Annotated in this window: 226 protein-coding genes, 2 tRNA genes and 2 pseudogenes (1 of these 230 cut by a window edge); 82 read left to right on the top strand and 148 right to left on the bottom strand. The window is 44.9% G+C overall.

All coding sequences use genetic code 11. From position 1 onward, the window contains the following. Both EHO57_RS15360 and ileS read left to right on the top strand, forming a co-directional pair. Positions 1–59: the 3' portion of a leucine-rich repeat domain-containing protein gene (locus EHO57_RS15360; RefSeq protein WP_135645853.1), read on the top strand. Its footprint begins 580 nt before the window's first position; 59 of the gene's 639 nt are visible here — the last part of the coding sequence; the start codon falls outside the window, past its left edge; its stop codon occupies positions 57–59. Positions 60–65: 6 nt separating this feature from the next. Beyond that, the gene (gene ileS, locus EHO57_RS15355) at positions 66–2,804 is read left to right on the top strand and encodes an isoleucine--tRNA ligase (RefSeq protein ID WP_135645854.1); all 2,739 of its coding nucleotides are present in this window, start codon (positions 66–68) and stop codon (positions 2,802–2,804) included. Positions 2,805–2,824: 20 nt separating this feature from the next. Here ileS and EHO57_RS15350 read toward each other — a convergent pair whose 3' ends face one another. The 3 genes from EHO57_RS15350 to EHO57_RS15340 all read right to left on the bottom strand — a co-directional run bounded on the left by EHO57_RS15350 (position 2,825) and on the right by EHO57_RS15340 (position 4,848). Next, entirely contained in the window at positions 2,825–3,523 is a 699-nt protein-coding gene (locus EHO57_RS15350; RefSeq protein WP_135645855.1) for an Imm19 family immunity protein, read from the bottom strand. Positions 3,524–3,680: 157 nt separating this feature from the next. Next, the gene (locus EHO57_RS15345) at positions 3,681–4,427 is read right to left on the bottom strand and encodes an LA_1326/LA_4305 family lipoprotein (RefSeq protein ID WP_135645856.1); all 747 of its coding nucleotides are present in this window, start codon (positions 4,425–4,427) and stop codon (positions 3,681–3,683) included. A gap of 58 nt (positions 4,428–4,485) precedes the next feature. Then, on the bottom strand, positions 4,486–4,848 hold the full coding sequence (locus EHO57_RS15340) for an STAS domain-containing protein (RefSeq protein WP_135645857.1): 363 nt from the start codon (positions 4,846–4,848) through the stop codon (positions 4,486–4,488). Between the two features lie 113 nt (positions 4,849–4,961). Between EHO57_RS15340 and EHO57_RS15335 the strand changes: the two genes are divergently transcribed. The 5 genes from EHO57_RS15335 to EHO57_RS15315 all read left to right on the top strand — a co-directional run bounded on the left by EHO57_RS15335 (position 4,962) and on the right by EHO57_RS15315 (position 9,969). Next, a complete protein-coding gene (locus EHO57_RS15335; RefSeq protein WP_135645858.1) occupies positions 4,962–6,782 on the top strand; it encodes a hypothetical protein in 1,821 nt (606 codons plus the stop codon). A 20-nt stretch (positions 6,783–6,802) separates the two neighbouring features. Next, the gene (locus EHO57_RS15330) at positions 6,803–7,519 is read left to right on the top strand and encodes an amidohydrolase (protein ID WP_135645859.1); all 717 of its coding nucleotides are present in this window, start codon (positions 6,803–6,805) and stop codon (positions 7,517–7,519) included. Between the two features lie 84 nt (positions 7,520–7,603). Next, positions 7,604–7,912, top strand: a complete 309-nt coding sequence (locus EHO57_RS15325) for a DUF485 domain-containing protein (RefSeq protein WP_135645860.1) — start codon at positions 7,604–7,606, stop codon at positions 7,910–7,912. Then, the gene (locus EHO57_RS15320; RefSeq protein ID WP_135645861.1) at positions 7,912–9,450 is read left to right on the top strand and encodes a sodium:solute symporter family transporter; all 1,539 of its coding nucleotides are present in this window, start codon (positions 7,912–7,914) and stop codon (positions 9,448–9,450) included. The genes EHO57_RS15325 and EHO57_RS15320 overlap by 1 nt, the downstream gene beginning before the upstream one ends. A gap of 156 nt (positions 9,451–9,606) precedes the next feature. Continuing rightward, positions 9,607–9,969, top strand: a complete 363-nt coding sequence (locus tag EHO57_RS15315) for a hypothetical protein (protein ID WP_135645862.1) — start codon at positions 9,607–9,609, stop codon at positions 9,967–9,969. Positions 9,970–10,023: 54 nt separating this feature from the next. Here the strand turns inward: EHO57_RS15315 and EHO57_RS15310 are convergent, their stop codons facing one another. Genes EHO57_RS15310 through EHO57_RS15290 form a run of 5 tightly spaced genes read right to left on the bottom strand, consistent with a single transcriptional unit; the run spans position 10,024 to position 14,957 of the window. Beyond that, a complete protein-coding gene (locus tag EHO57_RS15310) occupies positions 10,024–11,121 on the bottom strand; it encodes an AI-2E family transporter (protein ID WP_135645863.1) in 1,098 nt (365 codons plus the stop codon). Further along, positions 11,114–11,641 (bottom strand): cyclic nucleotide-binding domain-containing protein, encoded by a 528-nt coding sequence (locus tag EHO57_RS15305; protein ID WP_135645864.1) that lies wholly within the window; start codon positions 11,639–11,641, stop codon positions 11,114–11,116. The genes EHO57_RS15310 and EHO57_RS15305 overlap by 8 nt, the downstream gene beginning before the upstream one ends. 2 nt (positions 11,642–11,643) lie before the next feature. Then, the gene (locus EHO57_RS15300; RefSeq protein ID WP_135645865.1) at positions 11,644–12,201 is read right to left on the bottom strand and encodes a lipoprotein signal peptidase; all 558 of its coding nucleotides are present in this window, start codon (positions 12,199–12,201) and stop codon (positions 11,644–11,646) included. Further along, on the bottom strand, positions 12,198–13,898 hold the full coding sequence (locus EHO57_RS15295) for an ABC1 kinase family protein (protein ID WP_135645866.1): 1,701 nt from the start codon (positions 13,896–13,898) through the stop codon (positions 12,198–12,200). Before EHO57_RS15295 ends, EHO57_RS15300 begins: the two co-directional genes overlap by 4 nt. Before the next feature lie 6 nt (positions 13,899–13,904). After that, positions 13,905–14,957 carry a Gfo/Idh/MocA family protein gene (locus EHO57_RS15290; protein ID WP_135645867.1) on the bottom strand — a complete coding sequence of 351 codons (1,053 nt, stop codon included), beginning with the start codon at positions 14,955–14,957 and terminating at the stop codon, positions 13,905–13,907. Positions 14,958–15,047: 90 nt separating this feature from the next. Here EHO57_RS15290 and EHO57_RS15285 point away from each other — a divergent pair, with 90 nt between their 5' ends. The 4 genes from EHO57_RS15285 to EHO57_RS15270 all read left to right on the top strand — a co-directional run bounded on the left by EHO57_RS15285 (position 15,048) and on the right by EHO57_RS15270 (position 19,282). Continuing rightward, complete coding sequence (locus EHO57_RS15285; RefSeq protein ID WP_135645868.1) at positions 15,048–16,445, top strand: UDP-N-acetylmuramoyl-tripeptide--D-alanyl-D-alanine ligase; 1,398 nt, start codon at positions 15,048–15,050, stop codon at positions 16,443–16,445. A gap of 55 nt (positions 16,446–16,500) precedes the next feature. Then, positions 16,501–16,989, top strand: coding sequence for a 5-(carboxyamino)imidazole ribonucleotide mutase (gene purE / locus EHO57_RS15280; protein WP_135646067.1), 489 nt, complete (start codon positions 16,501–16,503; stop codon positions 16,987–16,989). Further along, positions 16,986–18,107: a 5-(carboxyamino)imidazole ribonucleotide synthase gene (locus EHO57_RS15275; RefSeq protein WP_135645869.1), complete on the top strand. Its 1,122-nt coding sequence runs from the start codon at positions 16,986–16,988 to the stop codon at positions 18,105–18,107. Before purE ends, EHO57_RS15275 begins: the two co-directional genes overlap by 4 nt. 74 nt (positions 18,108–18,181) lie before the next feature. Continuing rightward, positions 18,182–19,282, top strand: coding sequence for a glycosyltransferase family 4 protein (locus tag EHO57_RS15270; RefSeq protein WP_135645870.1), 1,101 nt, complete (start codon positions 18,182–18,184; stop codon positions 19,280–19,282). Positions 19,283–19,306: 24 nt separating this feature from the next. On the opposite strand, the gene EHO57_RS15265 is transcribed toward EHO57_RS15270, so the two are convergent. From EHO57_RS15265 to rsmH, 9 genes are all read right to left on the bottom strand, one after another. Then, positions 19,307–20,911: an LA_3751/LA_3752 family putative glycosyltransferase gene (locus EHO57_RS15265; RefSeq protein WP_135645871.1), complete on the bottom strand. Its 1,605-nt coding sequence runs from the start codon at positions 20,909–20,911 to the stop codon at positions 19,307–19,309. A 15-nt stretch (positions 20,912–20,926) separates the two neighbouring features. Continuing rightward, a complete protein-coding gene (locus EHO57_RS15260) occupies positions 20,927–21,874 on the bottom strand; it encodes a glycosyltransferase family 2 protein (RefSeq protein ID WP_135698425.1) in 948 nt (315 codons plus the stop codon). A 128-nt stretch (positions 21,875–22,002) separates the two neighbouring features. After that, complete coding sequence (gene murC, locus EHO57_RS15255; RefSeq protein ID WP_135645873.1) at positions 22,003–23,424, bottom strand: UDP-N-acetylmuramate--L-alanine ligase; 1,422 nt, start codon at positions 23,422–23,424, stop codon at positions 22,003–22,005. Then, entirely contained in the window at positions 23,424–24,500 is a 1,077-nt protein-coding gene (locus EHO57_RS15250; protein ID WP_135645874.1) for a UDP-N-acetylglucosamine--N-acetylmuramyl-(pentapeptide) pyrophosphoryl-undecaprenol N-acetylglucosamine transferase, read from the bottom strand. The genes murC and EHO57_RS15250 overlap by 1 nt, the downstream gene beginning before the upstream one ends. After that, positions 24,497–25,648, bottom strand: coding sequence for a peptidoglycan glycosyltransferase FtsW (locus EHO57_RS15245; protein WP_135645875.1), 1,152 nt, complete (start codon positions 25,646–25,648; stop codon positions 24,497–24,499). The genes EHO57_RS15250 and EHO57_RS15245 overlap by 4 nt, the downstream gene beginning before the upstream one ends. Further along, the gene (mraY, locus tag EHO57_RS15240; RefSeq protein WP_135645876.1) at positions 25,645–26,757 is read right to left on the bottom strand and encodes a phospho-N-acetylmuramoyl-pentapeptide-transferase; all 1,113 of its coding nucleotides are present in this window, start codon (positions 26,755–26,757) and stop codon (positions 25,645–25,647) included. The genes EHO57_RS15245 and mraY overlap by 4 nt, the downstream gene beginning before the upstream one ends. A gap of 121 nt (positions 26,758–26,878) precedes the next feature. After that, positions 26,879–28,378 carry a UDP-N-acetylmuramoyl-L-alanyl-D-glutamate--2,6-diaminopimelate ligase gene (locus tag EHO57_RS15235; protein WP_135645877.1) on the bottom strand — a complete coding sequence of 500 codons (1,500 nt, stop codon included), beginning with the start codon at positions 28,376–28,378 and terminating at the stop codon, positions 26,879–26,881. Beyond that, entirely contained in the window at positions 28,356–28,715 is a 360-nt protein-coding gene (locus EHO57_RS15230) for a hypothetical protein (RefSeq protein WP_135645878.1), read from the bottom strand. Before EHO57_RS15230 ends, EHO57_RS15235 begins: the two co-directional genes overlap by 23 nt. Beyond that, positions 28,712–29,653 (bottom strand): 16S rRNA (cytosine(1402)-N(4))-methyltransferase RsmH, encoded by a 942-nt coding sequence (gene rsmH, locus EHO57_RS15225; protein ID WP_210410041.1) that lies wholly within the window; start codon positions 29,651–29,653, stop codon positions 28,712–28,714. The genes EHO57_RS15230 and rsmH overlap by 4 nt, the downstream gene beginning before the upstream one ends. Before the next feature lie 328 nt (positions 29,654–29,981). Between rsmH and EHO57_RS15220 the strand changes: the two genes are divergently transcribed. Together EHO57_RS15220 and EHO57_RS15215 are read left to right on the top strand one after the other, a co-directional pair. Beyond that, the gene (locus tag EHO57_RS15220) at positions 29,982–31,979 is read left to right on the top strand and encodes a methyl-accepting chemotaxis protein (protein WP_135645880.1); all 1,998 of its coding nucleotides are present in this window, start codon (positions 29,982–29,984) and stop codon (positions 31,977–31,979) included. Between the two features lie 39 nt (positions 31,980–32,018). After that, entirely contained in the window at positions 32,019–34,010 is a 1,992-nt protein-coding gene (locus EHO57_RS15215; protein WP_135645881.1) for a methyl-accepting chemotaxis protein, read from the top strand. 5 nt (positions 34,011–34,015) lie between these two features. On the opposite strand, the gene EHO57_RS15210 is transcribed toward EHO57_RS15215, so the two are convergent. Genes EHO57_RS15210 through EHO57_RS15200 form a run of 3 tightly spaced genes read right to left on the bottom strand, consistent with a single transcriptional unit; the run spans position 34,016 to position 35,596 of the window. After that, positions 34,016–34,369 carry a rhodanese-like domain-containing protein gene (locus tag EHO57_RS15210; RefSeq protein WP_135645882.1) on the bottom strand — a complete coding sequence of 118 codons (354 nt, stop codon included), beginning with the start codon at positions 34,367–34,369 and terminating at the stop codon, positions 34,016–34,018. A 60-nt stretch (positions 34,370–34,429) separates the two neighbouring features. Beyond that, positions 34,430–35,305, bottom strand: coding sequence for a CheR family methyltransferase (locus tag EHO57_RS15205; protein WP_135645883.1), 876 nt, complete (start codon positions 35,303–35,305; stop codon positions 34,430–34,432). A gap of 3 nt (positions 35,306–35,308) precedes the next feature. Further along, positions 35,309–35,596 (bottom strand): STAS domain-containing protein, encoded by a 288-nt coding sequence (locus tag EHO57_RS15200; protein WP_246050721.1) that lies wholly within the window; start codon positions 35,594–35,596, stop codon positions 35,309–35,311. Between the two features lie 158 nt (positions 35,597–35,754). Between EHO57_RS15200 and EHO57_RS15195 the strand changes: the two genes are divergently transcribed. After that, on the top strand, positions 35,755–36,504 hold the full coding sequence (locus EHO57_RS15195) for a menaquinone biosynthetic enzyme MqnA/MqnD family protein (RefSeq protein WP_135645884.1): 750 nt from the start codon (positions 35,755–35,757) through the stop codon (positions 36,502–36,504). A gap of 213 nt (positions 36,505–36,717) precedes the next feature. Here the strand turns inward: EHO57_RS15195 and EHO57_RS15190 are convergent, their stop codons facing one another. From EHO57_RS15190 to EHO57_RS15175, 4 genes are all read right to left on the bottom strand, one after another. Continuing rightward, positions 36,718–37,392 (bottom strand): LIC11874 family lipoprotein, encoded by a 675-nt coding sequence (locus EHO57_RS15190; RefSeq protein ID WP_135645885.1) that lies wholly within the window; start codon positions 37,390–37,392, stop codon positions 36,718–36,720. Positions 37,393–37,480: 88 nt separating this feature from the next. Further along, complete coding sequence (locus EHO57_RS15185; RefSeq protein ID WP_135645886.1) at positions 37,481–38,836, bottom strand: ammonium transporter; 1,356 nt, start codon at positions 38,834–38,836, stop codon at positions 37,481–37,483. A 58-nt stretch (positions 38,837–38,894) separates the two neighbouring features. Next, on the bottom strand, positions 38,895–40,748 hold the full coding sequence (locus tag EHO57_RS15180; RefSeq protein WP_135645887.1) for a SpoIIE family protein phosphatase: 1,854 nt from the start codon (positions 40,746–40,748) through the stop codon (positions 38,895–38,897). 228 nt (positions 40,749–40,976) lie between these two features. Continuing rightward, complete coding sequence (locus EHO57_RS15175; protein ID WP_135645888.1) at positions 40,977–42,212, bottom strand: alpha/beta fold hydrolase; 1,236 nt, start codon at positions 42,210–42,212, stop codon at positions 40,977–40,979. A gap of 107 nt (positions 42,213–42,319) precedes the next feature. Here EHO57_RS15175 and EHO57_RS15170 point away from each other — a divergent pair, with 107 nt between their 5' ends. After that, positions 42,320–42,754 carry a hypothetical protein gene (locus tag EHO57_RS15170; protein WP_135645889.1) on the top strand — a complete coding sequence of 145 codons (435 nt, stop codon included), beginning with the start codon at positions 42,320–42,322 and terminating at the stop codon, positions 42,752–42,754. Between the two features lie 6 nt (positions 42,755–42,760). Here EHO57_RS15170 and EHO57_RS15165 read toward each other — a convergent pair whose 3' ends face one another. Further along, complete coding sequence (locus tag EHO57_RS15165) at positions 42,761–44,311, bottom strand: glycerol kinase 5 (protein ID WP_135645890.1); 1,551 nt, start codon at positions 44,309–44,311, stop codon at positions 42,761–42,763. Positions 44,312–44,464: 153 nt separating this feature from the next. Then, complete coding sequence (locus tag EHO57_RS15160; protein ID WP_135645891.1) at positions 44,465–44,884, bottom strand: host attachment protein; 420 nt, start codon at positions 44,882–44,884, stop codon at positions 44,465–44,467. Positions 44,885–45,215: 331 nt separating this feature from the next. Between EHO57_RS15160 and EHO57_RS15155 the strand changes: the two genes are divergently transcribed. From EHO57_RS15155 to EHO57_RS15125, 7 genes and pseudogenes are all read left to right on the top strand, one after another. Next, on the top strand, positions 45,216–46,493 hold the full coding sequence (locus EHO57_RS15155; protein ID WP_135645892.1) for a hypothetical protein: 1,278 nt from the start codon (positions 45,216–45,218) through the stop codon (positions 46,491–46,493). Between the two features lie 93 nt (positions 46,494–46,586). Next, a complete protein-coding gene (locus EHO57_RS15150) occupies positions 46,587–47,225 on the top strand; it encodes an HmuY family protein (protein ID WP_135645893.1) in 639 nt (212 codons plus the stop codon). Continuing rightward, positions 47,222–49,687 carry a TonB-dependent receptor plug domain-containing protein gene (locus EHO57_RS15145; protein WP_135645894.1) on the top strand — a complete coding sequence of 822 codons (2,466 nt, stop codon included), beginning with the start codon at positions 47,222–47,224 and terminating at the stop codon, positions 49,685–49,687. Before EHO57_RS15150 ends, EHO57_RS15145 begins: the two co-directional genes overlap by 4 nt. A gap of 46 nt (positions 49,688–49,733) precedes the next feature. Next, positions 49,734–50,594 carry a heme/hemin ABC transporter substrate-binding protein gene (locus EHO57_RS15140; protein ID WP_135645895.1) on the top strand — a complete coding sequence of 287 codons (861 nt, stop codon included), beginning with the start codon at positions 49,734–49,736 and terminating at the stop codon, positions 50,592–50,594. Further along, positions 50,591–51,676, top strand: a complete 1,086-nt coding sequence (locus EHO57_RS15135) for a FecCD family ABC transporter permease (RefSeq protein ID WP_246050719.1) — start codon at positions 50,591–50,593, stop codon at positions 51,674–51,676. Before EHO57_RS15140 ends, EHO57_RS15135 begins: the two co-directional genes overlap by 4 nt. 68 nt (positions 51,677–51,744) lie before the next feature. Further along, positions 51,745–52,500, top strand: a pseudogene (locus EHO57_RS15130) (ATP-binding cassette domain-containing protein); the annotation flags it as partial. Positions 52,501–52,516: 16 nt separating this feature from the next. Further along, a complete protein-coding gene (locus EHO57_RS15125; protein ID WP_135645897.1) occupies positions 52,517–53,605 on the top strand; it encodes a hemin-degrading factor in 1,089 nt (362 codons plus the stop codon). Positions 53,606–53,667: 62 nt separating this feature from the next. Here EHO57_RS15125 and EHO57_RS15120 read toward each other — a convergent pair whose 3' ends face one another. The 3 genes from EHO57_RS15120 to EHO57_RS15110 form a co-directional block, all read right to left on the bottom strand. Further along, positions 53,668–54,096 (bottom strand): DoxX family protein, encoded by a 429-nt coding sequence (locus EHO57_RS15120; protein WP_135645898.1) that lies wholly within the window; start codon positions 54,094–54,096, stop codon positions 53,668–53,670. Between the two features lie 230 nt (positions 54,097–54,326). Next, positions 54,327–54,905 carry an MORN repeat-containing protein gene (locus tag EHO57_RS15115; protein WP_135645899.1) on the bottom strand — a complete coding sequence of 193 codons (579 nt, stop codon included), beginning with the start codon at positions 54,903–54,905 and terminating at the stop codon, positions 54,327–54,329. Between the two features lie 92 nt (positions 54,906–54,997). Next, positions 54,998–56,209 (bottom strand): metallophosphoesterase, encoded by a 1,212-nt coding sequence (locus tag EHO57_RS15110; protein WP_135645900.1) that lies wholly within the window; start codon positions 56,207–56,209, stop codon positions 54,998–55,000. 145 nt (positions 56,210–56,354) lie between these two features. Between EHO57_RS15110 and EHO57_RS15105 the strand changes: the two genes are divergently transcribed. Then, on the top strand, positions 56,355–58,118 hold the full coding sequence (locus EHO57_RS15105) for a GAF domain-containing SpoIIE family protein phosphatase (RefSeq protein WP_135646070.1): 1,764 nt from the start codon (positions 56,355–56,357) through the stop codon (positions 58,116–58,118). Between the two features lie 98 nt (positions 58,119–58,216). Here the strand turns inward: EHO57_RS15105 and EHO57_RS15100 are convergent, their stop codons facing one another. Next, on the bottom strand, positions 58,217–59,398 hold the full coding sequence (locus EHO57_RS15100) for a M14 family metallopeptidase (protein ID WP_246050718.1): 1,182 nt from the start codon (positions 59,396–59,398) through the stop codon (positions 58,217–58,219). A 490-nt stretch (positions 59,399–59,888) separates the two neighbouring features. On the opposite strand from EHO57_RS15100, the gene EHO57_RS15095 reads away from it, so the two are divergent. Then, positions 59,889–60,173: an LIC10816 family protein gene (locus EHO57_RS15095; RefSeq protein WP_135646072.1), complete on the top strand. Its 285-nt coding sequence runs from the start codon at positions 59,889–59,891 to the stop codon at positions 60,171–60,173. A gap of 94 nt (positions 60,174–60,267) precedes the next feature. After that, positions 60,268–60,930, top strand: coding sequence for a DsbA family protein (locus tag EHO57_RS15090; protein ID WP_135645901.1), 663 nt, complete (start codon positions 60,268–60,270; stop codon positions 60,928–60,930). A 122-nt stretch (positions 60,931–61,052) separates the two neighbouring features. Here the strand turns inward: EHO57_RS15090 and EHO57_RS15085 are convergent, their stop codons facing one another. Next, complete coding sequence (locus EHO57_RS15085; RefSeq protein WP_135645902.1) at positions 61,053–62,072, bottom strand: zinc-dependent alcohol dehydrogenase; 1,020 nt, start codon at positions 62,070–62,072, stop codon at positions 61,053–61,055. A gap of 91 nt (positions 62,073–62,163) precedes the next feature. Here EHO57_RS15085 and EHO57_RS15080 point away from each other — a divergent pair, with 91 nt between their 5' ends. Further along, positions 62,164–62,769, top strand: a complete 606-nt coding sequence (locus tag EHO57_RS15080) for a TetR/AcrR family transcriptional regulator (protein ID WP_135645903.1) — start codon at positions 62,164–62,166, stop codon at positions 62,767–62,769. Between the two features lie 100 nt (positions 62,770–62,869). Here the strand turns inward: EHO57_RS15080 and epsC are convergent, their stop codons facing one another. The 4 genes from epsC to EHO57_RS15060 all read right to left on the bottom strand — a co-directional run bounded on the left by epsC (position 62,870) and on the right by EHO57_RS15060 (position 64,697). Further along, positions 62,870–63,412, bottom strand: a complete 543-nt coding sequence (epsC, locus tag EHO57_RS15075; RefSeq protein ID WP_135645904.1) for a serine O-acetyltransferase EpsC — start codon at positions 63,410–63,412, stop codon at positions 62,870–62,872. A gap of 18 nt (positions 63,413–63,430) precedes the next feature. Continuing rightward, on the bottom strand, positions 63,431–63,835 hold the full coding sequence (locus EHO57_RS15070; RefSeq protein ID WP_135645905.1) for a phage holin family protein: 405 nt from the start codon (positions 63,833–63,835) through the stop codon (positions 63,431–63,433). Between the two features lie 9 nt (positions 63,836–63,844). Continuing rightward, the gene (locus EHO57_RS15065; protein ID WP_135645906.1) at positions 63,845–64,033 is read right to left on the bottom strand and encodes a hypothetical protein; all 189 of its coding nucleotides are present in this window, start codon (positions 64,031–64,033) and stop codon (positions 63,845–63,847) included. Between the two features lie 73 nt (positions 64,034–64,106). After that, positions 64,107–64,697 (bottom strand): hypothetical protein, encoded by a 591-nt coding sequence (locus tag EHO57_RS15060; protein WP_135645907.1) that lies wholly within the window; start codon positions 64,695–64,697, stop codon positions 64,107–64,109. A gap of 249 nt (positions 64,698–64,946) precedes the next feature. Between EHO57_RS15060 and EHO57_RS15055 the strand changes: the two genes are divergently transcribed. The 4 genes from EHO57_RS15055 (at position 64,947) to EHO57_RS15040 (ending at position 69,330) form a co-directional block, all read left to right on the top strand. Continuing rightward, the gene (locus EHO57_RS15055) at positions 64,947–65,672 is read left to right on the top strand and encodes a hypothetical protein (protein ID WP_135645908.1); all 726 of its coding nucleotides are present in this window, start codon (positions 64,947–64,949) and stop codon (positions 65,670–65,672) included. Next, entirely contained in the window at positions 65,620–66,234 is a 615-nt protein-coding gene (locus tag EHO57_RS15050; RefSeq protein WP_210410042.1) for a tetratricopeptide repeat protein, read from the top strand. The genes EHO57_RS15055 and EHO57_RS15050 overlap by 53 nt, the downstream gene beginning before the upstream one ends. Positions 66,235–66,549: 315 nt before the next feature. Beyond that, entirely contained in the window at positions 66,550–67,770 is a 1,221-nt protein-coding gene (gene leuA2 / locus EHO57_RS15045; protein WP_246050746.1) for a 2-isopropylmalate synthase LeuA2, read from the top strand. A gap of 132 nt (positions 67,771–67,902) precedes the next feature. Next, the gene (locus EHO57_RS15040; protein WP_167882288.1) at positions 67,903–69,330 is read left to right on the top strand and encodes a DUF2079 domain-containing protein; all 1,428 of its coding nucleotides are present in this window, start codon (positions 67,903–67,905) and stop codon (positions 69,328–69,330) included. A 4-nt stretch (positions 69,331–69,334) separates the two neighbouring features. On the opposite strand, the gene EHO57_RS15035 is transcribed toward EHO57_RS15040, so the two are convergent. Genes EHO57_RS15035 through EHO57_RS15020 form a run of 4 tightly spaced genes read right to left on the bottom strand, consistent with a single transcriptional unit; the run spans position 69,335 to position 75,462 of the window. Continuing rightward, positions 69,335–69,952, bottom strand: a complete 618-nt coding sequence (locus EHO57_RS15035; protein ID WP_135646074.1) for a TetR/AcrR family transcriptional regulator — start codon at positions 69,950–69,952, stop codon at positions 69,335–69,337. 49 nt (positions 69,953–70,001) lie between these two features. Continuing rightward, positions 70,002–70,592 (bottom strand): TetR/AcrR family transcriptional regulator, encoded by a 591-nt coding sequence (locus tag EHO57_RS15030; RefSeq protein ID WP_135645911.1) that lies wholly within the window; start codon positions 70,590–70,592, stop codon positions 70,002–70,004. Between the two features lie 5 nt (positions 70,593–70,597). Further along, positions 70,598–73,897 (bottom strand): efflux RND transporter permease subunit, encoded by a 3,300-nt coding sequence (locus EHO57_RS15025; protein ID WP_135645912.1) that lies wholly within the window; start codon positions 73,895–73,897, stop codon positions 70,598–70,600. Beyond that, a complete protein-coding gene (locus EHO57_RS15020; RefSeq protein ID WP_135645913.1) occupies positions 73,894–75,462 on the bottom strand; it encodes a TolC family protein in 1,569 nt (522 codons plus the stop codon). Before EHO57_RS15020 ends, EHO57_RS15025 begins: the two co-directional genes overlap by 4 nt. 146 nt (positions 75,463–75,608) lie before the next feature. Here EHO57_RS15020 and EHO57_RS15015 point away from each other — a divergent pair, with 146 nt between their 5' ends. From EHO57_RS15015 to EHO57_RS15000, 4 genes are all read left to right on the top strand, one after another. After that, positions 75,609–75,791: a hypothetical protein gene (locus EHO57_RS15015; protein ID WP_135645914.1), complete on the top strand. Its 183-nt coding sequence runs from the start codon at positions 75,609–75,611 to the stop codon at positions 75,789–75,791. A 196-nt stretch (positions 75,792–75,987) separates the two neighbouring features. Then, positions 75,988–78,282: a PAS domain-containing hybrid sensor histidine kinase/response regulator gene (locus tag EHO57_RS15010; RefSeq protein ID WP_135645915.1), complete on the top strand. Its 2,295-nt coding sequence runs from the start codon at positions 75,988–75,990 to the stop codon at positions 78,280–78,282. A 44-nt stretch (positions 78,283–78,326) separates the two neighbouring features. Continuing rightward, positions 78,327–79,298: a YheT family hydrolase gene (locus EHO57_RS15005; RefSeq protein WP_135645916.1), complete on the top strand. Its 972-nt coding sequence runs from the start codon at positions 78,327–78,329 to the stop codon at positions 79,296–79,298. A gap of 121 nt (positions 79,299–79,419) precedes the next feature. Beyond that, positions 79,420–80,631 carry an acetyl-CoA C-acetyltransferase gene (locus EHO57_RS15000; protein ID WP_135645917.1) on the top strand — a complete coding sequence of 404 codons (1,212 nt, stop codon included), beginning with the start codon at positions 79,420–79,422 and terminating at the stop codon, positions 80,629–80,631. Positions 80,632–80,823: 192 nt separating this feature from the next. On the opposite strand, the gene EHO57_RS14995 is transcribed toward EHO57_RS15000, so the two are convergent. Both EHO57_RS14995 and EHO57_RS14990 read right to left on the bottom strand, forming a co-directional pair. Next, positions 80,824–81,948: an acyltransferase family protein gene (locus EHO57_RS14995; RefSeq protein WP_281283408.1), complete on the bottom strand. Its 1,125-nt coding sequence runs from the start codon at positions 81,946–81,948 to the stop codon at positions 80,824–80,826. 10 nt (positions 81,949–81,958) lie between these two features. Next, the gene (locus tag EHO57_RS14990) at positions 81,959–82,981 is read right to left on the bottom strand and encodes a DUF2804 domain-containing protein (RefSeq protein ID WP_135645918.1); all 1,023 of its coding nucleotides are present in this window, start codon (positions 82,979–82,981) and stop codon (positions 81,959–81,961) included. A 137-nt stretch (positions 82,982–83,118) separates the two neighbouring features. Between EHO57_RS14990 and EHO57_RS14985 the strand changes: the two genes are divergently transcribed. Continuing rightward, positions 83,119–84,006, top strand: coding sequence for an LIC_13029 family protein (locus tag EHO57_RS14985; RefSeq protein WP_135645919.1), 888 nt, complete (start codon positions 83,119–83,121; stop codon positions 84,004–84,006). Positions 84,007–84,053: 47 nt separating this feature from the next. Here EHO57_RS14985 and EHO57_RS14980 read toward each other — a convergent pair whose 3' ends face one another. Beyond that, the gene (locus EHO57_RS14980; RefSeq protein ID WP_135645920.1) at positions 84,054–84,647 is read right to left on the bottom strand and encodes a hypothetical protein; all 594 of its coding nucleotides are present in this window, start codon (positions 84,645–84,647) and stop codon (positions 84,054–84,056) included. Positions 84,648–84,777: 130 nt separating this feature from the next. On the opposite strand from EHO57_RS14980, the gene EHO57_RS14975 reads away from it, so the two are divergent. From EHO57_RS14975 to EHO57_RS14950, 6 genes are all read left to right on the top strand, one after another. Further along, positions 84,778–85,599, top strand: a complete 822-nt coding sequence (locus EHO57_RS14975) for an aldo/keto reductase (protein ID WP_135645921.1) — start codon at positions 84,778–84,780, stop codon at positions 85,597–85,599. A gap of 142 nt (positions 85,600–85,741) precedes the next feature. Further along, complete coding sequence (locus EHO57_RS14970) at positions 85,742–86,197, top strand: MarR family winged helix-turn-helix transcriptional regulator (protein ID WP_135645922.1); 456 nt, start codon at positions 85,742–85,744, stop codon at positions 86,195–86,197. A gap of 100 nt (positions 86,198–86,297) precedes the next feature. After that, positions 86,298–86,735, top strand: coding sequence for a DoxX family protein (locus EHO57_RS14965; RefSeq protein ID WP_135645923.1), 438 nt, complete (start codon positions 86,298–86,300; stop codon positions 86,733–86,735). 359 nt (positions 86,736–87,094) lie between these two features. Next, the gene (locus EHO57_RS14960; RefSeq protein WP_246050715.1) at positions 87,095–88,405 is read left to right on the top strand and encodes a sensor histidine kinase; all 1,311 of its coding nucleotides are present in this window, start codon (positions 87,095–87,097) and stop codon (positions 88,403–88,405) included. Between the two features lie 72 nt (positions 88,406–88,477). After that, positions 88,478–88,756: a GNAT family N-acetyltransferase gene (locus tag EHO57_RS14955; protein WP_135645925.1), complete on the top strand. Its 279-nt coding sequence runs from the start codon at positions 88,478–88,480 to the stop codon at positions 88,754–88,756. Further along, a complete protein-coding gene (locus tag EHO57_RS14950; RefSeq protein WP_135645926.1) occupies positions 88,753–89,094 on the top strand; it encodes a VOC family protein in 342 nt (113 codons plus the stop codon). Before EHO57_RS14955 ends, EHO57_RS14950 begins: the two co-directional genes overlap by 4 nt. Here EHO57_RS14950 and EHO57_RS14945 read toward each other — a convergent pair. Further along, entirely contained in the window at positions 89,066–90,334 is a 1,269-nt protein-coding gene (locus tag EHO57_RS14945) for a BaiN/RdsA family NAD(P)/FAD-dependent oxidoreductase (protein ID WP_135645927.1), read from the bottom strand. The two genes, EHO57_RS14950 and EHO57_RS14945, sit on opposite strands and share 29 nt — an antisense overlap. A 19-nt stretch (positions 90,335–90,353) precedes the next feature. Beyond that, the gene (locus tag EHO57_RS14940; RefSeq protein WP_135645928.1) at positions 90,354–91,220 is read right to left on the bottom strand and encodes a pirin family protein; all 867 of its coding nucleotides are present in this window, start codon (positions 91,218–91,220) and stop codon (positions 90,354–90,356) included. A gap of 75 nt (positions 91,221–91,295) precedes the next feature. Here EHO57_RS14940 and EHO57_RS14935 point away from each other — a divergent pair, with 75 nt between their 5' ends. Both EHO57_RS14935 and EHO57_RS14930 read left to right on the top strand, forming a co-directional pair. Beyond that, a complete protein-coding gene (locus tag EHO57_RS14935; protein ID WP_135645929.1) occupies positions 91,296–91,766 on the top strand; it encodes an SRPBCC family protein in 471 nt (156 codons plus the stop codon). A 101-nt stretch (positions 91,767–91,867) separates the two neighbouring features. After that, complete coding sequence (locus EHO57_RS14930; RefSeq protein WP_135645930.1) at positions 91,868–93,574, top strand: hybrid sensor histidine kinase/response regulator; 1,707 nt, start codon at positions 91,868–91,870, stop codon at positions 93,572–93,574. Here EHO57_RS14930 and EHO57_RS14925 read toward each other — a convergent pair. The 3 genes from EHO57_RS14925 to ilvB all read right to left on the bottom strand — a co-directional run bounded on the left by EHO57_RS14925 (position 93,563) and on the right by ilvB (position 97,578). Further along, complete coding sequence (locus EHO57_RS14925; RefSeq protein WP_135645931.1) at positions 93,563–94,168, bottom strand: anthranilate synthase component II; 606 nt, start codon at positions 94,166–94,168, stop codon at positions 93,563–93,565. The genes EHO57_RS14930 and EHO57_RS14925 overlap by 12 nt on opposite strands. Then, positions 94,165–95,583: an anthranilate synthase component I family protein gene (locus tag EHO57_RS14920; RefSeq protein WP_135645932.1), complete on the bottom strand. Its 1,419-nt coding sequence runs from the start codon at positions 95,581–95,583 to the stop codon at positions 94,165–94,167. The genes EHO57_RS14925 and EHO57_RS14920 overlap by 4 nt, the downstream gene beginning before the upstream one ends. Positions 95,584–95,847: 264 nt before the next feature. Then, positions 95,848–97,578 carry a biosynthetic-type acetolactate synthase large subunit gene (gene ilvB / locus EHO57_RS14915; RefSeq protein WP_135645933.1) on the bottom strand — a complete coding sequence of 577 codons (1,731 nt, stop codon included), beginning with the start codon at positions 97,576–97,578 and terminating at the stop codon, positions 95,848–95,850. 360 nt (positions 97,579–97,938) lie between these two features. On the opposite strand from ilvB, the gene tpx reads away from it, so the two are divergent. The 3 genes from tpx (at position 97,939) to EHO57_RS14900 (ending at position 99,311) form a co-directional block, all read left to right on the top strand. Further along, a complete protein-coding gene (gene tpx, locus EHO57_RS14910; RefSeq protein ID WP_135645934.1) occupies positions 97,939–98,457 on the top strand; it encodes a thiol peroxidase in 519 nt (172 codons plus the stop codon). A gap of 64 nt (positions 98,458–98,521) precedes the next feature. Next, positions 98,522–98,953, top strand: coding sequence for a DUF3995 domain-containing protein (locus EHO57_RS14905; protein ID WP_135645935.1), 432 nt, complete (start codon positions 98,522–98,524; stop codon positions 98,951–98,953). 46 nt (positions 98,954–98,999) lie between these two features. After that, complete coding sequence (locus tag EHO57_RS14900) at positions 99,000–99,311, top strand: phosphoribosylpyrophosphate synthetase (protein WP_135645936.1); 312 nt, start codon at positions 99,000–99,002, stop codon at positions 99,309–99,311. 120 nt (positions 99,312–99,431) lie between these two features. Here EHO57_RS14900 and EHO57_RS14895 read toward each other — a convergent pair whose 3' ends face one another. Then, on the bottom strand, positions 99,432–100,916 hold the full coding sequence (locus EHO57_RS14895; RefSeq protein ID WP_135645937.1) for an aldehyde dehydrogenase family protein: 1,485 nt from the start codon (positions 100,914–100,916) through the stop codon (positions 99,432–99,434). Between the two features lie 409 nt (positions 100,917–101,325). Here EHO57_RS14895 and EHO57_RS14890 point away from each other — a divergent pair, with 409 nt between their 5' ends. The 4 genes from EHO57_RS14890 to EHO57_RS14875 all read left to right on the top strand — a co-directional run bounded on the left by EHO57_RS14890 (position 101,326) and on the right by EHO57_RS14875 (position 106,121). After that, on the top strand, positions 101,326–102,849 hold the full coding sequence (locus EHO57_RS14890) for an HDOD domain-containing protein (RefSeq protein WP_135645938.1): 1,524 nt from the start codon (positions 101,326–101,328) through the stop codon (positions 102,847–102,849). Between the two features lie 146 nt (positions 102,850–102,995). Beyond that, positions 102,996–104,297 carry an LruC domain-containing protein gene (locus EHO57_RS14885; RefSeq protein ID WP_135645939.1) on the top strand — a complete coding sequence of 434 codons (1,302 nt, stop codon included), beginning with the start codon at positions 102,996–102,998 and terminating at the stop codon, positions 104,295–104,297. A 109-nt stretch (positions 104,298–104,406) separates the two neighbouring features. Continuing rightward, entirely contained in the window at positions 104,407–105,459 is a 1,053-nt protein-coding gene (locus EHO57_RS14880) for a sensor histidine kinase (protein ID WP_135645940.1), read from the top strand. Next, positions 105,456–106,121, top strand: a complete 666-nt coding sequence (locus EHO57_RS14875; protein ID WP_135645941.1) for a response regulator — start codon at positions 105,456–105,458, stop codon at positions 106,119–106,121. The genes EHO57_RS14880 and EHO57_RS14875 overlap by 4 nt, the downstream gene beginning before the upstream one ends. Here EHO57_RS14875 and EHO57_RS14870 read toward each other — a convergent pair. From EHO57_RS14870 to EHO57_RS14855, 4 genes are read right to left on the bottom strand one after another with little or no spacing between them, the layout of a single operon-like run. Then, positions 106,118–106,735, bottom strand: a complete 618-nt coding sequence (locus EHO57_RS14870) for a DUF1554 domain-containing protein (protein ID WP_135645942.1) — start codon at positions 106,733–106,735, stop codon at positions 106,118–106,120. The two genes, EHO57_RS14875 and EHO57_RS14870, sit on opposite strands and share 4 nt — an antisense overlap. 9 nt (positions 106,736–106,744) lie before the next feature. Further along, positions 106,745–107,578 carry a fibronectin type III domain-containing protein gene (locus EHO57_RS14865; RefSeq protein WP_135645943.1) on the bottom strand — a complete coding sequence of 278 codons (834 nt, stop codon included), beginning with the start codon at positions 107,576–107,578 and terminating at the stop codon, positions 106,745–106,747. Between the two features lie 9 nt (positions 107,579–107,587). After that, entirely contained in the window at positions 107,588–109,102 is a 1,515-nt protein-coding gene (locus EHO57_RS14860; protein WP_135645944.1) for a FecR family protein, read from the bottom strand. 9 nt (positions 109,103–109,111) lie between these two features. Next, entirely contained in the window at positions 109,112–111,442 is a 2,331-nt protein-coding gene (locus EHO57_RS14855; RefSeq protein ID WP_135645945.1) for an adenylate/guanylate cyclase domain-containing protein, read from the bottom strand. Positions 111,443–111,606: 164 nt separating this feature from the next. On the opposite strand from EHO57_RS14855, the gene EHO57_RS14850 reads away from it, so the two are divergent. Genes EHO57_RS14850 through EHO57_RS14840 form a run of 3 tightly spaced genes read left to right on the top strand, consistent with a single transcriptional unit; the run spans position 111,607 to position 114,382 of the window. Beyond that, complete coding sequence (locus EHO57_RS14850) at positions 111,607–112,650, top strand: mechanosensitive ion channel family protein (protein ID WP_135645946.1); 1,044 nt, start codon at positions 111,607–111,609, stop codon at positions 112,648–112,650. 33 nt (positions 112,651–112,683) lie between these two features. Further along, positions 112,684–113,538, top strand: a complete 855-nt coding sequence (locus EHO57_RS14845) for an LA_0991 family prenyltransferase-like protein (protein ID WP_135645947.1) — start codon at positions 112,684–112,686, stop codon at positions 113,536–113,538. Between the two features lie 40 nt (positions 113,539–113,578). Further along, positions 113,579–114,382: an SDR family oxidoreductase gene (locus EHO57_RS14840; RefSeq protein ID WP_135645948.1), complete on the top strand. Its 804-nt coding sequence runs from the start codon at positions 113,579–113,581 to the stop codon at positions 114,380–114,382. Between the two features lie 256 nt (positions 114,383–114,638). On the opposite strand, the gene EHO57_RS14835 is transcribed toward EHO57_RS14840, so the two are convergent. The 7 genes from EHO57_RS14835 to EHO57_RS14805 all read right to left on the bottom strand — a co-directional run bounded on the left by EHO57_RS14835 (position 114,639) and on the right by EHO57_RS14805 (position 121,065). Then, positions 114,639–115,589 (bottom strand): class I SAM-dependent methyltransferase, encoded by a 951-nt coding sequence (locus EHO57_RS14835; RefSeq protein WP_135645949.1) that lies wholly within the window; start codon positions 115,587–115,589, stop codon positions 114,639–114,641. A gap of 104 nt (positions 115,590–115,693) precedes the next feature. Beyond that, positions 115,694–116,242 (bottom strand): C40 family peptidase, encoded by a 549-nt coding sequence (locus EHO57_RS14830; RefSeq protein WP_135645950.1) that lies wholly within the window; start codon positions 116,240–116,242, stop codon positions 115,694–115,696. A 48-nt stretch (positions 116,243–116,290) separates the two neighbouring features. Further along, positions 116,291–117,229, bottom strand: a complete 939-nt coding sequence (locus tag EHO57_RS14825; protein WP_135645951.1) for an alpha/beta fold hydrolase — start codon at positions 117,227–117,229, stop codon at positions 116,291–116,293. 21 nt (positions 117,230–117,250) lie between these two features. Further along, positions 117,251–118,051 (bottom strand): SDR family NAD(P)-dependent oxidoreductase, encoded by an 801-nt coding sequence (locus EHO57_RS14820; RefSeq protein WP_135645952.1) that lies wholly within the window; start codon positions 118,049–118,051, stop codon positions 117,251–117,253. Continuing rightward, complete coding sequence (locus EHO57_RS14815) at positions 118,048–118,896, bottom strand: metal-dependent hydrolase (RefSeq protein WP_135645953.1); 849 nt, start codon at positions 118,894–118,896, stop codon at positions 118,048–118,050. The genes EHO57_RS14820 and EHO57_RS14815 overlap by 4 nt, the downstream gene beginning before the upstream one ends. A gap of 36 nt (positions 118,897–118,932) precedes the next feature. Further along, complete coding sequence (locus EHO57_RS14810) at positions 118,933–119,895, bottom strand: M24 family metallopeptidase (RefSeq protein ID WP_135645954.1); 963 nt, start codon at positions 119,893–119,895, stop codon at positions 118,933–118,935. A 75-nt stretch (positions 119,896–119,970) separates the two neighbouring features. Then, positions 119,971–121,065, bottom strand: a complete 1,095-nt coding sequence (locus EHO57_RS14805; protein ID WP_135645955.1) for an AraC family transcriptional regulator — start codon at positions 121,063–121,065, stop codon at positions 119,971–119,973. A gap of 128 nt (positions 121,066–121,193) precedes the next feature. Here EHO57_RS14805 and EHO57_RS14800 point away from each other — a divergent pair, with 128 nt between their 5' ends. Further along, complete coding sequence (locus tag EHO57_RS14800) at positions 121,194–122,477, top strand: citrate/2-methylcitrate synthase (protein WP_167882289.1); 1,284 nt, start codon at positions 121,194–121,196, stop codon at positions 122,475–122,477. A gap of 207 nt (positions 122,478–122,684) precedes the next feature. Here the strand turns inward: EHO57_RS14800 and EHO57_RS14795 are convergent, their stop codons facing one another. The 4 genes from EHO57_RS14795 to dusA all read right to left on the bottom strand — a co-directional run bounded on the left by EHO57_RS14795 (position 122,685) and on the right by dusA (position 127,786). After that, the gene (locus tag EHO57_RS14795; RefSeq protein WP_135645956.1) at positions 122,685–123,671 is read right to left on the bottom strand and encodes a cytochrome-c peroxidase; all 987 of its coding nucleotides are present in this window, start codon (positions 123,669–123,671) and stop codon (positions 122,685–122,687) included. Between the two features lie 102 nt (positions 123,672–123,773). Then, positions 123,774–125,495, bottom strand: coding sequence for a 7TM-DISM domain-containing protein (locus EHO57_RS14790; RefSeq protein ID WP_135646077.1), 1,722 nt, complete (start codon positions 125,493–125,495; stop codon positions 123,774–123,776). A gap of 252 nt (positions 125,496–125,747) precedes the next feature. Then, positions 125,748–126,689 (bottom strand): MBL fold metallo-hydrolase, encoded by a 942-nt coding sequence (locus EHO57_RS14785; protein ID WP_135645957.1) that lies wholly within the window; start codon positions 126,687–126,689, stop codon positions 125,748–125,750. A 47-nt stretch (positions 126,690–126,736) separates the two neighbouring features. After that, a complete protein-coding gene (gene dusA, locus EHO57_RS14780; RefSeq protein WP_135645958.1) occupies positions 126,737–127,786 on the bottom strand; it encodes a tRNA dihydrouridine(20/20a) synthase DusA in 1,050 nt (349 codons plus the stop codon). Positions 127,787–127,969: 183 nt separating this feature from the next. On the opposite strand from dusA, the gene EHO57_RS14775 reads away from it, so the two are divergent. Genes EHO57_RS14775 through EHO57_RS14765 form a run of 3 tightly spaced genes read left to right on the top strand, consistent with a single transcriptional unit; the run spans position 127,970 to position 132,722 of the window. Beyond that, a complete protein-coding gene (locus EHO57_RS14775; protein WP_246050712.1) occupies positions 127,970–128,887 on the top strand; it encodes an LIC10647 family lipoprotein in 918 nt (305 codons plus the stop codon). Next, the gene (gene mnmC1, locus EHO57_RS14770; RefSeq protein ID WP_135645959.1) at positions 128,884–130,851 is read left to right on the top strand and encodes an FAD-dependent 5-carboxymethylaminomethyl-2-thiouridine(34) oxidoreductase MnmC1; all 1,968 of its coding nucleotides are present in this window, start codon (positions 128,884–128,886) and stop codon (positions 130,849–130,851) included. The genes EHO57_RS14775 and mnmC1 overlap by 4 nt, the downstream gene beginning before the upstream one ends. A 2-nt stretch (positions 130,852–130,853) precedes the next feature. Then, positions 130,854–132,722, top strand: coding sequence for a RecQ family ATP-dependent DNA helicase (locus EHO57_RS14765; protein WP_135645960.1), 1,869 nt, complete (start codon positions 130,854–130,856; stop codon positions 132,720–132,722). Between the two features lie 110 nt (positions 132,723–132,832). Here the strand turns inward: EHO57_RS14765 and dinB are convergent, their stop codons facing one another. The 3 genes and pseudogenes from dinB to EHO57_RS19035 form a co-directional block, all read right to left on the bottom strand. Continuing rightward, complete coding sequence (gene dinB, locus EHO57_RS14760) at positions 132,833–133,930, bottom strand: DNA polymerase IV (RefSeq protein ID WP_135645961.1); 1,098 nt, start codon at positions 133,928–133,930, stop codon at positions 132,833–132,835. 39 nt (positions 133,931–133,969) lie between these two features. Next, positions 133,970–134,443, bottom strand: a complete 474-nt coding sequence (locus EHO57_RS14755; protein WP_246050749.1) for a ComF family protein — start codon at positions 134,441–134,443, stop codon at positions 133,970–133,972. A gap of 66 nt (positions 134,444–134,509) precedes the next feature. Then, positions 134,510–134,695, bottom strand: a pseudogene (locus EHO57_RS19035) (double zinc ribbon domain-containing protein); the annotation flags it as partial. Between the two features lie 202 nt (positions 134,696–134,897). Between EHO57_RS19035 and EHO57_RS14750 the strand changes: the two are divergent. Next, a complete protein-coding gene (locus EHO57_RS14750; protein ID WP_135645963.1) occupies positions 134,898–136,205 on the top strand; it encodes an LA_0442/LA_0875 N-terminal domain-containing protein in 1,308 nt (435 codons plus the stop codon). 38 nt (positions 136,206–136,243) lie between these two features. Further along, complete coding sequence (locus EHO57_RS14745; protein ID WP_135645964.1) at positions 136,244–136,558, top strand: hypothetical protein; 315 nt, start codon at positions 136,244–136,246, stop codon at positions 136,556–136,558. Positions 136,559–136,632: 74 nt separating this feature from the next. Here EHO57_RS14745 and EHO57_RS14740 read toward each other — a convergent pair whose 3' ends face one another. Beyond that, a complete protein-coding gene (locus EHO57_RS14740) occupies positions 136,633–137,295 on the bottom strand; it encodes a TetR/AcrR family transcriptional regulator (protein ID WP_135645965.1) in 663 nt (220 codons plus the stop codon). Between the two features lie 151 nt (positions 137,296–137,446). Here EHO57_RS14740 and EHO57_RS14735 point away from each other — a divergent pair, with 151 nt between their 5' ends. The 6 genes from EHO57_RS14735 (at position 137,447) to EHO57_RS14710 (ending at position 145,605) form a co-directional block, all read left to right on the top strand. After that, complete coding sequence (locus EHO57_RS14735) at positions 137,447–138,916, top strand: aspartate aminotransferase family protein (protein WP_135645966.1); 1,470 nt, start codon at positions 137,447–137,449, stop codon at positions 138,914–138,916. Between the two features lie 23 nt (positions 138,917–138,939). Then, positions 138,940–139,596 (top strand): class II aldolase/adducin family protein, encoded by a 657-nt coding sequence (locus tag EHO57_RS14730; protein WP_135645967.1) that lies wholly within the window; start codon positions 138,940–138,942, stop codon positions 139,594–139,596. Continuing rightward, entirely contained in the window at positions 139,593–140,246 is a 654-nt protein-coding gene (locus EHO57_RS14725; protein ID WP_135645968.1) for a class II aldolase/adducin family protein, read from the top strand. The genes EHO57_RS14730 and EHO57_RS14725 overlap by 4 nt, the downstream gene beginning before the upstream one ends. A gap of 383 nt (positions 140,247–140,629) precedes the next feature. Then, positions 140,630–142,705, top strand: a complete 2,076-nt coding sequence (locus EHO57_RS14720; RefSeq protein WP_135645969.1) for a glycoside hydrolase family 5 protein — start codon at positions 140,630–140,632, stop codon at positions 142,703–142,705. A 276-nt stretch (positions 142,706–142,981) separates the two neighbouring features. Continuing rightward, positions 142,982–144,967 (top strand): PP2C family protein-serine/threonine phosphatase, encoded by a 1,986-nt coding sequence (locus EHO57_RS14715; protein ID WP_135645970.1) that lies wholly within the window; start codon positions 142,982–142,984, stop codon positions 144,965–144,967. 113 nt (positions 144,968–145,080) lie between these two features. Further along, positions 145,081–145,605 (top strand): hypothetical protein, encoded by a 525-nt coding sequence (locus tag EHO57_RS14710; RefSeq protein WP_135645971.1) that lies wholly within the window; start codon positions 145,081–145,083, stop codon positions 145,603–145,605. Positions 145,606–145,709: 104 nt separating this feature from the next. Here EHO57_RS14710 and rplQ read toward each other — a convergent pair whose 3' ends face one another. The 33 genes from rplQ to EHO57_RS14545 all read right to left on the bottom strand — a co-directional run bounded on the left by rplQ (position 145,710) and on the right by EHO57_RS14545 (position 164,151). Continuing rightward, on the bottom strand, positions 145,710–146,303 hold the full coding sequence (rplQ, locus tag EHO57_RS14705) for a 50S ribosomal protein L17 (protein WP_135645972.1): 594 nt from the start codon (positions 146,301–146,303) through the stop codon (positions 145,710–145,712). A 1-nt stretch (position 146,304) separates the two neighbouring features. Further along, a complete protein-coding gene (locus tag EHO57_RS14700; protein WP_135585953.1) occupies positions 146,305–147,282 on the bottom strand; it encodes a DNA-directed RNA polymerase subunit alpha in 978 nt (325 codons plus the stop codon). 21 nt (positions 147,283–147,303) lie between these two features. Then, positions 147,304–147,927: a 30S ribosomal protein S4 gene (gene rpsD, locus EHO57_RS14695; protein ID WP_020770429.1), complete on the bottom strand. Its 624-nt coding sequence runs from the start codon at positions 147,925–147,927 to the stop codon at positions 147,304–147,306. Positions 147,928–147,939: 12 nt separating this feature from the next. Continuing rightward, a complete protein-coding gene (rpsK, locus tag EHO57_RS14690) occupies positions 147,940–148,347 on the bottom strand; it encodes a 30S ribosomal protein S11 (protein WP_135645973.1) in 408 nt (135 codons plus the stop codon). Between the two features lie 2 nt (positions 148,348–148,349). After that, positions 148,350–148,727, bottom strand: coding sequence for a 30S ribosomal protein S13 (rpsM, locus tag EHO57_RS14685; RefSeq protein WP_135645974.1), 378 nt, complete (start codon positions 148,725–148,727; stop codon positions 148,350–148,352). Positions 148,728–148,729: 2 nt separating this feature from the next. Further along, on the bottom strand, positions 148,730–148,843 hold the full coding sequence (gene rpmJ / locus EHO57_RS14680) for a 50S ribosomal protein L36 (RefSeq protein ID WP_008594142.1): 114 nt from the start codon (positions 148,841–148,843) through the stop codon (positions 148,730–148,732). A 9-nt stretch (positions 148,844–148,852) separates the two neighbouring features. Next, positions 148,853–149,071: a translation initiation factor IF-1 gene (gene infA, locus EHO57_RS14675; RefSeq protein ID WP_008595303.1), complete on the bottom strand. Its 219-nt coding sequence runs from the start codon at positions 149,069–149,071 to the stop codon at positions 148,853–148,855. 1 nt (position 149,072) lies between these two features. Continuing rightward, on the bottom strand, positions 149,073–149,636 hold the full coding sequence (locus EHO57_RS14670) for an adenylate kinase (protein ID WP_135645975.1): 564 nt from the start codon (positions 149,634–149,636) through the stop codon (positions 149,073–149,075). A gap of 4 nt (positions 149,637–149,640) precedes the next feature. Beyond that, on the bottom strand, positions 149,641–151,023 hold the full coding sequence (gene secY / locus EHO57_RS14665; protein WP_135645976.1) for a preprotein translocase subunit SecY: 1,383 nt from the start codon (positions 151,021–151,023) through the stop codon (positions 149,641–149,643). A gap of 128 nt (positions 151,024–151,151) precedes the next feature. Continuing rightward, positions 151,152–151,676 carry a 50S ribosomal protein L15 gene (gene rplO / locus EHO57_RS14660; protein ID WP_135645977.1) on the bottom strand — a complete coding sequence of 175 codons (525 nt, stop codon included), beginning with the start codon at positions 151,674–151,676 and terminating at the stop codon, positions 151,152–151,154. 11 nt (positions 151,677–151,687) lie between these two features. After that, positions 151,688–151,867 (bottom strand): 50S ribosomal protein L30, encoded by a 180-nt coding sequence (gene rpmD / locus EHO57_RS14655; RefSeq protein WP_135645978.1) that lies wholly within the window; start codon positions 151,865–151,867, stop codon positions 151,688–151,690. A gap of 5 nt (positions 151,868–151,872) precedes the next feature. Then, positions 151,873–152,388: a 30S ribosomal protein S5 gene (gene rpsE, locus EHO57_RS14650; protein ID WP_135645979.1), complete on the bottom strand. Its 516-nt coding sequence runs from the start codon at positions 152,386–152,388 to the stop codon at positions 151,873–151,875. A gap of 2 nt (positions 152,389–152,390) precedes the next feature. After that, positions 152,391–152,753, bottom strand: coding sequence for a 50S ribosomal protein L18 (rplR, locus tag EHO57_RS14645; RefSeq protein ID WP_135645980.1), 363 nt, complete (start codon positions 152,751–152,753; stop codon positions 152,391–152,393). A gap of 3 nt (positions 152,754–152,756) precedes the next feature. After that, the gene (gene rplF, locus EHO57_RS14640; protein WP_135645981.1) at positions 152,757–153,296 is read right to left on the bottom strand and encodes a 50S ribosomal protein L6; all 540 of its coding nucleotides are present in this window, start codon (positions 153,294–153,296) and stop codon (positions 152,757–152,759) included. A gap of 26 nt (positions 153,297–153,322) precedes the next feature. Further along, on the bottom strand, positions 153,323–153,721 hold the full coding sequence (gene rpsH, locus EHO57_RS14635) for a 30S ribosomal protein S8 (protein ID WP_135645982.1): 399 nt from the start codon (positions 153,719–153,721) through the stop codon (positions 153,323–153,325). Between the two features lie 19 nt (positions 153,722–153,740). Beyond that, positions 153,741–153,926: a type Z 30S ribosomal protein S14 gene (locus EHO57_RS14630; RefSeq protein ID WP_010513640.1), complete on the bottom strand. Its 186-nt coding sequence runs from the start codon at positions 153,924–153,926 to the stop codon at positions 153,741–153,743. Between the two features lie 13 nt (positions 153,927–153,939). Next, positions 153,940–154,488, bottom strand: coding sequence for a 50S ribosomal protein L5 (rplE, locus tag EHO57_RS14625; protein ID WP_135645983.1), 549 nt, complete (start codon positions 154,486–154,488; stop codon positions 153,940–153,942). 3 nt (positions 154,489–154,491) lie between these two features. After that, positions 154,492–154,845 (bottom strand): 50S ribosomal protein L24, encoded by a 354-nt coding sequence (rplX, locus tag EHO57_RS14620; RefSeq protein WP_135645984.1) that lies wholly within the window; start codon positions 154,843–154,845, stop codon positions 154,492–154,494. Then, complete coding sequence (gene rplN / locus EHO57_RS14615; protein ID WP_008596038.1) at positions 154,845–155,237, bottom strand: 50S ribosomal protein L14; 393 nt, start codon at positions 155,235–155,237, stop codon at positions 154,845–154,847. The genes rplX and rplN overlap by 1 nt, the downstream gene beginning before the upstream one ends. Position 155,238: 1 nt before the next feature. Next, positions 155,239–155,508: a 30S ribosomal protein S17 gene (gene rpsQ, locus EHO57_RS14610; protein WP_135645985.1), complete on the bottom strand. Its 270-nt coding sequence runs from the start codon at positions 155,506–155,508 to the stop codon at positions 155,239–155,241. 2 nt (positions 155,509–155,510) lie between these two features. Further along, on the bottom strand, positions 155,511–155,813 hold the full coding sequence (gene rpmC, locus EHO57_RS14605) for a 50S ribosomal protein L29 (RefSeq protein ID WP_135645986.1): 303 nt from the start codon (positions 155,811–155,813) through the stop codon (positions 155,511–155,513). Next, positions 155,810–156,223 carry a 50S ribosomal protein L16 gene (rplP, locus tag EHO57_RS14600; protein WP_135645987.1) on the bottom strand — a complete coding sequence of 138 codons (414 nt, stop codon included), beginning with the start codon at positions 156,221–156,223 and terminating at the stop codon, positions 155,810–155,812. The genes rpmC and rplP overlap by 4 nt, the downstream gene beginning before the upstream one ends. Positions 156,224–156,253: 30 nt before the next feature. Continuing rightward, positions 156,254–156,931: a 30S ribosomal protein S3 gene (gene rpsC, locus EHO57_RS14595; RefSeq protein WP_008594250.1), complete on the bottom strand. Its 678-nt coding sequence runs from the start codon at positions 156,929–156,931 to the stop codon at positions 156,254–156,256. An 11-nt stretch (positions 156,932–156,942) separates the two neighbouring features. Beyond that, on the bottom strand, positions 156,943–157,275 hold the full coding sequence (gene rplV, locus EHO57_RS14590; protein WP_135585920.1) for a 50S ribosomal protein L22: 333 nt from the start codon (positions 157,273–157,275) through the stop codon (positions 156,943–156,945). After that, positions 157,275–157,556, bottom strand: coding sequence for a 30S ribosomal protein S19 (gene rpsS, locus EHO57_RS14585; protein ID WP_135585918.1), 282 nt, complete (start codon positions 157,554–157,556; stop codon positions 157,275–157,277). The genes rplV and rpsS overlap by 1 nt, the downstream gene beginning before the upstream one ends. A 2-nt stretch (positions 157,557–157,558) precedes the next feature. Continuing rightward, positions 157,559–158,398 carry a 50S ribosomal protein L2 gene (rplB, locus tag EHO57_RS14580; RefSeq protein WP_135645988.1) on the bottom strand — a complete coding sequence of 280 codons (840 nt, stop codon included), beginning with the start codon at positions 158,396–158,398 and terminating at the stop codon, positions 157,559–157,561. A 3-nt stretch (positions 158,399–158,401) separates the two neighbouring features. Next, complete coding sequence (locus EHO57_RS14575; protein WP_135585914.1) at positions 158,402–158,710, bottom strand: 50S ribosomal protein L23; 309 nt, start codon at positions 158,708–158,710, stop codon at positions 158,402–158,404. Beyond that, complete coding sequence (gene rplD / locus EHO57_RS14570; protein ID WP_135645989.1) at positions 158,707–159,342, bottom strand: 50S ribosomal protein L4; 636 nt, start codon at positions 159,340–159,342, stop codon at positions 158,707–158,709. The genes EHO57_RS14575 and rplD overlap by 4 nt, the downstream gene beginning before the upstream one ends. A gap of 14 nt (positions 159,343–159,356) precedes the next feature. Next, complete coding sequence (gene rplC / locus EHO57_RS14565) at positions 159,357–159,977, bottom strand: 50S ribosomal protein L3 (protein WP_135645990.1); 621 nt, start codon at positions 159,975–159,977, stop codon at positions 159,357–159,359. A gap of 11 nt (positions 159,978–159,988) precedes the next feature. Next, positions 159,989–160,297: a 30S ribosomal protein S10 gene (gene rpsJ / locus EHO57_RS14560; RefSeq protein ID WP_008593919.1), complete on the bottom strand. Its 309-nt coding sequence runs from the start codon at positions 160,295–160,297 to the stop codon at positions 159,989–159,991. A gap of 10 nt (positions 160,298–160,307) precedes the next feature. After that, a complete protein-coding gene (gene tuf / locus EHO57_RS14555) occupies positions 160,308–161,513 on the bottom strand; it encodes an elongation factor Tu (RefSeq protein ID WP_135645991.1) in 1,206 nt (401 codons plus the stop codon). Between the two features lie 51 nt (positions 161,514–161,564). Next, complete coding sequence (locus tag EHO57_RS14550; RefSeq protein ID WP_135645992.1) at positions 161,565–163,451, bottom strand: elongation factor G-like protein; 1,887 nt, start codon at positions 163,449–163,451, stop codon at positions 161,565–161,567. 280 nt (positions 163,452–163,731) lie between these two features. Further along, on the bottom strand, positions 163,732–164,151 hold the full coding sequence (locus EHO57_RS14545; RefSeq protein WP_135645993.1) for a DUF1761 domain-containing protein: 420 nt from the start codon (positions 164,149–164,151) through the stop codon (positions 163,732–163,734). Between the two features lie 165 nt (positions 164,152–164,316). Between EHO57_RS14545 and EHO57_RS14540 the strand changes: the two genes are divergently transcribed. From EHO57_RS14540 to EHO57_RS14530, 3 genes are all read left to right on the top strand, one after another. Next, positions 164,317–164,958 (top strand): TetR/AcrR family transcriptional regulator, encoded by a 642-nt coding sequence (locus tag EHO57_RS14540; RefSeq protein ID WP_135645994.1) that lies wholly within the window; start codon positions 164,317–164,319, stop codon positions 164,956–164,958. Positions 164,959–165,111: 153 nt separating this feature from the next. Then, a complete protein-coding gene (locus tag EHO57_RS14535; RefSeq protein WP_210410045.1) occupies positions 165,112–165,960 on the top strand; it encodes a bifunctional helix-turn-helix domain-containing protein/methylated-DNA--[protein]-cysteine S-methyltransferase in 849 nt (282 codons plus the stop codon). Next, a complete protein-coding gene (locus EHO57_RS14530) occupies positions 165,957–166,631 on the top strand; it encodes an alpha-ketoglutarate-dependent dioxygenase AlkB family protein (RefSeq protein WP_135645996.1) in 675 nt (224 codons plus the stop codon). The genes EHO57_RS14535 and EHO57_RS14530 overlap by 4 nt, the downstream gene beginning before the upstream one ends. 63 nt (positions 166,632–166,694) lie before the next feature. On the opposite strand, the gene EHO57_RS14525 is transcribed toward EHO57_RS14530, so the two are convergent. From EHO57_RS14525 to EHO57_RS14490, 8 genes are all read right to left on the bottom strand, one after another. Beyond that, positions 166,695–167,039: a carboxymuconolactone decarboxylase family protein gene (locus EHO57_RS14525; RefSeq protein ID WP_246050710.1), complete on the bottom strand. Its 345-nt coding sequence runs from the start codon at positions 167,037–167,039 to the stop codon at positions 166,695–166,697. A gap of 97 nt (positions 167,040–167,136) precedes the next feature. Next, positions 167,137–168,156 (bottom strand): MBL fold metallo-hydrolase, encoded by a 1,020-nt coding sequence (locus EHO57_RS14520; protein WP_135645997.1) that lies wholly within the window; start codon positions 168,154–168,156, stop codon positions 167,137–167,139. 83 nt (positions 168,157–168,239) lie between these two features. After that, positions 168,240–170,294, bottom strand: a complete 2,055-nt coding sequence (locus tag EHO57_RS14515; protein WP_135645998.1) for a sensor histidine kinase — start codon at positions 170,292–170,294, stop codon at positions 168,240–168,242. Positions 170,295–170,434: 140 nt separating this feature from the next. After that, positions 170,435–170,875: a DUF1761 domain-containing protein gene (locus tag EHO57_RS14510; RefSeq protein WP_135645999.1), complete on the bottom strand. Its 441-nt coding sequence runs from the start codon at positions 170,873–170,875 to the stop codon at positions 170,435–170,437. An 85-nt stretch (positions 170,876–170,960) separates the two neighbouring features. Then, positions 170,961–172,265 carry a cyclic nucleotide-binding domain-containing protein gene (locus tag EHO57_RS14505; RefSeq protein WP_135646000.1) on the bottom strand — a complete coding sequence of 435 codons (1,305 nt, stop codon included), beginning with the start codon at positions 172,263–172,265 and terminating at the stop codon, positions 170,961–170,963. 85 nt (positions 172,266–172,350) lie between these two features. Continuing rightward, positions 172,351–174,414: a 7TM diverse intracellular signaling domain-containing protein gene (locus EHO57_RS14500; RefSeq protein ID WP_135646001.1), complete on the bottom strand. Its 2,064-nt coding sequence runs from the start codon at positions 174,412–174,414 to the stop codon at positions 172,351–172,353. A 239-nt stretch (positions 174,415–174,653) separates the two neighbouring features. Then, on the bottom strand, positions 174,654–176,750 hold the full coding sequence (locus EHO57_RS14495) for a 7TM diverse intracellular signaling domain-containing protein (RefSeq protein WP_135646002.1): 2,097 nt from the start codon (positions 176,748–176,750) through the stop codon (positions 174,654–174,656). A gap of 1 nt (position 176,751) precedes the next feature. Beyond that, positions 176,752–177,600, bottom strand: coding sequence for an SDR family NAD(P)-dependent oxidoreductase (locus EHO57_RS14490; RefSeq protein WP_135646003.1), 849 nt, complete (start codon positions 177,598–177,600; stop codon positions 176,752–176,754). Between the two features lie 115 nt (positions 177,601–177,715). On the opposite strand from EHO57_RS14490, the gene EHO57_RS14485 reads away from it, so the two are divergent. Beyond that, positions 177,716–178,420: a hypothetical protein gene (locus tag EHO57_RS14485; protein ID WP_246050708.1), complete on the top strand. Its 705-nt coding sequence runs from the start codon at positions 177,716–177,718 to the stop codon at positions 178,418–178,420. Between the two features lie 29 nt (positions 178,421–178,449). On the opposite strand, the gene EHO57_RS14480 is transcribed toward EHO57_RS14485, so the two are convergent. Together EHO57_RS14480 and EHO57_RS14475 are read right to left on the bottom strand one after the other, a co-directional pair. Then, the gene (locus EHO57_RS14480) at positions 178,450–180,264 is read right to left on the bottom strand and encodes an alpha/beta hydrolase (protein WP_135646005.1); all 1,815 of its coding nucleotides are present in this window, start codon (positions 180,262–180,264) and stop codon (positions 178,450–178,452) included. Between the two features lie 9 nt (positions 180,265–180,273). Then, positions 180,274–182,001, bottom strand: coding sequence for a GMC oxidoreductase (locus tag EHO57_RS14475; RefSeq protein ID WP_135646006.1), 1,728 nt, complete (start codon positions 181,999–182,001; stop codon positions 180,274–180,276). A gap of 105 nt (positions 182,002–182,106) precedes the next feature. Between EHO57_RS14475 and EHO57_RS14470 the strand changes: the two genes are divergently transcribed. Continuing rightward, a complete protein-coding gene (locus EHO57_RS14470) occupies positions 182,107–183,636 on the top strand; it encodes a metallophosphoesterase (protein WP_135646007.1) in 1,530 nt (509 codons plus the stop codon). A gap of 3 nt (positions 183,637–183,639) precedes the next feature. Here EHO57_RS14470 and EHO57_RS14465 read toward each other — a convergent pair whose 3' ends face one another. Then, the gene (locus tag EHO57_RS14465) at positions 183,640–184,488 is read right to left on the bottom strand and encodes a sterol desaturase family protein (protein WP_135646008.1); all 849 of its coding nucleotides are present in this window, start codon (positions 184,486–184,488) and stop codon (positions 183,640–183,642) included. A gap of 369 nt (positions 184,489–184,857) precedes the next feature. Here EHO57_RS14465 and EHO57_RS14460 point away from each other — a divergent pair, with 369 nt between their 5' ends. After that, positions 184,858–185,919, top strand: a complete 1,062-nt coding sequence (locus tag EHO57_RS14460) for an adenylate/guanylate cyclase domain-containing protein (protein ID WP_135646009.1) — start codon at positions 184,858–184,860, stop codon at positions 185,917–185,919. Between the two features lie 147 nt (positions 185,920–186,066). Here EHO57_RS14460 and rpsG read toward each other — a convergent pair whose 3' ends face one another. The 12 genes from rpsG to EHO57_RS14400 form a co-directional block, all read right to left on the bottom strand. Then, on the bottom strand, positions 186,067–186,540 hold the full coding sequence (gene rpsG, locus EHO57_RS14455) for a 30S ribosomal protein S7 (RefSeq protein ID WP_135646010.1): 474 nt from the start codon (positions 186,538–186,540) through the stop codon (positions 186,067–186,069). A 12-nt stretch (positions 186,541–186,552) separates the two neighbouring features. Continuing rightward, entirely contained in the window at positions 186,553–186,927 is a 375-nt protein-coding gene (gene rpsL / locus EHO57_RS14450; protein ID WP_135646011.1) for a 30S ribosomal protein S12, read from the bottom strand. Between the two features lie 77 nt (positions 186,928–187,004). After that, complete coding sequence (gene rpoC / locus EHO57_RS14445; protein ID WP_135646012.1) at positions 187,005–191,210, bottom strand: DNA-directed RNA polymerase subunit beta'; 4,206 nt, start codon at positions 191,208–191,210, stop codon at positions 187,005–187,007. A 12-nt stretch (positions 191,211–191,222) separates the two neighbouring features. Beyond that, complete coding sequence (gene rpoB / locus EHO57_RS14440; protein ID WP_135646013.1) at positions 191,223–194,903, bottom strand: DNA-directed RNA polymerase subunit beta; 3,681 nt, start codon at positions 194,901–194,903, stop codon at positions 191,223–191,225. Positions 194,904–195,041: 138 nt separating this feature from the next. Then, positions 195,042–195,425 (bottom strand): 50S ribosomal protein L7/L12, encoded by a 384-nt coding sequence (gene rplL / locus EHO57_RS14435; RefSeq protein ID WP_135585865.1) that lies wholly within the window; start codon positions 195,423–195,425, stop codon positions 195,042–195,044. A 54-nt stretch (positions 195,426–195,479) separates the two neighbouring features. Then, complete coding sequence (rplJ, locus tag EHO57_RS14430; RefSeq protein WP_135646014.1) at positions 195,480–196,013, bottom strand: 50S ribosomal protein L10; 534 nt, start codon at positions 196,011–196,013, stop codon at positions 195,480–195,482. 26 nt (positions 196,014–196,039) lie between these two features. Beyond that, the gene (gene rplA / locus EHO57_RS14425) at positions 196,040–196,732 is read right to left on the bottom strand and encodes a 50S ribosomal protein L1 (protein ID WP_135646015.1); all 693 of its coding nucleotides are present in this window, start codon (positions 196,730–196,732) and stop codon (positions 196,040–196,042) included. Between the two features lie 2 nt (positions 196,733–196,734). Next, a complete protein-coding gene (gene rplK / locus EHO57_RS14420) occupies positions 196,735–197,163 on the bottom strand; it encodes a 50S ribosomal protein L11 (protein ID WP_020770515.1) in 429 nt (142 codons plus the stop codon). A 40-nt stretch (positions 197,164–197,203) separates the two neighbouring features. Further along, positions 197,204–197,749, bottom strand: coding sequence for a transcription termination/antitermination protein NusG (gene nusG, locus EHO57_RS14415; RefSeq protein ID WP_135646017.1), 546 nt, complete (start codon positions 197,747–197,749; stop codon positions 197,204–197,206). A gap of 24 nt (positions 197,750–197,773) precedes the next feature. After that, complete coding sequence (gene secE, locus EHO57_RS14410; protein ID WP_135585855.1) at positions 197,774–197,956, bottom strand: preprotein translocase subunit SecE; 183 nt, start codon at positions 197,954–197,956, stop codon at positions 197,774–197,776. 41 nt (positions 197,957–197,997) lie between these two features. After that, positions 197,998–198,068: transfer RNA gene (locus tag EHO57_RS14405), tRNA-Trp, on the bottom strand. Between the two features lie 10 nt (positions 198,069–198,078). Beyond that, a tRNA-Thr gene (locus EHO57_RS14400) sits at positions 198,079–198,150 on the bottom strand. 324 nt (positions 198,151–198,474) lie between these two features. On the opposite strand from EHO57_RS14400, the gene EHO57_RS14395 reads away from it, so the two are divergent. From EHO57_RS14395 to EHO57_RS14380, 4 genes are all read left to right on the top strand, one after another. After that, a complete protein-coding gene (locus tag EHO57_RS14395) occupies positions 198,475–198,678 on the top strand; it encodes a type II toxin-antitoxin system VapB family antitoxin (RefSeq protein ID WP_135646018.1) in 204 nt (67 codons plus the stop codon). Beyond that, positions 198,675–199,040, top strand: a complete 366-nt coding sequence (locus tag EHO57_RS14390) for a type II toxin-antitoxin system VapC family toxin (protein WP_135646019.1) — start codon at positions 198,675–198,677, stop codon at positions 199,038–199,040. Before EHO57_RS14395 ends, EHO57_RS14390 begins: the two co-directional genes overlap by 4 nt. Positions 199,041–199,046: 6 nt before the next feature. After that, complete coding sequence (locus EHO57_RS14385) at positions 199,047–200,153, top strand: helix-turn-helix domain-containing protein (protein WP_135646020.1); 1,107 nt, start codon at positions 199,047–199,049, stop codon at positions 200,151–200,153. Positions 200,154–200,257: 104 nt separating this feature from the next. Continuing rightward, positions 200,258–201,094, top strand: a complete 837-nt coding sequence (locus EHO57_RS14380) for a sterol desaturase family protein (RefSeq protein WP_135646021.1) — start codon at positions 200,258–200,260, stop codon at positions 201,092–201,094. Between the two features lie 392 nt (positions 201,095–201,486). Here the strand turns inward: EHO57_RS14380 and EHO57_RS14375 are convergent, their stop codons facing one another. Continuing rightward, a complete protein-coding gene (locus EHO57_RS14375) occupies positions 201,487–202,494 on the bottom strand; it encodes a hypothetical protein (protein ID WP_246050707.1) in 1,008 nt (335 codons plus the stop codon). 118 nt (positions 202,495–202,612) lie between these two features. Next, entirely contained in the window at positions 202,613–202,912 is a 300-nt protein-coding gene (locus EHO57_RS14370) for a helix-turn-helix domain-containing protein (protein ID WP_135646022.1), read from the bottom strand. 159 nt (positions 202,913–203,071) lie between these two features. On the opposite strand from EHO57_RS14370, the gene EHO57_RS14365 reads away from it, so the two are divergent. Next, positions 203,072–203,773, top strand: a complete 702-nt coding sequence (locus tag EHO57_RS14365; protein WP_425460798.1) for a DJ-1/PfpI family protein — start codon at positions 203,072–203,074, stop codon at positions 203,771–203,773. 13 nt (positions 203,774–203,786) lie between these two features. On the opposite strand, the gene EHO57_RS14360 is transcribed toward EHO57_RS14365, so the two are convergent. The 5 genes from EHO57_RS14360 to EHO57_RS14340 form a co-directional block, all read right to left on the bottom strand. Then, positions 203,787–204,149 (bottom strand): LA_3696 family protein, encoded by a 363-nt coding sequence (locus EHO57_RS14360; RefSeq protein WP_246050706.1) that lies wholly within the window; start codon positions 204,147–204,149, stop codon positions 203,787–203,789. 169 nt (positions 204,150–204,318) lie between these two features. Further along, complete coding sequence (locus tag EHO57_RS14355; RefSeq protein WP_135646025.1) at positions 204,319–204,867, bottom strand: NADPH-dependent FMN reductase; 549 nt, start codon at positions 204,865–204,867, stop codon at positions 204,319–204,321. 83 nt (positions 204,868–204,950) lie between these two features. Further along, positions 204,951–205,649, bottom strand: coding sequence for an HAD-IA family hydrolase (locus tag EHO57_RS14350; protein WP_135646026.1), 699 nt, complete (start codon positions 205,647–205,649; stop codon positions 204,951–204,953). 99 nt (positions 205,650–205,748) lie between these two features. Continuing rightward, on the bottom strand, positions 205,749–206,498 hold the full coding sequence (locus EHO57_RS14345; RefSeq protein WP_135646027.1) for a type 1 glutamine amidotransferase domain-containing protein: 750 nt from the start codon (positions 206,496–206,498) through the stop codon (positions 205,749–205,751). Next, the gene (locus EHO57_RS14340; RefSeq protein WP_135646028.1) at positions 206,498–207,763 is read right to left on the bottom strand and encodes a serine hydrolase domain-containing protein; all 1,266 of its coding nucleotides are present in this window, start codon (positions 207,761–207,763) and stop codon (positions 206,498–206,500) included. Before EHO57_RS14340 ends, EHO57_RS14345 begins: the two co-directional genes overlap by 1 nt. 271 nt (positions 207,764–208,034) lie before the next feature. Between EHO57_RS14340 and EHO57_RS14335 the strand changes: the two genes are divergently transcribed. Together EHO57_RS14335 and cutA are read left to right on the top strand one after the other, a co-directional pair. Beyond that, positions 208,035–208,511, top strand: a complete 477-nt coding sequence (locus tag EHO57_RS14335; protein ID WP_135646029.1) for an LIC_10730 family protein — start codon at positions 208,035–208,037, stop codon at positions 208,509–208,511. Between the two features lie 138 nt (positions 208,512–208,649). Continuing rightward, positions 208,650–208,982, top strand: a complete 333-nt coding sequence (gene cutA, locus EHO57_RS14330; RefSeq protein ID WP_135646030.1) for a divalent-cation tolerance protein CutA — start codon at positions 208,650–208,652, stop codon at positions 208,980–208,982. Positions 208,983–209,000: 18 nt separating this feature from the next. On the opposite strand, the gene EHO57_RS14325 is transcribed toward cutA, so the two are convergent. The 6 genes from EHO57_RS14325 to EHO57_RS14300 form a co-directional block, all read right to left on the bottom strand. Continuing rightward, positions 209,001–209,609, bottom strand: a complete 609-nt coding sequence (locus tag EHO57_RS14325; RefSeq protein ID WP_135646031.1) for a rhomboid family intramembrane serine protease — start codon at positions 209,607–209,609, stop codon at positions 209,001–209,003. A gap of 8 nt (positions 209,610–209,617) precedes the next feature. Further along, on the bottom strand, positions 209,618–211,597 hold the full coding sequence (uvrB, locus tag EHO57_RS14320) for an excinuclease ABC subunit UvrB (protein ID WP_135646032.1): 1,980 nt from the start codon (positions 211,595–211,597) through the stop codon (positions 209,618–209,620). A 51-nt stretch (positions 211,598–211,648) separates the two neighbouring features. Next, positions 211,649–212,314: an ATP-binding protein gene (locus tag EHO57_RS14315; protein WP_135646033.1), complete on the bottom strand. Its 666-nt coding sequence runs from the start codon at positions 212,312–212,314 to the stop codon at positions 211,649–211,651. 74 nt (positions 212,315–212,388) lie between these two features. Beyond that, the gene (locus EHO57_RS14310; protein WP_135646034.1) at positions 212,389–212,850 is read right to left on the bottom strand and encodes a tRNA (cytidine(34)-2'-O)-methyltransferase; all 462 of its coding nucleotides are present in this window, start codon (positions 212,848–212,850) and stop codon (positions 212,389–212,391) included. Further along, entirely contained in the window at positions 212,850–213,998 is a 1,149-nt protein-coding gene (locus tag EHO57_RS14305) for a S1 RNA-binding domain-containing protein (RefSeq protein WP_135646035.1), read from the bottom strand. The genes EHO57_RS14310 and EHO57_RS14305 overlap by 1 nt, the downstream gene beginning before the upstream one ends. Positions 213,999–214,067: 69 nt before the next feature. Then, the gene (locus tag EHO57_RS14300; RefSeq protein WP_135646036.1) at positions 214,068–215,450 is read right to left on the bottom strand and encodes an amidohydrolase family protein; all 1,383 of its coding nucleotides are present in this window, start codon (positions 215,448–215,450) and stop codon (positions 214,068–214,070) included. A gap of 27 nt (positions 215,451–215,477) precedes the next feature. Between EHO57_RS14300 and EHO57_RS14295 the strand changes: the two genes are divergently transcribed. Next, a complete protein-coding gene (locus EHO57_RS14295) occupies positions 215,478–216,170 on the top strand; it encodes an ATP-binding protein (RefSeq protein WP_135646037.1) in 693 nt (230 codons plus the stop codon). Continuing rightward, positions 216,171–216,941 carry a glycosyltransferase family 2 protein gene (locus EHO57_RS14290; protein ID WP_135646038.1) on the top strand — a complete coding sequence of 257 codons (771 nt, stop codon included), beginning with the start codon at positions 216,171–216,173 and terminating at the stop codon, positions 216,939–216,941. A 143-nt stretch (positions 216,942–217,084) separates the two neighbouring features. On the opposite strand, the gene EHO57_RS14285 is transcribed toward EHO57_RS14290, so the two are convergent. Continuing rightward, positions 217,085–217,477 carry a hypothetical protein gene (locus EHO57_RS14285; RefSeq protein ID WP_135585808.1) on the bottom strand — a complete coding sequence of 131 codons (393 nt, stop codon included), beginning with the start codon at positions 217,475–217,477 and terminating at the stop codon, positions 217,085–217,087. A gap of 67 nt (positions 217,478–217,544) precedes the next feature. Between EHO57_RS14285 and aroE the strand changes: the two genes are divergently transcribed. Next, complete coding sequence (aroE, locus tag EHO57_RS14280) at positions 217,545–218,411, top strand: shikimate dehydrogenase (RefSeq protein ID WP_135646039.1); 867 nt, start codon at positions 217,545–217,547, stop codon at positions 218,409–218,411. A 64-nt stretch (positions 218,412–218,475) separates the two neighbouring features. After that, positions 218,476–219,762 (top strand): glutamate ligase domain-containing protein, encoded by a 1,287-nt coding sequence (locus EHO57_RS14275; RefSeq protein WP_135646040.1) that lies wholly within the window; start codon positions 218,476–218,478, stop codon positions 219,760–219,762. Between the two features lie 776 nt (positions 219,763–220,538). Here the strand turns inward: EHO57_RS14275 and EHO57_RS14265 are convergent. The 11 genes from EHO57_RS14265 to EHO57_RS14215 all read right to left on the bottom strand — a co-directional run bounded on the left by EHO57_RS14265 (position 220,539) and on the right by EHO57_RS14215 (position 230,422). Next, positions 220,539–220,889 (bottom strand): DUF2200 domain-containing protein, encoded by a 351-nt coding sequence (locus tag EHO57_RS14265; protein ID WP_135646042.1) that lies wholly within the window; start codon positions 220,887–220,889, stop codon positions 220,539–220,541. Between the two features lie 100 nt (positions 220,890–220,989). After that, positions 220,990–221,928 carry an alpha/beta fold hydrolase gene (locus EHO57_RS14260; protein WP_135646043.1) on the bottom strand — a complete coding sequence of 313 codons (939 nt, stop codon included), beginning with the start codon at positions 221,926–221,928 and terminating at the stop codon, positions 220,990–220,992. A 124-nt stretch (positions 221,929–222,052) separates the two neighbouring features. Continuing rightward, the gene (locus tag EHO57_RS14255) at positions 222,053–222,448 is read right to left on the bottom strand and encodes a hypothetical protein (RefSeq protein WP_135646044.1); all 396 of its coding nucleotides are present in this window, start codon (positions 222,446–222,448) and stop codon (positions 222,053–222,055) included. A gap of 1,695 nt (positions 222,449–224,143) precedes the next feature. Continuing rightward, entirely contained in the window at positions 224,144–224,857 is a 714-nt protein-coding gene (locus tag EHO57_RS14250) for a hypothetical protein (protein WP_135698424.1), read from the bottom strand. Positions 224,858–224,950: 93 nt separating this feature from the next. Then, entirely contained in the window at positions 224,951–225,292 is a 342-nt protein-coding gene (locus EHO57_RS14245; protein ID WP_135646046.1) for a type II toxin-antitoxin system PemK/MazF family toxin, read from the bottom strand. Then, positions 225,279–225,527 carry a ChpI protein gene (locus EHO57_RS14240; protein ID WP_135646047.1) on the bottom strand — a complete coding sequence of 83 codons (249 nt, stop codon included), beginning with the start codon at positions 225,525–225,527 and terminating at the stop codon, positions 225,279–225,281. Before EHO57_RS14240 ends, EHO57_RS14245 begins: the two co-directional genes overlap by 14 nt. Before the next feature lie 347 nt (positions 225,528–225,874). Further along, positions 225,875–226,522 (bottom strand): suppressor of fused domain protein, encoded by a 648-nt coding sequence (locus tag EHO57_RS14235; RefSeq protein ID WP_210410043.1) that lies wholly within the window; start codon positions 226,520–226,522, stop codon positions 225,875–225,877. A gap of 177 nt (positions 226,523–226,699) precedes the next feature. After that, positions 226,700–227,245: a hypothetical protein gene (locus EHO57_RS14230; protein ID WP_135646048.1), complete on the bottom strand. Its 546-nt coding sequence runs from the start codon at positions 227,243–227,245 to the stop codon at positions 226,700–226,702. A gap of 186 nt (positions 227,246–227,431) precedes the next feature. Next, positions 227,432–228,385, bottom strand: a complete 954-nt coding sequence (locus tag EHO57_RS14225; protein ID WP_135646049.1) for a hypothetical protein — start codon at positions 228,383–228,385, stop codon at positions 227,432–227,434. 174 nt (positions 228,386–228,559) lie between these two features. Then, a complete protein-coding gene (locus tag EHO57_RS14220; RefSeq protein ID WP_135646050.1) occupies positions 228,560–229,354 on the bottom strand; it encodes a putative phage abortive infection protein in 795 nt (264 codons plus the stop codon). A gap of 273 nt (positions 229,355–229,627) precedes the next feature. Then, positions 229,628–230,422: a DUF4156 domain-containing protein gene (locus EHO57_RS14215; protein ID WP_135646051.1), complete on the bottom strand. Its 795-nt coding sequence runs from the start codon at positions 230,420–230,422 to the stop codon at positions 229,628–229,630. Positions 230,423–230,686: the final 264 nt, after the last annotated feature.

The raw sequence follows: 230,686 nt of genomic DNA, 5'->3' as shown, positions 1-230,686 counted from the left end.
AACCCTCTCAAGTAGAGGCGGCAAGACAAGTCCTGCCCCAAGTGAAGTTAGAATTTTAATCAGATATGAAAGAAGAAGATAAGAAGAACCCGTACTCGAATACAGTCATCCTCCCTCAAACCGATTTTCCGATGAAGGCCGGCCTCTCCACCAGAGAACCGGAACAGATCAAGACTTGGCATTCGGAAAAGATCCTTCGCAAGATGAAGGAGAAGAGAAAAGGTCGTCCTGAATTTCTTCTTCATGACGGGCCTCCTTATGCCAACGGTAATTTTCATACAGGCCACGCACTCAACAAGATCCTAAAGGATCTTGTGGTGAAATCTAAATTCTTCGCCGGATATTATACGGATATGATCCCAGGCTGGGACTGCCACGGTCTTCCTATCGAAGTACAAGTTCTCAAGAATTTGGGAAAGAAGGCCAGAGAAACCGGCCCTGAAGAATTAAGAAAACTTTGCAGAGAATACGCGGAGCAATACGTACAAAAACAGAGCGGAGACCTTTCCCGCTTCCTTTGCTTCTGGGAAGAAGGAAGGATCTACAAGACTATGAGCCCGGATTTCGAGGCCAAGATCGTAGAAGTCTTCGGAAGTCTATTCGAAAAAGGTTATGTATACAGAGGAAAGAAACCGGTTTACTGGTGTATCGAACTCGCGACCGCTCACGCAGAAGCAGAGATAGAATATTATCCCCATAAATCCCCTTCCATCTATGTGAAATTCCCGGTCAAAGGACAGGAAGGCAAATACTGTCTGATCTGGACGACCACTCCTTGGACTCTTCCTGCGAATTTGGCGATCAGCTTTAATCCTAAATTCTCATATTCCTATTACAAGGCGTCTAACGGAGATCTTTTACTGATCGCAGACGGATTGAAAGAGGCAGTAGAAAAAGCGGCAGGGATCCAATTGACCAAGGCGGAATCCGTTTCTACAAGCGACATCTCCAAACTGGTTTTCCGTCATCCATTCTTGGATCGGGATTCTATTCCTCTATTCGGGGAGCATGTGACCCTGGACGCAGGAACTGGCTCGGTCCATACTGCACCCGGCCATGGACAGGACGACTATAAGGTAGGACTCGCTGCAGGACTAGAACCATATTCTCCTGTGGACGATTATGGTAGATATACCGACGAATTCCCTATGATGAAAGGGATCAAGGTCTGGGACGCAAATCCGAAGATCATCGAGCTACTAAAAGAGAAAGATCTCTTAGTCCACCATTCTGAATTCGAACATAGCTATCCTCATAGCTGGAGAAGCAAGAAGCCTCTTATCTTCCGTGCGACCCCGCAATGGTTTTTTCAAATTGATTACCAGGGTCTAAGAGAGAAGTCCCTAGAGGCAATCGACAAGGTAAGCTGGATCCCGAACTGGGGGATTTCCAGGATCCGTTCCATGGTGGAGACTAGACCGGACTGGTGTCTTTCTCGTCAAAGGAACTGGGGAGTTCCTATTCCCGCATTTTCTTGCGAGTCCTGCAGCGAGACCCATCTAGATGCAAAATCCGTAAAGTTCTTCACCGATCTAGTGAGAGAAAAAGGGATCGAGATCTGGTACAGCGAACCTGCTGAGTCCCTACTTCCTCCGGAAACTACTTGTTCCAAATGCGGATCTTCTTCTTTTAGAAAGGGAAGGGATATTTTGGATGTTTGGTTCGACTCAGGCGTTTCGAATTTTGCTGTCTTACAAGAAAGAGCTTCCGAGCCACCTGCAGATCTTTACTTAGAAGGTTCCGATCAGCATAGGGGTTGGTTCCAATCCAGCCTCTGGCCCTCGATGGCTCTGCGTTCCCTTCCTCCATATAAAGCTGTTTTGACCCACGGCTACGTTTTGGACGAGCAAGGAAGAGCCATGTCCAAATCTCTAGGCAACGGCATCGATCCGACCACTGATATCATCAATGTGTATGGTGCGGATATCCTTAGACTCTGGGTAAGCTCCCAGGATTTCCGAGACGATGTTCGTGTAGGAAAAGAAGGAATGAAGATCATCGCGGACAATTATCGCAAGATCAGGAACACATTCCGTTATCTTTTAGGAAATCTTTCCGGCCATACTCCCGAACAGAACGTTGCTATTTCCGAATTGGAAGAAGTGGACAAATACTATCTGTCCAGGCTCGCGCATCTTGCCGAGGAATTAAAGACTCATTATGAGAACTATCAGTTTCACCAAGTATATCAGAAACTTCTACTATTCTGTACTGTAACCCTTTCTCAGGATTATTTTGAAATGATCCGGGACAGAATGTACTGTGATCGCAGGGATTCCAAGACAAGAAGATCTTCTTCCACTGCCCTGCAGAAGATCCTGGAAACGCTTTGTATTTATTCCGCTCCTATCCTAAGCTTCACTTCGGAAGAAGTCTGGAAAGAGAACGGTAAAAACGAATCCGTCTTCTTGGAAGAATTCCCCGATCTTTCTACTTATAGAAATAAGGATCTAGAAACCAAATTCGAAGAAGCACTCGCTGCGCGAGAAACCGTACATAAGAGCCTGGAGCTTGCAAGACAGGCCGGCAAACTAGGAAAATCCTTAGAAGCGGCGGTCGAGCTTTCTCCTAAGTCGGAGAATGGGCTCAAGAAAGACTTCTCACTGGATTCTTTAGAGTTAGTCTTTACTGTTTCTCAAGTAGGATTCGATAAATCGGATCGGGAACTTCTCTCCGAATATTCCGACGAGAAATTCTTTGTTCGGGTTGTAAAACCTAAAGACGAAGAATGCCCTCGCTGTTGGAGACATCCTGCGGAAGAAAGGAAGAACGGTCTTTGCAAACGCTGCGCGGAAGCGGTCTAAGCAATTTCCGGATACGACTTCTATATTTCGGCGGTGGATAATAGTTTGTTAAATTGAATTATATTTAATCTATTATCGTTCCTTAAATTTCGAAAGCTATTTGCGTGATTGCAGACGACGCCGACCCCATCAATTTCCGAAAACGCATTCTCAATTTGCAAACCTATCATAATAGTATCTATAAGATTAAAAACTTCTGCATTTGATGCTATTGCAGGAAACATCCTAATCTTTTCCTGTAAGACTTTCTTAACTTCGGCAGAATCGTCTTCACTTGAAAGACCAACCATTGGCAATAGTAGCCAAAACAATATACCCTCGTCGATTGCACCCTCGGTCAATCCAACAAGCTCGTTCCAGGTCAAGCCGTACAACATCCAATGAGGACCGGTGCTACCAATCTCAAAATTGTTAATAAAATACAACGTATCTCCTGGATGAAATTCGATCTTAAGGTTTATCGATTTTTTAATTCGCATTTCAACGAAATTAGGATCGTCCAAATACCCATCGTGTTCTTCGATAACTCCTTCATGATAACCGGTAAAATTGTTGATCCAATCCATTTTAGAATCCAAGTCGATTCCATAAATCGCTCCAATAATTTCGCCGATGGTTAAGTTAAGAGATTTATTATATGCATTCGGAAATGAAGTGCTAAAATAATAGCACCAAAATACGTTATTGTCGTACTTAAAGTCTAATGCGTTATATCTCATCGAATAGTCCGATCACAAAATAAAATAGCGAAAAAGCCCTGTGCTTCGTTTCTATTAGACTTTCGACTATAAGATCGTATAAAGTTCCACCAACTTTCCATTTAGAGGGAATCGGGCAAACCGGCCTCACATAGGAATCGGGCCTTAACGAGGCATCTTAAGGACGATCGTTCTCGTCTGTAAGTTTGAGAGGCTGGTATTGTTTGCGAGGGAGAAACTTGTATTTGCCAGGATTCTTTTGATCGAATAGGACCCATCTGCGCAACGGGATACCGTCCACCGCTCCGAAGTCTACCGTCTCTCCATCCGCAATCTCCGTTCCGTCAGAAGTATGAGCAAGCTTGATCTGGTCTACTTTGGTCCAACGATTGAAGTCCAGACCCACATCCTTATCCACCAATTCCCTTTTGATGCGCCCGAACAGTATATTCAATCTTCCGTCCGCGGCCCAGAGAATGCAGCTAGTCAACTCGTCAAAAGAAATAACAGACTGAGTATCATCGTATTTACTTACGATCAAAAGCAACTTGTCCTTGGGAAGACTCTTCAATGCAAACGGAAGGTCCCGAGCCAAGAGATCCAATTCATGATCCGAAAAAACATAGTCCGCAAAATATCCAATAGTAGATCGTCTGGAGTATCTCAAATTCCCGAAATAATCCTTGATCCTAGCCGAATCGATCGTTATAGGATGGTCCAAAGATTTCACTTTTGTAATGGATTCGAAATCGGGAAGATCGGAAATATCGATCGTAAAGAACCCCATACTCTCCGAACGAAAGACCTTATCTCGGAAATAATAAGGAGAACATCCTGAAAAACTAACATACGTTAGAAGAATTAAGAAAACGTGGAGTATTTTTCCCGAATATTCGGAGATCTTGCTTGGGAGTGAAAAATTCATTACAGGGCTGCCGGTTAGAGTCTTCTGTTTGTTGGAACTTTTTCGAAGAGCTTCCGGTTCATTCCGAGGTCAGAAATTCCCTAAAGTCGGGATATTTCTCCAGAAATTCTTCGATCGTGTACAGATTTACAATTCTATCCAGCCCGGAAAGCCTAAAAACGGAATGCAAAGACTTATTTAAGCCGAATATGTTTACTGTGCCACGATGGTCCCTGATCTGATTTCTTACTTTAATAATAATTCCGATCCCGGACGAATCTATGAATTTTACGAGGCCAAGATGGAAGCTCACCACCGAAGGATAACCTCCCTTGATGCTTTCCTCAAATTCTAGGTAAAAGTCCCTGGAATTATCCATTAAGATATCTTCCTGTACCGAGAGTACGAGGTGATTTTCTCGGGAGAGACTTTTCAGAATCATGGGAAAATAACAGGCCCAGGATTTGGGAGTATGTCAAGAAATAAGTATCTTTGTTGATTTATTTCGGCGGAAAGGCAGGATACTATTAGAGCCGTTTTCCAGGTATCCAATCCATGTCCGAATTCGATAAAACCAAAAAGAGCATTGGGGTCAATAACCTAGACGACAAAGCCCGTCGAGAGATGTTCGACAAGTTCCAATCCGCAGGAGGCAAGGTAGTCTCCGATAAGGATAAAAAAAGGGACGAAGCAATTCGCAAACAGAGGGAGCAACCTCAGATCCGTCAAGGACAGAGAAGTCAGGCAGGCGGAAAGGATCCAAGACAATCTTCTTCCGGAAAATCGGCAAGGCCTGCAGTAAAACAAGCTCCACCAAAACCGAATCCTCTCTTGGACAGAAAAGCGATGGAAGCGGAAATGGGAAATTTCTTCAACCGCATGGCGGTCCGCTTCAAGTGTTGGGTGTCTAGAGTAACGTCTTTTTCTTCCAGCGACCTATTGCCTAGCTTTCTATCCGAGATGAATATCGCAGGAAAGAAAGCTATCCTGGAAATGAACTTCGTCGGGAACGACCTTTTAGGAAATCCTGCCTATGCTGCCAAGATCGCAAAGGAATTGGACGCTCAAAACCCTCTCTATATCGAACTTCTGGGACGTATGCACAAGATTTACGATAACGTGGAATTGAACCAGCTCCTAGAGACGCATAACGCTGCTCCCGATATGCCTGTTTCCATCAGCAGAGTGAGACAACCTCTCTATTCTCTATTCAAAAAACTTTATTATATGTATCCTTTCCAAGGATCCTATGTGAAAGCGGTTAGCTTAGGCTACCAGGCTCTGGAAAAACTGGAAGGCAAACCTTCTTCCGTTTATAATACGAAACGCAAACGTGCCATGCAGGAATTTGACGTTCTTTACGGAAACATTTTCGATAAGCTCTATCTTGCCATACTCAGAAGCGAGGATAGGAATATTCCCCTTCTCAGCACCTATATGGAAACCGTTTTGGGCATTCTTCCGGAAGAAAAGCTTGGCCAAAGAAAACAGGGAGAAGAGTTAGACGAAATCTCCGGCGGAGCCCATGTAGACGAAGAAGAAACGGAAGAAGCTCCGGAAGAAAAACCGATCGATCCGGAAGAGGGTTTAAGCAAGGAGCTGAAATACGGCTTAAAACTTATGAGATCCATTCCTTTGGATCAATTAAGAAAACGTCATGACGCAAAGGGAGAGCATGAACTCATCCCTTCCGGTGACAAGGCGCTTCTGACCTGGCTATTCTTTAGGGAATTTGACGAAGAATACTCCTTCGTGATGACCACCAAGAAGATCGACCTGAAGCCGACCATTGTTGCCGGTTCCAAAATGGATTATCGGGAAAAGATGATCGATCTCTACGAGACCACTCGAGCGATCCACGAGCAATTCCGTATCTATGACCAGTATTACAAGGAATTGGAAAGCCATCTTAAAAATCCGGGAGCAAATTATATAGAGGCTTCCAAAAAGACCTCCGCCCTGGAGACGAAAAGAAGCCAACAGTCGCGTAACGTAAGAGTGACGGCAAAAGATTTCCTTCAGAAAGGCGCGGAGCTTCTTTCCAAACTTATCGCAGATATGAAGGGCAAAAGAGAGATCGTCACGAATATGGACACTTTGATGACTTTCGATCTTGTAGAAGCCAAAAAGAGGTTGAATAAGAAACCGATCAAGCAATGTATTATGGAATCTTATTGTTTCGCTCTTGCCCTCGCAGAACGTCTCGAGAACGGAGATCTATTCGGCGGAGTGCCGGAACTTTCTCCCGAAGAGATGGAGAAGGAATTCGGCATTAAAGTGCAGAGTAATGTTCCGGAAGGAGAAATCCTGGAACCGAATCCTGAAGGCGAAACAGACGATAATTTCGGTGTGGACCCGTCCATACTTTCAGATTAAATCACATTCGCAGGTAAAGAGTGTCCTCTGTAAAAATTACCCTTTTCCAAAAGGATCTTTCCCAACCCGTCTCTCCGGAACAAAGATCGAAACTATCCAAAGAGAAATCCGATTTTTTAATTCTACCCTTGTATTTTCCGGGAGGGGGGAACGGTTCTCCAGAATCTCTCTCTTCTAGATCCAAGTCCTTCTTGGATGAGATCTTCGCAGTCTCGGAAGTCTACAAAGGCGCCATCTTAGGTGGAGCCATGTTCAGAAGGGACGAAGAAGGAAACCTGCGCCTTTCCGTTCCGATTGTGCAAAACGTTGTGCTCGTAGATTGGTATGATGTAAAATCACTTTCTTCAGAAGATTCTCCCGCAGTTCCAGGCAACGGAGAAGATTCGTTGATCCTAGGCGGATTTCGCTTCGGTATATTTGCCGGAAAGGAGATCAAAGACGAGGCAAGGTTAGACAGACTCAAATCGGATCGGGTCAATCTTGCCTTTCATTTGGATGCAGTCTCCGAAAACGGTTCGAACTATTCCCAAGATCTGAAAGACTATGCGGATCTTTCCTTGAAATATGGGATCTTTCTTGTTCGATCCTCCGGTTACGGAACGCCATTCGGCAAAAAGAGGATTGGTCGAAGCCTTCTTTCTACTCCTACCGGTGTCACATGGAAAGTGGCAGAGACAGAGCAGGAAAAAGAGATCATTAAGACCGTCAACATCAACGGGATCAACGGTCTATTTTAGAATTCTAAGAAAGATCTTTTTTTCCTTGCAACGATTGCTTTAACTTCCTATTCTCCAGGATTGCATTCTTGGAGGAGAATAGGAATGAAATCCAAAGCCCACGAATTGATCGAATCTCCCGAATTTAAAAAACTAGTTCGGGCCAGATGGATTGTCAGTTTTCTTTTATTATTTTTACTCTTTGCCAATTACTACGGCTTCATACTGATCATAGCTTTGAAAAAGGAATGGATCGTCGAAAGGATCGGCCAGTTCGCCAACTTCGGATTGGTCGCCGGAGCAGGAGTGATCGTTATCTCCTGGGCCTTGACCTTTATTTATGTGCTCTGGGCAAACCGAGTCTACGACAAAGAAGTAGATGCACTTAAATCCAAATTAGAGGGAGGAAGATAATGGAATCCTCCTTAGGACAACCGAATTTCATTTCAGTCGCTTTCTTCCTGATATTCGTGCTCCTCACTTTGGGGATCACTTACTGGGCAGCTAAAAAAACCAAGAGCTCCAGTGAATTCTATGCAGCGGGAAGGTCCATCACAGGTTTTCAGAACGGACTCGCTCTTTCCGGAGACTTCATGTCCGCCGCTTCTTTCTTGGGAATCTCAGGAATGGTGGCCTTGAAAGGATACGATGGGATCATTTATGCGGTGGGTTGGCTTGTAGGCTGGCCAGCTCTTATGTTCCTCCTCGCAGAGCCTCTTCGAAATCTGGGAAAGTATACATTTGCGGATGTGTTGGCATTTCGTTTAAAGCAAAAACCGATCCGTATTGTGGCTTCCATAGGAGGGATCTTGGTTACGATCACCTATTCCATAGCTCAGATCGTCGGTTCCGGAAAGCTCATCAATCTGATGTTCGGACTTCCATATGAGTTGGCAGTCGTGATCGTGGGCGGGGTCATGCTTCTTTATGTTTTGTTCGGGGGAATGATCGCAACCACCTGGGTTCAGATCATAAAGGCCTGCCTTCTTCTTTTTGGAGTCACCATACTCGTGATCCTATCTCTCTCGGTATTCGGATTTAGTTTAGAAAATCTTTATGGAGCCGTAGAGAGTAAGTTCGGGAGGACCGCTCTAGAACCAGGAGGCTTGTTCGCTAATCCTGTCGATGCGGTTTCGCTGGGACTTGCCCTGATGTTTGGTCTATTAGGTTTACCTCATATTCTGATGAGGTTCTATACTGTTCCCGATGCAAAGGAAGCCAGGAAATCAGTAGCCTATGCTACTACATTCATAGGCTACTTCTATATCATCATCCCTATCGTCGGTTTTACGGCCGCGGTACTTATCGGAAGGGAGCAGATCGCAGGCATCGACAAGGGAGGGAATATGGCGGCCGCACTTCTCGCGGAATTACTAGGAGGAACGCCTTTTCTAGGATTTATAGCTGCGGTCGCATTCGCTACGATCTTAGCAGTGGTCGCAGGACTTACACTAGCTGCTGCCTCTACGATCTCTCACGACCTTTACTTCAACGTATTTACAGAAGGAAGAGCGAGCGAAGAAAGACAGGTCTCCGTTGCGAGAAAGGCTACGATCGTATTCAGTCTAGTCAGCATTCTACTCGGGATCTTGTTCAAGGACCAAAACGTCGCCTTTATGGTGGGTCTGGCATTTGCGATCGCAGCTAGTGGGAACTTCCCGGCTTTATTCTTATCCATCCTGTGGAGAGGATTCAGCACTGCAGGAGGGGTTTGGTCCATTCTTGTGGGATCCATCTCAGCCACTGCATTCATCATCCTGAGTCCTACGGTTTGGGTAGATGTGTTTAAATTCAAGGAGGCGATCTTTCCTCTCAAGAATCCGGCCATCGTTTCCATGACCCTTTCTTTCATAGTAGCATTCGTTTTTTCTAAACTATTCCCGGATATGAACGCGAAAGAAAGATACGAATCCGAGAAAGTCAGGGTGTATTTAGGAGTGGGAGCGGAATAAACCATTCAGGAATTTGCACTTATGACTTACTATTTATTTTCTAGTCTGATCGGCCTATTCTTGATTTTTGAAAGTTGCGGGTTCAATCGCATAGACTCCGTACTTTACGATAAAAAAATTCCCCAGTCCGAAACGGTTTTTGTGAGAAGATTTGAAATGAAAATCCTATCGATCAACGGGAAAAAAATGCCGGAGGATCTTTCTAATGATTTTTTGATCCCGCAAGGCACTTATAAATTAGAAGTGCAGCCGTATCCTTTGACTTCCAACGGCCATTTTGATTTTCACGATCTTTCTGGAGATGTAAAATTTCTTACGGTCAATGCTAAAGTGGGAAATACCATTTATCTTTGTTTGGGTATAAAAACGGATCCGTCTCAGAAAAAAAGTTGGTCTCCGTATTTTGTCTCAGTTGTTCCCTGGGAATCTGCGCCTTTAAAAATTCATTCTGAAATGGGCTCTAAAGGAGGTTGTACCAGATCTACTTCTAGCCTACCTTATATTTGGACCCATAATTAGTTTTTCACGATTGTTACTAAACTCAAATAGTGAGTCACTTAACTCTTATATGAATTATAAAAGTCTATGGTCCTTCATGGATCGATAAAGTGAAGCAATCGTAACCTTAAGAATGGCAGCAGCAGGAACCGCAACTAGCATTCCTGCAATTCCGAGTAGGCTTCCTCCGACAGTGACTGCCCCTACTACGATTACAGGATGCAGAGATACCGCGTCTGAAATGATCACAGGCTGAACGAAGAAGTTGTCCACTGCCTGAGCGATCAGGATCACCACAAAGATTGCCATCATCAACTCATACATTCCCATTCCATCGTTGATCCCATTCGGAGTGAAAATATTGATGCCTTGGGTCAATGTCATGAAGAGTGGCGGAACCATTCCGATGATCGGTCCCAAATAAGGAATGGAGTTCGCGATCCCGACAAAGAGAGCAAATATATAAAAGAACTTTAAGCCGATCACATAGAAGCCCACCATAGAAACCCCAGTAATGATCAAACTTTGGATCACCAAACTCCTGAGATAATTCGTGATCTGTTCGTTGATCTTTGCGGTCACCATAAGGGTCATCTCAAAGTATCGATTCGGAACGAGACTCACCAGATTCTTGTACACACCATTCCCGTTCAAAAGGAATAAGAATGTAAAAAGCGGAGTGACCACCAAATACCCGAGAAAGGTAGGGACCGCAGAGACGAGGCCATTTACCTGACTGTGGATCATTTCAGCCACGCTCTTTACCAATTCTTCCGGATGAATGGTCTCTTCCCAACTCGCCGGATAATCGTTAAACTTAAGCTGCAGACCTACGATCAGATATTTGAACTTGGCATCGTCTATGCTTTGCTTCCAATCCTTGATGATCGGTTGTAAGGTGGAAACGATAGGAGGAGCAACTTCCGTAGCGATCCAATAAATAGGAAGACAGAGCAAAAGGATCACAACGGCAACGGAAAGGATCCTTGGAATCCCGAGGGTCTCGAAATAATTGATAGCCCCGTTGAAAATATAGAATAGGATCAAGGAAAGAGCTATCGGCACGACCAGCAATTGCAAACCGATCGAGAAGAATACGATGGCCGCTCCTACTAAAAAGAAGAAGATAATGCGGATAACGTATGTGGATAGCGGCTTATTCGATTCAGGCATTCTTTTGTCGGCCCTTATAATAAGCTTTTTCTAATAATTGGTTCGTTTTCTGGAGCCTTTCTACAACCACACCGGTAAGACTAAGAAGGATCTCTATCCCGATCTTAGGCTTGGTCTCTATGATCTCCTTTAAATCCGGCTGAAAGAATCCCAATAAGGTGGAAGGTTCCTGAGCGATTGCCGTAGCAGTCCTTCTTTCCTCCGAGAAAAGAGAAAGCTCTCCGAAGAAAGAATTCTCGTCAAGATGTGCCAGGTCCAACTCCACTCCTTCGCGAACCGAACGGATCACGACCTTTCCGTCAAAGATCATATAAAATCCGGCACCTGCTTCCCCTTGTCGGAAGATCTCTTCTCCCTCGGAGTATTGTCTGACATGTACAAGTCTCGCGATCTCATGCAAGGTCCTGCGTTTTAGTTTTCCAAAAACGGAGGTCTCTCTTAAGAAACGGATGATCTCCGGATTGGAGGTCCCTTTCTTCTTAATGATCTTTTTCCAGATGGGGAGTTGGAGGAGATTCAAGGCTACTTCTTATCCTCTTCGAGTTTCATTGTTAGAATGAGTATGACTAAGCCGACACTTACGCAAGAATCCGCGAAGTTGAATGCGGGCCATCTTTCTATGAACAACCAGTTCGGCCAATCGAAGTCCAGAAAGTCTACTACACCGATAAATCTACCTGCATACGGATTCTGAACGAACCCGAACTCCGCTCCGATCCCGATCAATTTTACAAAAAACTTATCGATGAAATTCCCGAATGCCCCTGCCATAACTAAGGCCCAGCCTGCAGGATGTCCCAGATCCGGGTTCTTCCAACGATAGGCGATCAATACTAGGATTGCAACCGCAGTCAGTGCCAGGGAAGTCCTTGGAAAGCCTTGGAAGAATCCCATTACGAATCCTGTGTTGAACGTCAGGGTTAAACGAAAGAAGTCCCCGAGAACTTCGATAGGACTATGAGGTCTCAAATATAATATGGCGATGTATTTTGTAACAAGATCGATGATCGTTCCGATAATGACGCTAACGATAAATACGGGCGAGTATACCTCTAAGAATTTCTTTTCGAAATATTTCACTGACGATTCCTTTTAGAGCTGAATTTATTTTTGATAACAGATAGAGCAAGGAGGATTCCAAAGAAAATGGAAACACCGAATCCTATCATTGCATGAGGTTCGATCCCTTTATCCAATCGATCCGTTCCATAATGTATCCCAAACAATATGAATGACGTAGAAATGATCTGATGACCCAGAGCATACATTCTCTTGGTATGATTCTCCAGATCGGGGAGCTTATAAGCCTGTTTGCCTCGATTTAAGTTTTTAACAGCCTGTAATAATTCCCCCGGAAGGGAAACCGCCTGGCCCCAGATGCCTCCTTCTTGTAGGAGGACCTTCTGCCATTGGTTCTCCCCTTGGAAGACAAGACCCTTAAACGGCTTTTCTCCGTAGTCTAAAACGGTCCGATACGGATCCAAAGTTGCAGTAATTCCCACAAGCAAACCCAACACTCTTTCCAAAGGGATCAGAGAAGTAGGAAGTTGCACCATTCTCAAGAGACCGCGAAGACTAGAATTGATCTCTTTTAAGAATTTCAAATCCTCCGGCGTATGGATCTGCTCGAACTTGATATTCTTGAAAGACTCCGTATCGGAAAGAAAGCGAGAGAGTTTCTCTAAGGAATAACGGATCACTTCCTCTAACTTGTCCTTATCCGCCTTCTTAGAGATAAGTCCTAGTTCGTCCAAAGCCTCTAGTACCGCAGGATAGTCCTTAGCCATGGCACAGAGGACGATCTTTCTCAAGGCCACGGATTGGCTCGGAGGGATCTCCCCTACCGCCCCGAAATCTATAAAGCAAAGTTTCTCGTCGGGAGTATAGATCATATTTCCTGGATGAGGATCTGCATGATAGAATCTATATTCAAAAACCATTAATATATAGGCGCGGATGAGAAGGTCCACAGGACGGGACTTAGCTTGGCCTTTCTTAAGAGCCGCGGCCTGAGTGATACGGATCCCTTCTATGAACTGAGCGGTTAAAACACTTTTACCACTCCATTCCGGAAAGGTTTTGGGGAATACATAGTCGGGCTCTTCTGCGAAATATCGGGCCATTCTGTCCATGGACTCCGCTTCCAAACGAAGATCCGTCTCTCTTCCGACTAACTTCGCGATTTCCTTATGGACCACTTTAAAATCGAAACTAACTAGATAACGATTGATCCTCTTTAGGAATTTACGGACCGCTTTCAGATCCTTGGAGATCACCTCCTCTATTCCTGGATAGAGGATCTTGACCGCCACCTTCTCTCCCTTGTATGTGGCGGAATGTACCTGAGCGATAGAAGCAGAGGCCAAAGGTTCTTCCGAAATATCCGGAAATACTTCTGCGATCTCTTTTCCGAATTCCTTCTTAAATCTTTCCTTGATCTCTACGAACGGATGAGCGGGCACTCTGTCTTGTAAGTCTTGCAGTGGATCCGTGAAGCTTTCCGGAAATAAATGGGAGAGGCTTGCTAGATACTGTCCAAGCTTCACATAGACACCTCCCATTTTCAGGAAGAAGTCCCTGCATTCCAGCCCTAGATTGCGAAAGAACTCGTTCTCTCTTTCTTCTCTCGTCTTGGAAGAAAGGAAGAATCTTACAAATTTATAATACCAGAATAGACCGAATATCTTCTTCCAAAGAAAGAAGCTGCCTCGATAATATCTTCCTCTTGCGGAATACTTGGGAAGTTGGTTGCCGGTGCTGGGAGAACTTTTGGACATGCCTTTTTAAATCTCGGAAACCGTTTGGATCTCGGCCTTGGTCTTGATCCGATGTAAGAGTTCCATGATATTCAAATTCTCGCCGATATCTCCCGTGATTCTTTCGGACTTTCCGGTAAGTACCTTGCGGATCGACGAATATAGGTTCTCGAACGGATTTGATCCGAGGAATGATTTTTCGGGAAATGAGACTTCCGTCAAACTATTAAATCCCTTGTATTTGCGAGAAGGACGGGATTCGAACAGCCTCATCCCGTCGTTGGAAAGAAGGATCCTAGCCTTCTCCGTCATGATATCCATCTCGAATTGAAAGTAATTGCGGGCGCCTCCTGCTTCCAAGAAAACGATCGGCCCGGACTTATATTCCAAGAAGGCGACTGCTCGATCTTCCACCGGAATTCCTTTGCGACGAGTGAGAGAAGAACGCACTCTGTCCGGCTTTCCCAAAAACCAATAGATCAGATCCACGGCATGTGTTCCGTCATGGAATAAAGGACCTGTCCTCCCCTGGTAGGCTCTTCCGGGAGCCAAGGCAGAGGTCAGAACCGAAGCGCGGATCGTACGGACCGCCCCGTACTTTCCGGATTCCAGAACGGACTTGGCCCAAGCATACTTAGGATGGTACCTTCTCTCATGGTTTACCCAAATTCGGACACCCTTCTTCCTTGCGATCTTTTCCAAGTCCTTCGCTTGGGGGAAGGTCTCACAAACCGGCTTCTCCACGAGAAGGTTCCGGATACCGAACTCTATGCAGTCCAACGCATTTCTATAATGGGATTCGGAAGGGCTAGCGATGACCGCAAGATCTGGGACTTGTTTGGACTTCTTCCAATCTTCCCAATCTGTATGCAAAAGATCTGAGGATAATTTCCATTGTTTGGAGAAGGAGACGCGCTTTTCCGAATGCGGCTCGATCCCTCCTAAGAACTGAAAGTTCTTCCTTCCCCACTCCGAGAAAAGAACACCTGCATGAGTGCAGGGCTTGTTTCGATACGGATCTTTTTCCAAGGAAGAAGCGATCCTGCCGAGTCCGATCAAAACCACAGAAGACTTCCGCATCTCGCATACAAGATCCGAATCATAGAAGTCTGCAAGAGGAATTTTTAAAAATAGACTGCCAGTATTTTAGGGAGGAAGAACCTGGGTTGGATGAAAGCTCCCTTCCAGTACGATCCGGAAACTGTCCGAAGAGTTCTCCAAAGTCCCTCCGAGTTTTCTTTCCAAACGGAAGCACAGATCCAAAGCATCACTACTGCTTCTTCTATGGCGGAGCAAAATTCATTATTCGTTCCTCTGAAAGGAAATCGGGACGGACATGATTTCATCCGGGACGCATTGGAAAAAGGAGCCAGTTACTTTTTATGCGAAAAGGATCATCCCATCCTAGACACTCTTTCCGCATCCGAAAAGAAGAAGGCGATCCAAGTAAAGGACACACTTTTAGCTCTAGGCAAGTTGGGAGAATTTCACAGATCCAGATTCAATCCGATCGTTATCGCGGTCACAGGCTCCAGCGGAAAAACTACCACCAAGGAAATCCTTTCTTCCTGTCTCTCTCCTTTAGGAGAAGCCCTTCTAGTAACAGAAAAGAATTATAATAATGAGATAGGAGTCCCATTCACTCTATTCGGTATAGGTCCCAAGACTAGATACGTTGTATGTGAGATGGGAATGAACCATAAAGGCGAGATCGCAAGACTTGCCCGGATGGCCAAACCGAATTATGCGATCATCACTACGATAGGGACCGCACATATAGAAATGCTAGGCTCCCGAAAAGGAATAGCCAAAGCTAAGGCGGAGATCTTAGAAGGGATGTCCAAGCCCGGGATCCTATTCTATCCGGAAACAGGAGAATATAAGAATTTTCTAAAGCGAAGAAGCTTACGCTTTGGGATCAAGTTCAAGTCTGTTCCTTTAAAAAGAAGGATTGATATCCTGGAGACGAATCGGAACGGGTTCAAAATCTCTTTCTTAGATAAGACCTTGGATTGGAATCTACCGGGGATCAAACTCCTGGAGAACTTGGCCCTCTGCGTGGCCGCCTTAGAGGAATTAGGAACTCCTACAAACTGGATCCAAGAAGGCATCCAAAATTTCAGATCCTCCGACAAGAGATTGGATCTTCAGATCGGCACCTATAAGATCCTAAACGATACGTACAATGCAAACAGGGAATCCATGCTTTCTTCCTTAGAGGCATGTTCTCAGATCAGCGGAGAAGAAGGATTCTATGCTGTCCTGGGAGATATGAAAGAAGTGGGGAATTATTCCCAAAGATTCCATACAGAAGTGGGAGAATTCGCAGCCTCCTTATCCAATTGCAAAGGGATCTTCTTGTTCGGAAAAGAATCCGGCTATGCGCTCAAATCCTTTCGCAAGAAAGCCAAACAGGATCTACCTTCCTTCTCCTTTCCCGGAGACGAAGAAGGATTAAAACTCTTGGTGGAAACGATCCGCAAAGAAGTACCAGCAGGTTCCTTTCTTCTAGCGAAGGCATCCAGAGGAATGAAATTAGAAAGAGCGGTAGAAGCCCTAAATTCTTGAATGAGCTTTTCGTTTCGGACTTGCCCTCGGATCAGGTTCAATGGAATTTGATAGCGTGCAGACCAAAGTGGCCGTGATTATGGGCAGCAGTTCCGATTGGGAAACCATGAAGGAAGCAGTGACCATCCTAAAAGAATTCGGGATCGAATGCCATAGAGAGATCGTCTCCGCTCATAGATCCCCGGAACTCATGGTGGACTTCGCCAAGTCCGCAAGATCCAAAGGCTTCGAAGTCATCATCGCAGGTGCAGGTGGCGCAGCACATCTTCCAGGAATGGTGGCTTCCTTAACCACGTTACCCGTATTAGGTGTTCCGGTACAAAGCAAGGCCTTGTCCGGATTGGACAGCTTACTCTCCATCGTGCAAATGCCTGGAGGAGTTCCAGTGGGAACTCTTGCCATCGGAACTGCAGGCGCAAAAAATGCAGGATTACTTGCGGCCAGAATTCTTTCCTTAAACGACGAAGCTCTTTCTCGAAAATTAGAAAAATACAGAAACGATATTAGAGAAGAAGCCTTGTCCAAAAACAAAGATCTCATATGAAGAAAGTCCTACTTCCGCCTTCCCGCCTGGGAGTCATGGGCTCCGGGCAACTCGGAAGAATGTTCGCGCAAGAAGCCATTCGTATGGGCTATAAGGTTTCGGTATATTCCCCCGAAAGAAATAGTCCGGCTGCTCTTGCAGGTGCCCACGAGATCGTCGCTCCTTATGAGGACGAGAGCACCTTATTCAGTTTTTTGGAATCTATTCAGGCTCTTACATTCGAATTCGAGAATGTTCCCGGAGCGGAATTGCATTTTATTTCGAAGTATTCCCAAGAAAATAACCTTCCTGTTTTTCCCAGCCCGGATTGTATTCGGATCGCACAACATAGGATCCGAGAGAAGAATCAATTTGCTGCGCTTGGACTTCCGACTGTACCCTTCTTTCCGATCACGGACAAATCAGAAGCAAGCCATGCTGCGGAGAAGTGTAAGTTCCCTGCTGTGCTAAAGACTTCTTCCTTCGGTTACGATGGCAAAGGGCAAACAAAGTTCAAGACTAGAGAAGAGTTCAGAGCCTGGGTGGGCTCTCTTGGTCAAGAGCCTTTGGATCTTATTCTAGAAGAATGGTTCGAGTTCGATAAAGAAGCTTCCGTGATCTTAGCAAGGAACCAAGACGGAAGAATGCTCCATTTTTCTCCGTCCGAGAATATTCATAAGAACCATATTTTGGATCTTAGCGTTCATCCCGGAAATTTCTCTAGTAAGTTGATCCAAGAAATGGTACGTTCTGCGGAAACACTTGCGGAAGGGATCAATTATGTAGGCGTCTTCGGATTGGAATTCTTTATCAAAGGGGAGAAGGTGGTCTTAAACGAATTCGCTCCTAGACCTCATAACTCTGGTCATTTCAGCCAAGACTCCGCCGATATTTCCCAATTCGAATTGCAATTGAGAACATTAACCGGCCTTCCTTTTCCGGACAAGATCCAATCTAAGCCCTCCTCCATGAAGAATATACTGGGACAGGATTATCTGCCTGGCTCTCCTACTTGGACAAAATATCTGTCCGATCCTAGATATACTCTGCATCTCTATGGAAAAGCTGATCCGAGACAGGATAGAAAGATGGGGCATTGGAATTATGTGGGAGAGAATCCGGGGAGAGCTTTCGATTAAAATCTTGATGGAATCCCCGGTTCTCTCAGTATTACTTCTAATATCGCTCCAAATCCAATCTTAGTAGAAATCCATTGTCCAAGCCAAACTTATTATTCGTATCCAGAAAATGGCCTCCCGCAGTCGGAGGAATGGAAACATATTCCTATGAACTCTATTCTGGACTATTAGAAAAATATGATATAACTGTGCTCGCCTTGCCGGGCAAGCAAAACGGGAGACCGCCTTCACTGATTTCCCTAGGCCTATTCGTCCTGAAGATAACTGCGTATTGTCTGTTTCGAGGCAGGAAATTTTCCAAGGCAGTCTTTACTGATACTTTGATCTTTCCGGCGGCTCTCGCTCACGCCTTGGTGAATCCTAGAGCAAAGCGAATTTCGGTGTTCTACGGATTGGATCTGGTATACGCAAATCGTCCCGGATTTCTGCCCTTTATCTATGGATTCGTCATCGGCTTCATCTCTCTCATCCAGAATGTATTCTCTAAGATCGTGGCTATCTCCAAATCCACACAGATGATCGCAGTGGAGAAGGGATTCAAAAATACTACGATCGTAGTCCCAACGCTTCCAAGCCAAGGTTTTACTTCTCAAGTCCCTAAGGAATTCATCACGCCTGAAAAATACAAAGACTGCAAATATCCGATCTTCTATTTCGGGCGTTTGATCCCCAGAAAAGGATCTCTTTGGTTCGCGAAAGAAGTCCTTCCTTCCATAAAACAAGATGTTCTATTCTTCGTCTCCGGAAATATTATGGATCCTGAATATGCAAAGGAATTGTTCGCACAACCCAGAACCGTCTATCTGGGTGCGGTTCCGAGCGATCAGATCGTGAATTATATACGCACAAGTTCTCTAGTGGTGATGCCGAACATAGAGATCCCTGGAGGAAAGGACAAGGAGGGCTTCGGGCTAGTTGCCATCGAAGCCTCTTCTGTTGGATGCAGATTACTTGCTAGCGACTTGGAAGGGCTTTCCGATGCGGTCCATGACGGGGTTACCGGCTACCAGGCTCCTCCGAACCAATCCCAAGCATGGGCTCTGAAAATCGAAGAAATACTAAAACAATCCGAATCGGATAAGAAGAAATGGATCGAATCTTCCGCAAAGGCGACTAGAGAGATCTATTCTCCCAAGGAACTGGTCCGAAAATTCTCGGAACTATTGGGATCCTGACGGACTTAGAACATGGAAAAAAAACTAAGTTCTAAATAGGTACGCGAAATAATCCCTGGCTTCTTTCTCTTCAGAGGTTGCAGATCTATCTTTCAAGATCCGAACGATCTTTTGGTTTTCTTCGGCAGAAAGATTCCTATAGGCCAATACGTGAGGAGTCGCCTTCTTCAAAAGGGAAAAGAGAGAATCGGATCCTCCGCTTTCCAGCTTTTCTTCTACATCCTTCATTTCGTGCTTGGAAACTATGAACAGGATCGTTTTGCCCTTTTCCTTGGCAAAGATACGATCCGCCAAAACCTTTGCGTCACCATCGGAAGAGATCAAAAAGCAGGGCTTATCCATGACCAATTTTCCGAAATGTCCTGAGATCAACTGACTCCCAGTGATCAAGTAATCCGGCTTTAGATCGGAAAGTTCTTTCGAGATGGCTCCGATCTGCTTATAGGATGCACGGATCATCTGGAATCCCTTATAAGTGGCCCATATGGAAACGGAAGTGAGTAAGATTAGAACAGATAATCTTAATTTAGAGAAACCTGATGAAAAGGATCTCAAATACCAATCGTCCAAAACCATCAAGGAAGGAAAGAGAGCCAGAGCCAAATATCTCGGTCCCCAGTTTACGAAGGCCTCCGTACCCACAAGAAAGCTAATGGACGGTATATAGATGAGGTTCAAGGTTACTAATAACTTGGTCCTTAAGCTAAGTGCATTAAATCTTCCGAGCTGAGAGATAAATACCCAGAGAAGTAACGGCATATAGCCGAAATATCCCAGTTTCCAGTATCCGAAAAAGAAAAGAACGAACATCTGCTTGAGCTTGTTCCCCAAGTCCCAAACATTCTTTCCGCTAACGGCAAACCTAGGCCCGAGGAAATTATGATACATTATGGAATTATAAAGCAAGAACGAACCTACAGCCAAGGAGATCCCTAAAGCCAAGACTATATTCTCCTTCCAAAAAGAAGGAGAAAGAAGCTCCCTGCTTCTCACAAGCAGAATGGAAAGTCCGAACATAGGGATGAAGATCAACGGTTCTAAACGAAGCCAGACAGGTAGTCCGATCAGAAAGCCGGAAAGAAAGATCTCCGAATAATTTAGATCCAGTTCTGGATTTCGAAAGTAGATGGAAACACCTAAAGCGCTAAAAAGCAGGAATAACGTATTTTCGCTGTATTCCAAAGAATAAAGCAAAATAGGAGTACATAGCAATGCAAAGAATACGGTAAATTTACTCGGTTTATAGATCCGCTCAAACGCAAATATGGAGAGCAAGTAAAGCAAGATGCAAAACGGGACCAAGGCGGAAGTCCCTAAAAGTGCCAAGATAGGGGCGGAAATACAGGCGAATAACCAAGAATACTGACCAAAAATCCGACCATCCGAACTCTTTATTAAGAAATCCTTAAATAGATTGAAAGAGTAATCCGGATCAACATCTTGCCCGGGATAATATACTTCTTGTTTGCGGGCGCCGCCGGATAGGATCCCTCTCGTCTGTAATAACTTCAACCCCGAATCGGAATTAAAGCCTTTATCGAGAGGCACGGAAGACGCAACATGGGCCAAAAATAAAAGAGGAATGATCCAATAAGAATAAGAAACGAAAAAATTACGGATAGACCCCATCGAATCGATCTCCTTTTAATTGCTCTTCTTCAGATATTCTCTTTTTCTCTGTAGATACAGTGTTTCTTCCAAGAACTTTCGGTTCATTCCGGTAAGGAACGCTAGAATTCCGGAGATGATAAACAATCCGGAAAGTATAACAAGTACGACTGCGAACAGCAAGGATTGCACATGTCCCTGCCCCTCTCCCATATAATAGAAGAATAAAAACCGAGCGGCGATCGCAAAAGCCGGCAAAAAGGAAAGAGTAGCCAAAAGCCCAAAGAAATGAAAAGGCCTGTGAATAATTAACAAACGAATGAGAGAAGTTCCCGACTTCCACATATGTTGAAAGATATTCTTGAACAATCTAGATTTTCTCGTAGGCGGATTCGTATGGATCGGAATAGAAGAAACTGCAAGATCCATCTTCACTGCTTGCACGATCGTATCCAAAACATAAGAGAATTTGGTGGTAATGTTTAAGCGCAAAAGACTTTCTTTCGAATACGCCCTAAACCCTGAGACTGTATCCGGCACATCCGTGCCGATCAGATTGCGAACCACAAAATTCCCGAACCATTGCAGCACCTTCTTCAAAGGAGAAAAATATTCCACCTTCCAAGGAACTCGATTCCCGATGACTATATCCGATTTGCCTTCCATCACTTCTCGGATCAACTCTGGGATATAAGAAGAAGGATACTGATTGTCCGCATCTGTATTTACGAAAATATCTGCTCCCCTAGAAAGAGCTGCCTCTACTCCGGACTTAAATGCTCGTCCGAGGCCTAAATTTCTTTTGTGGGTGATGACTTTGCATCCGTATTCCAAAGCGATTTCGGATGTCCTATCGGATGAACCGTCATCTACGATCTGCACTTCTATGGACTTAATGCCTGGGATCTTTTTAGGAATTTCGGAGAGTACTAACGGAAGAGTCTTTTCTTCGTTATAGCATGGGATATTGATAACTAACTTCATCGGATGATCGAAAGGATCTGTCGGTCAATTTGACCCATTTTGCGCTTTCGTCCAATACTTTTTGAAAGCGAGATCCTTCTTTCAAAAGGATTGGCAATAGAATTAAGAAATTTATTTCTGAACAGGGTTCAGGAATTCAAAAACCCAAGTCCCCATTCTCTCACATTCCCCGCACCCAAACTCACAAACACATCTCCGGGAGAAAGGATCTCATTCAGCAAATATAGATCCGATCTCAAATTTCCGGACAACAATTTCGGCTTCTTCTTCATTTCGTTTGCGATCAATTCCGAAGAAACTCCCGAGATCGGATCCTCTCCGGCAGAATAGATCGGAAGAAGTAGAACGGTTTCTCCCAGATCCAAACTCTCCGCAAAATCCTTGTACAAATTCTGGGTCCGAGTAAATCGATGCGGCTGAAATAAGATCACCGCCTTTCCGGAACCCTGGGAAAGCTCTTTTACGGAAGAAAGGACCGCCTTCACTTCCGTAGGATGATGACCGTAATCGTCATAGATCTGGACCCCGTTCTTAGTCCCGATATACTCCAGCCTTCGTTTTACTCCGGCATAATCGGAAACCGATCTGGCGGCCGAAGCGATAGGAACCCCCACCGAAAAAGCGGCAAGTACCGCAGCCAAAGAATTCGTAAGATAATGCTTGCCAGGGAACCGGGATGTCAGGGTAAATTCCTCTCCATCCATCCGGAATACGAGATGTTTATTTTCTATTTTATAATATACTAACTTAGCCAGGTCCGAATATTTGCGATCTTTCGCGATCTGCATAGTGTCCCAGTCTTTCTCTTGTACTTGTACAAATCCAAGAATACGAGTGTGATCTTGGATCTGGACCAGGCAATCCTGTATACCTACATTATCCAAATCTAATACTATTTGTTCAGGAGTAGAAGAAATGAATTCCGCGAAAGCTGCCAGAAGCTTCTCTCTTGTCTTATAGAAATCCAGATGATCCTCGTCTATATTCGTAAGGATCCGGAACTCTGATTTATGATTTAGAAAGGTGCCGTCGGATTCATCCGATTCGAACACTCCGAATTTTCCCGTAGAGAATCTTCCTCCGATCCCTCCCAAGAAGGCCACATCTCCTCCCACCATGAGAGAAGGTGAATACCCTAGATCGTTAAGAATATGAGCGGTCATTGCTGTGGTAGTGGTCTTTCCATGAGATCCTGCGACTGCGATGCAAGTCAAATGTCGAAAACAGGAATGAAGTACTTCCGAACGATGGTAGAATCGTATCCCCTTCTTCTTAAAATGGGAAGCGATCGGATGGGAATCCAAACGGATTGCGGAGGAATAGATAGCTGCGTCGTAATCTTCGTCCGGTATCTCCGCCAAGGAAGAAAAGATCCGGACTCCTTTCTTTTCCAATGCTTCCGTAACCGGGCTCTTCTTTCCGTCGTATCCTGTCACAGAAAGGCCTGCGTCGGAGAGTATATGCGCGAGACTGGACATTCCCGACCCGCCTATGCCCAGAAAAAAAGGTTTAGTAAATCCTAATGCTTTTTCTAAAGAAGCTTCGGACATCAATCTTTGCTCTCGAAAAAGAATCTGGCCGTTTCCAGCGAAGCTTCCACATGCGAGCATTCTAAAGATCTAATAGACATTTGGTTCAATAGTTCCGGATTTTCGGCGAATCTATCCAGTATTTGATACAATTTGCTTTCGTCCTCGTCTCTCTGTTCAAGAAGAGCGGCGGCACCGTTTGCTTCCATATATTTTGCGTTCGCAGTCTGGTGGTCGTCCTTTGCAAACGGATAAGGGATCAGCACCATAGGAAGAGCATACGCCGCACATTCGGAGAGGACTCCGGAGCCGGAACGAGCCACTACTAAATTGGCCCATTCATAATGCTCAGACATATTATCCGAATAAGAGATCAGGTCCGCCGACTTGGTCTTTTTAGAAACCTCGTCGTATAACGCAGTACCAGTGAGCATCCTGAACCGGAATCTCTCTTGGATAACCTCGTGCTTCATCAGGCTTACGACTATATTATTGATCTGCCTTGCGCCTTGAGAGCCGCCCATTACTAAAACGTTAAATTGCTTTTTCTTTTTCGGATCCCATTTCTCGCTGAATTTAAGTGCAAGCTTAGGAACCGTCTTGGATCTAAGAGGATTACCCAAGATCTCCCATTGGCAGGAAAGTTTGGTATCCTTAGGAGGAAAACTGAAAGCTACCTTATCCGCAAATCTAAAGAAGATACGATTCACTTTTCCAGGAATACAATTCTGCTCGCAAAGATAGAGTTTCTTCCCAAAGAAGACCGCATATAGAATGGCAGGCACACTGGAATATCCTCCCATTCCGATGACCGCATCCACTTCTAATTTTCGGAAGAGAAGCCAAGACCGAAAGAGTTGGAATATATATCGAAAAGGTAATAAAAGGAAATTTCCGGAAAGAGAAGGAGTATTATGCCAAAGAACTTCGCAGGGAGCTTGTTTTAGATCAGGATTATCTTTATTACGGATCAGTGAATGAAGAAAGACCTTTTGGATTCCGAAAGCCTCTTTGTTTTCCACGAGGCTTTCCGCAAGAGCGACCCCTGGGGATATATGCCCGCCGGTTCCACCTGCTGCGATTAAAACGGATCTCATAAGCCTATGTTTTCACGTCTCGTTATATTGACAAGAATTCCGAAAGAGGCCAAGACCACCAGAAGGGAAGATCCTCCGTAGCTCATAAATGGCAAGCTGATGCCCGTAATGGGCAATAGACCGGTTACCACATAACTGTTGATAATGAATTGAGTTCCTAAAATGAACAATAGCCCGGCTCCTAAATAAAAACCGAACGGATCCTGGACTCGTTTCAACAGAACATAGGTCCTCGTCAAAAGGGTCAAAACCAAGAAGAAGAAAAACAAGAACCCTATAAATCCAAAGTCTTCCACATAAGTAGCCAGAACAAAATCCGTATGACTATACGTTAGATACCTATGCGCATATCCGCTGGCGAGCTTATTCCCGAACCAACCTCCATCCAAGAAGGCACGGAAAGAAGTCACTAATTGGTGCCCCTCATCGTAACGGAACCGATACGGATCCAACCAGACTTCCATTCTTTTTCTACGATATCCGACCTGGCTTACAAGAACATAGGCAAGAGGAAGGGACACGAGTCCTACAAGCAAAAGATTTCGGATCGGGAATCCGAATAGGAATACGAATGCGATCACCACGAATAGGATCTCCATCGTGGTACCGAATGCAGGTTCAGCGAGGATCAAGACCAAGACCGCGAGAAGCAGTACCGCAGGAAGAATGAATTTCTTCGGATCCCGATTTTCCTTCAGTTTCAATTTTACGATCAAGGAAGAAAGATAAACGACTACTGCAAGTTTCGCGATCTCCGAAGGCTGCAATTGGTACGGACCGATCCCGATCCATCTATGGAAATTCCTTCCATAATAGGTTCCTACCGATCTACCAATGCCTGGAATAAAAACGAGTACGAGCAGAATAACGCTTATGACCATTCCCGCGAGAGCGAATCTTTCCAATCTTTGGTACGGAAAATTTGCGAAGAATAGGAATACTACAAGCCCTACGACCGCCCAAGCAACCTGCTTTTTCAGAAAGTATTCCGAATCCTGAAAGTCTCTCCATGCGGTGATAGAGGAACTGGAATACATGACACAGATCCCGAAAAGTAGAAGGAAGAAAACGGAGCAGATGAGAAAAAGATCGAAAGGAGAATCGGGAGATTCCCAAAATTCTTTGAACTTTCTCTCGATGTCTCTCATTGTATTTTCAAGCTGGATAAGGAGATGATGGCAAGAATGATTGCCGCAATCCAGAATCGGATCACCACTTTCGTCTCCGGAACCCCAGCCAACTCGAAATGATGATGAAGAGGAGCCATTCGGAAGATCCTCTTTTGCGTCAGCTTAAAAGAACCCACTTGCAAGATTACGGAAAGGGATTCCGCAACAAAGATACCGCCCAAGATCACGAGAAGGATCTCCTTCTTGAGCATAACGCAGGTCAAGCCGATGGTTGCGCCTAAGAAAAGAGAGCCCGTGTCTCCCATGAAGATCTGAGCAGGATGGCTATTGAACCAAAGAAAACCGATCAATGCCCCGGTCAAAGCGGCCAAGAACACACTGTATTCGTGAGCATGAGGAAGATAAGGGATATTCAAATAGTTTGCCGCAACAGGAGTGCCGGAAACATAAGCGATCAAAGCCAGAGTAGCGACCACTATCCCGGCAGTTCCTCCCGCCAAGCCATCCAGACCATCGGTGAGATTGACTCCATGAGAAGATCCTAATATTACTAAAATTGAAAATGGGATCGCGAATAATCCCAAGGACAGGACGGGTCCCTTTACGAAGGGCAAGAATAGATCCGTAAGATGAAAAAGTATCTTTCCGGAAGAACCCTTAGGCGCTTCTCCGGTATAGAATAGGAACAATCCACAGAAGAGCGTAGCAAGGATCACGGAGGCCAAGAACTTGGTCCTTGCTCTCATTCCTCCTTTGATCTTCTTGACGGACTTCATGTAATCGTCGGTGAAACCTAAGAACGCGAAAGAAAGAGCACAGGCTAACAGAAGAAGAATGTTCAGGTTCCTGAGATTTCCCCAAAGAAAGACAGAAAGCGCCAAGGCTCCCACGATCATCAGTCCTCCCATGGTAGGAGTACCCGACTTGGCACTATGGGATTTGGGCCCGTCGTCCCTTACGCTCTCTCTGAACTTCAAGCCGTGTAGGAAATCGATGACCCTTCCCCCAAACCAGAAGGTAAGGAACATAGAGGTCAACCCCGCCATAAAAGCGCGGACAGTAACATAGCTGAAAATTCGTAAGGAATCTAGGTCTTGAAAAAATTGTTCGTAGATGAAATAGAACATAGGGAGATGAAGGCAGGATGGCTCGGCTCCGGTTCCCGTAAACGTAAAAACCGGATCGGACCACTCTCTCTTTCTCTATCGACTAGTTGTCCCGAACCTAGGCAAATTTTTTGACAAGAATTTACTTTTGTAGGGAATCAAAGGCCTTGCGGATCTCTTCTCCGTCGTCGAAATGCCTTTTTTCTTTTCCGACGATCTGATAGTCTTCGTGCCCTTTTCCTGCGACCAAAAGACAGGCACCTTCTTGCAGGGAAGAGATGCCGAAACGGATCGCTGCCGCTCGATCTGCCTCTCGTAGGAAAGGAATGTATCCGCCTGTAAAGCCTTCTTGTATATCGTCCAGGATCGATTCCGGATCTTCAGTCCTAGGATTGTCCGAGGTCAGGATCACTTTGTCCGCAAGATCCTGAGCGATCTTTCCCATCTTAGGACGCTTGGTCCTATCCCTGTCCCCTCCACATCCGAAGAGAGCGATGAGTTCCTTTGGTTTGGATTCCCGTATACTTCTTAAGATATTCTGCAAGGCATCCGGAGTATGGGCATAATCTACGACTGCCATTCGAGTCCGATCCGGACTATAATAGATCTGAAATCTTCCCGGGATCTGAGGAATATTCTTTAGAGCAGAAAGAAGCTTCTCCTTCTCCCAACCCAAGGCAAGACAGGTAACGAAGGCCAAGGCAGTGTTTCGTACATTAAAACCTCCTAATAGATTCGTTACCGTTTCCGTATTGCCTTTCCAAGAAGAAGGAAGGCCGATCTCATACGTCGTTTTTTCCAGGGAGAAGTGTTCGTTGTGAACGGGGATCTCCCCTTTCCCGCTACCCAATGCAAACAAGGAAAGTTTAGGGGCAACCTTAGGAAGAAGAGCTGCAAAATCGCGTCCGCCGGGCGCCTCCGCATCGTAAACTCCAAATGTGTCCTCATACGAATTCAAAGAAGAAAATAGAAGTGCCTTGCTCTCCAAGTAATCCTGCATACTAGGATGAAAATCCAAATGATCTTGGGTAAGATTGGAGAAGATCCCCGCCTTGAATCGGATCCCGTTCGTTCTTCCTAATTTCAAACCGTGAGAACTTGTTTCTATAAAAACGTATTCGACCCCGTTCTCCAACATCTCTTTCAGGATCTCTTGTAAACTGGACGGGTCCGGAGTAGTATAGCCGGTATCCACAACCTTCCCTTTGAACTTCACTCCTGTGGTTCCGATGATCCCGCAGGATTTTCCCTGGGATTCCCCTAAAAAAGCAAGGATATGAGTGAGGGAGGTCTTTCCGTTCGTTCCGGTCACTCCCACTACTTTCATTTTAGAAGAAGGGTCGCCTAAGATCCTAGATGCGATCGGCCCCGCAAGGGCTTCCGGATCGGAAGAAGATCTTAGAACGATCTTATTTTCTAATTTAGAAATTCCGAATGTATTTGAGATGAGTACGAAACGAGAAGCGGAAGACTTTGCATATTCTAATCCCTTCTCCCCCAAGAAAAGAGGAACACAAAATAGATCTTCGGATCCTAATTTTCTGGAATCTGTTCGAACAAAGGAGATCTCCTCGTTCCGATAAGGACTCGGATCCTCTAGTCGGATCTCGGGAAAAAGATCAAGGATTTCTGAAATTCTCAAGTTCTGTCTCGTTTCTTTCCGGAGGAAGAGTCACAGTAATGATCCGATCTCCCACAGTGATCGGCAAATAATGATAAGTCTTTCTGTACAATGCTTCTATCCTTCTCGCTGAAGTATAGGTCGCCATCCCGATCTTTAGATCGTCGTTCTTCTTGAGCAATTTCTCTTTATCCTGAGAAGCGATAGAGATCTCTCGATTCAATCTCGCCACTTGAACGTTTTGCCAAACGAATAATAACACAAGGGAAAAGGGAAGAAGGATCCAAACAAAGATCCTGGTCAAGAATCTAAGATCGGACCATATTCTATTGGATAGGAGATCGGAGATGCGGCTCATTCTTCTTCCTCTTCCATATCAATATCGGTGGGAAGTGTCTTATGTATGACACGTAATTTTGCGGAACGAGACGCCGGATTTTCTTTGGTTTCCTCATCACCCGGGATTACCGGCTTCTTGGTGAGCAGTTTGGCCTCTCTTGTCCGGGCAAAGTCCCTGAACAAATTCTTTACGATCCTATCTTCCAAAGAATGAAAAGAGATCACCTGCATGAGCCCTCCGGGAGCAAGTACTTCCAATAATTTTGGGACCCCCACTTCTATATGAAGAAGTTCTTGGTTCACTTCTATTCTCAGTGCCTGAAAGACCCTAGTGGCGGGATGCTTTCCGGGAGGCCAAAATTTTCGGGGGATTACCCGAGAAACCAATTGGGCCAGATCTCCCGAGTAACCAATATGGGAATGCCTTCTTCTTTCCAGGATGGCTTCCACGATCTTTTTCGTCCAACGCTCCTCTCCATACTCGTAAAAGATCTTACTCAAAGCCTTTTCGGGATAGGTATTGACCACATCTTCCGCAGAGATCCCTCCTGCGGAGGACAATCTCATATCTAGAGGTTCGTTCTCTCTAAAACTAAATCCTCTGCCGGCATGTAGTAGATGAAATGTGGAAATTCCAAGATCCAATAGGATCCCATCCGGGGGGCCAGAGATCCCGTTCTCTTGTAAGAACTCCGGATCCACTTCGGAAAAATTGGCTTCGATCGGAATGATCCTCTCCTTGAACTCGGAGAGTCTTGCTTGGGCTCGGGAGAGCATAACGGAATCTCGGTCCAAAAGTATTAATTTGGATTGAGGGAAGGCTTGTAAAAGGAGTAAACTATGTCCTCCTTCTCCGGCAGTACCGTCCAAAAAAAGGATCTCTTTGTCTTTCTCAAAAACGGACTGGAAGAAGGATACAATCTCCCTATAGAGCACCGAATAATGGACAGGTTCCAATTCGTTTTCCAGATTCTCTTACCTCATCGAAAACGCAACCAAGAACCTAGCCTGGGAAAGTTTCTGTTTCTTTGCAAATGACAGTAGGAATTCCTACATGTAATCCTTCCAATAGGATATAGCTTTTTCTAAAAAGAAGGAAAGAGACTGATTTCATCGAAACGTAAAGGTTCTTGACTCTTCGCTTTTGTCCAGCTACAATGTGCCACTCGATTCGAGAGCGGATTCTCGTATCCTTTTCGTTTTTAAAAAAATCTAGCAAAAGAGACTATTTATCCTAACTGATCATCGGACGTTCATCAACCGATAGGGATCTTATTAAAACCGTATGCAAAAAAGCAGTTTAAAATTCATTCTTCTAGGCGCTGGGATTGCCATACTCGTAATACTTACCTTGTTAATTTCCGGAGCTGCGTATTATATCGGGCAAAGAAAGATAACTCAGATCTATATGGAGCAGATGCATAGTGTTACCTCCGTAGTAGCCCAGGAATTCGACAGTTTCCTGAATTCCCATGTCAATGTTGCCAAAACTTTGGCTGCGGATTCCAGAGTCATCCAAACGGTGCTCACCCGCAAACCATTGGCCGGAGATTTTTTAAAGGAAGTACATGAACGTTACGGTATATACGAAAACGTTTTCGTGTTTGCATTGGATGGAGGTCCCGTCCAGATCCTCGCAGATAGCTTAGACGGTAAGTCCGTAGGTTACAAGACCCAAGGTGCGGAGCTCGTGGAAAACCAAGAGGCCGTTAAGCAAGGAAAGCATTACTTAGGTCCTCCGCAAAAATCTCCTATTACAGGACTTCCTGTTGCAGTGATCTCCGTTCCGATCAAGGACAAGGGAAAGATCATAGGAGTAATGAACATAGCTCTCTCCTATGATGTGGTTTCCGAAAAGATTATCAAGAAGATCCATATTGGAGAACAGGGTTACGTATCCATCATGAGCGATAAGGGATTGGTATTCGTCCATCCCAAGAAAGAAATGATCATGAACCTGGATGTGATGAAGGAACCTTACGGGCAACGTATGTTGTCCATGAAGACCGGAGAATCTCTTGAGTTCACCTTCCGAGGAGCGGATCGATTCTCCTCCGTATTCCGCTTAGACGATTGGAGGATCATAGTGGTCGCCATCCAGCCGAAAGCGGAAGTAAGAGAAGTATTAATAGAGCTTCTGATATTCATCTCGATCGCAAGCATTATAACGGTCCTGATCTCCTCCTATCTACTTTATATTCTTTTAAAGAAGAGACTGGATCCTTTGGAGAACGCGAGTAGTCTCTTCCAAACCATGTCCCAGGGAGATCTTACTTCGGATATCAAAGTGGTCTATAACGACGAGATCGGCGTCATGAGCGCGGACTTGAATGCATTTATAGGAAGCCTCAGGGCTTCGCTGAAGGATATCCAGAGGATCGCTATAGAACTAGCATCTTCTGCGGAAGAGTTGACAGTTTCCTCTCAGAGCTTCGCGACCGGGGCCCAGTCCACGGCTGCTTCTTCGGAACAAATGTCTGCGACCGTCGAGGAGATGTCTGCGGGAATGGAAAGCATCTCCGCAACCACAGACAAGCAATACTCGAATATATTAGAATTTCATACTAAGGTAAAAGAACTCTCATCCGGCGTAAGACATATCGGAGCAGAGATCCAAAAGACCCTGGGTGTAGCCAAATCCATTTCTGCCGAGGCCAAGAAAGGAGAGGTTTCCTTAACAGGAATGAGCAATATGATCGAGAATATTCTCAAGTCCTCCGGCGAGATGAAATCAATCATTGGGATCATCAACGATATCTCCGATCAAACCCAATTACTCGCATTGAACGCGGCCATAGAGGCAGCGCGCGCGGGAGAAGCGGGGAAAGGATTCGCAGTGGTCGCGGAAGAGATCTCCAAGCTCTCCGTAAAGACCGCGTCTTCTATCAAATCCATCGGAGAAATGATCAATAAGAACAATTCCGAATTGGACGAAGGAGCCAAAGGGATCCGTTCTTCCGTGGAGATCTTGCACAGCATTATCAAGAACGTGGATTCGGTGGGGGATGCAATGAATCATCTCTTCGAGATCACTTCCACTCAGGAATCGGTGAATCGAGAAGTAGACACCCAATCGGATCGAGTAGGAACAGAAGCGGAAGCGGTCAAACTCGCCACCGATGAACAAAAGAGAGCGGTCAATGAGATTGCTCAGGTCATCACCCAGATCAACGAACATACGTTGAATACTGCCTCAGGCTCAGAACAAATGTCATCTTCTGCTCAGAACCTGGCGACCACCGCAGAAACCCTTAGAAACATAACAGAAAAATTCAAAATATGATCCGCTCCGAATGGATCCTCATTAGGTTTAGCTAAAGAAATGAATAGAAATAGTCTGAAGATTATTATACTCGCGGTAAGCACCGCAACGATAGTGCTACTTACTCTCGGAGTTTCCACCTTCGCCTACTTCACCGCGAAAGGATATGTAGAAGACGTTTATATAGACGAGATGAAGAAGATCTCAAGACTCGGCGGGAAATACATAAAATTCTTCTTCGATCAACAGTTCATTTTGGCCGAATTCCTATCCTCTAACGCTTCCTTCGTTCGAGCCGCAGAAACCAGGGACACTGCGACCCTGATTCCGATACTCGCAAATCTAAAGGAAAGATATGGGACCTATGAGAATGTTTTCATTTCCACTCCGGAAGAAAATCCAAGTATCATTGCGGATGCAAGCGGCAAGGCTACCGGCTTTCGCTGGGGAGGAACCGGCTTCGATGAGAACGTTAAGGCAACCTTAGAAGGCAAAAAGTTCCTAAGCAAGGTAGGTCGCTCTCCTGTTACACAGGAGGCAGTCACCCTTCTTACCGTACCGGTAAAACAAGGCAATCGGGTCATCGCGATCTTAGGCTTTTCCATTTCACTCAACTCTCTCACAGAAACGGTAGTGGCCGGGATCAAGATCGGTAACGACGGTTATATTGCGGTAGTGGATTCTAGTGGAGCGGTTATCGGGCATCCCGACAAATCTTTGATCCTAAAATTGGATCTAAGCAAGACCGAATGGGGCCAGAAGATACTCTCCTTAAAAACGGATGAGCATATAGAGTATTTCTTCAAAAAGGAAAAGATCGCAACCACCTACAATATCGACGAGTATCAGATGAAGATCTCCGCGGTGGTTTCCAAAGAGGAACTTGCCCAGGTAGTCCACCAAATGCTATACCGGATCGCTATCTTTGCAGTCATCTTTCTAATAGTTTCCATATTTATAATATATCGGATCGTGAATGCTAGACTTCATCCTTTAGAAGATGCCAGAAATCTATTCCGCTCCATGGCGACCGGCGACCTAAGATCCGATCTTCAGATCTTCCACGAAGATGAGATCGGAGACTTAAGCAAGGATACGAACTCTTTCTTGGAAAGCCTGCGAAATTCGGTAAAAGAGATCCAAAAGATCTCTTATGAACTTGCTACTTCTGCCGAGCAACTTTCCACCAGTTCGGAGAGTTTCTCGAATGGGGCCCAGTCCACTGCTGCTTCTACCGAGCAGATGTCGGCTACCGTAGAGGAGATGTCTGCCGGGATGGAGAATATCGCTTCTTCCACATATAAACAATATTCCAATATGACCGAGTTCCAAGGAAAGATTACCGAACTCTCCCAAAGCGTACGGCAGATCGGAGAAGAGATCCAGAACACTTTGGAAATGGCAAAGTCCATTTCTCTCCAAGCGAAAAGAGGAGAAGAATCGCTTTCCGGAATGAATGCAATGATCTCGAATATCCTGAAATCTTCCGGCGAAATGACTGCGATCGTAGGGATCATCAATGATATCTCCGATCAGACCCAACTACTCGCGTTGAACGCAGCCATAGAAGCGGCGCGTGCCGGAGAAGCAGGAAAGGGATTCGCAGTGGTTGCGGAAGAGATCTCCAAGCTATCCGAGAAGACGGCTTCGTCCATCAAGTCCATTTCCGCAATGATCTCCAAGAACACAGGCGAATTGGATAGCGGTGCCAAAGGGATCCAAGCATCCACTGAGATCATTCACGCGATCATCAAGAATGTAGATCAAGTTTCGAATGCAATGGACAGATTACATTCAATCACAGGGTCCCAAAGCGATATCAATCGAGTCGTAACGGATAACGTGGATCGCGTAAAATCTGAATCGGAATCGGTGAAATTCGCCACAGACGAACAAAAGAAGGCGGTCCACGAGATCACCCAGGTCATTGTCCAGATCAACGAGCATACGATCAATACGGCGTCTGGAGCGGAACAGATGTCCTCTTCTGCCAGAAACCTATCGAACACGGCCGATATTCTCCGCAATATCGCGGAGAAGTTTAAGCTATAAATGGATCATTTGGAAGTCGCCGAGAAGAGATGTTGCAATCCTCCGGCGTCTTTCACTCTGCCAAAGCCCTTATCGTTCAAAAGAGATTTTGCTCGAAGACTTCTTCCCCCGGATTGGCAATAGACGACGATCTCACGGTCCCTGGCCCCTAGTTCATCCAGTCTCAAAGAAAGACTACTGATCGGGATATTTACCGCTCCCGGAAAATGTTCGATAGAATATTCATTCGGAGTCCTCACATCTAAAACCAAGGCCCCTCTTGCAATCGACTCAGCGATCTCTTTATCTTCTCCTCCCTTGCCACAATCGATGAGAGCAAGGGATAAGAAGAAGCATCCAAGTAATAAAATCCGTTTCATAATGTATCTCTAATATACCAGAAGATCCAGAATAGGATCCGGGCTCAAGGAAGGTTCCGGTCAGATCTTAGGTTTCTTTTGGTACACGGTATGACCTAAGAACTTATAGGCTTCCGAAATACCGAATAAGGTCTCCGAATGACCGATGACCAAGAGACCTCTGTCCTTGAGAACATTCTCGAAATTCTCGAAGATCTTCTTCTGAGTAGGTTTATCAAAATAGATAATGACGTTCCTGCAAAAAATGCAATCCACTTTCTCTCGGATCGGATAAGGAGCTTCCAGAAGATTCACCTTTTGAAATTCTACCATGGCCTTTATCTCAGGCTTTACCTGATACATATCTTCGTTCTTTCCGGAGAGATCTTTGACCTTCAAAAAGTATCTCTTCTTTAAGGATTCGCTCACAGGCTCCAGACGATCCGCCTTATAGATCCCTTCCTGAGCGGTCTTGATCACATTCGTATCAATATCGGATGCGAATATCTTAATGTCCCAGCCCGGCTTGTGCATAAAATATTCCGCGCAAGTAATCGCGATCGTGTACGGTTCTTCTCCAGTAGAAGAGGCACTAGACCAAATACGAAGGCTCTTTTTTCCGGATTTTGCCGCCTTCTCTTCGAGCGAAGGAAAGAACGTATCCTTTAGGAACTCAAAGTGATGGTTCTCCCTAAAAAAATCCGTTTTATTCGTAGTAATTCGATTGATAAGTTCGGTCAGTTCGCTTTGGAAGAACTTTCGGTCCGCTTGCAGACCCTTAATATACTCCGAAACATTCTGCATCTTATGCATGCGCGCACGAGAATTCAATCGGGATTGGACCATTATCTTTTTATGATCCGCAAGAAAGATCCCGGTTTCCTTGTACATAAGATCTTTGATAAACTTGAATTCCTCGTCAGTGATCTGCGAGAAATGAGAAAAGGATTCTTCCATAAATTAGCGGATACCCAGAGATTGATCTAGAGAAACTAATTTAATAATTTCTAAAAGTTTTGAACTGACATTAATCGTTTCCAGAGATATCCCCATGCCTCTCAACCGATTTGCGAAAGCAACCAGAGAGCCAAGGGCCACGGAAGTCAAAACCTGGACCTCGTCCAAGTCTAGGATTACGGAATTAGGACTCCCTTCAAGGTGGGAATTCAAATAGGTGCGCAAAGCCTCATGATCTCCATTTAGGATCTCATAATCTACTTTGATCAGAATCGATTCCGAACGACTCATTCTTTTAATTGGACGAAGAAGTCCCTACTTCAGAATACAGTCGGGAAACTCCCTGGAAAAGGAAAGGAAAAACTATTTTTTCTGGATTGAAGGAGAAGGATCGTTTTTTTGGTAAATAACCCAAAAAACGTAACGTTTTAGTAGGAAAATATTCGTAAGTGCGGATCGGAATCGTAAAACACCTAAACGCGAGACCTTTGACCTGGGGATTCGAACAAGATCCAGAGCATAAGGTAGTCCCCGAAAACCCTTCCTTACTGAAAGACTATTTATTAAGAGGCCTAGTAGATGTAGGCCTGATCTCCTCCATCGAATGCCTAAGACATTCCGACGTATTATCAGTTTCCCTCAAAGTGGGAGTGTGTGCTTCCGAAACGGTCCGATCCATTAAGTTTTTCAAAAATAAGAAGGAGCCTTACCCTCCCTATCGTATCCTAACGGATAACGGATCCAGGACTAGTATGGCCTTGGTCCGAGTATTGGTTTACAAGGATTCCGGGCAATTGCCCGAGGTGGCGCCTACCGACCCCAAGATCATTAAGGAAGAAATTTCAATGGGAAGGGGCTCCCATATGCTATTTGGAGATAACGCGTTATTCGCCGAATGGGACCCGGAAGTGTATGAGGTAAAAGACCTGGCAGAATGGTGGTATGAGACCACAGGCACGTCATTCATCTTTGCCCTCTGGGCCTCGAAGAAACCCCTGGAACTTCCGGATGATTTTTATCAACAATCCTTGGATTACGGCCTCTCGCATATCGAAGAAATCATCCAAAAGGAAACTCGCCTTCCTTCCGATTTGGTTCGCAAATACCTAACCCAAGAACTCCATTACGAGATCACAGACTCCGACCGCAAAGGCTTCGAACTCTTCGGCCAATACTGCAACGAACTAGGAATTCTCTAGTGCTAGCGCCCAACCCAATAACAGGGCGCACTCCAATGTACAAACGCCCAACCCAACAGCATGGCGAAAAAACACCACACCGCTCAACAAAACGAAACCCCTAAGCACAAGCTTGGCGACGTTGCCCGAAGGGCAATGTGCCGTAGGCCGAGCGCGAGATCGCGAAGCGATGCTCGCAGCGAAGCGCCAAGTAAAAATTAACAAGTACAAACTTTAATAGACGAAGGTGATCCGATAGTCCCAGGATTTGTTCCCGAACTTCTCGATCGTGTCCGCGAGAGGAAGACGATAGGCAAGCTTTCCGAGACTTTGTTCGCCTCGGTTCGTATAACAAACCGAAGTGATCGGGAAATTCACCTTAAACAATAAGGAATTACCACGGATCAATCTTAAGGTCTCACCTAGAAGTTTCTTTTCTCCGTCACCCTGCACGGAGTCCAAAGACTTGGAGATAGAAGGAAATTCTCTCTTGATATAGATCGTATTTGCCTTTTCTTTTTTGATCTGCACATTTCCAAGCAAGATGCTTTCCAGTTGGGAGACGTCAGTGAATTCTAATTTATAACTCACTTTGGCTTTTTCCCTAAAGGCTCCGGGTTCCGCCTCGGGAATTTCCATTTTTTGGAATGTATAATCTTTTAAGACCAGGCTCTTGAAAAAGAATCCCTTGTTTAAACGATTCAGGATCTCTTCTTTACGTGTGGGAAGGAATTTGATCAGGGACTCGTCCGACTTTCTCTTTGTAGGAACCACATAAGATACTTCGAGGGTCCCGCTTAGGTTCGGATTGATGGTAAGAGTCTCTTCATATTCGAAGCATCCGACCAACAGACAACCGACAAGAATGAGCAGAATTTGTGGGAAACGGAAGAAGGAACCCGAACGCATTCTCTCAATTCGGGTAGAAGTATTCTTTCCGTCAACGGGAAAAGAAAACCTCCGCAGGGCAAAATACGGAGGTTTTCACTAATAGGAATTATTTGGAGATTGGATATGCCTCGTTTCCGTGTTCCAGGATATCCAAACCTTGGATCTCCTCGTCTTCGGATACTCTCAGTCCGATGGTATATTTCAACGCAAGGAAGATGATTGCACTCGCGCCAAAAGCCCAAACGAATGCGATCCCTACTCCGGTCAATTGGACCAGAAGTTGACTGATCCCGCCTCCGAAGAATAGACCATTAATACCGCCGAAAGCTTCTTCTGCAAAAAGACCGGCAGCAATCGTTCCCCATGCTCCGCAGACTCCGTGAACGGAAACCGCTCCCACAGGGTCGTCTATCTTGATCTTATCGAAGAATAAAACGCTGAACACAACGATAACCCCTCCGATCAAACCGATAATGATCGCAGAGCTAATGCTCACGTTTGCGCAAGGGGCAGTGATCGCCACGAGACCCGCAAGGGCTCCGTTCAAAGTAAGACCGATATCCGGTTTCTTGAAAAGGATCCATGTCACGATCATTGAAGAGACCGCACCAGCTGCCGCTGCGAAGTTAGTCGTAACAGCGATGATCGCGAAAGTCCCTCCACCTACGGAAGTAGTGGAGCCTGGGTTAAATCCGAACCAACCTAACCATAGAATGAAAACACCTAATGCGGCGATAGTCATGTTATGGCCAAGAATAGGGACAACTTTCCCGTCTTGGTATTTACCGATACGAGGTCCTAAAACCATGGTACCAGCAAGACCTGCCCAACCGCCCACAGAGTGGACTACAGTGGAGCCTGCGAAGTCGATGAATCCCGCGTTCACAAGATAACCTTTGTTTTCCGGATCGAAAAGATTCGACCAAGCCAAAGACCCGAAGAGAGGATACACAAAAGCTGTGATTAACACGGAGAAGATAACATAATCCACGAATTTCGTTCTTTCAGCCATCGCTCCGGAAACGATAGTTGCCGCAGTTCCTGCAAACACCAACTGAAAGATGAAGAAAGTAAACTTACCTGCGTCCGGTTTTCCTCCGACGATCAATAGACTATCCGCGATGGAAGGAAGTCCAATCCCGACCGCATGGATCAATTGAGGTCCGAACATAAAGGAAAATCCGATCAACCAGAACGCCAAGGACCCAAGTGCAAAGTCCATGAAGTTCTTCATGAGAATGTTTACTGTGTTTTTTGCTCTAGTGAACCCAGCTTCTACCAATGCAAACCCGGCTTGCATGAAGAATACTAAGAAGCCTGCAATACAGGTCCATAGCCAGTTCGTTTCATTCCTCAGGACCCCAACTGCATCTAACGCAGCTTCCGCTGTAACAGGTGCAGCTTCTTCGGCCCAAATTCCGCTCGAGACAAACGCGAGCATAAGTAATGCTAATATACGCATATTTGATCTAAGTCTCCTTTCTCTTTATTCATCATTTCCTGACTTCGCTTATGATTCCTCAAACTGCCTCTTTTCTCTGTTCGGCACCGACTTCTGCGGTCTTACGTCTGACGAGCTCCTCTAATTTCTTGAGAGAGATCTTCAGATATTCGTTCGTAGGCGCACTCTTGATCCCTTGTTGCAATACCTTGATCGCCTTAGGCGTCTCATTATCTTTCAAGTAACATCTAGCCAGTCTTAGGCTGGACTTGGCATAAGTATGATCGATCGCCAAGGAACGTTTCAGCGCTCTCTTGGCTTCGGGAATATTATCGAGTTCGTAATATGCTCTTCCCAAAAGATAGTGGATATGCTCGGACTCTTCTCCGCTTGTGCGGAGGTATTTCTCCAAGAATTGAACGCTTTTCTCGAAGTTCCTGTCCCTGTAATACATCTTGCCCAGAAGAACAAGACTGTCCTTGAGAGACTCGTCCATGGAGAATACCTCCAAGGCCTTGTCGTAAGCGACCTGATCCTTCTTGGCTTTTGCCGCGGACTTCGCGAGAGAAAGAAGGGTCTTTGCTTTTCCTAACTCAGGATTGCATTGCAGTGCAAGTAGGGACACATCGTCTCCGTTACGGATATCGCCTTTATATCTCTTGAACCTTCCGATGAGGGAACCGACTAGATCGGAAACATAGATCTTATCTCTTTGTTCTTCGATGGTAGCTTTCTCCTGGCGGATCCATTCGATAAAACGTTGGTTCCCCAACTCTTGGCGTTGGTCGTTCTTCTGTTCTACGATCCCATCCGTTGGCAGGAATAAAATATCCCCAGGAAGGATCTTACCGTGTTTTTCTTCGAAATTGCTTCGTTCTACTTCAAAGATCCCTAATGGAACTCCCTGCGTATCCAGTTCTTCAATGCGACCCGTGCCATTATGATAATGCAGCATTTTCTGGTGGGCGGCATTCACATAAGAATACGTATAGTCGCTGTATACTTTCAGGATGAACGCAGTGAAGTAAGTTCCATCCGGAAGTTGAGGACGGACAGATTCTCCTAGTTCCGCCATCGTCTCAGACAGACCCATACCCAAAGCGGTACATCTTTGGAACTGATAGTGAATCGACATAGTGACTAACGCGGCCGGAATACCATGACCGGAAACATCCACAATGATCGCGGTGATGGAGTTTCCCTGGCGGACTACATTAAAGTAATCTCCGGAAACCTCGGTCATAGGTTCATAATACGTACCGAAATGCAAACCGTTCCAAGGAGCGATCACGGTCTCCACGATCTGGCTCTGGACATTGCGACCCATGCGCATATCCCATTCCAATTGCTTTAAGATCTGGGCCTCTCTTTCATTTGCCTGGACCAAACCTTGGATCAGTCGCACGCTTGTGATCGCAAGCGCGAGTTGAGAACCGAGCGCCTCCAGGATCTCCAGATCGTCTTCTCTATAGAAGAATTCCGTATCGGATTCTACTGCGATCGTACCTAGGCAGTCTTCCTTATACATAATAGGAACGCACATAACGGCGCGAGTGGTCTCGCCTTCGTCAATATATTCCACATGATGGCTAAGGTCTTGGATGAGAAGAGGCATGCGGGTCTTAAATGTAAACCCGGAATACCCTTCATCTTGGCTTAGGTTCCTACGAGGAGGAATCGTCTCTTTAAAAAACCGGGAAGGAACCAGAAGATTGTCCTTCCACATTCTGAGAGTAGTATTATCGCATTCGAAGATATCTTTGCAAAGGCTAATTACGATATCGTAAAGTTCTTCTTCCTTGTCTGCGTTCGCAAACTCCTTGCTGATATAAAGAAGAATATCGATCTTATTCTTCTCTGTTAATCCTCCGACGACCTTTCTGGCTCCTCGGAAGTTCACCACCTTTCTTTGCCCGAATTTTAGCTCTATCATGGGTGCGCACCTCTACGAATCAGATTCTATTTCTCTTAACAAGATTCGTTTCGCTCTACCGACTTTTATGCAAATAGCGTACCAATTCTCCAAAAACGAAAATATGCTCAAAATTTGAGATAATTTTAGTTTAATGCCTATATAATAAGCATATCATTTCATTATAGAGGCAATGATTTGGTGAGATTCCGGGAAGAATGCTACTCTTTTGAGGTGGGAAATGAGTGTTTATGTCGTTCTCAGGCCGACTTTCTTGCGGATTTTTCTCTCTATTTGTCCGAACCAACTCAGTTTTTTAGAGGTTCCGAACTCTCTTAAGAAAGACTCCACCTTAGGAAATACATCGTCTTCGGCCTTCTCTCCCAGGATCAAACAGCCATGTCCATAGTCTTCGGTGGCTCCTTCTTCCTTGGAGATGATTAGAAATTTCTTATGTTTTGCACCCGCTCTATCGTATACGAACTTGACCGTCTCAGGAGTCGCGATCGCATCCTTTGCTCCTGCAATGAATAGACTAGGAACAGTGATCTCTTTTTGTAATTCTATATAATCGTGAAAACCGTTGAGAGAACTCATCTTCTTGGTCTCTATCCAAGACATGAATTGTTCTATCAGTCCTTCGCTGATATTCTCTATCGCGTTCTTCATGACCTTCTTGACCGTTTTGGGTCTCGTCGCCTTCGGATTATATAGGATCTCGTCGATAGGAGTATATATTTCTCCGGCGAGAGGCGCAAGCATCGACGCTCCGAATTTCAGATCCAAGACTTTTCTTGCTCTTGGAAATCTGGAAAGAAGTCCGATCAGGCTTAAGCCCAAATGATTCAGGTTCCCGGGACCTCCAATGGAAACAAAAGAAGCAACCTTCTCCTTTTCCTTTTTAGTAGCAATTCCCAGATACGAATAGAGTATCATGGCTCCCATGGAATGCCCGACCCAATTCGCTCTCTTGCTATCCGTGATCGAAAGGACCTTGGAGAGAATGGCAGGAACATCATATTTTACTAAATCGTCGAAAGTAAAATCCTCGTATCCTCCCCTGCTCTCGTGATAAGAAGCTCCCGCACCTCTCAAGGAAACGGCGAATACCTCATATCCCCTCAGCTTTAAGTAATACGGAAGGGAATGCCTCTTGTCCAGATCGATGACATACTTGTTCGTTGCGATCCCATGCACTACGATCACAGGAGCAAGACTAGGGTTCGGTATGGGGGGAATATGCCGATGCAATGCTATATTCCATCCATCCTTGGTCTTTGCATAATGCACTTCGTCAGCGATATCCTCTTGTCCGTACAACCGAGAGATCCAGTCCAGAAGTACCGGATAGGAGATCAGGATCGCGATCAGAAAGAGAGAGAATAGAATGGCGAGAGAGGAGGCGAATATTGCGAAAAACACGATTGCGAAGAAGGTCGTAATTAAGTAGAAGGGACCTCTTCTATTTTTAAGGATCGCGATCACAATCAGAGAAGATCGCTCCGGATAATGCGAATGTCAAGTCTTCCCAAACATGCTTGCAGGTATTTTTACTCGGAGTAAGATGACTGAAATTCCGGAGTCTTCCCCGCATGGACCACAAAACAGAATACAGGCTGTATCGATCTCCTTCCGGTTGGTACACTATGGTCATCCCAGGCCACTGGCAGAATATAGTGATCGAAGGGATCCCCGCTTTTTTCGAGGAAAACGGGGCCGGCGCAATGCAGGTGTATGCATTCGAGAACAAGGACGGAGTCTTCGATCCGGAAAAAGAGTTAGAGAGATATTTGGCAACCCACAAGATCGAGTACGAATCGGACAAGGCAGTCGTCTTTAATAATAGTGAAGGCGCAAAGATACTCGCCTGCGAATTCCTAAAGGAAGACGGCAGACATTGGATGGTTTATCTTGTATCCGCAAAGAAGAGAATGGTCCTCGTCACTTACAATGGGGACGAGGATCCTACGGACGAGCTTGCGGAGCAATTGACTACGATCGTAAGCTCCATCCGTATTTCAAATTAGAGATCCTTAATCTATCCTAAGAGTGGATTGGACGGCTCTATGCCAGCGATCCAGCTTTTCCTTTCTACGCTCTGCGTCCATCTTAGGCTTAAATACCTTGTATCCTTTTTCTAAGCTCCTAAGTTCTTCTTTGGTTTTCCAAAAACCGGAACCGAGTCCGGCAAGATACGCGGCCCCTGTAGCAGTCATGTCCGGCTCTGGAGCCCTCTTCACATCTACCTGACAGAAATCGGCCAGGCATTGCAGAAGTATATCGGACTGGGAAACTCCTCCATCCACCATGATGGAACTGACAGGAACGTTCGTATCCTTCTTAATTCCTTCTAGAATATCAAATAAGGATAATGCGATCCCTTCGAGGACAGCGCGAGCGACATGTCTTCTATGAGTAGCAAGGGAAAGTCCGAATACCGAAGCCTTTGCGTTCGGATTGAAATGGGGGAATCTCATTCCGGAGGCGGTAGGAACAAAGATCACGCCTTCCGTGTCTTGGGTCTGAGACGCTAATTCGTTCAGTACCTTCGGTGTGTCGGAAAGACCTATTCCCTTGCCCAACCAATCGATAAGAGTTCCAACGGTGCCCGTAAACCCTTCTAACATATACGTCGGTTTTCCGTTCAACCTCCAAGCCACAAGTGGAAAGAGCCCTCTCTTAGAGATCTTAGGCTTATCTCCCATATTCATGTCGACAAAGGCACCGGAGCCTTGGGAGATCTTGACCCCGCCCTTCTCAAAGCAAGCATGACCGAATAACGCGGCCATTTGATCTCCTACCACGGAGCGGATCGGAATAGCGACCCCTCCAAATAGAGAAGGATCCGTGGAGCCGAAATCTGCGGCGGTATCCTTTACATTCGGGAAGATCTTAGTAGGGATCCCAAAGATCCCACAAAGAGGAGCGTTCCACTGCAACTGGAACGGATTGAACATGCCGGTCACAGTCGCATTCGAAGGATCGCTTAAATGTTCCTTCCCTTTAGTGAGCTTATAAACGAACCAAGTGTCCAGAGTTCCGAAAAGTATTTCTCCCTTCTTGGATCTCTTTCGCAATTCAGGATGAAGATCATATACCCATTTCAACCGAACAGAGGCATGGTCCGTGGTGAACTTGAGCAAGTACGTTGCCACGAGCATCGGATTGTTCGTAATCCCACCTAATATCCTGGAGATGAATTGGATGATCTTCCATATCTTATTGGAGTTCATTTCTTCGGAGGTCTTGCTCGCTCGTACATCAGCCCAACTAATGAGCTTGGTCAAAGGCTTGCCTGTCTCTTTTTCCCAAAGAAGAAAAGATCCTCTCTGGTTGCAGATCCCGATCGAATCTATATTAGAAGGATGGAATTTCTTGTTGCGGAATGTTTTCTTTAGAATAGAGAGAAGGGCCTGCCATAGTTTCTCCGCATCATGCTCCAGAGCCCCGGGCTCGGCTATGATAGGCGGGGTCTTTTCGTACTGGCGAGAAACGATCTTACCCTTCTTATCGAATAAGATGGCGCGGATCCCACTTCCTCCGCTATCAATGGATAGTACGTATTTGTCTTTGCTGGCAGCCATTTCCCCTCCGGTTTTTTCTGAGGTAGGATCGAAGACCAAGAGCGCGCGTCAAGTGAATACCTGATAAGGATCCTGGCGCTTATTCCCAGAAACGAAAAGGGGCCGACGAAATGAATCGACGACCCCTTAAGCGCTTTCGAAAGTTCAAACGGATCACATCAAAACTGTTTTGAGATGATTCATGAGCGTAGATTCTCTTTCGTGCACTATGTCCTTGGGCATCTTATGATAGATCTTTTCTCGGGACTTATCATCCAGTTTGCCTAGGATCATTCCCATAAAGCCCGGCTCGGAAACCAGGATGAAATTGGAGAAGGAATCCTTCTTCCTTTCCATGTTTACGAAATCGCAGAGCTTACCTGCAAATGCCGCCGCCACTCTCTTCTTCGGTTCGTGAAAAAAATCAAAATCAGATCTGGAGGCCTGCCCTGCTCCAGTGACTAACTCGGAATTCCGAAGTCTTCCTTCCGGATTTTCCATGGATTGCACTAGCTTCAATCCGTTTGTCGGCCCTTGGTATTCGAAAATCTTGGCTTCACTCCGGTTCGCAACCACCACCCATTTTTTCTTCATTGCATACCCTCCTTTTGCGAAATGATCCTCTTTCCAATGAAAGAGTTTTCGGCCCGATAGTTTTATCCCAGTAGAAGGGGACCCGCAATTACTTTTCCCAAAAAGAAGGAACTCCTTCTCGAAATCAAAACTCCAATTCTTTTTTAAATAACGATCGCTCGTCCAAACAATTGATCCAGATCAATCCCATATTCTGAGAATTATTCTCAATAATGTTTGACAAAAGAACCTATTTATCGATTTTGAGTCCTAGACTCATTTTAAAAAAGCAAATACAGAAACATGACTCCTCGAAGAAGCTAATGAGAACTGAGTCTCATCAGGAGAAAACATGAAAAGATCTATATTGGGAATTTGTCTTTCCGCCGTATTCGCCCTTAGCTTTGCGAGTTGCGACGGTTTGACTTCCAAGGGAAGTGATGCCTCGCTTTCCGCCCTTGCTCTAGCGGGTTTAGGCTCGTCTGCCAGCGTTTGGCCTCCGGCCAATTCCAGTTGTGAGACCGACTTGGAAAGTTCCTACACTACAGGAACCTATGCCGCTCTTTGCACCCCTGCCTCAGGCGGAGATTCGGTCCACTTCCGAGTAGAAGGTTTGGAGGCCCTTAGCTTCAACGGGTACTTCTATCTATTTAAAGGGCCAAGTTCTGTTCCGGCAAGCACTGCCACCACCGCTGGTTCCGGGAACCTTGCTCTAGTTCACGGCAGAAACACTGGAGATACGAACTCCAATACCTGGACCAAGTTCGGAGCGGATGGGAACTACCAGGCGGGCGATTCCAGTACTGTATTTGCAGGCTCTACATTTGGGAACCCTGGACCTTCCGAGCTTTGCCTGGACATCGTTCGTAGATCCGGTAAGACCCCCAGGGTGATCATCTGGGTCACCGGAGAGAATAACGCAAACTGTAAAGTGAAGAGCACTCTAAAAGAAGCGAACGCGACTAAGGTAATCTCTACTTGGAACAGTGAAACTGTTTCCTTAGCCTCTGGAACAGGGGCATATTTCAGATTTAGCAACACTTCTCTTTTAACTGCGAAGAAGATTGTGGTCTCCAACGTAACTGCAACCGACGCGACAGAGTGTAGCTCTTCTCTTGCCTCCATTACAACTCCTCAAGCGCTGTGTGAACCCGATGCAGGAACAGGAAAACATTATAGATTTAACGGGATCCAATTAAGCGGAAACCACGTCGCATTCTGTATGACCAAGGGTTGGTCCGACTCAAGCTGCATGACTGCAGCGAGTGCAGGACAGTTTAAATTTACCTTATATAGTGGCGGGCCGCCGCCTCCGCCAATGAGCTATGTGGACTTCAATACGGAAGAAGTGAACACTACGACTGTTCCAAGCTTCAAGACAAGCACTGCGGACATTTGTTACGATCTGACCCAATCTTCTCCTCCTAGAGTGACTGTTTGGGCAACCGGTACAAACGGAGCGGATTGTGGCAATAAGTCCACTTTGACTTCTGGCAATTCCATTCTGAACAAATCGGATTGGGTAGATACCTCTACGGTAGGAACAGGAACAAGCTACGCTACGATCTCGAATACCACCGGAACCACTCCGGGAACGGTAACCGTATCCAGCGAAAGCGTTCTTCCTTAAGGAAACATTTCGTTCCGCGTCTTCCTTTACGTTTTCCTCGAGATGCGTAAGGGAAGACCTATCTTAGGAATCCGAATAGGAAACGAAAATATCATGAAATCAATATATTCTATTATTATAATTATTATAGGAGTGTCCCTGACGTTCTGCGGTGGACCAAACAACGGAGGGGACGACGCTCTTTCTCTTTTGGCAGCTTCTTCCGAACCTGTGGATCCTTGCCTTGGATACACCGGAAGTTCTAACACTACGGGTTCTTCAACAAGATCCACTGAAGTAAATGCGAGTTCCGAATCCTGTTGGGTCTATGTGGATCTAAAGGCCGGAGGAGGAATAGTCGGTAAATCCGGTTCTTGGGACATGAAGTTCAAACGCTTCGTGATCGGAACAAATAGTGGCACAAGCGGTTCCGGATCGGGAGGTTCCTGTTTCAATGCAAGCAATGCATCCTTGGACGACGTAAACTCTTCCGGCTGCACCTTGGAATTGGACAAGGAAATGACCCAAACCGGAGGAGGAGGCTTCGGGAATGCGGATGAGAATGCGAGTCCTTCTTTCTGGGATTGGTACGATTATGATTCCGTCACACATATCCTGACTCCTAAGACACGTTATTATTTAGTCAGAGCCTCCGATGGTTCTACCTACTTTGCTGTGAAGATGACCGGCTACTATGCGACTGTAGGAGGGACCAGCGGTTATCCTCAGCTCCAATGGAAGACTGTTCTATGAGGAGGATCCCGAATTCTTCTCCTTCCAGAATTCTTTACTTACTTCTATTTTCTATTCTTTGTCTCTCGGGAGTTCCCTTATTCGCAGAAACGGACATGGTTCCCGAAAAGACAACGGACGAAAAGCAAGAGAAGGAAAAACAAAAAGGAAGCTCGGACTCGAACACTGCTTCCGAGACAATCAACGGGAATGGAACTGCTAATGATAAGGGCTCCATTATCACGATCACAGGCACTAGAAGAAAAGGCCTTCTGAAAGATTCTACCATCACCACTGAGGTAATCACTCGGAAGGACATAGATGCCATGGGAGCCCGAGATCTTTCTAATACTTTAGGGAATGTTCCTGGGATCGAAGTACGTCCTGCGCAGGCAGGAGAAAGAGGAGCGACTGTTCGACTCCAAGGTCTTTCCGGACAAAACGTTCTGATCCTAGTGGATGGGCAAAGGACAACAGGAAGATTCAGCGGCTCCATCGACCTGACTCGTTTCAAAGCGGAAGATATAGAAAGGATCGAGATCGTTAAAGGAGCCTCCTCTGCATTGTACGGTTCGGATGCGATTGCCGGCGTGATCAATATCGTCACTAAGGACCAGAAGGAGCCCTACTCTTCCAATTTCAGAACATTCGCAGGCGGGGGCAACCCTCTCTATTACGGAACAGGATTAGAGTTCAGGAATTATGCGAGCGTAGGAGTTCGAAAAGGGATCGTATCCACTCAATTCACAGCGGGCTGGCATAGAGGAGACGGGTATGATCTTACTCCGGACGCGACCTTAGGTCCGAAGAACGGAAGAATAGAAAGTCTCTCTCCGAATTATTCTCCCTTCCCTACGAATATGCCTCTTTCCACAAAGATACTCATCGCAAAGAAGCATCTGCCTTACACTCCTCCTCTGGAATCCACATCCGGTAGTGCATTCGAGGATCTGAACGTTTCCAACAAGACCACATTCGATATCAGTGAGGCTTTGAAGGTCGGATTCCAATTCTATTATAGATATTTAAACCAAAGCGCAGTGGATGCTTCTCTTCCTAATACGGTGTACGACAGAAGCAATAAGACCCATGATTTCATGGGGGCCTTGAACGCGGATTGGGAACTGACTAAGAACTTAAACCTAAACGTAAATGCAAACTATGCCCGCTTCTTCGATACGTATACCTTGGATCAAAGACAGTCCGACGCATTGGACAAAAGGGAGAAGCTAGATAACGCAGTTACCGAATTTCGCACTCGCTTGGACCACAAGATCTCCGAAGGACATGTGATCTCTTACGGAGCGGAAACACTGATCGACCAACTTTCTTCTGCTAGGATAGCACCGGATTGTAAACGCAATTTTCCATACGTATGCGTGGATGATCTATTAGGAATTTCCGACACATACCAAACCAGGAACGGTTATGCGGAAAGACAAAGGACCGCTTTCTATGTTCAGGATGAATGGAGAATTTCCAATGCTCCTAGGATACAAATCGTTCCCGGACTTCGTTCCGATCATGATTCCATTTATGGCGGACAAACCCTTCCCAAGCTAGCGGTCCGTTTGGATGTAACGGACAAATTCAAGATCCGAGCCGCCAACGGTTTAGGATACAGAGCTCCCAGCTTTCAGGACCTATATTATAATTTTATAAATCCAGGAGTAGGATACAGAGTCGCCGGAAATCCCGATCTTAAGCCGGAACTTTCTCGTAGTTATAATATAGGAGGAGAATGGGAGCCAAACCGGAGGTTTTGGTTCAGTTTCAATTTCTTCTATAATAATGTAGATAACCTCATCGGATTTAGGACCAATCCGAATCGAGACGCCTCCGGGTTGATCATTTATTCCACTTCCAATTTCCAAAAGGCTCTCAGTAAGGGTTTCGAATCTTCCTTCACTATAAGAGTGCACCAGAATATTTCCTTAGGAGGCGGATATACTTACACCGATACCAAGGACGAACTCACGGACCTTCCTTTAGAAGGAAGAGGTTATCACAGATGGAATGCGAATATCCGATTGGATCATCCTTCCAGCGGATTTAGTTTTTCTCTATTTGCGGTCGTATTCGGCAAGCAACCCTACTATTGCCAGAAGAATCCTCTTTGGTGCGACCCTCAACTTTCCTCGGACTACTCTGCGATCACAAGTCTCCTGCAGGCGAATACGAATCATCTCATCCAGGATCTGTTCGGGTCCATTCCCCAAGGCATCCAAGATTATTGCACGGAGAGAAATCTTTCCTATTGCACTAGTGCTCCAACCTATGGCGTACGGATGGTGAACCCTCATACCAATCTGAATATCCGAGTTTCTCAGAAGATACTAGGCGCATTCGAGTTCTTCGCGGGTGTGGACAATCTACTCGATACATTCGATCTCACGTATAACCCTCAAAAGCCCAGGTTCTATTATGTGGGCATAGACGGAAAGTTTAGCGGGATGGACCCCTCAGTAGCCTATTCCAAATAAACGTAAGTAAATTATAAAATTATTATTAACGAATCAGGAAAATTGCATGAAATACCGTTTTTTAGTCCTTCTATCCCTCTTTCTTTCTTCCTACGGGATCTATGGAGAAGAACAACCGATCCGAATTGTCACTCTGAATGGCACAGTAACGGAGATCGTATTCGCCTTAGGAAAAGGGAATTTGGTCGTAGGAGACGATACTTCTTCTCTTTATCCTCCTCAGGCAACCAAGCTTCCCAAAGTAGGATACCAGAGAGCTCTTTCCACAGAAGGGATCCTTTCCTTAAAACCGAATTTGATCTTGGGCCTGGAATATGCAGGACCTCCGGAAGTCATCGATCAACTCAAGAGCGCAGGCTTAAGAGTGATCCTCCTGCCAGGGATTCCCACGATAGAACAAACCTTGCAAAACATTCTCTCTATCGGTAAAGAGATCGGGGCCGAAGCGGACGCAAAGAAGCTTACGAAAGAGATCCGTAAACAAGCAAATCTTGTCTCCGCAAAAGTCTCACGTCTCGGATCCAAGCCTAAAGTATTATTCGTTTATCATCGAGGCACGAATCTCGCACAAGTATCCGGAACGGAAACGCCGGCGGACGAAATGATCCGACTCTCCGGGGGAATAAACGCCATCACCGGGTTCAAAGGATTCAAACCCATCACTCCGGAAGCGGTCATCTCTTCTCAACCGGATGTGATCCTCATCCCAAGTAGAGGATTGGAAGGCTTAGGTGGGATCTCAGGAGTTCTTTCTCTTCCTGGTCTCAAAGAAACTCCCGCAGGCAAAAATGCACGAGTGATAGCTATTGACGATCTGGTGCTATTAGGCTTCGGACCAAGACTCGGACAAGGAATGGAAGAATTGTACAACAACTTACACGGTAAGACTTCGGGAAAGAAACCTTGATCTCTTCTGTGAAAGTAAGAAATCCACCGAGTTCTTCTTCCCTTTACGTTTTTATCTGCATGGGAATATTTCTCTTATGTATGGGAGTTCTATCCTTACGTTTGGGTTCGGTAACGATCTCACTCTCGGAACTCTATCGGTTGCTTTTCTTAGGAGAAGATTCACTCTCCCTGTTGGAGGTTCCACATTCTCTTTTAGTTTGGGATCTCAGGCTTCCTCGTTTCCTTCTTTCGGTGTTGATAGGAGCAGGGCTTGCCTGTGCAGGAGTCTGTATCCAAGGACTGTTCCGGAACCCATTAGTGGAACCAGGATTTATCGGAGTCGGTCCGGGCGCGGCCTTATCTGCTGCAGTCTGGATCGTTTGCTCCGAAAAGATCTTTTCCTTTCTCCCTCCTGAATTCCGAGGCAAGGAAAGTTATTTCCTACAAGCATTCGCATTCGGAGGAGCGCTTCTTGTATCCTTCTTTCTTCATCTTATTTCTAGAAGAGAAGGAGGAGGATTCTCCCTAGTTCTCGTACTGACAGGGATCGCAGTGAACGCAACCGTGATCTCTCTATTGGGATTCCTATCCTATCTAGCGGATGATGCACAATTGAGAAACCTGACCTTCTGGAGCTTAGGAAGCATAGCGGGAGCCACTTGGCATAAGGTCACTATCCTGAGTATTGTCTTAATCTTTGTGAGTCTATTCTTTCCTTGGTTGAGCCGAAGTTTAGATGTCCTAACCTTAGGAGAAGCGGAAGCCTTTTATAGCGGATTCCAAGTGAAAAGGATCCGTAATATAACAATTATCTTATCTAGTCTTTTGGTGGGAAGTAGCATCTCCATCAGCGGAAATATCGCCTTTGTAGGCTTGATCGTTCCCCATATCTTGAGAATGCTACTCGGCCCCGGCCATCGAACCCTCTTGCCTGCCTCTCTTCTGGGAGGAGGACTCCTAGTTTCCTGCGCGGATCTGGCTGCAAGAACCATAGTATTCCCCTCGGAACTTCCGATCGGCATCATTGCCGCAGGATTAGGCGGTCCCTTCTTCTTATCTCTGATCTTAAAGGCAAAACGAAAAGAAGGAGAATTTAGATGAGCCTTGTCCTGTCCGAAGTCTCCTTGGTCAGAGGCGGAAGATCGCTTCTTTCCTGTATCGATCTGAGTTTGTATCCAGGAGAATTCCTAGTCGTGCTCGGACCGAATGGTGCCGGAAAGTCCACCTTACTCAGGCTCTTGTCCGGAGAGATCTCTCCGGATTCAGGACTCGCATTGCTAGACGGATTTCCTATTTCCTCCTACTCTCCCGAAGAGTTGGCAACCCGAAGATCGGTGCTCTCCCAAGAAACAGAGATCGATTTCCCATTCTCAGCGGACGAGATCGTTCGCATGGGGAGATCCTCCTACAAACTCAGAGTATCGAAAGAAGAAGAGGACGAAATGTCGTCGGCCTCCTTTCAAAAAGTGGATCTGGGAGAAAGAGAAAGATTCCAAATTTATAATAGACTTTCCGGAGGAGAAAAACAGAGAACCCAAATGGCAAGGGTCATCTTGCAGGATATGGATCCCCCCAAGAGAGAAAGATATGTTCTGTTGGACGAGCCGGGCTCTTCCTTAGATCCGAACCGATTGCATTCCTTATTGGAGAATGCAAAAATCCTAAGCAAGAAGGGAAGAGGAGTACTCTGCATCCTACACGATCTGAATCTGGCTCTTAGGTATGCGGATCGCATCGCAGTCCTCAAAGATGGAAGAATAGTTGCAGATGGCCCCCCTGATCTAGTCCTAAAAGAGGATTTTGTCCTGGAGCATTTTCGCCTGAGAACCAAGCGAATCCCGTTCCCGGAAGGAGGATTTTACCTTCTTCCCTTAGGACCCGTCCGAAACGAACTTCAAAAAAAATTAATATATAAATCCAGCTAATAAGGAGAAACGAAAAATGTCCGCCATCGAATCGTCAAATGCAAACGGCCTGATCCAGGCCTGGAAAGCACTACGAGAATCCCAGCCCCGTTTGAGAATGAGAGATATTGCCTCTCACTTAAACACATCGGAAGCGGGACTTCTCGCTGCTGCCGAAATTACACAGGCACAAGAGTTCCCGAAAGCGACCAGCTTACGGGAAAACTGGGGAGATCTCTTTGCCAAACTAGGAAGCCTAGGACGCGTAATGGTACTCACCAGGAACGAGGCCTGCGTACATGAGAGAAAAGGTCGCTTTGAAGAAGTTAGTTCTGGTCCGGGAAATATCCTAGTCGTCGGTCCGGACATAGATCTAAGGCTCTTCCCAGGAGTCTGGAAATTCGGCTTCGCAGTGGAAGAAGCAAAACAAGACGGATTCCAAAGATCCTTGCAGATCTTTGACGAAAAAGGAGATGCAGTACATAAAATTTTTCTAACGGACGGATCAGACGTCCAAGCATGGGAAGATCTAAAATCCGAATTCACCAAGAAAGATCCGATACTCGATCCTTTATTTGTTCCGAAAGAAGAAACTCCTTCTTCTCTATCCAAGAAAGAGATCTCTCCCGAAGCAAAGGAGCAATTCTTAAGCGATTGGGGGAAATTAGAGGACACTCACGAATTTTTTCCTCTATTAAGAAAGTATGGGGTATCCAGGATCCAATCTATGGAATTAGCGGAGGGAATATTCACTCAAAGAATAGATGCCCGGCTCGTATTAAGAATGCTCGAGTTAGCGTCCTTAAACAGGACCCCGATCATGGTGTTCGTAGGAAACCATGGAGCTATACAGATCCATACGGGAGAAGTCACGAATATCAAAGTCTTAGAACATTGGTGGAATGTGTTGGATCCCGAGTTCAATCTTCATTTGAGATCCGATCTGATCTCCAGTTCTTGGATCGTAGAAAAACCTTCTAAAGACGGAAAGATCCACTCCATCGAAGTATATGATGAAAAAGGCGAACTGATCGTACAGTTCTTCGGAAAAAGAAAACCGGGACAGGCTGAAAGAACAGATTGGTTAGGGATACTGGACCAGATCTCCCCTTCCGTATCTGCATAAGCAAAACCGATTTAGATCATCCGAGAGATCGGATGATCTAAATTTGCGAATATTCTAAAATTCTAAACGCTTCTATGAGTTTCTATATAGAAATCTGCCGAGATACGACCCGATCCGTATAAAGAAAAATGCAAAAGCAAAAGCAATATCATGGAGGCGTAAGGTAGATTCGATCCCGGAGAAACGAATCCCTCTCTAGCATGAATGAATAGGACGGCACCGACCAATACCGGCAACTGCAACATAGCCGAGAATCTGGTTAAAAGTCCCACCATCAATAGTAAACCTCCGCAAATATGTGCGATCACTATATAATGAGCTAGCAATGTAGAAGCATACGGAGCGTTATTCAGCTCCATCATACGGATCAAGGCATCCGTGTCCGCAAGGAACTCCAATCCCTTATAGATCAGCACTCCTCCCAGATACATACGGACCAAATCGATCCACCAATCCCGATGATTTTCTAACCAATCATGCCATCTTTCCATACGGACCTCCGTCCATCGCAAAGATATTCTATCTGTCTTTATATGAAATGCAAGAGCGCTTATAAAAAAGATGTATCTATGTCGAACAATCGTTTATTAACACCTAGTTCGTCTAACTACAAAGAAGTAGTATTGTATCAGGATCCATAGTCCATTTCAGGCTTAGAAAGGTTCCAATCCTCTTGGACCGATCAAAAAGGCCTATTTCAGGGTTCTCCTAAACCCAATGATCATCTACAAAATACTTTATTGTTTTCTAATCTACATTTTCGGGTCCTACCCGACTTATAATAGGAGCCGATCCCGGTGCCTTCTCCCGTAAAGGCCCCGCTGAACACGGAGCCGTCCCTAAACACATAACGTCCGTTACCCGATTTTTTATCTCCGGACCAATTCCCTTCGTATCGATCCCCGTCCGAGTATGCTAAAATTCCCCAGCCCTGCCGTAGGTCTCCGGAAAATCCTCCCGAGTAAACGTCCCTCGTATCGTATACATAGACGCCTTCCCCATTTTTGCAATTTCCCTTCTTACATCCGGGAGATCCGCTCGCATACGTTCTCAGATTAGAAGAAGGAGAAGCAGGCTCCGGTTTTTTCTCGATGCGCCTTCCATCCGCGTCCTCATCGAAGTATTCTCGATTCGAAAGATCCGCGTCTTGATCTCGATCATCCACCTTCTTCTTGGGTTTGAGCCTTTCGATCTCAGGATTGGATTTAGGCTTAGGCTTGGAGCAATCGACGAAAGAAAAAAGAGAGAAGCTAAAAATGAGAATCGAAGAAACAAAGAGTCGAGAGATAGGATCGTACATTCTAATTCCTGAAACTCCCTCTAAGGAGCCTGAGGAGATCAGAATGTCAATTCGAATCCTAAAAGTAGAATGGTAAGGGGATCGATCTAGGCTTAGGTTTCTTTTTCCAAGACTAGGATGGTGATCTCAGAAGGGGCTCCGATCCGAATGGGGGGTCCCCAGTAACCGGTTCCGCGGCTCACGTACAATTGTGTTCCTTCCCATTCGCTTAAGCCGGCTACGAATTTTTGGAAGAGATGAATGAATACGTTCCCCGGGAAGTACTGTCCTCCATGAGTATGACCGGAAAGTTGCAGATGGAATCCCGCCTTGGCCGCTTCGAATATCGAATTGGGTTGGTGAGCTAAAAGAACCTTATAGTGAGCGTCCTCTGCGCCCAAGGAAGCCTGCTTCGGATCCGTTCTATGTCCCGGGATAATTGTATGAGCCTTGTAGTCCGTCACACCTGCAATAGCAAGAGTAGCTCCATTATGCTCTAGTAATTTATTTTGGTTTAATAGAACATGGATGCCCATATCCTGGAGTTCACGGATCCAGGCTAGAACTCCCGAATAATACTCATGATTTCCGGTCACGAAGAAGGTACCGTGTTTGGATTTCAGTCCTTTTAGAGGGCTCACATGGTCTTTCAACATTCCCACAGTCCCATCGACTAGATCTCCCGTTACTGCCACAAGATCCGCTTCCAAGGAATTTGTCTTTCTGACCACTTCTTCCAAGAAGCCACCCTTGATCGTTGGCCCGATATGTATGTCGGAGAGCTGAGCGATCTTGAAACCATGAAGTCCGTCCGGAAGATCCTTTACCTTGATACTGACCTTCTTGATCGAAGGAGTCTTCTTTGCTTGGTACATGCCGAACGCAGTCAAGCCTCCCGCCATTCCGAGTAACGCAAAGGAGGAGAAGCGAGAGATAAAATCCCTTCTAGAGAATCCGGATCCTTCTTCCGTTTGCTTAGGATCGGACTGCAATTTGTCTGTGATGAACAGACTTCCCTTCCAAGCCAGATTTCCCAGATCCCGGAACGCGACGAAGGAAACCAGAATGGTAGAAAAACCCAAGGTAGTGAAGGCAGAATAGGCCCAGAATTTTTGCCAAGGGGTTTCTCGGAAAAGCATACTGAGAATATATGCACTTGGAGTGAGAAGCACCAGAAAAACAACGGCACTCCAGAGAAGAACGGACTGGATCGTATTCAATTCGAAGGGAGCGCTGAGACGACTCGCGGCGTAAGAATATCCTAGAAATAATATTACCGTAAAAACACTGAGAAAAATCACCAATCTTTGCAAATCGAACTCCATCCGAATAGCTCTACATTATCCGACCAAAAAATGGTCTCATAGTTCCGCGAAAATCGCAACTTCCTTCTCTTTCCATGATTTTGTGGCAGAAAGAAATGACAATCCGTTGACTTGGTTCCGGATCTGTGAGAGTCTTGCCCCATCTATGACGAATACCGAATCGGAAGCCAAGAAATACAGGAGCCTTTTAAATACTAGCACGATCCTGAACGCGAACCTGGACCTCTACCAGTTATTGCCTCTGATCATGCTGTATTCCAAGGATCTGTTGGAAGCCGAAGCAAGTTCTCTCTTCCTTCTGGAAGAAAAGGACGGATTCCTCTATTGCGAAGTTGCGTTAGGGGAAAAAGGAGAGATCATACAAAAGTACGCTCGTCTAGAACCCGGCCAAGGGATCGCGGGTTGGGTGGCGAAGGAAAAAAAACCGATCGTTTTAGAAGACGCCTATACGGATCCCAGATTCAATCCCGCCTTAGACCAAAAAACAGGGTTTCGTACCAGATCTCTTGCCTGCGTACCTCTCTTCGTTCAAGACAAGGTTATAGGCACACTCGAAATTTTAAATAAGTCCCAGAATAGAGGCTTCGACTCCTCCGATGTAGAGGTGCTGGCTTCCCTCTCCGAGATCGCAGCCATCGCGATCAAGAATGCGCAGACCCATGAATCCTTGAAAAAAAGAGTATTAGAGCTCAGATTACTTTACGAATTCGAGAAGTTAACCGTAGCCGAAAAAAGCATCCATGAACTGGGGAACTGGCTCTTGGACAAGGTACTCGAATTTTTGGAGGCGAAGGCAGGCACGATCTATATCGCAGATCCTACTTTAGAAGTGCTACGGATCCTTGCCGCTAGGGGAATTCCGGAAGATGCGATCAACAATATACAAGTACCATACGGAGAAGGAATTTCCGGCTGGGTCGCAAAAGAAAAGCAGAGCCTTCTGATCCAAAGTCTGGACGAGGATCCGAGATATGATCAAAGCGCTAAATACAAGTTCGAGGCAAATTCACTCATCTCCGCTCCATTGCTGTACAGGGATGAGCTCCTCGGAGTCATCAGCGTAAACAATAAGTATTCCGGATTCGCGTTTACCAATGCGGATCTGGAAATGTTAGGTGCAATTGCAAATCGACTCAGCGTTACCATTAAGAATGCGAATCTATTCCACAAGGTAATGGATACAGATAGGGAATTGAAACGAGCAAGAGAAGTGATGCATAAGATCCTTCCTTCTTCCCTGCCGTATATACCGGGCTTGGATTTCGGATTACAGCATATTCCGTACGACAATGTAGGCGGAGACTTTTACAATGTGATCAAGTTGGATGAGAACAGATCCGCAGTACTCATCGCGGACGTTTCCGGACATGGGCTCTCCGCTTCTGTCGTGGCAACGGTCATACATACGGTTATGGAGACCTTCGATCACGATACTCTTTGTAGTCCTTCCAAATTCTTTACCGCACTCAATTTTGCCTTATACAATAAGCTGGCGGGAAATTTCCTAACTGCATTCTACGGAGTGATCCATACCGGAACAAACACATTATGTTATTCGAATGCTGGCCACAATCCTCCCATCCTCTACAGAAAAGGAGAAGGTACATCATCTCATCTGGAAACAAAAGGCAAACTGGTAGGAGTGATCCCGGACCTATTCTTCGAAGAATATGTGACCGGTTTCTCGCTTCAAGATAGACTCGTAATGTATACGGACGGACTGACGGAGCATTCAAACGGAGACAGAACCAGAAGATATAGCGAAGACCTATTGACCCTCGCGGTACGAACTCATTCCCAATCTTCTGCGGGAGAAGCCTCTTCTGCACTCATCAAAGAATGCAGGACCTATTGCCATAGATCCGACTTCGAAGACGACGTAACTTTGCTGATAGTGGATCGGATCTAAACTCGGATCATCAATCATCCGATCCAGTCGATCTAACAAGCGATTTGATTAGATGGATCGGTATCTTCTTCCGAAAATATCTAACGGACTAGGACCGATCAGATCTTGGAAAAACGAGTGATCGTTTCCGGCAGGATCCCGAATACATGGTCCATCGCCGCCAATCTCCAGTCTTCTCTGCTCGGATAGAACATCTCTCTGAATTCTTCTTTGACCCGATTGGTAGAAGATTCCGATCTCGAACCCTGGAACCGGATCCGATTCTCGCTGATCATTAGAAAGCTGCTCTTCAAGGCTCCCGACATATCTATATTCCCGTTCGTGCCGAGCTCTACTGTGATCGGAAATAGATCCTTGTCCTTCCCGAAAATCTTGCCGAAGAAATCGGTAAAGTCTCCCGACGTACGATAGAAGTCCTCTTCTCCCTCGTTCAATAAAAGACCGAAGTCCCCGAATACCTTTCTCAGATTCTTGTCTTCTTTGGAACCGGGAGGAGCGTTTTGCATGAGGCTGAGCCCATTTTTTTCTCCGTATCCAGTATGGAAATCCAAGACCAGGACTTGATCATACGGCTTAAGGACCTTCTTAAAGAACTTACGCAGACGACGAACCACCGGTTCCGGTTTTCTTCCTCCGTAGTAGATCCCTTTCGGGAATTCATACTGCCCATTGACTGCGGCATCTAGAACGTACTTGGCCCCGAACCTCGCTACGACTCCAAAGAATCGGATCACAAAAAGTGCATATTCGAAGATATAATTCGTAAATGGAGTCCCCGGATTCAGGAAGGTTTGGATCTTTCGATACTTCTTATTCTTAAATCTCTTATGCAACTTTTCTCTTTTCAAGGCGAAGTTGCGATTTAGATCCACATTGCTTTCGTTTACCCTAAGCTGGTTCTTGAAACCGTGAGCGTTGATCCCATGGATCAAAAGAAAATCCACATTCTTAGGTAGCTTAAATGCACTCTTTTCATCCAAAAGGAATTCCTCTATCCATCTCCTCTGGAAGGCAGATCCGGCATAACCCTCAATTCCATGAATGCCGGAACTCATTACTACGATCCGTTTTGCAGGTTCCTTCTTTTGCCCCAGAAAATAGGTATCGACCTCTCCCCCGCCTTTTGGGATGTCCAAGGTCTCAAATTGAAAATGCCGAAATCTGGCCTTGAGTTGCTTTTTATAGGATACGAAGGCCTTTCTACAAGCCTCGTAGGTCTCCAGATAGTATGAAAGAACGTCCACTCTCTGAAAGATTTCTGGCCCGCCAGTTTGGTCCAAAGAAATTCTTTCTTTTGGATTACGATTTGATGAATGTTTTTAAACTAGAGTCCAGAAGAAGGAGCCGGATTTCTCCGTATCCGAGTGCATCTTTGACCGAAAGCCACCGTTCTTCGTGCCGGTTCTTATCCTTGCCCATCCGTTTTTGTTAAGATCCCAATCCAGTTCATCACAAATAACGGCCCGACTTAAAGCCAAATATCGTAAGAAAAAGGCTCTCTCAAAACAAAACTGCCGCAGGATAGAGAATCTATAAGTTACATTATATTTTCATTAAGTATTAATTTCTCTATGTTCGATACGGGAGCAACTTATCCCTTCCGTGATAAACAAAATAAATATGTACGATTAATCCTTAAGCAGTATAAAAGAAATTCTATATAAACCGCTCGTTATATTACATGCAATTTTTTTAAAATTATTTTTTGGAAAGTTTGAAAGAAGCAAGAACCATCATCTGTCTAACCTAGTACCTTAAGGAGGTATGAACATGGATACAGTGACCATCTTCGCATTAGCGCTTTTGGCTGTTCCTGTGTTTGCCCGGTTTGCCCGAGTATCAAAGGATGCGATGAACCGTTATCACCTGATCGGACTAGGAGGTCTCTTCCTAATTCTTGGTGAAGCTACGAAGATCACTGCGGTTAAGGTAACACCTATCGCTTCTGTTCTTCCGATGATCGACATCGCAACTGCGATCCTAGCTTACGCGGGGGTACTTTTCGGGGTAGTATGGCTATCGCTCTACTACGTCAAACACCCGAACGAAATCTAAAAAGGATCCTCCTAAACGAAAAGGAATGGAAGGCGGGACATTGTCCCGCCTTTTTTCGTTTGAAAAGACCGAGCCGTACTGATCTCTGTTATATGTGGATCTCGAAATCAAACGTCCAGAAGGCAAACATTCCATAGTCTATGTCGCGGATCCGATCTGCACCTGGTGTTACGGATTTGCCCCTATCTTCCAAAAGATCCGTGAAAAATACTCCGACAAGATCGATTTTACTCTCGTTTTAGGCGGACTCCGTTATGGCCAAGAAGTAGAAGCATTTACGGAAGAGGTCACTGATAAACTCAAATATCTATGGAAAGAAGTAGAGAGAATATCGAAACGCAGCTTCCATTATGAGATCCTAAAGGATAGATCCATCTTATATGATTCGGAACCTGGATCCAGAGCAGTCATTACCGCCCAAAGATTGGACCCAAAGATATCCTTTGCTTATTTAGATCGATTGTCGGAGAGCTTTCACGCACAAGGAAAGAATCCGAACGATTTTCAGAACTATTTGGATATCGCGGAGGAGTTCTCTCTTTCTCCCCAAGAATTCCAGGAAGTCTATCAGAGAGAAGAGACCCTTTTGGAAACAAGGAACGATTTCAATTACGGGTATATCTTGGGAGTTACCGGATTTCCTTGCTTGGTCTTTTCGGATGGGATCGATAGAGGGATCTTAACCAAAGGATTTCTTCCTTTTTCGGAAGTGGATGAGATCTTATCCGACTATTTCAGATCGATCGGAACGTTTTGATCTTTCTTCTTAGGATGGCAGTCTGCTTCCGGATCTTTTCTCATTCTCATTCAAACAGCATCATTTTATAGGATCCTGAAAAAGAAGCTTAGGACGAGGAGCCCGTCCTAAACCCAGAATGATTATCTAACTATGATCAATTTGGTCTCTTCTTCCAAGAATGCTTCCGCAGCATTGGACCAGGCTGCCTTGCGGGTCGTGACCTTGGAAGGATCGTATCCTGCTTCCACTTCTCTCAGTATTTCCGGGATCCATTCTCTGGACCTCACTCTTCCGATCTTGAGTGTTGCTCCATTATTATATAATTCTAAATAAGGAATGGGAACGCTATTCGTCCAGAAGATGGATGCCGAGGAGAATATTCCCTCTATTCCGACGGATCTAAGCCCGCACTCCCAACCTTCCCCGGTCCCGTTCGCTTCCGCTACGATATCGAATTTACCGAAGCTCTTCGGCATGCTCGTCACCTTCTCCACCTTGACCCCATACGATTCCGCTATATCCAAACGCTTATTGTCGGAATCCAGATACACAACCTCGGGAGAGCCCATATGCTTTGCGAGCGCAGCGGTATATAGACCGATACTGGATGCAAATCCGCCTAGGACCAGAACCGATCTGTCCTTATTCTCTTTTAAGGCAAGTCCTGCGAGCTTCCAAGCCTCTACAATATTATCGCTGATACTTGCGATTGCAGTCGGGTCGATCTTGGAGGAGAAGGGAACCAACATCTCCTTTGCATAAGGAACCAAGATAAGATCGGATAACGCTCCGCCATATTCCTTAGCGCCCTTTCCCATACCATAAGCACTCGTATGAGGAACGGAACTGCAACTCTTAGTAAGACCGGATTCGCAATGTGCACAATGACCGCAAGAGATCTGGAATGGGACCGCAACCCTCATTCCCTTCGGATAAGAAGAAGAAATATCCTCGCTTACTTCTAGGATCTCTCCCACGAATTCATGTCCTACAGGAAAAGGAGGTCGAAACAACGTCTGTCCTCTCAGGATAGGAAGATCCAGATCACACCTAGCCACAGCCATGGGACGGACCAAGGCCTGGTTTGCCCCGGTGATCTTAGGTTCGGGAACTTCCACCCAGTCCAATCGATTTCTCTTTGTGAACTGTAACTGTTGCATATCCTTCTCCGGATAGACCAGACGGTCTATTTATGTAATTCCCAAGAAGAATATAGATAGACTAACTGGTCTATCATTTTATTTTTGCCCTATGAAAAAAACGAGAACGACAGAAGCCAAACCGGAAGGTCCATATGAAAGGATCGCCGAGACGGCTGTGAGGCTCATGTATGCGCAAGGATATGCGGGGACTTCTATCAACCAGGTGATTGACGAGTCTTCTTCTCATAAGGCCAGCTTCTATCGTTACTTCCAAACCAAGGAAGATCTAGGCAAAGAATATATCAAGAGGCAGGGTCAGGACTTTAGGGAGGTCTGGGAGAGACTCATGGAAAAGTCCAAGGATCCGGAAGATTTCATCGGTCGCTGGATGGCACTTCTCAAGAAGCAAGTAAAGATGCAGAAATATTTCGGCTGCCCCTTGGCCAGATTCATGGGAAGCCTAGACCGCCCCGATCCGGAATGGGCCAAACTAAGTTCTGACGTGCTCGGGTCTTGGATCGCGTGCTTGGAGAATTATTTCGAAAGGAATAAAGAGAGATCCCTTCTTCCTTCTTCCTTTCCTTCTAGAAGAAAGGCGGAACTATTCCTAAAACTATTCCAAGGCAATTCCCAATTCTATGTGATGACCCATGATCCGTCCTATTTCCAAGAATTGGAAGATGAGATGATGAGAGAGTTAAAGTCTGCTCAATAAGGGAACTCATAGAAAGAGAGTTATGATCCGTTTCAGCAAAATTGCTATCCAAAAAATAGGGTTCCGACTTACTAAAATAGATATATTCAAAAAATAGAATTTAAATCTTGATCTTCTTTAAAGGCTTTCGGACTTTCTTTCCCTTTAGCCTTACGATCTTGCCCGGAGCACCTACTACTGTGCAATCGTCCGGAATATCATGGTCGATCACTACAGCTTCGGCCCCGATCTTTACATTATTCCCCACGGTGACCGGACCCAGGACTGTGGCCCTGGCACCGATCAGAACATTGTTCCCTATGGTAGGATGACGTTTTCCTTGGTGGTTGCCAGTCCCTCCTAAAGTCACTCCGTGAAATAGAATGCAATCATCGCCTATAACCGCAGTCCCGCCGATCACTATGCCCATTCCATGATCTATAAAAAGGCCGCTTCCTATCTTGGCCCCGGGATGGATCTCTATCCCGGTAAGAAAACGGGAGAATTGGGAAACAAATCGAGCCAGGAACTTTAAGTGGATCTTATATAAAGGATATGCAATATACTTATGTAAGAAGATGGCATGCAGTCCCGGATACAATAGGAACTCCAATCCCCTGGCTGCAGGATCGTTTTTGAGGATCGCTTGTACTTCTCTGATCATTCTAAACCAGAAATCGGATTATCTTCCGCCCCTTCTGTCGGAGCGAGAATCCCTATGATGATCTTCCTTCGTTTCCTTCTTCGCTACGTAATTCGCCAAAGAAAGAATGGCCCCTCCCCAGAAGGCAGCCCAGAAACCGGGCACGAAGATCTTTCCAGGGAACAGTGTACTGATCCATAGTAAGACGATCGCGTTTACTACGAGTCCTGCCACTCCCAAGGTAAGTAAATAGACTAGGTAGCCCACTCCCAAGGTGACGAGCACCAAAAACCAACGGAGTAGAAAGTTCAAGAACCCGAAGAATAGAACGATAACGATCGCATCCCAGAGTTTTCCGCTCACGCTAAAATCGGAATCGATAAGCGGGAATACGAAGATCACCACCAAGGATTGAAGTAAGATGGAAAATATGAATTGGAACATCCAGTTTCCTTAGATAGTAGTGTCCAAGAACTGTCCCAGATTTGGAGGGAGACCCCCAGGAGGAACTACCATGGTTTGAGGTTGTACAATCGCATTATCTGAGACGGAGGCGACTTCTCTAGGTTGGTCCCCAACCAGAGCAGGAGCGCTCGAATCGGAATACAAGATTTGCCTGGATCCGACAGCCATATAAGGCATATTCTACTTCCTAAAGGATACTTTCCTTTATTAGACGAATTCGAAAACTAAAATATGAGAGAGTTAAGTAGGATTAGCCTTCTACAATCAGGCCACAATCCATTTTTTCCACCACGAAACCCGTGATAAAAAGAGGATAGATCATATAAGTAACAAGCCCCAATGCGATCGAGAACCCGCTAGCGGGGATATCCTTTTGGCCGGTAGGAGAGAAATAGATCTTAACGGAACGGAATTGCTTACTCAGATTCGAGGCGGAGCTCTCTTTGATCCCAAGTCCACAGTTATGAGAGAGTTTATTTCCTTCGATCAGGAGATAGATCTCTTTTCTTCCGTACTTATAACTTTGTTTTCTGGTAACCGTTCCTTCTAGTTCCAGTTCTTTTGCCCTCGCCCCGTTCCCGACTAACAAGGGAAATCTTGCATATTCCCTGTCCGCTCTCCGATCCTTTCCTTCAACTCCCGTAAAGAAAGTGGCCATCACAGTCTTTGCATTGTATTCTTGATCGTCCTCGAACTGGACTAGGATTGGCATCTCGGCTCGGTTGAGTTCTAAGACCGGTAAGTCCATAGAATCCAACTTCTTTTCCGCACCGGAACAGTTCAAAAGAGAAAGGGAAACTAAGAACAATAAGAAAAGAACTCGTTGAAAAAAGGAGACCATGTAAGAAACCCGACCCTTCAAAAAATATCCCAAAACTTATCCTGTCCAGCAAAAACTTTCCTAAAAAGTGAGAGTGGAATTTTCGAGATCCCGTAATTTAGATTTACAATCGATTTCGACTCATTAAAGTTTAGCTCGTTGTATCGCGTTATATCTCATGCAAATCCTTTGAGATCCGGATCGATCCCGATCTACTTCAGCCTATTCATTCTAGTTTCTTGCTCTTCCTTTCCCAAAAGCGAAAGATCCATGCTTTCCCCGGACCATAGATACTATCTTATCTATACGAACGAAGAAGGCCATACGTACGAAGCGAACCTGAGCATGCAAACGCTCCACAAAGACGCGTTAACCGATATCGAAAAATTCGAAAAAGAAACATTAGATCCTCTCAAAGTCACTTATGAACAGAGATTAAAAGACGTATCTACTTATGCTGCGGAGTTAAAAAAGGAAAGTACTTCTCTCGTCCGGAGGTTAGGAGGAGTGCTTGCTGTCGCTCTGATCACTCCAGTTCCGGGTGCCTTTGAAACCGCTCTGACAGTCGGGCTGATCTATGTGGCGTATAAGAAGTTTACCGAAAAACCGGGAGCCGCAGAAAGAAAGAAGCATGTGGAGTTCCTGATCGGAGAATGTGAGAACGCGGAAAACAGTTTGGAAGAGTTCAAAGACAAATATCTAAATCCATTCTCCGCAAAATGGAGAAAGGAATTTGAGAAGGACTCGAATCATTATGTAAGCGCAGAAAACGAGACCGACATACGCATCTTGGATATCGTAGTAGAGAAGTATGTTATAGACAAGGCTTGGATCAAAAGAAACGGGGACTGGGAGATCAAATCTTCTCTAGAGCATTGTAAGAGAGAAACTCAGGAAGAAAAAGATAGTCGGAACCAAGAGCAAGAAAAGAAATGGAGAAAGAATGGACCCAAGACTCCAAACCGCGTTGAACCACTTAAAGCAGGGAAACTCTGAGCTAGCGAAATCGGTTCTTGAGGCTTGGACGGAACAGGAACCAGAAAACCCAAATGCATTCTTTCATTACGGAATGTGCCTCTCTCAGTTAGGAGAATTGGCCCATGCAGAAATGAGATTGCAAGAATGCATTCGCTTGGAACCGGCTCATGTGCAGGCTTGGGTAGGACTGGGAGTCTTATTTGCCAGAAAGAAGGACAAGCCCAAGGCAGAATTCCATTTATCCAAGGCCTTGGAACTGGACGATACGGACGTATTTGCAAAGAAGAACCTGGCCGCTGTCTATACAGGCGCCTCCAAATTCGATCAGGCGTTGGCATTACTCAAGGATCTTCCGGATTCGGAACTTACGGATCCTCCTACATTATATGCATTAGCAATTTGTTATGTTCGAACCGATCGGTTTGAAAAGGCCAGGGAGATCTTCCAAAAATTGGAAGCTGTGGGAGTCCCTGACCAAGTCAAAAAAGAATACGTCCAACTCAAACAGCTCTTGGAAGAGAGACAGTTCGAGAGAGGAGGCATTTGGAGCTTCTTACAAAAAGAAGAAGAGGAAGACTAGACCTTCTTCCATTTCCCATCCGGATTTTTTCTTTTCTACTTGACTTCTTCTTGTCGTTTACCGAGTCTAAAAGTATACGTATGGCGCAAACATCCTTTAAAGCCAATTTGCTAGGACTCCTCCTCCTTCTACTCAGAAGCTGAGAGGAGCTATTAGGATATTGCGTATGCAAAAACCCGCTCCTCTCGAGCGGGTTTTTTTGTATCTGGGCTCCCGTCCCGACAAAAATCCCGCTTCGGGGACGGCAAAAAAGAGAAGCCCATGGAACAAACAACGAATACAAACCTGATATCTTCTTATCCTTCCATCCAAGAGATGGTCGTGCCCGGCCAAGGCTTGCGAACTCCACCTAGGTCTCCCTTCTTCATGGATGTGACTCTGAGAGATGGGAACCAAGCACTTCGTAAGCCTTGGAACCTGCAAGAAAAGGAGATCATCTTCAAGCAGCTATTGAAACTGGGAGTACAAGGGATCGAAGTAGGTTTCGCTTCTGCGAGCCATCAGGATTTCGAGGCTTGCTCGCATCTGGCTTCTTTAGCTCCGGAGAATGTGGCGATCTCCAGTCTTTCCAGAGCAGTGGAGAAGGAAATAGATCTTTCTTGGGAGGCGATCCGAAAGGCACCTCGTCCGCGCATCCATATAGTCTATCCGATCAGCGATTTCACGATCCGAAACGTTCTAGGGCTGACCGAAAAACAAGTTAAAGAAAATATAATACGATCTGTTTCTTATGCACGCAAACTTGCGGGAAATTTCGGAGAAGTTCAATTCTCCGGAGAACATTTCGGGGATTCCTTAGAGAATATGGAATTTACCATTGAGGCATTCCAAGCCGCCTTGGATGCGGGAGCGGATGTAGTCAATCTTCCCAACACAGTCGAAAGATATCGGCCGTACTTGTTCGTAGCCATGGTGAGAAAGGTTGCGGAGTCCCTTCCCCAAGGAACCAATATCTCCGTCCATACCCATAACGATCTGGGCATGGCTACTGCTACCACTGTGGAGAGCTTCTTTGCGGGAGCAGTCCAATTGGAAACCGCGTTGAACGGCTTGGGAGAAAGAGCAGGCAACACGAATACATACGAAGTAGCGATTGCTCTTCATAATTGCGGAGTGAAAGTGGATCTGAACTTACAGGCGATCTATGAGACTTCTCGCATTGTCTCTCGCATGTCCCAGGTACCGATCCATGAAAAGGCGCCCTTGATCGGAGAAGACGTGGTGGCACACAGAAGTGGGATCCACCAAGACGGAGTTTCTAAGACAAAGGACATGAAGAAGGGAGCATACCGCGCCTTCGACGCGGATCTGATCGGTCGTCCGGAAGGAGATAGGATCGCATTCACCAGCCAATCCGGAAAATCGGCAGTCTATGAAATCCTGACCCAATCCGGCATCTCCATTTCGAAAGAAGAAGCCTCGAAGCTACAGCCTATCCTGAAAGCATTATCGGAACAATCGGGAGGAGGAGAATTGGCGATCGAAGAGATCCAAGATGAACTGGAGAAGATGAGACTATTGCCGAATCCGGAATAAGATCGATGATGATAGTTGATCTGTACCGTGCCTTGGGTCAGGTTTCTACGTAGATCGTTTATATAAGAATAGGAAGTCGTTTGCAATATAATCCTGGTTAAATTCGGGCGATATTGCATAATGATCCGAAATATGGGAATCAGAAGAGAGATCCTAATCCTATCCTTAGTAAGCATCTTCGCAACCGGAACCTTATCCGCATTACAATATCTTAATTTATCTTTCGAATGGCACGATGCCGGGACTATGATCCATATACCCGGCATTTCCCCTTCGGTCCATTTTTTACCTTCTTATGAGCATAGTACCAATTTCTTAGCGGAACATTTTTCTCCTGTATTTTTACTCTTGTTCCCCTACTTCCAGATATTTCCCTATTTAGAAGCATGGCTGATCATGCAGGTCTTTGTGATCGCATTCGGGATCTGTATTTTCTATCTTTATTGCAACGAGATCACATCCGACTCACGAGTCTCACTGCTTGCAAGTTTGGCGTTACTTCTCAACCCGTACTTGATCCATTCCCATTTATATCCTCATTTTGAGATCCTATATGTATTCTTTTTGCCTTTATTCCTACTATTAGCTGTCCGAAATGAGCTTGGATTATCCATACTAGCACTCATTGGGATCCTGATCGTAAAAGAAGACGGGTGGATCTACTCGATTTGCGCCTCAGTGATCTTACTTCGCAAAGTTCGGCTCAAAACAGTGATCATTTATATCTCTGTTTCTTTACTCTATTTCCTGTTGTTCATCAAACTCGGCTCAGCTCTTCTTTTTCCAGTCAGAGTAGATTCCTTCGCGATGCGCTGGGGCAAAAGCGAAACCGAATATCTGAAAGATTTGCTTTTTCATCCGATACTCTACTTGAAGTTGCTATGGTCGGGACAAGGGAAATATTTGTTATTGAGTGTTCTCGGAATTCCTTTGCTGGCAGGCTGGAGGTCTATTCCCGGTTGGATCATTTCCATATTGTGGATGAGTTCAATCAGTTTAGACAGGGCTTTCTTATCATTTTATTATGGCTTACCTCCATTACTTATCCTTTATGCGAGTGTGCCATTTGCTTTCGTTCATATAAAAGATCTCTCCGAAAGACTCAGTCGGTTAAAAATCCCGAATAGTACGATAAATATGACGATCGCAACCGCTTTGCTATTCGTGTCAGTAAGCCTTTGCATAAAACCGGGAACTTATATTTCGCGGGGCCCGAATATAGCCGAATTGTCTCAGGAACTAAGAACTTATCAAACGGACAAGTTAAGCACTCTCGCCAAGTTACACTCGATAAGAAAAGAATGCTTTAGCAGTATGTTCGTTTCTTTTAAGATCGCTCCCTACTTGTTTTGTGGGAATGAGATCAGGATCCCGTATAAGGATTGGGAAAAAGTCCGAAAGGGAGAATTTCAACCCGAACTAGTAGTACTGGCTACGGAAGACAAAGAGCCCTTATTACAAGGGAGTTCTAAGAAAGAAATGATTGGATTTTTCGATTCTAATGCAAAGTATGCGAGAAGAGAAAACGGGCAAGGTCTCGCAGTTTGGATAAAAAAGTAAGGACTTATACGTCCTCTCGTTTTACGATCCCGTAAAAGATGATATTGTCCAACTCTTGCACCAGATCTCGGATCGAGTATGGTGTTTGAGCCAGGAAATTCGGATCGAACATTGCTTCGGAAGAAGCGGAATGGATCAAAAGTACGATATCCGGATTCACATCGGGACGAATATCCCCGTTCTTAATTCCAGCCTCTATCATCGCTCTCATAGTGCGATTGACATTTGCTTCTTTCATCGCATGAAAATGCTTCCAAAGATCAGGGGCCTGGTCTCTGATCTCTCTCAGGAACTCATTCATTCCGTGAGGGATCTCGGACGAGAGACAGGTTCTCATGGCCTGGATCTTTTCTTTGATGCTGCGGGTAGGATCTTCGTGAATGGTGCGGATCTTGCCGTGAATTCGAAGATGCTTGTCCGTCATGACCGCTTTCAACAATTCGTATTTGTTCGCAAAATGTTTGTATAACGTCTTGCGGCTGATCCGAAGAGTTCTAGCGATCTCTTCCATACGAGTCTTCGCAAAACCGTATCGCAGAAATAGCTCAAACGATTTTTCGAAGATCCTTTGGCGGACCTCATCTTTCTCTACAGTTAACTCTTGTTCCACAGCGGTTTGCACTTTCTTGTCCCCCTCACTCATAGGAAACGATTTACCAGTCGTCAACTGTTTAATCTTTTCCTCTTCCTCTCTCTATTATGCCATATAGGATGATATTGTCCAGTTCTCGGACATCTTCCCGACGATCGGTCGGGTTTCCTTCCTGTCCAGACAACGCTTCTGAACAAGCGTTTAACACCATAACCAATAGATCAGGATGTAAATCCTCTCTAATCTCGCCTAAAGCCTTACCCTCTTCGAGCAAGGCGGCAATCTCAGTATCTATTAATTCGACCCTATTTTCTCGGATAATTCTCCATATTTCTGGGATCTGATCCCGCAATTCTTTCCTAAGAAAGATATGATCCGGCTTTGCTATATCCAACAACTCTTCCTGAACTTTCTTCATTCTTTTTGGAAAGCCGCTAGTACGATCCAATCGGATCCTCCTGATCCGCTTTGCGATCCCAGTCTGATTGTGTAAAGCTGCTGCTTTCAAAACCTCATCCTTATTCGGGAAGAATTGATACAGAGTCTTCTTCGCAATCTTACAAGCGCTGGCCAGATCCTCCATACGAGTCTTCGCATAACCTTGGTCTAGAAAGATACTCGTGGCTCCGTTTAAGATACGGAGCCTGAGTTTTTCCTTTCCCAAATCCATTTCGATTAAGCGTCCGGATTAGGTGAATTCCTGCGAACCATTTGGTTCAGCTTTTCGATATAAGAGAACGCAGCAGGAACTACCACTAAGGTAAGCACCGTCGAAGAGATCAATCCTCCGATGATCGCAACACCCATACTAGTTCTCTGCTTAGAAGCCTCGTTCAATCCGATCGCGATCGGCGCCATCCCCGCAATCAAAGCGAAGGAAGTCATAAGGATCGGACGAAGACGTTCTCTTCCCGCTTCTATGATCGCTTCCTTCATTTCCACCCCTCTTTGTATGAGCTGGTTCGTGAAGTCTACGAGAAGGATCGAGTTCTTGGTCGCAACACCGATGAGCATGATCAGACCGATCATGGAGAAGATATCCAAGGACTTTTGTGTTAAGAAGAGAGCGATGAAAGCTCCGCAAAGCGCAAGAGGTAATACCAACATGATCGCGATCGGAGTGATAAAGCTCTCATACAAGGAGGCAAGCACCATATAGATGAAGAGCACTCCTAGTCCCATTGCAATTCCTAAGGAAGTTCCCATTTCCTTAAAGTTCTCCGCCTGCCCCGTATAACCGATTCGGACTCCCGGAGGAAGAGGAAGTTCCGTTTGCGTTAGCTTGGTAACTTCTTCCATGGCTCCTCCCATTCCAGGTCCGCCAGGATTTACGTCCGCATAGATCTCTACGGATTGGTTCCTGTTCATCCGGTTGATGGTTGCGAGTCCAGTGGTTTCTTCTGCGGAAGCTACGTTCTGGATCGGGATCATCATATTATTGAAGTTTGGAACGAAGGAATTATAGAAGTTATCCTTCAGGTCCCTCTGCCCTTCTTTCAATCGAACGCGAATATCGTATTCCACTCCGTTCTCACGAAAGACTGCTGGAGTAGTTCCTTCTACCAGGGTTCTGAGCTCGTTACCGATCACGGTTCCAGGAATTCCGAGAAGGACCTCTCTTTCCCGGTTTGGTACAACTCTGAATTCGGGAGCACCCGCTCTATAGCTTGTGTCCACATCCAGAAGAGCTTTAGAATCTTTTAATTTATTGAATAGCTTGCGGGAATATTCTTCCACAACCTTGCCGTTCTGACCGCTGACCACGAGAGTGAAAGGTCTTTGTCCTCCTCCCACATTATCCACGTCTTTTACGATCGGGTTTGCAAAGGAGAAAGATTCCAATTCCTTACGAAGGGTATCCTTGAACTCCGAAGTATTCATGGTCCTTTCTTTCGCAGGGATCATCTCGACGAACATGGTGGCGGTCCTGTTCGTATTGAACATGGCGACCAACTTGATCTCTTTATGAGCGGCAAGATTACGATACACATCCTGTGCGACTTCTGCCATACGTTGCACGGAAGTTCCAGGAGGCATGTCCAGCGTTACCTGGAATTTACCTTGGTCCTGAGCAGGCAAGAATGTCTTAGGAATGAACTTAGTAAGCACCAAGCTCGCTACAAAGATCAGGATCGCTCCACTCAGGATGAAGATAGGTCTCTTCAAGGTGAATTTCAGTACGGAAGCGTATAGATTCTCCAACATAGTTTGGAACGTATTGAACTTACTTAAAACATAATCCAAACCCTTCTCTACCGGAGAAAGAACAGTGCCGAGCACCTTGAATACAAGTTTCAAGATCTGTAATGGAAGACCAAGAACTGTCGCCACGATCCCCTTCGGTTTTTCCTGAGCTCTGATCTTGGAGAACGCGATCTCTTCCAAAGGAGTGGTTTCCGGTTTCTTTTTCTTCTTACCGTTAGAAGGTATAGAAGTAAATTCTGCGCTCGAAGAAGAATGAGAAGCGCCATTTCCTGCGTGAGCCGCGGAGATCTTTCCTCCGAAATAAGCGGAAAGCATCGGAGCGATCGTTAACGCATCATAGAGAGAGATCAATAGAGCGAAGCAAACCGTTAATCCGAACTCTCTTAAGAACTGTCCTACCACACCGCTTACGAAAGCGATCGGCAAGAAAACTGCGATCACTGTCATAGTAGTCGCGATCACAGCAAGAGTTACTTCTTTGGTTCCTTCTGTAGAAGCTTCTCTAGGAGATTTACCCATCTCTCTATGTCGGAAGATATTCTCCCGAACCACGATTGCGTCGTCGATGAGAAGACCCACGGCCAAGCTCAATGCAAGAAGGGTCATCACGTTCACTGTGAATCCCGCAACTGCCATCAAGATAAACGCTCCTAAAAGGGAGTTTGGAAGAGCAAGCCCTGTGATCACAGTAGATCGAACGCTTCCTAAGAAGAGTAGAACCACTACGATCGTAAGTGCGATCCCTATGATAATGGTCTCTTTTACGTCGTAGATATTATCGTCAATCTGAATGGAGTTATCGTTCGCGATGGAAAGTATTGCATGTCCATCCCTGCGCGCGAGTTCCTTGTTGAGGTCCTCTACTCTCTTCTTCACTTCCTTAGCCACTGCTACTGTGTTGGCTCCGGATTGTTTGAATACGAGAAGGAAGACCGCCTTCTTACCGTTAAAATACGCTCGAGTGGTTTCGTCTTCCAGAGTGTCGGTTACTTGCCCGAGCTGCCCTATCTTAACAGGAACTTCGTTCCCGAAGAGAGAGATCGGAGTATCTCTGATCTCTTGTGGGGATTTAAATTCGTTGATGGTCCTGTAAACAAGCTCTGAGTCCGACTTACTCACTTTACCTGCGGGAATATTCGTACCACCGGAAGCGAGTCGGTTCGAGACCACAGAAGCCGGGATCATGTGTTGCTTTAATTTTTGTCTATCCAGCTCCACATGGATCTCTCTCTTTCTACCGCCATAAATGGTGATGTTTCCCACATCCTTAGCGGTCAAAAGATTCTGTTTGATCTCTTCGTTCGCAATATCGTAGATCTGAGCCTCGGTCAGTTCCGCATTCAATGCGAGAATAATGATCGGCTGATCGGCAGGGTCTATCCTACGAATGACAGGTTCTTTGATATCGTTCGGGAGCTTCGGTTTTACCGCGGACACCTTGTCCCGGATCTGCTGCTCCGCATATTTCACATCTGTTTCCAAAGTGAATTCGACGATCACGACGCCCGCACCTTCGTTACAGGTAGAACGGATCCGCTTTACACCGGAAATCGTAGAGAGTTCGTCTTCGACCGGTTTAGCGATGAGGGTCTCGATCTCGTTTGGAGCCGCACCAGGATAAGGAACGGTGACGGTCACGACCGGGATCGTTACGTTAGGAAATAAGTCCACTCCCAACTTGTTCAGGGATAGATATCCCGTCACAAGGATAATGAGAACGGTACAGGTGATGAAAATCGGTCGTTTGATCGACAGTTCTGCAAAATTCATTTTTTGTCTCCGTCTGTTTGGTTCAGAACCTCATCCACATCCAATCCGTGTTTACGGAATAGCGTACCTTTAGAGAGTTCATATTGAACAAGAGCTGTGTTATAATTTACTTTCGCTTGCATGAGTCCGTATCTGGCTTGCGCCACCAGATCCAACGCGTTTTTGACATTCACGGAAGTTGCCCTTCCGTATTGGTATCTCGGAAGGATCCCAGAGTAGAACTTTTCCGCTTGGGTTAAATTCTTCTTAGACTCTTCCATAACAGTGTACGTGGTCTTGATCCTTTCTAGACCTTGTTTCACATCAGTTTTAACTTGCTCCCTGGTTTGATCATAGAGCATATCTATTTTTCTGCTCTGAGTGAGAGAATTTCTATATTCCGCTCTAGCGGTATCGTTACCTAGCGGGTAGTCCATTTTGATCTCTGCGGAATTCTGTCCGTACCTGCCGGCCGTAATCCCATTGAAACTTTGAGGGAATTCCCGATCGTACTGGCGCATATTATACGTTCCACTCACATAAAGAGAAGGTAATAATCCGTTCTTTGCAATTTCCAGTGAGGATGTAGCATTTTGTTTTTGTAATGCAATGCTCCTGAAATCGTACCGATTGATGAAGGCCTCTCCGAGCTCGTCTTCTTCTCCTCTTAAAGCGGGAAGGGAATCTTCCATATGCATCGCAATACTCATCCTAGTTTCCGGATCCTTTCCAAGAGAGACTAAAAGGTCCCGACGAGCCCTATCCTTCTCCAGCTTAGCCTGTCTGAGTTGGTTCTCTGCGGAGATCATAAGAGCGCTCCATTGTCCGGACTCATAATCCTCCGCAACTCCCAATCGGACCTTGGATGAAGTGATGTCCTTTACGGTTTTTACACTTCGTACTAAAAGCTCCGCAGTTTTCTGGTTCTCGTCCGCCAAGGAAAGATTCCAAAAAGATAATAGAGACTGGACTACTGATCTGGAGAGAGTGTTCATCGCGTCCAGCCTACGGACGGAGGTCATTCTGCGGCTGATCTCATAGGATCTTTTTTGCTGGTACCCGAATACGTTCTTTAAGAGATCCTGTTTGAGAGTGAACCCTATATTCGCAAAATGTAAACTTGGCTGAGCGAATTGCTGCGCAACAGTTCCTATCTGTTCCGGTCTCTTACCCGCATCCGTTTCGAAACGGTTGTCGGAAACGGTGAGATTGGTCGTTGTTCCTGTAGTGAATGCCTTGGAAAGACCGCCCGAGATAGTATTACTAGTAATTTCCCTACCTTGCAGATTGAACTGAGGCAAAGGAAGATTACTCGTCTTCGTAGTATTGGCGCTTAGGGTCCCGATAAAATTATACTTACCGTTTTCCTTTTCCCAATCGTATTCGGAATTCTCCAGATCCAAGCGAGCCAGTTTTGCCTGCACTGAGTTCTCCAAAGAATAACGAATGAGAGAAGAAGTGGTCCAAAGATTCTCCTTTTCCAGATCCTGATTTGTTTCCGGGAAAAGGGCAAACCCCCAGAAAAAAATTCCAAAGCTAGCGATGGATCGAGCGATATGCTGATTCTTTTTTTGTTTCTGTGTCATAGTTTTTATTGGAAACATTTATAGTATATTTTGTTTCCTCTTTTATGGAAACAAATTCCCATTTTTTTGTTTCCATAGTCAACAGAAAAATTCTGAATCGAAAGATTTTTTATTGATATTGAGTCTCAAAATTATATTAATTAGGAATGAGTATTCGCAAGGTTTCTTCCCAAAAGTCCTTTTTAGAGATCTATCGTAATTATGAATCCTTCCAGCTTGGAGAGCAAGAGCAGAAGGAAACACATAGCTCCGGCCCGAACAAAGATCCTTTTCCATCTCTTCCGGATCTCCCGGCAGAAGATCCGATCGCAGCCAATCGCTCCTTCTGAAGGAAAGAATATCCGGATTCTTTCCTTTCATTCTCTTAGAGCTCTTCTTTCAATTTTCCTTGCCAATCCAAGCAAAATGCCTTCTAAAATTAGGCGGAAGAAGGGCTTTTTTGCGGGACTTAGGGCGTCCAATCCTCTGAGATCCAATCATAAGAGCCGAGCATATCAACCGGATCTAAAGAGAAAGAAGAAGATCATGCCAGAAACCCCGTCGGACCTTCTTACCTTTATTCAATTTTTTGCAAATTCCAACGTAAACGCGATCTATCTTACCCATGTAATTAGAGACAAGGACGGAAAACTCTTCGATTGGACCCTAGAGTATTGCAACGAACTCGGCTCGAAAATGATGGGCATTCCCCTCCAAGATCTATTAGGAAAAAGTTATAGACAATTAAGCCCCGGGGCAATGGAGAAAAATCCGGAACTACTTCAATTCATGGACTCCGTAAGTAAGGCGGGCTCCGAGTGGAGAGGGATCCGTTCTTCCATCATTTCCGGAAAATTCTACGATGCGACCCTTCTCTGTCCGAAAGATGATTGGATCATCTCTATTGCCAAAGACTTGCACCAGGAATTAAAGGAAAAGGATATCTTCCGAGAAGCGGCCATGCAGAGCCATGATCCTCTATATTATCTGGAGCCGGTCTTTAGCGACACGGGAGGAATAGAGGATTTTCTATATACGGATCTGAATCCTGCAGCGGAAGAAGAACTAAGGCTGAAGAGAGAAGCAGTCTTAGGGCATTCCCTTTGCAAATTATTTCCGGAGAGTATTTTCACCGGTATTTTCGAATTATACGTTAAGGCATTTAAAGAAGGCGGAACGATCGAGAAAGAATTCCTGATCGCTCATCCATCCGGACATAGAAGTTATCAGATTCGGGTAAGCAAGATCCAAACCGGTATCCTAGTGAATAACAAGAATATTACGGATATGCGAAGTGTAGAGGAACAGATCCGAGTCCAAAAAGAACAGTTGGAGTTTACCTATCTGGCATCGAATGACGGATACTGGGACTTTAATATAAAAGAAAACAAACTCTTCCTCTCCGCAAGATGGAAGACTATGCTCGGATATTCCGAAGAAGAGCTCTCCAACGACGACCCCCAGATCTGGAGAAAGTTGGTGCATCCGGACGATCTACGAATAGCTCTTTCCGCTTTCCGACGACATAAGAATGAAGAAACGGAGCGTTTCGATAAGGTACTTCGATATAAGAAGAAGGATGGGGAATATATTTTCATACGTTCCCGCGCTCTGATCATCAAGGATGAGACCGGAGAACCCATTCGGATCGTGGGAACTCATACGGATACCTCCACTGCAAAGCAAGCCGAACTCGCATTGGAAAAAGCAAAGGAAAGAGCCGAAAAAGCGGATAAGACAAAATCGGAGTTCTTAGGAATGATCTCTCATGAAATGAGAACTCCCTTAAACGGTATATCCGGGATGGCTCATCTACTCGAGGATCTAGTAAAGGATCCGGTTCAAAAAGAATATTTAAAAGATCTAATAGACTCCACCGAAATACTCTCCCGACTGATCGACGATCTATTGCAAGTCGTAACACTGGACTCCGCAAAGATAGAGATCCGAGAAGAAGTATTCGCTCTCCAAACCTTGGTCGACATGGTGAGAACCCTGATAGAGCCGAGTGCGAAATCCAAGAATATCAGTCTGCAGATCTTCGTATCCAACAAACTCCCAACCAGGATCGTAGGGGATAGAACCAGGATTGAACAGATCATACTCAATCTTCTCATAAACTCTGTGAAGTTTACGGAGAAGGGTTCTGTTTCCCTTTCCATCGATCTCGAAGGACAGAATTATATCGTATTCAAGATCCGAGATACCGGGATCGGGATCAAGGAAGAAGCGAGACAGAAGATCTTCGAGGCGTTCCATCAGGAGGATCTCGCGGACACTAGAAAATACAAAGGCGTCGGTTTAGGATTATACATTGCAAAGCGCATCGTTACTCTCATGAAGGGAGACATTCGGCTCTATTCCGAACCGGGAGAAGGCTCCGAGTTCACGGTCCTTCTTCCTCTCAAGACAGAAGAGGAATTTACACAGAAGCATCCTCCTAAGGAACAGAGCCTTGTCCCATTCTTCCAATCCGGTTCAGTTCTTGTAGTAGACGATAACGAGATCAATCTGAAGATCCTCTCCAAGCAGATCAGTAAGACCGGCTTAAAAACAGACGCCGTTCTAAGCGGGTATGAGGCAGTGAAATTACTCGAGTCTAACGAGAGAAAATATGATCTTATTTTCTTAGATCTTCAAATGCCTGGCATGGACGGGTATCATACTGCGGACGCAATACATGCTTTACATTCTTCTAATGCAAATGTCCCGATCATTGCGGTGACTGCCAGTTCCTTCTCCGAAACATATGAGAAATGCGCCCAACATGGGATCGAAGGTTTTATAGGCAAGCCGTTTCAACCCACTCAGCTGTACAAAGTCTTAACAGAGTTTCTCTAGGGAATCGCTTGCTTTAGCATACCCGAATATGGAAAAATGTCCGTATGGATCAACTCCATCCGTTTAAACCTCCGATTCATCTCCGACATCCTTTTATACAAACCGTTTTGGCTTCCCTCATGAGGCAGAACACTCCCCATCATCCTATGGACAGAAGCTCTCAAGCGACAGTAATAGACGCAGGCAAAGGAGTGAGGCTTCTAGGCCATTACTCCAAGGCATCCGCAAATAAGGCTCTTCTCATTCTGATCCACGGTTGGGAAGGAAGCATGGATTCTAATTATATCCAAAGGACTGCCAGAAGATTCTTCGATAAGGGAGTCTCCATCTTCCGTCTCAACCTAAGGGATCACGGAGAGACTCATCACCTGAATCCGGAACCGTTTAACGGAAGCTTAATACGTGAGACATACGAGGCAGTCCGCAAGATCGCTAAGGAATTCGGTCCTAAGCTTCCCGTTTATCTAGGTGGATTCTCCATAGGTGGGAATTTCACACTCAGGGTTGCGAGAGAACATTCCAGAAATAAACAAACGATCCCGAATCTAAAACATTGCATTGCAGTGAGTCCTCCTCTTCATCCTAAGAGCGCTACGGAGATGATGGATTCCAAACTGATCATAGGGAGATATTTTCGAGACAAATGGAAACTCTCTCTTACAAAGAAGAATGTACATTTCCCGGATCTTCATCCGTATCCTAGCATCATGGAAGGAAAGAATGTGATGGATATGACGGATCGGATCATAGCCTCTACCTCTCAATTCAAGACCATAGACGATTATTTTAATACCTATACTTTAGGTCCGGAAGATTTCAAGGATCTGAAAGTGGATGTCACTATTGTGACTGCTGCCGACGATCCGATCATCCGCCCTAAGGAATTCAAAGAGATCCCAAGCGTTCCCAAACTTAAAATATTGATGCAAAAGCATGGCGGTCATAATGGATTTTACGAAAATCTAAAAGGGGATTGTTGGTATTTCAAAGTGTTCGACCGAGTGATTTTCGGCTGAACTCCTAAAACAAAACGACTTGCTTTTCCGCGCTTTACGATAAACTCGAGTCGTAAGCAGATCTCGTTTTTGAACCTATGTTCAAGAATAAGCGAACGGCTTTCGTTATAGGAGAAATACTATGTCCAACGCATACGTTATCGATGCGGTTCGTACCCCTCGCGGAAAAGGGAAAAAAAGAGGAACACTGGCTTCCGTTCACCCTCAGGAACTTTCCGCAGCGACCTTAAAAGCAATCCAAGAAAGAAACGGCTTAAAACCTGAAGTTGTCGAAGAAGTTGTACTCGGTTGCGTCTCTCAAGTAGACGACCAAGCAGCCTGCATTGCGCGTTATGCGGTCATGGCAGCACAATGGCCGAACTCTGTTCCAGGCTATACCGTAAACAGATTCTGCGGTTCCGGACTACAAGCAGTAAACAATATCGCAAACCATGTTCAATCCGGAGCGATGGCAGTAGGCCTCGGCGGCGGTGTTGAATCCATGAGCCGCGTTAAAATGGGTGCCGACCTAGGAGACAGGGATTTCAATATAGGAAATCCTAATATTCAAAAACATTATAATCTCGTTCCTCAGGGAATTTCCGCAGATTTGATCGCAACCAAATACAATATCTCTAGAGAAGAAGCGGACAAATTCGCTGAATCTTCCCAATTGAAAGCCGACAAGGCGATCAAGGAAGGAGTATTCAAGAAATCTATTATTCCTATTAAACTAGAAGACGGAAGCGTCGTAGAAACGGATGAGAACCCAAGAATCGAATCCGACTACGCATTCCTTTCCGGACTGGGCGCAGTATTCAAGACTGTTGGCGAAAAAGAACTGGATGCGATCGCTCTTAGATCCTATCCGGAGGTAGGAAAGATCAATCATATCCATACTCTTGGAAACTCTTCCGGGATCGTGGATGGAGCGGCCTCCGTTCTGATCGCAAACGACGAAGGGATCAAAAAATACGGACTAAAACCAAGAGCAAAGATCCTTTCTACCGTTGCGACAGGCGAGGATCCAACCATCATGTTGACCGGGCCGGTTTCCGCTTCCAAGAAAGCTCTGCAAATGGCAGGACTAAAAGTAGAAGATATCGATCTTTGGGAAATCAACGAGGCATTCGCATCCGTTGTCCTTTACACCCAAAAGACTCTCGGGATCCCTCTCGAAAAGATCAATGTAAACGGTGGAGCGATCGCTCTCGGACATCCGCTCGGAGCGACTGGAGCAATTCTACTCGGAACTGCTTTGGACGAGCTGGAAAGAAGGAACAAACGTTACGCCCTCATCACTCTCTGCATCGGCGGGGGAATGGGGATCGCAACTGTGATCGAAAAGATCTAAATCCTAGATTTTAGGAAAGATATGACGCCGTTTTTCCGAGGAGAAACGGCGTTTTTTATTTTTAGGCCATTTCATTCCGCAGTAATCCAACTTCTTCACTGAAGGAACAAACATTACGCTCTCATTATTCTCCGCATTGGCGAGGAGAACAGGAAACTCTAAGTCCGAAAAAAGGATCGGCCCATAAGCCTTTCAGATCTTCCAATAGATCTTCTTCCTGTCTAAGAAGAATAAGATACAAAACCAGATCGAAATCACAGTGATTGTATAAGCGAAGGAGCTTAATTCCGGGCTATCGATCCAACTTTTATAATATTCTACGTAGATGTAATTCTTAAGAGAAGTCTTCTTTCCATCCGCAAAATGGACAGAAATAAGATTTAGAGATCTGGCATAGATCCCCGAACCGAAAAATACGAGTAATGCATTCTTCCCAAAAGGCTGAAACAATACCTGAAAGGAACGCAAAAGAAATGTATTCTGGTTTTCTAATAAAGAAAATAAGGATAGGAACAGGACGGCCCAACCTGCAGTCCAAAGAGTATAGCTACTTGTCCAGAGGCTCTTATTGATCGGGAACCATAAGTCCCAAAGACCGCCAAGGACGAGAAACGCAAATCCAACGAACAAAAGATGCAAAGAGATCTTGAGATAAGATCTTCCGAGCTCCAATTCCTTCTTCAGGAATTCTCCGATAAAAATACCTGCAAGTACGGAGCCGAATGCGCTGATAGAGGTCAAAAGTCCTTCGGGATCCCAGACCTTACCGAATTTCCAGAGATGCTTTTCCCCAAAGACGGTTCGATCCAGCCAGGCACCCCAGTCCTTCCCTTCTACCATGCTTGGGAGCTCCGCTCCAGGAGGAGGAATGGATCCTAGTAAGATCCAATATCCGATGAGAAGGAATGAGAATAAGAAAATCCGAAACTTCAGGTTCTTTTCGGTATAGACTAACGCACAAAAGAAATAAGTAAGTCCTATCCTCTGCAGAACTCCGGGGATCCTTAGTTCCGAAAGATCCCATTCTCCGAACAGATTCAGAAATAGGCCCAGTCCGATCAGGATCAGGGAACGCTTTAGTATTTTAGGAAATACTTGTAAACCATTCCGGATAGAGAATGGGATAGCGGCTCCTACTACGAACAGAAAGAAAGGGAATACCAGATCCGTAGGAGTGCATCCGTTCCACTTGGCATGTTTCAGAGGCCAATACATATTGGACCAAGTACCTGGATTATTCACTAGGATCATCCCGGCCACTGTCAGACCTCTCAAAAGATCTATGGATAGATTACGACGTGTTTCTTCTGATCTCAAGGTATCAAAATTACCAAAGGGACCTATGGAATTCGGTAAAGCCCCAGACGTCCTTGAACTGGACTTCTTGCCCGTTCTCCGGACGAAAGCTTCCCGAGAATTTTCCGACAAATTGACGAAAATATAATTTGGTCCATATCAAGTTCATCTTCTCCCTTCTTTCTCCCTTAGGTTCGAACTCTAAGCGCATTCTACCATCTTCGTCCCAGAGTCTCCAGGGTTTATAGGGATCTTTTTGAGAAAAATCGAATATACAACGGCTTACTCTTTGGCGATCGGAATCGATCCAATACGCATTTTCCGGAAAGAAGCTCTCGTTTACCAAGGCAGCAAAATTCGCGCCTATCTTAGTCCGATTCGGAAGTACGGAAGAAAATGCCGCCCAGTACCAATTCGTTTCTCTTCTTAAATAACCGCCGGACCAATCGTATACTAGAGTGGTTCGACTCGGATCTCTTACCAACTCTCGATTCTCGTACTTTACGGAAATACGATTCGGTAAGAGAGGAGAACATTTCTCAGTGAATGTCCAACGACTTGGCTCGGAAGGATTTAAGACCCTCAGAGGTTGATGCGTCAAAAGGGAATAGGGAAATTCTCCCGAGATCTCCAACTTCTTTCCGAAGTTTGCTTCTATGGAAAGCATTCCTTCCGAGTGGGACTTATTTATATTTAAGAAAGAACTCCCCTTCTTGAATCGGATCTGATACTCGTCGGGATTCGCGGGGAATTTCAATGCCATTCCCAAATCTGGTCCTTTAGTATCAAATTCATAGACCTTGCCTTGATCGAATTTGTATAAATAGGCGAATACGTTATACGCATAGCCTAGACTGACTGCGGCAATACCGACCAGACAATCTTCCATTAAGAGCCCTAGATAATTGAAGGAATGAAACGCGAATTTTTTACGAAGACCCTTGATCTCCTTTCCAAAGAAGTCCATCAACGCAAAGTCATGATGATTGAATTCTATCGGTCCATCCCAAACTCCGTAACGTACTTGATTCTCGGGGCCGATAATTTTTTGCATAGGTTCGATCGATTTTTGAAAGCCAAGCGGAAAAATCAATGGATTTCTTCCTCTACTTCCAAATCTGCTTTACAATTAACTTTTTCTTCACAAGATAGACCTAACAAACGTTCGGGAACATCGGCATAACCAATTCTATGGGAGAAATCCAGAGCAAGCATGCGGGATCGAGCGAGATGCTCGAGGCATCCGACTTAAAAACTCTGAAAGATAAGAAGACCTCCCGAGAGATTTCCGTTCTTCTGTATCGGGTCTTATTTCGAAGCGAAGAAGTCAGAGGCGGATCGGTAAAGGTCGTAAAAGAAACGTTTATCCGCACTCATTCCAATCACCCGGAACTCTTTCCCATCCTAGACAGAGCCAAATTCGTACGAGACATGGTCTCCGTTTTCAAGACTTCCAGCGTTCTTGCTCCGGATAAATTAGAGACATTCTTTACAACCATCCATGCGGCATTCCAAAGTGAGATCCGATATCTCTTAGGTAAGTCCACTCAATTCACTTTCGATATCATGTTCCAGGTAATTGAATCCATTTTGCAAGAGATGAGCCATCCGGAAGACCAAAGGACTGTAGATGTAAAAGACAGAGAGATCATCCTAAAGCACTTCCGGGCTTATAACGATCTATCAAAATTCTTTAATAAGATGGGGACTTCTAAGGCTGTCATCGATAAGAAGGATGAGATCATCACTGAGATCTCCATTGCTCATAAAGAGATTACAATCGTATCTATCGAGAATATGTTCCGGAATATCCTAGCTCAGATCCTTCTTTCCAGAAAATACAATTGCGGAAATCTGATCGATAAATGGTCCACGGAATACGGTTTCGGACCGGAGCAGGCCCAGTCGATGAGAGCCCATATCCAACAGGCGGCTGCACTCACCGATTTCAGGAACCAATACGCGAACGCGTTACGTGCAATTGGAACTGAAAATGAAATGGACCTGATGTTTTTGAGGACCCTTTCCAACTATTACGCGTCCTGGGTGACCCAGGTCTCGGAACAGATCCCCGCTTAATTCTAAGAGCAGTTTTACGGAGAGATCAGATCTCTCCGTAGTCTCAATCAACCCAGGTTTCTTTGGGAATAGCCTAAGCAGTACACTGCAACTGCCAATACATAATGGAATATATCCACTCTAGGGATCCCGGCAATCTGACCGACCGTTCCGATCACGAGTCCACCCAAGATGAACAATAGTGCACCAGCGATACCATAGAGAGCTGCGGTCTTATGAGAACCTTTGTACTTCTGGATACTAACCACGAGCACTGTCACAAAGGCAACAGCCCCGATCGCAGTAGAATAAGGTCCTAATGCATACAAAGAATCCAAAATAAAAAGAACTGCCAAGGCTGCACTCAGTACATACCAATTTCTGGCAGAGACCTTACTATAACCTATCGAAAAGAATGCGATCCCGATCCAAGGAATCCCCACGGTTCCCGCAAATTGAACTACGAATCGATAGATGCCTGTGATCCAATCCCCACCTAAAAAGAAGATCACTCCTAAGAAGGCTCCAGCGGCGACGGCAAATAGCCCCCAAGCTCCACCTCTCTTGGGAAGGCTTCCCTTTGCAGAAGACAAGGCCCTCAATCCGGCCCAAGTAGCTGAGACTGCCAAAACTAAATCTGAAATAGCGGTACTGATTTGCATGACGAACAAAGAATCCCATCCGATCCAAAATGCAAGAAAGAATCGGACGAGGAACTATACGAAAGGGAAAAGGTCCGCAAAAACCATCCTTCTCATAAACTAAAAGAAGCCCAAGCAGTCTAAGTCTGGTATGCAAAGTTCTATTTTGAATCAATCGGTCCGTTTAAATAACGGAGTGGAGATGCCTATTTTCGGACTGGGAGTTTGGAAGACCAAATCCGGAAAGGAATGTGTGGATGCAGTGAACTGGGCCTTAGAAGCCGGATATAGACATATAGATACTGCAAAGATCTATGGAAACGAAGCGGATGTAGGAAAGGCAATCAAAGAGAGCGGGGTCCCCAGAGAAGAATTATTTATTACTACAAAACTCTGGAATGGAGACCAAAAGAATCCTCGCAAAGCAATAGAAGATTCCCTAAAGTCCTTGGGAGTGGATCAATTAGATCTTTACCTCATCCATTTTCCCGTAGGAAGTACCAGAAAACAAGCTTGGAAAGAATTAGAAAAATTTTATAAGGAGGGACTAGCCAAAGCCATCGGTGTAAGCAATTATACCATTCCTCATCTTCAAGAATTATTCGAATATGCCGAGGTGACTCCTACGATCAATCAGGTGGAATATCATCCCTTTCTAAACCAAAACGATCTCTTAAATACTTGCAAAAAGAATAATATAGTTTTGGAGGCCTATAGCCCTCTCGCTCATGGGGAGAAGGTATCGGATGCCAAACTCGGCGCGATGGCAAAAAAATACGGAAAGACCCCGGCTCAGATACTCATACGCTGGTCTATCGATAAAGGAATGGTAGTCATTCCCAAATCGGTTCGCAAAGAAAGGATATTGGAGAACTCCCAAGTTTTTGATTTCAAACTATCCGAGGAAGATCTGAAAGAGATCGAGACATGGAACGAGAACTTCCGTACTTGCTGGGATCCTACGGGAGCCTAAGGATCCTTAGATTTCCAAGAAAAGAAGAATGTAGAAAGACTGGACGAGGCCGAAAAAGAGCGTTTCTAAGAATTCCAACTTTTTTGTTGACTTTTTCGAACTTGGCCAGTCTATATAGTAATAGTTCAATCTTAAAGTATTTATGGCCACTCATTACAAAGGAAAGCCGAGAGAAATAAAGGTCTTAGACGCCTATATTAAATTGAGCCGTTGCGCAGACTCGATCAAAGCCATGGAAGAAAAATTCCTAAGCCAACACGGTTTGACAAGCGGGCAGTTCGGATGTCTAGAGACTCTCTATCATATCGGTCCGATGTGCCAAAAAGAGATCGGCCAAAAGATCTTCTCCTGCGAAGGGAATATCACTCAGATCATTGATAATCTTGAAAAGAGATCCTTGGTTGTTCGAGTTCGAAGTGAAGAAGATAGACGTTATTTCATCATCAACCTGACACCCGCCGGAAAGGAACTGATCGGAAAGACCTTCCCGAACTATGTGGACCAGTTAAAGGATAAAATGTCTCCCCTGAGTGACGATGAGTTAAAGCAGCTCGGAGAGATCTGTAAAACCGTAGGACTTAGCACCCAAACTGCGTAGGAGGAAGGATCCATGTTTTTCGGACTTATAGGCCCATTACTTTAATAATAAACTATTAACCAATAGATTATACATGATAGAATCATTCAGGAGGAATATTGTGATTCAAAAACTTCTTAAAACCGACTCGGACCTTACTTCTCTCATACTCAGGATCGTTCTGGCTGTGGTCTTCTTCCCACATGGAGCACAGAAAGTATTGGGCATTTTCGGAGGCTACGGCTTCTCCGGAACATACGCGTTCTTAACGAATGCAGGCTTTCCTGGAATACTCGTGCTCTTATTGTTTGCTGCAGAGTTTTTAGGACCTATCGGACTTCTAACAGGTCTCTTGACAAGAGTCGCAGCAGCTGGGATCGGAGTCGCGATGCTTGTAGCAAGCACCACTCACCTAGCGCACGGATTCTTTATCAACTGGACCGGCGGGCAACAAGGAGAAGGAGTCGAGTTCCATATACTTGCGATCGCAATCTCACTCGTGTTGGTCATCAAAGGCGGAGGAAAAGCTTCCTTGGACGGAGTGATCGCTAACAAATAATCCAATAATACTGCATACCTAACTACCAACTGGAGAGGCTTTCGGGCCTCTTTTTTTTGCATCCACCGGATCTTGGTTTTGCTTTTCTTCGCCAAATCGGTGACGAAATTTATTTCCAAAAACTCATCTTTGTCGGAACAAAACAAAAAAGACTAATCTGAAGGGTTTAGTGCCTCTTTCCTTTCAGGCTAAAATCCTCCGTTATCCGAAACTATATTACATAATTTGGAACAAAAAAAGAAATCGAAACATCTTTTTGAAAGAGATGGAGTATCATATTTTTTTCTGATTCGAAGAGTCTATTACTAACAATCATGGAAGATGAAAAAAAATCCGGCTGGTTAAATCGGATTTTCAAATTGATAAGAGAATATTCTACTCCCAAGCTATCCGTATCCTCAGGACTTTCCTTTTGGAGAGAACTGATCCTTACTTCCCTTATCTTTAGCATATCTCTACTCGGAACCATTGCCTATGTCCCCAGTGTGTATCTGGCTTGGAAAGAAGGCAAGACCGAGATCCTTTGGATCGATACTTTTGCTCTCATTCTAATTTATGTTCTAGTCATTGGCAAAAGGATCCCCTTTTGGTTAAAAGCGACCTTAATACTCGCGTTGAACTTTCTCTTAGGGACCGCTCTTTTACTTGCATTAGGTCCGGAAGGAGGAGGGATGCTTTGGCTCTTTCCATTTCCAGTCCTAGCGGGAGTTCTATTCGGATTGGTCCCTTCCCTATTCGGGCTTTTGGCAAATGCGATCGTAGTCTATTTAGTGGCTCAGGCACCCTATTATCTTTCCTTACCATGGTACATGGCTCCGGAAAGAATGTATGTGGTAGGATTGAACTTCCTAATCGCTAACACGATCGTATGCGTCCCTCTAACCATTCTCATGAGAGGATTACAGGCAAGCATAGAAAGAAGGAACGAATATCTCTCCAATCTTAGATTAAGGAAATCTCATATTTATAGATCCAAACGGATCCTGGAAAACGAGATCGCTCGTAGAATAGAAATAGAAAAAACCCTAGAAGACAATCTGAGAGAGAAGGAAGTACTTCTTCATGAGATCCATCATAGGGTAAAGAACAATCTGCAGATCGTTTCAGGCATGTTGAACCTACAAAATATGTATGCCGGGGAATCTACTAGCTCCGAAGTTCTTTCCAAAGCACAGAGTAGGATCACAGCGATGGCGATGATCCACGATCATCTCTACAAACAAGACAGATTTGCAACTGTGGATATGAAGAATTATCTGGAATCCCTTCTCCAGCATTTGGTGACCTCCTATTTTCCTGCGGGAAACAGGATAGGATTCGAATCGGATCTGGATCCAGTACGCATCTCCATGGAAAAAGCTATCCCTTGCGGGCTGATCGTGAACGAGCTGATCTCGAATTCCTTAAAGCATGCCTTCCCCAATGATAAAAAAGGAAATATCAGCGTTAAGTTGAAGATCCAAGGCTCTCATCTTCATTTAACGGTCGAAGACGACGGAGTCGGAATGCCTTCTATCCAAGAATGGTTCGGCGTGGGTTCTTCTAAGGCCGAGGCTTCGGACTCCCTCGGGCTTATGATCATTCGATCTCTCTGCAATCAATTGAAGGCGGAACTGGATCTTAAAAATACGGGCGGAACTTCGGTTTGCTTGATTTTTTCAGCTCAATGAGTTTTCGTTGGATCAGGATCAAATTCGGCTCCTTCTTCTGAAAAGAAAAAGTCGAATCCATAGAGGCAAAGGATGAGCGCCGTAGAACACGATACTTCCGCTAAAAAGTTTTTTATTCTAGAGGAAGGAAGAGAAGCCCATCTCATGTACAGAGAGATCGGTGCTGGCATTTGGGATCTCTATCACACTTTTGTCCCGAGTGAGTTCCGAGGACAAGGGATCGCATCCAAATTGGCGGAGAAAGCATTGAACGAAGCTCGCAAACTCGGCAAGAAGATCATACCAAACTGCTCCTATGTCCAAACATATCTCAAAAGACATCCTGAATTTGCCGATCTAGCAATCGAATGATCCATCATATCGCGATCTCTACCGAAGACCCGCAAAGACTCAAACGATTTTACGAAAAGATCCCAGGACTCGTTTTCGAGAAGGATCATTTTTTCAAGGACGGAGAGCTTAGATCTTCTTGGTTCCTCGCAGGAAATACCCGCCTCATGATCGAAAAAGAACCCGTAAAGAAGGCGCCATTCGCATTGGTATTCGCCGCTACTTCTCCCGAAGAGAGAAAGAAGATAGAAGTGGATTTCGGGGATATCTTAAGAGAAGAGACTGACTATACGAAATATTTTCTGGATCCGGACGGAAATCGTTTGGGTTTTAGTTCTTATCCCGAGCGCTGGAGCTAAGCTCCTTCGCAATGGACAAGGCCGCGATATAAGAAGTGGTCCAAGCGTTCTGAAAATTAAAGCCTCCCGTGATCCCATCTATATCCAGCACCTCTCCGGCGAAATGCAGCCCTGGAACAATCTTACTTTCCATCTTAGTAAAATCCACTTCCTTGCGTTTGACCCCGCCACAGGTGACGAACTCCTCCTTAAAGACCCCTTTTCCTTGGATGCGAAATACGGTTCTCTTTAAGATCTCTTCCGCAATATGCAATTCTTTGGAAGAAACCTCGGACCATCTTTTTTCCGCCCCGGTCGCCTTCTCCCAGATCCTTTCCCAAAAACGAGAAGGAAGATCGAACTCGGCATTGGTGCCCGGCTTTCGAGCAGGATTTTCTTTCTTCTTTTGGAGAAGTCTTTCTCTCAAATCCTGTCTAGAAAGATCGGGAACCCAATCGATGATCAAATTTTCCTTATATTCAGTACGGAATAATTCTCTGGCGCCCCAGGCCGAAAGTTTAAGGACTGCCGGCCCGCTCAACCCCCAATGCGTGAATAGGACCGGTCCTCTCTGTTTTAGTTTAGAATTTTGTAATGATACTTCCGCATCTGCAACGGAAAGTCCTTGGAATCCGTCCAGTAGATCGTCCTGGATCTCAAAAGTAAAAAGAGAAGGCACCGGTGACTCTATAGTATGCCCCATGTTTTCCAGCCAACCCCATACCTTACGAGAGGAACCGCTTGCAACTAGGACCGCATCGAAATCCTCTTCTCCTTCTTCCGTTTGGATCCTGAATCTCGAGCGAGAAGGGTCTTCGTTCGTATAAATGCCAGTGATCGGTACCTTGGTCTTGATCTTAACGCCGAGTCGCTTCGCCTCTTGTAATAAGCATTGCAGTATTGTCTCCGAATCGTCTGTGACAGGGAACATCCTTCCGTCGGATTCGGTTTTTAATTTCACTCCTCGGGTCTCAAAGAACCGGATCGTATCCTTCGGCTGAAAGATCTCGAAGGCTCTTCTTAATTCCTTTTCTCCCCTAGGATATCTTTTGGCCAGTTCCTCCGGCTCGAAGCAAGAATGAGTAACGTTGCATCTTCCTCCACCGGAGATCTTTACCTTGGAAAGTGCATTGGGGGATTTTTCGTAGAGGGAAACTTCTACCCTACTTTCGGAGAGAAGGCGAGTTTGGATTGCACCGAAGAATCCGGCGGCTCCTCCTCCTATGACTACTACTCTTTTGGTTGAGGAACCGGATTGCAATCCACTCTCCTAGTGCGTTTTAGATCGTACCCATCTTGCCTTCGGAATAATCCTCAAAGGCTTGTTGGATCTCCTGAGGCGTGGTCATCACGAAAGGACCATAACGAGCCACCGGCTCATTCAGTGGTTGTCCTCCCAGGACCAAAATTTCCCAAGCAAAATTTTCGGGAGCACGGAAACCTATGGTGCCTTCTCCGCCTTGGTAATAGATGGTCTCACCTTCTTCTACGTCCCATTCTTTTTCGGGATCTATGACTGTGCCCGATCCAACGAACGGATACGCCAGAATATTATATCCTTCCGGAACAGGTACCTCTGCATACGCTCCCGGAGAGAGTTTTAAATGAAAGAACACTATAGGCGTCTCAGTCTTGATGATTGCCTTGGTTCCCCAAAGTTCTCCGGCGATCACCTTGGCCCATACGCCGTCCTTTTCGACGGTCGGCAATTCGGAAGAATCCATTTCCTGATAACGCGGAGAAATAAGTTTTTTCTCACGGGGAAGGTTTACCCAGATCTGAAACCCGTGCATCCTTCCTCCTCTAGACTGAAAATCCGCAGAAGGCAATTCGGAATGTACAAGTCCTGCTCCGGCAGTCATCCATTGGATCCCACCTTCTTTTAATTTTCCGGCATGGCCCCAAGAATCCCTATGCTCCATTTCTCCAGATAAAAGATACGTAACGGTCTCGAAACCGCGGTGAGGATGGTCCGGTGCTCCGATCGCTTTTTCAGGTTCGTACACTACGGGTCCCATTTCATCCAATAGTAGGAACGGATCCCAATACGAAAAGCCTGGTACAGGGAATGGTCTTCGTACTGGAAAGCCTCCTCCCTCTAAAGTTTTTTCGGCGATTCTTGTTCCGGTTATTCGTCTAAAACCCATATTTCCTCTCAATATAGATTGGACTTTGAAAAGCTCTCTTTCGGGAATTCTTTTTCGAAAACCAAAACAGATTCTATGACTACAACAACGATTGCATTCACAGTTCCCGTTTCGTTAGTCAGAGCGTTCGAGTATGTTTCGGATCCGGAAAGATTTTCAGACTGGTCCGAGAATATTTTCTCTTCTTCCCTAATGAAGAAGGAGGAAACATTTTATATTAAGATAAAGTTCTGGATCTTCGGACTTCGATCAGAATACAAGATCTTAGAGTCTCAATATCCAAATCGCTTTGTAGTAAATTTCAAGAATAGCGTATTGAATTTAAGAGAGACCTTTTCGTTATACCCGGATCCAAAGGGTTCGGATACCGATACCAAAATACTTTTTACGAGCCAATTAGAACTTTCGGGAATCGCTAAACTCCTTCTTCCATGGATCTATCCCAAGGCAGGAGAAAGAATACGAAAAGACATCAGGAAACTACAAGAGAATCTCTCACAAGGAAAGGTCCTTGGAGCAAGAAATTTTCAAGTCATTAAGGGATAATGACAAAATAGAGTCATCATAATTCAGTTAAAATCCTTGCGTTTTTGCTTTCAAGTAAGAGGATAAGGTCCGTTCTTTTAGTCCACTTATTCAAGAAACGTATGGAAAGTAAGTCTCCTCATGCAATTGCACCTCTTCCCGCAAATGAAGCGGAACGGGTTCAGGCATTAGAGCGTTATAAAATACTCGATACTCCTCCGGAAGAAAAATACGACCAGATCGTAAAGGCCGCCTCCCTAATTTGCGGGACACCGATCGCGCTCATCTCCCTTCTAGATTCCAAAAGACAATGGTTCAAAGCAAAAGTAGGATTGGATGCGCCGGAGACCGAAAAGGAAATTTCTTTTTGCCAATTTGCCTTGGGAGAACGCAAGGTTTTCATCGTAGAGAACGCCGATCAAGACAGTCGATTCAAATCCAATCCTCTCGTAACGGGGCCACCATTCATTCGATTTTATGCGGGAGCGCCTCTGAATACTCCTGACGGATATACGATCGGAACTCTATGCGTTATCGACAATAAACCGAATCATTTGGAACCTCATCAAATAGAAGCCCTGCAGGCGTTAGCCAATTCGGTCATTTCCTATATGGAGTTAGAAGAAAAATCCAAAAAACTGATCCAACTCCAGGCCGCTGCAATCGAATTAGAAAAAGCTAAAGAACAATTCTTTGTGAACATGAACCATGAGTTCAGGACACCGGTTCACGGGATCTTGGGAATGGTCGACCTTCTCCGTCAGACGAATACTACTACCGTTCAAGACCAATATTTGACTTCCCTTACGGACAGCGCCGATCATCTGATCCGATTGATCAATGACGTGATCGATTTCAGCAAGGCCGAATCGGGAAGCCTACATTTCAATTCTATCGAATTCGATCTGATCGCACTCATCGAAAAACTGAATGCGGACGCGTCCGATGAGGCTTTTAAGAAGGGACTGGCGTTTAAGACCATCCTTCCTCCTGCGACTAGATCACTATTCGTTCTTTCCGATCCCGTCCGAATGAGACAGGTATTTTCCAATCTAGTATCTAACGCGTTGAAATTTACGGAGAAGGGAGGAGTCACCATTGATCTATCCATTCTATCCGAAACGGAAAAGAATATTAATTTTTCTTTAAGCGTTAGGGACACTGGGATCGGGATCGATTCTCATAGAATGCCTTCCCTATTCGAAGCCTTCTCCCAAGCGGATATCTCCTCTTCTCGTAAGTATGGCGGAACTGGACTCGGCCTTGCGATCTGCAAAAGGATCTGTGAGAAACTTGGTTGGAAGATCCGAGTAGAAAGCGAATACAGGGTAGGCTCGAATTTCATTTTGGATTTCGAATTAGAAAGGGTCGAGCCTCCAAAGGAAATTACTCGTAACAAGACAGAAACAAATGCGAGTCTGGATTTTTCGGATTATTCCAGCCTAAAGATACTGATCGCAGAAGATAATCCTGTGAACCAAAAGTTGATCCAAAAGATGTTGGAGAGACTAGGGCTTAGATCCTCTGTAGTCTCCAACGGATTGGAAGCGCTCGCATTTTGGGAAGAACAGGAAGTAGATCTCCTATTTCTGGATATACAAATGCCCGAATTAAGCGGGATCGAGACAGCAAGGATCCTAAAGAAGAAGCCTAGTTCCCGAAGGATACCTTGGATCGTGGCGGCCACCGCTCATGATAGTCCGGAAGATAAGATGGCTTGTTCCGAAGCGGGAATAGACGATTATTTGGGAAAACCTTTTCGGATAGAAGATCTAGCCGAAAAGGTACGAGAGTTCTTGAAGAATTTCCCTTCTTCCTTAGCTTCCTAATCCATGTATTAAGAAATTTGAAAGCATTTTCCTGCCTCCTTCCGTAGCGAAAGATTCAGGATGGAATTGGATCCCTTCCATTTTCTTTTCCAGGTTTCGAAGGCCCATCAATTCATTCCCCGCATACGCGGTCCTTTCCCATTCTTGCGACAGACTTTCCTCATCCACTAGCAAGGAATGATATCTCATCACTCGAATGCGTTTCGGCAGGTCGGAGAATACTCCTCTTCCGTCGTTTTCTATCTCCGAGATCTTTCCGTGCATCGGTCTTTCCGCCGTTTTGATCCTTGCCCCCGCGAAATGAGCGATCCCCTGCATTCCCAAACAAACTCCTAGGATCGAAACCTTTCCACCTAACTCCTGTAATATGTTTAGGGAACAACCGAAGTATTCCGGATCGGTAGGAGTTCCAGGTCCCGGAGAAAGTAGAATTCTATCGTATTTTGTATTCACTATCCGGGAGAAGTCCGCCTCATTTTGACGGATCACATCCAATTGGAATCTAAACGGGAATTCCTCCTCTAAGATCTCTCCAGCAAGCTGAAATAGATTATAAGAAAAAGAATCGTGATGATCAACGAGTAGTACCTTCATCGTAAAACCTCCATTGCCTTCAGAACGGCTCCTAACTTATGGCCGATCTCCGCGTATTCGTAATCCGGATCGGAATCGATCACTATACCACCCGATGCACGGATCACTGCTTCTTCTTTCTTTCTGAAATAACTTCGGATCGGAATGCAAAAAGAACAGTTCCCGTCAAAACCGAATTTTCCTACCGCTCCTCCGTAAGGTCCTCTTGGGTCATTCTCTATCCTCTGGATAATTTTCATGGATTCGATCTTGGGCGCACCGCTCAATGTTCCAGTAGGAAAGGAAGCTGCCAGTCCGGAGAACATATCCTTGCCAGGTCGCAAGATCCCGGAGACTTCCGTAGAAAGATGCTGCACATGACTGAAACGTTTTAAAGAAAAGGAATCTCTTACTTTTACTGTTCCGAATTTTGAGACCCTTCCGAGATCGTTCCGATGTAAGTCCACAAGCATATTATGTTCTGCAATCTCCTTAGGATCGGAAAAAAGTTGCAAAGCGAGTCTTTGGTCTTCTTCTGGAGAAATCCCTCTTCGTATCGTTCCTGCTAAAGGAAAACTTTCCGCTAGACCATCCTTCAATCGAAACAACAGCTCAGGGCTCGCTCCTAAATGCACTTCATCCGAAAAGGAAAGAAAGAACATGAAGGGGGATGGATTTACTTTTCTTAATGCTTTGTACAGCTCCAGATCGCCTTGCTTTAATCCAAAGTCCCCTTCTCGTTTTCCGACTTGGAAGGTTTTCCTGAATCCTAACTGGCATTGGAATGTATTCCCCTTTCGGATCTCCTCCAAAGCTAGCTCCACCATTTGCCTATGCTCTTCTTTCGTTTTAGAAAATCCTAGGTCTCTTGCAAAGAACTCAGCCTTACTTACTGCAGAACTTCTGTACGCTTCTTCGAATAGGGAATAACGGTCCGTTCCATAATGAAAATATTTAGATTCGCCGGTCCTTCGATCGATCAGGATCCCATCTTCCATCCAAGCGAATTGGAACTTGGGAAATCTGGGATGTTCCTTTAATCCAAGGCTCGGTTCCATATCGTTCGCTGCTTCGTAGGAAAGATATCCGTACAGTCCTCCTCCTCCCGCCTCCGTATATTCCAGAAAGGATGTGTTCGGACTAAAGATCTGGGAAAGAAGCTCATACGGATTTCCTCTTCCGATCTCCTTCCCGTCTCCGTACAAACGATCTTCCTTTGCGGAGAAGATCCGCTTCGGAAACGCAGAGATAAAACTAAATCTGGAATTATCCGTTTCCGGCCCTAAGCTTTCCAAGAGAACAGAGGTTTCGGATACTTCCAAAAGCCTTTGGAAGAATTCCAGGATATCTTCTTCTTTCAAAGGAAAAGGACGTAAGATCGGTTTCGGAGAAAGGGATTTGGCTTCTTTTCTTAAATTTTGCACTTCTATAGACATATTGCCTCCTTAAATTTCGAGCCGAATGCTCGGTAATATATTAAAGAAAAGGAATATTTAGATATGCTTAGGCCCGGACGGGCCACCAAGAAGCGGAGATAAAAGAAAAATTACAGGAGCATGGATTCGAAACAGGGATCTCACCGAAAGTATAGCTCTCGCAAGCAGAGGAGAAAATCCGAAACCCACAAACGGAAACTCTCTCTTCCAGGACAAAGAAAGAGAGAATTCCGTACAAGAGTCTCTGCTTGTAAAAGCGTTTGTTCAACCGAGTAACATCTCCAAATTGCTTTTTCCGGGAGGGACCATTGGGAGAACCTGGAGATCCGGATGGATCGGGATCACTGCTACCCCCGGCCCGTCTTCCGTCAGAAACGATCTCAGATCCTCCAAGGTTTTTCCTTCTTCTCCCAGATCCAAACTGGGAATGCCGAATGCCCTTCCTATCCGAGAGAATTTGGACTCGTAAGGATAGGCACTTCCATTGTATCTAGATCCGTAAAATAGATTCTGTTGCTGACGAACGAGTCCTAGATTCCGATTATCGAATATTATAATTTTAACATTCGCTTTCAGCTCGCTCAAAGTATCCAATTCCTGGATATTCATCAAAATGGAACCGTCTCCGGAGAAACAAATTACCTTTCGATCTGGACTCGCCAAAGCCGCTCCGATCGAACAAGGCAATCCGAATCCCATGGTCCCAAGCCCACCCGAGGTCAAAAAGGTTCCCTGTTCTTGGAAAGGATAGTACTGAGCTACCCACATCTGGTGTTGTCCTACATCCGTAGTGACGATCGCTTTCGGCCCTAAGAATTCCGCGCAAGTCCGGACCATAAGATCCGGGGAATACCCCTCCTCCGTAGAAACAGGGCTCAAAGGAAATCTCTCCTTGTAAGAACGGACCTTCTCCATCCATTCTTCTCTTTCTCGCTTCGGGAATTCTCCCAAACTCTCCAAGAAGAATCTTAAGTCTAAGCAAAGACCAAAATCAGGTTTTCTTAATTTTCCAATTTCTTTATAATCGATATCGATATGGACCACTTTGGCGTTCGGGCAGAAGGTATCGAGCTTTCCGGTGGCTCTATCATCGAATCGAACTCCGAATGCCAATAGTAGGTCCGCTTCGGCCAAAAGCATATTCGTAAATGGAGCTCCGTGCATTCCTAACATTCCCAAAGAAAGAGAATGTGTCTGGGGAAAAGAATCCAATCCCATCAAAGTAGAAGCCACAGGGATATTCTGCGCTTCCGCAAGAGCCAGGATCAATTTCTCAGAGCCGGATTGCTTCACTCCTCCTCCGATGTACAGAACCGGTCGTTTAGAATTCTCTAAATAAGAATAGAACTTAGAAATGTCCGATTCCGAGATGAAATTGTGGATCTTAGGAGCTCCCGCTTCTTCTTTCTTCCAGATCTCTTCGATCTGAGCCATGGAAATTGGAATGGAAGCCGCCTGTACATCCTTAGGAACGTCTATCCAAACAGGACCCGGTCTGCCTCCTTCTGCGATCTGGAATGCTTCGGGCAAAATGCGGATCAATTCCGCAATAGAACGTACCAGATAATTTTTCTTAGTGATCGGTAGAGAAAGACTGTATGTATCGATTTCTTGGAATGCGTCGGTACCGATCAGGGAGAGAGGCACCTGCCCTGTAATCGCGACTAACGGAATAGAATCCGATTTTGCATCCGCTACTGCGGTAATTAGGTTTGTTACCCCAGGGCCGGAAGAAGCCAGGCAAACGGCGGCTTTCTTTGTGATCCTTGCCTCTCCTTGGGCCATGAACCCTCCGCCCTGTTCCTGTCTGGCAAGAATATGACGAATCCCGCAACCATGCAGAGCATCGTATAACGGCAGATTGGCGCCGCCGGGGATCCCGTAGACATTTCGGATCTCTCTGCGTTTCAAATAAGTTACGATCAGTTCGGCTCCGTTTTTCGGAACCTTCTTCTCATAAATCCAGGCCTTATCTTCCTTTGTGATCGTTTCCATTCTTTGCCTCATGTTGTGTAGAAATAAAAAAAGCCCCTCTCTGGCTTTACGCCGGAGAGGGGCTTTTCGAGGATTGCTGCCTACGAAAGTTCCTTAGGGCGTAAAGCCTGACCTCGGTAGCGTGACCACTACCACCATCCAGAGGACGACCCAAAGGGTGAGACTAGACTGTAGACCTAAGTTTTTCATTGTGTAGGTAAACTACGCGGTTTCCCGCTAAACATATTCACGATACCTGGTTTAAAATTTGCAAGGATTTTTTTAGTTTGGGCCTTCTTCTAAAAAAGCTAGCGGCAGAAATGGATTTTCGTTGCTGAAATCGCATTTAAACGTATTATCCCCTTGCTAAGGAAATCAAAAATGGCAAGCGTTACTCTAAAAGGAAGCCCTGTTCAACTAGAAGGAAAACTATTGGAGGTCGGTACAAAAGCACCCGACTTCACCGGAATTGGAAAAGATCTCAGCCCGAAATCATTGAAAGATTATAGCGGTAAAGTAAAGATCCTAGTCGGAGTGCCAAGCCTGGACACTTCCGTATGTGCGATGGAAACCAAGAAATTCCACGAACGGGCCGCCAAGCTCGAGAATGGGATCGTAACGTTAGTCGTTTCCGGGGATCTTCCCTTCGCAATGAACCGATTCTGCACCATGGAAGGATTGGATTCTCCGAATTTAGTCACACTATCCCAATTCAGGGACTTCTCCTTTTCTAAAGCGTACGGAATTCATATCGCAGACGGAGGATTGAAAGGTCTTTCTGCGAGAGCGGTATTCGTATTGGATAAGAATGACGTGATCCAATACTCTGAGTTAGTTCCTGAGATCGCAAGCGAGCCGAACTACGAAGCGGTGATCGCCGCGGCAAAAAAACTAGTTTAAGTTTTTTTAATCCTACTTCGAATCGAAAAATTCGGATAGGAATTCGATCTTTAAGGAGAAAAGAATGGACTGGATCAAAATGGTGGGAATTTTCACTGGCTCCGTTCTATTCTTTCTCTCCTTGCTCCATATTTTCTGGGCCTTAGGGGGAAGGATCGGTTACTTCTCCGCAATCCCAGAAGTAAGCGGTAAACCCGCATTTACACCCGGTCGAAGTTTGACTCTTTTAGTAGCTCTGGCACTTTTCGGTTTCGGAATGGTGGCGTTCTGGTCGGGCGGATCCCTTTCTTTCGAGAATGCAGACAGCCAGTGGTTTGCCTTGGGGATCTCATTCCTATTTTTAGGAAGAGCCATCGGGGACTTCAGGCTCGTAGGTTTCTTCAAGAAGATCAGATCCTCTCGATTTGCCAGAAACGACGACCTTCTCTATTCTCCCGTATGTGTATTGTTAAGCGCCTCCTATTTCTTTTTAGGATCTTCGGCACTTTTCCATTGAATTCTTATTTTCACTTTAAAGGATCGAGACCGATCAAAGGTAAATCATGAAAGACGCAAACCATTCTTTTGAAACCGTAACCGATGCAGTAAACAGCTTAAAGGCCGAAGGCTATTCCGAAGATTACAATTTACATTGGGGAAAGAATAACAAGGAGTGTAGGATTTACGTCTCCACTTCCGAATTCAAAGTGGATCGATTTTATCGATTCGAAGGAGATACGGACCCTGCTGACGAAGCCATTGTCTATGCGATTTCCTCCGACACATTCAAAGAGAAAGGGATCCTAGTGGACGGTTACGGGATCTATTCCGAGCAAGAGGTAAGCGAACTCGTTGCAAAACTCATCCCCACTTAATTCGAGAAAGACCTCATCGACTAGATAAATTCAACTCTTACTTGCCTTCGGCTGTCGCATAAAAAAGCCCTCCCTCGGAATCCGAGAAAGGGCTTCTTCTTACCGTAAGGAACTCTCCGATTAAACGAAGAACTTCTTAGTCAATTGGATCATTCTATCCACAAAACCGGTGTAAGGAGGATAGAGCATTTCAATAGAAGAGAAAGGAGCTTGCTTGAAGACAGATTTCTCATGAGAGAAGGTCTTAAATCCCCACCAACCGTGATAGCTTCCATGCCCGGAGTGATTGATCCCTCCGAACGGAAGATTCGGGTTCGCAAGATGAATGATCACCTCGTTTACAGCCGCTCCTCCGGAAGAAGTCTCTCTCAATACCTTATTGATCGCTTTAGAATCGCTTCCGAAAACATAGAGAGCCAAAGGCTTCGGTCTAGAGAGGACTTTTTCCACTGCTTCATCTAAGGTCTTATAAGTGATGATCGGCATGACTGGTCCGAAGATCTCATCTTCCATGATCCTTGCGTTTTCAGGAACATTCGCAAGTAAAGTAGGCTCGATATAATTTTCGGAAGAGTCTGTTTCTCCTCCCATTACGATCTTACCGCCCTTCTCCACCGCTTCGTGAATGTATCCGGAAACCCTTTGGAAATTCCTTTGATTCACTAAACGACAGAAGTCCTTATTATTTTTTACGTCCGCAGCGGAATGGCCATAGTAAGACTTAACCGCTTCCTTCGCATGCTTCACGAATTCTTCAGTTTGTCCTTCCGGTAGAAGGAGATAGTCCGGAGCCACGCAAGTCTGTCCTGCGTTCATGATCTTTCCCCATACTAATTTCTTAGCGGCTCTCTTTAGGTTTGCACCCGGAACCACGATAGCAGGGGATTTTCCACCCAACTCGAGAGTCACTGTGGAAAGATTCTTAGCAGCGGCAGCCATTACGATCTTACCCACATGAGTACTTCCTGTGAAGAAGATATGATCGAAAGGCAACTCCATAAGAGCGGTAGAAACGGTATGATCTCCCTCGAATACCGCAACTTCTCCTTCCTGGAAGGTCTCTTTTACAAGTCTAGCAAGAAGTTTAGAAGTCTCCGGTGTGAATTCGGAAGGCTTGATGATCGCAGTATTCCCTGCAGCAAGAGCCGCAGCTAAAGGAGCGATCGCAAGATAGAATGGATAGTTCCAAGGAGCAATGATGAGAGTCACTCCCTTCGGTTCATAAACAACCGTGCTGGTCGCTCCGAAAAGAGAAACTGGAGTCTTTACTCTCTCCGGTTTCATCCAAGTCTTAACATGACGGATCGCATCTTTCAATTCCCCAACGGATGGCATGATCTCGGTCAGATCCGTTTCATGAGGAGCCTTTCTAAAATCTTTTTGGATCGCTGCCTTGATCTCCGGAGTCAGTCTTTCTACTGCGGAGAGGAGTCTTTTCAAGAGTTTCACTCTATCTTTGGGCTTGGAAACTTTTAACACCTGATGAAAATGGCGCTTCTGTACATCGAATACTCTCTGCATCTCTTTCGGATTGGCAGCAGGGAATGCGGTAACTCCGGAGGAAGCCGGGGCGCTCGCAGTGGATTGGGTAGCTGTGGTGGACATGGGATCAATATCTCCTAAGTTCGAACGATTTCTTCCGGAGTCCGGGACGAGTCGGGAACCAGGGTATTATTCCACAAGATTTAGGATTTTGCTGCAACCTTTTTATTGAATGATCATTCCGTAACTTTTAGCGCCAAAAGTCCGAGGACCAAACTATTCAAGTTTTTCCCCAACCCGTTATTTAAAGAAAATTTCCACTTAAACGAGTGATAAACTAATCCATAAGGATTAGTCTTCAGTGGACGCAGCTCCCAAATTTTTTCTTACAAGTTTTCACGGATATACGACTCACTCGGTTTTTTTTTGTCTCTTTGATCCGTATAATTCGCTTAGCAACGACTTATTTTTAACGAAGAAGTCGGAGCAATTTCTTGACATAGACCGCTAACGTTTTTCAGAGTTATATAGTATGAGCCAAGGGAAAACCCTAGAACTTTTCCATCATAAGGATCTGGATTTATTCAGTAATCTGAAGGATCTAAATCAACCGATCACGGAGAATCTTCCGTTTCATTTTAAATTTTTCAATCTTACGGAGAATGTGGATAATATTCTCTCTAAAACCTTGGATCGATATCTTTTGCATCTGGATATCATTTTCGTCCGAGATTCCGTTCTTGCGGCGATGAAAGAAACGATCACCAACACGATCAAAGCCAATATCAAACGCATCTATTTCAGGGAATTACAAGCGGACATCCAAAATCCGAACGAATACCGGACCAAGATCACCGGTTTCAAAAAGACTTACTTGGACAATAAGGAAAAATACGAAGACCTTCTATTTAAGAACAACTACGTGGTCCTCGTTTCCTTCATTCATAACAAGGACACGATCCGTATTCGTGTAATGAACAACGTAAAACTAAGTCCAGAAGAAGTGACCCGGATCAACCAAAGGATCGAAAAGGCCAAGACCTATAACGATCTAGCGGAAGCATTCATGGAAGAAGGGGACGAAACCGAAGGCGCCGGATTAGGGCTCATCATGACACTCATGATGCTCAAGAATGACGGGTTAGGAGCAAGCTCCTACAAGATAGAGAGCCAAGGAAATAATACTTCCGTGATCATCGACATCCCGATCCGCATACAAAAGGAAAACATCCAGATCCAAAAGGCAGAGGAGATCATCAAGGAGGTAGACCAACTTCCTACCTTCCCGAAAGCGATCCAAGATATCCAAGTAGCGATCGATAAACCGAACTCCAGTATCGGACAGATCGCAGAAATGGTTAAGAAGGACGTGGCTCTTTCCGCCAACATACTCAAGCTATCCAATTCTGCCGCTTTCCGTAGAGGTGGAAAGGTAGAATCCTTGGACCGAGCCATCCAATTGATCGGTTTGAAAGAGTTGCAAGTTCTATTATATTCCCTTGGGACCAAGCAGATCCTGGAGAACAAGTTCCCGGCTTTCTTGACCATTTGGGAAAAATCAAACCAGTGTGCGTACTATTGTAAATTGATCGCGCAGAAACTGGCCATGCCGAAGGACGTGGTGAGCAATCTAATGTCCGCTGCCTTATTGCATGATATCGGCGAGATCATTCTTCTTTCCTTAGAAGAAGGTAAAATGAATAAGATCCAAAACTACTCCGCCTCCAAGGAGATCGCATCCTCTATCTCCATGGAAGAAGCTGCCTTCGGGATCACTCATACTAAGATCGGTGCACTCATCGCGGAGAAATGGAACTTCCCTGATCTATACTCCAAGGCCATGGAGTATCATCATAGACCTCAACTCGCAGACGAGCAGTACAAGGATATTATCTATCCGATCTATCTCGGAGACATGATGATCAAGATCAATAACGAAGAAGCCAAGTATTCGGAAATTCCGGATGAGGTATTGAAGTTCTGTAAATTCTTCTCGTCAGGAGATTTCCATTCCTTCCGTACTAAGGCTTTAGAAAGTTTCCAAGCGACGTCGTAACTCGCCCAGCTACGGGCAGTTAGCGTTTTTTACCACACAATTCATCAAAAATATACCTATCCGAAGGTTCTAGTAATCTACACCTTCGGGCGTATTGCCTATTCAAGGGATCTAAGGTCATAATCGAGTCACCGTACGGTGCTTATATGAACCAAATAAAGAAAGTCCTCCTCAGCTTGTTACTCGCTTTCAGCGTTTCCTTCTTCTCGTATTGCTCTTCCTCGAGCGATCCCAACTATGCCTGGCTCATGAGCCTTGCTTCCGGATCGACTGCGGTAACGGCCCCTACTGGAACGACTGACTTCGGCGTAGACATCAACGATGAGACTACCCCGGTCGATTTCGTTTTTGATACTACTAGAACAATTACTGTAAACATCCAAGTGCTCGATCCGATCGCACCAGTGGACGGAAGTATGGTGCAGGTTACTGTTCCTTCCGCAATTCCGGGAGCCGCGAGCAACAAATCCGTTTTCAAGGCGTACTCTAATCCGAGTGGAGAAGTCACTGGAAGTTTTACCATAGACGGAGACACGAACACAGTGCACCTGCAAGTAGAAGCCTATGGCAAATTCTACGACGCAGATATTAGCATAGTCAGTGTTTCTTCCATTAGTAGAAGGATCTCTATCAGCTTTACTGCGAATGTAAAACAGATCGTTGATTCGGACGGGGACGGTGTTCCTGATTCGGAAGATCTTTATCCTTTGGATCCAAACCGCGCGAGTACGATCCGTATTCCCGCAGAAGATTATTATACGATCTCATTCGAAGACTTATTCCCCAAACAAGGAGACTCGGACTTCAACGACTATGTGGTCCGCTCTTATTTCGAAGAAGACTTGAACGCCGCAGGAGAAGTTGCCCGGATCAGAGGATACTTTACTCATGTTGCAAAAGGTGCAGGCTACAATCACACTCTTCATTTCGGGATTCCGGGAGCCAGTGTTAGTTCGTATTCCCTCATTCATATCGGATTCGATGGGACCACTGTAGAAGAGAACTTAAGCGGGGTCGGTCCTACCATGACGGATCTGCAAGTGTTGGGAAATAGTTCTACTACGATCCCTTCTTCCAATGCATCCAGAACGAATACGACTTTCGTTAAGGGTAAGACCGCAAAACTCGAAGTCATTCTCGCAAGCCCTATCTCCAAATTGGTTTTAGGTCCGGCACCCTATGACACCTATCTGAATGTGATCAATACGAGTAAGGATATCCACGCTGCAGGTAAGTATTTCGATGCAAACGGCAAGGACATCTATAGAGATGCGACAGGATTCCCTTGGTCCTTACTCGTCCCAGGTAATTTCCAATGGCCTTATGAAGCTACGGACATTCGCAAGTCCTATCCTCAATTCCAAACCTGGTACCAATCCTTAGGAACCACTGATACGGACTGGTTCCGTAACCCGAACCCTGCGGAGGTTTTTCCGTCTACGCCCTAATTTGGGACTCCTGAAAGAGTAAAAGCAACCTCACCCTTCCCTCATTCGGCCGAGGGAAGGGGTTTTTTTCCTTTTCGGAACTTGAGTCAATATGTAGTCTGATCATAAAGTGGCCAGCCGACTACTCAAACGAAAAGTCAATAAACATAGCGGCTCGTATTCGGAAAATGACAAAGCCTCCATGTACTTTCTCTCTCTCGTCGAAGAGATCTCCCCGATCGTAGCCTTGGACGAGAACAATACGGTATTATTCGCAAACGCTTCCTTTAAGAAAGAATTCCGGCTTCGCTTTCATAGCCCTGTGGGCAAGGACCTATTTAACTTATTAAGACTGGATTCCAAAGAAGAAGCGAATCTCAGAGAGAACCTTCAAAAGGCCCGTAAGACCAAGCTGCAAAACCAAGAGTTCCGAAAGGACAAGAAGTTCTACGGCTATTCCATCTTCCGTTTCCAAGATAATTTAGGAATGATCCTAAAGGATATTACTGAAAATAAGAAATTGGAAAAGAAGATTGCAACCCTTCATACACAGGTGCTCGCTTCTCAAGAAGAAGAAAGATCCCGACTTGCAAGAGAATTGCATGATGGGGTCGGTCAATTGATCTTAGCTGCAAAATTACATTTCCAAGCGCATCAAAAATCGGAGAAGGAACATCCGGAATCCTTCTCCTCCGGCCTTGGATTGATAGATAGGGCCAGCCAAGAACTCAGGGAAATTTACACAAATTTGCAACCTTCTTCATTGAAAGAACTCGGTTTGGAAGCGGCCCTCAGTTCTCTCGCAAACCAGATCTTTCCTCTGCAAAAAATAAAAGTGAAGTCGGAGTTGAAGATCCCCGACAATCTTCCTCAAGAAATACAAAACCAGATCTTTCGTATTCTCCAGGAAATCTGTGCGAATATCCTAAAGCATTCACAGGCCAACAAGGTGGAGCTAAAGATCTTTTCCGAAAAGGATACCTTGATTGTTTCCGTTAAAGATAATGGAAAAGGATTTAAAGAAAAAGAAGCCAGAATAAAATCAACCGGGTACGGCCTGGAAAATATCCGTAGAAGGACCGAGGACCTGAATGGTACCCTGTTCTTGGAAACGGAACCCGGTAAGGGCACTAAATATGTGCTTAGAATTCCTCTTAAGAAACGTTCCAAGGAGAATGTATGAACACAGCGGTGTGCAAACTCTATCTAGTAGACGACCACGCAATATTAAGGGAAGGTCTTAGATTGATCATCTCCGGCCAAAGCGATCTGCAAATCATTGGCGAGAACGGAAATGCGGAACAAGCATTGGACGAGATCGGAAAATTAGAGCCGGACATCCTGATCACAGATATTTCCATGCCTGGTGTGAGCGGGATCGATCTGGTCAAGGGAGTAAAGCGTTACTACCCGAAAGTGCAAGTCATCATTCTTTCTAGACATGATAACGAAGAATACATCCAAAAGCTGGTGGATCTTGGGATCAACGGTTATGTTCTAAAGGACGACGCGGGTGAGGATCTTCTGAGAGCCATCGACGCGGTTCGCAGAAAGGAAACGTATCTTAGCCCAAGGATCGCTACTCGAGTACTTTCTAATATAGGGAAGAAGAAGAACGGAGAACCGGAAGACGGTCCTTCCGTTTTCTCGGTGCTTTCCGATCGGGAAAGACAGATCCTAAAACTGATCTCGGAAGGGAATTCCAACGAAAAGATCGGAAAACTACTGCATATATCTCCGGCAACTGTCAAAGTGCATCGTGCCAATATCATGAAGAAGTTGGATCTGCATAAGGTAGCCGACTTAGTAGTCTATGCAATCCGCGCTGGGATCGTAGAGAGCTAATTTCTCACACAGAGAAGGCTCAAGAGCTGGTCACAAGTATTCGCAAAGCCTTGGTTAAAGGCTCCGATCGTCGGATCTCCGCTGGCTCCATAATCTCCCGGATCGGTTACTAGCGAGCTAGACCAATTGATGCAATCTCCCGCATTTCCACTCGGAGTAAACGCTGCATCCGCGATCCCAGTCCAATAATTCAATCCGGCCCCAGGGATACCGGAAGCGCTGTCCATAGGCAATATGGGGAGAGCGGATCCGCTTGTATGGAATACAAGAGTATTCGTAGCAGGTGTGTTAGTATAATATTTCGTATGAGCAAATAAGGGCCAGCCCGCTCCACCGGGAGTCCTTCCCACACCGGCGATGATCGCGGAATATTCTATTCCTAGACCAGGAAGCGTGGGTGCGTCCGTATCCTTAGAAGACTGACATTTAGCGTCCGCGCCCGATATTCCGCCTAACGCGCCAGTGTAAGTCGTACTTGTGACAAATAGATATCTCATTTTTCCGATGAGACCGAGAAGAATGACCTCATCCGAGCCGGGAAACGGAATAGAGCAAGAACCGAAGACAAGGCTAGAGCAAAGAAGAAGTGCCGAAGAAAATGTACGTAATCCCATAAAACCTCCTCAGAAACTCCTGGAATATTGCAGATCCCATCTGCTTTGAGAAAGTCCTGTGAACATAGAACCGTTCCCGAGTCCCATTACATCCGGCCGGACCTTAACTTGGACCGAATCTCCCGAAGGAAGTCGATTCTCTAGCCAAAGAGAAAGAGCTACCCCAAGGATCGTCAATCCTCCTAAAACAACCTGATTCTGTTGATGGATCTCGTATTGATGCTTATCCTTCTCCCTGGATTGCCAAAGATAGAGAGTAGCTTGCGTGGGAAGATTCAAGCCCAGAAGGCCGATCATCTTGGGATCGTTCAAGGACTTGGATGCAAGTCGATTGCCCGCCTCTCTTTCGGAATTTCCTAGATAGGCAAGAACGGCAAACCCTGCCCAGATCCCGTATGCTTTATTACGTTCTCCTTTGGAATAAAAACCGGTGCCCGGGATCCAAACAAAATGAGAAGTTCCCTTGGAGATCTTAGCTGCGGCCTCTTCCTTCTCTGCGAGTGCGACCGCTTTCGGTCTATCCTGCTCGACCTTGAAGTTCGTCCAAGGAGTATAAGAAGAAGGTTTACCGAAACGATTCAGTCCCGCGATCCGATACTCGTATACTCCGGCTTCTAAGCTGAACTCGATCTCGTTCTCCGTGACTTTCTTTTCTACAACCAGATCCTGAGGTGGTTCCGCCTTGCGGACTTCTACCACGTAGCCTCTGCTTCCTTTCACCTCGGTCCATTCTATATAATAAATAAAGCTTTTGCCCTCTGCAGACAGGCTCCCGCCGAATGATAAGAAAAATATATTAAAATAAAATAATATGTACGGAATTCGACCGTAGGAACGGAACATGATCTCTCCTTAATGGCGAGCTCCGCTGGCCTTGGTTTCAGGAGCAGCGAGGTCTTCCCTAAGTTGTATTTTAAAATCCGCTTCCGATCTTAAATTGGGCTCCAACTCTGATTCTACCGCCCAATGAAAGGTTCCCACATCCAATTTTTCCAAATCTCTGAAATACAATCTATCGCCCTTTGTTTTCTTTTCGTAGATTAATTCGTCGGAAGATCCCTTCCTAAAGAAAAGACGAAATTTCCACTCGGTTTGCTTCTGTTTGGCGGAAATTTTCCAGCGAAAAGTGATCCCTTCTTTTCCTGTCATGTCCACCAAAGCGCCGTTTTTCGGATATTCCAAGGCTAACTCTGCTGCATTTTGAGGTTCAGGAATCGCTCCATTCCCAGTTTCCGCCTTTACTGCGACTTGCTCTTGGGGAAGAGAGATCGAGAATTTACGGGCCTCGGAGAATGTTTCCGTTCCAGGCAAATTCGTGTAGGACTGTATCCTCCAATAATAGGTCCCGGGAGAGAGAGTCAGAGAAAAATTCGTGCGAAACAATTGCGTCTCCACTACGGAAGTGAAATTCGGATCCTTAGAGATCTGAAGTTTGTACCCACTCGCGATCTTTTGTTTTACCCAAGCAAAGGAAACGGTTCTATCTTCTTGCGTGAGATCCTTCTTAGGATACTGCAACTCTACAGGAAAATTCGGGAGAACACGGAACTTTCTCACCTCGGAGATCCTCTTTCCATCCTTGGAGTGGATCCTCCAATAAAAGATCCCCTCTTGGAATTTTTGCTTGTACTGCATTTCCTTCACTGCTCTCTTAGAGACAGGGCCAGTGAAGTCTCGTTTAGAAGAAATTTCTAATATTCCGTCCTCACCGCCGTCCCAATGGAACTCAACGAGCTGCTCTTGTTCGCTCGGGAAATATCGAGTGGAGTCTTCTGGAGAGATCAGATTCCAGGTCGTTAGGATCTTATTTGCATTAAACGCTACATCCTTTTCGCCTAATACTTGTTTAACGGTTCCATCCTCGTTCCATTCTACTTCTCCTTTTTCTACGATCACTCGAGTCCCATTTTTGTCTCGGGTAACTTGGAATTTGGAGTCCGAACCCGCCTGCAGTCCGACCGTTCCCGCAATGACGGATAAGACCTTTTTACCGCTTTCGACTAGGATATTCCCTTCATTCAAGTCCAGGTTTTCCTTACTCTCTTTGAGTTGAAGCACTACCATAGATTGAGGATCTAATTCTATCTTAGTTCCCGATTTTAAGAATACGATCGCCTCGGAAGCTTCGTCGGTCCGTATGGAATCCCTATCGAAGACCGGCATTCCCTGCTCTACATCTTCCCAGAGCATTCTATCCGGAAATTTTCTTTGAGCCGTCTTGTATCGGAAAGAGACAGTACCCATGACTTCTTTTCCTGATCCGCCTCCGGCTCTGGACTCATAGTATAATAAATACAAGGAGAAGAAGAGTATGACTACACATACCGTTCCAACCTGCCATTCCCGTTTGTAAATTCTCCAATCCATTCGTTTCTTCTAATGTGCGATCGATTTGGAAGGACCTTCCGGCTCGGCGATGCCGCAGATCCTGCGGACTTCTGCGAGACTTGCGGGACAATCCGGATCTTCTAACCAACCCAGGACTGCATACAATTGCTGCGGTTTTTCTTTTCCTCGGATCCATACGGGAGGAAGGGCTTCGAATCTATAATGATCTTTTACTTCTTCGTAAGATGTTTCAGAGATCAATATATCCGTCCCGAAATCCTTGGTGAGATATTCGATCCTGGATGCGAGATTGACCGCATCTCCGATCACTGTGAACTCCAGTTTCTTTTCGGACCCGATCTGTCCTACTACCACCGGTCCTGTATTGATCCCGCATCCGAATCTTGCTTGAGGCCTTCCTATCCCTTCTCCCACTCGATTAAATTCCAAGAGAGCGTTTCTCATAAGAAGTGCGGAGTTTACAGCATTCCTTGCATCATGCCCTCCCGAATAGAGAGCTCCCCAATGCGCCATGATCGCGTCTCCGATAAACTTGTCCACGATGCCTTCCGTTAGATAAATACATTCCACCATCTCGGTAAAGTAAGCATTCAAGAAGTCTACGACCTCGCTTGGTTTCAGCTTCTCGGACATTCCCGTAAAGTTCCGTAGATCGGAGAAGAATACGGTAACATCCTTTGTTACCCCGCCCAATGGCATGTCCCCAGCCAAGGCTCTCTCCGCAATTTCCTTGTTCACGAATTTACCGAAAGTATCCTTGATCTTCTCTCTTTCTTCCAACCCGCGGGCCATTTTTAAAAAGGAATTGGTAAGTACCCCTACCTCATCTCTAGTGACAGGTTTGATCCCAACCTTATAATTCCCTCTTTCCAATTGTCTAGTTGCGCTCAATAGATTGATCAAAGGAACGGTTAACGTTCTAGAGAATAGGAATACCACAAGGAATGCTACGCTCAAGACAGAGACTAAAATATAGAAATTCTGTCTTCTGATCTTATACACCGCTTCGAAAGCCTTATCCGCTTCGATGGAAGAAACCACTGCGAGATTTCCATCTTCTAATTGTTGGAAGGAACCTAAGGTTTCCTTTCCCTCGAACACGGAAGTTTGGGAGCCGTTGTCCGCAGGATTTCGTAATAAAAATTGTACGAGTGGATTCTTGGAATAATCCTTAGCCGAAAGTGTTTCGTTCTCATCCGTATGAGCGATCAGCCTTCCTTGGGAATCCACCACCCAGATCGCGAACAATTCCGTCTGCAAAGCGGACCGAGCCGCTTCCCAAAGATCCTGAGGTGAGATCAGAAAGAAGCCGAGTGTCTTATTCGTCTTGCTCGTTTCCGTAAACAAGACGACAGGAAAACCGAATTTAGAGCTGATATTCTTAAGCTGCAAGGACTCGAATTCGGAAGTGAAGAATTTCTCCTTCTCCTCTTTGGGAATAGAAGCCCAGGACTTTCGGATCTCTTCTTCGTCCTTTCTTACGTCTCGGATGAATCTAGGATTATAGAATACGAGAGAATTCCCTTTTTCGTATTTTCCCCAAGCGAGTATCTTCGGTTGCGATTGCAAATAAGAGGCGAGATACGCGGGCAGATTCGTCTTTTTTAGATCCGATCCTTCGGTTACGGCATCTCTGGACTTATCTATGAATTCGTCAGATCTAGAAGATAATTCTTTGATCCGGATCCCGACTTGCAATCCGGTGAGTCTTGCAAGGCTCAAGTTGTATTCTTGGATCAGGGATACGGAATAATTCCGGAACAAATTGGTAGCAAGACCGATCACCAGACCCATACTCACCACTACAATTGCGCTTACAATTGCGAGAAGTTTGACTCGGATCGTGATGGGAGACGCCTTGAAATCTTCCGCATGGTTTTTAGGAGGCTCTTGTTTCTGCTCCTGTCTTTTTCCGGAAGTGATATTCGGAGAGAATGGAACATAGGGCTTCGACCCTGGCTCTTCTTTTCGAAAGCTATCTTGCAATAATTTTAAAAGTGAAGTCTCTTCGTTCTCCGAATAGCAGAGCATTATGGAATTCGTATAAGAACTTAAGAATCTTTTTAGTTTTCTAGCCGGATCGAAAGAGGATCTGAACTTTGCCCCATCCATTGTGGAGAGATGGATCCTACTTTCTTTGAGACTTTTTACCAAATCCGTAAATGCGGACTCTGATTTCCATCCAGCTGCTTCGGATTTCGTTCCCCAAAAAATTACTTCTTGGATACCTCGAGTATGGATTTCCTCCAAAAGTGCTGTTGGATCTCCTACAAAAGGAGTAAGCCTCTTGGCGTAGACGGACATAGAGTTCGATAAAGGAACTTCTAAAATCTGATTCGGAGAAGGTTCCTCTTGCATGGGGATAGGAGTCTCCTGAATCAGCCTAGTTTGTCATTACAAAATCCATTTTTCGTCGAACGACGTGAGGAGTTCTTTTTCGGATCTTGCCCCGAGTTTGACACATAATTCCGGTCGCATCATTTTTTCTTTTCATCGAATTCCTAAATCTTAATATGGAGTCCATGAGCGAACTCAAATTGATCTTGGAATCCCATTGGATACTAGGACTAGCTTCCGTAATTTCCGGAATATTGCTGGGCTATCTCTTCGGCGGTTTCATCGTTCCTCGTCTTGCCAAATCTTTAACGAACGACACTCTGGACACGGAACATCCTCTGTATCTGGCTCTTCTTTCTTTCGTTAGGTTCTCATTTCTATTATTAGGTCTCTATACAGCTCTCAAAATAATCCGATTAGAACCGGAAACCAGAGGAACCTATTCTCTCTATCTGAAAGTATTTACCATCTTGATCTTTACTGTTTCCCTAGCGAGAGTGGGATCCGGAGCATTCACACTCTATTCCACAAAGACAGAAGGACTTCTTCCTTCGGCTTCCATTTTAAATAATATAGTGCGGATGTTGATCTTTGCTACGGGAGGATTGGTCGCTCTCCAAACCTTAGGCATCTCGGTTACTCCCGCATTGACCGCGTTAGGAGTAGGAGGCTTAGCATTCGCACTCGGATTACAGGAAACATTATCTAATCTATTCGCTGGTTTAGGAGTTCTATTAGGAAAGAAAGTCTCTGTCGGAGATTATATTTCCTTAGAGACCGGCGAAGAAGGTTTGGTGGAAGATATCAACTGGAGAACTACTTCCCTCAAGAAAGGAAATGGAAGCACGATCATCATTCCGAATGCGAAGATGTCCAAGACAACATACACGAATTTCAGTCTTCCGAATGAAGGCCTCTGGACAGTGATAGAATTCAGTGTGGATGCGGAAACGGAAACTTCCCAATTAGAAAAAGCAATCTTAGATTCTGCAAGACAGGCTGCCGAACAACTCTATCCTAAGAATGAATTCGGATCCCAGTCGAAACTCGTCTACAGATCCCTAGGACCGTTTAATATAGATTTGGCGGTCCAGATATCCATTCGAGATATAAAAGACTCCCAGCAAATCCGTTCCTTCTTCATAAAATCCTTGCACTCAAGATTCAGATCGGAGGGAATCGGTATCGTATCTCCGGAGACGTACAAAATAAGAGCGAAGGAAAGCTAATCTATTCCTCCTATTTTGTCGTAAAGTAAACGTATGCTCCATTTCTTCGAAAACAGGGTTTGGTTCTATATCCATGTTCTCAGTCTGGATATTTGCTTAGGAGTGCTTGGCTCAGGAGCCTTGGCCGTCTCGGTAACAGGCGCTCATATGAAGACAGCATGGTGGCTTCTTCTTCCTTTAAGTGTTTGGGTGATCTATACCTTGGATCATCTCCTGGATGGAAGAAAGGTGGGAGCAAACTCTGTGAATCCTCGTCACAAATTTCACTATGATCATTTTAGGATACTAAGCATTCTCTGCGGGATTGCGGGCGTCCTTTGTTTGGTCTTGGCCTTCTTGCTCTTAAGAGAGATCGTTCTACTCGGAGGAGTCATCTTATCCGCGTTAGCATTCTTGCATCTAGGTTTGGCCCGCTGGGGAAGGGTCCGCTTCGGAAAAGAATTCTCCGTAGCACTCATCTATACTCTAGGAGTTTGGTTCGGTCCTCTTTTGATCGTAGGGTTTCGCTCTTGGATCGTGCCCGTTCTACTTCTACTATTCTTCTTAGGGACCATATTGAACCTGATCATGAACTCACTTATGGAAGCAGACTTAGACGCAAAAGAAGGTCAAGTCTACTTGCTCGGAGCACTTTCTCCCAAGCTTGCGAAGGAATGGGTATTGCGATTGTCCTTGCTCGGATTCTTGGTCGCAATAGTATTGGCCGCCGGAATGCGAAAACTTGCGCCGGGAGGATCGGCCGCCTCTGCACTGGTGGTCGCCTTACTTTGCGCAGTCCCGGGCTGGATATTACGTTACGCGGATAACTTCCAAGATTCCTCCAAATATAGGATCTTGGGCGAGGGAGTTTTTATCTTGGGCTTGATCCCTTGGCTCCTAAACCAGTAAGCCTGGGCAACATGATTCGATTCCGATATTGGAGACTGACATGACAGATTTTTTTAAAGACAAAGTAGTTTGGATCACTGGAGCTTCTTCCGGAATAGGAGAATGTTTGGTCAAGGAAGCGGCAAGAAGAGGAGCTAAATTGGTGCTTTCTTCCAGAAGGGAAAAGGAATTAAAGCGTGTCAGAAAAGACTACGGTCTAACCGATTCAAACAGCATGATCCTTCCCTTGGACCTACAAGATTATAAGAAATTAGGAAAGGTCCCGGCCCAAGTCATCAAGAAGTTCGGGACGATAGATGTACTGATCAATAACGGCGGGATCAGCCAAAGGTCTCTTGCGCATGAAACTTCATTAGAAACTTATGAAACTCTAATGAAGGTGAACTATTTCGGGAATATAGCGCTTACATTAGCAGTTCTTCCTTATATGAGAAAACAGAAGAAGGGTTGGATCTCCTCCATCGCCAGCGTAGCAGGACTAATCGGAGTTCCGTTAAGGACCGGATACTCTTCTACAAAATTCGCTCTTACCGGTTTCTTCGAAGCATTGCGTGCCGAGAACCATAAGGAAAACATTAAGGTTACCTTAGTGTATCCTGGCTTCGTTCGCACGAACATTTCCAATAACGCTCTGAAAGGAGATGGAACTCCTCAGAAGAAGATGGACAAAGTGATCGAGAACGGTATAGATCCGGACGAATGCGCTCGTAAGATCTTGGATGCGATCGCCGCGGAAGATCTGAGTGTGATCATTGCCGGTGGAAAGGAAAAATTCGGATTATTTCTCAGACACTATTTCCCACGTTTCTTCGCCAAGTTTTTAGCCAAGACTTCGGTGACCTGAGGTTGATCCCCACCCTTTTTTGCGCCCCTTAGGAAGCAAAAAACCCGCAGGGTTCTGAGATAGTCGAAGCAAAATTTCTAACAGCAAGGAAGTTTTGGAATGCAGATTCCGTTTGGAATTCGTGGGGAACGTGATCCCCACCCTCATTGGGTGGGGGCCGGTGCGGTGGTGTACTTCCCTGCCTAACACAAATTCTGAATCCCCGCAATCCTTATTTTCGCCGAGGCTTTCTGTGGGAACTCTTAGAGAACGATCTCTATTTCCTCATCTTCCAGACGGAACGGATCTTCTCGCTCCTAAAATCTTCTGGATGAGTTTGCTTGGTAAGATCTATTATATCTTCCCAGAGTAATTCGGCCGGATCTATTTTAAATTTCCTGAAATTAGTAGAAAAGAATAAGACGGCCCCAGGTTCCGAAAAATCCTTAAAGATGGAATTGAGCAAGAAAGGATAATCTCTCTGCACATCGAAAATATCTCTCATCTTCTTGCTATTCGAGAATGTAGGAGGATCCACCATAATCAGATCGTATTTGGTCCGATCCGGATTGGTCCTTTCTCTCTTGAGCCATTCCCCTATATCTTCTCTCAGGAATTCATGGTCATCCGGATCGAATCCGTTCAATCGAAAATTCTCCTCGGACCAATCCAAATATTTCTGGGAAAGATCTACGCTTGTTACCTTTTTGGCGCCACCTGAGGCGGCATATACGGAGAAGGAACCTGTATACGAATATAGATTTAAGACCTTCTTTCCAGCGGCTTCCTTTCTGAAAAGATCCCTCGTGGTCCTATGATCCAGAAAAAGACCTGTATCCAAGTAGTCGCTCAGATTCACCTGGAAAGTCAGCCCGCCTTCTTTTACCTGAATAAAGAACTCTTCGCTGCCCAGCTTTTCGTATTGTTGATTTCCTTTCTTAGGCTCTCTTCTCTTCCAAAATAGCTTTTCTGGGGGAAGTTGCAGTATTTCTAATATGGAATTTCGGACCGCGACTCTTTCTTCTTCTCTTTCCTCTTCGGATAATGGATAAGAGTTTAGGTATTCGGAGACCTGGCAATAGTCCTCGTATAGATCTATGGAAATCGGGACCTGGGGAATGTCCCTATCATAGATGCGAAAGCAGGTGATCCCTCTTCTTCTCGCCCATTTTTTCCAATGCTTGCTCATTCGAGCCAAACGATTGGAAAACATTTCAAGATGCTTCATTTATCCCATTCTCTCAGATCTGGAGCATTGGTGTTCAAGAGGCCCTCGATTTCATCTCCGATCATTTCGGGACGATAGAGAAGAATGTCAATCTTTAAGAAGTCTTATAATCTGCCGGCTGACGCGAAGCGGGTCTTATAGTACGGCTCGTCCAGGGAGTTAACGGTAACGCCCCTGACCACTGAAGCATGCACGAATTTTCTATCCTTGAGATAGATCCCCACGTGGCTGATCTTCTCCCCATAGATATTGAAGAAAACAAGATCCCCTTCCTGTAGATTGGATTCTGAGATCTTCTTCGTTTGCTTGGCGATGCTCTCCGAAGAACCGGAGACATTCTTAGAGTAAGCTTTCTGCAATAACTTGGAAGTCAAAGTGGAGCAGTCTATCCCCGACTCGTCTTTTCCGTTATCCTTATGAGGGGTCCCATACCAATAATACACTCCCCTGAAAAGTTCTTCGTTATCTGAGGAGCTAATTTCGAGATCCCATTTCTCCGCAAAAAATCTTTGGAGCTCTTTGGGAGAAGGATGATTGGATTGTTCTGCGACCAAAACTAAGGCAAAGAACGGAAGGGCTAGGAATATAAGCCCTTTCGTCTTCACACTGACAAATTCTAAAATCTGGATCAGTCTTAACTTGATCGCGGACATGCGAGTAAGACCTGCTTTGTCCGGATCGGTTTCCTAATTCTTAAAAAATCAGCCGATTTCCCAAACGAATTCTCTGATCCTTTCGCTCACCGTATCCGGCATGGTCCTTTGGATCCAGTGATTGCTATCATAAGAATACTCTTTATATGAATCGCAGATCCTTTCATGCAATTTATATAACTCCGGTCGGATCGCAAAATCTTTTAGAGGGATCAGAACTTGTACAGGAGGCTTGATATGTTTCGGCTCCGGATACTTCTCTCCTCTCAGCAATTCTCTGTACAAATTGATCGTATGAGTAGAAGAGTCTATGATCTCGGACTTGGTCTTATTCCTCAGAACATCTCCCTTAGGAACCCCTCCTATATTCATGGTGAATTTCCAGAAGAATTTTGCAAAGGTTCTCCAGATCCATTCCGGAAGAAAAGGAATTTGGAAATATAGAATATACCAGGACCTTCTCAACTGAGAGAGAGCCTTGAAAAGAGAGATCGGATTCCCGGAAAGAGCCAATTGAAATGCACTGGACCTTCCCAAAATAGGATGAGGTCCACCCATTGCAGTATACGATTTTGCCCAAACGGATTTCTGCTCATCTGCAACAAACGCCCAGCTAATAAGGGCGCCCCAATCGTGAGCGACGATATGCACCGGTTTGTCGTTCCCAATGAAACGGATCACCTGCACCAAATCCTCAAAAATGCGCCTAACGTTATACGCCTTTTGTTGAGAAGGCTTACTGGATTTACCAGTCCCTCGTAGATCCAAGGCAGCCACATTGTAATCTTCTTTCAAGGACTCCAACTGATAGGACCAGATCCTATGATCGTCCGGATATCCGTGAACGAAAAGCACAGTAGGTCGATTCGGTCTTTCCTTAGCAGTATGATTGTATTTAACATACAAGGAAATATCCCCGTTAGCCACGAAGGTTTCCTTGAAGTTTTCCGTCTTAGTCTTGGTTTCTTCCGCTTGGGTCGTAGTCATATTTTTCGCCTCCTTTAGTGATCAGGAAAAGCTTTGGGCTAGCCTTTCCATTCCTCTTAAGAATCCCGGAGAGAGTCTGGTCAGGAACCGAAGCATCTTCGCAGTGAATCCGGGGAATACGTGCATCTTTCTCTTTTCCATTCCCCTTACGATCGCACGCACTACCATCTGAGGAGTGTCTAGGATCGCAGAAGGGACCACCTTCTGTTTATCCGTTCCGAATTGTTCCGATTTCAGGATATTCGTATCTGCAAAGAAAGGATATACGTTAGTCGTATATACGCCATGCTTTCTGTATCCGGAATCCAAGGCCTCACCCAGGGCTCTGATCCCGAATTTAGAAACGGAATAATATACAAGTTCGCCCGGAGCAGTGATCCCCGCGCAAGAAGATAGATTTACGATCTGGCCGTGCTTTCTTTCCAGCATACCAGGAAGGAACAAACGGCTTAAATAGATCGGAGCGTATAAGTTCACATCCAAGATCAACTTCCATTTTTCGGAAGGGACATCCAACAATCTTCCCATGAACGCAAGGCCTGCGTTATTCACCAAGATGTCCACATTAGGATTGATCTTAGTAGCTTCTTGGAACGCCTTATTGCAACCAGCTTCATTGCTTAGATCGGCAGCGAAAGATCCTAAGATCTTTCCGGTTACAGGCTTGGATTCACCCAAGTAGAATTCCGGCTTGGTTTCCGGAGCCTTCATATCCGTGAGGATGAGATTCGCTCCCTTCTTCAAGAGTTGTTTGGTTAATTCTTTCCCAAAACCACCGCTCGCTCCGGTGATCAAAATGTTTTTCCCGCTTAGTCTGCTCATGCAATTTCCTTATATCTATGCTCAGGCGATCCGAATATCGCTCGGCTCAATTCCAGATTATCTTCTTGTTCCGGATGAAAACCGGGACGGAAGTATCGGAAGAAGGCGCCTAGCGCATGAAAGAAGACCTTTTCGTCTATGAATATAAAACGGAAAGCGTCTTTTCTAGTTTTCCATTTAAAAGTCAGACCTTCTTGCCAGAGAAGTATCTCCGCTCCTATGAATGTAGCGGCCCAGAAAACTACAGTAACACCTAAGAACGCGATCATTCTTCTGAAATAATTCCCGCTAATATCCAAGAACACGTCGTATGCTGCGGACTTATGCTCGATCTCTTCGGCGGCATGCCATTCCCAAAGACGCTTCATTTCAGATTCGGCCTTATCCAATGCACGGATCTGTAGACCGATAGTAGCCACGAGAGAAGTATAATGCTCCGCTCCGGCCGTGATCGCCAAACACATCTTAGCGGAGGAGAATCTCTCTACAAAATTCAAAAAGAATGAATTCACGAAATCTGTGAACGCTTTGATCTTAAAGCCTTGGTTTTCCAGGATCTGCCAGGTCTTCTTATGCTCGCTTGCGTGTTGCGCTTCCTGGCCCATGAACGCCTTAGCGTTCCGTAAAACCCTAGGATCCTTGATATAAGGTAGGAATTTTTGGATGCTCCTGATAAAGAATCTTTCCCCGTCCGGAAAGAAAAGAGTCCATGTATTCAATACATGTGTCTTATATGCGGAATTGTCCATCCAATGCTTACTGGTGCCCTCTTCCGTGAATTCGAATTTTGGTTTTCGCACCGGATAAAAATGAAAATCCTTATCCTGTAAAATCTCGCTCTTCATCTCTTAACCTTTCAATTTTTATAATATACTCTTTGATCAGGCTGGGACTTTTATTTTTGAAGATCTAGAGTTAGCCTTCTTCGGCTTTTTCTTTTCCTTGCTCTTCTCTTTCCAAAGATTGACATGAGGAAGATCCTCATCCAACCAGTACGCGGTGGATTCGGTAACTACTAGGATCTCTTCCCATTTCGCTCCGAAGGATTTGAATTCATTCGGTCCGGAGTAGATCTTTCCAATATGAGGTTCTACTGCCCAAAGTCCAGGCTCCGCTCTGAAATCGGAAGCTTCGCTCCAGAAAGGAGAATGTCCCGAGACTCCTGGAACCATGTCTCTTATCATTTGTGGAAGTAAGTAAGCGAAGGTTTGGAAAGGGAATCCGTTGATCCTTCCCCCAGGAAAATTATACGCAGGGAGTCTTCCCACTTTGTGACCTAGAACTCCTTGCGGATAGATCGCATGGCAGTTCACATAACCGGAAGCACGGATACGAGCATCCACTTCTAAATAGATCTCGGATAAGGTCCTCTCCTCTAAGACCCTTCGAAGGATCAACTCTCTGTATTCTTCTAAGTGAAGAAGAGCCTTGTCGTGTTCCGAATTCTCTCCATAAGAGAACGCATAACCCACGTCAGCCGCTCTTCCTGCGAATGTAGGAGCTACGTCTAGAATAACTGCCATTCCTTCTTCTAATCTGCGATTGGATGGTTGGAATTTTCCTCCGAAATGAGGAAGGATCCCTTCTCCTTTTCTCAAATAATTCAAGGAAAGAGGACGCTTGAATCCGTGAAATGCGGTCCTGTCCCCAAACCAAGCAAAACCATAATGAAAGAAGGAAGAACCGCCGGCCCCCAAGATGTATTCGTCGATCTTCTTTGCGGCCTGTTTCTCAGTGATCCCGGGATAGAGTTCTTTACGCACCGCTTCTACCGCTTCGTACGCAAGTGCCTGTACTTTCTTATAGGAGTCTAGTTCTTCTCTCGAGTAGGTTTCCACAGACATGGTCTTCTCCGCAAACCCGCAAAATCACGGGGAAGGTTTTATCCTAACAGATATGCGAAAACCGATCGTCCGAACTTATAGTTTGCTACCCTTTTTTCTCCATTCTAAGGGAGTCATGCCTGTGATTTTCAGGAATTGGGCGTTGAATGTGGACTTAGTATTGAAACCGACATCGTAGGCGATGGATAGGACCGTTCTTTCCAAGTCCTCGAGTAACAATGTCTTTGCCTCTTCTACCCGATACGAATTCAGGAACTCGTTGAAATTCTTTCCGTATGTCTCGTTCAGGATCCTAGAAAGTTGGTGAGGAGAGATGAGAAGTTTCTCTGCTAGATCCTGGATCTTCAGGGCTTCTTCTCTATAGATCTTATCCACTTCGATCAATTCCTTGATGCGAGAATGTACTCCGTCCAGATCGAGCCCGTGGATCTGGGTCTTCTCGTATCTTTTCTGGCGGATCTCCGATTTTAAGGATATGAAAAAGTTAGGATGGCGGGCCGTGAATAAGAAGACTAGAACGATCCCCAAAGTCTGAAAGGAAGAACCGGCTGCGAGTAGGAACTGGTTCTTCAGAAAATACCCGAACCAACAGAGTTGGATGGTAGCAAATACTACGAACAGAATGGTGTACACCAGAGAAGAAAGAGGGATCTCCGTCTCCTTAGAGATCTTCCGAAAGAAAAGCCAGATCCCGACCGAGTACACAGTCTGGTGAATAGAACCTAAAATAGTGACCCCGGTCAGAACATCCACTTTGGAACCGCTCATCGCATTTCGAATGTACTCTCTCAGAGTCTCGCTGGGAAGAATGAGATACGAAACCGTCTCTCCTAAAAGTAGGATGGCTGCCGGAAGATAATGTATTCGGATCTCGATCTCCCGATCCAGAGCAAATTGTACCATATTTCTGGAGACAAGAAGAAGGGTCGGCCCCACTGCCCAGACCGCAGGGAAGAAAACCGGCCAAGCCCAGATGTATTCCGCCGACCCGGGAACTAAACTCAAGCCCAATCGGCTCTCTACCAAGGCAAGAATGACCGCTAAGAAAAAAATCCCTCCAGGTAAAACGCTCTCTCTCTTCTTTGCCAGCTCCATAGCCGCAAGAAGAAGGCAGAGTGCGGTCCCAAATTGGATCCAAAAATGAAGTAAGAATGTGGGAAGAAGCTGCAAGAAGGAATTCCCTAAAACTGCAGGAAAGAAAAACCTCGGAGCCGAGTTTTGTCCAGTCGAAAGGGAAAATTCATCAGATCCTCGGAAGGAAGGTTGACTCTTCCGCCCTTCCTCGGTTTCCTAACGGTATGAGTGACTTCGTGGAATTGAAAGTTGGGGACCAGGTCCACCGCCTTCCCTTGATTACCGGAACCGACGGCAAGAAAGGCATCGATATCAGAGAACTACATAATAAGACGGGACTTATATCGTACGATCCCGGATTCTTCAATACGGCGTATGCCCAGAGTAAAATTTCCCGCAGAGATTCTATGACAGGAGATCTGCATTATAGAGGCTACGACGTAGCCGAGCTAGTGCACTATTCTTCCTTCGTAGAAACCAGTTATCTTCTGATCTACGGCGAGCTCCCTACGGAGAAGCAGCTCAAAGAATTCTCCATGAAGCTTTCCAAGCATAGCTTGATCCATGAGGACATGATCAATCTGTTCGACGGGTTTCCAGGAAAGGCCCACCCTCTTGCGGTATTATCCGTAATGGTTTCTTCTCTCTCCAGCTATTACCAAGACGAGTACGAAGAGTATTTGGATAGAGGGATCGACCAAGCGGCCAGGCTTCTAGCAAAGATCCGCACGATCTCCGCATTCTCTTACAAAAAGATGATAGGTCAGCCTTTCGTGTATCCTTTGGATCGCCATCCATACTGTACGAACTTCTTATACATGCTCTTCTCCCTTCCTTCCTTGAAATACCAACCTACGGAAGATCATGATCGTATCCTGAACCAGCTCTGGATTCTGTATGCAGATCATGAACAGAACGTTTCCAATACGACGGTTCAACTCATCGGTTCGACCCAAGCAAATATATTCGCTTCCGTATCTTCTGCGATCAATGCTCTTTGGGGTTCCAGAGAAGGTGGGAGACAGGTCGCAGCTGTGGAATTGATCGAGGACATTATCAAGTCCAAGCTAAGCGTTCCCGAATTCTTCGAAAGAATGAAGAAGGGTGAGCTTGCCTACCAATCTACTTGCTTTGGCCACGACGCATACAAGGTAAAAAGCAAACGCTCCACGATCGCACAAAAACTTTTCGTAGACTTCTACAAGCAGAAGAAGTTAGATCCGATCGCAGAGATCGCCCTACAAGTGGACGAGTACGTGAGCAAAGACTCCTTCTATCTGGAAAAGAACCTATATCCGAACCTGGAGTTCTATAGCGCCATCCTATTCCATAGTTTAGGAATTCCTAAAGAACTATTCACGGCTATGCAAGCCATCGGAAAACTTCCAGGCTGGTTAGCTCACTGGAGAGAGCAAAGATTGACTGTGGACTCTTCTCACAAGGTACGTCCTAGACAGATCTATACCGGAGAAACTTCTAGAAAGTACAAGCAGATCCTAGAAAGATGATCTAAGTCCGAAAGGGTTTGGGAGGAGGTTCTCCTTCCCGCGTGCTCCTTCCTATTTACTTCGATCCAGCGCGGAGGATTTCCAAAAGAAGTCGCCGCGCTTTTTCTTTTTAGGGACCGAATGCACTTGGGCAAAAAAAAACCGATCCCTCTCGGAACCGGCCTGAATAGGTTTCAATTCTGTAAGTTCGTGTTGATACGATCTATATCAATTAGACCGATTTTTATCGGATAAAGCCTTCAAGAAAGATACTATTGAACCTACCTCTTCTGCGGAAAGCTCTTTTCCAAGCTGTAAATGGGCCATTTTTTTCACAGCATCCTCTAAAGTAGACACTTTTCCATCATGGAAATAAGGCCCAGTCAGAGCTACGTTACGGAGAGAAGGCACCTTAAAGAAGAAAAGATCCGCGTTATTCTTGGTAACGGCAAACCGACCCTTGTCTTGTGTATTCTCGTGAGGATGGACTTGCCCCAATTTCCGGAAGCTATTTCCGCCCAAAAGAGGCCCATTGTGGCACTGGATGCATCCTGTATTAATAAATGTTTCCAGACCTTTTTGTTCTTCCGAGGTAAGCGCTCTATAATTTCCGGCTTGGAACTCATCGAAACGGTCCTTGGTAATTAAGGTTCTTTCGAACGCAGCAATCGCTTCTGCAATATTGTCATAGGAGATCTTCTTTTCGTCTGCAGGGAAAGCCTTTGCAAATGCCTCCGTATATTCCGGGATCGCGGAAAGCTTCTTCTCCACTTCCACTTCGGAAGGCATGCCCATCTCGATCGGATTGAGGATCGGTCCTTTTGCCTGAGCCTTTAGATCCGCCGCTCTTCCGTCCCAAAACTGAACGAAATGAAATCCGGCATTCAAAGAGGTAGGAGAATTCCTGTCCCCATTCTTGCCCAATGCACCGGGAGAAGTAGATAGATTGTCCACTCCGGCGGACTTTCCTTGGATCCCATGGCAGGAACTACAAGACTGGGAGTCGTTGATAGAAAGACGTTTTTCGAAGTACAGCTTCTCTCCTAAAGCAATTCGCTCGGGAGTATCTTTTTCAGAACCTGGCATCTTAGCAGGAAGAACACCGAAGGTTCTTTTTGCATCTTCCATAAGCTGTTTTGTCTTCTCGGAGGGGCCGCAAGCCACCAATAGAGCCAAGAAAACCAAACCTAAGGGGAATAATCGTTTTGGATTCATTGTTATCACCACAGATTAGAATGATTCTAATTCTGTGAAGGATCTCGATTTTCTGCCCTGAGGCAAGTCTTTTTCCGAATTCCTTTGGGAGAAGGAGGAAATTTAGACAGGAATTGGGGGAACTCTGAGCTCGAACTCGAATTTTGAGGACTCGCTGAGCAGAAAGAACCGGGCTCCTAACTTCTCCGCACGGTTTTTTAGATCCGTTTCCAATTGATCCGGAAGATCTTCCTTAGGTTGGCTTGGCCCGGACATAAAGATACGAAGAAGAATGGAATCTCCCTCCTTGCCCCAGAAGATCTTGGACTCTCCACTTCTGGAAGAACCGATCCGGATCGCATCCTTAAAGATCCTCTGTATTTGCAGACACTGATCGATCCGCAAGAACTGAGAAACGGAATGGATCTCCGAATGGGTAAAATTCGGGTTCTTTTGGACGAATAGCTTCATTTCCAGTTCGACCAATTCTTCTTTTCCACCTTGGTGATGCATTAAGTCCAAGATGTCCCGGACCCCGGTAAGAGTCTGGTTGAGCTCTACTTTCAGTTTTCCTAAGGATTTATCGGATCCGTCCTTGGCTTCCAATTGGTTGATGAGGGAATGAAATCCTTTGTCCAAGGATTGATCGACTAACGTAGCGTATTTGGCCTTCTCTTCGGCGTTCAATCTCAATTGTTCGTTGTATTTGGATTGCAATTCCACAAATTCTTCGGCTTTTTCCAAGTCGCGAGTAAATCGCAAAGATATAATATAGGAATTGAATGCGATGAATCCTACGAGTGCGATCGGAAAACTATAAGGAATAAGGAAATAGAATTCCGTAACGCCGTAGATCACATCGTTCATCATGGAGACTGCGAGAATGATCCCCGAAAGAAAAACGGTCCTTGCTCTTGTTTCATTCGCCTTCCATGCGAAACCTAGAGCGACCATAAGCACTAGGCTATAAAAAGGAGGGACATGCATGAAGAAGGAATACACATAGATCAGATTTTCCTCATCCAGAACGAAAATGGAAAGCACGAATAGCAACATGGTGGACATGAGGATGGCCATCCATTTTTGACCAAACTGCTTCGGATACATGATCCTAAGAATGAGGTAAACCGAAGGAACAAGCATGGCTTCGCAGAAGTATTCGAATCGTATCCTAAGATCTAGAGAAAGTTCCGGAGTCAGAAAATATTGCATTCCGGAAGTAACGAATGTGTAAAAGGAAACCAGAAAACAAAAGAAGGCGAAGAACAAAGGCGCGGAGTCCTTTCGATAAGATGCAAAGAAGATCAGATGATAGAGCCCGACCGCAAAAATGATCGTGATGAGTGAGGTCTCATAAATATCCTCTAGCTTTACCTTTTTGCGAAGAGTGTCCAGATCACCTAACAAGAAGTCGTTGCGGATCCCGCCCTTTAAAAAGTTTCCCTTATAGTTGGAAACGTTCACAATTAGCTCTATTTCCGATCCGCTCGTCAAAGGATACACCTGGGTGCTAGGATGAGCAAAGAACTCAGTGCTATTTCGATCCGTGCCGTTCACACCGTTCGCAAAGATCAGCTTCTTATTCAAATAAACTGAATAGACCCCGGGAAGACGAGGGACCAGTACTCCTAAATGCCTTTGCTCGGGAGAAGTATGAATGAAGATCCTATAGGTTCCATGCCCTTGCATGGTAAACTGAGGAGAATATTCCCTCCAGATCCCAGGGACTGGAAAATACTGTCCTGTGGCAGGATATCCTTTTTCAGGAGAATAGAGATTTCCCCAATTGAATTCCCAATCTCCCTTTAAAGGAAGGATCCTTCCCCAATGATGAAGGGAACGCATGTCGAATTCGCCCTTGTATACTTTGGGCGCCTCCATGCTATCCTGCTTGCAAGATGTGAAAATCGCAAAAAGGCAGATTAGGATAAGAAGTAAATAACGCCTGTAAATTTGCACAAAAGGTTCGCTCGCAAAAGTATATTCAAAAAACTCTAAATAAGGAAAGCAAATGAAAAACTTCGCCTAAGGTTCACTAGACTACGTTTCGAAATTACAAAGGAACTTTAAACAGATTAAATACTTAAGGGATGAAGATCACTTGGCGGACTTTCTAGCTCTCTCTATCTTAAAGGCAATCCCTTGTGCATTGATCTGTGAATCGAATCCTATAAATCTCTCTTCTTTCTCTCCGAATGGAAGCTTACGCAGCCGGATCTGGTCCTCTAAATAAGAACGAACTCTAGTTTCACAAAATGCAAGAAGGGTTTCTCCTTCGAATCCGGTCTTGGCCGCAGAAGTCCAAATATTCCTCATGGCCTCAATCCCTTCTTTCATTTGAGAAGCGCCTGCCTGGATATCCTCCCAAACACCGAAATGGGTCAGGTACGCTTTATCCGCCCCGGTGTTCAATATCTTATCAATGGAGAGTAACGCTTCTTCCGGATCGAAATCGGTGGGTGTCGTGGAAGGAAACAAAAGAGAATCCTTTCCCTTTCTAAATAAAGTATATCCTATGCCGAAGGTATCTCCTGTAAAGATCCCGTTCGTAAGAGAATCATATATGCAAAAATGATGATTTGCGTGTCCCTTAGTGTGAATGAATTTGAGTGTTCTTTTTCCCCAGGAGATCTCCTCTCCGTCACTCATATTCCGGATCCTCTCGCTTGGGACAGGTTTTATATCTCCGTACAGTTTATGGAAATTCTCTTCTCCATATACTTGGATGGAGCTCTTAATCAATCTACTCGGATCGATGAGATGTGGAGAAGCCTTCGGATGAGAAAGTACAGTCGCATTCGGGCAATGGGAAAGCAATTCCCCGGTTCCTCCTGCGTGATCCAAATGAACATGAGTGATGATGATATAATCAACAGAGTCCGGACCTAAGCCTTCTTCCTTCAACGCCTCTAATAAGAGAGGGACTGCAAAATTCGTATTATTCTCTACGAAACTAGCACGGTTCCCATCTATCAACAGATAGGCACAGGCCACTCCAGGCTCTACATATCCGCAGTCAATGGTCCGAATTTTTTCCAAGGGGATCTCCGAGAGAAAGGTTCGTTAGTTAGACGAGGAAGCTAGCCTCAAACCACAGATTCTAGTGTGATAACGGAAGCGGGCTCCTCTGTTTCCAGTTTTTGATCCAAGTATTCGGCGGAAATGGACTGCAATGCCTCTAATAAAAGAGTAGGTCCAGGATTAGAGTGCATCTTTTCCGTTAGAATCCTACGATAGGAGCGAGCTCCACGGATCTCATGAAAGGCACCTAACAAATGTTTGAGGATACGGCTTGGCTTCTCCCCCTGTTCCGTCTTTTTGGATAGATACTCCTGCATGGAGAGAAAGATCTCTCTTCTAGTGATGTCTCTTGCAGAGGATCCAAAAAATAAACGATCCACATTAGTGAACAAGAAAGGATTCTCATAGGCTGCTCTTCCGATCATGACCCCATCCACTCTTGTTAGGTGAGAAGCAATGTCCTCTAGGGTCTTCACTCCCCCATTCAGCTCGATCACTAGGTCCGGATATCTCCTCTTGATCTCGTACACATCCTCATAGCGCAGAGGAGGAACGCTTCTATTCTGAGCGGGGCTAAGGCCCTCTAATATTGCAATTCTTGCATGTATCGTGATCCTCTTCGCTCCGGCCTGGCTTACTTTTCTTACGAATTCGGAGAGGTCCTCTAGGCTTTCCTTTCCGCGAACTCCTATCCTAGATTTTACTGTGATCGGCAAAGAGGTTTTGGAATCCATTTCGGAGATGCAATCCGCGACTCGGTCCGGATCCTTCATCAAGCAGGCTCCGAAATTCCCTTCTTGCACCTTGTCGCTTGGACAGCCTACGTTCAGATTGATCTCAGAGTATCCGTAACCTTCTCCTATACTCGCGCATTCTGCCAAGGCTTTCGGATTGTCTCCGCCTAACTGTAGAGAAAGCGGAGCTTCTTCCGGAGAAAATAAAAGATGTCTGTCCTGATCTCCTCTTAAAATGGCTCCGGTAGTTACCATTTCGGTGTACAATAAGGAATGCCTGGTGATCAGCCTGAGAAAGTAACGAAAATGCCGGTCCGTCCAATCCATCATGGGAGCTACGGAAACCGGATATACGATAGGCTTTTCTTTTTGAAAGGACATGAAAGACCGAATAGTACGATCCTCGGTTTTAGGTCCAAGCAGTCAAGTCCCAAGAAATCGACTTGGTTTGATTTACAAAGATTTCATCCTGGTCCTGCGATGGGTCTTAAGAGACGAAATCCGTCTATCTTGTTTTCGTTTTGGATTTTTGTATCCGTATTCTTTTCATTTTCCTGCAAGAGCTTGAGCCAGGTATTCGAGACGATCGTAATCAATGCCGGAGCGGAGTATACCGCTTTGAATTTCTTCACTCATCCTGCAACGGTAGAAGGTGCCCCGGTCCGTAAATTTACGGATAGAGCTTCGGATCCGGAGAGCAATATCGTGAGCCGGGATTCCAACGTTACGAGAGCTTACTATTCCATCGGTTCGGTCCCAAACAGGATCCCAGGCACCAAGGATCTAAAAGGTTTCTTTTCTTTTTTGAGCGGTCTCGCCTGGTCCTTTAACCTGACTTCTCCCCGTACTTATAGAGGCAATCTGATCAACTATCCTGACGATGGAAGGCATTACAAAACTCCCGAAGAATATTTGATGAACCAGTTATTTCCCCTTCCTTCTCAAGTAGGAAGGAATATGGAATATGTTTATGAAGATTATCAGATCTATTTTACCCTATATCTCGGGTATTATGAAGGGCAGAATGTCCACTTCGGCGTAGGCCCGGTGTACGGCCTCGCCTTCTATCGAATGGATATACTACAGAACGACACTAGAGTGTCTAGCGTGAAGAACGAGGTCCAAGACCTAAAGGGCTTAAGAGTATTATTCGAATATAATATAGGCCAGTATTTTCCGGATACGATCCTGTACAACGCTTACTTCTTTGCGGAGATCACTAGTTTGGGAAGTATGGATGGAAGAGGAATGCAGATCAGGAACCAAGTGACTACGGCGAATAATCTGCCTGCGCCTTCTCTCTACATGACCATGACCACCTACAGATTCGGGGTCCGAAAAGAATTACAACTTTCTAAAGAAGTTCACGAGAAACACGAGGGCCCCGCTTATCCTCCTCTCAAGAATTTACCTTCCGCAGGATTGCCCAAAAAAGAAGGAGAAGCGCAAACCACTTCTTCGGAAACGGAAGATCCAGGATGATAGACTGGAAAGAAAACGGGACGCCGGTCTCTTCTCAATTTGACGATATCTATTTCTCACCTGAGAACGGCCTAGAAGAAACCAGGCATGTATTCTTGAACGGAAATCGATTGGAAGAAAGATGGACTTCTATTCCCCAAAATCATTCCCATTTCTCCATTCTCGAATTAGGTTTTGGGACAGGACTGAATTTCTTGGCCACCTGGCAGCTATGGAAAAGATTGAGAGAAGGATCCGATCTTTCCGTTCTTCGATTCGTTTCCTACGAACTATATCCATTAGAGATCCATGAAATCCAAAGAGCCATCCAAGTATTTCCGGAGCTCTCCGAAACATTGGATCTTTTTTTAGAAAAATATAAACTACTCGTCCCAGGATGCAATTCCTTCGTATTCGAGAAAGAGAGATTGGTACTCGATCTTTGGATCGGGGATGCAAGAGAATTATTGCCAGAGACCTCCGGTAAATTCGACGCATTCTTTTTGGACGGCTTTGCCCCTTCTAAAAACCCGGAACTCTGGGAAGAGAATATAGGCATTCAGATCGGAAGACTTGCGAATCGAAATTCGACTCTTGCTACATTCACTGTTGCAAGAGCTGCCAAAGAAAGCCTGACCAAGGCAGGATTCACTCTAAACAAAGAAAAAGGTTTCGGAAGAAAAAGAGAGATGCTAACGGGAAGTTTCGGATCAGAACTCTTCCCGGAAAAAAATCCCCTTCCTTTTCTCCAACGAAACTTCGCCACAGATAAACCGAAACGAGTCTTGATCGTAGGTGGAGGATTAGCGGGAGCCGCAGCAGCAAGAGCGCTCGCATGGAGAAATATACAAGTAGAGGTCTGGGACGAGGAAAGCGAATTAAAAGCTTCCTCTATTCCGAATGCAGTCTCTCATCCTCATTTGACCAAATATCCGACACCTACTAGTCTTTGGACTCTCCGAACTCTCGGCCATTCCCTCCGTCGGTATCCGGATCTACTGGATAAAGATTCTTATTCCATCTCGGGCACCATCCAACTTGCAGGGGAGGATCTTCCTTGGGATCGATTGGAGTCCGGGATCAAAAACCATTCTATCTCTCAAGAGATCGCGCGGGAACTTGCAGTCGGATCGGAAGAAATTGAGAAGAATTTCCCGAAGAACTCCCAATGCGTATTTTATCCTTCCGGATTCTGGACAAACACACCGGACCTAGTAGAAAGTATATTCCAACATCCTAATATACTTCTAAAAAAAGGAAAGGTCTCCCGGATATCGAAGGAGAGCGGAGCTTGGGTCCTACTCGATCCGCTCGACCAGCCATTGGCCAAAGGAGATGCATTGGTGCTCGCAAATTCCTTTGGAATTGAATCCCTATTGTCTACTCTTTGGAAAACGATCCCTTTTTCACTGACCAAAGTAAGAGGACAATTAGAAGTATTAGAAGATCCGAATATAACTCCAGAAGATCCTCCGGTCCGAGTCGCGGAAAAATATCTCACTCCGAATGTAAAAGGCAAAAGAGTCTTAGGCTCCACCTTTGACGAATTCTATTTGGATCCGCACCCAAGAGAGAAGGATAGAGAGGAACTTTTGGAATACGCAAAGAAAACATTCTTAGGGATCGATTGGGCTAAGATCCGGGTGGAGAAGGAATTCGTAGGCCTGCGTTCCCAGACCAAGGATAGATTTCCGATCTTAGGTCCAATCCATGAGCCGAAAAGCTTCGAGAAAGCATATTCCGGTATTGGACTTCCCAAAAACCAAAAGAAAGAATTCCCATTTTTAGAGCCCGAAAAGAACCTGTACGTGTTCGGTGGCTTGGGTTCTAGGGGAGTTTTGACTTCCCTATTGGGGGGTGAAATTTTGGCGGCAATTCTTTTAGGCGAACCGTTACCGATCGAAAATAGCTTGTACTCTTCCCTATCTCCCGCCAGATTTCTGTATCGTAAGATCCGAAATTTGGAACCAAAAGGAGAGATCTAAGTTTGCCCTCCGAAGTAAGAAACGGCTTCTCTTCCAAAGAAGAAGATTGGAAAAAATTATTACTCGAACATTTCGGCTTTTCTAGTTTTCGAAAAGGCCAATGGGAAGCGATCCAATCCATCGCATTCGGCAAGGATGTGTTAGCGATCCTTCCTACTGGCGGAGGAAAATCGCTCATCTACCAACTTCCTTCCTTCTGGAGAGAAGATAAACTCACACTGGTGATCTCTCCCTTGATCGCTCTTATGAAGGACCAGGTGGACGGATTGAAGGCGAGAGGGATCCAAGCTGCTTATTGCAATTCCAGCCAAGACGAATTGGAACAGGTCCGTATCCTTTCCGCAGCTGCTACCGGTAAAATTAGAATATTATATATTTCTCCTGAAAGAGCAATGTCTCGTTCCTTCCTTAATCTGTTGCCAAAGCTCCCTATAGCCTTGGTGGCGGTGGATGAGGCGCATTGTGTTTCCCAATGGGGACATGACTTCCGTCCGGAGTACCGAAAGCTGCATAGCCTTCGTTCTTCTCTTCCTGAAGGAACTCCTTGGGTCGCGTTGACCGCAACCGCAACAGACAGAGTAAAGAAAGATATCTCGGACAGTCTTGGCCTAAAGGAACCTGCTCATGTGCAAGGTACCTATGCCAGAGAAAACCTGAAATTCTCCGTTTTGTATCCTGAGTCGGAGAGAGACAAAGAAGCCACTCTCCTAAGTATATTAGAAAAGGGTAATTTTCAAAAATCTACCTCCGGCAAGGCCATCATCTACTGCGCCACCAGAGCCAAAGTAGACGAACTCTATGACCTTCTAAGAAAATCCGGTTACAAGGTAGGAAAATACCACGCAGGCAGGACGGACTCCAGTCGAGAAAAGGCGCAGGACGGATATAGTACAGGCAAAACGAACGTACTTGTGGCGACTAACGCGTTTGGAATGGGATTGGATAGCCCCAACGTGAGGTTGGTGTTACACTACCAAGTTCCTTCTTCCTTAGAGAGCTATTACCAGGAGGCAGGACGCGCAGGACGGGATGGAAAACCCTCGGATTGCATCTTATTCTTTTATCCCGCGGATCTAAGCGTGCAAAGTTTTCTTCTCTCCAAGGAAGCCAATTACAAAGGAGGAGAAACACTTCTCTCCCATGTGAAATCCTACGTAAGCTCTTCCGATTGCAGGCAGAGAATACTCTGCAACTATTTCGGAGAAGAGATCCATTCCTGCGGTTCCTGCGATGTGTGCGTGGATTCCAAGACTTCTTCCGTAGGTAGACTCGCCTATATGGAACGAGAAAGGATCAAATCCGAAAAGAAGAAGGAAAGAGAATCCTATACGTTCACATCGGACGAACAAAGATCTGTAGAAGGATTGATCTCGGAATATCCCGCGAAATTCGGAAAGAAGATCTTAGCGGGCGCATTGAGAGGCTCCAAGTCCAAGGATGTATTGAGAAGAAGGCTAGATAGATCCAAATTCTATTCTTCTCTCCAACATGTTCCTGAAGAATCCATTCTCAAACTCTTAGAAGATTGGCTGCAAACCAAAAGGCTCTCCATTAAGGGAGACAAATATCCCAAGATCTATCTGACCTCTCTCGGAAAACCAAAACCCAGAACGGAAGAAGGAGAACCGGTCCGCAAAAAAGTTTCGTTAACGGGAGACAAACTTCTTCTGAACGAATTGAAAAACTTCAGAGATAGGATTGCCAGAAGAAAGAAATGGAAGAAGTTCATGGTATTACAAAATCCTGTTTTAGTTCGGATCGCTGCTCAAAAACCCGAGACTTTAGAGGATTTGATCCTAATCAAAGGAATGGGAGAATCCAAAGTGCAACAGTATGGAAAAGAGATCTTAGAGATCCTAGAAAGATTCTGAAGCCCACCAAATATCCGAAGCATCTCGATAATCGACAAAACCGGATCGTAAAATAGATACCGATCGATCTCTAAACAAATCCTAATAGTAAAACATGTTAGCTCGATCTTTCAAAAAAGAGAAGGGAACAGATCCTCTTCTTCCGATTTGGAGATCGTTTTAGAACTCGATTCCGGATGAGAAAGGCTTAAGCCTAGCAATCGGATCGGAAATACGGATTTGCCGGTGTCCAAAAGAAATTCGTCCAGCAACTTACTTCCGATCCGATACAACTCGTTCTTGTCTAGATATGTATAGTCCGCACTGATACTTCTGGTCTTCTGGGTGAAATCCGAGAATTTCACCTTGAGAGTGATGGTCCTACCCGCGAAAGGTTTTTTTAGGAGACGGCCTTCCAATTCCTCAGCGATGTCTGCTAACTCTCTTAATAGTTCCGAACTGGTTACGAGATCGTTAGCAAACGTAGACTCCGCTCCCAAGGATTTCCTTTCCCGTGATGGTTCCACAGGTCGATCGTCCAGTCCCCTGCAAACATGATAGAACCATCTGCCTGATTTTCCAAAATTCCTCTCCAACATTTCCAGGCTTTTGGATTTAAGATCCTTTCCGCTATGGATACCAAGTTCATTCATTTTTTTTAATGTAACTTTTCCTATCCCAGGAAAGACTCCCACATCCAAATTCTCGATGAACTCATCCACCTGCTCCGGACGAACAATAGTCATTCCGTTCGGTTTATTTTGATCCGTTGCTACCTTGGCCAAGAACTTATTGATGGAAACGCCCGCCGAGGCAGTCAATTGTGTCTCTTCCCAGATCCTTTCCCGGATCTCCTTGGCGACCACACTCGCGTATTGGATATTCTTTTTGTTCTGGGTTACATCCAAGAATGCTTCGTCCAAAGAAAGCATTTCCACTAAATCTGTGTATTCCAGAAAGATGGTACGGATCTTAGAAGAGACCTTACTATATGCTTCGAATCTAGGACTAACAAAGATGCCGGAAGGACAAAGCCGGGCCGCACGGGAACAAGGCATTGCAGAACGAACACCGAATTTGCGAGCCTCATAGCTGGCAGCACATACGACTCCTCTGGAATCGGGAGGACCTCCAACGATGACCGGCTTTCCCCTATAATCCGGATTGTCCCTTTGCTCGACGGAAGCATAGAACGCATCCATGTCTACATGTAGAATTTTCCGAAGCATCCAAGAACTATACTAAACAAATATATAGACGAGTCAAGCTCAATCCACTGTCCGCAAATAGGTCAGAACATACACCGACCTGGCTCCATTCTGCTTTAAGATCCGACTCGCCTCGTTCACACTGGCCCCCGTCGTAAACACATCGTCTAGCAGAAGGATCCTCTCAGGACAACGATCCTTCCAAGCGGGGTGGATTGCCCATGATCGATACGCATGAAAGAATCTCTCTGAAAAACTCTTACCCGCCTGTTTCTCGGGGCTGGACTTAAGAAGAGGTTGTATAAAAGGAATTTCTAATATATCCTCGGCCTCCTTGCAGAGCCTGGAACTGGCAAGAAACGGTCTTTCTTTTCCGGAACTCCAACTTATCTTCTTATGAGAAGGAAGGATCACACAGGCGTCGAATTCCAAGGATCTTAGTTTTCTCAAGATCTTGCGAGAACCCGAAGCAAGAAAGATGGAAAGAGGAAAATCCTTTCTGGACTTCAACCGATTCAAGACTTCGCTTAACATATCGTTTCTATGCCGAATACTCAACGCTCGATCAAAGAAAACATTCCGAGAATCGCAAAAAGAACAGCACGATCCTTCTTTTAAAGGAGAAGAGCATACATCGCATCTAGATAAGGGGCGAATGCTCCTCGTTTTTCGAATGCATTCTCCGCACAGACCTAATCTCAGGGAGAAGAAATCTTCTCTACCGCAGATCCCGCAAAGCATCGGGAAGAATATATTGAGCAAACGCTCTAAGACTTTTAACTTCATACCGAAACCGGTATAAATTATGAGGACTGCTCGCGTTTTTTACTTAGATCTTTCAAAGCAGATCCTTTGCCGAAAGCTTATGAACCACCGTTCGTCGAATCGAATTTAGCTTTAAACAAAAGGAAGTCTATTAGAACAAATTTTATTATTATTTCTTAAATAAATTATTGAGATATTTTGGGCACATGATGCGATTTGCGCAATGCCTTCTTCCGTTTTGAAACGAACGACTATCGTATTGCTCCTCCTTCTCCCCTTTTTAGGACTCATGGCGGAGTTACAAACTGTTTACTTGCGCAATGGCCAGATCCTAAGGGGAGAGGTCATCCAGCAGACTGCAATCACCATGCAGATCCGAATGGAAGATGGAAAGATCCTTAAATTAAATAAATCTGAAATACAAAGAATTAGCTTTAAGGAACCTACCGCCAGGGAAAAGAAAGAAGCAGAGGAAAAGGCAAAGCAAATCGTCGAACCGAATCCTGAACCCACACCGGAAATAGCTCCTGTACTACCTACCACTACGGCAGCCATAACCACCCCCACGGAAAGCCCATATTATATCGATCAAGCGAAGAGGCACGATCTGGAGCTCTACTTCGCGGCAGGACTCGGAAGATACCTGCCCAGTGCCGCCGATTTGCCGAGTCAGGTTCAAGGCGTTATAGGAGTTCTTGCAGGAGGAGGTCCCACCAATGTTGCTGCTCCTACAGTGCATGCTTTACCGTCTGAAGTGTATGGAGCTAATTATACTTGGAAAAGATTCTCCGCCGGACTAAGCGGAATGAAAGTGCAGAGCAGCGGATTTCATAGGACCACAAATTACGGAAGTGATACGGTGGAAATTACAGGAACCTATCCGGATAAACAAAGCTCTTTAAAAGGAGATCTATCTTTCTTGGCTTTCACGAATCTTAGATTCGATCTGAGACCGACGATAGGATACCAATACTTCTGGTCCAAATCGGAAGATCCGAATTCTTCTGTAACCGGGACCGGACCGAGTGGCCTCGATTTCGTCGCGAACTATAACCAAACATTCTCAGAAAATTTAAAAGGACTTTCGGTCGGACTCAAAGCAACGGTTCGCATGGGAGAGAGATGGGAGAACAGATTCGAGTTCAACGATCTGAACTTAAGCGGGAATCAAAACGGAAGCGTGGTCGTAACCATGGCGAATCTGACGAATGCAAGCGGGAATGCCTTAGAACTCCTATCTCAACCGGTCGCATTAAAAGCAAAAGGATTCCAATTTTCGTATCGATTGGTGTTCCAATATACTCCTACAATTTCCTTTTGGACCGGATTTCAGACGTACGAATGGAAGTATAGTATAAACAATTATTCTCAAGATGCGTATAGCTCACTCGGGAATGGGTCTTCTCCGCCGGACCAAGTAATCCTTCAGAATTTCCTAATAGAGAAGGCTGCCCAGAGTATTACCTCACGTAGCAAGACTTCCGTTTTGGAATTCGGGATCATGAAGCGCTTAGAATTCTCCACGAAATAGTTCTTGCCTCTCGGCCTTACGAAAATCATCTTCCGAGTATGAAGGATCTCGGGAGAATACTCGTACTCATCTTACTGCTCTCTCCCGTTACGCTCTCGCCGGGAGAACTAAAATATATCCATCTAAAGAGCGGAAAAATAGTCATCGGCATCATTGTAGAAGAAACGGAGACCTATATCCAGGTCAGAATGGAGAACGGGCTCTTCGGCAAATTAGAGAAACGTTTTATCGAAAAGATAGGAACGGAAAAACCTAAAAAGAAAAGCGAGCCAGAACCATCCGGATCCAGGATCAAGAGAGAGCCCGATTTTCTGGACGAAATCCTTTCTAATCCGAGAAGGATCAGAAATTGATCTGAGATGTATTTCTAAGATATTTCCCTTATCCTTGGAATCGGAATATTCGATTCTAAATATATTCTTTTAAACTATCCCCTCTCCAAAGCCCGACGAATGAACGATAAGATCCCTCTTACGATCTTCTCGTCGTCATCCATATCCTTACCCAGATAGATACTCATTCTTTCTTTATAATATTCAGTGGCATACGAGAATTGAAGGATCATAAACAGATTGTCGATACAGAAGGCAAAGATCTTCTCGTCTACTTCCTTCCCCACAACTCCTGATTTCTTGGCCTCCGCAATCAAAGAAGTATATACTTTTGCGGAAATACTTTCCAACTCCGAAGAAAGTCCTCGGATCAGATCCGAATTCCCCTCCGCAGTGATCTCGTTGTATAAGCGGACTATATCCTGATTCTCTCTGGAATGTTTTTGGATGATCCTAAGAATGCTTTCGATCTTTCCGAACAGATCGTTGTCGTCGTTCAAGACTTCTTCTAAGGTTTTTTCCAATTGATGGATCCCATATCCTACTGCAGTGAGAAAGAAATCCTCTTTGGTATCGAAGTATTTGTAGAGAGAACCTACGCTGATCCCAGCCTTCTTCGCGATGATATTGGTGTTTGCATTATTGAACCCGCGATTTGCGAATTCCGCAATTGCCACGGACAAGATCCGAGTCCTTTTTTCCTCGGGGATCTTATCAAAAGTTTCCCTATTGTATTTAGAAGGAGTAAATTCTGTCACAGTTCTTGCCTATATACCGTCATTGCAGGGGCAATCTCCCCGGAAACGACGGAAAATTTCCGCCCTTTCTTCTTTTGGAGATTTTCTAGTTGACAGTGAGTGAGTATTCACTCACTGTCAATCTAAATTCCCGACCCTAAGGAAAAAGCGCATGTCAACCGGCTTCTCCATGACCAAATACCCAGATGTTCAAGATGTTTATAGACAACTCCATGATCTGATCCATCAGCCAATACGCTCCATTAAGCCTCTCGAAATGGAGAAATATCTGAAGGAGTATTATGAGAAGAAGTGCACGAAATCCAAGGTGATGATCGCCGAGGCTTCCGAGTACATTCCAGGCGGAGTACAGCATAACCTAGCGTTCAATTATCCCTTCCCTTTGGTCTTCACCAAGGCTGCAGGTGCCTATCTTCACGATCTAGACGGGAACAAATACATAGATTTCCTACAAGCGGGAGGCCCCACCGTTTTAGGAAGTAATCCTTTGAGCGTGCGTAAAAAGGTGATCGAACTTTTGGAAAGCACCGGCCCCGTTACTGGCCTCTTTCATGAATATGAGCTCAAACTTGCGGAGAAGATTGTTGAGCATATGCCTTCCGTGCAAATGTTTCGGATGTTAGGATCCGGAACGGAAGCGTGTATGGCTTCTATTCGCGTGGCAAGGCTTGCTACTAAAAAGAAAAACGTAGTGAAAATGGGCGGAGCATATCACGGTTGGAGCGACCAACTCGCTTACGGACTTAGACTTCCCGGCACAAGACATTTCGAGTCTCATGGGATCCCGAAACATGTTTTCAAATACACCCAAGAGTTCTACCCGAACGATCTAAACGCTCTCGAAAAAACCTTAAAGAGAAATCGTTGGAGAGGTGGCACGGCCGCAGTCATTATCGAGCCTATAGGTCCGGAAAGTGGGACTCGTCCTCTTGATTTCGACTTCAATAAAGGAGTCAGAGAACTTTGCGATAAATATGGAGCATTACTGATTTTTGATGAAGTAGTTACCGCATTCCGCATAGGTCTGAGTGGAGCCCAAGGGTATTATGGAGTCACCCCTGACTTGACCGTTTTCGGAAAAGTTGTAGCTGGAGGCTACCCTTCCGCCGGAGGACTTGGAGGGAAGAAGGAATACATGAAGTATCTCTCCGCAGGCCTGCAAACCGGTGTGAAGAAGGCACTAATAGGCGGGACCATGGCTGCCAACCCTCTCAGCTCCGCAGCAGGGTATTATACTCTTCTCGAGATCGAGAAGCAAAAGGCCTGCGAAAAAGCGGGAAGAGCGGGAGATCGGATCACCGCCGGTTTACAAAAACTGATAAAGAAGTATAATCTACCGTTCGTAGCCTTCAACCAAGGATCCATTTGTCACTTGGAAACAGTCGGGACCATGCTCTTAGAGATCGATATTAAGAAATTCTGGAAGATCAAGTCCACGATCAAAGAAGCTCATCTTCGCAAGAAAGCAATGGAAGAAATGGGAGCAGCCTATATGGCAGAAGGGATCGTTACTCTCGCAGGAAGCCGTTTGTATACTAGCGCGGCGGACACAGATGCAGTCATAGATGACGCATTGAAGAGATTCGAAAGAGTCTTCCAAAAAGTAGAAGGCGTAGTGTAAACCCGAAGATCGGAGAAGAGAACATGGAACTGGATAAAGCAAAGAAGATCGTAAGAGATACCGGGATCCGACTATTAAGATCGGGACTGATCGCGCGTACTTGGGGAAATATCAGCCAGAGAATAGATGAGGATACCTTCGCGATCACTCCGACCGGACGAACGTATGACGATCTGACTCCAGAAGAGATCGTGCAGGTTAATCGTCACGACCTGACCCATATAGGAAAGATCAAACCTTCCTATGAAAAAGGATTACATGCGGCCGCTTATGCTCTTCGTTCTAATATAGGTGCAGTCATCCATACTCATCAATTGCAAGCCGCCGTAGTAGCTGCAGCGAGAAAGGATGTGCCTGTCTTAAATTCCCAGATGAAGAAGATCATCGGAGGCCCCGTTCTCTGTACGGACTATTCCCTGCCAGGAACCAAGAAGCTCATTCGCATGGCGATCGAAGCCCTTGACAAATCGGGAAGTAAGGCAGTGCTTCTTGCAAACCACGGAACCCTGTGCGTAGGCAAGGACATGGAAGATGCGTTTCAAGTTGCACTGGAATTAGAAAGAGCCTGCCAAGCATTCATTGAGAAGGAATTCATCCGTATTTCCGGTTCCAAAAAAGGAGATCGGGAATCGATCCGGGCTTGGTATCTTAAAAATTATTCTTTGGAGAAAAGCGCATGAAGTCTCCAGACAGCCCTCTTGAACTCCAAAAGTTCCTTCCCCAATTAGTAAAGGAAGGGATATTAACGAAGAACGGATGTGCAAGTGTCAAGATCGGTAAAAGCATTTGGATCACTCCGAAGAAGGCCGACCTAAACGCGATCGGAAAGAAATCCAAAAACTCTCTATTAGAAATTCCTTTAATAGAAAACCAGGTCTTTCCAAAAGATGTCCCTGACGAAGCCGTAAAGCATCTATCCTTGTATTTAGCCAGACCGGAATTCAGCGTTATCTTTCATTCTACCCAAGAGAATGTACAAACATGCTCTATGGCGGGTGAAACTGTTCGTCCTTACTTAGATGATATGGCTCAAATCGTAGGACCGAACGCAAAAGTCGTCTCTAATTCCAATGATCCCAAGTCTCTCAAGAAAATGATCTCTGCGATCAGCAGAAGGAATGCCGTCTACGTAAAAGACGCAGGCGCACTTTGCGCTCATAAGAGCTTGGATGATGCTCATGCCGTTTGCATGGTATTGGAAAAAGCAAGCAAGGCCTTTGTAGAATCCAGGATCCTTGGCGGCGGAAAACCTGTTCCTTGGTTGGAAGCAGAGGCGATCCGTTTTGTTTATCAGAGAAAGTATTCCAAACAAGCGGAGAAGAACCGCTAGCCGAGGGGAGGCCCCACCCTCATTGGGTGGGGGCCGGAGCGAAGCGGTGGTACCCCCGGGCGCTTTCAACAAAATCCTCCATATCTCAAATTCCACTTCCCTGCAAGAAAAAATTTCCTCGAACTTTCTTGTGGGAACTTCGGCAAAGAATCGATCCCACGTATGAAAGATATCCCTATACTGATCATCCCTTCCTATGCTGAATCTAAGTCTAAAATAAGTTTACGTAAATATGAATCATTATAAATCACTTTCATAAAACTTAATTCGTTTCTTATTATTTTATATCGAACAAAATATAAAGCCCTTCTTTTCCATTCGCTTTGGTACAAATCTTTATTTAACGCTTGGCATATAAAAGAATTTGCATATTCTTTCCGCCGATGAAGAGAATACAAATATATATCACTTACTTTCTTTTACTTATAATCGGCGCATGTAGCCCGAGTCAAAATCAGGATTCCAGTCCTATCTTTGAGCTTCTTACTTCACATTCTGCCAAAAACGGGCCCCAAGTCCAATTTCATGCATTCTCTACCGATCCTTCGATCATTCATTCCCTCGATTATGCGAACTCAGATCTGGAGCGAAAAATCTTTACCGGTGATAAGAACTATAACGGGACTGTGGACAAGGTCTTCTTGGATGGCCTTGGCAGAGAGATCGGTTTTAGAGGTTTTAATATCTCCGGCAATGCGAAGCTCGCGCAACATGGGTTTAAGCCTTTTGCTAACGATACGGATGCCGATATCGGTTTTTCAAGATTAGCAAAAACGAATGGTTCTAATTTAATTCGATTCACGATTGCTTGGGAAGGAGTTCATACTGCAGTAGATACGATCAACTATGCCTATTTGGATGCGATCATCGCGCAGATGAGAAAAGCCATCTCCAAGAGAATGTATGTCCTCATAGACTATCACCAAGATCTATTCTCCAGAAATCTATTTAATAAGAGCTCATGGTACACTGGAAACGGAGCTCCTTCTTGGATCATCTCCGGAGGCTCATATCCTTCCGAGTATTGCGGCATCGTTTGTGCGAATTGGAGCCAAAATAATCTAACTAACGAAGCGATCCGCAGGGCCTTTCGCAATTTTTGGAATAATGCAAGCCTATCCACTTCGGCTGGAACTCGTTATATGCAAACCGAATATCTCTGGCAGGTCGGCAAGGCTGCAGCATATATTAAGTCTAGTCTAAGCGATCAAGAATTCGATTATATTGTAGGCCTAGATCCGTTCAACGAACCGGTGGATGGGGGAATGGAAGGGCTGACTCCCGCACAATGGGATAATCAAAAGCTCTGGCCCTTTCATTATAAAATACGGGACATACTGAACCAAAACGGATGGGAGAATAAATGGGTCTTTGCTGAACCGCTAGTATTCTGGAATACTAACGTTGGTGCGGCAATTGCTCCTGCAACGGGCGGGGGACATCTGCTCTCCCAACCAGGGCCAGGATTTGTATTTAATTCCCACTTCTATGATGCGGGGAGAATGGGAACGGATCTCACAGGTATAGACAACGCTACCTATTTCAAATATTTGGACGATATACGCACCGAAGCCCGCTTCTTGAATATTCCGGTTTTCTTAAGTGAATTTGGAATGTGGCTGAAAGGAACGGGAGCAAAGGACACTCCAAGAATGATCAACGCGGTCTATCAGGCAATGGAAATCTCCGACAAAGCCCAAAGCACTAAAACAAGATTCGCAGATCTCTATAATCCGGTCGTTTCCGGAACTCAATGGCATTGGGACTATTACTACAACAATCATAAAGAATACATGAACGGGAACACGTCCAAGTTGCTTACCACAAAGGACGCCTGGAACGACGAAGACTTCTCAGTAGTGGGAAATTATGGAGCCAATTTCAATGTAGATTATCATGTGATCCAGAGAGCGTATTTCCGACGATCCCAAGGGAGAGTGATGAGTTCTCATTACAATGCAATCGGTTATGATACATGGAACAACGTATTCAAGTGGGCTGCCATACGAACCACAGATACCGGGACCAAGTATTTCGGAGACCAAAGATTCCTATTCTTAGTTTGGAAAGGAAGAAATTCCGAAGCCCCTACTGAGATCTATCTTCCTCCTCATTTCAGTAAGACCGATACGATCCTCATCACCGAAAAAAAGATCTATAACAAGCTCATTCCTTCTTCTTTGAACCAAGATACAAACGAAGCGATAGTAATCGATGACCGAAGCAGAGATACCGGATCCGGAATGATTGCATTGGTCTGGGACGATCTGGATCAGGATGAAGATACAAACGATTCAATACATTATGCTTTGCTTGTGGATGGCCAAGGGATTTCGTTTGATAACCAAATATTGCAGACTCTACAGGCAGGATTGAACCAAAGGCTGAACACGGATAAGAAAAGCCCGATCTATTTTACAGGAAAGATGACGTATTCAGGATATCCGACCGAACAATAAAATATTGTGCGAAATTACCAGATCGTTTTCAAAATGATTACTTACTTTTCTCTTATATTTCTTCGTCTCAAGTAGTAATGCTTGAGTTTATATTTTGATAAGACATTCCAATTTTGTAAAAAATTTGTGGATGATACGTTAGAAAATATATTCATTAATCCAAATGCATTAAGAGTCGGCTGAAAGGTCCGCTCTTGCAGCCCAAAACTAAATGCTTGTCGATGACCTAAGTTTTGGGACGGACTAAAGACGATTTCCAAAAGAGGCCGATAAGGGATGGAAGAAAAAAAGGAACTCATCACCGAGAGGATCATAGCCTCTGGTCCACTAACGATCAATCGGATCCGATTCGGTTTAGCGGGATTATTCCTGCTCTCCTTGGCAGCCGCTTGGACCCAGAGTTCAGCAGTCCAAAATGCAGCGTATTTGATCGGCACAGGCTCGATGCTCGGATACGCATACTATAATCATTACTGTAATAAGAAATATGGAAAGATACCCGCAATGGTGGGCAAAGTTTCCGTGCTTGCCGATATTACCATCTTATCCATAGTCATGCTCGTAGCCTCTTGGACGGACAGGAATATGGCCTCCGGAGTCATCCGCCAGATCATCCTATATGCGATCAACATGATCTTCATCGTATATTCAGTATTATTATTATCTCCCACAGTTGCAAAACTCTCCGGAATATTCAGCGTAGTCGGGCAAGGGCTCGTGATCCTAAATACGATCTTCCGAGGCGTAGAGTTCACCGAAGATGAACTCAAAGTCATCTCACCAGGATATGCGTCCATTTCAGAGCAGTCCTTAAAGTTAGTGTTCTTAGCGGTAGTATCCTATATTACTCAAAGCGTGATCCTGATCTTCCGCAAGATCGGAGCGGTAGAAGAAGAATACGCGAACACCTTAGAGCAGAAGGTCGACGAAAGAACGATAGAAGTCACCAAGAGAATGGAAGAGATCCAGGCTCTCAAAGTGCAGCAGGATGGGGATTATTATCTCACTTCTCTTTTGAGTAAACCACTAACGACAAACTGGAACACCTCACAGGATGTAAGCACGCTATTCTATATAGAACAAAAGAAGAAGTTCACTTTCAAAAACAGAGAATCGGAGCTCGGCGGAGACATCTGCATCAGCGGAAATCTTCTATTCGGGAAAGAGAAGGAAAAATGGACCTTCTTCTTGAATGGGGATGCGATGGGCAAATCCTTGCAAGGTGCAGGAGGAGCAATTGTACTTGGGACAGCAGTGAATAATATCATGACCCGCTCCGCGAGCCACGGAAGAGTGATCGAGGCTTCTCCCGAAGCTTGGATGCTACAGACACATAGAGAGTTAGACGATATCTTTCGGACCTTTGACGGGACCATGATGGCCTCAGCAATTTTTGGCCTGGTAAACGATAAGACAGGAAGGATCCTGATCTTGAACGCCGAACATCCTTGGCCTGTCCTATTTAGGGACGGAACATCTTCTTTCCTAGCTGCAGAACTTTCTTCATGGAAGTTAGGTTCTCCTTTCGGTGCAAATTTGAAAGTGCACGAATCCAATCTGCAGCCTGGAGATGTGATCTTCTTAGGTTCTGACGGAAGGGACGATATCAATATCTCGAATGACGGATCTAATTGGAGAATGAACGAAGACGAGAATCTATTCGTTCGCATAGTGGAAGAAGCTGAAGGAGATTTGGACAAGATCGCCGATAAATTGCATTCAGTAGGAATGATCGCGGACGATCTTTCTTTAATTCGGATCGGATATAAGGAAGTCATAGATCCGGAACATCCGAAATACACGAACGCAATCGAAAAATATAATGAAGCCAAGCATCATCTTTCTAAGAAAGAATTTGCGATTGCCGCTGAGCTGTTAGAGACCTCCTGGAGTCTTGCTCCTAATTTTAAGGAATCGGCAAGATTGCTCGGACAGATATATTACGATAGAAAAGAGTTTTCGAAAGCATCCAAATGGCTGGAACGCTATTTGAACTTGGATCCGGAATCCCAGAATATTTGGTTCTTATTATCCCTATGCTATAAGCATTTAAAAGACTACAAGCGTGCCGCAGACGCCGCCGAGAATGTACGTAAAACTCAACCGCATAGACTCGCAAATCTCATCAATCTTTCAGACAATTATCGCCTCTTGAATAAGTTTGAGGACGCGCGCTCGATTCTGGAAAAAGCAAAAGAACTAGATGGTGAAAGTGTTCTCGTAGGAAAACTGGACGAATTTTTGAAAGCGAAAGGCTTTTAAAGCCTGTAAACAACGAGGCCCTTTTAGAAGAGTTTATATCAAATTTTGTAGTGTTCATTCCAAAAAATCTCTTAGTCGATTGACTCTAATTTTAGCATGTGTTCTTTCATTGCATGTTACAGAACAACTGGACTAAAGTTATATTAGGAGCCCTGATATTCTTGGGCTTTAGTGCATACGCCGTTTGGACGGGAATTCGCTGGATCAACTGGCCGAAAGCTCCCGTAGATTTAACCATCAACGAAGCGATCTTACAATCCGACAATGTTCCCTGGATCCGTTTGACAAACGGAGAATGGCGTTGTGATTATTCGTATACTGAAAAAACGTTTTCCTATTCCGCTCTGACCGACGGGCAAGCAGTTGTCTTCGTCGGTTTTGAGGATGAGCCAAAATGTCCGCCGGCGGAACGCCCTTCGGGAGCCTTTAGAGAGATTGCAAGCCCACTGCTCGAGCAGCTTGTCAATCTAGGGTTCAAGAGAGAGGCCATCGTGGGTCCAGACGCAAAAGAAACACGCGTATTCGTGCTCTTTACCCATGAAGGGCCTGGCAATTTTATGATCACTGTCCCGGTATTGGCAATTCTCGCTCTAATCGGGCTCGCCTATCTTCGCGCCGGTATAGTAAGAGCCAGTTAATTACAACTAACGTAAGAACCCTAAAACAACCTCATAAATAAAAAACCCCGATGCCGTTTCCAACACCGGGGTCCATATTCACCCATCTCTAAGGGGAATTTATATTATTTTTTCTTAGGTTTTGCTGCAGTCTTCTTCTTAGCTGGTTTTTTAGGAGCAGCTGCTGCTTTCTTCACCGGCTTCGCTTTCGGAGCGGCTACTTTCTTAGGAGCCTTTTCTTTTTTCTCCGGAGCTGGAGCCGCAGACTTAGCTTTCTTAGCATCGGAAACTTCCTCTCTCTTATCTCTGATCTCTTTCAAGAGAGTAGGACGATCTTTTCTGGTAGTTAATTCCAGGATCCCGACTTCAGAGTTATCAGAAGGACGATTTACCTTCTTCAAGATACGAGTGTATCCACCGTTGATGCTTGCATAACGAACTGCGATATCTTCGAAAAGCTTAGTAACGATATTACGATCTTTTACTCTTTTCAAAACTTCACGTTTGTTATGAAGAGCAACAGCAGGAGCAATATCGGTAGCCAAGTTTCTCTTAGCTCTAGTGATGATCTTTTCCGCGTGAGAACGAACCACTTTCAATTTAGCTTGAGTAGATTCGATTCTCTCATACTTGAAAAGGCTGGTGATCATGTTATTGATCAACGCATCTCTATGGCCTTTTTCGCGGTTGAGATGTTTTACTTTATTTCTCTTATTCATATTAGAAATCTCTCATTCCGAACGAAAGACCCAAACCAGCAAGCTTGGACTTCAGTTCTGCGAGACCTTGCTCGCTATAATGTTTGGATTTGGACATCTCTTCTTCGGATCTCTTAACAAGGTCTCCTACGAAGTCGATTTCCAAGCTACGTAGAACGTTTAAGGAACGAACAGAAAGTTCGAGTTCTTCCACATGCTTGGAAAGGGAAGCTTTCAATTTCTCGTCAGCTTCGTCTAACTCGTCTTCTTCTTCCTCTAGCTCTTCTTCGAAGTTGATGAATACCGTAAGGTGCTCTTTCAGGATCTTAGCCGCTTGCGCAACTGCATCCTCAGGAGAAATAGATCCGTCAGTCCATACTTCCAGAGTCAATTTCTCGTAGTCGGATCTTTGAGCCACGCGGGTCTCGGAGATCTCGAAAATGACTTTTTGAACAGGAGAGAAGATAGAGTCGATCGGGATCGTTCCCAGAACTTCGATATCCTTCTTCTTATCTTCAGCAGGAACGTATCCTCTTCCTCTTTGGATCTCCAGATCCAGGACCAGATTCGCATCTTCGTTCAGAGTTGCGATATGAAGATCCGGATTCATGATCTCGATGGAAGAATCCACAGCCAAGTCTCCGGCTCTGAAATAACCAGCGCCTTTGAGTTCCAGATGGATTACTTTGCTTTGATCCTTGTCCTCAGGCTCGTATTTGATACGAACTTGTTTGAGGTTCAGAATAATACGAGTAACGTCTTCGGCAACTCCTTCGATATAAGAGAACTCGTGATTCACTCCTTCGATGCGGATCGCGGAGATAGCCGCACCTTCAATCGAGGACATGAGAGTTCTACGAAGAGAGTTTCCGATCGTGGTCGCAAAACCGCGCTCGAAAGGTTCCGCTACGAATTTTCCGTAATTCGGAGTATTCGCTTCGGTCGTAAATTCGATCTTTTTGGGACGTTTAAATCCTTTGAGTAAGCTTTTTAGAGACACTGGAAAACCCTTCCCAATAAATTACTTGGAGTACAACTCCACGATCACCTGCTCTTTTACTGGAATGTCGACATGATGACGCTCCGGCAAAGACAGAATTTCTCCCGAGAACTGAATGAAATCGGAAGACACCCAAGAAGGAATATTATTCAGAGATTGAGCCAACTGGATGTTCTGAGTAATAAATCCAGAAGTCCTGAATTTAGGTTTGATCTCGATCTTATCGCCTACTTTCAAACGGAAAGATGGAATATCCACTTTCTCGCCGTTCACAAGAATATGATTATGAGCGATGAAGTTTCTCGCCTGACGTCTAGTCACTGCGAAACCTAAACGATACACAACGTTATCCAATCTTCTTTCCAAAAGCTGAAGAAGGATCTCACCGGTTACACCGTGAGCGTGAGATGCTTCTTCATAAAGGCTACGGAATTGTTTCTCTAACAGTCCGTACGCTCTTTTCAGCTTTTGCTTTTCACGAAGCTGAGAACCGTACTCGGAAACTTTCGGTTTCCTTTTAGGTTGCATACCAGGAGGTCCCTTTTTATGGAACTTATCTCTATTGAAAGTAAAACTGGATTTGAGGTAAAGGTTAACACCTTCTCTCCTCATTAGTTTAACGACAGGTCCTCTATATCTTGCCATATTATTCCTACCTTAAACCCTTCTTCTTTTACGAGGACGACAACCGTTATGCGGTAATGGAGTAATGTCCTTGATCATTTTAATGGAAAGTCCGCGTGCTACTAAGGAACGGATCGCAGATTCGCGTCCGATCCCCGGACCGGAAACGAGAACGTCTACTTCCGCAAGTCCAGTGGAATCGATCGCCTTCTCGGCTGCGTTCCCCGCTGCGATCTGAGCCGCATATGGAGTGGACTTTTTGGATCCGCGGAATCCCATTGCTCCCGCAGTGGACCATGCTAGAGTGTTTCCAGCAAGGTCAGTGATGGTGATAATCGTGTTGTTAAAAGAAGCAGTGATATAGACCTTACCGCGAGGTACGACCTTCTTCTCCTTCTTTTTAACCTTTTTCTCTTTTTTGCCTTTCTTATCTTCTGCCATGATTACTTAGTCACCTTCTTCTTATTGGCAACGGTCTTCTTGACACCCTTACGAGTACGGGCGTTGGTTCTGGTTCTTTGACCGCGAACCGGAAGACCTTTTCTATGACGCAGGCCTCTATAGCATCCGATATCCATCAATCTCTTGATGTTCAGTTGGTTTTCGGAGCGAAGATCTCCTTCTACCTTGATGCTTTCTTCAATCGCCTTTCTGATAGCAGCTTCTTGAGTATCGGAAAGATCCTTTACTCTTACCGCTTCAGGAACTCCTGCTTTCGCGAGAAGTTTACGAGAAGTGGATCGGCCAATCCCATAAATATAGGTCAGACCGACTACGATTCTTTTCTCTCTGGGAAGATCGATACCTGCGATACGAGCCATGATTATGCTTGCCTTTGCTTGTGTTTAGGGTTAGTGCAGATCACTCTGATCACACCTTTTCTTCTGATAACTTTGCAGCTAGTGCAGATCTTTTTAACGGATGTTCTTACTTTCATAACGTTGTCCTATTTTTTGCGGTAGGTAATTCTACCCTTGGTCAAATCATAAGGAGAAAGCTCCACGGTGACTTTATCTCCCGGAAGAATTCGGATATAATGCATTCTCATTTTGCCGGAAATATGAGCCAAAACCTTGTGCCCGTTTTCCAGCTCAACGCGGAACATTGCGTTTGGAAGAGGTTCCAGAACGGTACCGTCCACGGTGATTGCATCTTCTTTTGCCAAGTTAAGCTAACTCCTTCTTTATGAGTTCTGTGACTTGCTCCAGGTTCCCTACTCCGTTTACACGAGAGAGATTTCCTTTCGCAGAATAATAGTCCAATAGCGGAAGAGTCTTTTTGTTATACGTTTCCAAACGACTCTTGATGGTAGTCTCATTGTCGTCGGAACGTCCTTCGATCTCCGCGCGTTTCAATAAACGCTCCAGAAGCTCCGCATCAGGAACTTCTAAATTGATCGCTCTCTTGATCTTAACCCCTTCTCCGCTCAGGATCTTGTCCAAAGCATCCGCTTGTTCAACGGTCCTTGGAAATCCATCCAAAAGGAATCCGTTCTTACAATCAGGCTCTACGAGACGATCTTTAATAATACCGATTACAACGGAATCCGGGACCAAGTCGCCGGCATCCATGAACTTCTTTGCTTCCAGTCCCATCGGAGTTCCGTTCTTCACTGCTGCGCGAAGAATATCTCCCGTAGAGATCTGAGGGATACCTAACGTATCGCAAAGGATCTTAGCTTGGGTTCCTTTTCCGGCACCCGGTGGCCCCATGAAAATGATAGAATTCACTTTCTTAAGACCTTCCTTTGATCTTGGACTTCTTCAAGAAACCGTCATAGTTTCTCATAAGAAGTTGGGATTCCAATTGTTTCAGAGTTTCCAGAGCCACCCCTACCATGATCAAAAGAGAGGTACCACCGAAAGTATAAACCAAGGATCCTCCACCGGAGTTAGTTCCAAGGTCCAAGAAACGAATGATGATATAAGGAGCTAAAGCCAAGCCTGCGAGAAAAACAGCGCCCGGAAGAGTGATCCTGTTCAAGACCTTCTCGATATATTCCTTAGTATGAGAACCAGGGCGAATCCCTGGAATAAATCCGTTATACTTACGAAGGTTCTCAGCAAGCTCAGTCGGATTGAATTGGATCGCAGTATAGAAATATGCGAAGAATACGATAAGAGCAATATACACGAAGAAGTAAAACGCTGCGTGATACCAAATCTGAGAGAATGGATTTAAATAATCCAATAGAACAACCCAACCCGCCCAGTTTGGAAGCTCGGCAATCTGCTGGATGATCGTTTGCGGAAAGAGCAATAAAGAAGAAGCAAAGATGATCGGCATTACGCTCGCGCCATTCACTTTGAAAGGAATGCTTTGAGACTTGGCTTGGACCATTCTTCTTCCGACCATCTGCTTTCCATACTGCAGAGGCACCTTGCGGACTCCTTGGGTAAGAAGAACGGTCAAGGAGATCAAAAGAATGAATAAGAGAAGAAGGATGATAATGTTCAGTCCGTCTACGAAATTCTCGCGGAACAACTGAGCGATCGAAACAGGAAGACGACCTACGATACCGGCAAAGATCAAAAGAGAGATACCGTTACCGATCCCTCTTTCAGTGATCTGCTCTCCGAGCCAGATCAAAAGAACGGTCCCGGTAGTAATCGAAAGTAATGCGATAAAGAAGAACCAAGACTCTACGGAAGAGTGGATCAAACCCGGGTGAAGAGCAGGAGTATTGTCCGCTCCGTAAGACCAACGTTGAGCCAAACGGATCACAGCCAACGACTGAACACCGCAAAGAAGAATGGTTCCGTACTTAGTGTACTGACCGATCTTCTTACGACCTTCTTCGCCTTCTTTTTGTAGCTTCTGCAAAGAAGGAACAAGCACCATCACTAATTGCATAATGATGGAAGAAGAGATATAAGGCATGATCCCTAATGCGAAGATGGAAAAGTTCAAAAGAGCTCCACCGGCAAACATGTCGAACATTCCGACAAGTCCTTCGGAAGCGTTAGCATCTAGAGCGATTGCAGAAACTACCTTGGGATCGATACCGGGGATGGTAATATGAGTTCCAAGACGGAAAAGCAAAAGCATGCCAAGAGTAAAGAAAACCTTGTTTCTTAACTCTGGAATTTTGAAGATATTTGCAATCGAAGTCAGCATGCGGCTTTATTCTCTGTCCTTATTTCCTAACGGCCTCAAGGCCTTTTTCGGGCAAAAGGGACTCAAACATTTGAGTCCCTCCTGCTAACACAAAATCGATTCAACCAAACGAAGGCGAAACGATCCGATTATGCCTCTTTGGAAGCAATTTCGGAACGAAGTTTGACGGAACCGCCCGCTTTCTCTATTTTCTCTTTAGCGGAAGCGGAAAAGCCGTCTGCCACGATGTGGATGGCTTTAGTGATTTCCCCGGTACCTAAAATCTTGAAAAGAGTGCTCTCGTTATCAAGAATCTTCGATTCAACCATAATTTTGGCATCTATGTTGCCGGTCAATCCGCTTTTCTCCAGGTCTCTCAGGTTGATCGGGAAGAAGTCCTTGTGGAAAATAGAAGTAAAGCCGCGTTTCGGAAGTCTTCTGTGGATGGGCATCTGACCACCTTCGAAACCTCTACGAACGGTATTACGAGCGTACTGTCCTTTAGAACCACGACCTCCGGTCTTACCGGTTTTGGAACCGATACCGCGACCGAGACGCTTTTTGTTCTTAGTGGAACCGGCAGGGACTGGGATTGTATTTCCTGCAGGCTTGTTTGCCTTTTCTTCGCGTTCTTTTCCGAATGCGAGAGCAGTTTTAATTCTTTCTTTAGCCATCTTCCCTTTCCTTAGGCCTTATCCACTCGAACCAAGTGCTGAACATCATTGATCATTCCTTGCACTTGAGGGGTAAGAGTATGCTTTCTTTGTTGTCCGGTCTTGCGGAGTCCCAAAGCAGCCAAAGTTAACCTCTGGCCTTTCTTGATTCCGATATTACTTTTGATCTGAGTAACAATTACGGTTTCCATTTGTATTATCCTACGTCGTTTCCGAAGAGGCGAGCGAGGCTAATCCCTCTCTTGCGAGCGGCAAGAACAGGAGTCTCTAACTGCTGGAGAGCGTCCAGAGTCGCCTTTACGATGTTTACCGGATTCGAAGAGCCCCAGGATTTGCTGAGAACGTCTTGGATCCCTACTTTTTCCACAACAGAACGAACCGATCCTCCGGCGATGATCCCGGTTCCCGCAGTAGACGGCTTCAGGATGACTCTTGCGGATTTAAACTTTCCGATCACTTCGTGAGGAATGGTATGTCCTCTGAATTGGATCTTAACAAGATTCTTCTTAGCGGATTCGATGGATTTACGGATCGCATCAGGAACCTCGTTCGCTTTACCGAATCCGATCCCTACTTTACCTTTGGAATCTCCGACTACTGTCAGAGCGTTAAAGGAGAAACGACGTCCCCCCTTCACAACCTTAGCAACGCGATCGATCTTTACGACCTTCTCGTTAAACTCTTTCTGTTCTTGATCTTGCTCGTACGCCATTATTAGAACTCCAATCCTGCTTCTCTAGCAGCATCCGCGAAAGCCGCGATTCTTCCGTGGTAGATCATTCCGGAACGATCCAGCATTACCACTTTTACACCTTTAGAAGCGGCTCTCTCTCCGATCGCTTTTCCCAAAGCCTTAGCAGCTTCTTTGTCTTTGCGGCTCTTGCCTGAGAAAGTTTCCTCAAGGGTAGAAGCAGCAACCAGAGTAACTCCTTTGGAATCATCTACGATCTGGCAGGAAAGATAACGATTTGATTTATTGAAAATCAAACGAGGGCGTTCTCCAAACTGTCTGAGTTTGAATCGAGAACGTTCCGCTCTCCTGTTTTTGGCTGCGATTTTTTTCAGTTTATTAATCATGGCCTACTTCTTACCGGTTTTTCCGGCCTTTCTCTTAATGAATTCGTCGTTGTACTTAATTCCTTTACCTTTATAAGGCTCAGGAGGTTTCTTGGAGCGAATATCCGCTGCAACTTGACCTACGAGTTGTTTGTCGATCCCTGTGATCTTGATCTTTACTTGCTCGATCACGTCTATCTTGATCCCTTTCGGGGTCTTGTATACAACCTCGTGAGAGAATCCCAAGTTCATCACTAAGTCTTCACCGCGTTTTGCAGCACGATAACCGACCCCGTTGATCTCAAGGTTCTTTTCCCAACCTGTGGTCACACCCTTCACACTGTTCATCAGGAGAGCGCGAGTCAATCCATGAAGAGCTACTACGTTTTGCTCTTCGCTAGATCTTTCTAGTTTTACGACTCCACCTTCGCTCTTTAGGGAAATCCCAGCGAAGATAGGAGTTTGTAACTCTCCCAGAGGACCTTTCACCTTGATTACGGTGCTGTCCTGTTTTACTTCCACTTTCTCAGGAAGTTTGATCTCTGCTTTTCCAATCCTGGACATAGGTAATTACAAGTTCTCTTTCACTCTTAAGAGAGTTTACAGATCACCTCTCCTCCTACGCGTAATTTCCGTGCTTTCTTGCTGGTCATTATTCCTTTGGAAGTGGAAAGGATCATCGTTCCCATATTGTTTTTGTATGGGCGGATCTCTTCGCTCTTCATATAAACCCGACGACCAGGTTTGGAAACGCGAACTAACTCGCGGATCACAGGTCTTTTGGTCAGGTCGTATTTCAGAGCTACTTTGAAATCTTCAAAGCTTCCGTTGGTTACCGGCTCGAAACCGTTTATAAAACCTTCTTCTTTCATCAGTTCCAGGATAGAACGTTTGATCTTGCTTCCTGGGATCACACAGCTCTCGTGTTTTGCACGACCTGCATTTCGAATTCTTGTTAGCATATCGCCGATTGGATCAGATAGACTCATTATAATTAATCCTCCTCCCTTACCAAGATGCCTTAACTACTCCCGGGATTTGAGCTTGGCTAGCAAGCTTCCGGAAGCAAATTCTGCACATGTCAAATCTTCTTAGGTAACCGCGAGGGCGACCGCAGAGAGGGCAACGGTTGTGAACCCGTACTTTGAATTTCTTTTTTTTCTTATGTCTTTCGATTAAAGAGGTCTTTGCCATGATTACGGGCTCCTTATCTCAGGTTCCGGAACGGCATACCGAAAGCCGCAAGCAAGCTATAAGCTTCTGCGTCGCTCTTGGTGTTCGTTACGAAGGTCAGGTTCATTCCGTAGATAGTGTTGATCTTATCCACTTTGATCTCGGGGAAGATGATTTGTTCTTTGATGCTGAAGTTATAGTTTCCGCGTCCGTCGAAGCCTTTCTCGGAAACTCCTTTAAAGTCACGCACCCTTGGAAGCGCAACGTTCACTAAGCGATCCAAGAACTCATACATATAGTTCCCACGCAAAGTAACGGTGGTTCCGAGGCTCATTCCCTCGCGGAGTTTGAATCCCGCAATGGATTTCTTCGCCTTAGTCTTAACAGGACGTTGTCCAGTGATAAGTCCCAGCTCTTCTACAGCTGCTTCCAATGCCTTAGGGTTGGTATGAGCCTCGCCCATTCCCACGTTTAGAACGATTTTCTCTAAGCGAGGAACCTGCATGATGGACTTGAAGTTGTATTTCTTTTGAAGTTCGGAAACGATTTCTTTTCCGTATTTTTCCCTCAGTCTTGCTGCCATGGCTTAGATCTCTTTCCCTTCCGGCTTGGAAACGCGGACTTTTTTACCTTTATTCTCTTGGTAACCTACACGAACTCCTTTCTTCTTCTTGGAGTCGTAAAACATTACGTTGGAAATATGCATAGGAGCTTCCACTTCTACGACGCCGCCTTGCGGGTTTTCCTGAGTAGGTCTTAAGAAACGTTTGCGTTTGTTCAGTCCTTCGACTACGACACGATCTCTCTTCTTATCGATTACGAGAATCTTGCCTTTTTTTCCTTTCTCTTTGCCTGCGATGACAATGACTTCGTCATCTTTGTGCAAACGAACGGACTTGAATTTAGTATATTCGGATCCCCGATACGTCAGCTTGGACATTATAGAACCTCCGGCGCTAGGGAGATAATTTTTGCGTATTTCTTATCGCGAAGTTCGCGAGCTACTGGCCCAAAGATACGAGTTCCTTTCGGATTTCCCTTATCGTCGATGATCGCTACTGCGTTATCATCGAATCTGATATAAGAACCATCTGGACGACGGATCTCTTTCTTTGTTCTAACGACTACTGCGCGTTGAACGGCCTTGTTATGGACCTTCTTCCCCGTAGAGTCTTTCAACCCGTAAGCGGGCTGTGCATCTTTAACGGCGACAATGATCTCGTCTCCTACGGAAGCGTAACGTTTTTTAGAGCCTCCGAGGACCTTGATACACATAACTCTTTTAATTCCGGAGTTATCGGCGACTTGGAGGATGGTTTCCTGTTGGATCATCTTACTTTGCCTTTTCTACGATCTTAAATAGACGGTGACGCTTTTCACGAGACAGAGGGCGAGTTTCAATCGCGAGGATCTTGTCTCCTACTTGGCATTCATTTCTTTCGTCATGAACCTTCATTTTTACGGTTCTACGAACGATCTTCCTGAACTTAGGGTGAGTCTTACGTGTTTCCACGATCATCACTAAGGTTTTATCCATAGCGGTGCTTACGACTTTACCTTCGCTAAGAAGGGATTTCTTTATATGCTTCTTTGCAGTTTCCATAATCAATTCTTAGCCTTAGCAGCTTTCTTAGCGTTAGCGTTTATCTTAGCCAAAGCCTGAGACTTACGAGTCGCTCTAGAATAGCGCTTGGTCTTAGTGGATCCCGGTTTTGCCGCCAACTCTCTGTTTTTTTGTATTGTGAGAAGGCGAGCGATCTTTCTCTTCGCGTTAGCGATGATCTTTGGGTTTTCCAAAGAACGAGCCACTCCATATTGGAAGCGAGCCGTACGGATCACCTTATGAGCGTCTTCCAACTGAGCTAAAATCTCAGCGTCTTTCAATTCTGCGAGTTTGATCTTTTTCACAGCATGGACCTCTTCACGAATTCGGTTTGGACCGGAAGTTTATACGCTGCCAGATCCAAAGCCTTCTTAGCAGTTGCCTCGTCGATCCCGCTCATTTCGAACAGAACACGACCAGGTCTGATCTCTGCGATCCAGAACTCAGGGTTTCCTTTACCTTTACCCATACGAGTTTCCGCAGGTTTCTTGGTAATAGGAAGATGAGGGAAAATCCTGATCCATAATTTCCCGCCTCTTTTTACTTGGCGGTTGATAGTGATCCTTGCTGCTTCTATCTGTCTTGCAGTCAAGCGACCGGAAGTAACGGCCTTTAGGCCGAACTCGCCAAAGGAAACTTTAGAACCACGTTCGTCGGTTCCTTTCAGCCTTCCTCTTTGTCTCTTTCTGAACTTAACTCTTTTAGGTGATAACATCGTTTTTTACCTGTGGATCATCAAAGACGATCAGTTGGTCCTTCTCTTAACGGCGTATTTATCTTCTTCGGATTCTTCTTTATTGTTAATGAAGTCACCGGTATAGGTCCAAACCTTCACTCCGATCTGTCCGAAAGTAGTGCTAGCTTCGCGGAATCCTAAATCGATTTTCGCTCTTAAAGTATGAAGAGGGATTCTTCCTTCTCTATAACCTTCGCGACGAGCCATATCCGCTCCGTTCAAACGTCCGGAGATCAGGATCTTGATTCCCTCTACACCACCTCTCATCGCACGACGAAGCTCTTGCTTCATTACACGACGGAACGGTTGACGCTCTTGGATCTGGATCGCGATCGACTCAGCAATGCATTGAGCGATAGTCTCAGGCTTCTTAACTTCGATAATGTTAAGGTTCAAAGGCTTCTCAGTCATGGTCTTGAGGACTTTCTTAACGGCTTCGATATTCGCTCCGTTCTTACCGATCACAACACCAGGCTTAGCAGTGTGAAGGTTAACGTTGATCTTCTCAGGGAAGCGCTCAACTACAACTTTCACTACGCCAGCTTCTTTAAAACGGCCTTGGATAAATCTACGAATTCTGATATCTTCATGAAGATTCTTTTTGTAATCTCCTTGAGAGAACCAAATGGAATCCCATCCACGGGTAATTCCGATACGAAGTCCGATTGGGTTAACTTTCTGTCCCATGATTTCCTCTATTAATCCGAAATTACCACTGTTACGTGGCTGGTTCTCTTACGAATCCTTGCAGCTCTACCGCGAGCACGAGGACGGAAGCGTTTTAGGATTGGGCCTTCGTCCACGAGGATTTTCTTGATGAACATTTTTCCTGGATCTGCGCTTTCACTTTTCACGACCGCGTTCGCAGAAGCGGACTTGATCAGTTTAAAGATAGGCTCGATCGCTCTCTTGTTCGTATATTTAAGAATGTCCAAAGCTTCCGCTACTTCGTAACCACGGATCTCATCAGCGACGAGACGAAGTTTACGAGGAGACATTCTAATGAATCTTGCTATCGCTACGGCTTCCATTATTTCTTCGCCGCCTTCTTATCCGTATTTCCATGACCACGGTAAGTACGAGTAGGAGCAAATTCTCCCAACTTGTGTCCGACCATATTGTCATTGATGTAAACCGGAATGAACTTGTTCCCGTTATGAACCATGATGGTGTGACCGATCATGTCCGGGAAGATCGTACTTCTACGAGACCAGGTCTTGAAGGGTTTCTTTTGATTTTCAGAGTTCAGTTTGATCACCTTGCTCATGAGGTGACTGTCGATGAACGGACCTTTTTTAGAGGATCTCATGATGATTACCTGCTCCTATTTCCCTTTCTCTTCTGGATGATGAACTTGTCGGAAGGCTTAGCCCTACGACGAGTCTTATAACCTTTTGTAGGAATACCCCAAGGAGTCACCGGGTGACGACCTCCGGAAGTACGACCCTCACCACCACCATGCGGGTGATCCACAGGGTTCATCACGACCCCTCTGACTTTCGGGCGCTTTCCTAACCATCTGTTTCTTCCGGCCTTACCGATAGAAACCAGGTTATGATCTTTATTACTGCAAATTCCGATAGTAGCGTAGCAGTTCTCGTGAACCTTACGAACTTCAGAGCTTGGAAGCTTGAGAAGAATGTATTCTCCGTCTCTACCTGCAATAGTAGCGAAGGATCCTGCGGTTCTTGCGATCTGTCCGCCTCTTCCGATCTTAAGCTCTACGTTATGCACGTTAGTGCCTGGAGGGATCTTTCCGAGAGGAAGTGCGTTTCCGATCTTGATCTCCACTCCTTCGCCGGAAGATATTTTATCTCCGACTTTCATTCCTTCAGCGTTCAGGATATACGCGTATTCCCCATCAGAGTAGCTGATAAGAGAGATGAACGCAGAACGATATGGATCGTATTCAACAGTCTTAACGGTAGCAGGAATTCCTACTTTGCGACGTTTGAAGTCGATGATACGATATTTACGTTTTACTCTTCCGCCTTTTCTGCGAACTGCGATCTTTCCGCCTTCTCCGCGACCTGCTTTGTAATTTAAGCTGATCGTTAAAGGGCGATACGGTTCTGTCTCGGTAATTTCATCGAATGTGAGTACCGATTTGAAACGGCTGGCGGAAGTAACGGGTTTAAACTTTTTAATTCCCATTTCTTATGCTTCCTTTCCGAAGTCGATGCTCGCTCCGTCTTGGAAAGTCACGATGGCTTTTTTCCAATGCGCTTTCGGAGCCGGCAAATGACGGAATCTTTTCACCTTTCCACGGTAAACTTGGATGTTTACAGAAGAAGGAGTTACATTATAGATTTTGCGGAATGCTTCCTTCACCAGAGTTTTGTTCGCTCTAGGATGGATCTCCACGGTATACTTTACGGTTCTTTTACCGGTCTTTTCACCGATAGTCTCAAGATCTTGAGACTTCTCAGTAATGATCGGAGATAAGATTACTTCGTTCAGGTTCATTTACTTTCCCCGTAATGCTTGAGGATCTCTCCCAAAGCTCCTTCGGTGATTACCAAATTTCTATTATAGAGAATATCACGAACTGCGATACGTTTAGAGTTGATGTACTTCACAGTAGGGATGTTGCGAACTGACTTCTTAAGAACTTCGTTCTCTCCCCCTACCAGGAATCCGATCACTCCGGTATTCTTTAATCCGATATTATTGAATAGAGTCGCGAAAGCCTTAGTACTGAATTCTTTTGGATCCAGATCCTCTACTACTTTGATGACAGCGTCTTGCGCTTTCTTGTTCAATACGGATAAAACCGCTCTGCGTTTTACTTTCGGAGAAACGTTGTACGAATAACTTCTCTTACGAGGTCCGTGAACGGTACCACCACCCACCCAATGAGGAGCGCGGATAGAACCTTGGCGAGCGCGGCCAGTTCCCTTTTGGGACCATGGCTTTTTACCACCACCGGATACTTCGGAACGGGTTTTCGTATGATGATTCCCGGAACGGAGGTTCGCGTTCTCCGCCTTAATGGCGTCGTAAATCGCGCCGCTGCTATATTTGGATTCGAACAGCGCTGCAGGAAGTTCGATTTCCGAGAGCAGTTTTCCTTCTTTTGAGTACTTCTGTGCTTTCATGACTCTACCGGACTTTATATCTTCTCAATAGTTATGATGGAATTTGCAGGTCCTGGAACGGAACCGCTAACAAAAACCAAATTCTCAGCTTCGTGGATACGAACTACTTTTAGATTCAATACCGTCTTTGTATCGAAACCGGTACGTCCTGGCAGTTTGCGACCTTTGAACACTCTACCTGGAGTGGTGTTGGATCCCATGGATCCCGGGTGCCTATGGAAACGAGAGCCGTGAGCTCCTGGTCCACCATGGTGTCCGTATCTTTTGATAACACCTTGGAAACCCTTTCCTTTGCTAGTTCCCGTAACTTTTACTACATCCGATACTGTAAAGACGTCTTGCGCCTTTAACTCGGATCCAGCTGCAGGCTGATCGCCGAAATTGCGGAATTCCTTCAACACTCTTTTAGGAGTAAGGCCGGCTTTCGCCAAATGAGCCTTCTCAGCTTTAGTCAGGTGTTTTTCTTTATCATCCTGAAAAGCCAATTGAATCGCGTCGTAACCGTCCGTTGCTGCGGACTTGACTTGGGAAACTGCGCAGGGACCTACTTCTAAGACGGTTACAGGAATGATATTTCCTTGTTCGTCGAAGATTTGGGACATCCCTATCTTTTTACCGATTAATCCCTTTGCCATTTCTTCTTCCCTTAGGATTTAATATCCACGGACACACCGGCTGGTAGTTGCAATTTCATTAATGCTTCCACCGTGTCTTCGTTGGTGTCCAGGATGTCGATAAGCCGTTTGTGAGTTTTCATCTCAAACTGCTCTCTTGATTTTTTATTTACGTGAGGAGAACGGAGGACTGTGTATATTTCCTTCTTCGTTGGAAGAGGAATCGGACCGGAGACAGTAGCTCCGGTCCTTTTGGCAGTCGCAACGATCTCGTAAGTTGATTGGTCGATCAACTTATGATCGAAAGCTTTAAGCTTTACTCTGATCTTTTGGCCAGCCATTCCCTTTCTCTTACTCGGTGATCTCAGCCACTACGCCAGAACCGATAGTCTTTCCACCTTCGCGGATCGCGAATTTAAGACCTTTGTCCATAGCGATCGGGTGGATCAACTCGATGCTCATAGTAACGTTGTCACCAGGCATTACCATTTCCATACCGTTAGGCAGGTTACAGACGCCAGTGATGTCGGTAGTTCTAAAATAGAACTGTGGACGGTAGTTATTGAAGAATGGAGTGTGACGTCCACCTTCGTCTTTGGTAAGAACGTAAACTTCCGCGTTGAACTTTCTGTGAGGAGTGATCGATCCTGGCTTAGCAAGAACCTGTCCTCTCTCGATGTCCTCTTTCTTAGTTCCACGAAGAAGAGCACCGATATTGTCCCCTGCTTCAGCAGAATCTAAAAGTTTACGGAACATTTCGATACCAGTAACAACAGTCTTGGTAGTTGGGCGAATACCTACGATCTCGACTTCGTCGTTGATCTTCAGGGTTCCTTGCTCTACTCTTCCAGTTGCAACAGTTCCACGACCAGTGATAGAGAATACGTCCTCTACTGGCATTAGGAAAGGTTTATCAACGATACGTTTTGGATTTGGAACGTAAGTGTCCAGAGCTTCCATCAATTTAACAATAGATTGAGTTCCGAGCTCAGATTCGTCTCCTTCGAGAGCTTTCAGAGCGGATCCGTAAACGATAGGAGTATCGTCGCCAGGGAAGTTATATTTGTTAAGAAGGTCGCGAACGTCCATCTCAACCATTTGGATCATTTCTTCACGCTCGTCAGCTGCAAGCATGTCAGCTTTGTTGATGAATACGATGATGTAAGGAACACCAACCTGACGTGCGAGTAGGATATGCTCTTTTGTTTGAGGCATTGGTCCATCAGTTGCAGAAACAACTAGGATCGCTGCGTCCATCTGAGCCGCACCGGTGATCATGTTCTTAACATAGTCAGCGTGGCCTGGGCAGTCAACGTGTGCGTAGTGACGGTTCGCAGTCTCATACTCTTGGTGAGAAGTTGCGATGGTGATACCACGAGCCTTTTCTTCCGGCGCGTTATCAATTTGGTCGTATGCTACGGCTTTGTTTTTTCCACCCAATACTTTTGCAAGCGTAGTGGTGATTGCTGCCGTTAGCGTGGTTTTTCCATGGTCAACGTGTCCGATAGTACCAACGTTTAAGTGTGGTTTGGACCTGTCGAATTTCTCCTTAGCCATAGCGTTTTAAACTCCTTACTTTATTAACAAACCCGAATACGGGTCGGTTTCTTAAAACAATACAGAATGGTTATCAAAGTCAAAAAGGGAGTCCAAAGATAGGACGCCCCTTCCCTGAGCCATATTTCTAAGGACACCGCTAAAGCCAAGCAAGTTTTGCGTAGCAGCGCTTGCTTGGATCAATTGGCGTCCCTCGGTCACCGCAGTGACCTTGCGTATCCTCACATCTCTCTTAGCCAAACTCGCCAAGATATCACCGAGGTAAAGATCCGGTGTAAGGATCTCTAACTCGGATCGAGGACCAATGAGTTCCGAATAATTCGGAATTATGTCTTTTAATCCCTTGATGACAGCTACTTTGATCAAAGAAGACAGTTCATCCACGTTCGCTCCCGGAGGAGGCTCGTAGGATTCGATGACCATGGAAAGACCGAGAACTTCTTCTCCTTCTTTTCCCTTTGCCATCACTTCGTCAAAAGCGGAAGTGATAGATTCTTCAACCGAACTGGGTAACTGAACATTAAACCGCACTCCCTTAGAAAAGCTGTGAGAGCTTTCCAAGGACGCGAGCACCTGTCCGCTCGAGATCTTATGATCGAACGCGGTATGCTGAAATGCGACCTTTTGAACCAAATTTTTCCATAGAGCGAATCTTGCAACCTTGATTCCACTAGTCTGAAAGCTTTTTGTAAAACTCTCCTTTAGTCGCGAAAGAGAGATCTCTAAATGCAACTCTCCCGTGCCCGATAGACGAAATTGCCCCGTATCGGAAAGTATATCTACCGAGACGGATTCGTCCAGCCATGCCAGATCTTGGAGAGCCTGCCAGAGTTCATCTCTGTCTTCTCCTTTCTCCGGTTCGAGCAAGATCTGGAATTGCTTTCGGATAGGCGACAATAAGCTAGCATTTGGCGCATTATGTCTCGAAAGTATATCTCCCGGCTTCGGCAATAAGAAGGAGGTGGTGGCCAAGAGTTCACCTGCCTCAGCCTCGGTAGCTTCTTCGTAATCTCTTGCGGAAATCCGATACAAGTTTTGGATCTTATACTCCTTCTCTCCAAAGAATACGGATTCGCCGATCCGAATGGGAGCCAAGGCCTGAAAGTGAAGAAGCTTTCCAAGCTCAGGATGCACTTCTCTCTTAAAGACGATGGCGATCCCATCCTTGCTTTTGGAAGAAGGAACCGGCTTCTCCGTTTTGCCATGTGCCAGGATCTCCAAAAGAGAAAGAAGTTGGTGAACCCCCTTTCCCTGCAAAGCGGAACCTCCGAGCACCGGAAACAGATTCCCGGACCAAAAACCCTTTACCAGTCCCTGGAGAGCCAGCTTTGGAAGAAGGGAATGATCCTTTAGATATTCTTCCGAAAGAATAGGATCCCATTCGAGCAAAGGAAGGAACTCTGCCTCCTGCCCTTCTCCTTTTAGGATGGGAACTGTGCCGTCCTCTCTAAAAAGGAGAATGGGCTCCTTTCCCAGGGCGACTTCCAGATCCACAAGAGAGGTCAATATGTCCGCGCCTGGGCGATCGAGTTTATTCAAAAAAAATAATATTGGTTTTCCTGCCTTTCGAAGTGCTTCCACATTTTGGAAGGTTTGGGACTTGAGGCCCTCGAAAGCATCGATCAGCACGAGGCCGAAATCGCTCACAAGAAGGGAAGCATTTGCCTGGGACTGGAAATCCAAATGGCCAGGGTTATCCACGAATTGCAGAAGAAGTCTGGCGTCTTCTGCATTCGGATATTGGATCCGAGCCACTGTGGATTGAATGGAAATTCCTCTCTCTATCTCCTCGGGAAGATAATCGGACTCGGTGGTCCCTTCTTCTATTCTTCCGGGAGCTGTTATCTTGCCCGTTTCGAAAAGGATCCTTTCTAATAGTGTGGTTTTTCCGGCATCTATATGTGCGAAGATCCCGGGATTTAAGTGAGGAAGGGACATGGTGGATTGCTTAGGTTCGGGCGAGGGGGCCGGGAGGCAAAGTTTTTTCTCCCCACCCTCGTTGGGTGGGGGCCGGTGCGGTGGTACCCTGCCGTCCTAACACAAAATCAAAATTTCGGCAAACACGAATTTCTTGGAGGAATTTATGTAGGAACTCCTGTGATCGCTCAGTTACTCCTTCGAGAATTCCACTTCTTAGATCAAGGATGCCTAATAGCCGAGACCAGAAGGACCTGCACTCGAAGGAAAATTCGATCGAGTGAGTGAGTCGTTTCTTGGGTTACATACCTGCGATGATCGCTCCCATCACTGCCATGACGAGAAGCGAGCATCCGCATTCGAATAACCAAAGCGCACGTTTTTTGCCCATCCAGATCACTTCCATAGAGGTTGAGGTCACGATGAAACCAAGCCAAACCCAAATGCCGCAGGTCACACCTTTCCAAATACCGCTACCAGTTAAATAAGGAGAAGAGGACGCGAATAAATATACGACCGCGAGCACGTAGGCGGTTACGAAGTTTGCGACTAGGTTCCAAAACAAATTCGGTAGCATATCCGAGAACTTTTCATTTCCCGTGGGTACGATATTCGCGAGTTTCATCCAAACCTTACCCAGAATGGGTCCGTGCAAAAGAAATCCCAAAACCATAGCGGCAAGTGTGGCCAGCAAAACTGAAATTAAATTGATCGGTAACATAATAGTATCCAATTGATTTTTCCGCCGCCCAATATTATGGCCGACGGACTCATTTCATTAACATACCATTTAGTATGTTACAAGAAAAATATTTCCTTTCGTCCTTTTTTGTTGCGGATCCAACAGAAAAACCGTAGATAGTAAGGAAGCTCCTCAGATCGGAAGATGAAGAAAGTAACAAAACAGCCGGCTAAGACCAGGGATCTGCAAAAAACGAGAGAGCGTATTCTCTATGCTGCTTTTGAGAAATTCTTCAAGTGCGGATTTCAAGCGACTAGCATGGACGAGCTAGTCAAGAAAACGGATCTAAGCAAAGGAGCATTTTATCACCAGTTCCCAACCAAATTCCTTTTGGGTTACGCAGTAGTAGAAGAAGTGATACGCCCCCTGATCCTAAATCGATGGATCCTGCCGCTTAGAGAATATGAGAATCCTCTGCAAGGGATCCTGGACTTGATGCAAATGCATATCTGCGAAACAAAGCCGGAATTGCTTCGCTACGGATGCCCTTTGAATAATTTTATGCAGGAGATGTCCCCCGTGGACGGAGGATTTCGTACGCGATTAAGATCGGCGCTAAGACTCTGGATAAAAGAATTGGAAAAAGAGCTTCTCAGAGCGAAAGAAATCGGATTGGTCCGCAAAGATGTAAATGCAAAGGAAGCTGCCTCCTTTATAGTAATGTTCCATGAAGGAGTCTACGGTTTCTTGAAGGGCTCGGGAAATCCGGAATTATCCCTATTCTTTCGGGAGAAAATGAAATCTTATTTGGAATCCATCTCGAAGGATGGGATAATCCTAGCTTGAAGCTAGTTTTTCGAATGTAAGAGAAAAATATCTTTTGGAGATCTTTCTTTAGGGACTCAAATCGATTTTATTCCCTGAACCGTAAAAATAGCAAGTATCGGGTTTCAATAAGCCACTTTTCTCCTTATTATCGAGTGTATGAAAGACCAAGAAATTACAGACTTCAATCGAATAGAAAAAGCAATTTCTTTTATACGGAAGAACTTCAAGTCCCAGCCTTCTCTGGACGAGATTGCAAACCAACTCCACCTTAGCCCTCATCATTTCCAAAGAATGTTTACAGACTGGGCCGGAGTGAGCCCGAAAAAGTTCCTGCAATACACAACCTTGGAATATGCCAAGAAAATGCTGAAAGAGAATGTTTCCCTTCTCGACACTGCATTCGAATCCGGACTCTCCGGAACGAGCAGACTACACGATCTGTTCATGAATATCGAGGGAATGACACCAGGCGAATACAAGAATGGAGGAAAGAGTCTTGCGATCAATTACAGTTTCGCAGAGACTCCGTTCGGCAGACTACTCGTCGCCTCTACTACTAAAGGTATTTGTTATATAACATTTTCCGAAAACGATGCAAAGTCCCTGAAAGAGCTCAAATCGATCTTCCCGAATGCAAGCTATACGCAAACCGTGGATATGGTCCAACAAAACGCGCTCTTTATCTTCTCCTATGATTGGAAGAAGTTGAACAAGATCAAACTTCACTTAAAAGGAACGGATTTTCAGATCAAGGTTTGGGAGTCTCTTCTTAAGATCCCTATGGGGAAACTCTCCACTTACGGAGAGATCGCGAAACAACTAGATCGTCCGAATGCTTCCCGAGCTGTGGGAACAGCCATTGGAAAGAATCCGGTCGCATTTCTGATCCCCTGCCATCGGGTGATCCAATCCTCCGGTGAATTCGGTGAATACCATTGGGGAAGTTCTCGCAAGATAGCAATGATCGGCTGGGAAGCAGCGCAAGTGGATGCGCTACCGCAAAAGAAGGCGCAAGGATGAAGGAGGAAAGAAACCTTCCCTTCTTGTATCCGGCTGTCAATGGGATTACAAAACTCGGAGAAGTCGGATCATCTCCAAAGCAAAGACTAGCGAATCTTTTGCCTTACGATGGGGTCGCAAAATATTATGGGATCCTAATAGACCCTTTTTCTGCAGATCTATACTTTGCGAGTCTACTACAGTCAACGGCTTGGAAAAACGATGAGGCCATTTTCTTCGGGAAGCATATCATAACCAAAAGGAAAGTAGCCTGGTATGGGGATTCTAATTATAACTATTCGTATTCAAATACGGATAAGAAGGCTCTCCCATGGACCAAGGAGCTCTTAGAGCTCAAGCAATTTGTCGAAGAGCAAACCGGACATACGTTTAACTCCTGCCTTTTAAACCTCTATCACAATGGAGAGGAAGGAATGGCCTGGCATAGCGACGACGAAAAAGCTTTGGGTGAAGATCCAATCATCGCATCCTTAAGTTTTGGCGCAGAAAGAAAGTTTTGCTTTAAGCATAAGAATACAAAGGAACAAGTATCCTTGCATTTGGAGAATGGAAGCTTGCTCTTAATGAAAGATTTTACTCAGGCGAATTGGCTCCATTCCCTTCCCAAATCTAAAAAAGTAATACGCCCAAGGATCAATCTGACATTCAGGACCATGCTCACCTCTTACTAAAAAATTCGCGTCTTCAATGAGAATGGAATATGGTCCTTTGCCATTTTTATAAATGGCTGTTTATCAAGTCGTTGATTTGGCCTTAAATGCATCCAAGGCCCGAGTGGAATAAACAAGAGCTGCTCCCGCATTCACTGTAATAGCTACGCTTAGAGCCTCCGTAATCTCTTCTTTCGTGGCACCTTGTTTCATTGCAGCATCCACATGAGTCACAATACATCCGTCGCATTGGCGCGTAACACCCACTGCTATGGCGATCAACTCTCTTGTTTTAGCGTCCAATAAACCTGTCTTTGCGCCGGAGTCGCTCAGGCCCCTGTATCCCCGAATGATCTCCGGATTCAAATGAGCGACCTCTGTCATTGCGGCCTTGAGTTGAGTTTGGTAATCATTCCAATCAAGCATCATATATAAGATACCTTCCTATTCATTATTAGGTTGGACATCCTACAAAGCGTTTCGTCAGATTTCCACACGAATTCCTTGTATCGCTCTGAAGAAATCGTTAAAATAGCAAAATGCTTCCGAATCCTCTTAAGATCTGAAATTGTATCCCGTCCTGAGATGTACGTTGGATCATATACTCCATTCCCTTCTTAACATCGTCGCCTATGCTTAAATTCGGTTCTAAAGGTTCGCTAAGAGGTTTGAAGAAATTATCCCAATGCACAGGGATCACGATCTTTGGATGAACGGCTCCTACAGTTTCGGTATAGAATTTATTTTGGAAGTCTTCATCCAGCTTTCCTAGCATTGCAATTCCAAGAAATAGAACATCTACCTTTAGATCTTTCCAAGCTCCTTCTAGATAGTTCGTGCTGCCTTTGATCAGTAAGGAATTCTTTCCGTGCTCGACCAAGAAATCATAGGTCCCACCCTCTATATAGTCTTCCGCTTTTGCAGGCTGCTTCAATGGCTCGGTTAGATGAGGCCGATTCGGGTCAGAAGCATTTGTTTTTCCTAATATACGGAAAGGAGGAGTATGTTTGGATTCTAGGACGGTGATCCTAAACTTTCCGATCTGGATCTTTTTTCCAGGTTCGAAAAGCGCCATTTGCTCCTCAGGGAGGCCTTCTCCCCTTCCGATTTGCAATGTGGAAATGGAGCCGAATAATTTGGAATTGGTTTCCTTTGCAATAAAAGGGGCATCCATAGAATGATCGTAATGCGAATGACAAACGAAGATCGCCTTTAATTTCTTAATTCCTGCGAGAAGCATTACGTATTTGATCTCTTCTTCGTTAGAGGAAATTTTTCGGAACGCAGTGCGAAATAAAGAAGGTCTGGAGAAGAAACCATCTGTCAATATTTGGGTCTCTCCATCATCTAACAAAAGTGAGCTAGTTCCCAGATATGTGACTCTGATTTTCCCATTTTGGATCTTCGGTTGGATGTCCTCCGGATCGCTTTGGACAAAATGCGCCTTGTATTCCAAAATATTTCCGGAAGGAGTTAAACAGTTTTGTAATAGAACGAAGGAAAGGATCGCAATCCTTAAGAAGCGAAGGAGAAAAATAAAATTCATTTCTTTTGAATACCTGCAAAATACTTTCATACCTTGCGGATCATTTTCTACTCTGCCAAGTAGAATTCTAACCGTTTCTATTCCTATTCGGAATGACCCGGCAATGTGAAATAGAAAGTGGTCCCTTCTCCTTCTTTGGATTCCGCCCAGATCCTTCCTCCATGACGGGAAACGATCCTCTTTACAATCGCAAGCCCGACGCCGGTTCCTTCAAAATCCGAATTTGAATGAAGTCTCTGAAAGACCCCAAATAATTTATGATAATACTGCATATTGAAGCCGGCCCCATTATCCTTCACAAAGAATACGACCTCTTCATCCGCTTGTTTAAACCCGATCTCGATGTAAGCGACTTCCTTTTTACGAGTATATTTGATGGCGTTCGAGATCAGATTTATCCATAATTGTCGAATGACCGATTGATCCCCTTTGATCATCGGTAAATTAGAAATTTCGAATTTAATCTCTCGGTCGAACTCTGCACCTTTCAACTCGTTGAATACGAAGAGAGCCAAGTCTTTCATCTGGACTTCTCTCTCAGTTAACTCCGTTCTTCCCAGTCTAGAGAACTCCAGTAGATCGTCGACAAGCTGGCCCATCTGTTTCGCATTCTCTATGATCTTTCCGATGATCCTCATTGCTTCCGCATCCAATTGAGGTCCGTAATCCTCTAATAAGATCTGAGTAAATCCGCTAATGCCTCGGATCGGCGCCCTTAAGTCATGGGAGATGGAATAGGAAAAGGATTCGAGTTCCTTGTTAGCCAGCTCCAATTGCTCGGTCCTCTTCTTGACTCTCTCTTCTAGATCATTATTCAAGGACCGGATCTGATTCTCAGCTTCCTTGTTTGAAGTAATGTCCTGTTGAACGGTTATGACCTCGAGAAGGACTCCTGCCGTATTTTTTATAGGATGGAAGATCAATTGCAACCAACGAGGCCTTCCCCCCTTTCCGATATCCTTAGGATCATATATAAAAGGCTCCGAAATAGAGGGCTCTCCCTGGAATGCCTTCTCTACCCAGCGGATCAATCCGGAAGACCTCATTTGAGGATCATTTAAAATATTATAATCTACTAAATTATCCCTTCTTGTCTCCCACATGTCCTCCCAGGCTAGATTGGCACCGGTACACACTCCTTCCGGAGTATAAGTCAGGACAGGATACGGAAATTGTTCTATGATCGTACGAAATCGATTCTCACTTTTATAAAGATCCATGGTCCGAGTTTGGACCATCTTTTCCAAGTCATGATTCAAACGAGAAAGTTCGTTCTCTGCCTCCGTTCTAGCAAGATCCGTTCGATTCAATTCCGCAGAGATAAACCAAACTAGAGTGAAAAAGGAAAGAATGATCCCTGTCATCAGGATCCCTACTCCCAATTCCACGCTCACCGGATGCAAGTGTTGCAGATAGATCCGAACGAAACCGAAGATCACCGGGACCAAGATCACGAAAGGTGCCAGGAATCTTGCAATCCTTCCTCCAGAATACCCGCTCGTAAAGACCTGCATAAATCCGTAATTCCCGTTTTGGAAAAGAAAGACCAAGGCCGTAACAATAAAGCAGATCGCAGTATGGATCGCCATCGGGATAAAGGACAATACCCCGTAAAACTCCTTTACCTGATACAGATAACCCATGACGGAGAATAGGCCGATAAGCATAACTATCAGGGCTAAATAGTTCGCAATCGATTTGAGATAGCGATTTTCCAGAGTGGCGAATAGAAAAGAAAATCCTAATAAATAAAAATCGAATGCTGTGTTCGGTGCCATGCGATTCGGCACTCCGCTCACAATATCCTTGGCCAATTTGTCGGAGAACAAGATCTGATCGACTCCAAGATCCAAGGCCCCAAAAACGGAAAGAAGTCTGCTAAAACCGACTGCGATCAAAGAGAAAGCGAAGACCCGAAGAAGTATTACTTGCTCCCTCTTTTCTTTTTTAAGATCGGAAAATACGAACAAAGCCAAACTCGAGAGGATAAAGCAAAGACCCGACATAGGGTTCATGGCGACCCAGGTTGGTCTCGGTCTTTTCAAGGGTTCTATGTCAAAGGTCCAGCCTAAAAGAACTAAGATACCGACCGTAGCAGGAAGGAGCAGAATGATATTACGCCATTTTTTTAAAGACAATCGAGAAGGACCGATCCGTAAGATAATAGGATTTTCATTTGGAAGTTTCGATTGAGAAGGCGAAGGACAATCCGATTGTCATTCGCCTCTTTTTAGGGATTACTTTGATCCTTAGATCGCAAGTAATACGTTAGTCTAGTTTAGGCGGGCCAGGCTGCAAGTATGAAACTCATTGCAGAAAGAGAAACTAGATAGTAGAACGCGTTGATAAAAAACAATTTCCAGGATTTTCCTTCCCAGGTAACGGACCCGAAAAGCAACGGAATATAAAAACCGAGCCAAGTAAAACCTGCAGCATAAGCCGCATACACCCAACCAGGTCCGTCTCCTTGCAAATTCCAGGAAGAAGGCTTCCATACGAGAATGCTATGAGACAAAACAAAAGCCGTCAAGAAGGAGCCTAAAACCATAAATCCCAAGGACTTGAACATCTCCTTAGTATTCGGCTCCATATTCTCAAGGCCCATTTCTTTCATCCAGATCTTGCCGAAAAGCGGTCCGTACCATAAGAATCCAAGTACGATATTAGAAACGATCCCTGCAGCTATTGCTAAATAATTTATTTGTATTACGGGAAGCATAGGTTCTCCTTTTATTCGCCAGAGTTTTTAGCGGAAAAGCAAAGGAGGTCAAGTATTTTCGGAAGTTCAGGATCGAATTGTATTCTTATGACTGTTTTTTTATATTTGAGACAGACCTTTCTATCGCCAAACGAAATTCGGGAAAAAGCTCAAGAGAACGATTAAAATCTGTTTTGCTCAATGTATAGATCTCACAAATCGAGTTCGTGCGGATTGTGGCAGTCCTAGGTTCTTCTTTGATCAATGCAAGTTCTCCAAAGAACTGTCCTTCTAAGAGTGTTAGGAATACGACTCCGTCGTCATTGATAATATCTACGGAACCTTCGCTTAGAATATAAAGGCTATCCCCCATGTCCCCTTTTTTAAAAATAACGTCGCCTTTTAAATAGATAGTTGGCCTGAGAGAAAAGATGAGATTTGTAACTAAGGCAGGATCCGCATCTTTCAGAAAGGGAACCTTCTCCAGTAGACCCCTATGCAATCGGATCTTCACATCCCTCCTTAGAGATATAGGAAGATCGTTCAGAAGATGGCCTTCATCTTCTCCCCAACCCCTATCAATGATGAACATATAGTAATCTCTTACCTTGCGTCGTAATTCGGACGTTACCCCTCTCGCTTTTAAGAAGGAGTCCACTTGCGCCATCTTTTTAAGTTGGGCTGCTTTAGCTATATCTAGATTTCCTAATATACTTGCGATGTTACCGATTACGGTCGCGTATACGCCGGCACCCAAGATCATTACAAAAATAGTATAGATCCTTTGCACATTATTAGCAGGAGTAATGTCTCCGTAGCCCACGGTAGCGATAGTGGTGACGGTCCAGTATAACGCCTTGATATAATCTTCCGTGCCAGTTTGGTAATCCGCGAGATTATCCACAAATAGCCAACCTACGGCACACCAATGTGCGATCAAGGTAGCCCAAAACGAGAAAAGGAATAGGCGCAATACACCAGGGGTAGGCTGGAATGCGAGATTGATCCTGTGCATAATATCGGATATGCGAAATATCTTTAGGACCCTGGTAATCCCAAGCAGCAGGTAGAGATAAGGATGAGTGGATTGCTGGATCCCGAATAATTTAAAGGTAATATATTCTAAAGGAAGAGCTGCGATCAGATCCACTAAGAACCATGTCTTAAAATAATCCCTTAGGACCTGAGCTCTCGCAAAGATCCATTTTCCTTCCTTATATTCGGGGGTGAAACAGTTCCAGAGTATATCTAAGGCAAAAATGGAATCCACAAAGAAGTAGATCCCGACTAAGATTATGTTCTGATCATAAGAAAGAACGACCCGCAAAGGAGATTCCAGCGAGGCCCAGAATATACATACAAATACGAGTATATCCCAATAAACCCTGGCTCTATTATTCTCGCTTAACATGATCCGTTCTCGAAGGCTAAGGAAAATATCGGATATGCAGTAGGTCCTTCTTCAGAACTTTCCTGAATTATAGAGGAAAGAAATATTAACCTACGTATTCTAGCACGACGATTGCCATATCGTCGTGGGAATTCTGCTCTTCTTCGGTAAAATCCTGTATCTTACGGATGACCTGAGCGCAAAAACGTTCCGGCTCATACTGGGAGTTTTCCTTGAGTAAAGCCCAGAATCTATCTTCTCCATAAAACTCTCCGGACTTGGAACGAGCTTCCGGCAAACCATCCGTATATAAGACTAACTTATCCCCGGTAGATAGATCCGTCTGAATGGTTTGATAACGTGGAGTGGATAGGAACTCGTTAATTGCGACTCCGGAAGGTCTATGCATCTCATAAGCCCCTGTCGCTTTTCGAATGATAATCGTTTCAGGATGGCCCGCATTCGCGATCAAGAGGCGTCCCGACTCGGGAAAGACGGTGATCATAGTTGCCGTCAAGAAATTACCATTTAACTTTCCTACAAGCTGTGCCCTCATCTTAGAGAGCATATGCCCCGGATCGCTCAGGTAATCCACCCAATCCGCAAGAGCCATCTTGACCATAGCAGCAACCATTGCGGCTCCCGTTCCATGGCCCGTAACATCGCAGATAAAGACCCCGAAAGCCCTTCCCGTTCGATCCGCGATCAGCTCTACGAAATCGCCACCTACATGTAGCATAGGAATGCAACGATATGCGATCCGAACGTTCCGCGACTTGGGAGGATCGGAAGGAAGAAGTGAGATCTGGATCTTTGCAGCAATGGCGAGATCCTTCTCGATCATCTTTGCCTTTCTTTCAATCTCTAACTTTTGCTCTTCTATCGTTTTAGTGCGTTCATGTACGAGTATTTCCAAAGAATCGTTTAAGGTCTTTTGGATCTGCAAGGTTTTCGCTTGCGCGTCTTCCTTCTCCTTTTCGATCATCTTGATACGAGAAGCTAAAGCAAAAGAGAATAAGATAGCTTCCATTCCGGCACCCAACTGCCATCCATAGCCTGTCACGAAAATATCCGGAACGATTGCAAAAGATTTCAGTCCGTAAAGAAGAGCCCCTACCAAAAGGGTGAGCCACCCGATCAAATAATAGATCGCAGGTTTATAACCTTTCTTTAATGCATAAACCGCACAGGCGAGAAGAGTTGGAACAATATGCATCGCATATAAAGCGATCAACCAGAGTATTGAGGATATCTGCGCAAAAAGAGAGACGATCGTAAGCGAAAAACCGAATATACTATCGGCAAGAAGGATCTTGTTCGCCCTAGGCAGATACACCGACATGGTCAGGAAGTGACGAGAGAACATGATCGCAAGAGCTGTCACAAGTGGGATCAGAAAGGTAGGAGCGTAACTCGCTAACCAGATCGAATTCGGCCATACATACTGAAAAGCCAAACCGTTCAAACTCATCTGTAAAAGTCCGAAAGCGGAGATATAAACTACGTAATAGAAATAACTAAGATCTTTTACGGTAAAGAAGATGAACAAATTATAAAGAGCCATCACGAACATGAGCCCGTAATAGATCCCGAATACGAATTGTTCCGTCGAATTCAGATTAGAGAAAGTTTTCTCGCTTAAGATCTGGATCGGCAAAGAAACAGTGCTCTCGGATTCGGAGCGAATGTAAAAAACGGTCTCTTCCTTTCCTTGGTCGTTCTTTAAAGGAAGTTCGAATATAAAATTTCTATGATTGATCTCTCTCAGCTTGAACGGGATCTTATCGCCGGAACGCTTTACCGTGTAGCCTTGGTCGCTCGGAAGATAAAAGTCAACATGATCCAGAACCGGATGACGGACTTCCAAATACCAATTGCGAACATTCCTGGATTTATTCCGAATTGGGATACGGATCCAATATGCAAACTTCGTTAAGCCGAAATTGGTCTTGCCTAACTTCTTAAATTGATTCTCCGCATCTAAACGAAGAATATCCTCAATCTTTAGTTTCTTTTCCTGATCCACATAGAAAGAAACTTCGTTGGTGATCTCGTATTGTTCTTGCCTGTCAGTAAGGACGATATCGCTTAACCCTTCCTGATCCGAAAAGCCAGGAGTGGCGGAGAAAAGCAGAACCGAAAATAGAACGATACGAATTATTCGGGCCATAATTATACCGAGAATTCCCTGCAAACGGAAAGAGAAGTATACTCAAGCCCACACGTGGAGTAGAAAACAGATGAAAAAAGCGCTCGAAACATCACAATGTTAGCCACGTATGTGTGCAGGATTTACGTATATATTCCTTGGGAAAGAAGAAAATGTCCTCCTTCTCCGGAACATAAGAGATTTCTTAAAAACGTGAAAGAGCAATGCAGGCCAGGGAGCAGATGACTCTTACTTGAGAATCATTCTTCGATCTCTTCCATGGCTTTGGCCGAATGTGTGACCGGATAAAGTCTTTTTAAATAAAGTTGAGTTGCCTTATCGTCCGGAAATAAGGAGATCACTTTCTCGAACTGGACCTTTGCCTCGTCGAAAGCATGAGCGTAGAACGCCTTCACCCCTTTCTCGTACGGTTCTCTGGTCTTGATCTTCAGATCCTGGTATTCCGGTTCGTCCCCGTCTATGACCTCGTAGACCGATACAGGCTTCTGCTTCCCTTTTACCTTCACTCGATCCAAGAATCGGAAATTGAACTTTCCTCCCTTCTTTACTTCCTCAATTGTGCTTTCACTCACTGCGATCCTAGAGCCGTATACCTTCGTCAGACTCTCTATCCTGGAAGCCAGGTTCACAGTGTCGGAGATCACAGTACCTTCCAATCTCTCCTCGGCCCCGATCGTTCCGAGCATCAAGGAACCGGAATGGATTCCTACTCCGATCTGTATGGGAATGTATCCCTGCCGATGTCGATGCTCGTTGTATTCCTTCAGGTATCTTTGCATATCCACACCCGCAGCAACCGCATCTATTACATTTCTTTGAAATAGAGCCATGATGGCGTCGCCGATAAACTTATCTATGAAACCGTTGTGACGCTGAATGATCGGGCTCATCCTACTCAAATACGAATTGATAAAGTTAAAATTCTCGGCAGGGGTCATTTGCTCGGATAAAGTCGTAAAAGACCGAATATCGCTAAAGAGAACTGCCATCTCTTTTTGGATCTGGTCCCCCAATCGCACATCTAAAATGGATTCTTTTCCAAGGCTCGCCAAGAAGTCCTTAGGCACGAATCTGGCATAGGACTCCGTAAGGATCTTTTGCATCTCTAAGGTCTTAGCCTGGGCTTCTTCTTTCTCCTTCTTGATCATATTGATACGAGAAGCGAGTGCGAAAGAGAGAAGGATCACTTCCAACGCCGCACCGATCTGGAGACCGTAATTCGTCAAAAAGATATCCGGCAGCACTCCAAATGCCTTGAGTCCGTACAAGATCCCGCCAAGCAAGAGAGTCAGCCAAGCAGTAAGGTAATAAATAGCCGGTCTATAACCTTTTCTTAATGTATAGATCGCACATCCCAATATCAGGGGAATATTCAGCATGGCAAATACCGCGAGAATTCCCAAAACGGAAGAGATCTTCACGAATATGGACACAATGGTCAGTACGAGCCCGATAGCACTAAACAGAAGAAGGACCTTATCGATCCGAGGCAGATACTCAAATGTGATCAAAAAGTATCTAGAGAACAGGATCACAAAAGTAGGCAAGAGAGGAATGAGGAAGGTGGGAGCGTAGCTTGCCAACCATACGGAATTCGGCCAGATAAACTGAAACGCGATCCCATTTAGGCTCATCTGCAGAAGTCCGAAAGTGACTATATAGAATACGTAAAAAAGATAACTCAGATCCCGGACAGTGAAGAAGATGAAAAGATTGTATAATGCCATCACGAAGATCAAACCGTAATAAAGACCGAATACGAACTGCTCCGTGGAATTACGGTTCGCGAATGTCTTCTCGCTTAGGATCTCAAGAGGAAGGGAAATCGTACTCTCTGATTCCACTCTCAGATAAAAAACGGCCTCCGCTGCTTCATTCTCGTTATGTCCGAAAGGCAATTCGAATATAAAATTCCGGTGATTGATCTCTCTTTCGTGAAACGGTAATTTATCTCCGGAAAACTTAGGAGAATATCCGGATGCGCTAGGCATATAAAAGTCCACATGATCCAAAACAGGATGACTGATCTCCATATACCAGTTCCTGACCCTTTGGGACTTATTCTTGACCGGGATGCGAACCCAATATGCAAAATTTGTAATACCAAAGTTCGTCTTTCCGAACTTTTGGAATTGATGATCCTGGTCCGCTTTTAGGACATCCTGAATGGTGAGTTTCTTTTCCTTATCCACTAAGAAAGAAACTGCGTTACGAATATCGTATTGATCCTGCTCGTCCGTCAAAACTATGTCCGGAGAAGTATCCGGCTCTGACAAAAGAGGAGAAGAGAACAGAGCCAGGAAAATAAGCAAGAGTATGCGGGCAGAGTGAGTCATATTAAGCATGAATTCCTAATGCTTTTGAAATTAATTTATCGAAGATCCGGGTCGGAAGGAATTTGGGCAAAAAGGTATCGGTAAGGAAACTACTTTTTAAAAAATATCGAGTTTTCGGATGAGAACTGCGTAGAGCGTGCATGATAGCGTCGACTACCTTGGACATGGGAACTCCCGAGTTCGCCTTCCTCTCGTTTAAACGAATAAAGGCTAAAAGTGAGTCTCTGTATACTGAACGAGGAGCCAGATCTCGGACTGTGTCGTTGATCTTATCCGTTAAGGGAGTCAAAATCGCTCCCGGAAGAATGGAGATCGCGTCGATCCCGTAAAGACTCAGCTCCCTGCGAAACCCATTGGTCAAGGCTTCCAGTCCATGCTTCGAAACAGAATACGCCGATAAAAAAGGAAAGGTCCGAACTCCGCTTAATGAGCTCACGTTAATGATCCTTCCTGGAGGAAACTTACAATCCTTCTGTGCGCCTAACAACGGTAGGAATTTTTGAGAAATAAGAAAAGGACCGACCAAGTTGATCTCCAACTGATCTCTGAAGGAAGAGACCGGCATTTCCAGGAGAGGCCCCGGAACTACTACACCAGCATTATTTACAAGAGCACTTAACCCTTTTCCGTTTAACACCTTCGCAACTTCTTTTACTGCTTTGTCGATCGCATCCTCGTCGGTAACATCGAAGTATAAAGGATAGAATGATTTTCCAAATTTAGAAGAGAGTGACTCTCCCTGACTTTTCGAACGGACGCTACCGAATACAAAGGAACCTTGCTCGATCAGCTTTTCGGCTAACGCAAGTCCGACTCCTGAATTCGCACCCGTTATAAGTATGTGTTCCATGGCCAAATTTTTCAAACTTTACATACTTAAGCAAATTATTTATTGCATATTATATTGTTTTTAATATCTTTCGTCACCAATGACTGGCATCGGACACTTATCATCTGCGTTTTTAGTGAAATCTAAATTCAAAGACGTTCCTCTTTGGATCCTTTTGATCTCTACAGAAGTAGTAGAGTTGGTTTGGATCGTATTAAACCTGAATCCTTTCGGCTTCTCTCCTCCTTTAGAGTTTATGAAGATAGAGTTACCCTTCCTTTACATAGGAAATATGAAACTACTGAGCCAACAGTATTCTCACTCTCTTGTAGGTGGGATCCTCATTGGGATCGTATTCTTCTTCCTATTGAAGTCTTTGAAAGTCTCCTCAGCCACACGTTATATTGCAGTTGCTTTAGCAGCGAGCGGACATTGGTTTCTGGATCTACTGGTTCACGACCACGACTTAAAGCTCCTTCCTTTATCTAGCGCGCCAATCATTGGGCCAATCGTATCCTTGGATCCATCTAATCCGGAATTAGGGATCAGCGCCGCTGCTCCTCTCTTAGGATTTGCGATCCAGGCAATCCTTTCGGCCATCGGTGCTTATGTTTTCACAAAGAACTTCGAGTTCCCGGCCGAGCACGGAAAAAGGAATTTTATAATCGGGATCATAGTCTTGAATCTATTCTCTCTGCCGATCTTCGTAAAGGGAATGATGACCCTTGTGATCCGATCCGAAGCTTGGATGGCTGGGATCGTATTCGCGGACATGCTATTTGCCGCAATCGTGATCCTCTATCTTTCCAAAACAGTGATAGCAAAAGAGTCGAGCCGATAATCCGGCTCGATCTTAGATCGCCAAGAGCGTTACGAATGCTTCCTTAAGAATTTCACGATCTCCGGAAAGATATCCGTATCGCTCTTCTTACCCATCAAAGTATCCTGGTGACCATAACCCTTCGCAATAAAGAGTTCATTCTTATTTCCCGGATTTAAACGATTCAATGTGTTGAAAGCGATAATATTAGAATCCTTGAATACCTTGTTCTTATCCCCTGTCATGAACAACATCGGGATCTTGACCTTAGAGGCTCCATCCAGATAAGTATTCGGAAGCGCTTCGTATCTCTTATCCGTAGGCTCGTATTTGATCATGGACTTACGGCCCACCGACTTGCGGATATGCCTATAATAGTTCAAAGAAGTCGCCCCAAACAGATCCCCCACTCTTCTATGAGTGATATCGGGAAGGTTCTCATGCTCATAACAAGCAGGCCAACCGGTCCCCCACATCAGGCTCAACATGTGGCAGGCAGGCTCGTCGCATTCGTGATGGAATAGACTCACGAATTTTGCCAAGATCTTTCCCGAAGCGAAGCCCGGCAGATAATGCCAGCGAGGATTCACATTCGGGAACCTTAATACACCTTCCATAAGAAAAGGGGCGAAGGACAATTTGATCCTGGACCAAGTAGGTACATTCGGGGTTAAAGAAACACTATTTGAAACAACGCTAGTGACTCCTTCTAATTTTCCCGCAAACAAGCTCATGAAGAAGGAGATGGAGCCAACACAATGAACCACGAAATGGATCCTCTTGCCGGGACCGACAGCTTCTCGAACTAATTTCAAAGCTGCTGGAACATCGTACAACGCGATATCGTCCAAATTGTATCTATGCGGGAAGAGATTGTAGCTGAAGCGCATACTTCCCCGCCAATCGAAACTCCAAACGTCTCCGTATCCGTTTTCATGGAGATAAGTTACTAGGTTCTTATGCTCCGGCATAATGAACATATCCGTAGAAGTGGTAAGGCCGTGCATCAAGACGACAACATCCTTGCTTTCCTTCTTCTGAAAACGCATTAGGCTTACGGAGATCTTATCTTCCGTAACGAAAGGATGATGGGAGATCTTGGCTCCTTTCACTCCTTCCAAAGTAAATACGGGAATGTCCCTCTCTCTCCACAGTTCCGGTTCTGCGCCTCGGAACGGGGCACCGTAAATCTCCCAGAGATTTCCTAAGAATAGATCCCCGAATCTCATGACCGCTTCCTTTCTTTCGGAGAAAGTCCTTCCGTTGGAACGGATAGTGGTCATTTGCTTAATAAAATCTTTTTCAAGGATCCTTAATATACCTTTTCCAATGATCGTGGCCTTAGGTTCCGCCTTCTCCTCCACGTATCCTTCATACATGGTAGTGTATAGGGTAGAAGTATCTCTCCAGATATTCAAGAGGCCGTCGTCCACTACTTTCTTAAATCCGCTCAGAGTGATCTTTTTTCCGGATTTATTCTTCAAGAACAAACGATACTTCATATGCTTCTCGTTTGCAGAAGGCTTACCGGAATCCACGAATAGATTGAAGACGCCCTTCTCTACTTCGAACCTTCCGCCTAACGGTTGACATTCTACCCAACCGATAGCCTCGCCTGTTTCATTCGGATCATATACGAAGAACTCGGTATCAGGGATCCGGATCGTGAGATGGAACATGAGATAATTGCCGGCCTTTTTCCCGGCTTCATAGTCTTCTTGATAAGAAGAAGTGCCTGGAAGAGAAATAAAGCCTTTCATCTCTTCGGTGAATTGAATGCTCACCGGATGAGGTTTCGGTCCAAACTTCAATTTTTGCGTTTTACTAGGACGCGCTGAAGATTTCTTTTTAGTCGCAGTTGCCAATGGATCCCCCTACTTTAAACTAGAACTCGGTTTCTTACCGGTAATCCCCTCTGCTACCATCTCGGAAAGAGCGGAGATCGTCATCGACGGATTCGCTCCCACTGCAGTAGGAAGAAGACTACCGTCCGCAACATAAAGACCCTCGTAACCGAACACTTTACCGAAAGTCTTATACTCAGAAGAACAAACTCCCTGAGCAGGAGAAGGACCCAAAACGCAACCGCCTAAAGGATGCACAGTCACATTATTCCGGACCGGCCAAGAATACGTAGGCATCGGGAATCTAGTCGCAGCATTCGTGAATTTTGCGAATTTTTTATTCACATCCATTATGGAATCATAAAGTGTTTGGTTCTCTTTTTGAGGCCATTGGATCTGGAGATTTCCCTTCTTATCCAAAAACATTTTTCCGTCGGAAGTATCGATCCCCATACAGAGAAGCACCGCAGACGTATAAGAAAGATCTCCCTTTAATGCCTCGGTTAATAGAAAGCCGATCCTACCGAAAATCTTTCCGTCCAGAATACTTTTGAAGAATTCCCGAACAATATGAAAGATATATTTCAATCTGAAAATGAGCGGCAGGGCTCCGGACACGAAGTAGGAAGCGAATACAGGATAACTTGCATCTTCTAACAAGAAGGCTTTCTTAGAATCGAAGCCTTGGAATAGATTATAATCCGTATATTGAGTGATGACAGGACCATAATTCGGATCCGCAGGCTTTGTGCCCTTCGCAGTAAAGGAAAGAAAGTCCCCGTTCCCGGAGAATTGAGTGCCGATTTTATCGGAGACCTTAGGCAATGTCTTGTATTTGGTCTTACATCTCAGAAGAAGTTCTGTACTTCCCAAAGTACCTGCAGAGACGATCACTCTCTTAGCATCCGCAAAGGTTGCGTTACTCTCTCCGTTTTGCAAATTCAGGATATGGACTCTATACCCGTATTCTCCGTTTGCGTTCGGATCCTCTTGGCCTTTCGGTCCTAAGGGAACGATCCTAGTAGCGAGATGTTCCGTACGGATCTCTGCCTTGTTTACATTCTTCGCTACGAAAAGATAGTTCAGATCTAACGTGTTTTTAGAATGCGTATTGCAACCCACATCGCATTCAGCACAATATGTGCAGGAAGTCTGGACCGCTCCGAAACGATTCTTTTCCTGAACTCCGATCGGAGTAGGCTTCTTAAAATCGTTCCCGAAAAAGACATTCAGGTCCGCTCTCTTAGAAATGCGAGCCTCCTTGACCGCGAACTGCTCGTACAATTCGGTTCTAACGACCCTTCTTCTTTCCTCACCGTTGTCGGGAATAGGACGAGAGCCCAAGACATCTTTTACGATCTTATAATAAGGTTTTAAATTACGTTTCTTGCAGGTAGCCGGCCAGCGATTGTCGAAAATATGGTCGGGAGGCTCCAAAAAAACATTCGCATAGATCAGAGATCCTCCCCCTAATCCTGCAGACAAGACCACGTCTAACTTAGGATAATTCCGAATATCGAATAGTCCGGTTTGACGTCCGCTTTTCTTAGATAGAGAAGAGCGGGGAATAGAACCTTCTTCAGGAACATTCCAAAAGTTCTTAGACATTCCTTCAGGGGAACGAGGAAAAGATCCCATAGGATATTCCTTACCACGCTCGAGAACCAAAACCTTACCAGGCCATTTTTTAGAAAGCCTGCACGCGTTAATCGAACCGCCGAACCCTGTACCTATAACGATGGCTTCGTATAACTTCAAGAAGATACCCCTATCGACGAAAAATCTACTTATTTGCAGTATTTGCCTAAAAATAGCAATAATTAATTGATTTTATCAACGTTTTTCGAATGATTCACAACCCAAATGGCAGCTAGCAAAATCAAATACGTTGTAATATCAGATGTGCATTTCGGAGCATATAACAGTTTACTCACATACATTGAAGAGTTCCCGGATCCAGTACGGAGAGAGGATAAATTCAAAGTAAATTCGCAAAAAACTTCGCCCGCACTGATAGAACTGTTGGCTTGTTTAAAAAATATCGTCCAAAGCGTTAACGGCGCAAGCAACGCTCCTCAATTCATTCTATTAGGAGATGTGCTGGAATTAGCGTTAGGTGATATCAACGAAGCGTCCATGACCTTCGAACGTTTTTTAGAAGTTGCCTACAAAGAAAAGAAGCCAGTCTTTTCTGACAAAATACTCTATATACCCGGTAACCACGACCACCATCTCTGGGAAACCGCAAGAGAAAGACAATACATCGACTATATTGCCAGCCTTAAACCGAATCAGTATATAGAAGACGCTTGGTATACGACCAAGATGGTGGATCCTGACTTCGTAGAATCTCATTTGTTAACCGGCATCCTTAGAAGAAATGCGAAGCTAAAGAAAGGCAAAGCAGTCATCGCCTATCCGAACTATGAGATCGTAAGTAAGAAAGGGGATCATTCCGTATTCCTTTCTCACGGGAATTATCTAGAAAACATATATGCTCTCATGAGCACAATGCAAAGGATCCTTCTTCCCGAAATAGATGAGGACAAAAAGAAGCCGAAACCAAAGCCGAATTTCTGGCAGAGATTACTGAACTTAAACCCATTCCAATCCTTCACAGTAGTTCCTAATTCAAGATCGATCACGGTTCTTGAGAAAGAGAACTTCGCTTGGATCGATTTCTTTTGGTCCACGTTAGGAAGATCCGGAAAAGTAGGAAAAGGCATCGGACTTCTTTACGATATGCTGCAAGACGAAAAGGCAATGGGCAAATTAACGAGTAACATAACCAGTTATATATTCAGTAAGATCAAAACGAATATGTTTCTAAAATCGATACTATATTGGCCTGTCAGCAATACGCTTAAGAAGATAGTCTTGAAAGTAGGACAGGACGAAAGAGGAATGTCCGACAATATATTAAGCGAAGAGGTCATCACGAACCTGAATACGTATCTTGGCGAAACAATCCCTCACCAATGGGAAGAAGAAAGCAAGAAGACAAAGAGAACCTTTCCCAAGGATTATACCTTTATCTTTGGGCACACTCATAAGCCCTTCGCTTCCCTTTCGCAAGATATAGGACTGAAAATCCAAGATAAACTGATATTCAATACGGGAGGATGGGTCGTGGACACAATAGAGATCATGAAGTCGCACGGCGGATCTGTCCTACTCATAGATGACGATGCAAACGTAGTCTCCTTCCGCGCATATATGGAGAAGGACACGAAACCTACCTTTATCGTTCCTGATGGAAGAAGCAATCGTCTCTACGAAACACTTACGCAAAAAGTGAATCTTACGGATAAGAAATTCCAAACATTGACCAAGACCTTTGAAGAAGAGATCCGACTAAGAAGACAGGTCCTAAGGGTCCGAGTGCAGGAATAGATCTTAAGCGGACTTTTGCCAAGAAACCTCCGGATTCGAAGGATCCGATTTCCGGAGCGCTCTCGCAGCCACTCCTTGTTCGAACTTTTCCGAATAATCCGAAAAATTCGTGCCCATGATCCTATCCCAGAAATTGAAATACAAACTATAGTTCCCATGAAATTTCTGGTGATGCAAATTATGATGAGTAGAAGTATTCAACCATTTTAATAAAGGATGAGTCGTCCATCCTTTAGGAAAGAACTCATACCCGAGATGCCACCAGATATTCATGATCATCGCATAGAATGTATGGAATAGTATTAGATACCCATATATCGGTATAATGCAAACAATCGGAACAATATACACCCCTTCAATAAACGCCTCCAACCAATGAAAATTATAAGCGGCCAAAGGAGAAGGATTCGTAGATCTATGATGCACAGAATGCACGAATGGATAAATTTTCTTATGGTGCATGAACCTATGGAACCAGTAAAACCAAGTCTCATGCCAAATAGTAAGGACGGCAAAACTAAATAACAAATACGGCCAACCGCCATAAAGAGAAATATCCGAGTACGTCTTTACCGGGAGAATATGCAACCTTCTCAAAACGAAGACGGAGATTGCTATCGAGCAGAACATAAGAAGGGTCACCGCAGACTGTTTGATCTCAAAGATCACTCTGTCTTTCTTAGGAAAATTCTCTTGGATCCGAAATCTCTGAAAATAGTTCTTCTTCCAAACCCAGAAGATAAGAAATGCGAGACCCGCGATCGGATAGTATCTCACAAAGTTCATTTTCAATTGATATAAAAGTAGATCGAAAAGGCATTGTTCCCAACTTAGCTCGCAAACGAATCTCATCTAGGCGCTCCTTGCCAGATCTTACCCTTTTTTTCTAAAAACGTCTTTAAAAAAATGGGAGAATATACAACCGAAGCGAAAGAGATTTTTGCCATACGGTCCGTCTTCGAAAATGCCCATGAGACCGGCTTAAAATTCGAACCGATTTCGGACGTCCCTGCGGGCACAACAGGCGCTTATCGGTTATTATATTGATCCTATCCCCTTGACTCGGCAAGACCAACCGATGTGGACCTTCATTCGAATATTAAGAAATAATAAATTAACTAATTGACTTAAGTCTCTATTCTGAGCCCTCCCCCGTGGCCCAACATACTTGACGTTTGGCGAAACTTTTTAATACAGTTAAAGTAGAAGGCAGACCACGGTATGGAACAGGAAATCGAATCCGAAACCCAAGAGTTTATAGAGAAAACGGACTTGGAGGAACTTCTAAGCCAGTACAAGGATGCGATCGATAAAAGTACGATCGTATCGATGACAAATCTACACGGGAAGATCACTTACGCAAACGACGAATTCTGCCGTCTCTCAAAATACAGCAGAGAGGAATTAGTCGGAAAGCCACATAACATAGTGAGACATCCTGATATGCCAAAGGAAGCCTTTCGGCTTATGTGGGATACGATCAAAGCAGGTAAGATCTGGAAAGGGGTCGTGGAGAACCGAGCGAAAGATGGAAGCAAATATATCGTCAATACTACCATCATACCCATCAAGAATCCCGACGGGACCAACAAGGAATACATAGGGATCCGAAGCGATATATCCGAACTCGTCTTCTCGCAGAACAAAGTTCGTTCTCTATTGGATGCAAGTTCCAAATTCGTACCTTCTCAATTCTTAAATGAACTGAAATCGACGGATCTAACTACCGTTCATCCTGGAGAAGCGACCAATCTGAATTTAACGGTATTATTTGCCGACATCCGAGGGTTTACTTCTATCTCGGAAAAGCTCTCTTCTACGGAGATCTTTCGCAATCTCAACCGATATATCTCGCATATGGAACCGATCGTTACGAAACATTCCGGCTTTATCGACAAGTTCATCGGAGACGGGCTCATGGCTCTCTTTCATAAAGGAGAGGATGCAGTACTTGCCGGAAAGGCAATGTTAGAAGAGCTCGAACGGTTTAACGAAAAGTTTACCAAAGAAGGAAACGAAAGGATCCGTATCGGGATAGGCATTCACTCTGGCCCCGTTGTCTTAGGAACCGTAGGAACCGAGACAAGGATGAACACTACTGTTATAGGCGATACAGTAAACGTTGCCGCAAGAATGGAAAAGCTAACCAAGAAGGCAAAAGTGCCTATGCTGTTTACGGAAGAAACTTTCGGCGAACTGTCCTCAAGACATTCCGTAAAAAAAGTAGGTAAGTCCGTTCTTCGAGGAAGAGTAAACGCCACTACTCTCTACACGTTGGACTAGATATATTAGAAATATTGAATAAGAGGATTGATCGATCGAATCTCAATTCGGAGAACGTAGAACATCTAAAATAAAAAAGGGATTCTTTCGAATCCCTTCCATCGCAATTCCGCCTTAAAGTCCAAGGCGGTTGAAAAAAGATGCTGATTACCAGCGATAGTGGCTGAATGCTTTGTTTGCATCTGCCATTTTACGGATATCTTCTTTCTTCTTGATTGCAGCTCCGGTACCTTTCTGAGCTTCGATGAACTCGGCAGCCAACTTATTCGCCATGCCTTTTTCATTTCTATCTCTAGAATAACGGATCAACCATCTAATCCCTAAAGCAAGACGTCTTTCCGGACGAACTTCGATAGGAACTTGGTAAGTAACCCCACCCACACGGCGAGATTTTACTTCCACTTGAGGTTTTACATTTTCCAATGCCTCGGTGAAAGTTACATAAGGATCATTTCCGGTCTTTTTCTGGATCAGTTCCAGTGCATCGTAAAACAATGATTCGGCTACGGATTTCTTTCCATCCAGCATCAAGCAGTTGATGAATTTAGCGATATTTACGTCTCCGTAAACTGAATCCGGTTGGATCTTACGTGGCTCTACTTTTCCTCTTCTTCTAGACATCCCTAATCTCCCTTACGCCTTAGGTTTCTTCGTTCCGTATTTAGAACGACCCTTACGACGTTTATCGATACCTAGAGTATCCAAGGTACCACGGATAATATGATAACGAACCCCTGGTAAGTCTTTTACCCTTCCACCACGGATCAGAACCACGTTGTGCTCTTGTAGGTTATGTCCCTCACCCGGAATATAAGCGGTTACTTCGATACCGGTGGTTAAGCGAACCCTTGCTACTTTTCTAAGAGCCGAGTTCGGTTTTTTCGGGGTGAACGTGGTCACCTTTGTGCACACTCCTCTTCTTTGAGGACTGCTTTTAAGTGCAGGAGATTTGGATTTGTTTACCTGTTTCTTCCTGCCGTGGCGTATAAGTTGGCTAATTGTTGGCATGAGTTTCTTCTTTCTATAGCAGGCTGGTGACCTATTTTACCAGTTCTTCCCAACCTGCTCTGTTGTAAAGCTTTCCTTTAATTCTCGTTGTCTTCCGGTATGGCCATTGGAATTTCTTCTTCTTCCACTTCCAGAGGACGATCTAGATCCCCGTAGGTCTCTTTGAATACCGCTACATCGCGGTATTTTCTCATTCCGGTTCCCGCAGGGATCATGTGACCGATGATCACATTCTCCTTAAGTCCCATTAAGTTATCCGTTTTTCCTTTGATCGCGGCGTCAGTCAGAACCTTCGTAGTTTCCTGGAAGGAAGCTGCGGAGAAGAAAGACTCCGTATTCAAAGAGGCTTTTGTTAAACCTAAAAGAATAGGAACACATTGTGCAGGAGATCCACCTTCTGCTACCACTCTCTTGTTCTCTTCCAAGAAAGCGAAGCGGTCTACCTGCTGCTGGTTCACGAAGGAAGTGTCTCCGGAATCGGTGATCAAGACCTTACGCATCATTTGGCGAACAACGACCTCGATATGCTTATCGTTGATATGCACCCCTTGGAGTCTGTAAACCTCTTGGACCTCTTGCACTAGATATACTTGGAGCGCGGTTACACCTTTTACTCTCAAGATATCGTGAGGATCCAGATTTCCGTCGTCCATCTGATCTCCGCGTTTTACGAAGTCTCCGTGACGAACGCGCAACTGCTTACCGATAGGGATGGTAACCTTTACCTTATCCAGCTCTTCGTTATCCGGAACAATGTACAGAACTCGTTTTTCTTTTACGATCTCGCCGTTGTCTTCGATCCTTCCGTCAGTCTCAGCCAGAGTGGTTGCATCTTTCGGGCGACGTGCCTCGAAGAGTTCATCCACACGAGGAAGACCTCCGGTAATGTCTCGGGTTTTCTCGGCTACAGTCGGGATCTTGAACAGAATGTCCCCGGCCTTCACCTTATCTCCGTTTTGAACGGAAATGATCGCATCCACCGGAACCAAATATTCTTCTTTGCTTCCGCCGGAAGATACTACGATCCTTGGGATCAATTTTTCCCTACGCTGTTCGATCACTTTATAATTAACGTTAGACGTTTTTACGTCCTCATCGCGTCGTACGTTCTTACCGACTTCCAAATCCACCCAAGCGGCAGTTCCTTCTACTTCGGAGACTCCGATCTCGTTGAACGGGTCAAATTCTCCCAAAGCTTGGTTCGCCTCGGTAATCTGCGCTACTTTCACGTTTAGAGAGGTTGCAGTTTTCACAGGAACAACTGCTTCTTCTCCTAAGATCCTAAAGATCCCGTCTGCGATCTTAATGGTTCCTGGAGCTTCGGAAGTTACGTTCTCTCCGGAAGCAAGAGTTGCAACCAACTCCCCTTTATCCACTTTCTGACCGTTTTCAACACGAAGGTTGGTCAGTTCGGAAGAGTTGAACTGTTGGATCAATCTTTGGACAACGATGGATCCGCGACGAGTGAAGATCAAACCTCTATCAGAAGTTTGTAAAGTACGACCGTTGATCGCATTTACGACCGCTCGGTATCCTACCTTGTGCTCTTTCTCTTGTACTTTTGCGGAAGCGGCACCACCGATGTGGAATGTTCTCATCGTCAACTGGGTTCCAGGCTGACCGATGGACTGAGCCGCGATAGTTCCCACAGCTTCTCCGATCTCCGCAGGAGTCAGACGAGCCATGTCCATACCGTAGCACTTAATACAAATTCCCCAACGGGATTCGCAGGTAAGAGGAGAACGAACTTTGATCCTTTCGTAACCAAGGTTCTCCAGTTTCTGTCCTACTTCTCTAGTCACGAGGGTTCCTTTCGGATACACCACACTTTCGGAAACAGGGTCGATAATGTCTTCTGCCGTATAACGTCCGAATACGCGATCACTGAGAGAAACGATTACGTTCTCTCCTTCTTTCACGGTTCCGAGAGTGATATGCTCTTCAGTTCCGCAATCGTCTTCGGAAACGATCACGTCTTGGGAAATATCCACCAAACGACGGGTCAGGTAACCTGCATCCGCAGTTTTTAACGCGGTATCCGCAAGACCCTTACGAGCACCGTGAGTGGAGATGAAGAATTCAAGAACGCTCAATCCCTCGCGGAAGTTAGAGCGGATCGCAAGCTCGATGATCTCACCGGAAGGTTTCGCCATCAAACCGCGCATCCCTGCCAGCTGACGGATCTGTTGTTTAGATCCGCGCGCACCGGAAGCAGCCATGATGAAGACAGGGTTATATCCACCCTTGTCTTTTTCCAATTCCTTGAACATGGAATCAGTGATGAGGTCGTTGGTCTTAGTCCAGATCTCGATCACTTTTTTCTTACGTTCTTCGTTCGTGATAATACCTTTACGATATTCTCCGTCGGCTCTTTCTACTTCTTTGTTAGCGTCGCCAACAAGAGTAACTTTACCCGGAGACACTCTGATATCTTCGATAGAGATAGTCGGGCTGAAGATAGTAGCGTAGCGATATCCTAATTTCTTGATATCGTCCAGCATCAGAACGGTTTGAGCCGGCCCGTATTTCTCGTACACTTCCGCAATGATCCTGTTGGTCTCTTTATCAGAGAGAGCACGGTTCACATAAGGATATCCTTCCGGAAGAACGGTGTTGAAGATCAAACGACCCGCAGTTGTCTCCAGGATCTTTCCTTGGTGAAGAACGGAAATCTTAGTTCTATACTCGATCACTCCTCTGTCGATCGCGTAAGTAACCTCGTCCAGGTTCGCGAAAGACTTAAGAGGCACTCCCGCCTCGGAAGGAAGCTCGGAAGTTAGATAATAAATCCCGAGTACGATATCCTGAGTAGGTCCGCAGATCGGGTGACCGTTTGCAGGGTTCAGGATATTGTGAGGAGAAAGCATGAGCATCCATACTTCCAACTGAGCCTTTGGAGTCAGTGGAACGTGGATCGCCATCTGGTCCCCGTCAAAGTCCGCGTTGAACGCGTGACAAACGAGAGGGTGAAGCTTGATCGCTTTACCTTCGACCAGAACTGGCAAGAAGGCTTGGATCCCTAAACGGTGAAGGGTAGGAGCACGGTTCAACATGACCGGATGTTCTTTCACTACCGTTTCGAGAACGTCGAAGACTTCTTTTTCTTCTGCTTCTACCTTCTTCTTAGCTGACTTGATGTTCGGAGCCAGGTCCAGATCCACCAAACGCTTCATTATAAAAGGCTTAAATAGTTCGAGAGCCATCTTTTTAGGAAGACCCATCTCATGGTATTTCAGCTCGGGACCGACGACGATCACGGAACGACCGGAGTAGTCCACACGCTTACCGAGTAGGTTTTGGCGGAAACGTCCTTGTTTTCCTTTCAGCATGTCTGAAATGGATTTTAGAGGTCTGTTTCCTTTTCCTTTAACAGTACGTTTGCGACGGCTGTTGTCGAATAACGCGTCTACCGCTTCTTGGAGCATACGTTTTTCGTTACGAACGATGATCTCAGGAGCTTTTAACGCGAGAAGGCGTTTCAGACGGTTATTACGGTTGATGACTCGGCGATAAAGGTCGTTCAAGTCGGAAGTAGCAAAACGTCCACCTTCTAACTGCACCATTGGGCGAAGTTCAGGAGGGATGACAGGAACCACATCCAATACCATCCACTCTGGACGGTTTCCTGAATCGCGGAAAGCCTCGAGAACTTCGAGACGTTTCAGGATCCTTTTATCGGAGATCTTTTCTTTCTCTTGGATTTTCTGACGAATGATACGAGCTTCTGCGTCAACGTCGATACGAGAGAGAAGTTCTTTGATTGCATCTGCGCCGATACCTGCTACGAATTTGTCGCCGTATTCGTCTAGGTAGGCGTGATATTCTTCTTCGTCGATGAGCTCACCGCGGTTTCTTCCGGTATCAGCCGGATCGATGATCACGTATTTCTCGAAGTAGAGAACGCTCTTGAGCTGATTGATCGTCATGTCCAGAAGAAGTCCCATTCTGGAAGGAACGGAACGATAGTACCAGATATGAGAAACAGGAGCAGCGAGTTCGATATGACCCATGCGCTCACGACGAACTTTAGAGTGAGTTACCTCGACGCCGCATTTGTCGCAAACCACACCTTTATAACGGATAGACTTGAACTTACCGCAGTAGCATTCCCAGTCCTTTGTGGTCCCGAAAATTTTCTCGCAGAAGAGACCGTCTCTTTCCGGTTTTAGAGTACGGTAGTTGATCGTTTCCGGCTTTTTAACCTCTCCGTAAGACCATTCTTTGATCCTTTCTGGAGATGCCAGTCTGATTGTGATTGATTCGAAGTCGTTATTGGATCTCATGCTACCTTTCCCTTAGGCGTTTTCGATTGTCTCGAATTTGATCTTCTTCTTGCTCTTGGAATATTCGTCCTCGTAGTCGGAGATATCAACGCTGTTACCTTCCGAATCGGTGATGACGATATCCAATGCAAGTCCCCTGAGTTCCTGCACCAATACGTTAAAGGACTCCGGAATTCCAGGTTTAATGGAATGGATCCCTTTGACGATGGCTTCATAAATCCTAGCTCTTCCCAACATATCGTCCGACTTGATGGTAAGAAGTTCCTGAAGAGTATGAGAAGCGCCGTAAGCTTCGAGAGCCCAGACCTCCATCTCTCCCAAACGCTGACCACCGAATTGAGCCTTTCCTCCCAGAGGTTGTTGAGTAACCAAGGAGTAAGGTCCGGTAGAACGAGCGTGGATCTTGTCGTCCACCAAGTGAGCGAGTTTCAACATGTAGATGTAACCGCAGAATACCTCGTTCATGAAAGGTAATCCGGTACGTCCGTCGTATAATTTGAATTTAGAGCTGAGTGGAAGATTTGCTTCCTTGCAATACTTCTCAACGTCTGCTTCGGTTGCTCCGTCGAAGACCGGGGTCTCGAAATTGATACCGAGTTTGCTTGCAGCAAGTCCCAGCTGAGTTTCGAAGATCTGTCCCAGGTTCATACGAGAAGGAACACCTAATGGGTTCAACACGATATCCATCGGAGTACCGTCTTCCATATAAGGCATGTCCTCTTCGGCCATGATGCGAGCGACGACACCTTTGTTACCGTGACGTCCTGCCATTTTATCTCCGACGAGAAGCTTACGCTTACGAGCTACGAAGACTTTTACCATTTCTTCAACGCCCGCAGGAAGTTCGTCGCCTCTTTCACGAGAGAAACGTTTGATATCGATTACGGTTCCTTCGAATCCGTTCGGCATGCGAAGAGAAGAATCTCTTACTTCTTTCGCCTTCTCTCCGAAGATGGAATGAAGAAGTTTGTATTCAGGAGTGAGGTCCGTTTCTCCTTTTGGAGTCACCATTCCCACCAGGATATCTCCCGGTTTCACTTCCGCTCCGACTCGGATCACACCGGTCTCATCTAGATCGCGGAATGCCTTGTCGGAAAGATTCGGGATATCTCGAGTGATCTGCTCTTGTCCCAATTTGGTCTCACGAGCTTGGATCTCGAACTCTTCGATATGGATAGAAGAGAAGATATCGTCTTTAACTACTTTTTCGGAGATCAGGATCGCATCCTCGAAGTTGTAACCTTCCCAAGGCATGAAAGCCACAAGAACGTTACGTCCGAGTGCGAGAGTTCCGTTGTCCACTGCTGGACCGTCCGCAAGAACAGTTCCCTTCTGGAGGATGTTCCCGTTCTCGTCCATTCTCTCACCCAGAACGATCTGTCCTGCAAGAGTGGATCCTCTGCGAACTTCTTCTCCGTTATTTACGATCGGTTGGTATTGCTTGATCCCGGAAACAAGAGAGTATTCTCTTACGCTTCCGTTATCCGCGGTCACTTCGATCTTCTCTTTGCTGACCTTGGATACTCTTCCGTCGATCTCTGAATGAACTACTCCTACAACAGGAGTTTGATTGAAACAAGTGCCTTGGTTGGTCTTCTTGAATTTGGTGAGATCGTAAGTGTCGGATTCTTTTCCTCCCTTACGCTCAATGATCACCTTCTCCGCATCTACATATTTCACAACACCGTCATGTCTGGAGATAATACAAATACGAGAGTCATATGCGGCACGGGTTTCCATACCAGTTCCCACATAAGGAGCCTCTTGGCGAAGAAGAGGAACTGCCTGACGTTGCATGTTGGAACCCATGAGTGCGCGGTTCGCGTCATCATGTTCCAGGAACGGAATCAGAGCCGTAGAGACCGAAACCACCTGCATAGGAGTCAAGTCCATGTACTGGATCTCATTCGGGCTGCGGAACGGATAATCGGATCTGTGACGAGTAGAGATCAGTTTGCTCTTGAACTCGCCTTTCTCATCCACAGGAGAAGAAGAGACTGCGATAGAATGATATTCTTCCTTATCCGCAGTCAGATACTCGATATGATTTCCGACCTTGCTGTTCTTAACGGTGCGATATGGAGTTTCTAAGAACCCGTAATCGTTCACTCTTGCATAAGAAGACATGGAAAGAATGAGTCCGATGTTTGGACCTTCCGGAGTCTCGATCGGGCACATACGGCCGTAGTGGCTATAGTGAACGTCACGCACTTCGAATCCCGCTCTGTCTCTGGAAAGACCTCCAGGTCCAAGCGCGTTCAAACGACGTTTGTGTGTGAGCTCTGCCAGAGGGTTTGTCTGGTCCATGAACTGGGACAATTGGCTGGAACCGAAGAACTCGTTGATAACTGCAGTGATCGGCTTGATAGAGATCAGAAGCTGAGGAGTTTGAGTTCCCACTTCTTGGACAGTCATTCTTTCCTTGATCACTCTTTCTACTCGAGTGAAACCAACTTTCAATTGGTTCGCGATGAGCTCGCCTACGGAACGGATACGACGGTTTCCTAAGTGGTCGATATCGTCCGGATAATAGTTCTCCGTTTCGGAGATCAGGTTCAGAAGATAGCGAACAGTCTCGATGATATCTGCAGGTCTTAGAACTCTTTCGTGAGCGCTTGAGAATTCTTTCGGGTTATTGAACTCGAATTTGCTATTGATCTTATAACGGCCCACATCTCCCAGATCAAAGGTCTTAGGAGAGAAGAAGAGACGGTTCAGTTCCGCTTCCGCATTCTCTATGGTAGAAGGTTCTCCCTGTCTCATAATGCTATGGAATTTCAGGATAGCGTCTTCGTAATCGTTAACGCCGTCTTTCTCCAAGCAGTTGACCAGAACAGGATTATCCTTGTCGCGAGGATATTCTACCAGTTCGACTTCCTTCACCTTCATCTCTTTTAGGATGGAGATATTGTCTTCGTTGATCTTGGAACCGGCATCGAGCATAACCTCTCCGGTTTCCATATTGATCACGTCGGCGATCACTCTGCGTCCGATCAGACGCTTCAATTCTTTGGAGGAAGCTCCGCCGATCTTCGCCTTAGAGGATTTATAGAAGAGTCTCAGGATCTCTTCGTTGGTCCCGTGTCCCAGAGACTTAACAAGAAGAGTAGCAGGGAATTTTTTCTTCCGGTCGATCTTTGCAACCAGGATCCCCTTATTGTCCATCTCGAATTCCAACCAGGATCCGCGATACGGGATCACTCTGGCAGAGTAAGTATCTCTTTCTTCGTCATAGGAGAAGAAGATACCAGGAGAACGGTGAAGCTGAGACACGACCACGCGCTCTGCTCCGTTGATGATAAAAGTACCTTGCTCGGTCATCACAGGAAGATCGCCCATATAGACGACCTGCTCGCGAATCTCACCGGTTTCTTTGATAATGAGTCGGATAACTGCTTTTAAAGGAAGTGCAAAGGTCGCATCCGTATCCTTGCATTCTTGAGGGTTCTTCTTAGCTTCGCCCAGGACATAGTGGCTGTATTCCATGACCATGTCGTTGTTTGGACTTTCGATCGGGAATGTTTCCCGGAAGACCGCTTCTAAACCTTGGTTCTTTCTCTTGGTGGGGTCCTTAACTTCCGATTGAAGAAACCAGTCGAAGGACTTCTTCTGAATCTGAATCAAGTTAGGAAGGTAATCCAGATTGGTGATCTTACCGAAGTTTACCCGTTTTCTCTCTACTTGACCGTACATTCGTGTTGCCCCCTAGGGTTGTGGAAAATAATTACGCGAGCGGAGAAAATACAATTAGGCAAGGAAGTCCGCTGGCCTCCCTGCCTGAGTGAAAGGATTGTAATCAGATATCGAGGAGACAAAGCCTCGGTTCCCTGATTAGACTGCCTTAAGTTCGATTTGAGCGCCGACAGCTTCTAATTTCTTTTTAAGATCGTCAGCTTCTGCTTTCGCAACGCCTTCTTTAACGGATTTTCCGCCAGCTTCGACTAAGTCTTTAGCTTCTTTCAAGCCAAGACCAGTGATCTCGCGAACAACCTTAATAACTTCGATTTTTTTGTCTCCGAAGCCTTTCAAGATTACGTTGAAGGATGCAGGCTCATCTGCTGCTGCCGCTCCGCCAGCTGCTGGTGCCGCAGCTGCAACTGCTACTGGAGCCGCTGCGGAAATTCCGAACTTCTCCTCCATTTTTTTAACTAGGTCAGCTGCTTCCACGAGGGTAAGTTTGCCGAGTTGCTCTAATAACGCTTCAGTGGTAGACATTTTGTGCTCCTTAGATTCCGTTTGGTCCTTTAAACTACTTACTAAAATTTGTTCTTACTGGTTGTTCTTTTCTGCGACAGCTTGGATAGCTCTTGCAAGTCCTGCGATAATTTGGTTCATACCAGAAGCGATGCTTCTTGCCGGACCGTTGATACCGCCTGCGATCTGTGCCAAGAGTTGCTCTCTTGACGGAAGACCTGCGATTGCTTCCACTCCTTCCGCGTTCAGAACGGATCCGTCTAAATATCCCGCTTTCAGAATAAGGTTCTTATTCGTCTTAGCGTATTCTTTTAGGATCTTCGCCGCGTTGGGAAGGTTCGCGTCTGAGAAAATTGCCGCTAGCGTTCCCTGATATTCGGGACCGAAAGCGATGTTCTTATCCTTATGCTTCTCGGATTCTTTCAGCGCGAGAAGAAAGAGATTATTCTTGATCACTTTCATCTCGGATCCTTCCTTGCGAAGCTTCGCACGAAGGTCGGTGATCTCAGCCACCGTGAGTCCGCTGTAGCTGGCTAGGATGAAGTCGCTACGTTTTTCTAATCTGCCTTTTAATTCGGCTACTGCTTCAAATTTTTCCTGGCTGGGCATTGTTCCTACTCCCGTCTACTACATCCTCAGATGGATGTGTTGACCAGTTCCTTAACGTCCACTTTCACGCCCGCTCCCATAGTAGGAGACACGGAGAAAGTTTTCAGATAATCACCCTTAGCATCCGAAGGTTTATCCCGGAGAAGAGTTTGAACTACTGTGCGAATGTTTTCCACGAGTTTGGTATGATCGAAACTGACCTTGCCCACTCCAAGATGCACCACACCGCCTTTGTCTGGGCGATATTCGATACGTCCGGATTTTAACTCTGCAACCGCTTTCGCTACGTCGTTAGTCACGGTTCCGGCCTTAGGCTTAGGCATTAAACCCTTGCGTCCTAAGATCGGTCCGAGCTTTCCTACTTCCTTCATCATATCGGGAGTAGCGACGCAAGCGTCGAAATCGGTCCAACCGCCGGCAACTTTCTCGATCAAGTCCATATCGCCCACGAATTCCGCACCTGCGTTTTTCGCGTCGTTCTGTTTGTCTCCTTTGCAGAAAACAAGGACCCGAACCAGTTTACCGGTTCCGTGAGGAAGGGAAATGGTCCCTCTCACGTTCTGTAGAGATTTATAATTTACTTTGGTAGAGATCTCTATCGTTCCATCAAACTTAGTGTAAGAAGTAGCCTGTGCAAGTTCCACAGCCTTCTCGATAGGATACACTTTTGTTGCGTCGACTTTCTCTTTCGCTGCGCGATATTTCTTTCCGCGTTTCATAATTAACCCTCTACCGTAACGCCCATGGAGCGACAAGTTCCCGCGATGATTTGAACGGCTGCGTCCAGATCGTTTGCGTTTAAGTCTTCCATTTTGGTTTTAGCAATTTCTTCTAATTGCTTGCGAGTGATCTTCCCAACCTTAACAGTATGAGGAGTTGCGGAACCAGTCTCTAATCCGATCGCTTTCTTAACAAGTAGAGCTGCCGGAGGGGACTTGGTAATGAATGTAAAACTCCTGTCGGAGAATACTGTGATCACAACGGGGAGCTTATAACCCATTTGGTTTTTAGATCTCTCGTTGAACTGTTTGCAGAACTCCATGATGTTCAATCCTGCCTGACCGAGAGCCGGTCCGACTGGAGGAGCAGGGTTGGCCTTTCCGGCTTCAACCTGGAGCTTGATCTGCTTTACTACTTTTTTTGCTGCCATTGGCGAAACACCTTATTTGTTTCTCCCGGTTTCCCACCGGTCAGGGTTCGGTTTTAACCTGTAGATAATCTAGTTCCACAGGAGTGGAGCGACCGAAGATCTCCACTTTCACTCTGAGTCTTCCTTTATCAGGGAAGATCTCATCTACGACTCCGGTAAAATTAGCGAAAGGCCCGTCGATAATCTTCAGGCTATCTCCCACTTTAAACAATAAGCGAGGAGTCACCGGCTCCTCGGATTGGAACTCTCCGGTTTCCGCGAAAAGGTTTTTCACCTCGTCAACAGAAAGAGGTTCCGGTCCTCCGTCTTTGCTCCCCACAAAAGTGGAAACAGAAGGAAGACTCTGGATCATGAAGCGAAGGTCTTCGTCCATATCCATCTCAACAAGAACGTAACCCGGCATGAGTTTCTTCTTAGTGACCTTCTTCTTGCCGTTCTTCATCTCGGCGACTTCCATGGTAGGAATACGCACTTGAGAAATCTTCTCCTCCAGCTTACGCTGTTGGACTAGCTTCTCCAGATTTTTTTGGACCTTATTCTCATGACCGGAATAAGTCTGTAACGCATACCATTTCAAATCGCCCATTGTTACCACACCAGTCCTCTGCCCTTACAGATTCCAGAATCCGGTCAGGAGTTTTACAAACGCAGTATCCGAAAGAAAAAGAAATGCGGAGAAAAATAATACGGTGCCCAACACTACGAAGGTGGATTGCATCACTTCTTGTCTGTTCGGCCACTGAACTTTCTTCAGTTCCTCTCTACATTCTTGTATAAAAGCGCCTAACTTCACTTAATAAATCCTTCTTACATTCTAGTCCCGGAGCAGAACTCCAGGTCTGGAGAGAATCGAACTCCCACCAAGGACTTTGGAGATCCTTGTTCTACCATTAAACTACAGACCTATTAGAACTAAGCCCTCTACCAGGCTTGAACTGGTGACCCCTTCCTTACCATGGAAGTGCTCTACCACTGAGCTAAGAGGGCATGTCTTGCTACCCGGCTCCCGGGAGAGGAGCTAGAAATACACAGTATTTTTACCCAGGGTCCCCGGTCAAGGTTTTAGCCAAGATGCCGAGGAAGATGGCATTATTTATGCAAGGAGCAGGTTGGAAAGGGGGATTTTTATTAGGGCGAAAAGATTTCCATTCATCAAATGCGACATAAGTTAAGGACAGGATCCTCAAAATTCTGTCTCTTCTTCCAATTTATAGAATAGAGAAGAAGCAGGAAGCCATTTCCATTCTCCGGAACCACTTTTCCTCCCCTGGAGCTTGACATTACATCTATATTAACCATATAATACCATATATGATAGCTGTCAAAACCACTCTTTATATTCCGGACGAGCTGATCCATACTGCTCAAATGTATACAGGCATCCAAGAAAAGACCCGCTTGGTGCAAGAAGGCTTACGGGCACTGATCCGGGAAAAATCCGCAGAGAGACTGGCCCTTTTAGGAGGAAGCGATCCGAAAGCGGAAGGACCGACCCGCAGAAAAGGCGTTAAATGAGCGGAGTGCTGGTAGACACTTCCGTTTGGATCAATCATTTTCGTAAATCGGACCCGAAGCTAGTTGAACTGCTCCATTCAGGCATGGTCCGCCGTCATCCCATGATAGAAGGAGAACTGAGCCTGGGAAATTTTAAGAATAAGGGCGCTTTCTTGACCGAGTATTCCCAATTGCTGGAAGTTCCTACAGCGAATCATCAGGAAGCCATGATCTTCTCCGAAAGAAATTCTTTGGCGGGACATGGGATCGGCTGGATAGACGCTCATCTCTTAGCAAGCTGCGCCTTAGGAAGCGCTAGATTATACTCCGCCGATATTTCTCTCAGCAAGGCTGCGGAAAAGATCGGGATCGGAGAGATCTAATCTGACATGGTGAATTTTTCTTTTACTTCTCTATTTCTGACATTCTCTTTAGGACTAGCATTTCTATTCAGCCTAGGGGAGATCTTTTCTAATCCCAGAGGAGAAAAACAAAACCTACTCGCTTTCATTTTCTTTTTAGTAGGGATCTTTCTAACTCACGCGTTTTTACTTACATGTAAAATGATCGTCTTCTTTCCGGGTCTGTATTTGACTCATCTTCCTGTTTCCGCATTGATGGGACCTTTTCTAGAACGTTATCTTCTTCTTGCCATGGGAAATCCTCCCCAATCTAAAAAGATACTGTATCTGAAAACGCTTCCTGCGCTTGGGATCCTACTCTGGATGCTTCCGTTTTATCTTTCAAACGGTCCTGAAAAGATCTCGCTCTTACAAAATATGCAAATTACAGGTCTGCCTTTATTCTTAAAGATCCCTGTGCTCAGCGCTATGGGAGTAATGTTTGCGTTCTTAGGCTCTATATTATCCAAACTCTTTATGGAAGTTAGATATTCAGTAGTTTATAAGGATCCCAGAATGCTAACGATCCTTGGAGTCGCTTCTTTTACTCTTTTTATCCTTCTTTACGGATTCGTTTCCGTACTAAGCGGCTCCGCGAGAGGATTAGAAGGGGTCGGCTCCTTGATCGGGATCTTCTTATGTGCTCTCTATATATTAAGACAAGGCTACCCTGAATTCTTTCTGGAAGTCAGAAAGGTTGTGGAGGAAGAAAAGAAATACAAAGCCTCTCAACTCACTAGCCTAAATTTAGAAGAGATCCGAGAAAATCTAGAGAATCTTTTCGATCGGGAGAAGATCTATCTCCAGGAGGATCTGACTCTTTCGTATCTGGCCCAAAAACTCAAGATCAGCACTCACCAACTTTCGGAATACCTGAACAACGAACTGAAAAAGAATTTCTTCCAGTTGCTGAACGAATATAGGGTACAAGAAGCAAAACAAAGGATAGAATCCGACCCGCAGGGAGTACTCTTATCCATTGCGTATTCCTCAGGATTTCGCTCCAAATCCACTTTCAATGACGTTTTCCGAAAGGAAACAGGATTCACCCCTTCCGAATATCGCAGTAAAATCCGCAAAAAAAAGAGCAAATAAGTCCGATTGGATCGGTCCGGACCTTTATTTCCTTCCGATCCGATCGGAGAGGACGACTCTTTTCCAGAACTCCGCTACAATTCACTCAATCGTTCGGAGGAATAATGGGTATCAACGCTTGCGATTTCGGTTGGGAATGTGTCCGCAACTTCGGTCTTTTTCAGCTCTCTATGAATTTTATTAGGTACTATCCTCTCGCAGGACTTGCTTTCTTTGTCTTTTGGGTTTGGAAGAAAGGATACTTCGATAAATTCAGGATCCAGAAAAGTTTTCCTAAATGGGAGAAGGTTGTTTACGAGATCAAACAATCCGCGGTTACCATGGTAGTGTTCAGTTTGGTTGCGGTGATTTCCTTCAGTCTTCAAAAACTAGGGTATCTTCCAAGGGCACTCTACTTCCATATCTCCGAAAGAGGTTGGGCATATGCGATCTTCAGTTATATCCTGATCACCATCTGGCATGAGACTTGGTTTTATTGGGCTCATAGGCTCATGCACCACAAAAAGGTCTATACCTTCGTACATGCGATCCATCATAGATCCGTAAACCCTTCTCCTTTGGCGGCCTACAATTTCCATTGGGCGGAAGCATTCTTAGAAGCAATCTATATAGTTCCGTTCATCAGTTTGGTGCCGATCCACTTCGGGGTCTTCTTATTCCATACATTCTATGCGATGATCATGAATATCTGGTGGCATCTAGGATACGAATTCTTTCCGAAAGGCTGGGCAAGTCATCCGATCACTAAATGGATCAATACTTCTACTCATCACAACCAACATCATCAGAAATTCCATGGGAACTACAGCCTATACTTTAACTTCTGGGATAGGATCATGGGAACGAATTTCCCGAACTACGAAACATATTTCGACGAGGTAGCGGAGAGAAGAGAAGAAACATTCCAACCAAAGGCTTCCGAAATCGGCTTTGCAAAATAGCTCTTTATTTCTGGGGAAGGGATCGTAGATCCGATCTCTTCCTTTTTTTATTCCGAGCTCCCTCGAGAATTCCCTCCTCTATACGGTCGAACTCCCGTCCCTGACGGATAACAGGTATTCAAACAAGTATCATGAAGGGTCTGGCAGTAATAGTAAACGCCCAAAGGATTTTTGGAATCTTTCGTCAATAGGAGACAAACGGAGAAATTATGATCGCAACTCTTAAAGCAGGAAGAATCACTCGCGCAGGATACAAATGCAAGAAGAAGAGCGATAATAAGTAACGGTTTCATGATCTATACTTAAATTTGAAAATACGAAATGAGAGAATGAAATATAAGAATAGAATGCCCGATTATGCGGATCTTAGATGCTCAAAAGCCACCTTTCTCTCAATCAGAAGAAGAATCCTGCATTCGGATCAGTATTCTACCGTCTTCTTCCATTTTTACTTCTGATAAGGAAAGATTCTTGCGATATTGAGCAAAAGAAAATTCGAAAGGAGTAGCTTCATTCTTATCTTGGAGTAAGATCCTGCCTTGGTGCACTTGGATCCCGCCGAATAATAATTTTCCTCCGACTACATAGATATAATTTTTCGCTCCCGTCTTAGGAGGAGAAAGCTCTTGCTCCGAAATAAAATCGATCTGCAATGTTTCTTCATTCAGTTTAATTTCAGAAATTCTCCCTTCCACACCCGGATCCGGAAAAACGGAAAAAGGTTCGAAGAAGATCCGATTTCCTGAGATCACAAGTCCCTTCCCTTTCGGGAAACGGATCAGATCCTCGATGGAAACTCCCACAGTATTCAAAAGTTCTTTCGTATACGGATTCAATAATGCCTGCAAAGACTCGTTCTCGAGAAGTATCCTCCCCGATTCTTGGTCGATCTTCATATTCGCTATCTCTTCGAAAGCGACCCAGACAACGAGTTTCACCTCTCCATTGATCTTCAATTTCCAAGCTCCATTGTGCAAGATCGGAGCAATACGGATCTTACGAAGAGGAGATTCCGCAAAGGCAAGTAGCCTACCATTGATCAGTCTTTCCAAACTGGAATAAGGGATGCGGATCTCTCCGGAAAGGATTTTCAAACTAAAGGATTCGGGACGATCGAATGCCAACATATTTCCGGATCTGGAAATTGCCTCTAATGAGAGCGTTTTCGCATCCACATAAATTCCCTTTTGCCAATGAAAGCGTACATTCTTTAGCAAAAGATGAGGTCTTAAATAAAGAGCAGGAGATTCCGAGATCTCGGAATTAGAAAAAGGATCGCTGAGAGTGGACTCTATCTTTTCTAAGCTCATACGGCCCAGAAAGAAAAATAAGATCCCTATGAATACTAGACTCGTCCCATACACCAAGGACGATACATATTTGATCTTGGTCCGTTCCATTTCGCATAACCGCTAAGCGGATGCCTTCTTTTAAATTCTGCTTTGGCTCTTGGCTACTTCTTTTCTTTTGAAAACGGATTAGTTTGGCTTCTAATGAATCGTAGAAGCTTGACAAAGATCAGGATCTGATCTTCTTCTTAGTTGTGCTTGCCGCTTTGAGAGATTTTTTCTTAGATTTGGATTCCGACTTCTCTTCGAATCGGAAGAAGAAATCGTACGGCTTTTTGTACAATCTCGCAAGTCTCCAGAACTCTATTACATCTATTCTTCTATCGCCCGCTTCTATTTTGGAAACGAAGGACTGAGGGGCATCTAATTCTTGGGCAACTTCGATCTGGGTCAGCCCAGCCTCTTCCCTCGCTTTCTTTAATAAGCGCTGAAAGATCTTATATTCTTCTGTATAGATCGTCTTAGCCAAGCATAGGAATTCTACTTCCTATTTTAGAATATCCCAAATTGGCATATTTAGATTCGTTCGTTCCTCAAAGTCAGGGAGAAATTTCGTCCCAAGAGCTACTACTCGAACGGAAATCCTGCAAATTCAACTTGCCGAACCTTTTCGAAAACTTCTCCTTAGATCATGTCTTCCGAATTTCATATAGGAGTCCTAGTTTTTCCGGATCTCACCCCCTTGGACATGGTCGGGCCTTACGAGGTATTCTCCAGGATGAAGGGCGCAAAAGTCTCCTTGGTTGCCGAGTCCAAGGACCCGATCCGGTCCGAAAGAGGGCTCTTCTTCTTGCCGGATCTCAGCCTGGAAGAAGCTCCTGACTTCGATCTATTATTGGTGCCGGGAGGATTAGGGGTCAATCGTCTCATGGAGAACCAAAGGGTCCTTTCTTGGTTGAAAACGAAAGCGGAGAAGGCTCAATATCTCACTTCTGTCTGCACAGGCTCCCTAGTACTTGCTTCTGCAGGATTATTGAAAGGGTACCAAGCTACCTGCCATTGGCTTTCTTTAGATGTATTGTCCCTTTTTCCGGGAGTAGAAGTGAAGGAAGACAGAGTCGTCTTAGATAGAGATCGCGCCTCAGGCGGGGGAGTCACAGCAGGGATCGATTTTGCTCTATCCTTAGTCGCAGAACTCCAAGGCGAAAAGGCAGCCGAAGAGATCCAGTTGGTCTTGGAATACAATCCCGCTCCCCCATTTTCCTCAGGACATCCGAGTACTGTCCCGAAAGAAGTCTTAGAAGAAACAAAGGCCTCCCGAAAGAAGGCTCAGGATCTCAGAAAAGAGATCGCAGGCCGAGCTATCGAGAATTTGCAAATTGTACAATGAGGCGTCGGAAGCATTAAAGTTTTACGATCAATGCAAATATACCGGTCAAGGCTACCATAGTCGCTAAAGTCCACTTGATCTGAATGGAATTTAGTTTGTACATATCAGCGCGCAATAGACCGATCTCGTCCTTGAGCTCACTTTTCATTTCGGCCATGTCGGTCTTAAACTCCAAGCGAAGATTAGCCATGTCGGTTTTCATTTCGACGCGAAACATATGGATCTCTTCGGACAACCTTCTTTCAAATCTTTCGAAAACATGCTCCACAACATTCTCCTTGCTATGCGCAAACGCCTTGTTTAGAAAATCCGTAAAATTCTCGGAACCATCGGGACCCAATAGTTCTTCGAGTTTACGAGGAATTTTTTGAAACATCGGTATAGGCATTATCTTACTGCTCCTCAGCGAGAGGACAGTATATTTATCCAATCACCATATGGTTCAGGGCAAAAAAGAAGAGAAGTGCGCGGATTTTTTTATAAAATTCGCCGGAATATTTATTCCGGCCCTACCACGCAAAAGTGGAACAGAAATTCATTATATTCTAATAGGAGTTTTGGTTCATAGAAATTTCTTCCGCAAGAGCATTCACACAATTTTGGAGCTCTATGGCAGTATTCGGATCCGAAATATTTCCTTCTGCATCTATCTTCTTATTCACGGAAGCAATATTCAAGACCGCCTTATCCACAACTTTTGCAGTAAGAACACCCAAAAGTTGAATCAAGGCAGCCTGAGCCTTGGCCGCTCCTCCGTAACTAGGAGAAGCATTGATCAGAGCCACGGGCTTATTATAGAGTTCCGCACTGGAAACAATCCAATCCAAGGCATTCTTTAAAACTCCCGGGATAGCAAACGCATATTCTGGGCTCGAGAAAATGATCCCATCCGCCTTCTTCAATTCGTCTCGCCAAACTTGCACGGATTCAGGAGGGGTTTCCGTATCTAGATCCGGATTGAAATGAGGAATACGATCCAAAGGATCGGCTAACGTGATCTCTATGTTTTCCCTAGAATTTTTCTGAGCGGCGAGGAGTAAGGCGGTATTCGTCGAGCCCTTGCGAAGGCTTCCCGAGATGGCGAGCAGTTTCATGCTTGGTTTTCTTCCCGAAATATAGTCTTCGTTTAGACGGCAGATAGAGCCGAAAGATCTGAGAAGAAAAGAGAAAGGAGGAACTATTTGCTGAGTAAACTCACAAGCTCCCCAATGCTTTGGATATCTCCCTCCGGATGCTTATGAAAGGCGGTCCAGCCCCTGGAACGAGTAGGAGTAATGTCTAATTCTATCTTATCTCCGCAATAAATGATCCTTTCCGGAGAAAGGCCGACGATCTTCTCCGCTTCGCTAAAGATCAAGGGAGAAGGTTTTTCATAACCGAACTCTGCGGACACGATAACTGGATCGAAATGGTTTAAAACTCCAACGCTTGCCAATAATTCCTTTAGACGATGATCCCAATTAGAGATGATCCCAAACCCGAAATTATTCGCTTTCACAAACTTTAATAGATCGGTAAATCCGGGATCGATCTGCCAAACAGTTGGTTCATCAAATTTTTTGAATATGGATTGAAAGATCGGGTCGGGAGGCAGATCGGAACCGATCTCCTTTAAGAAGAAGCCGAGCAATTCTCTCCACCAACCTTCGCTTCCGTCGGTATGAGCGTAGAATTTATCCTGATAATCCGGTAAAGGATGCCTGGTCATATGGGCATACGCCTTGCGAAAGGCTCTTTCCATGACTCCCTTCGGATATTTGCTATCGTCTAAGCCGAATTCTTTGAGCACTTCAAAGTATACTTCCCCGGCAGGCTTCTTCATGGTGAGAAGAGTATCGCCCACATCTAGAAAAATATATCTTTCTTTCGAACTCATCGTTTCTTTGAACCGCATTCTAACGTTGAAAACGCTTACGTAATCGTTCTTGAGGACAGATTGTTTCTTCTTCCCTTTCGGAAAATCAAAATCTTGGATTCAACCGAAGAATAAAGGCAGCTCGCTTGCAAACTTATGAGCGTCCCCCGGCCAACGAGCGGATAAATAGTTTTTGTCTAAAACAGTAAAGCCCGGTTTAAAATTACTGGAAGTATCTCTGGACACAGGCATTGGCCCCTCTTGAAAATCGTCCGGAGAAGAAAGAAAGGAGATCACCTCGTCCTGCAAGGGAGTCGGATAAGTCCTATAATAGTCTCCCAACCAGGCTCTCGTCAAATTCCAGGCCAACAGTTCTTGGGAACGAAGTAGTCCCGTAGTCTTGTATCCGAATAAGGAAGATTTATTTGTCTTTGGATTCTTGGATCTAGCAGCAAGTAAAACCCCGTGACAGATAGCTGCGATCGGCTTTTTCTCTGCGAATGTTTTTCCCACTAAGTCCTGCAAGCTTTCGGACTCCAAGTAAACTCTCATCCCCTTAGCGTGTCCCCCAGGAAGAAGCAATACATCGAAGGAATCCGGTTTTACGGACTCGTACTTTTTAGGAGAAAGGAATTCATTCGACTTTTCTAATTCTCTATAGAACTCCACATCTTCTTTTCTTGCCTTTAATACAGGAGACAAAACGCCGAGCCCTTTTCCGGTCACCATTCTAAAATCGGCTTCTCCCGGATTTCCGGAAGGGGTCGCGAATACGATCTTGTATCCTTTCTGGCTTAGGGTTTTCCAAGGTACGGAGACCTCAGTGGGATCGAAATCGATCTGGGGAATTGGGATTAAGACAGTCTTCATTAAGGATGATTTTGCTTTATCCCTGGTTCGGCTGCAATTCTTGTTTCGTCCGCGCCTTCTTTTAGTTTCGGATCTAAGGAAGTCTTATGTGCGATCTTCAATTCCTTTAAGACTGCTTCTTCTCTCTCTAAAGAAGAAGCCTTGTCCTTAGAATGCAACGCAGCCTTTACCGATTCTAATACGGAAACGAGAACATTATCGGGGGCTTGGTCCCAGATAGCGCTGGTCATTACGATTACCATTCTACGATGAGGGATCACGTAGATGAATTGGCCGCCTTTTCCGTTCGCCATGAATGTAGGTTTTCCTTCGAATTCATGCAGCCAAAATTGCAGTCCATATTTCTTGTCCACTCCTGGCTCCAGGGTCCAAGCAATCCATTCCGGACGAAGCACTTGGCGACCTTTCCATTTTCCACCGTCCAAATAGAGCTGCCCTATCTTGAGCATATCGATTGCTCTCAACCGAAGCCCGAAACCGGCAGTCTGTCTACCGGAAGACGATGTATACCATTCTTCTCCCTTGATCCCTAACCAAGAGAAGGCGGTATTCTTGGAATATTCGTATAGGCTCTTGCCTGTCTTAGCTTCCAGATAACCGGCCACAAGCTGAGTGTCTCCATTAGAATATTCGAATTTAGTTCCGGGAGGAGAAGAAACCATCGGAGTCCATGCGATTGCCAAAGGATCCGCTTCTGTACGAATATCTTCTTTTTTAGAAAAGGAATCCCAGCCCATTCCGGAGCTCATATGCATTGCGTCTTTTAAACGAATGGATTCCTTTCCGCTCAACTCTGCCGGTAATAATCCGGGCAATCCTGTCTCTACCGAAGCAAGACTATCATCCAGATCCACACCGCAGGAATTCGTATAACAAATTCCTAATAATAAGGAAGTCACCGACTTGGTAACCGAATACATATTATGATTGTGTTGTCTCGAGATCCCGCCCGCGTATCTTTCCCAAACCAGGTTTCCTTCTTTGAGGATGAGAAGAGAGCGCACTTCGGTTTTGTCCTTACGGAGCTTTTTGGATAATTCTATTAGGGGTCTGGAATCCAAGCCTGCCTCTTCCGGATACAATACAGAGAAACCTTCTGCAGGACTGCGATCCAGGATACCCACTTGGTCCTGGTCCCATGCAAATCCGGAAGGGACTTTTACCCAGCCCCAAGCGAAGGTACTGCAGTTGGATATAAATAGGAAAACTAGGGCGAAAAGAAAGAAAGGACGACGTACAGATTTGCTGAAAAAGGATCTACTCACTCGAACCTCCTATTCATGTCTTCGGGTCTTAGCATATACTAGGATATGTGACTCGACCTTCAATACTAATGAGACCTGCGCTGGAAATTTTTTTCCTTCAAAATTAAGGTGAAAACACGCAAAAACCCTCATCCTTCTTTGTTAAGCGACGAATTAAGTTCGCCTAATCCGAACGGTATAGTTCTTAAAATCGGGCTTTTCTTTCCTTGCGAGAAAATCCAAGGGAAGTTTACTATTCCAAGATCCTTTGATATATATCGACTTCTTCCGTATGAAAAATAAATCGCTAGTCCTAGTAATTCTATTTCTATCGAACTGCTATTTCGCAGTAGATTGGAGCAAAGGAAGCACTCCCAAGGCGAGCGAAAGAGCGGTCCTCCAAGATGTTCCTGCCGTAGACGAAGCGAATTTGAGCAAGGCAGAACTCGCTCGCAAGGGAAAGAAGCCGAACTTCAAGACCAAGGAAGAGCAAGAACTCTTCCAGTTGATGACGGAACAAGGCAGGAGTCCGTACGACGCTCATAATTGCACGACCTTGTACAGCGATTGTAAGGACAAATGCTGGAAGGAATATCCGAGCCCTGTGGTGGAAACAGTAATCACTGCGATCACTACAAATCGGAAGAGAGAAAATTGCATCGCTCAATGTAGGAATGTCTGCGATAACTTCGATCCTTCTAGCTCCAGCGGCCCTATGCCGAACTCAGGAAAAGGGAATTATTCCAATCCGAACGCTCCAAGATATTAATAAAAGGCACTATACTCCGATCCTCCTCTTGGATCTCGGAACCTTCTTCTAGTCCCGGAAATTGTACCCGAAGAACGGGAAGAAAGACTGGACAAACAATAGTGATTTCATATCTTTCCTTTCTCTTGGAGGAATCGAATGGCGTCGTCGCAAGAAATTCTTATCTTTACTACTTTGGCGGACCGAGATCTGGCGGAAGAATATATAGCGGAAATGCTTCAGTTAGGGATCATCACCAGCGGTACTATTTTTCCGGAAGTCTCTCTTTTATACCAATGGGAAGGAAAACTTACCATCGATTCGGAGAATAAGATCCTACTGAAAGCAAAAGCGGATCAGTATGCCGCCATCGAAGAATTTATCATGAAAAAACATCCGTATTTAGCTCCGGAGATCATCCGAATGGATGTAAGCTTCGGATCGGATAAGTTCAAGGCATTCATCAAGGATAAGATCGCAAAAGGAGGTTGATCTCCTTTTGCAGAATTCTTATAAGAATATTCCAGTTATATAATGTAGAAAAGCGATTGCGGAACCGGGCTGCACTAGAATAGCCACAGCGAGTCCGGTCAAGGATCCGTAAAAATGGGCGTCGTGATTGATCCCATCCCTATTATTCTTAGAAGCATAATAAGAATATGCTAAGTACAATACCGCATACAAGGGTCCCGGAATTGGGATCGGAATGAAGAAGAAAAAGATCTTAGAATACGGATAGAATAGAACAGAAGCAAATACGATCCCGGAAGTCCCTCCGGAAGCACCTAGACTCCCATAATTCGGATCGTTCTTGTATTTATTGTATGTGATCAGATTGGCGATGATAATGCTCGCTAAATACAATCCCATGAAGCCCATGGGCCCCATCGCATGATCCACTGCTCCCCCGAAAAAGTAGAGAGTGATCATATTGAATAATAAGTGTTGCAGATCCGCGTGAACGAAACCGCTGGTCGCAAGAGTATAATAATTCCCTTCTCTTGAATCCCGAAACGGCCTTAGGATCAGCTTATCCAATAGATTTTGATCCGAATACAATGTATACAGGCTTAAGATCGTAGTAATGGCTATCGTAACTATTGTAATACTGAATCCCATGAATTCCTCTATGATTTGATGGAAAGCATCTTGTCTCGAAGCATAGCGGCCCGCTCGAAGTCGAGTTCCTTGGCGGCCTTTAACATTTCTTCTCGGATCCTTTCCTTCATCTCTTCCTTGGAAGAGAAGTTCTTTTCCCTGAATTTCTTATCTATCTCTTCGGAAGCTGCTTCTTCCGGAGTCAGATCTTTCTCTGTTCTTTCAATGATATCGCCGATCTGCTTCTTGATGGTCTGAGGAGAGATCTTGTACTTATGATTATGCTCTTCTTGGATCGCTCTTCTACGCTTGGTCTCGTCGATTGCCCTGATCATCGAATCAGTCATCTTGTCCGCGTACAGGACCGCTGTCCCACTTACGTTCCTCGCAGCCCGTCCGATGGTCTGTATTAAGGATTTATAATTTCTTAGAAATCCTTCTTTGTCGGCGTCCAAAATCGCCACCAAGGAGACTTCGGGAATGTCCAAACCTTCTCTCAATAAATTGATCCCTATGAGAACATCGTAGATCCCTTTTCTCAGATCTCGGATGATCTCCACTCTTTCCAAGGTGTCTACTTCGGAATGAAGATAGGAAACCTTTAATCCGAGTTCCTTGTAATAGTCTGTGAGATCTTCCGCCATCTTCTTGGTGAGAGTGGTAACAAGGACCCTCTCTTCTCTTTCGATCCGCTTGCGGATCTCTACAAGAAGGTCCTCCACCTGATTCTTGGTTGGACGGACTTCGACCATAGGATCCAAGAGACCCGTAGGGCGAATGATCTGCTCTACTCGTGTCCTACTCTTTTCCAACTCATACTCTGCGGGAGTCGCAGAAACATAGAGAGTCTTAGGAGTTAAAGATTCGAATTCCGTAAAGTTAAGAGGACGATTGTCCAAAGCGGAAGGAAGCCTAAACCCGAAATCCACCAAAGTTTGCTTGCGCGCCTTGTCTCCCGCAAACATTCCCCCAACCTGAGGAATGGTGACATGTGACTCGTCCACGATCAGAAGGAAATCTCCTCTAAAATAATCGATGAGGCAAGCAGGTCTTTCTCCTTCTTTTCTTCCGGTAAGATGGCGGGAATAATTCTCGATCCCGTTGCAATATCCCATTTCTTGGAGCATTTCCATATCGTAATTGGTACGAGATACGATACGTTGCGCCTCTAGGAATTTATTTTCTTTGGTGAACTTCGCTTCTTGTTCGACCATTTCTTCCTTGATCCTGCGGATCGCATCCTTGATCAAAGGAGCCGCCATGATGAAGTGCTTTGCAGGATAAATAAAACATTTCTCCTGCTTTGCCAAAACTTGCGCAGTCACAGGATGGATCCTAGAAATAGAATCTACCTCGTCCCCGAAAAACTCGATCCGGAATCCTTCGGTATGATACGCAGGATAGACTTCGATGCTATCTCCCCGTACCCTAAAATTTCCCCGAGAGAAATCCGTATCATTACGATTGTATTGTATATGAAGAAGCTTTCGGATCACCTGATCTCGATCGATCACGTCCCCTACTTTCAGAGCCACGACCGAGTTCACATATTCTTCGGGAGAACCCAAACCATAGATGCAAGAAACGGAACTTACTATGATCACATCGTCCCTTTCCAGAAGAGAAGAAGTCGCCCTCAGTCGGAGCTTGTCGATCTCCTCGTTCATGGACATGTCCTTTTCAATGAACGTATCGGAAGAAGGAACATAGGCCTCAGGCTGATAGTAATCGTAATAGGAAACGAAGTATTCGACCGCATTTTCTGGAAAGAATTCCTTGAATTCACGGAACAATTGTGCCGCCAAAGTCTTGTTATGTGAGAGCACCAAGGTAGGTAGACCCAGATGAGCGATCACCTGAGCCATGGTGTAGGTCTTTCCGGAACCAGTCACCCCGATCAGGGTCACCTTCTCTTCTCCCTGTTGAAAGGAGGTAGCGATCTTTTCGATGGCCTGGACCTGGTCGCCGGCGGCTTTATAGGGGGAATGTATTTTGAAAATTGCAGACATGGCTTTGGAAGAAAGACCCGGATCCCTGAAAGAATGCTAGAATAAATCCGACTATTTCGGAAGACGCTTCTCCGCCAGGAACAGAGCCTGGCGTTTGTCCTCAAGGATCTCCAGATCCAGTTTATCGAATAATTTTTGCATGACCATCATCCCTCTCATCAGGGTGGCTGTGGAAGAAAATTTTCCTCTCTCAATATCCTCTTCGATATTCAGTTCTCTTAGATTATTCACTAGTCGGATCTTAAAAACATTCTCTTTTTCTATGGAATAACTGACCTCTACAGTCCCTCCGTCTCCGTACTTGACTGCGTTCTCCACAGCCTCTATAGAACCGATGGTCAGGTCTACGATCAGATCCTCATCGATCCCATTTGCGCGAAGAAAGGATTCCATTCTGCTCCGGACATATTGCATCGGTTGGAACTCCACTCGGCCGAGGATCAGATACTCTTCCTTTTTGGAAGGTTTTCTATGTAGAGAAGATTCCGGAGAAAGCACGTATTCTCTTGGATCTAATTTTCCCTTGGCAGCTTCTTTTTTGGAAACCAGATCGTCTAGAACGTTTTGAACGGAGTCAGGAGGGAAGACAGGCTCTTCTCTAAACCGACGAAGAGTGTCCATGCGGATCCATGCGTGGAAATCCTGGGAATTTCCTGTTAAACCGTTTGCTAGGAGCTCCCTCACACGGGCCTCTATCTCTCCTAGGGAAAAGGACATTCCCATATTTTTCCATAGGACTTTTTTTTTCGAGGAGTGTAAATCCGATTTTTTTAAGAAGGAAAAGTTCCGTATCACCAGCGACGAATTTGACGCAACGCTTCATACGCGACCACGGCGACGGCATTACTCAAGTTCAAACATCTGCAATCTTCTTCCATTGGGATCCGAATGATCCCGGCCGGAATATTAGAACGAAAAATTTCCTCCGGCAAACCCGAGGTCTCATTCCCGAATAGAAAAACATCGTTCTCGGAATACTCCGGTTTTGTATAAGAAACGCTGCCCTTTGTGGAAACCAGATAGATCTTGGAATCGGAAGAAATACTTTTTGTAAAATTCTCCCAATCAGAATGTAAAGTTAGACTCAGCTTGTCCCAATAATCCAAGCCCGCCCTTCTCGCAGCTTTTTCTGTCAGTTCGAACGCAGGTTCCCCTACAATATGCAACTCCGCCCCCAAGGCGACGCAGAGTCGGGCAATATTTCCCGTGTTCGGGGGAATCTCCGGTCGGTACAATGCGATCCGGAGAGACACTATCCCTTCTTCTGACCCTTGTTTAAGGATTTAGCAAGAATAGCACCGAAAGATCCGGTAGAAGAAGTCTCCTCGGAAAGATATCCGCTATAATCCAATCTCTCTTGCACTTCTTTCGCCTTTGCGAGAGAAAGAGAGATCTGTCTTTTGGAAAGATTCACTTCCGTTACGAATGCGGAGACCTGGTCTCCCAATTTGAAATGCTGAGCCGCAGGAATTCGATTTTGCAGTCCGGTTTCCCGATTCGGAACTAAGCCTGAGAAATTCTCATTCAATTTTATGAATACACCGAAAGGCTTCACGCTTTCCACGGTTCCGGAAACCACATCCCCTTCCTTGAAAGGAACATTTTGGGCCCAAGGGTCCTTTAGAAAATCCTTAACTGTGAAACTATGCTTGTTCTCTTCCCAATCTAGCTTGAGGACCTTGGCTCGAAGCACCTGTCCTGGATGGAATTCTTGGGCTAGATCCGGATTCTTTTTGAAGGTCGCTTCCGAGGTAGGAACAAGAGCAGTCAACCCATCCGCTTCTACGATTAGACCGAAAGGATGCACGGATTTCACTCGGCAGGTCACGAACATCCCGGGCTTCAATTCTCCTTTTAGAACGGAGATCTTTGCCTCTCTTTCCTTGTCCGCGATCTTCTTCTGGGAAACGATGATCTTTCCTTTATTTCCCACTTCGGAGATGAGAAAGCGGACCCTTTTGCCTACTCCGTTCCCTTGTTTTTTCAACTCAGGATCCAATTGGGAGAAGGGACAAAAGCCTGTGGACTCGCCTAACTTGACTTCGACGCCAGCCTCGTTCTCTCCTAGGATATGACCTAGAACGGGGATCTCCGCAGTATGAGCCACAGAGATCATATCCTTGCTGATGGTATCCCCATTCAAGCAAGTGGTAAAGTATTGGTCTCCGGAAGATTCCTGTAAGAAGTAGGCCTCGATGATCATACCAGGTTTAGGCGCCTCCGTGAATTCATCCGCAGAAATGATCCCGGAAAGACCCGCATTCTGGACCTTTATAAAAACGTAATCCGATTTTGCGCTGGTTACCAATGCATTTACCTTAGCGCCGGGCTCCAAGGCCGCCTTCTTTCGAAAACTTTCGTCCAGTAATTTTTGGAATAATTCTTTTTGATTGTCTTGCATGGTCTTCAGCCTCTCTAGATTGGATGTTGAACGGCTACGAGCCGACCAAGAAACCCCGGAAGGAAAGGATCAACCTTTCTTTCTAGACTTGGATTTCTTCTTTTCGTTTTTCTTTTCAGGAGAAGAAGGAGCTACGATCTCCGTTTTCACCATCTCCGTTACCACAGTCTTTAGTGTTTTCAGTTTATCCCAATTTTTCAAAGGGTCTTCCCTAAAAATCAAAAGATCTGCCGGTTTTCCGACCCGGATCTTCCCCTCATGAGCCGCTCCCAAATAAGTACAAGTAGTCTCCGTAGCGGCTCGTAACGCTTCCTTAGGACCGATCAGGTCGGATAAGATCCTCAATTCCTTCCAGCCGGAAATCCCTGGAAAGAGCAGTTGGTGTCCCGAACCGGAGCCCAATAAGATGCGTAAGGACAGATTCTTTCTCGCCCTTAAGAAAGCAAGATAGGATTCATATTCCCGATCCGCTTCCTGTTTTTCCGATTCCGAAAGAGGAGCTAGGGTAGAAAGAGCTTCCTTGGACATGGCCCTTTCCTTGAAAGAAGGACTCCAGTTCGTCCACTTCTCCCATTCTTCCGAAAAGGAGGGAGTTCCTACCTCCTTCTGAGCATAGTAGATGGAAAAGAGAGGAGCCCAGATCTGTTTTATCAAATTCCCCGCCACAGGTTGGAGAGAAGGCATTTCGGGAATCGGATGATAGAGAACCTTTACTTCCGAAGACAAGGCCTCCCAATTCGCAAACTCTTCTCCGAAGGTAGAAACGGAAAGTTCGAGTCCCGCCTTCTCCGCTTCGGATCTCATTCTATACAAAAGTTTTCCGTCTATGGTGAATGCTTCTCCCTGATTGTGACGGAGAAATAAATGAGCTCTTCCTTTTCCTCTAGAAGAAACTGCCGCGATCGCTTCTTCCGGAGATTTCAAGATCTTATAACCGCTCGGTTTTACACCGGCGACTTCTTTCGAGTCTGCGATAAGAACGGGAGGAAGAGTTAGAATTTTAGGAAATACGAAATTCCTTTTTCGAGACTCGGAAAGTTCCCTAGCCCAAGGAGGATCCGCGATGCTCTGGATATGAGTGAAACCGTGGAGTAAGAATTGCTTCAGATCCAATTCCAGTTCATGCTTATCCTTTTGTCCTCCCAGAGAATTCGCGCCCAGAGTTACATGGGAATCACAGAAACCCGGTAAAATATACAGAGGTTCTTTTCCGGGAGAGGAAGGAGAGATCTTTTCGACCAAGCCGTCTCGGACCTGGATCTGGACCGGACCGGAATATTCCAGAGTTTCCGGTTGGATGAGATACGCACCGCTCCAAGACCAAGATTCCGCATTCAGGTTCCCCGAATAAAGAATGAGTCCCAGAAGAAAGGGAGAAAAGCGCCCAAAGAGGGATGGAATTTGCATGCGGACCTTTTTTAGTCCTATTAAAATGAGTCTCTTGACAAACAAATCGAGTTCCGAAAAGTTCAAGGTTAAATGGGTCAGGAAATCCGGGATATATCAGACAATATCCGGCTTACGGTAGAGAACGGAAAAATCCTTTCTCTAAAGACGCATAGGATCACCAGATCCGTAGAAGAACATATACAACAAGCCATAGAACTGATCTTGGATAAGGTCACTTACCCCACTCTCGTTCCGACCATTTACACTATCGTAAAAGAATTATCGATCAATGCCTGCAAGGCAAATCAAAAAAGGATCTACTTCGAGGAAAAAGGCTACGACCTAGAAAATTCCGCCGAGTACAAGAAAGGGATCGCGGAATATAGAGATCTTTTCTCGGAAGCGATGGCCGAAGAATACGGAAATAAATCCAAGAAGAAGGGATTCTTCTGTCTGATCACATTCGATTATTCTATGGATGGGATCCGGATCGAAGTCACAAACAATACTCCCGTCACTGTGGAAGAAGAAAAATCCCTAAGAGAAAAATTAGAAAAAGGAATGCAGTACGCGGATATCGCTCAGTTCTATATGGACAACGCAGACAACTCCGAAGGAGCGGGACTAGGGCTTGCACTCATATTGATCATGTTAAAAGGAGAAGGAATAGATCCTGCTCATTTCCGGATTATCATTCGCAAGGACTCCACCATTGCAAGGTTGGAAGTCCCTTTGACTCCTAAATTTAAGTCGGTACGAGACAAGGATTATTCCCCCGCATAGATGTCCTTACCAATCTCAGCCTGCATCATCACTTTAAACGAAGAAGATAATATAGAGAGATGCCTTTCTTCTCTGGATTTCGTAAGCGAGATCATAGTATTGGATTCGGGCTCTCATGATAATACCGAAAAACTGGCCAAGAAGAAGGGAGCGAAAGTAGTCCTACGAAAATTCGACGACTATGTTTCCCAGAAAAACCACGTTATCTCACTCGCGCAATTCCCTTGGATATTGACCCTGGATGCGGATGAAGAAATGTCTCCCGCATTGAAAGAAGAGATCCTTGCACTCTTCCGAAAAGGAGAGCCGGACGCGGACGGATTCCTGATCCCAAGACTTACCATGTACATGGGCAAATGGATCCGACATGGTGGCTGGTATCCGAATTATAGAATACGTCTTTTTCAAAAGTCTAAGGGAAAATTCGTAGGCGGAAAGGTGCACGAAGCAGTGCAATTATCCGGAAAGAAGAAGAAATTAAAAAGCCCAGTGCTCCATTATTCCTACAAGAACCTGTACGATCATGTGAATTTCATCAATAGATATTCGGAATTAGCCGCTGCCGAGAAGTTCGGCAAAGGGAAACGCACAGGGATCTTACTCGCATTACTCGAAGCGGGATACAAATCGTTTTGGATGTTCTTTGTGAGATTCGGATTCTTGGACGGACGCCGGGGACTGATCCTGGCCATCATGGGATTCTATTATAATTTCTTAAAATACATTAAGATCTTTGAAATGAGCCTGGCCGAAAAAGAAAAGCAGAAGTAAAAATAACGCAAGCCTGCGCTTCCATCCAAAAGAATTCGGATCTCATTTTAAGGATCCGTACAACGAGACCGCTTTTTACAGATAGATTAAGATGGATCTGATCGCCTTGCGTAAAGCCGATCTTTCGTGATCGGAAAGAAGGGTTAATCCCTTCTTTCTTTATTGTGGTTGATGCGATTCATGATATAGAGAACGGAATATCCTCCGATAATTACCGCGATCAAATTCACATTCGCAACTTGGTAAATCCCGATCTTAGGTGAGATCAGCCAATAAACGACTTCTCGGATCGGATCTTGGAAGAGAGAAAGAATGATAAGGGAGCCAAGCAAGGCCACCAAGAAGGCGACCCAATAACCGCCTAAGAGATCTTTTCTCTTATAATAATAAAAATACCAGGCCAACCCACCGCTAATCGATAAAACGAAGAGGATATCAGTGAACGTAGTCCACCACCCCGAAGAAGACGCTAAGACTAAAAAGGGTTGAGTGCCAATGAAAGGAAGAAAATCGTTGAGCGAGGCCAGGATTCCCATCTGCTTTACAGGTTTTCCGGGTTTTGGGATAAAGTCGAGAATTTTAGTAAAAAAGAAGCAGGACGATTTGAAAATCTTTCGAGACAGTTCAAAATACTTTGGGATCGTGGGACAACCGCTCTCACATACATTGTCCCCCATTCTACATACGTCCTGGTACGAAGATCTAAACTTAGATTGCGGATACTTGGTTTTTCCAGTCGACACATTGGAAAAAAAGGAACTTTCCACCTTAAGCAAATATGGAGTCAGAGGGCTCTCTGTCACCATTCCTCATAAAGAAACTGCATTTCAGATCGCAGATCAAACGGACGAGATCTCCCAAGCAGTCAAGGCCAGCAATACATTGGTCTTGGAAAACGGATCGATTAGCGCGTATAATACGGACGGAAAAGGCGCAGTCCGAGCCGTCTTAGAAGAATATCCCGAGTCCTTAAAAGGAAAAGTCCTTCTCTTAGGAAGCGGAGGAAGTGCTCGAGGGATTTCCTTCTCCTTATTGAAAGAAGGAGAAGTGAAGGATCTCACCGTTGCCGCAAGAAACTCCGGTGCTTCGAAAGAATTATTGGAATTATTGACCAAGGTTACTTCTTCCCAACTCAGGTCCAAAAGCTTAGAAGAAGTGCAGAAGGATTTTTCGGAGTATTCTCTCATCATCCACACTACCCCACTCGGAATGAAGGGAAAAGAACCGGGACCTGTTATTCCGGAAACCTGTTTTAGAGAGGGTCAGGTTGTATTCGATATAGTCTATAATCCTTTGGAGACTCCCTTGGTCTTAGGTGCTAAGAAGAAGGGAGCGAAAATCGTCCCAGGAACCGAGATGCTACTCTACCAGGCAGTGGAACAATTCAAGTTATTCACGGGAGTTTCCCTCAAGCCAGAGCTGATCCAAAAGGGAAGAGAGAGACTCCTGAAGAGCCTGGGATACGCCTGAACGACCTGGTTTCCAGATTTTTAATAAAGAAAAACAAAATATACTACCAAGACGGAAGACTCACTTGCAATTTCCTGATTTCTTAGAATTCGGCTCCAGTCTGACCAATTTGGAGAAGACCCGAAATTTCAACGTATTCGGGAATTATAGCCTTGAGCCGTTCCGAGAGCTCTTGGACTCTCATGATTGGAGAGAACGGAAGAAACCCAGACTCCGAATCTCTGTCGTAGGCACGAACGGGAAGGGATCGATCTCCCATTTTCTAGCATATCGATTCAGTAAATTAGGATATTCTACAGGACTATATACTTCTCCCCATCTCTTGGATCCGAAAGAAAGGATCCGCCTCGGACAAAAATTCGATCCGGTAACCGACGCCGATCTGAAAGAAGTCTCCGAAATCTTATTCTCCCAAAGTACGAAAGAAGAACTCTCCTTTCTTTCTTGGTTTGAATGGTTTACCCTAGGCGCATTCGTGCTCTTTGAACAAAAAGACATCTCCGTCCAGGTCTACGAAGCGGGTCTAGGAGGAAGGTTAGACGCCACCAAACTCTGTGAACCGGATATCCTGGTCGTTTGCGCCATAGGAGAAGATCACAAGGCAGTCTTAGGCAACACAAAGGATCTGATCCTAAAAGAAAAACTAGGCATCTTATCTGAAAGGACCAAGCAAGTATTCTCCTTTCATCCGGGAGAGGACCTACTTCCTATCCTACAAGGAGAATGCGAAAGAAGAAAGATCCCTTTGCGTCTATTCCCTTCTCTTCCGTCCGGAAAACCATATTTAGAGCACAATAGGGGATTTGCGGATCTTATCGTAAAAGAGATCTATTCAGGAATATTAGAAAAAGATCATTCAATTTCCAGATCCCTGGGCTTTTCACAATCGGATAGACCTACCTTTCCTGCGGGTCTCACAGGCCGAGGTCCCGACAATGGAGAGATAGCGGATCTACCGCAGGAGAGAACCGAGATCCCGGATCTGCCTCCGGGACGTCTAGAGATCGTATCCAAGTCCCCAATGATCGTTTACGATCCTGCTCATAATCCGGATGCGATCAAAGTCACCTTGAACTCGCTCGAATCCCTCTTCCCGCAAAAAGGATATTCTATCATCGCAGGATTCCTCCCCGACAAAGAAGGGGAAAAAATGGCCGAAGAAATTCTTTCTTTCGTAAAGAGATGGGGAACGGAGGCTCGATTTGTACAAGGAACAGGCTTCTTACTTCCGAAAGGATTTGAATCCTATGGAATCCAATCGGAAGAGATCTCAACCTTGGTAAAAACTCTTCCAGGCGACGGAGTACTTGTATTAGGAAGTTTTAGACTCTACACTCTTATCAAATCATAAATAAGGGCTTCCCCACTCAAAACCGATCTAAACGGGAGGATCTCCCCTGCTCCTTATAAATTATCGGATCCTCGATTCGACAAACTTGCAATTATTAAAAATAAATTGACTAATTTTTAACACGTTATTCACTTTGCCTCACAAAATTCAGGAAATATTATTATTTCTTAATTGGAGAATATTATGAGAAATATAACGTTATTTCTGCTTCTATCTGTCGGCATGTTATTTGTCACAGGATGCAAGGAGCAAAAAGAGACATCGGAAGAAACGCAGACTTTATTGAACGGAAATTGGGTAGCAGTTTACAATTGTGTGCAAGATCCCACTCCGAACCCCACCGCTTGGCTGATCATACAAAATAATAATATCATTTCGTGTATGAATAACACAAACGTAAAAGGGACTATTATAAGTTCGAAAATACAAGGCGATTACCGTTTCTCTTGGTCGAGTGGAGCACCATCGAATGCCCAGTATCCTGTAGGAGGACCATTGCAACTCTTAGGAGTAACGACCCAAGCAAATACAATCTGCTACACCCGCGCAAGAAGCGCTTCCGATGCTCCAGCCTCATATTGTAATAAATTATAATTTCCGATAATCGTGGAGGACAAATATTCGAGAGACTCGATCTCTCGGATATTCCTATCTACTTCTCTATTTGTGTTTCTTCTAAGATTTATAATCTTTAGGAATACCAAATTCTTAAGCTGTTTTTATGCGTGAAGCGCTTGTTCTCTAGCTTACGCCCTTCTCATACTTTAAGAACTCTTTCATTTGCGAAGGATCTTATCCATCGACTTTCCTTTGGCAAGTTCATCGATTAATTTGTCAAGGTAACGGATCTTCTGCATGAGTTCGTCTTTGATTTCCTCTACCCGCACTCCGCATACCACACCCTTAATCAAAGAAACATTTTCATTCATTTGTGGAGCTTGGCCAAAGAAATCTTCAAAATTTACTTTCTTCTGGATTTGTTTAAGAAGTCCTTTCTCATCATAGCCAGTTAGCCAGAAAATAATCTGATCTACTTCTGACTTGCTCCGTCCCTTCCTTTCTGCTTTTTGCAAATAGAGTGGGTAAACACTAGCGAATGACATTGCAAAGATTTTTTGATTTTCCATAGGGAGTTCTCTATTATTGGAGTTTTAATATAAAAGAAGCACGTATCCAAGTTCATAGACAATAATACCGACATTGTCTATTCGTTTAAGCTTCGCTCTTTCAAAGTAATGAAATGCAAAAGTCGTTAAACTTTTTCGGCTCCTCGAAATTTGGAAGATGACCTGAATTCTCAAACCAAACGATCTTTTTCTGAGGGGCTTCCAGTACTTTTATATATTCTTCGACTAGCTCGAACGGGACCGTATAGTCGTATTTCCCTTCGCAAAAGAATACTGGCATATCAAGTCTTCTGACTTCTTGCATTATATTGATATTCATTTGCTCGTTCTCTAAACTTTGCAATGAAAACACGATGCCTTTCACAAATTTAATGAGATATGAAATACTAACATCGGATAAGCTCATATTCGAGAAGATCGTTTTATAGATATTCCCCTTTTGCATCGTTCCTTTGAAGACGGATAACCATTTTCTTTGAACTCCGGAGGAATTCAAATCCGGATAGGGAGGTAAACCGATTCGCTTCAATTCACGGATCGCTTTATTATTTTTAGATGCAATAGCTTGTCGGAGAGTGTAATTATAGGATATTGTCTCTCCTCTTTTCATATCCACCACTTGGCCGATCCCAATATACGTAAATATTAGATCGGGCCTTGTCGCGGCCAGCTTTATCCCGAGAATGCTCCCCCAGGAATGTCCTACCAAAAAGATCTTTTCTTTCTCGAATCTCTTGATTAAGTATTCCATCAACTCTTGCGCATCATGCAAGAAAGTATCGATCGTCATGTCCGATCGTTTTATGCTCTTATTATATGATTTACCCGCCCCTCTTTGATCCCAATTGACTACGATAAAATGATCTTCTAACTCGATCTGGGGCTTCCGAGAAAAGAAGATTTGAGCGGTGCCTGGACCACCGTGCAGGAATAGTAAAATGGGACCGTCCGGCTTCTTGGAGCGAATCGCAATCCATTGCTTACAACCTCCAATTCGGATTTTTTCAAGAGAGTCGATACGAGAAGTCTGCAAGTTCATAGATCATCGGTCCAAATGCCTTTAAAAGAAGGACCAAGATTGGTAGAAGTTTCGCTGAGGCGCAAGTATTTTGCGCCTGGCTTCCGCACTAAGGAAGGTTACAAAATGAAATAGGAAGAAAATATCAGGCTTTATTTTCGGATCTAAGTAAACGTATCGTTCTCAATAAACCGGCAACCACAAGAACACCTAAAACGGGAGCAGCCAAAATCGCAGCCCAATATCCGAACTGCTCATATATAAATGCCACCAGGGCCCAAGTCCTGACAGTTGCCGCTTCTCCCGACTCCAAACTATTTAGATCTAAGATAACGATAATCGAAAGCGAAGGAAAGACAATTAAGCTTATATAAAGTATCTTTTTATAGTACGTAACTTTCTCATCGACGCTTGCATCCAAAGGAGGAGCGTATGCTTGGTCTTCTTCTCGAATATCTTTGAGATTCTTAAACATTCTATAAGAAAAAAAAGCGGCCAGCAAACCAAGAGCAATGGAAAGTATCAGCCCCGTTTCATCCACCTCCTCCCATAAAGGTACGCTTAAACAAAATAATGCCATTCCAACACTTAAAATGGCTTTAAAACGAGTGTAATCTTTTAGTTTTATTCTCTCTTTTTCCTTTCAGATTTCCTAGCACTACGCACCAATCTCCTTCCGATAACAATCGAATGATCATTATACGAAAGGCCCGAACATATCAAGTAGACAAAGATCGGAAATAAAATTTCTGCCATTCTCGAATGAGGACCAAAATGGATAGCAAATAAGCAACATAACCGATCATTAAGACAACATTATAAAGCAAAGAAGGAGGATTAGAAGATTGCGACTTAATTTGCACCTTGCCTAGCTCAATCAAAATACTCAAAAAGAGTACAATCATCAGAATCAGAACGTTCGATCTATTGAAGAAAAGGATCCTTAATTTAGAAGAAAGCGAACCCAAAGCTCTCGACCCAACTACAATAACAAACCCCGAAAGGAAGGAAAATTCTGCAACTTGTCGAACTACTATAAAAATTGGATTTCTAGAAATAGAATTTACCCCGCCGATATTTTTTGCGTGCTCCACTCCGCCGAAAGCACCTGAATTAAATAAATAGAATATTGGAAGAAGGATCAACACGCAGATAAACTGAAATTTTAAGGTGAGCCAAACGAAGTTAGATAAAGATATATCAGTTCCGTACTGCCGAATCGAGGTTAGATCATACAAGATCCGATAGAAGAGGAAAATGATATAAATGGACACTAGTATGAAAATTGCCAGAACACTCCTATAAAACCAAATATTCAGCCCGAGTTTTTCCGTTATGGACATAAGCGTGGCCAAAGGCAAAAGAGCTATCAGCGAAATACATAACTTCCATACAGATCGATTCCTTTTGATCTGACCGAGCAAATCAATAATTAATTTCATATAATTTCCTTTGTGCATTATAGATCATTTCTTCGAGATACGCCACAGCTTCCTGTTCGGAATTGATAGGGAAGCTCCGTTTATCTACGGATCTCTGAATTTTTCTATAAGATTTTGTTTAAGAGTAATATATTTAGTTCGCAAAACTAACAGACAGTCATGCGAGGGGCGACGTCATGAACTTGTGTATGCATGTGTGGAGACAGTTTGCGCAGTTACGTACGTCAATAGAAACCATCGCAGTGCCAGCCGACACGCGGCGAATAAGTACAATGATTTACACCTGGACCAGTGTATCTGAACATTAACTCATAGCTTGTCAAATTGTTCTGAGCTTCATAACTACCGCACTTGACGTCGCTTGAGGCAGCGTTAACGATCTCGGGTGTTGCTGGCAAGAGTGATAGAGAGATTGGGTATTTACCCGTACTCTTACGATAGTTTTCCAAGGCTGCAATAATAGGTGTGCACGCAGCATATCCCCTTTCGGCCTTCGCCCCCTTACCAGGAGGCTCAGCAAACCACGGCAGGAAGCAGGCTTCCAAGAAAATCATTGTGCAAATCGTAAGGAGTAATATCTGTTTTCTATGAATTAGATTCAAGTTCTACCCACCTATCGATCAGATTCGCTCAACGTAGAATTTATTTCCATTATGTATAGAATGTTTTTTATTTGGCTATAATTCTATTACAATTGTAACTAATAGTAGAGGCGCGCCGACGTTTCGTGAAAGCGGGAGTTTGTTCTGCAAACGAACGGAAGCTGATAGTTAGGCGCTGTCGAATAGAGCCAGTTATTTTTTAAAAACTACTTCAGAATCCTGTAGCAATTCCTGCATGAATCGCTTAATCAGTACAGCATGGACTTTATTAAACTTAGTCAAATTATAATATAGACCCGACCATACAGATTCTTCGCCTACATACTTCTTGGCTAAGAGAACGGCGCCCCTATCATTTCGAATATTGATTTCAATATCTAATTCGCATGAAGTAATCATTGCAGGAGCACCAAAATACCAGAGTAAAGGACCAAATACGCTTAGGCCATAGAAATAAAGCACTCGATTGCAAGAATATTTATTCAAATAACCATCGATCACATAATCCGAATGCACAGCACCTGCTTCTGATATATGGATTTTATCGAAGGTATATTTGTTTTCAAATTCTCTTTTCAAAATATCAGCGAAATGATATTTGATAGGCGTCCCAAAGGAAGCTCTATCAGATTCTGGAAAATCTAATTTTACCACACCGGATGGGAAAAGTGGAATTAAAGCAAACAGAGACCGATCAATGTTTTCTCCTGACCTTACATCATTTAGAAAACTAATATTCAAACTTTTTCGAGTTAATTCAATTTTTCTATCTGTTTTATCAATTTCATAAAGATTTCGTGGAATACTTATGCAATAGTTCAAAACCAAAATTATTATTAATAGAGTTTTCTTCATTCTTTCTCTAACTTTTACTTCGATGGTACCTAACGACCAAGGACGTTCCAATGTTCGCGACAGCACGAGTTTGCACAAGCAAACGCAGTAGCAGAAGCGAATGTGGCGAAGCCTGGAGCACGCTGGAGTTATACGCAGTGCTGGTTAATTAAGACCTATAACTAATTTTAGTCCTTCTTCAACATCAGCCATCCTGCTTGATTTCAATATACCAACTTTATCAAGAAATCTCTCTCTATCTAAAGTTACTATTTGAGATACGTTTACGACTGCTTCTTTTGAAAGATTAGAATCTTTTTTGGATAGAAGTACATTACCAGGAGCGTCAGCTAAATTCAAATTTGATGTAATTGATACAACAATTACCGTATTAATATTACTCTTATTAAAAGAATCATCTTGTATAATTAAGACAGGACGTTTAAAACCTGGCTCACTACCAAATGGGATTCCTAAATCCACCCACCAGATCTCACCACGAATCATTCTTTAAACTCTTACGAAGAGATTCAACGGATAGATCAGAAATATTTTCTTTTAAACTACCCTTCTCTTTGGGATAGATTTTATTCAATCTTTCTGTGACTGATTCTTTACTATGTAATTGAATAAATTCTTCTAATGCCTTGGCAAAAAGCTGACTTCTAGGGATCCCTAATCTTTTTGCAGTTTTCTCTGCAGTTTTAAATAAATCATCCGGAATTGAAACAGCAGTTTTCATACAATTGGTATAACCCAAGTTATACCAGAGTCAATTTAAAATTTTGCCAATTTTTAAAGAAATTAGCCTCTTTTAAAACGAAAGATTATAGGGCATGCGACTAAGGACCAAAGCGCAATGCCAAGCTGAAAGTTAAACGTCGTTCGCTATTTTTCTAATTTCAGTTTCCAAATATTTCTTCGGGAAATCAACAGCAACCAATGTTGAATAATCTTCTTCGTTTGGATAATCTTTCGACAGTCTAATTAAATCATCCGCATAAATATAATGGAGGTATATTTTTTCATAAGCCAGATTTCCCAAATAGCGCTTAACGTGTGAAGTTGCCAGAAGTTGCGCCGCTAGAGTTAGCGCACTGGCCTCCGGTCCAGGTCAGAGAAAGGATAGTGGCCCTCTTTCTTAAGAAGATTCACCAACTCGGGTGTCCCATTGGCGCGGGCGAAATCCATTTCAGACCTGAAGACTTCTAATAGCAGCAGCAGTCCGTGCGGTTTGCCATCGATAGAGAATCGCGTGTTCTGGGCATCCCACTCATGAAGGACTAAGCATTTGTTGGGCTCATTTTCTCCTCCTGGGATTTCTATCGTATCATTGGGTTTCAGCACAGCCCCCGTGCAATAGTTGCCGATCCGAGTGAAAATTCCGCACAGGCGGCGTTCTGTTAGATTGAAGGGGCTAGTTTCATCTTCATCAATCTTGTGACGTGTGAAGGCGAGCAATTCATAAGTTCCGAAGTCATTGGGAAGCGGTCCAGTTCCATCAGGTCCAATCAATTCGAAGGTGACCAAAGCGGTGCCCTCTAATGCGTTAGGGAAAGGATACATATCCACCGCTCCTCCCACATCAAAAGGAATGATAGCATGAATTACCATGTTGTGCATGGGTCCTAGAATTCCGGCAATCGCCTTGACTTTTTTTTCGTAATGAATTGAATATTCCTCATCACTAGGTACACGGGACTTTGGTTTGAATAGGTTCTTTAGTTTATCAAACAATGGCTTTTCTCCAGCGGCGTAATATCGCCTAACGACCAAGGTGCTCCGACGTTTTGCGAGTTCGCAAGCACTTAGCGCGAGACTTGCTACTGCAAGGCGAGTGACAAGGCAAAATGTGGCGAAGTGAGCCCGAAATGTAGCGGAAGCACTGAAAGCTAAGTGACGTCGTCTGCACTTTTACATTAAAATTTCACCACTAAGAGTAAACTGATATAGCCGATTATCCCAACTCTTCGCATATATTATATTATTTTCTATTTTGAATGTATCGATCCCGTCAGAAGTCGTAAATATATCACTACCAGAATGCTGCCAAATAATTTTCCCCGTTGTATTGATTCGCGTTATTTCTAGTTCTCCGTGAACTATAAATCCGTCTGCTATTTTATAAATACCAAAGCAACTAAACGTATCAACTTGAGACTGCCATCGTAACTCAAGATTCGGAATCGCTAAAGAAAAAATAGAATTTCCTACGCACAAGAATAAGAAATCATCTTCTAGCAAGTAACAATTATCATGTAATCCGGAGATTCCTCCACTATTCGATAAAAGTATACTATCGTTAGAAGTAAAAATCCCGAATTGCGTCGATACGTTATTGGTCATTCCATAGATTCGATCATATGAATACAAATTATCAACAGAACTGATTTGAAAGTTAGGATCGTTTATTATTTTCAGAGCGCCGTGTTTAGTATGTAATTCAAGCTTTTCAATCATAGTTACTTTGGGCGATGTTCGCCTAACGACCAAGGCTTATCGACGTTGGCGAATTCCTGAGCCTCGCAGAGGCGTTAGGAACAGGCACGATCTTTTGCTTTTGCAAAAGGCGTGACTGAAGCCAATGTGGTGAAGCCCAAGCGAGAGTTGCGCATACAATCTCGAAGCGCAGTGATAAGCCGATAGTTATGCAACGTGATCATTTTCGATCTGACAGTCAATATATTCGAAATCAAAATTAATACTAGATTTAATAAATTGAATCAAACTAATCTCCTCGGATTCCACAGGGTAAGGACCGACAATTCTTAATTTCAACTTTTTACTACCTGAATATCGACTTGCATACACTAATAGTTGACCAAGCCCGTTCTTGATACATGAAGAAGCCTTTGCGAATGGTTTGACTTCGTAATAGTAAATTTCATTATCAAGTTCCAAAGTAATGTCTACAAAATCTATTTCAAAATTCACTTTTTCAGAACCATATATTTTCTTTAGCTTTTGTCCAAAGATAGATTGTATTTTATTATGAATCGGATTTGTGATATAGTCGTCTCCGCCCTTTCGGCTTTGCGGATTAGTATTTACTTCTGAAGATGCAATACGTCTATTAAATCTTAATCTGGCGGCATTTTTTCTTATTTCTGGATTTGCGAAATTTACATTCTGTCCAAAGATTGAATTTATTGTTTCAAGATCTTCAATTAAATGAATTGTTTGTGCATATCCTCCAATAGATAATTCTCGAAAATCTGTATCAAAATATTCAACATGCAAGCAGTGCCCTAATTCATTTGAGTCATGAAAATATATTCTTCCATCTCGTTCTACAACTACCGCATATCCCTGAATTCCTAGATAAGAAACGCCATTTTTAGGGTTTCCCGATGATTTGATTGCGACTACGTCCCCTAATTTGATTTGTAAGAATTTTTTCAGGGCATTACAGGAAGACTTAGGCTCTCCTCGTTCACTCAAATAATTAATTATTTCTTCTTCGGTTGCAAGATACAAATGGCTTAGATCTATTTCATCCGCAAATCCAACTGAAATGACTGACCGTCTATAGAGTTCTGGGAAAATATCAACATTGTTATGTTCTCCGTACTTTGAACCTACTAAATAGTAATTTGTCATAAGATATTTATTTTGATCGTGTCGCCTAACGACTAAGGTGTTCCGACGTTTGCGATGGCACGAGTTTGCTCTGCAAACGAAGTGACTGAAGCAAATGTGGCGAAGCCCGAGCGAGAGTCGCGAAGCAATCTCGAAGCGTAGCGGAAGCACCGAAAGTTATGCGCCGTGGTAAATTTACTCATGCCATTTTTCAAGATGCCTTCCATTTTCTTTAACAAGAAACTTAGCCAAAGAACTATTAGATCTAATAAACAAATCCGTTTTCATTGCGACCTCTATGAACAAAAGCTCATGCACCGGAAGGAGGCTTCTGAGAGTCTTAATATAAAATTCTTTTTCTTCGTCTTGAAGATTACTACCCTCTACATAATCTATGATATTCATTATGTGAGAAATATAATTCTGAAATGTATGATAAAAATCCGTTTCTTTCATATATTTCGCAATAGTAGGAACATCCAAATTTCTCGAGCGATAATAATTAATCATTGAAATAGAAGAACTTTTGAAGCGCTCGGGACCGCTAGATTGCCCCTTAGAATAACTATTTCTTAAATCACTGATCACATTAATTAAATTGAAAAAAGTACTTTCGAATCTATTTCTAACAGTATTTGTATTTTGCTCTGCCAATTCTTTTTGCTGAGCAAAGAGAGCTTTTTGATTTTGCTGCAATTCGTATTGTTGAATTAATATGTCCTGCCTTTGGCCAATAAAAGACAGATAGATTAACAATAATCCTGCTATATTAAGCAAAACAGCAATCGTTCCCGATAAATAATCCCCTAATTTAGAAAGAATATCATAATTTGGGAAGTTACAAGCAAAGCATAACTCAAATTCATCATTCCTAAAGATTGGAATTAAGAAAATCGAAGCCAACAATACTATAAAGAGTATTGTCCGTTTTGTTGTCCTAATTTGCCTTTCATACTGAGCCGTTAATATTTGATATTTTTCTTCATTCATATTCGTTCTAAAATAAGTTACATTTCATTTACCTTACAGTCTTTACCATGGCGCATAACGACCAAGGTGCTCCAACTTTCGCAACGGCACGAACTTGCGCAAGCAAGTGTAGTGACGGAAGCGAATGTGGCGTAGCCCAAGCGAGCGGGTCACGAAGTGAGCCCCGAGCGTCGCGGAAGCACCGACAGTTAACCGATGTTAGCACATGTATCAGATTCAATAAAAGTTTCTCAATTAAATTTATTGAGAGTCAGTATTTCAGAATGACCTTGGCTATTTACCATACTCGGTTTCAACTTTTCTGCGATCTAATTTGGTGAAATTGCAGGCACATTTAATACCAAATTCTACTGCAATCTTGTTTTTTAACCAAGCAGCGTCTGCACATTGTTCGGAAGAATCATAAGCTGACGGCTTAAATTTGCTATATAGCATTTGCTTAGATGTTGAAGGAGGGAGATTAGAATAGCCGGATAGAATGCACGTTAACCAGTTTTTAGGTTTTGAATATAGTTCTACTAACTGTCTTTCCTCATCAATGTCTCGCTGTTTCTGCTCATCATTCTTGCGCCTTTCTTCTTCTATATCAAGACCTGCTTGAAGAGTTCTCAATGTCTCTAATGAATCGCATTTGTAAGAAATACCAGTTACAGTGCCGGAATATGTTAAATCATCATTACTTCCGGAAGTCCCAGATTTATCGATAAAGACTAAATTAGCTCCGCTTTCAGAAGCTTGGTTCAAAATATCATTCTGTGCTTTCTTCTCTTCATCTGCGAGTATACGTTCTCGCTCTATTTGGTTCTCTTCGCTCCATTTAATATGGCGCCAATTTGATTTGATACTACCGAGAAATTTGCAATTATAGAGCTGTGAGTTAGCATCTCCAGAATTTGTCTTTATATACTTAAGAAGCTGACTTCTGATAGGCATTACATATATATTTTTAGCTTCCTGTTTTAATTCGTAACTTTTGCAGGCGGCAAATAGAAATAAGCCAGATAGTAATAAAAACTTTCTGAATTTGATCCGATTTGCACTTTTCCAATTATAAGATCTTATTTGCACCCTTAGCTCCTTACTTACCCAGTCTGTTTAATATATTTTTTATACGAAACATATTCCATGTGCTTCTTTCGCCTAATTCACTCTACCCGTTATTTCGCAAAATCAACCTAAAAATACACGTCATACTGCATTTCACACTACCAACCAGAACTTTTCACATCCAGAAAGATCATTCACATAAAAACAGCGCACTTGTTCTCCCAAACTTTCAGCTATCGGAAAAATGCAAACTGCGCACACCAGCCAGAACCCTCCCTACAGCCC

Source organism: Leptospira langatensis (genome assembly GCF_004770615.1).
Taxonomy (GTDB): domain Bacteria; phylum Spirochaetota; class Leptospiria; order Leptospirales; family Leptospiraceae; genus Leptospira_B; species Leptospira_B langatensis.
The sequence above is the reverse complement of the archived record's forward strand: the minus strand, read 5'-3'. Positions and strand labels throughout refer to the sequence as shown.

Coding starts and splice junctions, on each gene's coding strand:
- ileS (WP_135645854.1), top strand. CDS start 66: ATGAAAGAAGAAGATAAGAAGAACCCGTACTCGAATACAGTCATCCTC.
- EHO57_RS15350 (WP_135645855.1), bottom strand. CDS start 3,523: ATGAGATATAACGCATTAGACTTTAAGTACGACAATAACGTATTTTGG.
- EHO57_RS15345 (WP_135645856.1), bottom strand. CDS start 4,427: ATGAATTTTTCACTCCCAAGCAAGATCTCCGAATATTCGGGAAAAATA.
- EHO57_RS15340 (WP_135645857.1), bottom strand. CDS start 4,848: ATGATTCTGAAAAGTCTCTCCCGAGAAAATCACCTCGTACTCTCGGTA.
- EHO57_RS15335 (WP_135645858.1), top strand. CDS start 4,962: ATGTCCGAATTCGATAAAACCAAAAAGAGCATTGGGGTCAATAACCTA.
- EHO57_RS15325 (WP_135645860.1), top strand. CDS start 7,604: ATGAAATCCAAAGCCCACGAATTGATCGAATCTCCCGAATTTAAAAAA.
- EHO57_RS15320 (WP_135645861.1), top strand. CDS start 7,912: ATGGAATCCTCCTTAGGACAACCGAATTTCATTTCAGTCGCTTTCTTC.
- EHO57_RS15315 (WP_135645862.1), top strand. CDS start 9,607: ATGAAAATCCTATCGATCAACGGGAAAAAAATGCCGGAGGATCTTTCT.
- EHO57_RS15310 (WP_135645863.1), bottom strand. CDS start 11,121: ATGCCTGAATCGAATAAGCCGCTATCCACATACGTTATCCGCATTATC.
- EHO57_RS15295 (WP_135645866.1), bottom strand. CDS start 13,898: ATGTCCAAAAGTTCTCCCAGCACCGGCAACCAACTTCCCAAGTATTCC.
- EHO57_RS15290 (WP_135645867.1), bottom strand. CDS start 14,957: ATGCGGAAGTCTTCTGTGGTTTTGATCGGACTCGGCAGGATCGCTTCT.
- EHO57_RS15285 (WP_135645868.1), top strand. CDS start 15,048: ATGAAAGCTCCCTTCCAGTACGATCCGGAAACTGTCCGAAGAGTTCTC.
- EHO57_RS15275 (WP_135645869.1), top strand. CDS start 16,986: ATGAAGAAAGTCCTACTTCCGCCTTCCCGCCTGGGAGTCATGGGCTCC.
- EHO57_RS15265 (WP_135645871.1), bottom strand. CDS start 20,911: ATGGGGTCTATCCGTAATTTTTTCGTTTCTTATTCTTATTGGATCATT.
- EHO57_RS15260 (WP_135698425.1), bottom strand. CDS start 21,874: ATGAAGTTAGTTATCAATATCCCATGCTATAACGAAGAAAAGACTCTT.
- murC (WP_135645873.1), bottom strand. CDS start 23,424: ATGTCCGAAGCTTCTTTAGAAAAAGCATTAGGATTTACTAAACCTTTT.
- EHO57_RS15250 (WP_135645874.1), bottom strand. CDS start 24,500: ATGAGATCCGTTTTAATCGCAGCAGGTGGAACCGGCGGGCATATATCC.
- EHO57_RS15245 (WP_135645875.1), bottom strand. CDS start 25,648: ATGAGAGACATCGAGAGAAAGTTCAAAGAATTTTGGGAATCTCCCGAT.
- mraY (WP_135645876.1), bottom strand. CDS start 26,757: ATGTTCTATTTCATCTACGAACAATTTTTTCAAGACCTAGATTCCTTA.
- EHO57_RS15230 (WP_135645878.1), bottom strand. CDS start 28,715: ATGAGCCGCATCTCCGATCTCCTATCCAATAGAATATGGTCCGATCTT.
- EHO57_RS15220 (WP_135645880.1), top strand. CDS start 29,982: ATGCAAAAAAGCAGTTTAAAATTCATTCTTCTAGGCGCTGGGATTGCC.
- EHO57_RS15215 (WP_135645881.1), top strand. CDS start 32,019: ATGAATAGAAATAGTCTGAAGATTATTATACTCGCGGTAAGCACCGCA.
- EHO57_RS15210 (WP_135645882.1), bottom strand. CDS start 34,369: ATGAAACGGATTTTATTACTTGGATGCTTCTTCTTATCCCTTGCTCTC.
- EHO57_RS15205 (WP_135645883.1), bottom strand. CDS start 35,305: ATGGAAGAATCCTTTTCTCATTTCTCGCAGATCACTGACGAGGAATTC.
- EHO57_RS15200 (WP_246050721.1), bottom strand. CDS start 35,596: ATGAGTCGTTCGGAATCGATTCTGATCAAAGTAGATTATGAGATCCTA.
- EHO57_RS15190 (WP_135645885.1), bottom strand. CDS start 37,392: ATGCGTTCGGGTTCCTTCTTCCGTTTCCCACAAATTCTGCTCATTCTT.
- EHO57_RS15185 (WP_135645886.1), bottom strand. CDS start 38,836: ATGCGTATATTAGCATTACTTATGCTCGCGTTTGTCTCGAGCGGAATT.
- EHO57_RS15180 (WP_135645887.1), bottom strand. CDS start 40,748: ATGATAGAGCTAAAATTCGGGCAAAGAAAGGTGGTGAACTTCCGAGGA.
- EHO57_RS15170 (WP_135645889.1), top strand. CDS start 42,320: ATGGACCACAAAACAGAATACAGGCTGTATCGATCTCCTTCCGGTTGG.
- EHO57_RS15165 (WP_135645890.1), bottom strand. CDS start 44,311: ATGGCTGCCAGCAAAGACAAATACGTACTATCCATTGATAGCGGAGGA.
- EHO57_RS15160 (WP_135645891.1), bottom strand. CDS start 44,884: ATGAAGAAAAAATGGGTGGTGGTTGCGAACCGGAGTGAAGCCAAGATT.
- EHO57_RS15155 (WP_135645892.1), top strand. CDS start 45,216: ATGAAAAGATCTATATTGGGAATTTGTCTTTCCGCCGTATTCGCCCTT.
- EHO57_RS15150 (WP_135645893.1), top strand. CDS start 46,587: ATGAAATCAATATATTCTATTATTATAATTATTATAGGAGTGTCCCTG.
- EHO57_RS15145 (WP_135645894.1), top strand. CDS start 47,222: ATGAGGAGGATCCCGAATTCTTCTCCTTCCAGAATTCTTTACTTACTT.
- EHO57_RS15140 (WP_135645895.1), top strand. CDS start 49,734: ATGAAATACCGTTTTTTAGTCCTTCTATCCCTCTTTCTTTCTTCCTAC.
- EHO57_RS15125 (WP_135645897.1), top strand. CDS start 52,517: ATGTCCGCCATCGAATCGTCAAATGCAAACGGCCTGATCCAGGCCTGG.
- EHO57_RS15120 (WP_135645898.1), bottom strand. CDS start 54,096: ATGGAAAGATGGCATGATTGGTTAGAAAATCATCGGGATTGGTGGATC.
- EHO57_RS15115 (WP_135645899.1), bottom strand. CDS start 54,905: ATGTACGATCCTATCTCTCGACTCTTTGTTTCTTCGATTCTCATTTTT.
- EHO57_RS15110 (WP_135645900.1), bottom strand. CDS start 56,209: ATGGAGTTCGATTTGCAAAGATTGGTGATTTTTCTCAGTGTTTTTACG.
- EHO57_RS15105 (WP_135646070.1), top strand. CDS start 56,355: ATGACGAATACCGAATCGGAAGCCAAGAAATACAGGAGCCTTTTAAAT.
- EHO57_RS15095 (WP_135646072.1), top strand. CDS start 59,889: ATGGATACAGTGACCATCTTCGCATTAGCGCTTTTGGCTGTTCCTGTG.
- EHO57_RS15085 (WP_135645902.1), bottom strand. CDS start 62,072: ATGCAACAGTTACAGTTCACAAAGAGAAATCGATTGGACTGGGTGGAA.
- EHO57_RS15080 (WP_135645903.1), top strand. CDS start 62,164: ATGAAAAAAACGAGAACGACAGAAGCCAAACCGGAAGGTCCATATGAA.
- epsC (WP_135645904.1), bottom strand. CDS start 63,412: ATGATCAGAGAAGTACAAGCGATCCTCAAAAACGATCCTGCAGCCAGG.
- EHO57_RS15070 (WP_135645905.1), bottom strand. CDS start 63,835: ATGTTCCAATTCATATTTTCCATCTTACTTCAATCCTTGGTGGTGATC.
- EHO57_RS15065 (WP_135645906.1), bottom strand. CDS start 64,033: ATGCCTTATATGGCTGTCGGATCCAGGCAAATCTTGTATTCCGATTCG.
- EHO57_RS15060 (WP_135645907.1), bottom strand. CDS start 64,697: ATGGTCTCCTTTTTTCAACGAGTTCTTTTCTTATTGTTCTTAGTTTCC.
- EHO57_RS15055 (WP_135645908.1), top strand. CDS start 64,947: ATGCTTTCCCCGGACCATAGATACTATCTTATCTATACGAACGAAGAA.
- EHO57_RS15050 (WP_210410042.1), top strand. CDS start 65,620: ATGGACCCAAGACTCCAAACCGCGTTGAACCACTTAAAGCAGGGAAAC.
- leuA2 (WP_246050746.1), top strand. CDS start 66,550: ATGGTCGTGCCCGGCCAAGGCTTGCGAACTCCACCTAGGTCTCCCTTC.
- EHO57_RS15040 (WP_167882288.1), top strand. CDS start 67,903: ATGGGAATCAGAAGAGAGATCCTAATCCTATCCTTAGTAAGCATCTTC.
- EHO57_RS15030 (WP_135645911.1), bottom strand. CDS start 70,592: ATGGATTTGGGAAAGGAAAAACTCAGGCTCCGTATCTTAAACGGAGCC.
- EHO57_RS15025 (WP_135645912.1), bottom strand. CDS start 73,897: ATGAATTTTGCAGAACTGTCGATCAAACGACCGATTTTCATCACCTGT.
- EHO57_RS15020 (WP_135645913.1), bottom strand. CDS start 75,462: ATGACACAGAAACAAAAAAAGAATCAGCATATCGCTCGATCCATCGCT.
- EHO57_RS15015 (WP_135645914.1), top strand. CDS start 75,609: ATGAGTATTCGCAAGGTTTCTTCCCAAAAGTCCTTTTTAGAGATCTAT.
- EHO57_RS15010 (WP_135645915.1), top strand. CDS start 75,988: ATGCCAGAAACCCCGTCGGACCTTCTTACCTTTATTCAATTTTTTGCA.
- EHO57_RS15005 (WP_135645916.1), top strand. CDS start 78,327: ATGGATCAACTCCATCCGTTTAAACCTCCGATTCATCTCCGACATCCT.
- EHO57_RS15000 (WP_135645917.1), top strand. CDS start 79,420: ATGTCCAACGCATACGTTATCGATGCGGTTCGTACCCCTCGCGGAAAA.
- EHO57_RS14990 (WP_135645918.1), bottom strand. CDS start 82,981: ATGCAAAAAATTATCGGCCCCGAGAATCAAGTACGTTACGGAGTTTGG.
- EHO57_RS14985 (WP_135645919.1), top strand. CDS start 83,119: ATGGGAGAAATCCAGAGCAAGCATGCGGGATCGAGCGAGATGCTCGAG.
- EHO57_RS14980 (WP_135645920.1), bottom strand. CDS start 84,647: ATGCAAATCAGTACCGCTATTTCAGATTTAGTTTTGGCAGTCTCAGCT.
- EHO57_RS14975 (WP_135645921.1), top strand. CDS start 84,778: ATGCAAAGTTCTATTTTGAATCAATCGGTCCGTTTAAATAACGGAGTG.
- EHO57_RS14970 (WP_135645922.1), top strand. CDS start 85,742: ATGGCCACTCATTACAAAGGAAAGCCGAGAGAAATAAAGGTCTTAGAC.
- EHO57_RS14955 (WP_135645925.1), top strand. CDS start 88,478: ATGAGCGCCGTAGAACACGATACTTCCGCTAAAAAGTTTTTTATTCTA.
- EHO57_RS14950 (WP_135645926.1), top strand. CDS start 88,753: ATGATCCATCATATCGCGATCTCTACCGAAGACCCGCAAAGACTCAAA.
- EHO57_RS14940 (WP_135645928.1), bottom strand. CDS start 91,220: ATGGGTTTTAGACGAATAACCGGAACAAGAATCGCCGAAAAAACTTTA.
- EHO57_RS14935 (WP_135645929.1), top strand. CDS start 91,296: ATGACTACAACAACGATTGCATTCACAGTTCCCGTTTCGTTAGTCAGA.
- EHO57_RS14930 (WP_135645930.1), top strand. CDS start 91,868: ATGGAAAGTAAGTCTCCTCATGCAATTGCACCTCTTCCCGCAAATGAA.
- EHO57_RS14925 (WP_135645931.1), bottom strand. CDS start 94,168: ATGAAGGTACTACTCGTTGATCATCACGATTCTTTTTCTTATAATCTA.
- EHO57_RS14920 (WP_135645932.1), bottom strand. CDS start 95,583: ATGTCTATAGAAGTGCAAAATTTAAGAAAAGAAGCCAAATCCCTTTCT.
- ilvB (WP_135645933.1), bottom strand. CDS start 97,578: ATGGAAACGATCACAAAGGAAGATAAGGCCTGGATTTATGAGAAGAAG.
- tpx (WP_135645934.1), top strand. CDS start 97,939: ATGGCAAGCGTTACTCTAAAAGGAAGCCCTGTTCAACTAGAAGGAAAA.
- EHO57_RS14905 (WP_135645935.1), top strand. CDS start 98,522: ATGGACTGGATCAAAATGGTGGGAATTTTCACTGGCTCCGTTCTATTC.
- EHO57_RS14900 (WP_135645936.1), top strand. CDS start 99,000: ATGAAAGACGCAAACCATTCTTTTGAAACCGTAACCGATGCAGTAAAC.
- EHO57_RS14895 (WP_135645937.1), bottom strand. CDS start 100,916: ATGTCCACCACAGCTACCCAATCCACTGCGAGCGCCCCGGCTTCCTCC.
- EHO57_RS14890 (WP_135645938.1), top strand. CDS start 101,326: ATGAGCCAAGGGAAAACCCTAGAACTTTTCCATCATAAGGATCTGGAT.
- EHO57_RS14885 (WP_135645939.1), top strand. CDS start 102,996: ATGAACCAAATAAAGAAAGTCCTCCTCAGCTTGTTACTCGCTTTCAGC.
- EHO57_RS14875 (WP_135645941.1), top strand. CDS start 105,456: ATGAACACAGCGGTGTGCAAACTCTATCTAGTAGACGACCACGCAATA.
- EHO57_RS14870 (WP_135645942.1), bottom strand. CDS start 106,735: ATGGGATTACGTACATTTTCTTCGGCACTTCTTCTTTGCTCTAGCCTT.
- EHO57_RS14865 (WP_135645943.1), bottom strand. CDS start 107,578: ATGTTCCGTTCCTACGGTCGAATTCCGTACATATTATTTTATTTTAAT.
- EHO57_RS14860 (WP_135645944.1), bottom strand. CDS start 109,102: ATGGATTGGAGAATTTACAAACGGGAATGGCAGGTTGGAACGGTATGT.
- EHO57_RS14855 (WP_135645945.1), bottom strand. CDS start 111,442: ATGCAAGAGGAACCTTCTCCGAATCAGATTTTAGAAGTTCCTTTATCG.
- EHO57_RS14850 (WP_135645946.1), top strand. CDS start 111,607: ATGAGCGAACTCAAATTGATCTTGGAATCCCATTGGATACTAGGACTA.
- EHO57_RS14845 (WP_135645947.1), top strand. CDS start 112,684: ATGCTCCATTTCTTCGAAAACAGGGTTTGGTTCTATATCCATGTTCTC.
- EHO57_RS14840 (WP_135645948.1), top strand. CDS start 113,579: ATGACAGATTTTTTTAAAGACAAAGTAGTTTGGATCACTGGAGCTTCT.
- EHO57_RS14835 (WP_135645949.1), bottom strand. CDS start 115,589: ATGAAGCATCTTGAAATGTTTTCCAATCGTTTGGCTCGAATGAGCAAG.
- EHO57_RS14830 (WP_135645950.1), bottom strand. CDS start 116,242: ATGTCCGCGATCAAGTTAAGACTGATCCAGATTTTAGAATTTGTCAGT.
- EHO57_RS14825 (WP_135645951.1), bottom strand. CDS start 117,229: ATGACTACGACCCAAGCGGAAGAAACCAAGACTAAGACGGAAAACTTC.
- EHO57_RS14820 (WP_135645952.1), bottom strand. CDS start 118,051: ATGAGCAGACTAAGCGGGAAAAACATTTTGATCACCGGAGCGAGCGGT.
- EHO57_RS14815 (WP_135645953.1), bottom strand. CDS start 118,896: ATGAAGAGCGAGATTTTACAGGATAAGGATTTTCATTTTTATCCGGTG.
- EHO57_RS14810 (WP_135645954.1), bottom strand. CDS start 119,895: ATGTCTGTGGAAACCTACTCGAGAGAAGAACTAGACTCCTATAAGAAA.
- EHO57_RS14800 (WP_167882289.1), top strand. CDS start 121,194: ATGAGTGACTTCGTGGAATTGAAAGTTGGGGACCAGGTCCACCGCCTT.
- EHO57_RS14795 (WP_135645956.1), bottom strand. CDS start 123,671: ATGAATCCAAAACGATTATTCCCCTTAGGTTTGGTTTTCTTGGCTCTA.
- EHO57_RS14790 (WP_135646077.1), bottom strand. CDS start 125,495: ATGCGTTCCCTTCATCATTGGGGAAGGATCCTTCCTTTAAAGGGAGAT.
- dusA (WP_135645958.1), bottom strand. CDS start 127,786: ATGTCCTTTCAAAAAGAAAAGCCTATCGTATATCCGGTTTCCGTAGCT.
- mnmC1 (WP_135645959.1), top strand. CDS start 128,884: ATGATAGACTGGAAAGAAAACGGGACGCCGGTCTCTTCTCAATTTGAC.
- dinB (WP_135645961.1), bottom strand. CDS start 133,930: ATGCTTCGGAAAATTCTACATGTAGACATGGATGCGTTCTATGCTTCC.
- EHO57_RS14755 (WP_246050749.1), bottom strand. CDS start 134,443: ATGTTAAGCGAAGTCTTGAATCGGTTGAAGTCCAGAAAGGATTTTCCT.
- EHO57_RS14750 (WP_135645963.1), top strand. CDS start 134,898: ATGCCTTCTTCCGTTTTGAAACGAACGACTATCGTATTGCTCCTCCTT.
- EHO57_RS14745 (WP_135645964.1), top strand. CDS start 136,244: ATGAAGGATCTCGGGAGAATACTCGTACTCATCTTACTGCTCTCTCCC.
- EHO57_RS14735 (WP_135645966.1), top strand. CDS start 137,447: ATGTCAACCGGCTTCTCCATGACCAAATACCCAGATGTTCAAGATGTT.
- EHO57_RS14730 (WP_135645967.1), top strand. CDS start 138,940: ATGGAACTGGATAAAGCAAAGAAGATCGTAAGAGATACCGGGATCCGA.
- EHO57_RS14725 (WP_135645968.1), top strand. CDS start 139,593: ATGAAGTCTCCAGACAGCCCTCTTGAACTCCAAAAGTTCCTTCCCCAA.
- EHO57_RS14720 (WP_135645969.1), top strand. CDS start 140,630: ATGAAGAGAATACAAATATATATCACTTACTTTCTTTTACTTATAATC.
- EHO57_RS14715 (WP_135645970.1), top strand. CDS start 142,982: ATGGAAGAAAAAAAGGAACTCATCACCGAGAGGATCATAGCCTCTGGT.
- EHO57_RS14710 (WP_135645971.1), top strand. CDS start 145,081: ATGTTACAGAACAACTGGACTAAAGTTATATTAGGAGCCCTGATATTC.
- rplQ (WP_135645972.1), bottom strand. CDS start 146,303: ATGAATAAGAGAAATAAAGTAAAACATCTCAACCGCGAAAAAGGCCAT.
- rpsD (WP_020770429.1), bottom strand. CDS start 147,927: ATGGCAAGATATAGAGGACCTGTCGTTAAACTAATGAGGAGAGAAGGT.
- rpsK (WP_135645973.1), bottom strand. CDS start 148,347: ATGGCAGAAGATAAGAAAGGCAAAAAAGAGAAAAAGGTTAAAAAGAAG.
- rpsM (WP_135645974.1), bottom strand. CDS start 148,727: ATGGCTCGTATCGCAGGTATCGATCTTCCCAGAGAGAAAAGAATCGTA.
- rpmJ (WP_008594142.1), bottom strand. CDS start 148,843: ATGAAAGTAAGAACATCCGTTAAAAAGATCTGCACTAGCTGCAAAGTT.
- secY (WP_135645976.1), bottom strand. CDS start 151,023: ATGCTGACTTCGATTGCAAATATCTTCAAAATTCCAGAGTTAAGAAAC.
- rplO (WP_135645977.1), bottom strand. CDS start 151,676: ATGGCTAAAGAAAGAATTAAAACTGCTCTCGCATTCGGAAAAGAACGC.
- rpmD (WP_135645978.1), bottom strand. CDS start 151,867: ATGGAAACCGTAATTGTTACTCAGATCAAAAGTAATATCGGAATCAAG.
- rpsE (WP_135645979.1), bottom strand. CDS start 152,388: ATGGCGTACGAGCAAGATCAAGAACAGAAAGAGTTTAACGAGAAGGTC.
- rplR (WP_135645980.1), bottom strand. CDS start 152,753: ATGATTAATAAACTGAAAAAAATCGCAGCCAAAAACAGGAGAGCGGAA.
- rplF (WP_135645981.1), bottom strand. CDS start 153,296: ATGTCCAGGATTGGAAAAGCAGAGATCAAACTTCCTGAGAAAGTGGAA.
- rpsH (WP_135645982.1), bottom strand. CDS start 153,721: ATGAGTCTATCTGATCCAATCGGCGATATGCTAACAAGAATTCGAAAT.
- EHO57_RS14630 (WP_010513640.1), bottom strand. CDS start 153,926: ATGGCAAAGACCTCTTTAATCGAAAGACATAAGAAAAAAAAGAAATTC.
- rplE (WP_135645983.1), bottom strand. CDS start 154,488: ATGGCAGCAAGACTGAGGGAAAAATACGGAAAAGAAATCGTTTCCGAA.
- rplX (WP_135645984.1), bottom strand. CDS start 154,845: ATGTCCAAGCTGACGTATCGGGGATCCGAATATACTAAATTCAAGTCC.
- rplN (WP_008596038.1), bottom strand. CDS start 155,237: ATGATCCAACAGGAAACCATCCTCCAAGTCGCCGATAACTCCGGAATT.
- rpsQ (WP_135645985.1), bottom strand. CDS start 155,508: ATGGAAACTGCAAAGAAGCATATAAAGAAATCCCTTCTTAGCGAAGGT.
- rplP (WP_135645987.1), bottom strand. CDS start 156,223: ATGTTATCACCTAAAAGAGTTAAGTTCAGAAAGAGACAAAGAGGAAGG.
- rpsC (WP_008594250.1), bottom strand. CDS start 156,931: ATGGGACAGAAAGTTAACCCAATCGGACTTCGTATCGGAATTACCCGT.
- rplV (WP_135585920.1), bottom strand. CDS start 157,275: ATGGAAGCCGTAGCGATAGCAAGATTCATTAGAATGTCTCCTCGTAAA.
- rplB (WP_135645988.1), bottom strand. CDS start 158,398: ATGGGAATTAAAAAGTTTAAACCCGTTACTTCCGCCAGCCGTTTCAAA.
- EHO57_RS14575 (WP_135585914.1), bottom strand. CDS start 158,710: ATGAACCTGAACGAAGTAATCTTATCTCCGATCATTACTGAGAAGTCT.
- rplD (WP_135645989.1), bottom strand. CDS start 159,342: ATGAAAGCACAGAAGTACTCAAAAGAAGGAAAACTGCTCTCGGAAATC.
- rplC (WP_135645990.1), bottom strand. CDS start 159,977: ATGGCAAAGGGATTAATCGGTAAAAAGATAGGGATGTCCCAAATCTTC.
- rpsJ (WP_008593919.1), bottom strand. CDS start 160,297: ATGGCTGGCCAAAAGATCAGAGTAAAGCTTAAAGCTTTCGATCATAAG.
- tuf (WP_135645991.1), bottom strand. CDS start 161,513: ATGGCTAAGGAGAAATTCGACAGGTCCAAACCACACTTAAACGTTGGT.
- EHO57_RS14550 (WP_135645992.1), bottom strand. CDS start 163,451: ATGTCCCTTCCTCACTTAAATCCCGGGATCTTCGCACATATAGATGCC.
- EHO57_RS14545 (WP_135645993.1), bottom strand. CDS start 164,151: ATGTTACCGATCAATTTAATTTCAGTTTTGCTGGCCACACTTGCCGCT.
- EHO57_RS14540 (WP_135645994.1), top strand. CDS start 164,317: ATGAAGAAAGTAACAAAACAGCCGGCTAAGACCAGGGATCTGCAAAAA.
- EHO57_RS14530 (WP_135645996.1), top strand. CDS start 165,957: ATGAAGGAGGAAAGAAACCTTCCCTTCTTGTATCCGGCTGTCAATGGG.
- EHO57_RS14525 (WP_246050710.1), bottom strand. CDS start 167,039: ATGATGCTTGATTGGAATGATTACCAAACTCAACTCAAGGCCGCAATG.
- EHO57_RS14520 (WP_135645997.1), bottom strand. CDS start 168,156: ATGAATTTTATTTTTCTCCTTCGCTTCTTAAGGATTGCGATCCTTTCC.
- EHO57_RS14510 (WP_135645999.1), bottom strand. CDS start 170,875: ATGCTTCCCGTAATACAAATAAATTATTTAGCAATAGCTGCAGGGATC.
- EHO57_RS14505 (WP_135646000.1), bottom strand. CDS start 172,265: ATGTTAAGCGAGAATAATAGAGCCAGGGTTTATTGGGATATACTCGTA.
- EHO57_RS14500 (WP_135646001.1), bottom strand. CDS start 174,414: ATGGCCCGAATAATTCGTATCGTTCTATTTTCGGTTCTGCTTTTCTCC.
- EHO57_RS14495 (WP_135646002.1), bottom strand. CDS start 176,750: ATGACTCACTCTGCCCGCATACTCTTGCTTATTTTCCTGGCTCTGTTC.
- EHO57_RS14490 (WP_135646003.1), bottom strand. CDS start 177,600: ATGGAACACATACTTATAACGGGTGCGAATTCAGGAGTCGGACTTGCG.
- EHO57_RS14470 (WP_135646007.1), top strand. CDS start 182,107: ATGGCAGCTAGCAAAATCAAATACGTTGTAATATCAGATGTGCATTTC.
- EHO57_RS14465 (WP_135646008.1), bottom strand. CDS start 184,488: ATGAGATTCGTTTGCGAGCTAAGTTGGGAACAATGCCTTTTCGATCTA.
- EHO57_RS14460 (WP_135646009.1), top strand. CDS start 184,858: ATGGAACAGGAAATCGAATCCGAAACCCAAGAGTTTATAGAGAAAACG.
- rpsG (WP_135646010.1), bottom strand. CDS start 186,540: ATGTCTAGAAGAAGAGGAAAAGTAGAGCCACGTAAGATCCAACCGGAT.
- rpsL (WP_135646011.1), bottom strand. CDS start 186,927: ATGCCAACAATTAGCCAACTTATACGCCACGGCAGGAAGAAACAGGTA.
- rpoC (WP_135646012.1), bottom strand. CDS start 191,210: ATGAGATCCAATAACGACTTCGAATCAATCACAATCAGACTGGCATCT.
- rpoB (WP_135646013.1), bottom strand. CDS start 194,903: ATGTACGGTCAAGTAGAGAGAAAACGGGTAAACTTCGGTAAGATCACC.
- rplL (WP_135585865.1), bottom strand. CDS start 195,425: ATGTCTACCACTGAAGCGTTATTAGAGCAACTCGGCAAACTTACCCTC.
- rplJ (WP_135646014.1), bottom strand. CDS start 196,013: ATGCCCAGCCAGGAAAAATTTGAAGCAGTAGCCGAATTAAAAGGCAGA.
- rplA (WP_135646015.1), bottom strand. CDS start 196,732: ATGAAACGCGGAAAGAAATATCGCGCAGCGAAAGAGAAAGTCGACGCA.
- rplK (WP_020770515.1), bottom strand. CDS start 197,163: ATGGCAGCAAAAAAAGTAGTAAAGCAGATCAAGCTCCAGGTTGAAGCC.
- nusG (WP_135646017.1), bottom strand. CDS start 197,749: ATGGGCGATTTGAAATGGTATGCGTTACAGACTTATTCCGGTCATGAG.
- EHO57_RS14395 (WP_135646018.1), top strand. CDS start 198,475: ATGATAGCTGTCAAAACCACTCTTTATATTCCGGACGAGCTGATCCAT.
- EHO57_RS14390 (WP_135646019.1), top strand. CDS start 198,675: ATGAGCGGAGTGCTGGTAGACACTTCCGTTTGGATCAATCATTTTCGT.
- EHO57_RS14385 (WP_135646020.1), top strand. CDS start 199,047: ATGGTGAATTTTTCTTTTACTTCTCTATTTCTGACATTCTCTTTAGGA.
- EHO57_RS14380 (WP_135646021.1), top strand. CDS start 200,258: ATGGGTATCAACGCTTGCGATTTCGGTTGGGAATGTGTCCGCAACTTC.
- EHO57_RS14375 (WP_246050707.1), bottom strand. CDS start 202,494: ATGGAACGGACCAAGATCAAATATGTATCGTCCTTGGTGTATGGGACG.
- EHO57_RS14360 (WP_246050706.1), bottom strand. CDS start 204,149: ATGTTTCAAAAAATTCCTCGTAAACTCGAAGAACTATTGGGTCCCGAT.
- EHO57_RS14355 (WP_135646025.1), bottom strand. CDS start 204,867: ATGAAACTGCTCGCCATCTCGGGAAGCCTTCGCAAGGGCTCGACGAAT.
- EHO57_RS14350 (WP_135646026.1), bottom strand. CDS start 205,649: ATGAGTTCGAAAGAAAGATATATTTTTCTAGATGTGGGCGATACTCTT.
- EHO57_RS14345 (WP_135646027.1), bottom strand. CDS start 206,498: ATGAAGACTGTCTTAATCCCAATTCCCCAGATCGATTTCGATCCCACT.
- EHO57_RS14335 (WP_135646029.1), top strand. CDS start 208,035: ATGAAAAATAAATCGCTAGTCCTAGTAATTCTATTTCTATCGAACTGC.
- cutA (WP_135646030.1), top strand. CDS start 208,650: ATGGCGTCGTCGCAAGAAATTCTTATCTTTACTACTTTGGCGGACCGA.
- EHO57_RS14325 (WP_135646031.1), bottom strand. CDS start 209,609: ATGGGATTCAGTATTACAATAGTTACGATAGCCATTACTACGATCTTA.
- uvrB (WP_135646032.1), bottom strand. CDS start 211,597: ATGTCTGCAATTTTCAAAATACATTCCCCCTATAAAGCCGCCGGCGAC.
- EHO57_RS14315 (WP_135646033.1), bottom strand. CDS start 212,314: ATGTCCTTTTCCCTAGGAGAGATAGAGGCCCGTGTGAGGGAGCTCCTA.
- EHO57_RS14305 (WP_135646035.1), bottom strand. CDS start 213,998: ATGCAAGACAATCAAAAAGAATTATTCCAAAAATTACTGGACGAAAGT.
- EHO57_RS14295 (WP_135646037.1), top strand. CDS start 215,478: ATGGGTCAGGAAATCCGGGATATATCAGACAATATCCGGCTTACGGTA.
- EHO57_RS14290 (WP_135646038.1), top strand. CDS start 216,171: ATGTCCTTACCAATCTCAGCCTGCATCATCACTTTAAACGAAGAAGAT.
- EHO57_RS14285 (WP_135585808.1), bottom strand. CDS start 217,477: ATGGGAATCCTGGCCTCGCTCAACGATTTTCTTCCTTTCATTGGCACT.
- EHO57_RS14265 (WP_135646042.1), bottom strand. CDS start 220,889: ATGGAAAATCAAAAAATCTTTGCAATGTCATTCGCTAGTGTTTACCCA.
- EHO57_RS14260 (WP_135646043.1), bottom strand. CDS start 221,928: ATGAACTTGCAGACTTCTCGTATCGACTCTCTTGAAAAAATCCGAATT.
- EHO57_RS14245 (WP_135646046.1), bottom strand. CDS start 225,292: ATGATTCGTGGTGAGATCTGGTGGGTGGATTTAGGAATCCCATTTGGT.
- EHO57_RS14240 (WP_135646047.1), bottom strand. CDS start 225,527: ATGAAAACTGCTGTTTCAATTCCGGATGATTTATTTAAAACTGCAGAG.
- EHO57_RS14230 (WP_135646048.1), bottom strand. CDS start 227,245: ATGATTGAAAAGCTTGAATTACATACTAAACACGGCGCTCTGAAAATA.
- EHO57_RS14225 (WP_135646049.1), bottom strand. CDS start 228,385: ATGACAAATTACTATTTAGTAGGTTCAAAGTACGGAGAACATAACAAT.
- EHO57_RS14220 (WP_135646050.1), bottom strand. CDS start 229,354: ATGAATGAAGAAAAATATCAAATATTAACGGCTCAGTATGAAAGGCAA.